Source organism: Buttiauxella agrestis (genome assembly GCF_900446255.1).
Classification (GTDB): domain Bacteria; phylum Pseudomonadota; class Gammaproteobacteria; order Enterobacterales; family Enterobacteriaceae; genus Buttiauxella; species Buttiauxella agrestis.
On the sequence record NZ_UIGI01000001.1, the window covers coordinates 3,214,659 to 3,445,344 of the forward strand.

The window sequence follows — 230,686 nt, forward strand, 5'->3', positions numbered from 1 at the left end:
TCATTCTTAATCTGATAAACCTGTGAAGCAATAAAACAAGCTGGAAATAACGGTAAATAATGCTGTTCAAAGAAAGCCTTGCTGATACCGACATTCAGGATTCTGGTCGCACCAAAATCATAAAAACTTTGATGGTAAGAACCGAGCGGGATGAAAACAAAACTCCCTCTTTCCAGCAGCACACGTTTACCGTTGATTTCCTGATAATAACGTCCTGTTAGCACCACCGTGAATTCATAATAATCATGCTGGTGCAGCCCGGAGACACTTTCGACTTTGTTGTGGATGAACATGTGGAAATGTTGACCATCAAAAAGTTGACTCTCGCGAGCGGTATTGATTTCCATACTGATTACCGGTGGCTGCATAGGGACTCCAACTTATTTTATTTTTTCGTGAAGCTCAATAAGTTCTGTCACCAGCTCGCGCGCCAGCATAGAAGTCATCAGGTGGTCTTGCGCATGAACCAGCACCAGGCTGACTTTGGTTTTGCCTTCGCCCTGGTCACCTTCAATCAGTTTGGTTTGCACCAGGTGTGCTTCATTCAGTGCTTCGCGCGACTGTGCCATCAACTCCCAGGCTTTTTCAAAATCGCCAGTTTTAGCGATTTTCAGTGCGGCGTATGCAAGGCTGCGAGCCTGGCCTGAATTGATGATTAAACCCATAACCACTTCTTCAAGATCGTTAGTATCGACTTCGTTATCGACTACGTTTTCTAAATCAAACATCAAATTCTCTCCCGGTAAATTTAAAGTGGTTGGGGACAGGGGGGCCATCCCCAACCAAAACTTAAGATCAGAATTTCAGTGCGTTAGCAATATCTTCTTCGCTTTCTTCTTCTTCGATGACAGCCTGTGCTTTGTTAGACAGGATAACGAACGGTATGTAGACACATGTCGCGACACCCAGGTTGAACAGCGCAACTAACAGAGCCGCGATACTGCCGTTACTGTTAAAGAAGGCACCCAGGCCGGTTGGCATAGTCCACGGAGCCAGGTTAGTGACCGGTGGAATAATCCCCAGAGAGTAAGCCGCAAGCGTAATGGCTGCCAGAATCGGCTGAACCAGTACGAACGGGATAAACATAACCGGGTTCATGATGATTGGCAGACCGAACAGGATAGGTTCGTTAATCTGGAAGATGCCTGAAGGCAGTGCCAGTTTCGCCACCTGACGGTGATCTGCACGACGTGAAACCATGAAGATTGCGATAATCAAGCCAAGCGTCGCACCAGAACCACCCAACAGGATGTAGGAGTCGAGCATTGGTTTCGCCCAGAAGTGGAACTGTTTACCCGCGTCAAGTGCCGCTTGTACAGAGCCGTACTGGTTGTATATTGCAATGTTTTCCAGCGCCCATGGAGTCATGATGCCGTTGTCCAGCGCGGTCAGCGCCAGTGAACCATGCACACCGAAGAACCACAGCAGGGAGTTGAAGATAACGTACGCCCAACCCACTACCGCACCCATCGACGCCAGCGGCGTAGAGATGGAGTCCATAATGATCTGGTGGAAGTTGCTACCGTGGTTTGCCAACAGCCAGGAAATAATCCCGAAAATAGACAGGATAATAAAACCTGGAATTAATGCAGAGAAGGAACGCGAAACCGAAGTCGGTACGCTATCTGGCAAAGTAATAACCCAATTGCGGCGGATAACAAAAGTAAATAGTTCCGCGACAACCAGACCAATAACAATACCGGAAATAATATTCTGACCGCCTAACCAGTTAGCGCCGACAGCATATGCTTCGCCAACACTATATGGAGTAACAGTCATAAATGCCGCTACGGATAATAAACCGGCTGCAAGTGGGTCAACTTTACGTTCTTCAGCAAGCGCCATACCAATGAAAAAAGGCGCCATTAGCGACATAATACCTAACGTACCGTTATATACGTTGCCGCCAATGGCTTTTAACCCATTAAGGGTTTCAATGGTCGAGGGGTCTAAACGAATACCTAAAGAATAGAAAAATGAACCTGCACCAAAACTCAGAAATACGTTATTAATTAATACAAACATGGCACCGGCAAGTGTCAATGGCATTAATTTGATGAAACCATTTTTAATTGCGTTGACGTGCGGTTGCTTCCCAATTTTCACTGCGAAAGGAAGCAATATCTTTTCAAGTGAATCAATGACTTTACTCATTTGTAATTTCCTTTATTGCCGCAAGAGTCTTGCGGCCAGGTTGTGTAAGGTCGTTCTTTGACGGAAAAATAAAACAAAATAAAAAGTTAGTTGTTTGCTGCTGCTTTCTTGATCGATGCGACTGCTGCTTTCAGCACGCCTAACCCATCAATTTTGCCGTACATTGCCGAATCAATAACTTCTACCGGCTTGCCTGGTAATACTTTTTGAATTTCTGGCAGCATGTAAGCGATTTGCGGCCCAAGTAATACCAAATCCGCATCTTTGCCCTTTTCAGCAGCCAGAGTTTCAGGCCAGGCTTCGATAATCACCGGTACTTCATACTTCTCTGCCTGTGCCTTCATTTTTGATACCAGTAATGAGGTGGACATTCCGGCAGAACAAAATAGGTAGATACGTCTTTTAGTCGTCATAATAAATTCCTCACGTTGCAACAGTCTGCATGTCGGATATCAGCACAACCCACGCCTGCAAAAGGGACTGATTGGAAAGTTCTGATTGTTTCTGGTTGAAAGAAGTATACGGCAACAATCTGGCGGGGAATAATAACGCAGGACTTAAAATTGTCTCTCCTTGACCATCCGTTTTGATACCCTTCACATTTTGGGTAAATAATTCGCGCAAAGAAAAAAGCCCAAACAGTGTTTGGGCTTTACAATTCAGTGACACCAGAAATCAGTCGTAGGCATTCAACGTGCGCTGGCAAAGGGCTGAGCGCACACAATCTTGCTTGCCAAAACGAATTACACCAACCATTTCATCTTCTTCAAAACGTTGCAGAGCGTCGCTCAGACCGGACTGAACACCGCGTGGCAAATCACATTGCGTGATATCACCATTGACGATCACCGTCACGTTTTCCCCAAGGCGCGTTAAGAACATTTTCATTTGCGCTGCGGTGACGTTCTGCGCCTCATCAAGAATAACCACCGCATTTTCGAAGGTACGTCCGCGCATATAGGCGAACGGCGCAATTTCTACTTTGCCGATTTCGGGACGCAGACAATACTGCATGAAAGACGACCCTAAACGTCGCACCAGGATGTCATACACCGGGCGGAAATAAGGGGCGAATTTTTCCGAAATATCCCCGGGTAAGAAGCCGAGATCTTCGTCAGCTTGCAGGACCGGGCGGGTAACAATTATCCTGTCGACATCCTTATGTATCAGGGCCTCAGCGGCTTTCGCCGCACTGATATATGTCTTGCCGCAACCGGCTTCGCCCGTGGCAAAGATCAGCTGCTTTTTCTCGATGGCATTAAGATAGTGCTCTTGAGCCTCATTTCGCGCCGCTATTGGTGAATTATCACGGCAATCCCTGGCCATGCCGATAGATTCAACGCCGCTCATCTGCACAAGCGATGTGACCGATTCCTCTTCGCGTTGCTTGTGGCTACGCGAATCCCGTCTCAGCACACGTTTTGCTTCACGACGAGCTTTGATCACTGCTTTCTGTCTTCCCATGGATGGCACCTTACAGTTGGTTTCATTTCCCGCGTCACGACAAAGGGCGCGATTATGTTCACTAACGGATGAGGTTTGGCTTCCTTTTAAGCCAGGAACTGCCGGTTGAGAGGATGCACCAGTTAGACGATTTACGCCGCTTAGCGCATCGTTAATACATTGAGTTGTTAAAGGATTAGGTTTTTTAGCGGTGAAGATAGCGAAGCCGGAGGAGACACCTCCGCGCTGGATAGTGCGGGTAAGAAGTTTGTTCAATCGTCCGGTACAGGACCCTACCATTCGCGATCTCCAATGTGATTTAAATTCACAGCCGGGAACTACCGCTCGTGCTTTAAGTACATCAAATTTTATCTTAAATGCAACACTTATTTTACTTTAATTCAACATTCGCGTTCCGTCACGCGCTCACCCAGTTTATGACATAAAAATATTACACTTTTATATCAAAGGACTAGTAATAGAGAAATTGAATGAATACCAGGCAGGCAAATTGTTAGCAAATGAAAAATTAGCAGGGGAAGGATTGCCCTCACCCCGGCCCTCTCCCCCAGGAGAGGGCGAAATCCGGACAGCCCCTTCGCCCTCAGGGAGAAGGTTAGGATGAGGGTAGTTGCCAAACGACAGATCAGGCCTCAATCAGCCCCTGCCCTAAATAGTGCTGCTTATCCTTAACGCCTGGCATCACGAAGAAATACCCGCCGCCAATGGGCTTCACATACTCCTCCAGCGCCTCGCCGTTTAACCGTTGCTGCACCGCCAGGAAACCTTTCTCAAGATCATGCTGGAAGCACACAAACAACAGCCCCATATCCAGTTGCCCGGATTTGGAAACACCCAGCGAATAGCTATAGCCCCGGCGCATCATCAGATTGGATTGCGTCTCTTTAGTACGCGGGTTCGCCAGGCGAATATGGGCATCCAGCGCAATCACATTGCCGTCAGGGTCGGCAGTATAATCAGGCTCATCGTGCTCATTCTTCATACCTAGCGGCGCGCCAGAGTGTTTATCGCGACCAAAAATCGTCTGTTGCTCTTTGAGTGGCGTCCGGTCCCAGGACTCAACATGGAACTGGATAATGCGCACGGCCTGATAGCTGCCGCCCACAGTCCATGCGGGTTCTTGTTGATTTTCCGTCACCCAAACCACTTCATCCATCAGCGGTTTATCTTCGCTGTTTGGGTTCGCCGTACCGTCTTTAAAGCCCAACAGGTTGATAGGCGTCTCTTTGCCGCGCGAACGCGCCGCGTGGTTAGAGATAAACCCTTCCCGCTTCCAGCGCACGCTAAGCAAATCTGGCGTGTGTTTGATGATGTCACGCAACGCATGAATCACTGTGTCGGCAGTATTGGCACAAATCTGGAGCAGCAAATCACCGTGGCACAGGCTGGCATCCAGCGAGTCGTTAGCGAAGCGTTCCATTTTTTGCAGTTTTGCGGGCTTTTGCCCCTGCAAACCGAAGCGCTCGTCAAACAGCGAAGTGCCTGTCGCCAACGTAATCGTCAGGTTATCAGGGTAAATTTCCGCCCCCAGAATCCCGGAGTCCATCGGTGGCATGCGCGGATTGGGCGTATCCGGTGCCGGACCTCCGGTGGTGAGGAAATCAAACCGCGCCGTCAGCAATTTGAATAAGCGCTCAAGATCGGCTTTATCACTGGCTAACACATCAAACGCCACCAGCATCATGGCCGCTTGTTGAGGTGTTAACACGCCCGCCTGATGAACACCGTAAAACGGCTGTTTTTCCATGCGAGCGTCTGGCGGCAAAGTGCCTGGCGATGTTTCTTGTTTTGCAGCGTGCGCCACCGGGCAACCGCCCGCAACGGCGAGGGCGCCACCGAGCGCGCCCAAACCTTTCAGCAACCGACGGCGAGCCGGAATATGCCCGCCGTTTTTGTTTTTATCTTCCATAAAACTTTATCCCGAAACTTAGTCCAGACCCAGAACGCCGCGCAGTTGAGACAGGTCTTCCGCCAGCGCCGTTACCGGTCCTTTCAGAGCATTGCGGTCAGCATCTGTCAGTTTGTCGTAAGTCTCGAAGCCATCTTTGGTGCGATATTTTGCCAGAATGGTGTCCACTTTCTTGAAGTTAGCATCCACTTTCGCCAGCAATGGCGCGTTATCTTTGGTCAGCAACGGACGCAGAAGATTAACGATTTTCTGTGCGCCATCGACGTTTGCCTGGAAGTCCCACAGATCGGTGTGGCTGTAACGGTCTTCTTCACCGCTGATTTTGCTCGCCGCAACTTCTTCAATCAGGCCAGCCGCGCCACCCACCACTTTGCTCGGCGGGAATGCGAGTTCGGAGATGCGCGTCTGCAAATCCAGCACGTCGGTATTCAGTTGCTCGGCATATTTTTCCATGCCTTTGGTGGTGTTATCCGCAAACAGCGCTTTTTCAAGACGGTGGAAACCGGTGAATTTTGGATCATTGGCTTTCTGCTCGTAATCATCTTCACGGGCATCAATGCTGCCGTCGAGGTCAGAGAACAGTTCTGCAATCGGCTCAATACGCTCGTAGTACTGGCGCGTTGGGGCATACAAGGATTTGGCTTTTTCGACATCTCCCGCTTTTACTGCGTCAGTAAACGCTTTGGTACCTTTCACCAGCTCGGCAACTTGTGCGGTGACATACGCTTTGTATTCGGTAATTGGGCCAGCCAGTGCCATCAGATCGTTCTTCGGCGCTGCCTGCTCCCCTGCTGCTTTAACAATAAGTTTGCCTTTCGGGTTGCTTAACAAACCGCAGGTCATGTCATATTCGCCCGCTTGCAGGTTAGCGGTCATTTTCTGCGAGAAACCAGGGGCGATGTTTTCGCGCTCTTCAACCACCATCACACCTTTCAGGATTTCCCACTCCAGCGCTTTCTGGCTGTTGTTCTGAATGATGAACTGAGTTTTACCGGCATTAACCGTAATGTTCATCGGTTCGCACTGTTTATCGGTGACAGTCACTTTTACCTGAGGAACATCAGCGGCTTGTACTGCGAAAGCAGAAGAAGCGAACGCGAAAAGCGTGGCGTGCAAAGCCTTACGACGAAAATGTGTAGTCATGGCCAATCCCTATAAAATATTAGTATGTTGTAACTAACGAACGTTATTTGTTGCCTGAGTGCTCATGCGCGGCGGGATGCAGAACAGCACCAGCGCCGGAATCAGGTAAATAAAGTACATCGCCACTTCGCTAACTGTCGGCGTCTCCTGGTAACCAAAAATACCTTCGAGCAGCGTTCCGGTCAGGGAATGCGTTGAAAGAACATTGCTGAGATCAAAAGCAATATCCTGGAAGTGGTTCCAGAGTCCCGCCTCGTGGAACGCACGAACCGCCCCTGCCGCAAGCCCTGCTGCCACCAGCAAAATAAACAGGCTGGTCCATTTAAAGAACACGGCCAGATTCAGGCGAATGCCGCCCCAGTAAAGCAAGAAGCCAAGCACGATAGCGGTGCCCAAACCGAGCATTGCGCCAAGCGGCGGCATGATGCCGACATCCTGCTGAAACGCTGCCAGCAAGAAGAATACGGACTCAAGGCCTTCACGGGCGACGGCGAAGAACACCATTAAAATCAGCGCCCAGCCGTGGTTGCCTTTACTGTGCAGGGCTTCGTCAACTTTCTGTTCTAACTGCCCCTTTACGTTGCGCGACACTTTGCGCATCCAGAACACCATCCAGGTCAAAATGAAGACCGCGATAACCGCCACGATACCTTCGAACAGCTCCTGTTCTTTTTGCGGAAATTCACCGGTGGTTTCATTAATGAAGATACCCAGCCCCAGGCAGAGTGCGGCCGCCGCTACAACGCCAATCCACATCACACCAATCCACTGGCCGCGTTGTGTACGCTTGAGGTAGCTCGCAATTAAGCTAACAATCAGCGCGGCCTCCAGGCCTTCGCGTAACATTATGAGAAACGGAACAAACATTCCTGACACCCCAACTGTGAACTCAGGTCAAAAGACGTAAAGAAAAGTAAAAGAAGAACGATTGTGATTATCATTACCACAAAAATAAACACAAGAAGAGAATTTGGTTATTTATGTACACTTGTAAAAAAGGCCGCTGAATGCGGCCTTTGAGAGAATATGCAGTCCCTAAATGTTACTCAGGCTGTAGCTTTGACGGTGGTGCGGTGTGGTAAATCTCATCCGCTTGTTCAAAGCGTTTTTGCATGGTGGCACTTGGCGCTTTACCCAGCAGGCTAACCACCACAATGCCGATGCTGCCGAAGACGAAACCAGGGATGATTTCGTACAGACCCAACCAGCCGAACTGTTTCCAGACGATGACCGTCACAGCACCGATGATCATCCCCGCCAGTGCGCCATTGCGCGTCATGCGTGACCACATTACCGAGAGCAGCACAACCGGACCGAATGCGGCACCAAAGCCTGCCCAGGCATAGCTCACCAGACCCAGCACACGGTTTTCAGGGTTTGCCGCCAGCGCGATGGCGATCAGCGCCACCACCAACACCATGAAACGCCCTACCCACACCAACTCTTTCTGCCCGGCGTGTTTACGGAAGAAGGCTTTATACAAGTCCTCAGTGATTGCACTTGAACACACCAGTAACTGGCAGCTCAGAGTGGACATTACCGCCGCCAGAATGGCCGACAGCAAGATGCCAGCAATCCACGGGTTGAACAGTAGCTGCGCCAGTTCAATGAACACACGCTCACCATTCTGGTTCACCGCACCCGCAAGCGCCGGGTTGTTGTTGAAGTAAGCGATACCGAAGAAGCCCACAGCACACGCGCCCGCCAGGCACAAAACCATCCAGGTCATACTGATGCGACGCGCTTTCACGATAGTGTGATGCGAGTCTGCCGCCATGAAACGCGCCAGAATATGCGGCTGACCAAAGTAGCCCAGACCCCAGCCCATCAGCGAGATAATCGCCACGAAGTTCAGGCCCTTGAGCATATCGACGTTTTCGATGCTTTTTTGCTTGATAACCGCCATGGAATCGTCAAACCCGCCGACGGCAATCACTACCATGATTGGAGTCAGGATCAGGGCGAAAATCATCAGGCTTGCTTGCACTGTGTCAGTCCAGCTCACCGCAAGGAACCCGCCGACGAAGGTATAAATGATAGTGGCCGCAGCACCCGCCCACAGTGCGGTTTCGTAGCTCATGCCAAAGGTACTTTCGAACAGACGCGCCCCCGCCACAATGCCAGACGCACAATAAATGGTGAAGAACAGCAAAATCACCAGCGCCGAGATAATGCGCAGGATGCGGCTTTTATCTTCAAAACGCCCGGTGAAATAATCCGGCAGCGTCAGTGCGTTGTTATTCACTTCAGTGTGAACACGCAGACGGCCTGCAACCAGTTTCCAGTTGATGTACGCCCCCACGGTCAGGCCGATGGCAATCCAGCTTTCCGAAATACCGGAAAGGAAGATGGCGCCGGGCAAGCCCATCAGCAACCAGCCGCTCATGTCGGATGCGCCTGCTGATAATGCGGTGACGACGCTTCCCAGGCTGCGACCGCCCAGAATATAGTCATCGAAGTTTTTGGTTGAACGCCAGGCGATAAACCCTATCAATATCATGCCGAAGATGTAGATAAAGAAAGTCACCAGCATTGGTGTACTCATAGTCATGCAAGTTCTCCAGATTTTTGCCATGCCGGAACGCAGCACAGGTTTTTATTAATTTCATTTCGCAAGCGTTTTAACACGTTATTCACAATAAATTCACCGTACAAAAAATAGCTTTTTCCTGGAGGTTGCACTCGCTCACGCTTTTCACGGTTGCACCCTCCTAAACTGTTAACTGCGTCGGTAAATTCACCCTGTCTGCAAATAATTAGCCCGCTCGCTTTCTTAGGTCTAATTTAACAATTCGATCTATTTCCCAGCTTGCTATCCAGCTCACATTTAACAAGGTTGCACAAAGTTGCAACATGATAGATATTGCCGGGTAACTTTTATCAGTCCTTTACTATCTGCCCGATTAATCACGGGCAAGGGAGCCATTGGCATGGGCAGCACTACCATGGGTGTTAAGCTCGACGAATCGACTCGCGAGCGCATTAAAGAAGCCGCTTCACGCATTGACCGCACACCGCACTGGCTAATTAAACAGGCGATTTTTAACTATCTTGAACGCCTGGAAAACAACGACGAATTGCCAGAACTCCCGGCTCTGCTGGCGGGTGCCGCCAACGAAAGTGAAGAAGCCGCACCGCACGTTGAAGAAACGCATCAGCCGTTCCTTGATTTCGCTGAGCAAATTCTTCCGCAATCGGTCACGCGTGCCGCGATTACCGCCGCCTGGCGCCGCCCGGAAACCGACGCGGTGCCCATGATCCTCGAGCAAGCTCGCCTCTCCCCTGTCATCGCCGAACAAACCCACAAACTGGCTTATCAGCTCGCCGATAAATTGCGTAATCAGAAGAGCGCAACAGGCCGGGCGGGCATGGTACAGGGTTTATTGCAGGAATTTTCACTTTCTTCGCAAGAAGGTGTGGCATTAATGTGCCTCGCAGAAGCTTTATTGCGCATTCCGGACAAAGCGACGCGTGATGCGTTAATTCGCGACAAAATCAGCAATGGCAACTGGCATTCACATATTGGCCGTAGCCCGTCTCTGTTTGTGAACGCGGCGACCTGGGGCTTGTTGTTTACTGGCCGTCTGGTTTCCACCCACAACGAAGCCAGTTTGTCCCACTCGCTGAACCGTATTATCAGCAAGAGTGGCGAGCCGTTAATCCGCAAAGGCGTGGATATGGCAATGCGCCTGATGGGCGAGCAGTTTGTGACCGGCGAAACCATCGCTGAGGCGCTCGCCAACGCCCGCAAACTTGAAGAAAAAGGGTTCCGCTACTCCTACGATATGTTGGGCGAAGCGGCACTGACCGCCGCCGACGCGCAGGCGTACATGGTGTCTTATCAGCAGGCAATTCACGCGATTGGTAAAGCCTCAAACGGGCGCGGTATTTACGAAGGCCCTGGGATTTCCATCAAGCTTTCTGCGCTGCATCCGCGTTATAGCCGCGCGCAGTACGACCGCGTGATGGAAGAGTTGTATCCGCGCCTGAAATCCCTGACGCTGCTGGCACGCCAGTACGACGTGGGCATCAACATCGACGCCGAAGAAGCCGATCGCCTGGAGATCTCCCTCGATCTGCTGGAAAAACTGTGCTTCGAGCCGGAACTGGCGGGCTGGAACGGTATCGGCTTCGTGATTCAGGCCTACCAAAAACGCTGCCCGTTCGTGATTGACTACCTGGTTGATCTCGCCACCCGCAGTCGTCGCCGCCTGATGATTCGCCTGGTGAAAGGCGCCTACTGGGACAGTGAAATCAAACGCGCGCAGATGGACGGCCTGGAAGGCTACCCGGTTTACACTCGCAAGGTTTACACCGATATCTCATATCTGGCCTGCGCCAAAAAACTGCTGGCCGTACCGAACCTGATTTACCCGCAGTTTGCGACCCACAATGCCCACACGCTGGCGGCCATTTACAACCTCGCCGGGCAAAACTACTACCCGGGCCAGTACGAATTCCAGTGCCTGCACGGCATGGGCGAGCCGCTTTATGATCAAGTGGTGGGCAAAATTGCGGACGGAAAACTGAACCGCCCTTGCCGCATTTATGCCCCGGTCGGCACCCATGAAACGCTGCTGGCGTACCTGGTGCGCCGCCTGCTGGAAAACGGCGCGAACACCTCGTTTGTTAACCGTATCGCCGATAACACGCTGCCGCTTGACGAATTAGTCGCTGACCCTGTCACCGCCATCGAAGGCATTGCGGGCAAAGAAGGCCAACTCGGCCTGCCGCATCCAAAAATCCCCTTGCCAAAAGAGCTGTATGGCAGCGGTCGTACCAACTCCGGCGGGCTGGATCTGGCGAACGAACACCGCCTGGCCTCGCTCTCTTCTGCCCTGCTGAACAGTGCGGCACAAAAATGGCAGGCGCTGCCGATTCTGGAAAACCCTGTTGCGCCAGGCGATATGGTTGCGGTGAAGAACCCGGCGGAACCCACCGATATCGTAGGCTTTACCCGTGAAGCGACAGCCGATGAAGTTTCAAAGGCACTGGAAAGCGCGGTAAACAACGCGCCAATCTGGTTCGCCACGCCGCCGCAAGAACGCGCCGCGATTCTTGAGCGTGCAGCGGTGATCATGGAAGGCCAGATGCAGCAGTTGATTGGCATTCTGGTGCGCGAAGCCGGTAAAACCTTCAGCAATGCGATTGCCGAAGTGCGTGAAGCGGTCGATTTCCTGCATTATTACGCAGGCCAGGTACGCGATGATTTCGATAACGAAACCCATCGCCCACTCGGCCCGGTAGTGTGTATCAGCCCGTGGAACTTCCCGCTGGCTATCTTTAGCGGCCAAATTGCTGCCGCCCTTGCTGCGGGGAACAGCGTGCTGGCAAAACCGGCCGAACAAACTCCGCTGATTGCCGCACAGGGTATCGCTATTTTGCTCGAAGCCGGTGTGCCTGCGGGCGTGCTGCAACTGCTGCCTGGTCGGGGTGAAACCGTCGGGGCGCAACTTACCGGCGATGCCCGCGTGCGTGGCGTGATGTTTACCGGCTCCACCGAGGTCGCCACTTTACTGCAACGCAATATCGCTGACCGTCTCGATGCGCAAGGCCGCCCGACCCCGCTGATCGCCGAAACGGGCGGTCTGAACGCCATGATCGTCGATTCCTCCGCGCTCACCGAGCAAGTGGTAGTTGATGTGCTGGCTTCAGCGTTTGATAGCGCAGGCCAACGTTGTTCAGCCCTGCGCGTCCTGTGTATTCAGGAAGACGTCGCGGAGCACACGCTGCAAATGCTGCGCGGCGCGATGGCAGAATGCCGCATGGGCAACCCAGGCCGCCTGACAACAGACATCGGCCCGGTGATTGATAGCGAGGCCAAAGAGAATATCGAGAAACACATCCAGACGCTGCGTGGTAAAGGCCGCAAAGTATTCCAGGCCGCGCGTGAAAACAGCGTGGATGCAAAAGAGTGGCAGAGTGGCACTTTTGTCGCACCGACACTGATTGAGCTGGAAAGCTTCGATGAAATGCAAAAAGAGGTGTTTGGCCCGGTGCTGCACGTGGTGCGCTACAACCGCAACAACCTGGAAGCATTGATTAACCAAATCAACGCCGCCGGGTACGGCCTGACGCTGGGTGTACATACCCGTATCGACGAGACCATCGCGCAAGTGACCGGTTCAGCCCATGTCGGCAATATGTATGTGAACCGCAATATGGTCGGCGCAGTCGTCGGCGTGCAGCCGTTTGGCGGCGAAGGTTTATCCGGCACGGGCCCGAAAGCTGGCGGCCCGCTGTATCTGTATCGTCTGCTGGCTAACCGCCCGGATAGCGCACTGCAAATCACCTTTAGCCGCCAGGATGCGGAGCTGCCAGTGGATACCACGCTGAAAGCCCGTCTCCAGGAAGCCCACCAGGCGCTGACGCAATGGGCAGTGAAGAAAGGGGAATTGCCTGCAATCTGCGAACGCTTCGCACTACTGGCACAAAGCGGCACGCTGCGCCAGCTACCGGGACCAACGGGCGAGCGCAATACCTACGCGTTAATGCCGCGTGAACGCGTGTTATGTATCGCCGATAACGAGCAAGACGCGCTGGTACAACTGGCGGCAGTCACCAGCGTTGGCAGCCGTGCGCTGTGGGCCGATGACAAGCTGCATCGTGAGCTGGCAAAATCCCTGCCTGCGCTGGTACAAAAACACATCGACTTTGCAAAAGAAGATGCGCTGTTAAGCCAGTCGTTTGATGCGGTGATTTACCACGGTGATTCCGACCAGCTACGTTTGCTGTGTGAGAAAGTGGCGGCACGCGACGGTGCGATTGTTTCGGTGCAGGGCTTTGCGCGCGGTGAAACCAACCTGTTGCTGGAGCGTTTGTACGTTGAGCGCTCGCTAAGTGTGAACACCGCAGCCGCAGGCGGCAACGCCAGTTTGATGACAATCGGCTAAGTTTTCACTACGCTAAAAAGGCTCCTTTTTGGGAGCCTTTTTTATTCGAGGAATGATGATGAAACGTGTTTGTTTACTTATTTCTTGCCTGTTATTAAGCGCCAATGTGCTTGCCGACAGTTGCGATAACGAGACATCGCAGGCTGGGCTGAATGAGTGTTACGGTAAAGAGTATAAAAAGCAGGACGATTTGCTCAATCAGACATATCAGAAGGCAATGATACTCGCCACGGATACCCAGAAAACTCAGCTTAAGGCGGCGCAAAATGCGTGGATTGCATTTCGCGATGCCGATTGTGCATTCTTAACCTCTGGCGCTGACGGCGCATCCGTCGTCCCAATGGTGCACGCGCAATGTATGACAGACAAAACCCGTGAGCGCACGGAGCTGCTGAAAAGCACGCTCAATTGCGAAGAAGGCGATGTAAGCTGTGTTTTCCATCCAGGCTCGAATTAACGCACCCGAATCCCTTCAATAATCATCCGCTGCACGTTTTCAACCGTGCGGCGGAAAAACGCCTCGTCCTGAAGATTGCTGCCCGCCACCGCTTCAACCTGGCTTGCGAAGTCAGCATAGTGCTGAGTGGTTGCCCACAGCATGAAAATCAAATGGTGCGGGTCAACCGCCGCCAGTTTTCCACTCTCGACCCATCCGGCAATAATGGCCGATTTTTCATCCACCAGCGTTTTTAAATCCCCGGTTAATTCTTCTTTTAAAAGCGGTGCCCCTTGCAGCATTTCGAGGCAGAACAGGCGCGAGGCCTGCGGGTAATCACGTGAAACTTCAAGCTTCAGACGGATGTATTCGCCTATCGCCACCAGCGGCTGTAAATCTTCACGAAAAGCACGTAACGGCGCCAGCCAGATATCCAGAATTTGTTTGAGCACCGCGACATAGAGCGCTTCTTTGGAAGGGTAATAATAGAGAAGATTGGTTTTCGACACTTCGGCACGCTCAGCGACCTGCTCGATGCTGGTGCCGTGAATGCCAAACTGGGAGAAAAACTCCAGTCCCGCCGCCAGAATAGCCTGCTTTTTCGCTGCGACCGCACGCATGCGCCGTCCGGTTTCTTTGGTTGCTGCGCCACCTTGTGCCATGCCATTTCTCTTTATTCGGTTTTGCCCAACAGCATAGCAAAAGCGCCTGACGACAACGATCTGTTTGCGCCCCTTTGCACCCTCAACGCGCACTGACGCCTGTTTTTTGTGCATTCATTTTGACCAAACAGTCTGATTTTAATACATCAAAAATAGAAACCAATTATCAACATGATGATAACAAAACAGTTTTCCAACCTGGCATCCGGCTTGCAAAGACTCAACTGAAAGCAACCATTTCCAGAGAGGCTTGTGATGAAAATTGGCGTATTCGTTCCTATCGGCAACAACGGCTGGTTAATTTCTACTAACGCGCCGCAATACATGCCCACGTTTGAGCTGAACAAAGCGATTGTGCAAAAAGCTGAATATTACGATTTCGACTTTGCCCTCTCGATGATCAAACTGCGCGGCTTTGGCGGCAAAACCGAATTTTGGGATCATAACCTCGAGTCGTTCAGCCTGATGGCAGGGCTTGCGGCGGTGACGTCCAAAATTCAGATCTACGCGACGGCGGCCACGCTCACATTGCCGCCTGCTATCGTGGCGCGAATGGCATCGACCATTGATTCCATCGCACCGGGGCGCTTTGGGGTGAATCTGGTGACTGGCTGGCAGAAACCGGAATACGAGCAAATGGGCATCTGGCCGGGCGATGAATATTTCGCTCGCCGCTACGACTACCTTTCTGAATACGCCACGGTGCTGCGCGATTTGTGGGGAACCGGGCAAAGTGATTTAAAAGGTGAGTTTTTCACCATGAACGATTGCCGCTTAAGCCCGCGTCCCTCTCAGCCAGTGAAAATGATTTGCGCCGGGCAGAGCGATGCCGGCATGGCGTTTTCTGCCGAATATGCCGATTACAACTTCTGCTTTGGCAAAGGCGTTAACACGCCAACCGCCTTCGCTCCCACTGCCGCGCGCATGGTTGAAGCGGCGCAAATAACCGGGCGCGATGTCGGTTCCTATGTGCTGTTTATGATTATCGCCGATGAAACCGACGAGGCCGCCCGCGCCAAATGGGAGCACTACAAAGCGGGTGCCGATGAAGAAGCGCTGGCCTGGTTGACCGAACAAAGTCAAAAAGACACACGTTCCGGTTCCGATACCAACGTGCGCCAGATGGCGGACCCCACTTCAGCCGTGAATATCAACATGGGCACCCTGGTGGGTTCTTACGCCACCGTCGCCCGTCTGCTGGATGAAGTCGCCACCGTTCCGGGTGCTGAAGGCGTGCTGCTCACCTTTGATGATTTCCTCGCTGGCATTGAAGCTTTCGGCGAAAAAATCCAACCCCTGATGCAGTCGCGCGCGCATCTTTCCCCTTCTGCTCGCGAGGTGGCGTGATGAAACAAATCACTCTTGATGCTCGCCCCGAAGCCATCACGTTTGCGGCTGAACAGACGGCGCTGATTGTCGTCGATATGCAAAATGCTTACGCAAGCCAGGGCGGTTATCTGGACCTTGCGGGCTTTGATGTTTCAGCAACCAAACCGGTTATCGAAAACATTAAAACAGCGGTGGCCGCCGCTCGCGAAGCTGGCATGTTGATTGTCTGGTTCCAGAACGGTTGGGACAGCGATTATGTCGAAGCTGGCGGGCTAGGTTCGCCGAATTTCCACAAGTCCAACGCCCTCAAAACCATGCGCAAGCAGCCGGAGTTACAGGGAAAACTGCTGGCAAAAGGTAGCTGGGATTACCAACTGGTGGACGAACTGGTGCCGCAACCAGGCGATATCGTGTTGCCTAAACCCCGCTACAGCGGTTTCTTTAACACGCCGCTGGATAGCATTTTGCGCTCGCGGGGCATTCGCCACCTGGTGTTTACCGGTATCGCCACCAACGTTTGCGTGGAATCGACACTGCGCGATGGCTTTTTCCTCGAATATTTTGGCGTGGTGTTAGCCGACGCCACGCATCAGGCTGGACCTGCGTTTGCGCAGCAAGCCGCACTTTTCAATATTGAAACCTTCTTTGGTTGGGTGAGCGACGTCGGCACGTTTTGCCAGGCGTTACAGCCGCCATCCCTTGCCCGAATTGCCTGAACAGGAGAATGCCGATGCCGAAATCTGTGATTATTCCGCCGGGAACCACAACCCCTATCGCGCCATTTGTACCGGGTACCTTGGCCGATGGTGTGGTGTATGTCTCCGGAACGTTGCCGTTCGATAAGCAAAACAATGTGGTGTATGTCGGAGACGCCAAAGCCCAGACGCGCCATGTGCTGGAAACCATAAAATTGGTGATTGAAACCGCAGGCGGCACCCTGAATGACGTGACGTTTAACTCGATTTTCATCACCGACTGGAGCAACTACGCCGCCATCAACGAAGTGTACGCCGAGTTTTTCCCCGGTGAAAAACCGGCCCGATTCTGCATTCAGTGCGGGCTGGTAAAACCCGACGCGTTGGTTGAAATCGCCAGCGTCGCGCATATCGGGAAATAGCTTATGCAAATTGAGCTGACTCCAGCACCCTTCCCCGACGCCCCCGTTCTGCTCTTGATTGCCGGGCTTGGAGGAACTGGCAATTACTGGCTGCCACAACGCGCGGCACTGAGCGAACATTACCAACTGGTGGTGTACGACCAGCGCGGGACGGGTGTGAACCGCGAGCCGCTACCCGCTGATTACTCGCTTGCCGATATGGCCTATGAAATCCACAGCGCCGTGTTGCAACAGGGCATTACGCATTACAGCGTGCTCGGGCATGCGCTCGGCGGGCTGGTCGCCCTGCAACTGGCGCTGGACTACCCGGCGTCTATTGAGCGCATTGCGATAATTAATGGCTGGTTGCAGCTCAATGCTCATACGCGGCGCTGTTTTGCGGTGCGTGAAACGCTGCTGCGCGATAGTGGCCCAACCGCCTATTTGCAGGCTCAACCGCTCTTTCTCTACCCGGCAGACTGGATGGCGGCGAATCAGCCGCGCCTCGAGGCCGAAGAAGCCATGCACAATGCGCACTTTCAGGGAGCTGAAAATCTGACTCGCCGCCTGAATGCGCTGAAGGCGGCTGATTTCCACGACACAGCCGCACATATTCACCAGCCGGTGCTGTTGATTTGCTCCCGCGACGATCTGCTGGTGCCGTGGAATTGTTCTGTGGAATTACATGAATCGCTGCCTCAAAGTACGCTTGAGGTGATGCCATGGGGTGGACACGCCTGCAACGTCACTGACGCGAATAATTTTAATCAACGGTTTCTCAACGCAATGAGCGCTTTGCAGCAAACCGAACCCTCTTTTCAGAAGGAAAATGTATGAGTCATGCCCTCTCAAGCGAGGCGCTGGAAACGCTGTTTACCGGCGCACGAACCCACAGCGCGTGGCTGGATAAACCGGTGAGTGATACCCAGCTTGCCGAGATTTATAACCTGCTGCGCCTTGGCCCGACCTCCGCCAACTGTTCGCCTGCGCGCTTTTTATTTGTCCGCAGCCCGGAGGCAAAAGCACGTCTTAAACCCGCGCTGTCATCGGGCAATATCGACAAAACCATGAGCGCGCCCGTGACCGCCATCGTGGCCTGGGATCCGGCTTTCTTTGAACAATTGCCGACGTTGTTCCCCTACGCCGACGCCCGCGCCTGGTTTACCTCAAGCCCGGAGCTGGCAGAAGAAACGGCATTTCGCAACAGTTCCATGCAGGCGGCCTATCTGATTGCGGCCTGTCGGGCGCTCGGTTTAGACACCGGGCCGATGTCCGGTTTTGACCGTGAAAAAGTCGATACGGCGTTTTTCAGCGCCAGCGGCTGGAAAAGTAATTTGCTGATAAACATCGGTTATGGCGACCCGGCAAAAGCCCATACGCGTCTGCCACGTTTAGCATTTGAAGCCGCTTGCCGCGTGGCTTAAGGAGCAAAGATGATTGAGAAACAAATCTTCCGCGATGCGATGTCGTGCCTGGGGGCGGCGGTGAATATCGTCACCACCGACGGCCCTGCCGGACGCGCAGGCTTTACCGCATCAGCGGTGTGCAGCGTCACCGACGACCCGCCAACTTTGCTGGTTTGCCTGAATCGTAGCGCTTCGGTGTGGCCGATTTTTAGCCGCAATGAAGCGCTATGTGTCAACACTCTGGCCGCCGGACACGAAGCGTTATCCAATCTGTTTGGTGGAAAAACCGCCATGACCGAGCGCTTTTCTGCCGCGCGCTGGCGAAACGGCGCGACAGGCTGTCCGCAACTTGAAGGGGCCATTGTCTCTTTTGATTGCCGTATCAGCCAGGTCGTCAGTGTGGGCACGCATGACATTTTATTCTGTGAATTAGTGGCTCTTGAACGTAACGACGAGTCCCACGGTCTGGTGTGGTTTGACCGTGGCTATCACCAACTGATGCGGCCTGCCTGTTAGCCGAAACGTGTTCCCTCTGGAGATGAATATGGCGAATTCCTGGTTTCCACAATGGCGTAAAAAATCTGCGATAACGGAAGGCGGAGTCATCGCCCCTGACGAAACGCTGCCGCTCGGTCAAACGCTGGTGATGGGCGTGCAGCATGCGGTGGCGATGTTTGGCGCAACGGTACTGATGCCGCTTTTGATGGGGCTTGATCCTAATTTGTCGATATTAATGTCGGGGGTTGGGACGCTGCTATTCTTCCTGGTCACCGGAGGGCGCGTGCCGAGTTACTTAGGCTCGAGTGCCGCGTTTGTCGGCGTGGTGATTGCTGTTACTGGTTTTAACGGGCAAGGCTTAAACCCACATTTAAGCGTGGCGCTCGGCGGAATTATTGCCTGCGGCCTGGTGTATACGCTGATTGGGTTTGTGGTGATGAAGGCCGGAACGCGCTGGATTGAACGGCTGATGCCGCCCGTCGTGACCGGTGCTGTGGTGATGGCCATCGGCCTGAATCTGGCACCCATTGCGGTACGTGGCGTTTCAGCCAGCAGTTTCGATAGCTGGATGGCGGTCATGACGGTGATGTGTATCGGGCTGGTTGCGGTGTTTACCCGAGGCATGATCCAGCGCTTGTTAATTCTGATTGGCCTCATTCTCGCCTGCGCCATTTACGCGGTGCTGGCAAATGGTTTTGGCTTCGGTAAACCGGTGGATTTTGCGCTGATCGGTGCTGCGGCATGGTTCGGTGTTCCGCAAATGACTTCGCCGACATTTAACGTGCAGGCGATGATGCTGATTGCGCCCGTGGCGGTGATTCTGGTGGCAGAAAACCTCGGGCATTTAAAAGCCGTTGCCGGGATGACGGGTAAAAATATGGACCCGTACATCGGTAAAGCGTTTGTCGGTGATGGCCTGGCAACCATGCTTTCAGGCTCGGTCGGTGGCAGCGGCGTGACGACTTACGCGGAAAATATCGGTGTGATGGCGGTGACAAAAGTCTATTCAATACTCGTGTTTGTCGCCGCGTCCGGCATCGCCATGTTATTGGGTTTTTCACCAAAATTTGGCGCGCTTATCCATACTATTCCAGGGCCAGTGATTGGCGGCGCATCCATTGTGGTGTTTGGCTTGATAGCCGTAGCAGGCGCACGGATTTGGGTGCAGCACAATGTTGATTTAAGCCAGAACGGCAACCTGATTATGGTGGCGGTCACGCTGGTTTTAGGGGCGGGTGATTTCGCCTTAACGATCGGTGGTTTCACGCTCGGCGGGATTGGGACGGCTACTTTTGGCGCGATTATACTGAACGCGATTTTGAGCCGCCGCCCGGCGGTTATTGCCGACAGCGCAGTCGTTCCGTAACTCGGATGACGCTTCGCTTACCCGACCTACAGTAAGTCGTTGTAGGTCGGGCTAGCGTAGCGACCCCCGACAAAACAGACATATCCGGTCTCTACAAAGCTGAGAGTGATTCCTGCTTCTTTTTGCGTTTCAGTTTTAGCTCGCTGACCAACACGCCCAGCACAATCAACGCGCCACCCAGCAGTGCCAACATCGGTAAACGCTCCCCGGCAATACGCCCGAAAATACCTGCCCAAACCGGTTCGCCAGTGTAAATCACCGTCGCTCGCGTCGGGGAAACGCTGCGTTGCGCCCAGTTCATCGTCACTTGAATAATGGCGCTGAAAATCCCAAGGCCTAACGCAATAGCCAGTAAATCAGGGGTAAAGGCAGGAACACTTTCGCCCGCCGGAATCATGGTGGCAAACGCAACAATCGAGGCGGTTGCCAGCTGCACAATCGTGACGCGCTTAATATCCACTTTGCCCGCCCAGGCGCTGATAAGAATGATTTCTGCGGCAATCGCCAGGGCGCTAATCAGCGTGATAATTTCACCCGCGCCAAGCGTTAACGAGGTGCCGTCCGGCCCGGCAAGAAAAATCAGGCCGATAAATGCGAGTGCTACGCCAATCCACGACATCACACCCGGCATTCTGCCCAGACAAATCCATTGCAGCACGGGCACCAGCGGCACGTACATCGCAGTAATAAATGCGGATTTACTGCTGGGAATGGTCTGCAAACCCCAGGTTTGCATGCTGTAACCTATCGCAATCGACACCCCGATAAACACACCAGCTTTGACCTCAAGCCAGGTCAGGCCGCGCAATGTTTTTAGCGACAGTAAACCCACCGCCAGCGCGGCGGTGGCAAAGCGCAATCCGACGAAAAAGAACGGCCCGCTCATCGTCATCGCATATGACACGGCAAGGAATGTCCCACCCCAAAACATAGTGATGAGGATCAGGATGGCTTCCTGGGGTTTAATAGCAAATTGGTAACGGCGCAATAGGGCTGACATGGAAATACCGAAGCGGAATAAGCAAGCCGGATAGTGTGCTGTGCGACGGGGAGCCGTGCAATGGGACAGACAAAATAAAACCGCCGGCTTTCACCGGCGGTTGGGGTTAACCAGGCTGCGTACGATTACTTACTGCTACCTTTGCCGTGGCTATTTTTGCCCCCTTTCTGGCCTGCTTCTGAGGCACGTTGCGGGTCATTTTTGAAGTTCCCGCCACTATGCTGGCCACCTTTGCGACCTGCTTCTGATGCTCTTTCACGGTCTTCAGCGAAATTACCTGACCCACCACGATGGTTTGCCATTTCCAACCTCCAGATTGGTGAAATAGTTAAGACATCATATTGCATTCGGTCAAAGAAAATTCTTTCACCTCGCGGCTAAAAATACAGCTTATTTAACGTTGCCGCGTGGGAGTAAGCTTAGTGCAGTGAGAGTAATTGACCAGTTAATCGTAATATCTTGCAACATGTAATCGCCAGAATGGGTGATTTTTTCGCCGCTTAATCCATAAGACTTTCTTATTTTTAGTGAAATAGTCACCTCAGGAAAATGTGACGTAATGCAACATAGCGGCGCGTTATTGTGAATGATCAAGGAAAACGGCTTCTAATTTGCACATTAGGCCACAGCACTTATCTTTAAAGTACGGCAGCAAACGCTGCGACACAGGTAAGGAGTGAAGCGAAATGGCTAAAGTTCTGGTGCTTTATTATTCAATGTACGGACACATCGAAACCATGGCACATGCTGTGGCAGAAGGTGCACAGAAGGTTGATGGCGTAGAGGTGACGGTGAAACGTGTCCCGGAAACCATGCCCGCCGATGCATTCTTAAAAGCCGGGGGTAAGACGCAAAATGCCCCGCAAGCCACACCACAAGAGCTTGCCGATTACGACGCAATTATTTTTGGCACTCCAACCCGCTTTGGCAATATGTCCGGGCAGATGCGCACCTTCCTCGATCAAACGGGTGGCTTATGGGCATCAGGCGCTTTACACGGCAAGCTTGCCAGCGTGTTTAGTTCAACCGGAACTGGCGGCGGCCAGGAACATACCATCTCTTCAACCTGGACCACACTTGCCCACCACGGCATGGTGATTGTCCCTATCGGTTATGCGGCACAAGAATTGTTTGATGTCTCACAGGTTCGTGGTGGGACACCTTACGGTGCAACAACGATTGCCGGAGCAGACGGTTCACGCCAGCCAAGCCAGGAAGAGCTTTCTATTGCCCGCTTCCAGGGTGAACACGTGGCAGGTCTGGCAGTCAAACTTCATGGTTAAATGACGTTCTGGAGGAGAGCATGCAGAATCAACAATCAAAAGTTCATCATGTGGGTGAATGGGCGAGTTTGAGAAACACTTCTCCTGAAATAGCAGAGGCTATTTTTGAAGTGGCAAAATACGACGAAAAATTAGCTGAGAAAATTTGGGAAGATGGCAACGACGAAGTCTTAACGTTGGCATTTGAAAAAACGGATAAAGATTCGCTATTTTGGGGCGAGCAAACCATCGAGCGCAAAAACGTTTGACCTGATTTCCCCCGCTCACGGCGGGGGATCCCCTTTCTTTTACTTCGCTTCTTTCACCGTCTGCGCTAATACTTCAGTGAATTTATCCCATGGGCAAAAACCATTCGCATCGATCGGGCAACCGTTAAGCTGGAGCGTCACACGCTGCGGAGGTTGTTGCAGGCTTAATACATCCGCCTTACGCAACTGCTCGGTGCTTTGATAGACGTACTCCACCTTCATCAATTCACGATTGTTATCCGCATCATGCCAGCGCTGGAACATGATTTTGCCACCGATTGGCGTACGTTCATATTGCTCAGGCAATTGATAAGGTTTGAAATCCAGTGCCGTCAGCAGCGACGCAATGTTGGAGTCATGCCCCACCAGTAACGTGATTTTTGGCCCTTTATTATCATTGCCCGCCAACGCTTTCTGAATGTATTTGATCAGCGGTGCGGCGACATTTCGCGCCACTTGCGGCGAGGTAAACAGCGTGTCCTGATAACTATTTTTCAACTGGGATAATACCTTCCACTGCTGGTCGGTTTTGATTTTCCCCCAGGCGACGTTATCCACCGGGAAGCCTTCGTAATATTGCAACGTGAAGGCATCCACCAGCGAGTTACCGACTTTGAGCGGGCCGCTTACGCCAGGTTCTTCTGTGGCATTGGCGCTAAATTTGTCTTTCTGCGCAGTCAGGTCACACACCTGTTTTTCTTTGCAAACTGGCGAGTCTTTGAATGCGACAATTTGCTCCAGCAGCTGGTAGCTGTCGTCCAGTTTGAAGTGCTCGCGCTGGGTTTCCATCGCCTTCAGAGCGGCTTGCTTAAACTCAGGCGAATCATTGGTGATGACCGGGTTGAAGGTTGGGTCCATGGTGCCCATTTTTTCCTGATGATGGACAGGCACATCACAGCCAGGAAACGCCCCGGTGATAAAGAACTGCGCCGTAGCGACGGTGCGTTGCAAGCTGTTAGCGTAGGCGTAAACGTTTTGTGGCGTTGGGCATTCACCACTTTTTACCAGCCCTTGTTCGGCAAGCCATTCACGTAAGTAATGGCCCATATACACCTCCAGCACGCCGCCTTTAGTGGTGAGTTGGCCACCCGGCACATCCCATTCAGGCCAGGACTGCGCCGTGGATTGTTCCAGCACGCTGCCATTGTTAGCCAGTGGGGCGCGCAAGTTATGGCGACTCATCAGCAACACTTGTTCAAGTTTGTAACCCTGTGGCGCGGTTTCGGCGTGCGCCAGTGCAGGTGCGAAGCAAGCCATAGCCAGTAATGTTGCAATCGTTTTTTTATTCATCCCTTTATCCTCAAGAGGTTATTGCATAACAGTCGCAGGAATTTCGTGCCGCATTCATTTTGGCAGAAAATAGCGCAACCGCCTTTTGAGCCTGTCGCAAAAACAGAGGAAGAAGGAAAACTATTCAATCTGGATAATGGGTTTTATAATAAAACCAAATGATGTGCTGTGGAGGTCAAATGAAACGCAAAAGTATGGAAGGCAGTATCTGCCCGGTCGCCCGGTCGCTGGATATCATCGGTGACTGGTGGTCGTTGCTGATTGTGCGCGATGCACTGAACGGCCTGACGCGTTTTGGTGAGTTCCAAAAAAACCTCGGCATCGCCAAAAACATGCTGACTCAGCGCTTAAAACAACTGGTTGAGCAAGACATTTTGACTGTTCGCCCCGCAACCGACGGCAGCGCATGGAATGAATATGTGTTGACCGAAAAAGGCCGCGCCCTGCAAACAGTGCTGGTTGCGCTGGCGCAATGGGGTGGCGATTATCTGTTTGATAGCCACGAAAAATGCAGCGTGTTGGTTGACGACGAACTGCATCAACCACTGCGTAAACTCACGTTACAAGCACAGGACGGACGCACTCTCGCCCCTGAAGAAGTGGTCGCACAAATCCCGGCTATTCCCGTCGAGTAACCTGTTGAAGGGTGGATAAAAGTTCTGGTTATCCGCCCCATCCATTCCTCTCCAACAAACGCAGAAAGAAAAAATTCCACATAATTTGGTTGCATTATAAAACCATTAAATCTATTTTTAATTTAGTTTCATCATGAAACCTAAAATTTACTTTCACCCACGAGGCTTTGCCATGACCACTTCCCCTTCTGTTGCAGTAATTACCGGCGCATCTTCAGGCATTGGCGCGGTTTATGCAGAGCGCTTCGCCGCTCGCGGATACGATCTGCTGTTGGTTGCACGCCGCGAAGATCGCCTGCGTGAACTGGCAGCAAAACTGGAATCTCTGCACGGTATCAACGTTCAGACATTAACCGCCGATCTCGCAAAGGAGAGCGGCATGCAGGCGGTGGAAGAGTCACTTCGCAGCAATCAACGGATAAGTGTGTTGGTCAATAATGCCGGTGTCGCACACCTTGCGCCGTTTACGGCAGGCAGCGCTGAGTTACATCAGGCCGATATAGCGCTTAATATCACCGCGCTGACACGTCTGAGCCTTGCCGCCCTCACCCGTTTTCAGGCACAAAACAGCGGCACCATTATCAACATTGCATCCGTGGTTTCACTTCACGCCATCGCAGGCAGCGCCGTATACAGCGGCACCAAAGGCTATGTGCTGAATTTCACTCGTGGCTTACAGCAAGAAATTGAAGGCAGCAATGTGCGGATTCAGGCGGTATTACCGGCGGTAACCGCCACAGAAATCTGGGAAGTATCCGGTGTATCAATGGATCATCTGGCACCAGAGTCCATCATGACCACTGAAAATATGGTTGATGCGGCGCTTGCCGGGTTAGATCAGGGCGAAGCGGTGACCGTGCCACCGCTGCATGATTTGGCGCTATGGGAAGCTTACGAAACTGCACGACTGGCGATTTTCGATGCTTCGCGCACCGGCATTCCTGCCCCGCGTTATCAGAAGTAATCAGCGCAGTCAGTTTTAACGTGCTGTCCGAGTTCCGGTTAACCCTGGCATTACCTCTTTCATCAGCTCAATAAATTTGCGCAGCCGGGCCGGGTAATAACTCGCGTACGGGTAAAGCAGGTAAACTGGCAGCGGTGCGGCCTGCCAGTCGGATAGCACGTGCAACAATGTCCCTTCTTCCAAATCCTCTTTCACCACCCAGGAAGAAACCATCCCTACGCCCAGGCCGTTTATGGCCGCCTTGCGCACCGCATACAGGCTATCAGTGCTCAGCCTTGGCGTAATATCGAAGCACAAAGGCTCACCACTGCTCAGTGGGTTTAACGTCACTTCGTTGCGATAGAAACTGCTCAGCGCCACCCAGGGCAATTGCGCTAAATCCGCAACCTGATTTACCGGCCCGTGACTGGCAAGTAGCGAAGGGGCTGCGACAACAATGCGCGGCACTTCTGCCAGCAGAACAGCCACCATAGAAGCGTCGGTAATGGCTCCTACGTGGATCGCACAATCAATGCCTTCCGGGATAAAGTCCGGGGAACGATCGTTTAAGATCCACTCAATGTTGATCTGCGGATAACGCCGCAGGTAATCGCCCAACGGCCCAATAAGCTGATCCTGCCCGAACGCATGTGGCGCACGCACCCGCAGCACGCCTGCGGGATCGTCACGTGCACCACTGACCTCATCTTCCAGAAGCTGCCAGTTTTCAATCAGCCTGCGTGCATGCTGATAACAGCGCTCGCCGTCGTCGGTCAGTTTCATGCTGTGCGTCGTGCGCTGGATTAACTTAACGCCGAGCATTTGCTCGAGATTTTGCAGGCGTCGGCTAATGGTCGGTTGGGTGGTATCCATCTGCGACGCAGCCGCAGAAAGACTGCCGCTCTCAACGATGCGCACAAAGGTTTGCAAAATGGCTATACGATCGCCAGCGGGATTAAAGTTTTTATTCATACGTTGAGTGTATAACAGTTTTACCCCGCTGGGGGCTACAACCGTAGGGCAATAACGATAAGAATGGCCGCACATTAACCCACTGGAGCGCGCCATGAGCCAGCTTTCCGCAATAACCACATCAACCCCCCACAGTCAGCTTTCTGGCAAAATTGTTTTTCTGCTCGCCCTGGGTGCCGGCCTGAGCGTGGCCTCGATTTATTACAGCCAACCGATGCTGGGGATTATCGGCAGCACGTTTCATGCCCGTGTCGGTGATGTCGGCCTGGTGCCGACGCTGACGCAAATCGGTTATGCGCTTGGCATTCTGTTACTCGCCCCACTGGGTGACCGCTTTGACCGCCGTCGCATTATTTTGATTAAAGGCACGCTGCTTTCACTGACACTTTTGCTGTGCGGATTCGCCTCTTCCTGGCATGTGCTGCTGCTCAGTAGCCTGGCGATTGGCCTGGTGGCGACGGTAGCGCAGGATATTATTCCTGCCGCCGCAACGCTTGCCTCAGACAGCAACCGCGGTAAAACCGTCGGTATGGTGATGACCGGGCTTCTGGCGGGGATTCTTCTTTCACGGGTGTTTAGCGGTGTTGTGGCAGAATTGTTCGGCTGGCGCAGCGTTTATGCCATAGCGGCGGTTGGTGTGTGGGTGGTTACGCTGACACTCTGGTACGTGCTGCCTGTTTTCAAGCCAGAAACGACACTGCGCTACCCCGCTCTGCTGCGCTCATTGGGTAAATTATGGTTGGAGTATTCAGCTCTGCGCCGTGCCGCACTGGCACAAGGGTTGCTGTCGATTGCCTTCAGCGCTTTCTGGTCAACACTGGCGATTATGCTCGCAGAGCGCTTCCATCTTGGCAGTGCGGTAGCCGGTGCGTTTGGCCTGGCGGGTGCGGCAGGGGCACTTGCTGCACCGCTGGCAGGTTCACTCGCTGACCGTCGTGGCCCAAATTTCGTCACGAAAATGGCCGCCGCGCTGGTCGTCATCTCTTTTGCCCTGATGTTTGTGATGCCGCTGCTGCCCGCTCCTGCACAACTTGCGGTAATTGTGGTCAGTGCGATTGGATTTGATCTCGGTATTCAGGCTTCCCTGGTTGCACACCAGACCATCATCTATGCGCTCGACCCAGCCGCACGCAGCCGCCTGAACGCCATTATGTTTACCGTGGTATTTATTGGCATGGCGTTGGGAGCTTCACTTGGCAGCAAAGCCCTGGAGCATTTCGGCTGGACAGGCATGGTTGGGCTGGCAACGTTTGCTGCATTATGTGGGCTTTTGATTCGTTTAACGACGCGCGCTAAATAGCAAAACGAGTGAAGGAATATAGCTGGAGCCTTCGTGAAACAAGGCATTTCAGCGAAGGGGTCAACGACAAAAACGAAAAACCCCAGCTTATTTCTAAGCTGGGGTCTGAATGTTGGTGGAAGCGTAGAGATTCGAACTCTAGAACCCTTTCGGATCGCCGGTTTTCAAGACCGGTGCCTTCAACCACTCGGCCACGCTTCCAACGAGGCGAACTATAAACATCTGCGAACTTCCTGTAAAGCCTGACTTTGTTCGTTCGCCTTAAAAATAACCAAAATCGTGTTATTTAATTGAAACATCAAAAAGTTAAAACGAAAAAGCCCCAGCTTATTTCTAAGCTAGGGCTTGAATGTTGGTGGAAGCGTAGAGATTCGAACTCTAGAACCCTTTCGGATCGCCGGTTTTCAAGACCGGTGCCTTCAACCACTCGGCCACGCTTCCAACGAGGCGAACTATAAACATCCCCATACTTCCTGTAAAGCACGATTTTGTTCGTTCGCCTGATAAATCACCAAACTCGCGCTGTTTGAGTGAAACGCCAACAACTTGAGTAATTTAACATCAGAATTCGTTGCAAGTTTTGCCGCCTGCAACGCACCGACTATCAATGTTTTTTGATGTACATATCTTTGGTGTAGTAGAAACCAAGGTTGTTTGGCGCGTATCCGCCGACATAAGGTTTCACTAGCTGGACCAACACATAATGATAAACCGGAATGGCTGGCACATCTTCCGCCAGTTTATCCTCGGCTTGTTGGTAGAACTTACCGCGCTGTTCCACATTGTCTGCTTTGGCTGCATTTTTTAGCGCGTCATCAAAAGCGGCATTGCTGTACTTCGAGGTATTTTCGCTATCGCCAGTGCGGAAGTTATTCAGGAATGTCGCCGCATCGTCGTAATCAGCAATCCACGCATAACGCACCACGTCAAAAGTCCCGCTGTGCATGGTATCAAGCATGGTTTTCCATTCCTGGTTTTGCAGCTTCGCTTCTACTCCCAGGTTTTTGCTCCACATTGAACTGGCGGCAATGGCAATGCGTTGATGCGATTCAGAGGTGTTGTACAACAGATTGAATTTCAACGGATGGGTGGCATTAAATCCCGCTTCTTCCAGAAGCTTTTTCGCTTCTGCTACACGCCTCTCATGGCTCCAGCTGGCGTAATCAGGAGATTTGAGTTCGACACCACCAATATCTTTCTGGCTGATGACCCAGGCCGGGATTTGCCCCTGCCCCAGCACTTTTTCAGCGATAATGTCTTTATCCAGTGCCATGTTCAGCGCACGACGCACACGCGGGTCGTTGAATGGCGCTTTAGTGGTATTAAATTGGTAGTAGTAGGTCGCCAGTTTAGGCGTCACATGGACCTGATCGGGTATAGATTTCTTCAGTGAAGCGTACAGCGTTTGCGGCACAGTCAAAACAATATCGATTTCACCGGCTTTATAGCGATTGATGTCTGAGGTTTCAGAAGCAATGGGCAAATAAGTCACTTTGTTAATAACGGTGCGGCTATCATCCCAATAGTTTTTATTACGCACCCCGATGACTTTTTCGTTTACTACCCAATCAGAAAGTGTGTATGGCCCACTGCTGACAAAATTAGCCGGCTGCGTCCATTTGTCGCCAAACTTCTCAACGACGGCTTTATCAACCACCACCAGCGAGGTGTGCGCGAGCATTGCGAGGAAGGCGGCAGTAGGTTGAGTCAACGTAACTTGCAGCGTCGCATCATCTAACGCTTTAACACCTAACGTATCAGGGGATTTTTTTCCCTCTGCAATATCTGCCGCGTTTACCACATGCATATTGCCGAGGTAGCTCGCATACGGTGATCCTATTTTGGGATCAACCAGGCGCTGCCAACTCCAGACCACATCTTCAGCGGTGATCGGCTCACCATTGGACCATTTAATGCCAGGGCGAAGATGGAAAACCCATTCCGTGCTGCTTTTCTGCTCCCATTTTTCAGCCAGTCTTGGCTCGATGGAACCATCATTGCGTACCTCTACCAGCCCTTCAAAAAAATCACTGATAATTGCCGACTCAACACTACTTTCTACTTTATGGGGATCAAGTGAAGCCGGTTCACTGCCATTGTTGCGTACTAGTTCCTGTTTCGCAGCCAGTTCGGTATCGGCTGGCACATTCGCGGCCCAGGCACCTGAAATTGCACTAGTCAGTCCAATTGCGATAAACGATTTCATAAATGTGATGTGGTTGTTTGTTTTCATAACACGCCTTATTTGAGTTATTAACGACGGTACGGTTAACACTCTTAGCAGCCGAAATAGATAAAGCAATAAATTTCAGCCACATATAAGTGAGTTTTATGACGAAGGTCTGGTCTGTGAAATAATGCTCAACAAGGTAAAGATGGGTAAAAGGACTTTATTGCAATAAAGGAGGCCATTACTCTCAGTCACTATAACCACCTGCTATAAGAGAGAGTTTCTGAATGGATCGCATAATTACTTCCTCGCGTGACCGTTCGTCACTGCTGAGTACCCACAAGGTACTGCGTAATACTTATTTCCTACTCAGCCTGACGCTGGCGTTTTCTGCGATTACCGCAACCGCCAGCACCGTGCTGATGCTGCCATCTCCAGGGTTGATTCTGACGCTGGTCGGCATGTATGGCCTGATGTTTTTAACCTATCGCCTGGCGGATAAGCCGACCGGTATTCTGGCAGCATTCGCCTTTACTGGCTTCCTGGGGTATATCCTCGGCCCAATGTTGAATTCCTACATCTCTGCCGGTATGGGCGATGTCATTGGCATGGCGCTGGGCGGCACCGCACTGGTGTTCTTCAGTTGCTCTGCTTATGTGCTGACCACCAAAAAAGATATGTCCTTCCTCGGCGGTATGCTGATGGCGGGCGTGGTTGTCGTGCTTATCGGTATGGTGGCAAACATCTTCCTGCAATTGCCTGCTCTGCATCTGGCAATCAGCGCGGTGTTTATTCTGATTTCATCCGGTGCAATTTTGTTTGAAACCAGCAATATCATCCGTGGCGGCGAAACCAACTACATTCGCGCAACGGTGAGCTTGTACGTTTCTCTGTACAACATCTTTATCAGCCTGTTGAGCATTCTGGGCTTCGCAAACCGTAACTAATCTTCACGGCCCGCCCATACAAAGCCTCGCTCTCGCGGGGCTTTGTTTTTTCTGCAACAGTAAAATTTGCTACACTGCGCCCAGTTTGTCTGGAGCAAAGAATAATTATGTTGATGTTTGAAGGCCGTGAGATAGAAACCGATGCCGATGGTTATCTTAAAAATAGCCAGGAGTGGAGCGAACCGCTGGCAGAAGCGATAGCTGCCAAGGAAGGCATTACCCTTGCCGTAGAACACTGGGAAGTGGTGCGATTCGTGCGCGAGTTTTACCTGGAATTTAATACTTCCCCGGCGATTCGGATGCTGGTTAAAGCCATGGCAAACAAATTCGGAGAAGAAAAAGGCAATAGCCGTTATCTGTATCGATTGTTTCCAAAAGGGCCGGCTAAGCAGGCAACAAAAATTGCTGGCCTGCCAAAACCGGTGAAATGCATTTAGTAGCGAATACTAAAGTCTGTCCATTGGCGGTCAGGTTGGTGAGGTTCTGTCAGCACTTTATCCACCCTGGCACTGCGCGGCCCCCCAGCTTTTAGCCATGCGATGAGCACCTCAACCTGTTGCGCTTCACCGCAGGCCAATACCTCAACGCTACCGTCATCCATATTGCGGGCATAACCGGTTAACCCCAGTTTTAACCCTTCGCGCTGGGTGCAGTAACGAAAACCGACTCCCTGAACCAGGCCGTGGACCCAGGCAAGTGTGCATACTGTGGCCATAACTTCCTCCGTTTCGGGTTCTTGCGTTGCATTTAGCCGGTGTAAGCCGGAAAATGACGCCCAATTATTAGCAAGAAAGCATAGCAAATTATGAGTGTACGTTTAGTGTTAACCAAAGGGCGCGAAAAATCGTTATTGCGCCGTCATCCGTGGGTGTTTTCTGGTGCCGTTGCACGCATGGAAGGCAAAGCCAACCTTGGTGAAACGATTGATGTCGTCGATAGCCAGGGCAAATGGTTAGCCCGCGCCGCTTATTCCCCATCGTCGCAAATTCGTGCTCGCGTCTGGACATTTGATGCCAACGAAAGCATTGATATCGAATTCTTCATTCGCCGTTTAAAGCAGGCGCAGCTTTGGCGCGAATGGCTTGCCGCGCGTGACGGGCTGGACAGCTATCGCCTGATTGCAGGCGAGTCTGATGGAATGCCTGGCGTCACCATCGATCGTTTCGGCAATTTTTTAGTGCTGCAATTGCTTTCAGCCGGTGCTGAATATCAGCGCCCGGCGCTGGTTGCCGCATTACAAAACCTCTACCCAGAATGCGCGATATACGACCGTTCTGACGTAGCGGTGCGTAAGAAAGAAGGTATGGAGTTAACTCAAGGTCCAGTGAGTGGCGAATTGCCACCGGATTTACTGCCAATTGAAGAGCACGGCATGAAGTTGCTGGTCGATATCAAAGGCGGCCACAAAACCGGTTATTACCTTGACCAGCGCGACAGCCGTTTTGCCACTCGCCAGTATGTGAAAGATAAGCGTGTGCTGAACTGCTTCTCTTATACCGGTGGTTTTGCGGTTTCTGCTTTGATGGGCGGATGTAGCCAGGTTGTCAGCGTGGATACCTCTCAGGATGCGCTGGATGTTGCGAAGCAAAACGTTGAGCTGAACAAACTCGATTTGAGCAAAGCTGAGTTCTTGCGTGATGACGTATTTAAACTGCTGCGCAAGTATCGCGACCAGGGTGAGAAGTTCGACGTTATCGTGATGGACCCGCCGAAGTTTGTCGAAAACAAGAGCCAATTGATGGGCGCTTGCCGCGGCTATAAAGATATCAACATGCTGGCCATCCAGCTGTTGAATCCGGGTGGCATCCTGATGACTTTCTCTTGTTCTGGACTGATGACGACAGATTTATTCCAGAAAATCATTGCTGATGCCGCCGTTGATGCCGGGCGTGATGTACAATTTATAGAGCAGTTCCGCCAGGCCGCCGACCACCCAGTGATCGCGACCTACCCGGAAGGGCTGTATCTGAAAGGGTTTGCCTGTCGCGTCATGTAACTTGAAAAATGGAATGTTGCCCGCACATTAATGGCAGGTAATGTTTCTCAGGAGGTGACTATGATTGCCAGCAAATTCGGCATTGGCCAGCAAGTACGACATTCTTTGCTGGGTTATCTGGGGGTGGTGGTCGATATCGACCCGGAATATTCTCTGGATGAACCTGCGGAAGATGATCTGGCCGACAACGATGTCCTCCGTAGTGCCCCCTGGTATCATGTAGTGATGGAAGATGATGATGGCCAGGCGGTGCATACCTATCTTGCTGAAGCCCAGTTAAGTGGGGAGTCACAAGACGAGCATCCCGAACAACCGTCGATGGATGAATTGGCGGCTTCGATACGGCAGCAACTTCAGGCACCTCGCCTACGTAATTAGCAAAAACCCCGCGCTGCGGGGTTTTTTATTATTGAATTATTTAGCCAGACCCAATCTCGGAATTTCTATCGCCGGGCATTTATCCATGACCACGTTCAGCCCAGCATCTTGCGCCAGTACGGCGGCTTGTTCATTGATGACGCCCAATTGCATCCACAACGTTTTTGCACCAATGGCAATCGCTTCTCTCGCCACTTCCCACGCAGCTTCAGAATTGCGGAACACGTCAACCATATCGATTTTTTTAGGAATTTCAGCCAGCGTGCCATAACCCTGCTGACCTAAAAGTGTTTTACCCGCCACTTTCGGCGACACCGGAATCACTTCATAACCCTGGTCGAGCAAATACGCCATCACTCGATAGCTTGGTCTGTCGGGCTTATCACTGGCTCCCACCAGCGCAATTGTTCGGGTGCTTTTTAGAATAGTTTCGATATCTGCCTGTTTCATCACACTCTCCGCGGGGACTCAGTAATCAAAAGTGTATGCCATCCATTACTGACTCACCATCTTTCCCATACAGACGTAGTAGAGCAAATCCTGGAAATATGTCTATATGTTAATGAGCGGGGGATGTGAAAAATTTTGATACATTCAGCTACGGATAGCCCAATTTACTTGAGGCAGGAGTCATTGATGAGAACCTGGTTCGTTATAGCGATATGTTGTTTGCTTATTTTACCGCCTGAAGCGTGGTCAACAACGTTACGTTTGTCTACGGATATCGATTTGCTGGTGCTTGATGGGAAAAAAGTTTCCAGTTCTTTACTGCGAGGCGCGGATAGTCTTGAGCTGGATAATGGCCCACATCAACTGGTGTTTCGGGTTGAAAAAAATATTCGTACCAGCACGCGTGAACAACGTCTTTATATCTCGCCACCGTTGGTCGTGAGCTTCGATACCAAAGAAGTTAGCCAGGTTAATTTTAATTTGCCCCGGTTAGAGAATGATAAAGAAAGTGATGAGTTCGACCACGCTCCGCATTTGCAATTATTGGATGGCGATGCCGTCGTGATCCCCTTGAAAATTGATATTTTGCCGGTCAAAGCCTCATCTCAGGGAATTGATTACGAGCGAGATACGCAGTTTTACAACAAGGCAGGAAAAACAGCGTCGATTAAAGGTTTCGCAACAATGATGGCGGATGATAGCGAGCTGCTCTCGAAATCTTCTGAGCTTGATACCCCTCCCCGGCAGTCAGAAACACTAACTGAGCAACGCCTCCGATATTGGTTTTTACAGGCAGACAAATCGACTCGTGAGCGTTTCTTACAATGGGTAAAAGATAACCCAACGCAATAATTGCTTTGCTCATCCTGCATTTTTGACACCCTTCTCTTGCAGCATCAGTGCCTTTCAGTAAGCTGTAGGCAATTTTAATCAATCAGGATTAAGCAATGGAATTAACGACCCGCACGCTGGCGGAACAAAAACATATTGCGCTGGTCGCGCACGATCACTGCAAAGACGCGCTGCTGAAATGGGTGGAGCGCCACAAGGCCACTCTCACCCATCATGTGTTGTACGCAACCGGCACCACGGGAAATCTGATTCAGCGTGGCAGCGGTCTGGATGTCAACGCCATGCTAAGTGGCCCGATGGGCGGCGATCAGCAAGTTGGGGCGCTGATCTCTGAAGGGAAAATTGATGTGCTGATTTTCTTCTGGGATCCGCTTAACGCCGTTCCACATGACCCGGACGTTAAAGCGTTACTACGCCTGGCGACAGTGTGGAACATCCCGGTTGCGACCAATTTATCGACCGCTGATTTTATTATTCAATCGCCAGGCTTTGACCAGTCAGTTGAAATTTTAATCCCGGATTACCCACGCTATCTGGCAGAACGACTGAAATAATTACGGTCGATTGGCTGCGGGCACGCCAAGCTGTTTAAGAATATCGACAAAACTGGACGGTTCCTGTTTGTTGAATAACAGCCAGACACGATGACGGGCCCGCGTCATCGCCACGTACAACAACCGTCGCTCTTCCGCATCAGGATAGTCTTCAGGTTGCGGCAACAACGCTTCTTCCATGACCGATTCGCGAGCTACGGCCGGGAAACCATCTTTCCCCTGCTGCAATCCCAGAACCACGACATAATCCGCCTGCTGCCCTTTGCTGGCATGAATCGTCATAAAATCGACGGCCAGTTTAGGCCAACGCGTTGCGGCTTTTTCCAGAATCGCCGGGCGTAAATGATGGTAACGCGCCAGCACCAGAATGCGTTCCTGAGGCTGAACATAACCACTCATTTTGTCGAGCAGCGCTTCGAGTTGATCGTCAGCCAATAACGTTACGGCTTTTTTATCACCTTTTGACAGGCTGTTCAGCGGCTTAGCAAGTTGATGCGGATTCTGCTGCACAAAACGATTAGCAATCTCGCCGATCCGATCATTGAAGCGGTACGTCGTATCCAGCGCACATTGATCTGCATCGCCAAAGTTTTGAGCGAATGCGGTTGTCAGCGACATTTCTGCACCGCTGAAACGATAAATTGCCTGCCAGTCATCGCCTACAGCGTACAGCGAAGTATGCGAGTTTTGTTTTCTCAGCGCCGCCAGCAATGCCGCGCGTTGAGGGGAAATATCCTGAAATTCATCAACTAAAATATGCTTCCACGGACTGATAAATCGCCCTTTTTCCAGCACATTAATGGCCTGATGAATCAGCCCTGAGAAATCGACAGCCTCTTCGGCTTTCAGTGCCGTCTTCCAGGTTTTTAATAACGGGGCCATTAGCTTGACGCGTTTAGCAAAGAGATCGCGAATGTCTTCCGGCGCTGAGGCAATCATGTCAGCCTGCGAGCCGCCGTGCATTCGCATAAGGCCAAGCCAACGATCTAATCGACTGGCCAGACGTTTCGCCAGGCGCTCGTCTTTCCAGTATTCGCCTTCCGGCACGTCCCATTGCAACTCGTCTCGCAACCATTCACGCCAGCCTTTCGCCTGTGCTTTTTTCTCCCGACATTGCTGCTGCCAGCTTTCAATCAGTAATTGGTGGCGTGCGTTGGTATCGGATTCAAGCTCGCTGACGCGCGGCGCTTTTTTGCTGCCTTGTTGGATAATATGCAACGCCAGAGCATGGAAGGTACGAGCTGAAATCGCGTCGGTATGGAGGCGTTCAGCGATACGCTCGTCCATCTCCTGAGCGGCTTTGCGACCAAAAGCCAACAACAAAATTTGATCTTCGCTGGCCTCGCCACGTTGCAGTAACCAACCCGCACGAGCCACCAGCACCGACGTTTTGCCACTCCCGGCTCCTGCTAACACCAAAAGTGAGTCTTCGCCGTTGACCACGGCGCGTGCCTGAGAAAGATTAAGCGGTGAGCTTTCGATTTTCTGGAAAAAATCAGCATGCTTTTCAAGCATATGATTGGTATAAGCGGTATTGCGCTGATGGCGGCGAGTCTCACCTTGTTCAAGCCAGGCTTTGCAATGCATCCACAATTCGCGGCAATTATCGAAATCCTCCAGCCTTGCCTGCGGGAGCGGCAATGCAGAAAAAGCGGCGCGTACATTTTGCTGCAATGCCTGCATATCGCTGCGTTTGAACCATTTTTCCTGCTGGATGCGGCGCGTAATCTCGGCATACTGCTGTTGAAGCACCTGCGCCGCGACTTCACTCATCTCGATACTCCAGCTCTGCCACAACTGATCAAGATGATGATAAAAGCGCTGGGTTTCATTCCATTCTGTACCATGCAAACGCACAACTTTGTCATCTGGAAGCACAAATTCCAGCTCGCCCCAGACCAGACCGCGCTTGCAATTGATGGCAATTAACTGATTGAATGGAATAAGGTATTCGTGACGTTCTCCTTTCACCTCTACACCCGCAGCCAGTAATTTCACACGATTGTAGGGGTGCTGTGCTAAATGTTTGCCAAGAGAGGTCGCTTTTAATTCCATTACGCTTTGCCTGATCCAGAATGGTGAATGTGGTTAAGTTTACCCGGCGAAGGAATGACGCTCCAGAGTAAAAACGCGTTACAATTGTTGTGGTTATTAATTTGTCCAACTATACCAGTTACAGTAAGAGTGATTATGCGTACAGTCCTTAATGTGTTGAACTTTGTACTCGGCGGTTTTCTGACCACCCTATCCTGGTTGCTGGCCACTCTGGTCAGTATCATTTTTATTTTCACGTTGCCGCTGACACGATCCTGCTGGGAGATTACTAAACTCTCTTTCGTACCGTACGGTAACGAAGCCATTCATGTTGATGAACTTAACCCTCAGGGTAAAAGTGCCGTCATGAATACCGGTGGTACATTGCTGAATATCATCTGGCTGATATTTTTCGGCTGGTGGCTCTGCGTGCTTCATATCACCACCGGTATCGCCCAGTGCATCACCATTATCGGTATTCCTGTGGGGATCGCTAATTTCAAAATCGCTGTGATCGCGCTTTGGCCTGTGGGCCGCCGTGTCGTTTCTGTCGAAGTCGCACAGGCTGCGCGTGAAGCAAACGCCCGCCGTCGTTTCCAGTAAATTTGACAAATTTAGTGAGTATTAATGCTTAGTCCAATTCTGCGTCGCTACACCTGGAATAGCGCCTGGCTGTATAACTTGCGCATCTTTATTGCGCTGACGGGCACGGCTGCTCTGCCATGGTGGTTAGGTGAAGTTAAGCTCACTATTCCACTGACCCTGGGTGTGGTTGCCGCGGCCCTTGCCGATTTAGATGACCGGCTGGCCGGGCGCTTGCGAAACCTTCTGATAACCCTGGTCAGTTTCTTTATTGCTTCGGCTTCTGTGGAATTGCTGTACCCGTGGCCGCTGCTGTTTGGCATTGGATTAATGATTTCCACCAGCGGATTTATTCTGCTGGGCGGTTTAGGCCAGCGTTATGCCACCATCGCCTTTGGCGCGCTGCTCATTGCCATCTATACCATGTTGGGTATTTCTTTATACGACCACTGGTATCAACAACCGATTCTGCTGCTGGCAGGTGCAATCTGGTACAACTTTCTGACTCTGGCAGGCCATCTGATTTTCCCCATTCGCCCGCTGCAAGATAACCTGGCACGTTGTTATGAAAGCCTCGCTCGTTATCTGGAAGTTAAAGCTACGCTTTTTGACCCCGATATCGAAGAAGAAAGCCAGGCTCCGATGCTTGAGCTTGCCATGGCTAACAGCCAGTTGGTGACAACGTTAAATCAGACGAAAGGTTCATTATTGACGCGTTTGCGTGGCGATCGTGGTCAGCGCGGCACACGCCGCACACTGCACTACTATTTTGTCGCCCAGGATATTCACGAACGCGCAAGCTCATCACATATTCAATACCAGGCGCTGCGCGACAAATTCCGCTACAGCGATATTATGTTCCGCTTTCAACGCCTGCTATCCCTGCAATCTCAAGCCTGTTTGCAGCTCTCGCGCTCTGTTTTACTGCGGGTGAAATACCAACACGACCCACGCTTTGAGCGTGCATTTACGCATCTGGACGCTGCGATTGAAAGGCTGAAAACTGACCCAGCGCTGGCGAGCGAATTAAAAGCACTGGGTTATCTGGTGAGTAACTTGCGCGCAATTGACGCTCAACTGGCGACGATTGAGTCTGAGCAGGCGCTGGCAGCACCGGAAAATAATATCGAAAACCGCCTGCTTGATGACCGTTTGACCGGCTTTGGTGATATGTGGCAACGGTTGAAGCGCAATCTGACACCGGAGTCTGCTTTATTCCGCCATGCGGTACGCATGTCTGTGGTGCTGTGCGTCGGCTACGCGTTTATTCAGTTTACCGGGCTAAAACATGGTTACTGGATACTTCTGACCAGCCTGTTTGTTTGCCAGCCCAACTACAGTGCCACTCGTCGCCGCTTAGCGCTTCGTATAATTGGCACGTTAGTCGGCGTGGCAGTCGGTTTACCGGTTCTCTATTTTGTGCCGTCACTGGAAGGGCAACTGGTTTTAATTGTTATCACCGGCGTGCTGTTTTTTGCCTTCCGCAACGTGCAATACGCTCACGCCACTATGTTCATCACATTGCTGGTGTTGCTGTGTTTCAACCTGTTGGGTGAAGGTTTTGAAGTCGCCATGCCGCGAATTTTCGACACCCTTTTGGGATGTGGGATTGCATGGGCGGCGGTGAGTTTCATCTGGCCGGACTGGCGATTCCGTCGGCTGCCATTAGTGGTAGAACGGGCATTCAATGCCAATTGCCGCTATCTGGATGCCATTCTCGAGCAATATCATCAAGGTCGTGATAACCGACTGGAGTATCGTATTGCGCGCCGGGATGCACACAACAAGGATGCGGAGCTGGCATCTGTGGTATCGAATATGTCCTCAGAGCCAAGAGTCACGCCGGAAGCACGGGAAACGGCATTCCGCTTATTGTGCCTCAATCATACATTTAACAGTTATATCTCGGCGTTGGGCGCACACCGCGAAATGCTGACCAATGAAGATATTTTGTTGCTGCTTGATGATGCCGTTTGTTACGTCGATGATGCCCTGCATCATCTGCCTGCCGATGAAGAACGCGTTCAAAAAGCCTTACAGGGACTGTCAGAGCGGATAACTTCACTGGAGCCGCAACCAGAGACCAAAGAGCCATTAGTCCTTCAGCAAATTGGCCTGTTGGTTGCACTTTTACCAGAAATCTCGCGCCTCCAGCAGCTTGTCACGCAGCAGTACGATTAACCCGCATGCCGTTGTTCGTATAGCTGCCCCCACTCAACTAACTCCTGGCGCGTCGTCGCCGGGAGTGCTGCTTCATGAATACCGCAAATCGCCCCTGCCAGCGCCAGTAAGACTCTGACTCCCAGCTCCTTATTCACGCTCCTCAACTTTATCCATGACCGCTTTGCACCGTAAGCATGCAGCGTTCTGACATCCGCAATACCGGCTTCCCACAGCATCATCTCCAGACTGTGGGTTAAATTCGGGAGATCTTTGAGTCGTTGCTGAGATTTATGGCGGGATTTTTCACGACGGGCGCTAAATAGTGCATCCGTTGATAGTTTTAATAGCGTTTCTTGATCGTTCCATAACCCTTCATCAACACGGAAGTAGTTAAGTTCAATCGTCCGCCCACGTTTGTTATAGAGCAATGGCGCTGCCGCCCTCTTGACAAAATAAACCTCGGTCTGCTCACACGCTCTTAAGTAAAGTTCCCCTTCAGAAACCATGGCAAACACGACATTATCGACCGTCAGACTATAGCCTCCAAACAATGAGCGATGGCTGATATCCCCTAGCGGGGATAAGCATTCTTTCGATTGATGAATCCTTGTATAAGATCGCTTTTTCATGAATATATCCTTAAATATCATGCTATAACACATCACTACGGCTTGTTACTGTTTCCAGTAACACGAAAATAGGTAACCTCATGACAGACGGCAATCACATTTTCGCATTCCGCAGATTTACGTGATGAAATTGCGATATGCTTTCCGAAATTTAGATTGATCTTTGGCCTGACAGGCATTACTGTATATTCATACAGTAACCCATCAGGCGGGATTAACTATGCAATCACATAACGTTCTAACTCACGTTGCCCCTCTTTCTTCTTCTGCGTCTTCTTTGACTCAGTCATCAGCAGGTAACAATACTAAAGGGTTGATAAGTGAAGTGATCTATAGCGAAGATCAGCCATGGGTTACGCAACTGGTTCTGTTGCCCCTGCTCCAGCAACTGGGTCAGCAGTCACGTTGGCAGCTTTGGCTAACGCCACAGCAAAAATTGAGTCGTCAATGGGTTAAATCGGCAGGTCTGCCACTTACAAAAGTCATGCAGGTGAGCCAGTTAGATCCACTTTTCACCGTAGATGCTATGGTAAAAGCATTGCAGACTGGAAATTACAGCGTGGTCATCGGTTGGTTGCCTAAAGAATTAACAGATGAAGAACATTTGCAGCTGTCATCCGCAGCAGAAATGGGCAATGCAATCGGCTTCATAATGCGTCCGATGCACACCTCCAAAACAGGGTGTCGACCACGAACTGGCCTAAAAATTCATTCTAGTTTGTATCATTAAGTAAATTTAAGAGAAATCCTGGAACTTTTCTTCAGCTCCTGACAAATCTTTGTGATTCATAGTGGAACCGCGTCTCAAGCCGCTTGTAGCGGCATTCTCCAGAAATCTTTGAGTATAAAATCTGCGCGAAGTTGTTAGAAAATGTGTACACAAGTCGTTTTTTTTCATATGCCTGACGGACATCACACTTGTAAGTTTTCAACTACGTTGTAGACTTTAGCTCGCCAGGGTTGCTCTTCCATAACACCGATTGATCGGTAGAGTAACAAGTGAGCATAAACTCGGGCGAAGGATTTAACCCTGGGCTTTAGAGCGATTTTAAAGCTCATGGCCTTTTTGGATGATAATGAGGCGCAAAAAATGAAAAAGACAGCTATCGCGATTGCAGTGGCACTGGCTGGCTTCGCTACCGTAGCGCAGGCCGCACCGAAAGATAACACCTGGTATGCAGGTGGTAAGTTGGGTTGGTCCCAGTTCCATGACACCGGTTTCTACGGAAACGGCTATCAGAACAACAATGGCTCAACTCACAACAGCCAACTGGGTGCTGGTGCGTTCGGTGGTTACCAGGTTAACCCGTACGTTGGTCTTGAAATGGGTTATGACTGGTTGGGCCGTATGGCTTACACCGGCAGCGTGAATAACGGTGCTTTCAAAGCGCAAGGCGTTCAACTGGCTGCTAAACTGAGCTACCCAATCACTGACGAACTGGATATCTACACTCGTCTGGGTGGTATGGTATGGCGTGCAGACTCTAAAGGTAACTACAACACTGGTGCTGGTACGACTCGCCTGAGCGACCACGATACTGGTGTTTCTCCACTGGCAGCTGTTGGTGTTGAATACGCAATCACTCGTGATATCGCAACTCGTCTGGATTACCAGTGGGTTAGCAACATCGGTGACGCACAAACAGTTGGTACTCGTCCAGACAACGGCATGCTGAGCCTGGGTGTTTCTTACCGTTTCGGTCAGTACGATGCAGCTCCAGTTGTAGCTCCAGCTCCAGCTCCAGCTCCAGAAGTACAGACCAAGCACTTCACCCTGAAGTCTGACGTTCTGTTCAACTTCAACAAAGCAACTCTGAAGCCAGAAGGTCAGCAAGCTCTGGATCAGCTGTATACTCAGCTGAGCAACCTTGATCCGAAAGATGGTTCAGTAGTTGTTCTGGGCTTCACAGACCGTATCGGTTCTGATGAATACAACCAGAAACTGTCTGACAAACGTGCACAGTCTGTTGTTGATTACCTGATCTCTAAAGGTATCCCAGCTAACAAGATCTCCCCACGCGGTATGGGCGAATCTAACCCAGTTACTGGCAACACCTGTGATAACGTAGCTCCTAAAGCTAAACTGATTGATTGCCTGGCTCCAGATCGTCGCGTTGAGATCGAAGTTAAAGGTATCAAAGACGTTGTAACTCAGCCTGCGGCATAAGTTACCGTTATAAAAAAACCCCGCTTCGGCGGGGTTTTTTGTTTCTGAATTCTAAGTAATCAGGAAATAGAGAAATACAGCGTCACGACAACTGCGCTTACTCTTTGCCCAGCAATGCCTGCAGATCTTGTTTAAGCGATGACATCTGATTGGCGTATTGTTCTTTACGCTCCGCATCTTCAATCAACTGCACAATCGTTTCCGAGAGCGTGCCCCCTCTTCGATGAGCAAGCCCTGCTAAACGCTGCCAGACCAGGTATTCCAGATCGATAGATTTTTTACGCGTATGCTGATGCTCAGCATTAAAGTGCCGTTTACGACGCGCACGGATGGTTTGCTTCATGCGGTTGTGAAGTTCTGGATTCATATGCTGCTCTATCCAGCTCAACACACGCACCGGTTCATTTTCTAAGCGTAACAACTCATCAACAGCTTCTTTCGCTGCACTCGCCTCGATATAACGTGTGATTAGCTCGCCTTCGCGGTGTTTTTTAACCAGATACTTCCACTTCCAGCCGCTCTCGAGATTTTCCAACTGTTGATATTTCATTGTTGTCTCAGTGTGACCGTGTAACTCACTTCAGAATAACAGTTTTTTTTATTTTCGCTTACCTGAAAAATGAAAGCTGTGAGCTAAGTAAACTTGCCGCTCTGCATAAACCGTGTGCTGCCCTGGCTATTCTTGTATAATCGCGCCTTTGACATCTAATTAATAAATAGCGACTTTGACGACTAATCGACTTGAATGGCGTGCTCTTGTACCTGATACCGAAAGCTATCAGGAAATCTTTGCACAGCCTTATGATTCCGAAACTGCCCCTTTCTCCGCTGTGCAACCTCGTCTGTCTTATGGACTGGTACAGCTAAGCCAACCGGTAGCCTCGGCCGATCTGATGCTGGTAAAAGCCGCTGAAGAAGCCGAGTACCTTAATCTCATTGCCGCAGCAGCACGTGAATGCTGGTCGCAGGAAAACGCTCTGACAGGCGGACATTACCTGATTGAAGGTTCGCGCATCACGCTACGCCCTGCCGAAACAGCTGAAGACAATTTTGCAGGCCAGTCTGAAGTTGTTGCCGCTGACTGGATTGAAGCAGAACAACTTTTCGGTTGCGTGCGTCAGTTCGCGGGTGAAATCACGCTGACACCGGGTCTGGTTCACCGTGCGAATGGTGGCATTCTGGTGCTGTCATTGCGCAGTGTTTTAGCACAACCGCTGCTGTGGTTACGCCTTAAACAAATGGTCATTCAAGGCCGTTTCGACTGGATTTCCCCGGATGAAACGCGTCCATTACCCGTTAACATTCCGTCACTGCCATTAAGCCTGAAACTGGTGCTGGTGGGTGAACGTGAATCGTTGGCTGATTTCCAGGACATGGAACCTGAACTGGCGACTTCTGCCATTTACAGCGAGTTTGAAGAGAATCTGCAGATCGCCTCTGCAGATGATATGGCGTTGTGGTGCCAGTGGATTTATGCAGTCGCGCAATCAAAATCCCTGCCAGTTCCTGCAACGGATGCCTGGCAGCCGCTCATCCGTGAAGCCGTGCGTTATACCGGCGACCAGGAAACTCTGCCGCTGTGCCCATCATGGATTAGCCGCCAGCTACGCGAAGTTGCCGCCTTCACTGAAAATGAAAGCTTTGGTGCCGAAGAGCTGACGCAAATGCTAGCGCAGCGCGAATGGCGTGAAGGTTATCTGGCTGAACGCATGCAGGATGAAATCCTGCTTGAGCAGATCCTGATTGAAACCGAAGGTGAAATGGTTGGCCAGATCAACGCCTTGTCGGTCATTGAATTCCCTGGTCATCCACGTGCATTCGGCGAACCTTCACGCATCAGCTGTGTTGTGCATGTGGGTGATGGTGAATTTACTGACGTTGAACGCAAAGCTGAATTGGGTGGCAATATTCATGCGAAAGGCATGATGATCATGCAGGCATTTTTGATGTCTGAGTTGCAGCTTGATCAGCAAATCCCCTTCTCCGCCTCGCTGACTTTCGAGCAGTCTTACAGCGAAGTTGACGGCGATAGCGCTTCAATGGCCGAACTGTGTGCGTTAATCAGTGCGCTGGCTAATGTGCCTATTTATCAGCACATCGCGGTGACAGGTTCAGTCGATCAGTTTGGTCGTGTGCAACCTGTAGGTGGCCTGAATGAGAAAATCGAAGGCTTCTTCCGTATTTGCCAGCAACGCGAGTTTAACGGCAAGCAAGGCGTGATTATCCCGGTTTCTAATGTGCGTCACCTTTGTCTGCACCAGGACGTTCTGGATGCCGTAGAACAAGGGCAATTCACGATTTGGGCCATCGACGATGTCACGGATGCACTACCCTTATTAACAAACCTGCCCTGGGATGGCGAAGGGCAAAATACGCTGTTGCGTGCGGTGCAAGAGCGAATCGCTCAGGCCTCTGCGCAAGATATTCGGCACCGTTATCCATGGCCATTACGTTGGCTTAACTGGTTCAATCAAAACTGATCGGACTTGTTGAGCGTACACGTGTTAGCTAACATGCGTGCTTCATTATAAAAAGGCTTACTGTAAACATGGTAGATAAACGCGAATCCTATACAAAAGAAGATCTTCTTGCCTCTGGTCGTGGCGAACTGTTTGGCGCTGAAGGCCCACGTTTGCCTGCGCCATCCATGCTGATGATGGACCGCGTAGTCAAGATGACTGAAGACGGCGGTAACTTCGATAAAGGTTACGTTGAAGCAGAATTGGATATCAATCCTGACCTGTGGTTCTTTGGTTGCCACTTTATCGGCGATCCGGTAATGCCTGGTTGCCTGGGTCTGGATGCGATGTGGCAGCTGGTAGGTTTCTATCTGGGCTGGTTAGGCGGCGAAGGCAAAGGCCGTGCACTGGGCGTGGGTGAAGTTAAACTCGCGGGTCAGATCCTGCCGACTGCGAAAAAAGTCAGCTACCGTATTCACTTCAAACGCGTTATTAACCGCCGCCTGATTATGGGCCTGGCAGATGGTGAAGTGTTGGTTGATGGCCGTGTAATTTACACCGCGACCGATCTGAAAGTGGGTCTGTTCAAAGACACCACTGCTTTCTAAGCCTGATTGTATAAAGCTCTGAAACGCGAAACCTCCGCCATGCGGAGGTTTCTTTTTCTAAAGAGACAGTGATTACGCGGTAACCGCCCTGTCTTCCATGGCTTCTCGCCAGCCTCCCATCCAGTACGATCTTTGATTCAGTGTCTGATAAGGACACATCTCTTTGGAACGTCCGACGATACCTGCTTGATAACCACGTTGATGAGCCCGTTCCAGGCGATCTCGTTTTTGTCTCTTCATGCCTCGTTTCCCTCATTTCTTTAATCTGGTGGAAAGAAAACAGTGCCTGCAAAATGCGCAAGCACATATAACGAATACCTCCAAAAACAGCCATCGTCAATGCGCAAAATTCACGCCAATGTCATAAATGTGAGCTACACGTGATGATATTTGAGATAAAAATGTGAGATGGGTCGGGTAATAGGTTAATGCCAAAAGAAAAGCTGCGCCCCGCTTTACAGCGGAAAGACGCAGCTTTTTTGTGCTACTTAAGAAGATTAATTAATACGGGTTAACTGGCTGGCAATGCTTTGCGCCTCTTGCTGCCACGCCTGCGCTAAGGTTTTCACCATCGCATCATAACCATCTTCTTGCTGCTTAAGTTCCACATGGAACGGGCGTTTGATCAATTGCCCCTGATGGTTCAGCAACCATTCACCGCTCACAATCACTTTGCCGTCATAGCGTCCGTGGAAACCCGTCACATTAACATTCAGAGTATCCTGAAGGCTGCCCAACGGTTGTGAAGCCACCACCCAACCGGGTAATGCACTGCTCAGATTGCTCACCAACGTATTACGCAGTTGCTGATCTAAAGGACTCGCCCACAAGTTGCTGGTAGCGATGACATACTGAACATCACTGGTTTGATAAACCACGCCGTTTCCGGCGAGGTAATCAGGAACCGCCACTTGTTCCACCCATAACAAGTGGGTGCCAGGCTGGCTCACAGCCTGCACAGCAGGCGTTGAGCTTTGAGGCAGTTGGTAATATGTTTTTCCTTCGTCGCTGCTGCTACAGGCCGTTAAGGCTAATGCAGCAATCAATGGGAGCCATCTTTTCATTCTTTTGCCCTCTTCGGCTGGGGATCTTTTTTATCCTTCGCTTCAAAGATAAGCGAATTGCTCTTATCGTTCAGCGTTCGTAGCACCGGCTGCAATTCACGCAGAACCTGGTCAAGACGCTGCATATCCGCCACCATCTTGTTATATGCCGCAGAGCCTGGCTGGAAGCCTTGCATGCTGCGATTGAGCTCACGAAGCGTTGACTGCATATCCTCAGGCAATGATTGCATCGACTTGTTCGACATAATCTTGTTCAGATTGTCGAGGGTCTGCTGCAAGTGCTTCATGGTTCGCTGACTTTCGGCAAGCGAATTGGTGGTTTGCTCGATCATCGGATTCAATGGCAAGTTATTAATTTTATCCAGAGTTTCCAGCAAGCGCTGTTGGATTTGCGCCAGGCCTCCGCTCATCGTTGGGATAATTGGATAACCGTTAAAGGTCGGCAAATCGGTAACAGGCGGTGCTTTAGGGTTGAAATCAAGATCGATAAACAGTGCCCCCGTCACCAGGCTGCCGGTCTTCATCGAAGCCCGTAAACCACGTTTGATTAACGAGGTCATGTTGTCCTGAATATGGACGTCATCACCAACAAGATTCTGCAAACGTTCAGGTTCAAGACGGATCAGAACCGGGATACGGAAATCATCGTTGATTTTCTGACGCATGCCTTCGGTGAAGAATGGCACCTTCGCCACTGTCCCGAGGCGGATACCACGGAATTCAACAGGTGCTCCAGGTTGCAGGCCACGCACGGAATCTTTAAAGAACATCAAGTAATCAATGTGATCGGTATACAAGGAGTCCTGAATACTTTTCTGATCATCAAACAGATTGAACTCGCTGCCCGCTTTCACAGGTTTGCCAAGATCCCAACCTTCCGGCACGTCAAAACTCACACCACCGCTAAACAGCGTGGTGAGAGAACCCATTTCGACACGCATCCCCTGGGAAGACATATCCACGGCGATCCCGCTGTCTTTCCAGAAACGCACATTACTGGTGACAAGACGATCGTTTGGCGCGCTGATAAACAGCTGATAGCTGATGCTTCGTTTTGCAGCATCGAAAGTGCTGGTTTCAACTGAACCGACGCGATAACCCCGGAACAGAACCGGGTCGCCAGGAGAGAGCTGCCCTGCTTTGTTGCTATCGAGCGTAATACGAATGCCTTTTGCATCAGGCGGTGCCAGCGGCGGAGCATCCAGCAAATCATAACGCTCCACTTTTGAGCCTTTCGTCCCCGGCTGCAGTTCGATATAGGCACCCGAGAGTAACGTACCCAGGCCAGAAATACCTTCGCGACCGACCTGCGGTTTCACCACCCAAAACACTGAGTCTTTATGCAGAAGTTTTTCCATACCGGAATTTAAACGTGCCGTAATTTCAACATGCAGCAAATCATCGGACAGTACAGCGCTTTCCACGACACCGACATTTACGCTGCGGCTTTTAATCATGGTTTTTCCACCTTCAATACCTTCGGCATTGGTGGTAATCAGCGTCACTTCCGGGCCTTGATGGCTATAGTGATAAAACAGAATCCACGCACCGATCAGCAAGGTAACGATAGGGAAAATCCATACCGGGGACCAGTTTTTTACCTTTGCGACTTTTGCTTCCCCGCTTTTATTTTCCATGCTCAGACGACTCCTCATGAGTTGAATCCGGTGCGCGATCCCAGGACAAGCGAGGGTCAAAGGTCATCGCAGCAAACATTGTCAAAATAACGACTAACGCAAACATGACGGCACCGATTGCCGGGTAGATACTCATCAGTCCTCCCATGCGCACCAGCGCTGATAAAACCGCAATCACGAAAACATCAATCATCGACCAGCGCCCGACAAATTCGACCACTTCGTAAATTAAATGCATACGTTCACTATCACGACGCCCGTGGCCTTTGGCATCCCAACACAACCACGCAATCGCCAACATTTTGAGCGTCGGGACCATAATACTGGCGATGAAAATCACCCCTGCCACCGGGTAAGAACCTTCACTCCACAATAGGATAACCCCTGCAATAATCGTTGATGGGATTTTGCTTCCCAACACTTCGGTTATCATAATGGGCAAAATATTAGCAGGCAGATAAAGCATAATGGATGTCAGCAACAGAGCGAGCGTCCATTGCAAACTATGGCGGCGGCGGACATAACCTTTTGTCTCGCAGCGCGGGCAAACCTTCTGATCTTCCGGGACGATGGCGGTACAGCATGAGCAAGAACGTAATCCCTGGCGGATACCCGTAACCCCCACTTTAAGCGCGGCTTCAATACGAGGTTCAGGTTCAATATCATCCCAAAGCCAGCGGCGGTCCACGCATTGAAAAGCACGCAACTGTAAAATGCAGAATAAGCACCACGGAATAAAACTGCTGCCTACGCCAATATCACCGTAAGCCATCAGTTTGACGAAACTCACCAACACGCCCGCAAGAAAGATTTCTGCCATGCCCCAGGACTTCAACTGGAACAGAATTCGGGCCAGCCATTTTTTCATTGCCAGGGGTAATGGCGCCTGATTAACCAATAACAAAATGGTCATTAAGCAGAATGCGGGAACCGCTTGCACGAAGGCCATGAAGAAGGTGCCAAGACTGGCGTAATCTTCATTAAACAGCACGCCAGGAATTTCCAGCAGCGAAACTTCGCTACTGATTCCAGCAACGTTCATATTGATGAAAGGGAAAAGATTGGCCAGTAACAACATAAATAGCGCTACTAGCGCATAAGCTGTTGGCCGTTGGCGCGGTGATTCCCACTGAGTCACAAGTGTGGTACCACAACGTGGACAGACGGCCTTGTGGCCGTCTTCTAATTGCGGTAATGCGACCAGTAAGTCACATTGTGAACACAATATGTGTGAACGATGATGATGCGTGGCACACATATCGGGTCTCCTTGGGTTACGCGCCGTTTTTCAGAGCTTCCAGATATTCCCAGCGCTCAAAAGCCTCTTCCAGTGCTTTTTCTGCGGTGGACATATCACTCAATGTTTTCTGCGTCACATCGTGTGGCTGGTTAAAGAACTCAGCATCCCCGACCTTCGCTTGTAGGGCTTCCAGCTCCGCCTCAAGTTGTTCAAGACGTTGCGGTAATTGCTCTAATTCACGTTGCAGGTTATAGCTTAGCTTGCTACTTGCGCGTTTAACAACTTCCGCCTTAGCAGGCTGGTTGTTTTGCGCTTTATCTGCCACAGAGTGGCGTAAAGATTGAGCAGAAGCTTGCTGACCTTTAGCATCATGATAACCACCCACGTAGCGACCGATTTTACCTTCGCCTTCAAAAATCCAGCACTCGGTCACTGTGTTATCAACGAATTGACGATCGTGGCTCACCAGTAAGACCGTGCCCTGATAGCCATCAATCAGTTCTTCGAGCAATTCGAGCGTTTCGACATCCAGATCGTTTGTCGGTTCATCGAGAATCAACAGGTTGCTTGGTTTTAGGAATAAGCGGGCTAATAACAAACGGTTACGCTCACCACCTGACAACGCACGCACCGGCGTCATGGCACGTTTCGGGTGGAACAAGAAGTCCTGCAAATAGCCCAGAACATGGCGCGGCTTACCGTTCACCATCACTTCTTGTTTGCCTTCAGCAAGGTTGTCCATCACCGTACGGTCTGGATCAAGCTCGGCGCGGTGCTGGTCAAAGTACGCCACTTCCAGCTTGGTACCACAATGTACGCGACCGCTGTCGGCTTCCAGTTGCCCCAACATTAGTTTCAACAAGGTGGTTTTGCCGCAGCCGTTTGGCCCCACCAATGCGATTTTGTCGCTGCGTTGAACCTGAGCCGAAAAGTCTTTGACCAATGCACGCTGCGCAATGGAGTAGCAAACATCTTCCATTTCAAAGACGATTTTGCCCGAGCGAGCCGCTTCTTCGACCTGCATTTTGGCGCTGCCCATCACTTCACGGCGCGCGCTGCGTTCATTACGCATTGCTTTCAATGCACGAACACGGCCTTCGTTACGTGTACGACGCGCTTTGATGCCCTGGCGGATCCACACTTCTTCCTGCGCCAGTTTGCGATCAAACTCGGCGTTTTGCAGATCTTCTACGCGCAGCGCTTCTTCTTTCGCCAGCAAATACTGATCGTAATCACCTGGGTAAGAAACCAGTTTGCCACGGTCAAGATCGACAATACGGGTCGCCATATTGCGGATAAATGAACGGTCGTGGGAAATAAACACGATGCTGCCCTGGAACTCTTTCAGGAAACCTTCCAGCCAGTCGATAGCTTCGATATCCAGGTGGTTCGTTGGTTCATCAAGCAGCAATACGCGAGGAGAACTCACCAACGCACGGCCCAGCGCCGCTTTACGCAACCAGCCACCGGAAAGCGATGACAGTTCGGTATCAGCATCAAGACCTAATTGCAGCAGCACTTCGTTGATGCGGCTTTCTAACTGCCAGAGATTCTGGTTATCCAGAATTTCCTGAATACGCGCCATTTCATTGAGGTTTTTGTCGCTCGGATCGGTCATCACTTTATGGGAAATATCGTGATAAGCCTTCAGATGTTCCGCTTGTTCTTCAACGCCTTCAGCAACGAAATCATAAACCGTGCCGGCAACATTACGCGGCGGATCTTGCTGCAAACGCGCGACGATCAAATCTTGCTCATAAACCATGCGGCCATCATCCAACGGCACTTCACGATTCAGGATTTTCATCAGCGTGGATTTACCCGCGCCGTTACGGCCAACTAAACAGACACGTTCGTTTTCTTCGATATGAAGTTCAGTGTTATCTAATAACGGTGCGTCGCTAAACGACAACCAGGCACCGTGCATACTAATTAATGACATGACAATTAATCCTTGGCTACGTGAGTAACGAGCCAGCAGTTATGAATTTGGCGATTACGGGCAAAGTCTTGCGACAGGGTTTTCTGCGTGATTTCCTGAGCGCTCAGGCCCAGGTTAGCTAACCCATCAAAGTCCATTTTGAAGCCACGTTTGTTGTTGGAGAACATAATGGTGCCGCCCTGGCGCAACAGGCGCTTAAGGTCTTTCATCAGCACGATGTGGTCGCGCTGGACATCAAAAGATTCTTCCATACGTTTTGAGTTTGAGAACGTCGGCGGATCGATAAAAATCAGATCAAACTGTTCATCGGTTTCACGCAACCAGCCCAGGCAATCTGCCTGAACCAGGCGGTGTGCACGGCCACTTAAACCGTTAAGACGCAAGTTACGCTCAGCCCACTCCAGGTAAGTACGAGACATATCGACGGTGGTCGTCGTTTTAGCGCCACCTAACCCTGCGTGAACTGTCGCACTGCCGGTATAAGCGAACAGATTAAGGAAATCTTTCCCTTTGCTCATTTTGCCCAGCATTTGACGCGCGATACGGTGGTCGAGGAACAAACCGGTATCAAGGTAATCCGTCAGGTTGACCCACAGACGAGCGTTATATTCGCTCACTTCCATGAAGTCGCCCTTCTCATCCATTTTCTGATACTGACTTTTCCCTTTCTGACGCTCACGGGTTTTCAGGATCAGTCGGTTGGATGGCAATTCCAGTACAGACATTGTTGCAGCAATCACATCAAACAGACGCTGACGCGCTTTGTTGGCATCAACGGTTTTCGGCGGAGCATATTCCTGCACCACAACCCACTCGCCGTAGCGGTCAACGGCAACGTTATAATCTGGCAAATCGGCATCGTAAATTCGGTAGCATTCGATGCCTTCCTGGCGCGCCCATTTATCCAGTTTTTTGATATTTTTGCGCAGGCGGTTCGCGTAATCATCAGCAATCTGACCTGATTGCGCACCGGTGCTGGTAGCCGATAATTGATAGTTTTTCTGCACACAATCCAGCGGGCCGTTCTTCGCTTTAAACTGGCGTTCGGCGCGCAGTTGCAGGCAGCTTAGCAAATCCGGAGATGCGCTAAACAGCGACAAATTCCAGCCGCCAAAATGGTTCTTCATGTTGCGGCCAAGCAGACTGTGCAACGCAATCAGCGCAGGCTCACTGTCCAGACGCTCACCGTATGGCGGGTTACTGACAACCGTACCAACCGGGCCTTCCGGCAGAGGGTTGGTCAATTTAGCCACGTCTTTGACTTCATAGCTGATGATATCGCCCAGACCCGCACGACGGGTATTGGCGCGCGCGCGTTCGATAACCCGAGAGTCATTATCCGAACCATAGAAACGCGAAGTGTATTCACCCAGACCTTTACGCGCACGAACCTGCGCTTCGGTGGTGATTTCTTTCCACAAATCGACATCGTGATTCGCCCAGCCCAGGAAACCCCAGTGCTTACGATGCAGACCCGGAGCGCGATCGGTGGCGATCATTGCCGCTTCAATCAGCAGCGTGCCGGAACCACACATCGGATCGAGCAAAGGTGTACCCGGCTGCCAGCCAGAACGCATAACAATGGCGGATGCCAGCGTTTCTTTGATAGGTGCGGCACCAGTGCTGTCGCGGTAGCCGCGTTGATGCAGGCCTTCGCCACTTAAATCCAGTGCAATGCTGGCGGTATCTCTATTCAACCAGACGTTAATACGCAGGTCTGGTTGTTCACGTTCGACGTTTGGACGCGGCAGGTTTTTGCGCGTGAAGGAGTCAACAATCGCATCTTTCACTTTTAGCGCACCGTACTGGCTATTACGGATAACGTCGTTCAGACCGCTGAAATGCACCGCAAAGGTCGCATCCGGGCCAAACAGCGCAGGCCAGTCGATGGTCTGTACGCCGAGGTACAAATCCAGATCGCTATAAACACTGCATTCGTTTAAAGGCAGCAAAATGCGGGACGCAAGGCGGCTCCACATCAGGCTTTGATAGAGCAGACGTGAGTCCCCCTGGTAATGTACGCCGCCCTGAACCACCTGGCATGCTTGCGCACCAAGGCCCTCCAGTTCAGTTTTTAATAGCTCTTCAAGCCCACGCGCCGTACTGGCAAACAGAGAATTCATATCGTCACTTATCAGGTGTTAAAAGAAAATTGTGGCGCATTATAGCCAATCCGCCACGCATGTCATAAAGTTGGCTTCTTATTATTTTTTTACGGGCAAGGAGGGCGCCATGATTAGCCTGTCTCAACTTTTTATTCACCCGGTGAAATCAATGCGCGGTCTTGCCCTCTCTCATGCGCAAGTCACCCCAAGCGGTTTGGCCTTTGATCGCATTTTTATGGTGACAGAACCTGACGGCACTTTTATTACCGCGCGTACTTCACCGGAAATGGTGCTGTTTACTCCGGCAATCACTCACGATGGTTTGTTCCTGAGCGCACCCGACGGCAGTTCCGCTACCGTGCGTTTTGCAGATTTTCAGGCTCAGGCTGAACCGACCGAAGTCTGGGGAAATCACTTCACCGCGCAAATAGCGCCTGATGAAATCAACCAATGGTTGAGCGGCTTTTTTGCTCGCCCGGTTCAATTACGTTGGTTGGGTGAAACCTTAACGCGTCGCGTAAAACGTCATCAAGAAGTCCCTTTATCTTTTGCCGACGGCTACCCTTTCCTACTGGCTAACGAAGCGTCACTGCGTGATTTACAAAACCGCTGCCCGGCAAGCGTCAAAATGACGCAGTTTCGCCCGAACATTGTGGTGACGGGTGCTCAAGCCTGGGAAGAAGACACCTGGCAAGTGGTGCGAATGGGTGGTGTGACGTTTGATGTCGCCAAGCCTTGCAGCCGTTGTATTTTGACAACCGTCAGCCCCGAGCGTGGACGCAAGCATCCGAGTAGCGAGCCACTGGCGACGTTGCAAAAATTCCGTACAGCGCTGGATAATGGCGATGTCGATTTCGGCCAGAATCTCATTGCCCGTAATAGCGGCGTAATTCGTGTTGGCGATGAACTTCAGGTTTTAGCGACTAAGCCCGCCAAAATTTATGGCGCCGGTGCGGTGGCAGAATCACTCGAACCTTTCGAGCAGCAAGAGAGCATGGTCGCCATTGACTGGCAGGGCCAACAGTTTCACGGAAACAATCAGCAAATTTTGCTCGAACAGCTAGAACAACAAGGCATTCGTGTACCCTATTCTTGCCGGGCAGGAATTTGCGGAAGTTGCCGAATTAAGTTGGTTAGCGGGGAAGTCAAAGCGTTGAAGAAAAGCGCTATCAATGACGACGGCACAATTCTGTGTTGCAGCTGTATTCCGGCGGGCGATGTGGAATTAGCGGGAAATTAAACAGCCTGATCGAGGTTAAGGTCGTTGCTTAACGGTTGCGGCCTTAATCTGTCATTCATCACTTTTATTGCGTCCCCCAACTGCATCGTGCGGCCAGCCAGTTGTAGACCCGGTTGAGCCAGTAAGCAGAGTGCCGCGTTGTCACCCGTTTCGACCACCAGCAGGTTCACCTGCTGCATATCATCGCTTAACCACACACAAGCGGCATCGCCAGGAATCGGCTGCCAGCAATCACCGTGAGACATAAAGTGCCAGCTTTTTGGCATTTGCGGTTTGAGGTAACGAATCGCCACCAGCGCATTTAAAACCAGTTCCGCGCGTTGTTCTTTACTTAAAACCAGGTCGCGACATTTTTCTTCAAAAGAGAAAAAAAGCGCAGCATCATCAACACAAAATCCAGTATTTTCAAACGCATCAGGAGTGAGCATTTTACGTGGGAAACGCGAACGGAAAAGCATACCATTGGCTAAATCGAGCATCATACGATCGTGCTCTTCGTCATAATACCAACGCCAATTATCGTCCGGTTTAATCCGCATAATTATTACCTTCTCTCTCTTCCCGCGATTAAAAATATCCTTATCGCCGCTTCGTAAATGAACACATTAATAAAAGACCAATATGTTCAAATTAGCAACAGTGATGGAATATAAAACAACCGGAGCAGGAAATAAAGCTCCGGTTGTCTGGAAAGTAAAATGATTACAGACCTGAAATGATTTCTTTAATCAGCGGTGGGCCTTTAAATATGAAGCCGGAATATATTTGAACCAGTGAAGCACCAGCCGCCATCTTCTCACGCGCGGCAATCACTGAATCAATCCCACCGACGCCAATAATGGGCAAGCGACCATTTAATTCTTGCGACAGGCGGCGGATAATTTCGGTGCTTTTTAACTGAACCGGGCGGCCACTTAATCCACCCATTTCGTCGCAATATTTCATGCCCTGAACCAGGCTACGATCCAATGTGGTATTGGTGGCAATTACCCCATCAATATTATGGCGAACTAAACTATCAGCAACCTGGATCAATTCTTCTTCGGAAAGATCCGGCGCGATCTTCACAGCGACCGGCACATATTTATGGTGCAATGCCTGAAGTTCTTGCTGCTTATTTTTAATCGCAATTAAAAGATCGTCTAACGCTTCGCCGTATTGCAGCGTACGTAATCCAGGGGTATTTGGCGAAGAAATATTGATCGCGATATAACCCGCATACGGATAAATTTTATCCATGCAGATCAAATAATCATCTTTGCCTTGCTCAACTGGAGTGTCTTTATTCTTGCCGATATTGATGCCCAATACCCCATCGAAATGAGATTTTTTGACATTCTCAACCAGGTTATCAACGCCGAGGTTATTGAACCCCATGCGGTTAATTAAACCCTCAGCTTCTACCAGACGAAAAATGCGTGGCTTATCATTTCCAGGCTGTGGGCGAGGCGTAACGGTACCAATTTCAATGGAGCCGAAGCCCATGGCACCCAGCGCATCAATGCACTCACCGTTTTTGTCCAGGCCTGCGGCCAGACCCAAAGGGTTCTTAAACGTCAGTCCCATGCAAGTTACAGGTTTTGACGGCACGTTTTGCCGCACCAGCCATTCGAGAGGTGTACCTGTTACACGACGCAATTGCTGAAATGTCACTTCATGAGCGCGCTCTGGATCGAGCTTGAATAGGGCTTTACGAACGAAGGGGTAGTACATGAACTCTCCTGGATTCCCGGTATGCAAACCGGGGCAGTATTATTAACGATAACGCCCCTGAATGGAATTGACCTGCAACAAAAAACACCGAATCAACGCAAACGTTTTCTTCTCTTTGCCCTTTATGCGATTTCTGGCAAATGAAAACCAGATAAATCATTTAGTGGAATAACACTTCTGCGCGAATATCACACTCAATTGTTATCAATGTTACCTAAAAGCAAACATTTAGTTATAAGGAAACAATATGCGTGTGATAACCCTGGCTGGAAGCCCGCGCTTCCCCTCTCGTTCCAGTGCGCTGCTGGAATATGCCCGCGAAAAATTAAGCGCTTTGGATATCGAGGTATGTCACTGGCATCTACAGAATTTCGCTCCTGAAGATTTGCTGTACGCTCGTTTCGATAGCCCGGCACTGCTCGCGTTAATTGAACAATTACAGCAAGCCGATGGGGTGATCATCGCAACGCCTGTCTATAAAGCTTCGTTTTCTGGTGCGCTGAAAACCTTGCTCGACCTCCTGCCTGAGCGTGCGCTGGATAAAAAAGTCGTTCTGCCTTTGGCCACCGGCGGCACCGTGGCACATATGTTGGCGGTCGATTACGCCTTAAAGCCTGTGCTTAACGCCCTGAAAGCTCAGGAAATCCTTCATGGCGTGTTTGCCGACGACAGCCAAATTGCGGATTACCAGCACAAACCGGTGTTCAGCAATAACTTACAACAGCGTCTTGATAGCTCGCTGGAAACGTTCTGGCAGGCACTGCACCGCCGGGATTTTATCGTCACCTCCCCTTTTAAGGCGCAAGGAGTTGCCCATGTTTAATCTGCTAAAACGAACCGCGCCCTGGTTGATGCTGACTGGCGCTCTGAGCCTCAGCGCCACCCTGCACGCCGCAGAAACCGGGCCAGAACAGTTACGCATCGGCTATCAAAAAGGTTCTGTGAGCATGGTGCTGGCAAAAAGCCATCAGCTGCTGGAAAAAGAGTATCCGCAAACCAAATTCCAGTGGATTGAATTCCCGGCTGGCCCGCAAATGCTGGAAGCGTTAAATATTGGCAGTATCGATCTGGGCAGCACCGGTGATATTCCGCCAATTTTCGCCCAGGCGGCAGGCGCAGATCTTGTGTATGTCGGTTCTGAACCGGCAAAACCGAAAGCCGAAGTGATTCTGGTGCCGGAGAACAGCCCGCTTAAAACCGTGGCCGACCTTAAAGGACATAAAATCGCTTTCCAGAAAGGGTCCAGCTCCCACAACCTGGTATTGAGAGCGCTACAAAAAGCCGGGCTGAAATTTACTGATGTTCAGCCAGCCTATTTGACGCCTGCCGATGCTCGCGCCGCATTCCAACAAGGCAACGTTGATGCCTGGGCGATTTGGGATCCGTATTACTCCGCGGCACTATTGAACGGTGGCGTTCGTGTACTGACTGATGGCAGCGATCTGAACCAAACTGGTTCTTTCTATCTTGCTTCACGCCCTTATGCCGAACAAAACGGTCCGTTCCTGCAACACGTTCTGAAGACCTTTAGTGATGCCGACGCGTTAACTCGCACCCAACGTGACGCAAGCGTTGCTCTGCTGGCAAAAACCATGGGACTGCCGGAAAACGTGATTGCCACCTATTTCGATCATCGCCCACCAACGGTGATTACACCTGTCAGCGCCGAGACTGCGGCAAAACAGCAACAAACCGCTGACCTGTTTTATGACAACCATTTAGTGCCTAAGAAAGTCGATATTCGCACCCGCATCTGGCAACCATCCGCTACGGCAAAAGGAGATAAATCATGAGTCTGAATATGTTCTGGTTCTTACCTACCCATGGCGATGGCCATTACTTAGGCAGCAACGATTCGGCTCGCCCGGTTGACCATGGCTACCTGCAACAAATTGCCCAGGCGGCAGACAGAATCGGTTTTACTGGAGTACTGATCCCAACAGGGCGTTCTTGCGAAGATGCCTGGCTGGTTGCCGCTTCCATGATTCCGGTGACGCAGCGTTTGAAATTCCTGGTCGCACTGCGACCAAGTGTGACCTCGCCAACCGTGGCAGCACGCCAGGCCGCAACGCTTGACCGGCTTTCCAACGGTCGCGCTTTATTTAACCTGGTCACGGGTAGCGATCCGGAAGAGTTAGCCGCAGACGGCGTGTTCCTTAATCATCAGGAACGTTACGAAGCCTCCGCTGAATTTACCCACATCTGGCGGCGCTTGCTGGAAGGCGAAACGGTGGATCACGAAGGTAAACACATTCAGGTTAAAGGCGCGAAACTGCTGTTCCCACCGGTACAGCAACCGCGTCCACCGCTCTACTTTGGCGGTTCGTCAGATGTGGCGCAGGATTTGGCTGCTGAACAGGTTGATCTTTATCTCACCTGGGGCGAGCCACCCCATTTAGTGAAAGAGAAAATTGAGCAGGTTCGCGCTAAAGCCGCTGCACATGGGCGCACCGTCCGTTTCGGTATTCGTCTGCATGTGATCGTGCGTGAAACTAATCAGGAAGCATGGGATGCCGCCAACCGCCTGATTTCTCAGCTGGATGATGACACCATCGCCAAAGCGCAGGCCGCTTTTGCACGCACGGATTCCGTCGGCCAGCACCGCATGGCGGCGTTACATGGTGGCAAGCGCGACAATCTGGAAATCAGCCCGAACCTGTGGGCGGGCGTTGGTCTGGTGCGTGGCGGCGCAGGCACCGCGCTGGTAGGAGATGGCCCGACGGTGGCGGCACGTATTAATGAATACGCGGCACTCGGTATCGACAGCTTTATTTTCTCCGGTTATCCGCATCTGGAAGAAGCCTATCGGGTCGGCGAACTGCTGTTCCCACATCTTGATGTTGCGATCCCGCAAATTCCCCAGCCGCGCCAGATTCAGGAAAAAGGTGAAGTGGTGGCGAATGACTTCATCCCGCGCAAAGTCGCGCAAAGCTAAGGAGCCGCCAATGACCCCATCAACGCACAAACTATTGTTGAGACTGGCACCCTGGGTGCTGCCCGTTGCAGTTATCGTCATCTGGCAACTCTCTTCAAGCGCAGGCTGGCTCTCCTCGCGCATCCTCCCTTCTCCGGAAGGGGTGGTTCTCGCTTTCTGGAGTCTTTCAGTAAGCGGTGAATTGTGGCAACACCTGGCTATTAGCTCATGGCGTGCGGTGATCGGTTTCAGTATTGGTGGCTCTCTTGGGTTAGTACTCGGGCTGATCAGCGGCCTGTCGCGCTGGGGGGAACGTTTGCTGGACAGTTCGATTCAGATGCTGCGTAACGTTCCGCACCTCGCGCTGATCCCACTGGTGATTTTATGGTTCGGTATTGACGAATCAGCGAAAATTTTCCTGGTGGCCCTTGGCACGTTGTTCCCGATTTACATCAATACCTGGCACGGTATCCGTAATATCGACCAGGGTTTGCTGGAAATGGCACGCAGCTACGGGCTGTCTGGTTTTAGCCTGTTTGCCCAGGTGATTCTGCCCGGCGCGCTGCCTTCGATTATGGTCGGTATTCGTTTCGCCCTGGGCCTGATGTGGCTGACTTTAATTGTCGCCGAAACAATTTCTGCCAATTCGGGAATTGGCTATCTGGCGATGAACGCCCGTGAATTCTTGCAAACCGATGTCGTCGTTGTCGCCATTATTCTGTATGCCCTGCTCGGCAAACTTGCCGATATCAGCGCGCAATTACTTGAACGTGTCTGGCTGCGCTGGCACCCGGCTTATCAGTTACAGGAGGAGAACGCATGAATACCGCTAGTTTAAATCAGGGTACTCCCCTACTACTGAACAGCGTGACTAAACGTTACGGCGATAAAACGATTCTTGATGAACTCGAATTGCATATTCCCGCCGGGCAGTTTGTTGCGGTCGTTGGACGCAGCGGCGGGGGTAAAAGTACGTTGCTGCGTTTGCTGGCAGGGCTGGAAAACCCTAACGGTGGTTCATTAATTGCCGGAAACGCCCCGCTACGCGAAAGTCAGGATGAAACGCGTTTGATGTTCCAGGATGCACGCCTGCTGCCATGGAAATCGGTGATTAACAATGTCGGCCTGGGGCTGAAAGGGAACTGGAAAGAGGCAGCGACGAAAGCGCTGGAAGCGGTTGGGCTTGCCAATCGTGCTAATGAATGGCCGGCCGCCCTGTCCGGCGGCCAGAAACAACGCGTGGCGCTGGCTCGGGCGCTGATTCATCGCCCACGGCTCTTATTGCTCGATGAACCATTGGGTGCGCTCGATGCCCTGACGCGCATTGAAATGCAGGAATTGATTGTCTCTTTATGGCAGGAACATGGCTTTACGGTGCTGCTGGTGACACACGATGTTAGCGAAGCCGTTGCGATGGCGGATCGCGTGTTACTGATTGAAGAAGGAAAGATCGGTTTGGATCTCACGGTTGATTTGCCTCGTCCACGTAAGCTCGGCTCTGTCCGGCTGGCCGAACTGGAAGCGCAGGTGCTGGAGCGTGTGATGAAACGGCAGGTGGTGGAAGAACCGGAGCGCGTGGTGCGCACCGGTTAGATTTATTGCCCTCACCCCGACTCCGATGAATCCCCTCTCCCTGAGGGAGAGGGTTAGGGTGAGGGTGGTTTTTAAGCCAGTGCTTTAGAAATCTTCTCGAACAAATCACCCGACAAGTTTTCCAGCCCTTTCAGCTGTTCCAGCGCCGCACGCATCATTTCCTGACGTTTCGCATCATAGCGTTTGAGTCGAATCAACGGCTCAATCAGACGTGAAGCCACCTGCGGGTTACGGTGGTTCAGCTCGCTGAGCATTTCCACCATAAACTGATAACCGCTGCCATCAAGCGCGTGGAATGCGGATGGATTAGCAGCTGCAAAAGCACCAATCAGCGAGCGCACACGGTTCGGGTTGCTCATGCTAAATGAACGATGGTTCAGTAGCTCGCGCACTTTGCTCAAGGTGTCTACTGCTGGGCTGGTGGCTTGCAGTACAAACCACTTGTCCATCACCAGACCATCCTGATGCCATTTCTCATCAAACGCAGCCATCAATTCTGCGCGACATGGTAACTGCGCAGCAACAGACGCGGCCAGGGCGGCGATAGAATCGGTCATATTATCAGCACTTTTGAACTGGTTACGCACCAGTTGCTCAGCAAGCTGTTTCTCGCCAAAGGCCAGATAACGCAGGCAAGTATTGCGCAGCGCGCGTTTGCCGATATCCGCATGCTCGACACGATAAGCATCAAGTTTGTTGGCGTTATAAACTGCCAGGAATTCATCCGCCAGCTCGTTTGCCAGCGTGCGCGTTAAGGCTTCATGCACGGCGGCGATCGCTTGCGGATCGATTTTCTGGAACAGTTCGGCAATTTCGTTCTGCGAAGGCAGCGTCAGAATTTCTGCCGCCAGCGCCGGGTCGATTTTCTCATCCAGTAGAATCGCTCGGAACGCATCAGCCACGTGCAGCGGCAGCGACAACGGTTGGCCCTGTTGGCTGCGGTTGACGTTCAGCTTAATGTACGTTGCCAGCAGACTTTGCGCCGCATCCCAACGGGAGAAATCGTTACGCGCATGACGCATAAGGAACGTCAGTTGCTGATCGCTCCATTTATATTCCAGTTTCACCGGCGCTGAGAATTCACGCAGCAATGACGGAACCGGCTGGAAATAAACGTTATCAAAAACAAACGTCTGCTCGTTCTGAGTCACATTCAGCACGTGGTGAATCGGGTGGCCGTTTTTCTGCAATGGAATCACTTTGCCTTCGTTGTCATACAGTTCGATATCGAACGGGATGTGTAACGGATGCTTTTCCTGTTGCTCGGCGGTAGGCGGTGTGTGCTGGCTGATGGTCAGCGTGTACAACTCGGTTTCCGGGTCGTAGTCATCACGCACGGTGACGACTGGCGTACCGGCCTGGCTGTACCAACGGCGGAAGTGAGACAGGTCAACGTTTGACGCATCTTCCATCGCCTGCACAAAATCATCGCAGGTCGCCGCACTGCCATCATGGCGTTCAAAGTAAAGTTGCATCCCTTTCTGGAAGTTCTCTTCACCCAGCAAGGTGTGCAGCATACGGATAACTTCAGAACCCTTTTCATACACGGTCAGCGTGTAGAAGTTGTTCATTTCGATAACTTTATCCGGACGAATCGGGTGCGCCATCGGGCTTGCGTCTTCTGCAAACTGTGCGGCACGCATAGTGCGCACGTTCTGAATGCGGTTGACCGCACGTGAACCGAGGTCGGAGCTAAATTCCTGGTCGCGGAAGACAGTCAGCCCTTCTTTCAGGCTTAACTGGAACCAGTCGCGACAGGTCACGCGGTTGCCGGTCCAGTTATGGAAATATTCGTGGCCGATAACGGCTTCGATATCGAGGTAATCTTTATCAGTCGCCGTTTCAGCACGCGCCAGCACGTATTTGGAGTTAAAGACGTTAAGCCCTTTGTTCTCCATCGCGCCCATGTTGAAGAAATCAACGGCGACAATCATGTAGATGTCGAGGTCGTATTCGAGACCGAAACGGGTTTCGTCCCATTTCATCGAGGCCTTCAAAGAGGTCATCGCCCAGCTTGCGCGGTCGAGATTGCCACGGTCAACGAACAATTCCAGCGCCACATCGCGACCGGAACGCGTTTTGAAAGTATCGCGCAGAACGTCGAAATCACCTGCCACCAGCGCAAACAGGTAGCAAGGTTTAGGGAACGGGTCTTGCCACTGTACCCAATGACGGCCGTTATCCAGCTCACCTTCGGCAATGCGGTTGCCGTTAGATAACAGGTAAGGATATTTGGATTTGTCGGCAATGATTTTGGTGGTGAAACGCGCCAGTACATCCGGTCGGTCAAGATACCAGGTAATATGGCGGAAACCTTCTGCTTCACACTGGGTGCAAAGCGCATCGCCGGAAAGGTAAAGCCCTTCCAGCGCGGTGTTGGTCGCCGGGCTGATTTCATTAACGATGGTCAGCGTGAAGGCTTCTGGCAGTGATTCAATAATCAATGCGCCCTCTTCCTGGCGGTAATCTTCCCAGGCGGCACCATTCACATCAATTGAAACCAGCGTCAGGTCTTCGCCGTCAAGACGAAGTGGCGCACCTGCTGCGCCCTGGCGGGTAATTTGACTAATAGCAGTGACCAGGGTTTTTGTGGCATCAAGGTCAAAGGTCAAATCGATATCGGTAATCGTGTAATCCGGCGCACGGTAGTCGTGGCGATATTTGGCTTGTGGCTGTTGTGTCATAAAAAACCTTATATATCATCCGTAAGTTTTCGGGGTTCAGTCTATTCCTGTTGCCCTAATGTTGCCACGCAGAATCATCATCTTTTCTGGGCTTCTCACGCGAATTGCTACACTTTTATAACAAGCGGCACGAATTGCCATCGACCAGAAAGTGTCCGTGTGTTGTGATCCGGGTTTAATAAACAGATAATCAGGGTATACTCCTGCGTCTTTTATCTGCTTAGCCCTTGATGGAAACGCTCCTGTGAGAGGATGCTGCAACGCGCCATGACACGACACGCTTCCCCGATTTTGCAAACGCTTCTGGATACTGATGCCTATAAGCTTCATATGCAGCAGGCAGTATTCCACCGTTATCACGACGTGAGCGTCGCCGCCGAGTTCCGTTGTCGTGGTGACGACCTGCTGGGTGTCTATGCCGATGCCATCCGTGAACAGGTGGATTTCATGCGCCACCTCACGCTCACCGATGAGGAGTTCGCATTCCTTGAAAGTCTGCCATTTTTTGAAGCAGATTATCTCGCGTGGCTGCGTACTTTCCGCTACGACCCCGCTCAAGTTCACATCCGCAATAATAATGGTCATCTAGACATTCGTCTGACCGGTTCATGGCTGGAAGTGATTATGTGGGAAGTGCCATTGCTGGCGGTTATCAGCGAGGTGGTGCATCAGCATCGTTCGCCGGGCGTGAACCCGCAAATGGCCCTCGAGCATCTGGAAGGTAAGCTGGTTGAGTTCAAAGAACTGACGGCTGATATCGATCTTTCCGCTTTCCGTTTGATGGACTTTGGCACTCGCCGCCGTTTTTCGCGTGAAGTTCAGGAGGCTATAGTCAGCCGCCTGCAACAAGAAACCTGGTTTGTCGGCACCAGTAATTACGATTTGGCTCGTCGCCTGGATTTAACGCCAATGGGCACGCAAGCTCACGAATGGTTCCAGGCGCATCAGCAAATCAGCCCGGTTCTGGCGAACAGCCAGCGTGCAGCTCTGCAAGCCTGGCTTGACGAATACCCTGATCAACTCGGTATCGCACTGACCGACTGCATCACAATGGATGCTTTCTTACGTGACTTTGATCTCTCATATGCCAGCCAATACCAGGGGTTGCGCCATGATTCCGGGGATCCGGTTGAATGGGGTGAGAAAGCTATCGCGCATTACGAGAAGCTGGGCATCGATCCCAAAACTAAAGTTTTGGTGTTCTCTGACAACCTCGACTTGCCGAAAGCGATTGAGCTGTATCGTCATTTCTGCGCCCGCGTTAATTTGAGTTTTGGTATTGGCACGCGCCTGACCTGCGATATTCCGCAGGTCAAACCGCTCAATATTGTTATCAAGCTGGTGGAGTGTAACGGCAAGCCAGTTGCTAAACTGTCTGATAGCCCAGGCAAAACCATTTGCCACGATAAAGCGTTCGTTCGGGCGCTGCGTAAAGCCTTCGATTTGCCGCAGATTAAAAAAGCCAGCTGATCCTGATAAAACCCATAAACAATATTCAACTTGTTTATGGGTTCCCTTCTTTATTGTATTTCTTCATCTGCTATACCCAAAAGATTTCGAGGTGCGGGAAGGCGGCAAACGAGTAAATCCCCAGGAGCTTACATCAGTAAGTGACTGGGGTGAGCGAGAGCAGCTAACGCACCTGCAACTTGAAAGATTAAGGGTATATTGATTTTTCTGCTTGTCTGTAGGCTCGCGACAGGTAACATAGATAACCCCCAATTGTGGGTAATTATTTTTTTGTCACTGACCATTTAATAGAGAGAAAACTATGAGCGTTGTGCCTGTAGCCGACGTACTCCAGGGCCGTGTAGCCGTTGACCAAGAAGTCACCGTTCGCGGGTGGGTGCGTACTCGAAGAGATTCAAAAGCTGGTATCTCATTCCTCGCCGTCTATGACGGTTCCTGCTTCTCTCCTGTACAGGCCGTCATTAATAATTCTCTGCCTAATTACAATGAAGATGTACTGCGCCTGACAACCGGTTGCTCCGTTGTTGTCACCGGTAAAGTGGTTGAATCTCTTGGTCAGGGCCAGAGCTTTGAAATCCAGGCAACCGAAGTCGAAGTTACTGGCTGGGTTGATGATCCTGATACTTACCCGATGGCGGCCAAACGCCACAGTATTGAGTATCTGCGTGAAGTGGCTCACCTGCGTCCGCGCACCAACATGATTGGCGCTGTGGCTCGCGTTCGTCATACTCTGGCTCAGGCGTTGCATCGTTTCTTCCATGAGCAGGGTTATTTCTGGGTGTCTACCCCGCTGATTACTGCATCTGATACCGAAGGTGCAGGCGAGATGTTCCGCGTATCTACGCTGGATATGGAAAACCTGCCGCGTACTGAAGCTGGCAAAATCGATTTCGATAAAGACTTCTTCGGTAAAGAAGCGTTCCTGACCGTATCCGGCCAGTTAAACGGCGAAACTTACGCCTGTGCGCTGTCCAAAGTTTATACCTTCGGGCCAACTTTCCGCGCTGAAAACTCCAACACCAGCCGCCATCTGGCTGAGTTCTGGATGCTGGAACCGGAAGTGGCTTTCGCCAACCTCGACGACGTTGCGGGTCTGGCTGAAGCGATGCTGAAATACGTCTTTAAAGCGGTGCTTGATGAACGCATGGATGACATGGAGTTCTTTGCCGAGCGCGTTGACAAAGATGCAGTGGAACGTTTACAGCGCTTCATCGAAGCTGACTTTGCACAGGTGGATTACACCGACGCAGTTACAATTCTGGAAAATTGCGGTCAGAAATTCGAAAACCCAGTTTACTGGGGCGTTGACCTTTCTTCCGAGCATGAACGTTATCTTGCTGAACAACACTTCAAAGCTCCGGTTGTTGTGAAAAACTATCCGAAAGACATTAAGGCCTTCTATATGCGCCTTAACGAAGACGGTAAAACCGTTGCTGCAATGGATGTGTTAGCACCAGGTATTGGTGAAATCATCGGTGGTTCTCAGCGTGAAGAACGTCTGGATGTGCTTGATGCGCGCATGGCCGAGATGGGTCTGAATAAAGAAGATTACTGGTGGTATCGCGACCTGCGTCGTTACGGCACCGTGCCGCACTCCGGTTTCGGCCTTGGTTTTGAGCGTCTGATTGCCTATGTAACCGGCGTTCAGAACGTTCGTGACGTGATTCCGTTCCCACGAACACCGCGTAATGCGAACTTCTAAGATTTGATTTTTACCCAGGCCAGCATTGCTGGCCTTTTTTCTGCCTGTGATAAATTCGTCTTTTTTCTTCAACGAAAGTTAAACAAACGTCAATTTCAACCCCATTTCGCAACTACCCCGTTACTAATTGTGTCTGCGAAACAGACAAACACAAATTAACCCTACTTTTGGCTTGCATCCTCATTTCGAGGATTGACTTAGCACATTTGGATAATTTTCACACAGAAGTCTGGACATCCAAAAATCACTCAAAGAATGTACAAGTGTAAGCAAAATATTCACTGAAGTTTAACTTATGCCAATTAAACATAAGTATTTCATATATATAGGATAAGAAAGGTGGAATTTTAGGCGAAGCGGCCAGGAAGTTTGAGATAGTTCACAAAGTTCCGTAAAATACATATTTAGTTACACATAGTTTCTTCTTGTAACTCACTCTCGATGTTTGTAGCACTTTCAGGCTAGCGAAACGGTTTCATGGATGGAAAGATGCCTGACAGATACAGAAAGACACCAAACTCTCATCAATAGTTCCGTACAGAATTATTGACGGCAGTGGCAGGTGTTACAAAAAAACCTAATGAGGGTAATAAATAATGATGAAGCGCAATATTCTGGCAGTGTTAATCCCTGCTCTGCTGGTAGCCGGTGCAGCTAACGCTGCAGAAATCTACAACAAAAACGGCAACAAACTGGACTTCTACGGTAAAGCTGTAGGTGAGCATGGCTGGACGACTAACGGCAACAGCACAAACGCTGACTCTACCTATGCTCGTATTGGCTTCAAGGGTGAGACCCAGATCAATGACCAGATGACTGGTTACGGTCAGTGGGAATACAACATGACCGCTTCCAACGCGGAAGGCGCTCAGAGCCAGGCTACTCGTCTGGCATTCGCTGGTCTGAAATTTGGTGACGCGGGTTCTCTGGATTACGGCCGTAACTACGGTGCAATCTACGACGTAGCTGCTTACACCGATATGCTGGTTGTTTGGGGTGGCGATTCTTGGGTTGCTACAGACAACTTCATGACTGGCCGTACCAATGGCGTTCTGACTTACCGTAACAGCAACTTCTTCGGTCTGGTTGACGGTCTGAACTTTGCTCTGCAATATCAGGGTAAAAACGAACGTAACAGCCCAGTTACTGTAACTTACGACGACACTACTGGTGCACCGCAGTCAGTAAGTCTGACCGGTAACGGCGCTAAAGCTAACGGCGAAGGCTACAGCACTGCTGTAACTTATGACTTTGCAGAAGGCTTCAGTGTAGCTGCTGGTTATGCAAACTCTGACCGTACCGATGCACAGCAAAACGCATTGACAGCTTCGACTCCTGCTGGTGTTCGTTACAACGGCGGCGCAAGCGGTGATCACGCTGAAGCATGGTCTACTGCTGCTAAATACGATGCAAACAACGTCTATGCAGCTATCCAGTATGCAGAGACTACCAACATGACTCGCGAACCAGATGCAAACTTCGCGAACAAAACTCAGAACTTCGAAGCTGTAGTTCAGTACCAGTTCGATTTCGGCCTGCGTCCATCCATTGGTTACGTTCAGTCTAAGGGTAAAGACCTGGTTGCACGTAATGGCTTCAACGGCGGCAATGCTGACCTGGTTAAATACGTCGAAGTGGGTACCTGGTACTACTTCAACAAAAACATGAACGTATACGCTGCATACAAATTCAACCTGTTGGATGACAACGCATACAGCGCTGCTACTGGTCAAGAAACTGACGACCAAACCACAGTTGGTATCGTTTACCAGTTCTAATTATCCCGCAACTTTGTTGCAAGGATGATTTAAAAACAGGGCTTCGGCCCTGTTTTTTTATGCCTGAAAAGATGAAAAAAATTACTTGTGACGGAGCCTGTTTCTTTTTGTTGCAAACGGTTGGCATTTGCTAAAACAGCAGTTAACCTGAGAGCGTTACTCCTTCGATATCAAAATGGAAACCCGTCATGTTTGAGAACATTACCGCAGCCCCTGCTGATCCCATTCTTGGTTTGGCCGATCTGTTTCGCGCCGATGACCGTCCGACAAAAATTAACCTCGGCATTGGTGTTTATAAAGATGAAACGGGTAAAACTCCGGTTCTGACCAGCGTTAAAAAAGCAGAGCTGTATCTTCTTGAGAATGAGAACACCAAGAATTACCTCGGTATCGACGGTATTCCTGAATTCGGTCATTGCACCCAGGAATTGCTGTTCGGGAAAGGCAACACACTGAGCGCAGCCAAACGCGCCCGCACCGCACAAACTCCAGGTGGCACAGGTGCATTGCGTGTTGCCGCTGATTTCCTCGCTAAAAACACCACGGCTAAACGTGTGTGGGTAAGCAATCCAAGCTGGCCGAACCACAAAAGTGTATTTAATTCAGCGGGTCTTGAAGTTTGTGAATATGACTATTACGACGCGCAAAACCATTCTTTGAATTTCGATGGCCTGGTTAGCAGTCTGCAAGCCGCGCAAGCTGGCGACGTCGTGTTGTTCCACGGCTGCTGCCATAACCCAACCGGTATCGACCCAACGGCTGAACAGTGGAAGGTCCTGGCTGAGATGTCTCAGGCCAAAGGCTGGCTGCCACTGTTTGACTTCGCCTACCAGGGCTTTGCTCGTGGTCTGGAAGAAGATGCTGAAGGCCTGCGTATCTTTGCTGCAAGCCACCAGGAACTGATTGTTGCCAGTTCATACTCCAAGAACTTTGGCCTGTACAATGAGCGCGTAGGTGCTTGTACGCTGGTTGCTGCGAATGCCGATACCGTTGACCGCGCATTCAGCCAGATGAAGTCGGTGATTCGTGCTAACTACTCTAACCCGCCAGCGCACGGCGCATCTGTTGTTGCCACCATTCTGAGCAACGAAGCGCTGCGGACTATCTGGGAGCAGGAACTGTCTGACATGCGCCAGCGTATTCATCGCATGCGCCAGCTGTTTGTGAATACTCTGCAAGAGAAAGGCGCTGACCGCGACTTTAGCTTTATCATCAACCAGAACGGTATGTTCTCGTTCAGCGGATTGACCAAAGAGCAGGTGCTGCGTTTACGTGAAGAGTTTGGTGTGTATGCGGTTGCATCCGGGCGTGTGAACGTTGCGGGTATGACGCCAGATAACATGGCTCCGCTGTGTGAAGCGATTGTCGCTGTGCTGTAAGCGATACGTCGATAAAAAAAGAGCCGCATTTAGCGGCTCTTCTCATTTTACCAGACCGGTAATTCGTCTTGCAGGAACGGGTTGTGCAGGCGCTCGTAACCAAGCGTTGAAAGCGGGCCGTGCCCTGGGATAAACGTCACATCATCACCCAACGGCAATAACTTACGCTTAATAGAGTCAATTAACGCGGCATGATTGCCCTGCGGGAAATCACTGCGCCCTACTCCGCCTTTGAAAATCACATCACCGGAAATCAGCAACTGAGATTGCGCATCAAAGAATACAACGTGACCAGGTGTGTGCCCCGGGCAATGCAACACCTGTAAGGTTACATTCCCCACTGACACGCTATCCCCTTCATTCAACCAACGATCGGGGGTCAGCGGCAGGCATTCTTCCAGACCAAACATTTGGCTTTGTGCAGGTAATCCCTGCAACCAAAATTCGTCCTCTTTTTCCGGTCCGACAACAGGAACGCCATAAAACTCAGCCAGTTCCGCAGCCGCACCAACGTGGTCAAGATGACCATGGGTAAGCAGGATTTGCGTGAGTTTCACGCCTTTCGCTGCAACTTGCTGTTTGATCTTTTCGGCTTCACCACCGGGATCAACCAACGCTGCCTGTTGTGTTTCTTCACACCAAATTAGTGAACAGTTTTGGCCGAATGCGGTGACCGGGATAATGTGATAGTTCATGACACTCCAATACCGGCAGCAATCGCCGGATTCCGTTGTTTTACCAGTGCCTTAGTGGCCCGGTATCAATATGCACAAAGTTGCTGCTTGGGTAGTATCCTACACCACCAGCGCGCATAGATAATGCTGCTTTGCGAACATTGCTTAACGAAATCCCTTCAATATGGAAATCCATGGCCTGGCCTTTGGTGTGATAGCTCTTTTTAGCTACACCGCGGCTGTGGGCACGTAATTCGTTATTGGTGTCGAGCGAACGATAGCCTGATACCAATTGCACCGGTTTGTTGGTCCCCAACAAGCCCTGCAAGCGATAAAGCTGATCAAACAATTTAGGGTCGATGGATTTCATTTTGTTCGCGCGATAATCACGGAAGAAATGATTAAGCCTTGCTAATTCGTCCTGAATATAGCCTTTACCATCGAAAAATTCGGCTTTCAATGACTCACCTGTGTGCAGGTTATTGAGAGTCAGAATGCGCGGGCGCGGTGTTGAGAGTGTGGCAAACGCTTGCGATGGAAGCAGAGCGGCACCTAAAGCCACGCCACCCAACGCCAGCAGCTTGCGGCGGTTTGCGTCAAATTTGTCCATGATGTCCAGGTCTACAGGTAAAAAACGATCGAATAATATGCACTTCAGGCGCACTGCCGGGAACCTTAACTGCCAAAACAATGCGAGTCAAGGCGCGCTAAACCCAGTAAAACCGGGGCCTGTAGGGGCCCCGATTGGGTTACGCAATTATTACGACCGCTAATTCATTAGAATTACTGCATTTACCGGATCAATAGTTCAGCTTTTGGAAGAATTTGTGCGCCAGATCGCGCGGTGAGATCATAATTGTAAATATCTGTACGGTACTGGGTGCGCCCATCTTCACCAACGAAAGCAGTCAGGTAGTAAAGGTTCACTGGGATGGTCTGACGAATGTTTACGTATTTCGTACTGCCGTCTTTAAGCTGGCTCGAAATCCGCGCATCGTTCCAGCCCGCATCCTGTAACAGCATATTTGCCAGTTCAGAAGCTTTGTTTACCCTCACGCAGCCTGAGCTCAGCGCTCTTGCGTCTTTCTGGAACAAGTTGTGATTTGGTGTGTCATGCAAATAAATCGCATCAGAACTTGGCATATTAAATTTATATCGGCCTAACGAGTTCTGCGTGCCCGGTTTTTGCTGGAAGCGGAAAGGCAAATTGCTGGCCGTGATGGTTTCCCAGTCAACGCGCCACGGGTCGATAGATTCGGCATTGTTACTCCAGCCACGCAGTACGCTATAGCCGTGTCTGTCGAGATAGCCCGGGTCCTGGCGCACTTTTGGCAGAATGTCATTCCGCGCAAGCGTTGGTGGCACGTTCCATGGCGGGTTAACCACCACATTATTGAGCGCACTGCTCATCATCGGAGTTTTACGATCGGGACGCCCAACAATCACACGCGAAGCCAATACTTCACTGCCGTTAAGGTAATAGCTAAGGGAATAGTTAGGAATGTTAACCATAATGCCGGTATCAAGTTTCTTCGGCAGCAAGCGCAAACGTTGAATATTTAACGCCACCAGCGATGCACGCTGCTGCGGTGTCACATTCAACCAGTCGCGTGTTAACGCACCAATCGCGCCATCAACACCCAGTCCCTGCCATTTCTGAAAACGCTTCACCCCTTCAATCAACTCTTTGCTATAGGCACTGCGAACAGCAGGAGCTGATTTCTTTTTCTTCCCGGCGACAGCATCTGGAACCTGTTGCACGGTCTGGTCACTGTCTAGCTGAATCGCTGACGGGCTAACCGCCGCGGTGGTATCTCCTTTGCCTGAGCGCTCAGGCAGAGGAATAGATGGCTCGGCTTGCAACATACCGGTACGCGCGAGAATTTCACGCAGGGCTGGCACGTCATTGCTCCACTGGCCAGGGCGCAGTGTTTCGCTCCCGGTCAATTGAGGCCACGGGCGCGAATCGCTCAGCAAGTGCACCAGCGATTGATGTAATTTGGCATATTGAGGATGCTGAGGCGCTAAAGTCTCAATAAAACTCACCAGCGTTCCTTGATCGACGGCCACCTGCCACTGGTTAATTACGGAAATTGGCGGGGTCTGCATCTTGTACGGCTTGGTGCTGTAAAGCCAGCGGTTGCCTTCGGTCGGAATACCGTACACAAATTGTAGATAGCCCATCATCGCATCAGATAACACGATGTCGCGGCTCATACCGGTAACAGAGGGGTCGGTTAGCAGCTCAACCCAGGTCGTAAATTGAGGCTGAATACCGGCTATGGCCAGTTCCGCGAGCTGTTGCTGGAAGGCCTTAACTGCATCGCGATTTTCCCACATCGGCTTCATTTCACGCGCGGCATAGAAGGCTGATAGTGCATTCAGATAAACCGGTGTGTAGCCCGCAGGCAGATGCGCGACGAGCTGAGAGCGGCTTTGCGCGGCTGACATACCGGTAGAATTAAGCGGGAGCACGCCCACCATCGTGGCGGTAGCGGTTGATTGTGGTAATGGCTGGTCAGGTGAGCTGGCTGGTTCAATGCTCACAGCAGAGCTGTCAGATGGAACTACCGCTGGCTCATCGGCCTGCGCCATAAACAGTGGAGCGAAACTGAGTGCCAGCCCGTAACCGAGCGCTGACAGTCGAAAACCGTGCGTTTTTTTTAGCAACATCCTTTGCCCCCTGTTTATACACGTTACATTCCCCCAGCTTTTAGCGCTGGGTTTTAATCTCAGTATATAAACAGCGAATATTATTTGCCCGTATAAATGTAAATAAAATTAAAGATTAAGAACTATCGAGAAAAGAAAACGCGGGCCGTAGCCCGCGATTATTTATGACGCATCTATTGTTCCGGCAACCGGTTCGGGAAGCGGCGGTGCAAAGCCTCGCAGCCCGACGACGTGTACGTGTTCATGGTTCTGAACAACCTTACGTACCAGCTTATAAGTGGTGCCTTTTTCCGGGCTGATGTTCTCTGGCGCCGCAATGATCAGTTGCATTTCAAGTCGTTCGCACAGCTCGAATAGCGTCGCAATGGACTTGGCATCCAGTCGTGCCGCTTCATCAAGGAACAGCAAACGGCATGGAGAAATGTCTTTTCCGCGTAGGCGGCGCGACTCTTCTTCCCAGCTTTGAACGACCATAACCAGAATTGACATCCCGGTACCGATAGCTTCCCCGGTGGATAACGCACCACTTTCTGCGCGCAACCAGCCATCTGAACCACGGTTAACTTCAACTTCCATTTCAAGATAGTTGCGATAATCCAGCAGTTCTTCACCAATGGTCTGCGGCGTGCGCTGGCCCATATCGATTTGCGGATTCAGGCGTTGGTACAGTTTCGCTAATGCTTCTGAGAAGCTCAGGCGGTTGCTGTTAAACAAATCCTGATGCTGTTCATGCTGTTCTGAAAGCACATCCAGCAACATCGCATGGGTTTCACGTACGTTCACATTCAGGCGAACGCTGTTTACCTGACCGAAGGAAACACTTTGCAGACCCTGATTGAGCATCCGAATACGGTTCTGCTCACGTTGAATCGTTTTGCGAATGATATTCGCCACGCTGCGGGAACTGATTGCCAGTTTCTGTTCACGTGAAGTCAGCTCTTCAGTCAGACGGCTCAGTTCAATCTCCATCTGCTCGATGGCTTCAACCGGGTCGTCAGTACGGATGATATCCTGGCGGATACGCTCGCGAAGATGCTGGTAGACGGCCACAAAGAACTGAATTTTACGTTCAGGCCGTTTAGGATCTTCAGACATACGCAGGACATCACGCAGATGTTCGTTATCTGCCACTGCCAGTCGCAAAGCACCCAATGCTTTATCCGAAATAGAACGCAGCTCGTCGCCGGTCACATACGCCAGTTCGCGGCGATGCAGACGACGCTCAACCCCGTTCTCTTTCACCATACGCATGACGGCACACCAACCCGCTTTCGCTGTCACAACCTGTTCGCGCATTTCAAAATAGCTGCGCTCCAGTTGCTTCAGTTTACGCGTCAGGTTGCTCATTTCCGCTTCACACATCGTCAGCGCTTTTTCAAGCTGGTTGCGGCGAGAGCGGTTGTTACTTAACGCAGTATGCAGTTCGTCGCGACGTGCACGTGCGCGCTCTTCCGCACCGAGATCGGCACGAACACCGATATCCTGTAACTCTTTATGAAGGTCGGTCAGCAGCTCTTTTTTGGTGTCAAAGGAGCTTTTCAGCGACGCCATTAGCTGGCTGAACTGACTCAATTGCTGGGCATGGCTACGCAGCGCTTCACGTGAACGAGTACGTTCTGCTTCGGCCTGCTCAAGACGGTTACGCAATTTTTCATTTAAATCGCTGTTGCCATCAAGCATAGCGGCTGAATCTGAGTAGCTAAAGTGTGCGCGACGCTGCACAACTTCAGTCAACGCAAACGCCTGCTGACGTGCGTCACGCTGCACTTGCTGCGCGTATTGATAATCTTCTTTTAACTGCTCGAACTGCTCCGGATCGCTTTGCAGCACCGAGGCTACAGCTTCGAGTTTCGCCAGCGGATTACCAAACTGATGAAGGAAACGAGCCGCTTCTTCCGCTTCGTCAAGACGCTCACGGATTTCATCACAACGGTCAGCCAGTGTTTCATCATTCAATAAACTAATACGCGGCAACAGGCGGTTGAGTTGATCAACGCCTTCTTTTGCCTGGTCATATTGCTGGCGCTGTTGCTGATTGTCGTTTTCATGGCTGTTGATAGCACGTTCAACTTCGCCACGACGGGTGTTTAGCTGACGGATTTCCGCTTCCGGGTCATCGTCAAATGCCACGCCCAAATGCTGGCCGATGAAGCGGCTGAATGACTGGTGCAAACGCTGAGATTTCTGAACATCAAATGACAACGTTGCGAAACGTTCCGCCAGAGTTTCACGTTCTGCATGCAGTTTTTCGAGACGATTTTCACGGGCCGCGCGACCAAACAGTGGCAACTGAGGCAAACGCGAATAGCGCCACTGGCGTTCGGCGGTTTTGACCAGAACAGCGGCATTCAGCTCTTCAACGGTGAAAACGCTGTCATCGAAGGAAGCCGGGTCCCCTTCAATTAAGTACAAGTCTTCCGGGCAATCTTCGAGGTTATCGAGTTGATCGCGCACTAACGATAAATCTGGCACCACAATGGCGTGACGCGATGGGCCATACAACGCAGAGAAGTACGGTGCGTCGTCGAGGCTGATATCGTCATAAATTTCTGACAGCAGCACACCGCCAAACCGTTCAGCCAGTGCATTTAAACGTGAGTCTTCAGCACCACCTGGTTGGCTCAGACGTTCGATTTCTTCATCGATGGCACGTTTACGGGAACCGACTTCATCACGTTCAACCGTGACTTCACGCTCGCGCTCAAGCAGTTGCTGCATGTATTCAGTAACTTGCTGGCTGCTCTCGAACTGCTCATGGCTTTGCTCACAAAGCTGAGTCAGGCTGGTTTGCGCTGCCAGCCAAATCGGTGCGCGCTGTTGCAGGCGTTTAATACGCGCCTGGATTTGCTCTTGTTCCTGACGCAAGTTGGCACGCTGATCGCTGGCATCAGAAACGCGTTGCTGCAAGGTTTCGATGCGCTCAGAAAGCTCGTCGTGCAACACTTCCAGATCTTCAGGATCGAAGTGTTTACCCTGACGTTTGCAAAACTCAGCAAACATGCGTTCAGCTTCTTGCTGCTCGCGTAGGCGCTGTTCGAGTTCGTTAAGACGAGCACGCAACGGCTGAACTTGTTCCATCAGGTGGCGCTGATTATTGCTGTCACGCAGTAGTTCACGCGCAACGTTCCAGGCATCACTACGACTCACCGGGCCATTAATGGCCGTCACCAGCTGATAAGCATGCTCAAACTGGCTGTGCGCCGTTTGCGCCACACTCATTTTCTGCTCAAGATTAAGCAGGTTTTCGGTGCTTTCCTGCTCTTTAGCCTGGAAGGTTTCCAGCCATTCTTCCGCACTTTCAGCGGTTAAATCTGGCAGATGGCACAATGAACGCGCACGCTCGAGCGCCTGCAACGCTTGTTGGTACTGAATCGCGCGAGTTTGCTGCACATCAAGCGCTTGCTGGTAGTCGGCAAGCTGATTTTTCAGCTCATCCACTTCCAGCTCTGCGGCTTCGGCGCGGGCTTCGTTTTCTTCTTGTTGCTCAGAGGCTTCAGCAACAATTTCATTTTGTTCTTCGAGGCGCATTTGCAGTTCATCGAGGTCAGCTTCATAGCGCTCGATTTTTTCCTGCTGGCGGATCGCCGTTTGCACCAGGTTCAGGTGGTCACTGGCTGCCTGGTAATCTGTTTCCAGATCCCCTTCCGCACCGCTGTGTTCTCCAAGCTCACGCGCCATTTCGACATGTTTGTATTGTTCCGCAGCCAGTTGCTTACGGCTGGTCAACAATTCACGGCGGAATTCGAGCGCTTTATCCAGATGAATGCGGCGTTCGTTGGCATGACGCATGTAGTCTGCGGCCACGTAATTGGTGGCTTCAGAAATCAAATGCTTAAACAAGTCGCGGTCTGATTGAGTGACGCGAATGGCTTCGAGCGTCATGCGGTTTTCACGCAAAGCCGCTTCCATATCCTGGAAGGCTTTACGCACGCCGCCGTTTTCCGGCAACAAGTAGTCGCGCAGTGAACGAGTGATCGCGCTGGAAATCCCGCCGTAGAGCGAGGCTTCAATCAGACGGTAGTACTTGCTACGATCTGACGCACTGCGCAAACGACGCGCCACAATGCCCAAATCAAACATCAGCGAGTGGTAGTCGGTAATCGAGTTGAACTGTTTAAACTGAACGCCGTCGATGGCCTCCACTTTATCTTTCAACTCTTGCAGGCTCAGTACGCGCGCCTGGCGTTCGTTGAGCGCTTCCGTCAGCAATTGTGTTGGCTGAATAGAAGTCGGCAAGCCCTGAATCGCAAACGGTTTGATGTCGACTTTGCGGTCGCGGCCTGCAACTTGTTGCAGACGCACACCGACCACGACACGTTGATGGCGGGAGTTGACCACGTCCAACAAGGAATAACAGACACCGGCTTTTAATTTACCGTGCAGACCTTTATCGCGTGAGCCAGATGTGGCCCCTGCTTCGGTGGTATTACGGAAATGCAGCAGTGTTAAATCGGGGATTAACGCGGTGACAAACGCCGCCATTGTGGTGGATTTACCGGCACCGTTACCGCCTGAAAGCGTAGTAACCAGTTCATCTAAATCAAAAGTACGCGCGAAGAAACCGTTCCAGTTTATCAGCGTTAGTGAGCGAAACTTTCCGCGTTCAATCATTCCTGTTCATCCTCCGCGTTGTCCTGAACAATTTGCGACTCTTCTGTTTCATCATTGAGTTGCAAACGAGTTTCTACCGGCATCGCCTCTCCATCACGGATCATGCGTAACTGCGCTTCACGCGCATCGTCACCGGCGCGCACATCGGCGCCAAAGCGGAATACGGATTCGGTAATACGGAATTTGCTGCTGTCATGCCCCATAAACCAGATCATGCCGAGACGGCGAAGACGGGTTAGCGAGGCACGTACTTTTTCTTGCAGCTTCTGGCGGTCCAGATCGGAGCCAGTAGAACGGTTATTCACAAGCTTGAGCAGCTTACTTTCATCCGCCAGCGTCAATAACTCGTCGTAAAGTTCAGCCTGAGTAAAGATACCTTCGTTAGCCAGGCGTTCCGGGCTGAGATACAGGTAACAAAGGATTTTCCCGACCATCATATCCAGCTCGGATAATACAGAGCGCGGAATCAGCGTGGTGGAGCGCGGACGCAAATAGAAGAAACCTTCCGGCGCGCGAATCAACTCCACATTATAGCGGGTGTAAAACTCTTCCAGTTCATCCTGGAAGTCCATCAAATAGGCATGATTATCCAGTTCATCAAGCCCAACGTGCCTTCCGGAGCGTAATTGGCTATCGAGTGCTGGAAATAACGGATTGGCCAACGCCTGTGCCAGTTTTACTGGCATCACTTTTTCAATATTTGTTGATGACATGCGCCTGTACCTTGGCTCCGTAATCGTTAATTGCCTGCCACTGTGGCGGCAAGCCAGTAAAGTCTGCTTCAGCCACACCCAGACGGACAGCCTGGTCGACTACGATTCTCGCCACATCGAAATGGCGGGCGCGTGGGTATTGCGCCAGATAGTCCCGCATTACCACACCTAAATCCAGCGGCACTTGTCTGGTTTTATAGACCTGAAGTGCAGCTTCAATCATGGCAGCAAGCTGTTCGCGGATTTCATTAAACTCTTCGAATTCCAGGTCGCTTGGCAGCTCGCCCATGACTTCATCGTCACGCAGCGTCATTTCTTCATCACGCATATCCAGCAGACGATCGGCGTTGGCGTAGGTCAGTGCCCAAGGGGCATCGAAATAGTTTTGTACCGAAACGCGCAGACGCTGCGCAAAAACACGGTTTTTATCCATGTCGATAGCGGTACGAATGAATTTATGAACGTGACGGTCATAGCCGATCCACAGGTCAATGGCCTGTTGGCCCCAGCTAACGATGCGATCAAGTTTGCTTTGCAGATCAAACACCAGGCGGTCAACAAAATGCAGATCATCACGCCCCAGAATCGCATCCTGGATGCGTAATAGATTTGCCTGAAGCTTGTCACCTGCGGCTTCAAGGGTGTCCTGCAACTCACGCAACGTACCGGAGGTTTCGGATAACAACATTTCGCAGCTGGAAATGGCCGCGCGCCAGTCTTTGTTCAGCAGTTGCGCGATATCATCTTTAACCTGTTGTTGGTGCTCATCCATGATGCGCTGGGTGAGATCGATGCTGTCAAAAATCTCGGCGACCGAGTATTTCAGTGGTGCAAAAACATTGCGATGCCAGTGGAATTCGTCACCACCTTCATCCGCTGAATCTGCCGCGCGCTTCAATTCGCCACCGACAATCGACAGCTGCATGGATAAACGCAAGGTCGAAAACTCGCGCTGGCGAATGTAGTAATCAGTAATACCAATACCGAGCGGCGTCAGGCGATAAATCGCGTTACCTTCATTGATTTCGCTGACAAAACGGTTGATTAAACGCTGGCGCACCATGTCATTGATGGCGTTATTGGCGCGAACGTTAATGGTTTCGCTGGTTTGGTCGAACCCTTCACTGACGTGACGGAAAGCGTCAATCAGTTCGCCTTCACTCATCTCACCGTCCAGGCGCTCACCGTTTAGGGTGGCGATAGCCAACAGGAACGTCAGGCGCTCTGTGGGAAGTGAAATCGAGTAGTCATTTTTCCTGGCCCAGGCAACCAGCTCCGGCACTGTCTGGGAAACATCACTCATAATTTTTCCTTGGCTCAAGCGGCTTGATAGCTGTCACGTGGATATAGCGGCCGAGACTCACAAAAGGTTCCTGGCGGCAATAACGCGTTTCCAGTTCAAGCAAATTCTCAAAACCATCGCGTTGTTTGTGCTTATCGCGCAAGTAATCGTGGAACACTCGCACACCGGTTTTCCCGGTTATCTGCCAGCCAATTTGCTCCAGCCAGTGGTACACCTGTTCTGGCTGTAGCGGATTGTCAGGCGACAGAGTCTTCCGCTTATTCTTTTTCATGCCCTGGAGAACATATTCGAAGTTACCGACAAACATATTTCTCATCAGTAAGCCGTTAGCATTGTAGAACATCAGGGATAAAGCACCGCCGGGTGCAAGGCTTTCCCACAATGTTTTCAGTACGGCCTGAGGATCTACGACCCATTCCAGCACAGCGTGAAACAATATCAGATCAACCGGCTTTTCCAAATGTTGACCAATATCCTGGGCGGAGGAATGTACGAAATGCATGTTCTCGCTCACACCTTTCTCACAGGCTTGTGCCTGAGCGCGAGAAATCATCTCAGCGGAAACGTCGCAGAGCAGAACTTCATGACCCCGCTGCGCAAGACCACAGGCAGTTTGTCCTTCGCCGCCGCCCGCATCCAGAACCCGTAATTTCTCAGGCATGGTGGACAGCAAAGCATCAAGATCTTGCCATAAGATAGCCTGGCGAAGTTGTCCTTTGGTTGTACCGTATATGTTGCGTGAGAACTTCTCAGCAATGTCGTCAAAATTGCGGTCACGCACGGGTACGGCTCCATGGGGGAAAAGGGATTATCCGAGATCGGTGGGTATTTTGGCACAGCTGCGCCAGGAATGAACCCGTCTGGTGTAAGATCACCTGCGTTTACCTGCTGTATGGCTAAAAAAGGACCCATAATTCATGCTTTTTATCCTGAAAAAATTTATCGGGGGACTGCTTCTGCCCTTACCTTTTTTATTATTGATGATGGGCGTGGCACTTTGCTTGTTATGGTTCACCCGTTGGCAAAAAAGTGCAAAAGCGCTGTTAAGCGTGAGTTGGTTAGTTTTGCTGCTGATTAGCTTACAGCCCGTGGCCGACAAAATGCTCAAGCCTATCGAAAATGCCTACCCGACCTGGCGCGGAAGCGAGAAAGTGGATTACATCGTGATTTTAGGCGGTGGCTATACGTGGAACCCTGAATGGGCGCCGAGTTCCAATCTCATCAATAATAGTTTGCCACGCGTGACTGAAGGTATTCGGTTATGGCAGGAAAACCCTGGTTCGAAGCTCATTTTTACCGGGGCAAGAGCGATGACAAATCCGGTCAGTACCGCTGAAGCCGGTGCCAGAGTAGCTGAGAGCCTGGGCGTTCCACGCTCCGAGATAATCACTCTGGACTCGCCAAAAGATACCGAAGAAGAAGCGGCTGCGGTGGAGAAAGCCATCGGGCAGCAACCGTTCTTGCTGGTGACTTCCGCCTCTCACTTACCGAGGGCGATGGTTTTCTTCCACAATGCAGGTTTGCATCCCCTTCCGGCACCCGCGAACCAACTGGCGATTGAGTCTCCGTTAAATCCCTGGGAAAGAATCATCCCTTCTCCAGTGTGGTTAATGCACAGCGACCGGGCGGGTTATGAAACTCTGGGACGCATCTGGCAGTGGATGAAAGGATCCTCAGGAGATCCAGGGAAGTAAATTTTTCGCAGCCACATCAAAGGCGGGTCGATTTAAGCGGCCCGTCTGTAGCAGTTGATCGACGCCATCCCACAAAACATATAGCCAACGCCGCCACAAGAATGACTCAGACACTGGCGCGCGTTGCAAATAATGCCACAGCAAACTCTCGGACTGCCCTGCTTCATACAAGCGGAATATTTCATATTCCCGCGGCGCCCAAAGCGTCATGCCCGGATTTACCATTGCCAGTAACTGATCGCTACGTCCATCTTTTAGCATGCTGCTGAGGGTAAAGTTGCCGTGTATCAACACGCAATTGTCGTTGAAATCTTCGAACAAACGCGGCAAGCATTCCCGTGTGCGGAACAGGATGCGCCGGTCCTGCATCGTCAGGCCATTATTCGGATATTGATTGATGGTTGCCCAAAGCGTTTCGACGCGCTGCCGGTACCATGAAGGCCAGATATTCTCTTGAGTGTTGTCGACATTCCCGACGCAGCCACGGCTGTCAACCCGGTGCCAGGCTAGCAGGCCTTCTACAATTTGATCTTTGAGATGCTCCCAACGATCTGGCGTGCGGGTGGGTGCTTCAACGGGTACGCCACGTAAACGCTCCATTAACAGCACATCCGGCCCAGGAGTGTCATCGTGAGTCACAACACCGTAAACCACAGGCATACGCACTGTGCCGGATCGTGCAAGCATCGACATTTTCCAGGCTAACTGAGCAGCAATGCCTGGGGTGCTAAAACTTTTTGCCAGCAGAGACATCGCATTCCCGTCGCTGTCATATAGCGACCACAGGGCGGTGTTTGGCTGTTCATTGATGCACTCAATCCGGCTTAGTTTTTCACCCAGCAGATGACTCAATTCCTTGCGTAGCAACTCCATGACTCATTACCCCTTACAACACTGGTGTTTTTATAATGAGCTTGAGAACGCTGGATGTCATCCATTCAGATCAAATTGACTGACGATAATAAAAAACCGGCGCTGAGCGCCGGTTTTTTAGAGAAGAAGAATTATCGCATCGCCTGACGAACGCGTTCCAAATCTTCCGGCGTATCCACGCCAATGCTCGGGATTTCTTTAGCGACCGCGACATGGATTTTTTCACCATTCCACAAAACGCGTAACTGTTCGAGCATTTCGATTTGTTCGAGCTGGCTAGGTTCCCAGGTCACATAGCGGCGGATAAAACCGGCGCGGTAGCCGTAGATACCGATGTGGCGCAGCAGAGAATCACCAATCGTTTCACGCGACTGGGCAAAGCGATCTCTATCCCATGGAATGGTCGCACGGGAGAAATAAAGCGCATAACCCTGCGCATCCATCACGACTTTCACTGCATTGGGATTGAAAGCTTCTTCCGCAGAGTCGATTGGCACCGCGAGTGTCGCCATTCCCGCCTGACTATTTGCCAGATTGAGCGCGACCTGGCGAATGATAACCGGAGGGATCATCGGCTCATCGCCCTGCACATTCACAATCACGGTATCATCACTAAAATTATATTTTTCAATAACTTCAGCAAGACGCTCGGTGCCTGAATGGTGATCGGCGCGGGTCATACAAACTTCGCCACCAGCTGCTTCAACCGCACGTGCAACATCTTCATGGTCGGTTGCAACGATGATGCGATCGGCACCCGATTCGCGGGCGCGCTCCAGAACATGCACCACCATCGGTTTACCGTTGATGTCTTTCAGAGGTTTGCCCGGCAAACGTGTAGAAGCATAGCGAGCAGGAATAATTGCCACAAAACTCATGGATTCGTCTCGTCAGAAGTCAAAACTCGAGCTTCAGTCTCCAGCAGCACTGGAATACCATCGCGCAGGGGAAACGCCAGGTGATCAGGTTTGCAGATAAGCTCCTGCTTTTCCTGATTAAAGTACAACTTGCCGTTACATACCGGGCAAGCAATGATTTCAAGTAATCGATGATCCATGGTTACTCCAGAATGGCTGCCATCAAAGGCAGCAGAATAACATAATTCACGGGCTTTCCGGGCTAATTTCCCAGCCTCCTCCCCAGGATGAAGCTAAAGCGGCGGGAATATTTCCAAGAAGAATCCGGATCGCATTTTGCCAGTGAGCAAAATCTGTCAGTGCCGAGTACAAGCCATTGATCAATGCCTGACTCGGTTTAACACCGTCTTCAAGATAGAGACTGATAATTTCCAGCTCACCGGTTTTACGATGCATTTTTGCATCTATACGCCCGACTAAAGCCCCTTGATGCAGTAATGGAAGCACGAAGTAACCGTATTTGCGCTTTTCAGCAGGCGTGTAGCATTCAAGGCGATAGGAGAATCCGAATAACACTTCAGCACGTTTGCGATCCCATACCACCGGATCGAAAGGAGAAAGCACCGCACTATGCGTGGCACGTAGAGTATTTTTCTCAGCTTTTTCCATTAATGGCAGCTGCTCATGATGCAGCCACATTTCACCAATACCCTCCACATCGACCCGAGTCACGATGCCTTTCTCTTGCCATTGTGCAAGCAGGGGTTTGAGCGAGATATTCTTTAGTCGGTAATAGTCGGCTAGCCATTCTGGCCGGAAAATTCCCAGACTACGGGCGCTATTCGCAAGCATTTGTTGCTCGGCATCTTGCTGATGAATGAGATGCAAATCATCATTCCAGTGCGGCATAACGCGTGAGGTGAGATCGTACACCCTTTGAAAATTACGTCGTTCAACCACCATAACTTTTCCGGCGGTGAACAAGCCTTCAAGGTGCTTTTTATGTGGCTTCCATTCCCACCACCCACTAGCACCTTTGCGCGGGTGTTCAAAATCAGCCGATCTAACAGGGCCGTTGTATTCGATATGGGCTAAAAGTTTTTCGATTTCCGCGGCATGTTCTACCATCCATTCAGGGCGATATTTCCAGCCCATCTTTTCTGGATTCAGCATCCGGTGGCGTATCAACGCGAAATCTTTTCGCGGCAAAAAGCAGGCTTCATGCGCCCAATATTCCATTAACTCACCGCTGAGCAGAGCATCATCTAACCAGCTTTGCGAATAGCTGCCTATGCGACTGAATAAGACGAGGTAAGGGCTTCGGGCAACAATATTGATCGTGTCAATCTGCAGCAGTGACATGCGAGAAATCGCAGCGATAACATCGGAAGGTTTAGGACGACGGCGAGGTTTTTGTAATAAACCCTGTGCTGCCAGATGAAGGTTGCGGGCTGCACGTAAAGTCAGTTGCGGTACAGACATGAAAGAGTACCTGTCGTCAGCAAACTTGAATTCTGGTGCGCGAACTTTCTTTTAGCGCACCAGCGCCAATAATGAGTGCAATAATTCATCGGCCTGAGGTTGCGCCAGATGCGCATCGACCGGTAAGTACCACCAGTTATCATGACCGTTAACGAAAGCACGACATTTCACCGCATCTTTCTCGGTCATTAACAAGGTTTGCCCCGTCTGAACGAGTTTCTCCACATCACTTTCGCTCAGTGCCTGGTGATCGCTAAGACTGACTGTGTGAACTGGATTTACACCACATTGCTGCAACGTGGCAAAAAAACGTGGTGGATGTCCAATGCCAGCCATTGCAACCACATTTGTCAACAGATCTACCGGGCGCTTTTCTCCGGTCAACAAATTGACTGCATCACCGGGATGGAGCGCCATCGAGATTTCTCCGGCTTTTGCAACACCGCCATTTGTGATAACGGCATCCACAGACGCCAGACGGCCTGTGCGTTCACGCATTGGCCCTGCCGGTAACCACCAGCCGTTGCCAAATCGCCTGATGCCATCAACAACCACAATTTCTTTATCACGCACCAGCGCGTAATGCTGCAAACCGTCATCGGTAATAATCAACTGTGGTTGTACTTTTTCCACCAGTATTTTTACCGCATCACTACGACGGGGTGCCACAGCGACTGCGGCACCAGTGCGCTGATAGATAAGTACGGGTTCATCACCCGCCTGGGCAGTGGTGGTGTCCGGGTTCAACAACAATGGGTAGGATTCTGCTTTGCCGCCATAACCCCGCGAGACCACCCCAACGCGAATACCACGCTGCTGTAGTTGCTCAACCAGCCAGATAACAACCGGAGTTTTGCCGTTACCACCCGCAGTCAGATTCCCGACGACGACCACTGGCACAGGAGCTCGCCAGCTTTTTTGTATCCCTATTTTATAGCTAAGACGAATAGCACCGCTCACCAGGCCATAAAGCCAGGAGAGCGGTAATAGCAAAAGATAGAGGGGAGATTTTCCCGACCAAATGCGTTCAATCATGAACCGAATTGCATCCGATGCAGTTGCGCATAGACTCCACGGTGCTCAAGCAACTCGACGTGAGCACCACGTTCCACAATGCGACCGTCCTCTACCACGACAATCTCATCAGCCTGCTCGATAGTTGATAAACGGTGAGCGATGACCAGGGATGTACGGTTTTTCTGCAGTTCATCCAGCGCAGCCTGAATTGCACGTTCTGACTCGGTATCCAAAGCAGATGTTGCTTCATCAAGAATCAGGATTGGGCTGTCGCGTAAAAGTGCGCGGGCAATAGCAATACGCTGGCGTTGGCCGCCCGAAAGAAGCACGCCATTTTCGCCAATGACGGTATCCAGGCCATTATCCATCTTACTGATAAAGTCCATGGCATAAGCCATTTGCGCAGCTTTTTCGATATCTGCACGAGAGTATTGTTCATTACGCGCATAGGCGATGTTGTTCGCAATCGTGTCATTGAATAAATGAACATTTTGCGAAACAAGGGCAACCTGATTACGCAGAGAAGATAAGGTATATTCACGAATATCCACACCATCAATCGTAATGTTGCCTTCCTGAATATCGTAAAAACGCGTCATCAGGCTGGCAATAGTCGATTTGCCCGAGCCTGAACGCCCAACTAGCGCTACCGTTTTCCCTGCTGGAATATTCAGGTTGATGCTGCGCAGTGCAGGCACATCGCGGCCAGGGTAAGTAAAGGTCACATCACGGAATTCAACGTCACCTTTAGCGCGTTCAATCACACGAGTCCCGGTGTCTTTCTCTTGCTCAGTATCGAGAATAGAGAACAGCGTCTGGCATGCGGCCATACCGCGTTGGAACTGTGCGTTGACGTTGGTTAATGATTTCAACGGACGCATCAGAGCAATCATGGAAGAGAACACAACCGTGATAGTACCGGCAGTCAGTGTTTCCATAACACTCGGGAAGCTTGCCGCATAAATGACGAAAGCCAGAGCCAGAGAAGCGATGAGCTGAATGATCGGGTCAGAAATAGACGATGCAGACACCAGTTTCATACCCTGCAAACGCATACGGTTACTGACCTTGTTGAAACGCTCGGTTTCAACATCCTGACCGCCGAAGATCAATACTTCTTTATGACCTTTCAGCATTTGTTCAGCACTGGTTGTCACTTGCCCCATCGTGTTCTGCATATTTTTGCTGATATTACGAAAACGCTTTGAAACAAAGCGGATAGCAAAAGAAACGATAGGTGCCAGCACAATCAGAATCAGCGAAAGCTGCCAGCTATACCAGAACATCAATACAAACAGGCCGATGATTGAAGCACCTTCACGGACAACTGTTATCAATGCGCTGGAAGAAGACGAGGCAACTTGTTCAGAGTCATAAGTGATACGCGAGAGCAGAGTCCCCGTTGACTGTTGGTCAAAGAACGCAACCGGCATCCCCATCATATGACTGAACAAACGACGACGCATGTTCATTACCACGTGCCCTGAAACCCAGGAGATACAGTAGCTGGAAACATAGCTCGTCACACCACGCAGCACCATCAGTGCGATAACAACTAAAGGCATCCATAGCAAAACCGATTTATCGGTTTTTCCAAAACCATCATCCAGTAACGGTTTGAGCAAAGACAGCATATAGGTATCACTGGCAGCGTTGAGGATTAACGCAATACCAGCCACAATCAGACCTGGCTTAAAAGGAGCAATCATCGGCCAAAGGCGGCGGAAGGTCTGCCATGTGGAAAGATCTTTATCGTTATGCATTCAGTAAACCAGCATTAGATGAAATAGCCGCATATTCTACCCATTATCCCGAGATACACCAAACCACTGATGATACCAACGGGGTGAAATTTGAGCTCTGAGGCTATTGATTTGCCATTTATCACTATTTATATCGATAGTAAGTTGGCCTGATTGCGCAGTGTCGTACCAGGTGTACCCCTGCGACTGGTAGCGTTTGACTACTTTTCCAGAAGGTAAATGCCATGCGTTATAGCGCGATGTTGAGGCAAGTGCCGCAGTTCCAGCGACCGCTCGTAGCAACGGAGCACCAGATGATGTACGACTGCCATGATGAGGTACCTGAATAATATCAGCATGTAAGATGCCCCATCGCCTCTTCAGCATAGCCAATTCTGCTTCAGCTTCCACATCCCCGGTTAATAAAATACGAAAATGTCCGTCGCTCACCATAACAACACATGAGCCATTATTACCGGTCAAAGTGGGTGAAACAGGTGGCCAGAGCACAGTGAATCGTAATTTCTGCCACTCCCATTTCTCACCTTGAAAGCAAGGATTATGCCCCGCCCAGCGTAGCGGGCTACGAATGTTTATAGCGGGCCATTCACGTTGCAGACTGTTTAACCCCCCGCGGTGGTCAAGATGTTCATGGCTTATGACAACTTGCTCGAGTGATAAATGATGCCAGCGCAACCACGGAATAATGACTTGTTGCGCGGCGTCACCGCCAGGCCAGGCATTCCCGGTGTCATATAAAAACACCTTTCCTTGCCTGATAAGGGCGATCGCTAGCCCATGCCCCACATCCAGCATAACCACCTGCCATGAATCATCTTTTTTCTCTACTCGCATTGTTGAAACAACCAGTGACAACATCAGCACTATTACTGATACAAACGAGCTTCGCCAAAGCGATAAACGATGGACAGCAACAATTAACCAACCACTTAGACTCAATGCCTGGAAACGCCTGTCCACAGCCAGCCAGCCGTCTGGCAGCAGGGATAAAACGGTAAATAACAGTGCTAAAAAGCGGTCAACTGCCCACCATAAATGTTCACCAATCCATGGAACATGGGTAAACACTAATCCTGCAAGCAGTAATGGGACAACCACAAATGAAATCAGCGGGACCGCAAACACGTTGGCAAACAGCGCACTGAGGCTGATTCCATGAAAGATAAAAATTTGTAGCGGCATCAGTAAAAGCATAATGCCAATTTGTAGGTGTAATAAAGAAAGCGGATATCGATAGAACCATCGCGCCGTTGCCACACTGCGCGGAAGCGGTATCCATTGATACCAAAAAATAAGGGCCGCCACGGCAAGAACCGATAACCAAAAACTGTCAGATAATACCGTTAGCGGATTGTAAATCAGGATACCGGCAATACAACACAACCAGACTTCCCATCCCGACCAGCTTCGGCCTTGCAACTTAAGTAATAACCAGATGTTCAAGCCAATCAATGCTCTTACTGCCGGAGGATTTCCGCCAGCAAGCCAGGTATAGACGCCCGCGGCAATGACACTGGCTATTAAGGGCATCCTGTAATGAATTCGATGGGCCGGAAAACTCAATTGCAGCAAACGCGCCAGTAACCAGCCGACCATGGCCGCCAGTGAAATATGCATCCCGGAAATCGCCATCAGATGGGCAGTACCACTCTGGCGCAATAAGTTCTTTTGTTCATCACTCACGCCTGAACGTTCACCAAAAGCCAACGCCAGAATGACCCCCTGATAAGGCAATGATTCGGTCACTCCCTCTACTGCAGTAAGCCAGTATGCTCGCAGGCTGCATTTTTCAGCGATTTGTTGCGCCGAAATAACACGCGCACTAAAAGGCTGATGCTGTGCAAGTGCGTATCTTTGGCTATCAAAACCGCCCTCATTAAGCTGGCCATGAACCGGGCGAAGCAGGACTTTCATGCGCCAGCGCTGCCCTGCGCACACACTTTCTGCCAGGTAAGTTCCCTGACTTCTGGTACCAAACGTTGGGAAAATGGATTTGCCTTCTACCGAGATTATTTGCAGCTCATGGTTCTGTTTTCCATCAGTGCGAGTCACCGTCGCTTCGACGACAACGGGTTTTGCCGCCCATCTTTCAAAGGGCTTAAGGCTCTGCCCTGCGCTGAAAAGCGCCCAGCCAAAACAAATCACAGTAATTGCAACGAAACGCATCAATCGGAATGGAATAAAAGCCAGGCACAGGGCGATGACAAACAGTGCAGCTATGACGTTGCCAGCAGGAATAGCAGGCAGCACCATTAAGGGGATAATGCCAATAATTATGCAAAAACACAGACCAATTAGATTATTCACAGAACCTCCTTGTTGAAGGCAGTCTGAGATATCTAATCATTAGAGTCAGCCTGGTTTTAATGACTTTCCGATGAGGGTTCCAGGGTTTTATGCTCCATAAAGTAACGCTCATGAATTTTGCGATTCTGCTCGAAAAGACAGATTTTAAGTATAAAAAAACGGCACCCTAAGGTGCCGTTCTTGAGGATCAAGTCCGAGGACTTAATTACCGTAAATGTTGGCGCGGTCACGCAATTCTTTACCTGGTTTAAAGTGCGGAACGTATTTGCCTTCCAGATCCACTTTATCGCCAGTTTTTGGATTACGTCCGGTGCGAGGTGCGCGATAGTGTAAGGAAAAACTGCCGAAACCCCGGATTTCAATACGCTCACCTTGGGCGAGAGTAGAGGCCATATGCTCCAGCATCTCTTTCACTGCATCTTCTACAGCTTTCGCCGGGATGTGAGATTGCGAAGTTGCAAGTCTTTCTATCAATTCTGACTTGGTCATGATTCCTCCGGTTTCCTTTCAGGAAAATTAACTTACAGCTATCAATCGAACAAGGGCGGCCGTAGCCGCCCTGATTTAGTGCTCAGACGATTACTCGCCTTTAGCTGCTTTGAATGCTTCAGCCATAGCGTTAGAGAAGTTCGGTGCATCTTCCTGTTTGTTGTTAACAGTAGCGATTGCATCTTTCTCGTCAGCTTCGTCCTTAGCACGAACAGACAGGCTCACAACACGGTTTTTGCGGTCAACGCCGGTGAATTTAGCTTCAACGTCGTCGCCTACGCTCAGAACCAGAGTTGCATCTTCAACGCGGTCACGGGAAGCTTCAGAAGCACGCAGGTAGCCTTCTACGCCATCTGCTAATTCAACTGTAGCACCTTTCGCGTCAACTGCTGTTACTTTACCAGTAACGATAGTACCTTTCTTGTTCAGTGCAACGTAGTTGTTGAACGGATCTTCTGCGAGTTGTTTAACACCCAGGGAGATACGCTCACGCTCTGCGTCAACTTGCAGAACCACAGCCGCGATTTCGTCGCCTTTCTTGTATTCACGAACTGCTTCTTCGCCTGCAACGTTCCAGGAGATATCAGACAGGTGAACCAGGCCGTCGATGCCACCATCCAGGCCGATGAAGATACCGAAGTCAGTGATTGACTTGATTTTACCTTCAACGCGGTCGCCCTTGTTGTGGGTTTCAGCGAACAGCTGCCATGGGTTAGATTTGCACTGCTTCAGACCCAGGGAGATACGACGACGTTCTTCGTCGATATCCAGAACCATAACTTCCACTACATCACCAACGTTAACAACTTTGGATGGGTGGATGTTTTTGTTGGTCCAATCCATTTCGGAAACGTGAACCAGGCCTTCAACGCCTTCTTCGATTTCTACGAAGCAGCCGTAATCAGTCAGGTTAGTCACGCGACCAGTCAGTTTGGTACCTTCTGGATAACGCTTAGCGATTGCGACCCATGGATCTTCGCCCAGTTGTTTCAGACCCAGAGACACACGAGTACGCTCACGGTCGAACTTCAGTACTTTAACGGTAATTTCATCGCCAACATTCACGATTTCGCTTGGATGCTTAACGCGTTTCCATGCCATATCAGTGATGTGCAGCAGGCCGTCAACGCCGCCCAGATCAACGAATGCACCGTAGTCAGTAAGGTTCTTAACGATACCTTTAACTTCCATGCCTTCTTGCAGGTTTTCCAGCAGTTGATCACGTTCTGCGCTGTTTTCGGATTCGATAACTGCACGACGAGAAACAACAACGTTGTTACGCTTCTGGTCCAGCTTGATGACTTTGAACTCAAGCTCTTTGCCTTCCAGGTGCAGAGTGTCACGTACCGGACGAACATCTACCAGTGAACCTGGCAGGAACGCACGAATACCGTTCAGCTCTACAGTGAAGCCACCCTTAACTTTGCCGTTGATGATACCGACCACAGTTTCAGCTTCTTCGTAAGCTTTTTCCAGCGTGATCCAAGCTTCGTGACGCTTAGCTTTTTCACGGGACAGCAGAGTTTCGCCAAAGCCATCTTCAACAGCGTCCAGAGCAACATCAACTTCGTCACCAACCTGGATTTCCAGTTCGCCAGCAGCATTTTTGAACTGCTCTACAGGAATTGCAGACTCAGATTTCAGACCGGCGTCAACCAGTACGATATCTTTGTCGATAGCAACTACTACGCCACGAACGATGGAACCCGGACGGGTTTCGATTGTTTTCAGGGATTCTTCAAAGAGTTGAGCGAAAGATTCAGTCATGTTGTTAATCTTCAAGGTTCTTTAGTTTAACGTCCATTTAGCATCCCGCCGAATGGGGTTGTTTCACATACCCCGCCATTGGCTCCATGCCGACAGGGTTTAGGTTACAGGGGTAAAAAACTACCCGATATGTCAGGATACCACTATGGCAATATCATGACAAATATGACAAAACACACACCAGCACAATATTAACTATTGTGCTGGTGTTAAAATTTTCTGCGCATAAGTCAGCGCTTGTTTGATGACTTCTTCAATCGACATACTGGTTGAATCCAGCACCAACGCATCTGCGGCTGGCACTAACGGTGCTACTGCACGGTTACGGTCACGGTCATCACGTTCTTTAATTTCTGCCAAAAGGCGCTCAAAGTTAACACTAAAGCCCTTTTCCTGCAACTGTAGCATACGCCTGTGCGCACGCTCTTCGGAAGAAGCATCGAGGAATATTTTTACTGGCGCATCAGGGAAAACAACCGTCCCCATATCACGACCGTCAGCAATCAGACCAGGCGCTTCTCTGAAGGCACGCTGGCGACGCAACAAAGCTTCGCGAACACGTGGGAAAGCAGCGACTTGAGAAGCAGCGTTGGCAACTTCCTGAGTACGGATTTCAGCGCTGACATCTTCGCCTTCGAGGATAACTTCCAGATTGCCATTGTTGGCAACAAAGCGCACATCAAGGTGAGCGGCCAACGGAACCAACGCATCTTCAGAGGTCACATCAACCTGATGATGCAGGGCCGCTAATGCAAGCACTCGATAAATCGCTCCAGAATCAAGCAGATGCCATTGCAACGCTTCCGCCATGGCTTTACAAAGCGTGCCTTTACCTGCGCCGCTTGGGCCATCAATCGTTATTACCGGGGCGGGTGCCGTCATCTTACTCTCCTCTCGCTGGAATTGCGGACCTGAAATAGAAACGCCGCGTATTATACGCCGCCAGAACCCTGACCGTTATCTTTCGTGCCAATTATCGTCGTTAATAGGGCTGAGTGTAGAAGAATTGCGCGAATTGAGACAGGGCTGGGAAAAACCAGCCCTAAAATCAGAGAGGTAGATTATTTTTTATCAGCTGCTATGCGTTCGCGAATATGCTGCGCACGTTCCGTTGAAGGTGGATGTGAATCAAACATAGATTTTGCTGTTCCGCTCAGCGTTGCCAGTTTATCAAAACTGCTGGCAAGACCTTGGGTACTGATTCCGCGTTTTTTCAGCAAATCATATGAGAAATCATCCGCTTCAGATTCTTCACTGCGCGAGAATGTTGCATTGATGACCCCTTCAGCCAGATCACCCAATTGCGATTGAGATAGCTGCGAAGCGACACCACTGGTTGCTGAGACTGCATCACGAGCGGCCATTGTCGCATACGCCGTTTGCATTTTTTCTCGAGTGTGACCCAACGCAACGTGTCCCATTTCATGGCCCAAAACGCCTTCGACTTCATTATCAGTCATCATATCCATCAGGCCGCTATACACACGCACACAACCGTTAGCCATTGCCCAGGCATTCACATCACTGGTCAAATACACTTTGTAATTAACAGGGGTGCCATTAATTTGATTTCCCAGAGCCCTGGCGATTTTATTCAGGCGTTTAGTGTATTTGCTGGATTTCCCAGCCACTTGATTTTCGCTGTCCGACTGCTTGCAGGAAGCATTCGACATCGCTTTTACATCGGCATCAGAAAGCGTTGCCGCTTTATAGGCCGACATTCCTGACGAAGCCAGTTTATCGCCATTGAGATTCTGGCAGCCCGCCAGTGTCCCCGCCATTAATACTGCCAGTGCTGCCATTTTTAACGTCTTCATAGTTATCTTCCATTGATGAGCTATACATGAAACAAATCATTGAGTTGTCGATCACATCGGAAGGGAGATTAACAGCGGTACACGCTGGTGCAATAAAAGCAGGGGTATGAAAACGGAGTTGAAATTAAGCGCGGGGTTGATACTAGCGGTGCAGTTAAAATAGGCTCCGGCACACGCTGTGACCGGAGCTATAAGGCTGTACGCTACGCGAGAGTGCTGATGCGTGCTAATTGTTCAAAGTAGTCCGGGAAGGTTTTGGCTGTACATTTCGGGTCAAGAATCGTGACCGGTGTGTCCGACAATGCCACCAGCGAGAAACACATCGCCATGCGGTGATCATTATAAGTCCCGATTTCTGCAACTTGTAACTGAGCGGGGGGAGTCACAGTGATGTAATCTTCGCCCTCTTCCACCACCGCTCCAACTTTGCGCAACTCTGTGGCCATTGCGCTCAGGCGGTCAGTCTCTTTCACGCGCCAGTTATAAATATTGCGCAAAGTTGTAGTACCTTTAGCAAACAAAGCCGCAGTTGCAATGGTCATCGCTGCATCAGGGATATGGTTCATATCCATATCAATAGCGTTGAGTTCTCCGCGTTCGCAGGCGATGAAATCCTCTCCCCACGTCACTTTTGCACCCATTGCTTCGAGCACATCAGCAAAGCGAATATCACCCTGGACGCTATTGCGCCCGATACCGGTCACTTTTACCGTGCCGCCTTTAATGGCACCAGCTGCGAGGAAATAGGACGCAGATGAAGCATCACCTTCCACCAGATAAGCGCCAGGTGAGGTGTACTGTTGGCTGCCACGAATCACAAAACTACGGTAATCCCGGTTTTCAACTTCTACACCGAAGGTTTTCATCAGGTGTAGTGTGATGTCGATATAAGGTTTCGATACCAACTCACCTTTAATGGTGATTTCGGTGTCGTTTGCTGCCAGCGGCGCCGTCATTAAGAGTGCGGTCAAGAACTGACTGGAAACACTGCCATCGACTGAAACCTGCCCGCCACTAAAACCACCACGCAGACGCAACGGCGGATAGTTCTCTTGCTCCAGGTAATCAATCTGTGCGCCGCCCTGGCGTAAAGCATCAACCAAATGGCCGATTGGGCGTTCTTTCATTCGCGGTTCACCCGTCAGCACGATGTTGTTACTGCCCAGACACAATGCTGCCGCCAGTGGGCGCATTGCTGTACCCGCATTACCTAAAAACAGTTCCAGCTCACCTGAGGCTTGTAACGGGCCACCCATTCCTGTGACTTCACAACGCGTACGATCGGCGGAAAGTGTATAACTCACCCCCATGGCTTTCAGCGCGTTAAGCATGTGACGCACATCGTCACTATCCAGCAAATTAGTCAGTTCGGTAGTGCCATTAGCCAGCGCTGCAAGTAGCAGTGCTCGGTTAGAAACACTTTTTGAACCTGGGAGGTTAATTGTGCCGTCGACCAATGCGATGGGTTGTAACGTCAGGGATTCCAGCATGGGGAAAATACTCTCAACTCAAAACAGAATAAAAACCCCGCGAAGCATGTCGCGGGGATAATCACAACTAACAGCAATTAACCGTGGCGACGTTCAAAATCGACCATAAAGTTGGTTAATGCTTTAACGCCTTCAAGCGGCATGGCGTTATAGATAGAGGCACGCATCCCACCGACAACGCGGTGGCCTTTCAGCGCATGCAGACCCGCAGCAAAGGACTCTTCGAGGAACAGTTTATCCAGTGCGCTGTCTGCCAACTGGAATGGCACGTTCATGCGTGAACGGTTCGCCGAAGCAACATCGTTACGATAGAAATCGCTTTTATCAATCACGCCGTACAACAGTTCTGCTTTCGCCCGATTGATTTTATCCATCGCTTCAACGCCGCCCTGCTCTTTCAGCCATTTAAACACCAGACCTGAAAGATACCAGGCGAAGGTTGGCGGGGTGTTAAACATAGAATCATTGTCATTAAGCACGGTGTAATCAAGAATCGACGGGCACGCTTTATGCGCCTTACCGAGCAAATCTTCACGCACGATGACCAGCGTCAGACCCGCCGGGCCGATGTTCTTCTGCGCGCCAGCGTAAATTACGCCAAAGCGGCTAACGTCCATCGGATGCGACAAGATAGAGGATGAGTAGTCAGCAACAACAACGGTGTCGCCAAAATCTGGCGCTTCATGAATAGCAATGCCATCAATGGTTTCGTTTGGGCAGAAATGCAGATAAGCACTGTTTTCAGAAACTTGCCATTCGCTCATCGGTTTGATGGCGCGCAGACCGTCAACAGTGACTTTGGCATCAATAACATTGGGGTTGCAGTATTTATGCGCTTCTTTTACTGCACTGCTCGCCCAGTAGCCTCCGTCAACGTAGTCAGCGGTAGTTTTGTCACCCAGAATATTGAGTGGAACGCCCGCGAATTGACCGCGACCACCACCGTGACAGAATAAAACTTTGTAGTTCGAGGGGATTTGCAGCAGATCGCGAAAATCTTTTTCAGCTTCTTCAGCAACCTGAATAAACTCTTTACTGCGGTGGCTTATCTCCATTACGGAGGTGCCTAAACCTTGCCAGTCACAGAGTTCATTTTGTGCACGACGAAGTACATCAGCCGGTAGCATCGCCGGGCCGGAACTAAAATTGTATACCTGAGTCATTTCCCCTCACCACGCTTAGAGTCATAAGTTTTACCACATATTCGGTTTTATCATTGAGATGCTGAGGCTGCAATGGTTAATACGGCATGGTGCGGTAATGTGCGCAAAATCACACAACAGAATCAACTAATCGTTGAATTAAACACCCGATAAACGCCCGTCAGGTGACTCGTGTTGCCGTGCTGGCTTTGACCCATTGATGATGTTTACAGCGTGGACAGAGAGTTTTTGTTCCCGCGTTTAACGTCACTACTTCACTACATCGAATACAGGCGTATTCCCCATCCTCCGGAACCCTCTCGAAGCGCTCGCTACAATACTCAGGCAATATAGATAAACCCGGCCTGACCAACTCATCCGGGAAGTAATAGACGCTAATCTGTCCGTTAGTTTCTAATATCGCCAGCCGAACCTGCCCCAAATGCTCTACGCCATGTAGGCGTAGTTCCATGAAGAACTCAAATTCGGTCATGTTTTGAGCCTTCATTTTTTCCCAGGCAAACTCACCTTCTTCTATAATTACCGCGGGTTTTCCTTCCAGCAGATTTTCAAGTTTTTCACTGTGGCTCATCAACCACATCGCCAGACGATATAAGCATGCGAGAGTCATGAATACGACGAAAACAGGCAGCATCGGCACATCGTCATAAAACGCCACATCACCTGCCGCTGAGCCAAGAGTCAGGATTATCAACACTTCAAACAACGACATCTGCCTTACGCCACGCCGCCCGGTTATCTTTAAAAACAGGAACACGAGTACAAAGGTGTAAAGGCTACGAAAAGCCACTTCCCACAGAAAATCTAAAGGGACTTTGTCTAGCGCCATCCGCTGGAGATCAAAACTCTTCATTTATACCGCCATAACAGTAGGTTACTGACAATAAGCATAGCCTGTTATGCTAAGGCCGCCTGCTTGCCGCTGGCGATAGCGTCAGTTGGCTAAAACCCGTATCATTGCGCGCTTTGCGTACGACAAAAGTGAAACCTCATGACTCAAACCTTTATTCCTGGCAAAGATGCCGCTCTGGAAGACTCCATCGCTCGCTTCCAGACCAAACTTGCCGATCTTGGCTTTAATATAGAAGAAGCCTCCTGGTTAAATCCGGTCCCTAACGTCTGGTCCGTTCATATTCGTGATAAAGACAGCGCACTGTGCTTCACCAATGGTAAGGGTGCGACTAAAAAAGCAGCGTTAGCATCCGCGTTGGGCGAATATTTCGAACGCCTGTCGACCAATTACTTCTTCGCTGATTTCTGGTTGGGCAAAACCATTGCCAATGGCCCGTTTGTGCATTATCCAAACGAGAAGTGGTTCCCGATTCCTGAAGACGAGCAGTTGCCAGAAGGTATTCTCGACGACCATCTGCGTGCGTTCTACGATCCTGAAAACGAAGTCACCGCAGGCATGCTGATTGACCTGCAATCAGGTAATGAAGATCGCGGGATCTGCGCCCTTCCATTTACCCGTCAATCCGATCAAGAAACGGTCTATATTCCGATGAACATCATCGGGAATTTGTATGTTTCTAATGGGATGTCTGCAGGGAACACCGCAAACGAAGCCCGTGTTCAGGGACTTTCTGAAGTTTTTGAGCGTTACATTAAAAACCGCATTATCGCGGAAAGCATTAGCCTGCCGGAAATCCCACAGGAAGTGTTGGCTCGCTATCCTGGTGTGGTTGAATCCATTGCCACGCTGGAAGCTGAAGGTTTCCCAATCTTCGCTTATGACGGTTCGTTGGGCGGCAAATATCCGGTTATCTGCGTTGTGCTATTCAACCCAGCAAACGGAACCTGTTTTGCTTCCTTCGGTGCGCATCCTGATTTTGGTGTTGCGCTAGAGCGTACCGTGACTGAACTGCTTCAGGGCCGCGGTCTGAAAGACCTGGACGTGTTCACTCCGCCTACTTTTGATGACGAAGAAGTGGCCGAACACGCGAACCTGGAAACTCACTTCATTGACTCAAGCGGCCTGATTTCCTGGGATATGTTCAAGCAGGATGCTGACTATCCGTTTGTTGACTGGAGTTTCTCCGGCACAACAGAAGAAGAATTCGCCACTTTGATGGCCATCTTTGACGCAGAAGATCAAGAAGTGTACATCGCCGATTACCAGCATCTGGATGTTTACGCTTGCCGTATCATCGTGCCTGGAATGTCCGATATCTATCCCGCGGAAGATTTGCTGCTTGCCAATAACAATATGGGTTATCACCTGCGCGACACCATTCTGGCGCTGCCAGGAAGTGAGTGGGAAAAACAGGATTATCTGGGTCTCATCTCGCAGTTAGATGAAGAGGGTCATGATGATTTCACCCGTGTGCGTGAACTGCTCGGTCTGGCTACCGGCAAAGACAACGGTTGGTACACCCTACGTATTGGCGAGCTCAAAGCTATGCTGGCATTAGCGGGTGGTGATACCGAACAGGCGCTTATCTGGACTGAATGGACAATGGAGTTCAACGCCTCTATTTTCAGCCCTGAGCGTGCGAACTACTATCGCTGCCTGCAAACCCTGCTGTTACTGGCGATGGAAGAAGACCGCCAACCACTGCAATATCTGAATGGCTTCGTACGTATGTACGGCGCAGAAACAGTCGAAGCAGCAAGTGCTGCGCTGAGCGGTGAAGCACCATTCTATGGCTTGCAAGCTGTAGACAGCGATCTGAAAGCTTTCCCAGCCCATCAGGCATTGTTAGGCGCGTATGAAAAACTGCAACGCGCAAAAGCGGCTTTTTGGAAATAAAGTAATAAACCATGAGTAAAGGTACGTAAACCATAAGGTTTACGCTATATTACGGGGCTATTTTTATTGCCCCGTGTTTTTATTGTCACCGCAATAATTTCATATGTGACTCAATAGTTAAATATTAGTAAAATATTATTATTTTAAAACAATAAATATTGTTGCCAAATTATAGAAATACTCCATTCTAATTAACCTGACACAGGAGCGCCGAGGTTAAATATCAAATTACATTATAAACTTTAAACTTTATTTTTATAAACAAAATCAATCACTTATGCTGAAAAACGGGTAAACACCTGCTGTTTTCAGGCCTATAAGCTTGGCGAGATATGATCCATATCAATTTTTACTCTATAATGCTTTGTTAGTATCTCGTCGCCGAATTAAATAAGAGAGAGTTAGTGTGAAAGCTGACAACCCTTTTGATCTATTGCTCCCAGCCGCTATGGCGAAAGTCGCCGAAGATGCTGGCGTCTATAAAGCAACAAAACACCCGCTGACCACGTTTTATTTAGCGATAACTGCGGGCATGTTCATCTCGATTGCCTTTGTCTTTTACATCACTGCTACCACGGGTACTGCGACCATTCCATTTGGGATTGCAAAACTGATTGGTGGTACTTGCTTCTCCTTAGGGCTTATCCTTTGCGTCATCTGCGGTGCCGACCTTTTCACCTCCACGGTGTTAATCGTTGTTGCGAAAGCCAGTGGCCGCATTACATGGGGTCAACTCGCAAAGAACTGGATTAACGTTTATATCGGTAACCTTTGTGGCGCTCTGATGTTTGTGGTGTTGATTTGGTTGTCAGGTATGTACATGACAGCAAACGGTGCGTGGGGGCTGAATGTGTTACAAACAGCAGACCACAAGATGCATCACACATTTATTGAAGCTGTGTGCCTCGGTATTTTAGCTAACCTGATGGTCTGTCTGGCTGTCTGGATGAGCTACTCCGGTCGCAGTTTGATGGACAAGATGTTTGCTATGATCCTCCCGGTCGCCATGTTTGTTGCTAGTGGTTTTGAGCACAGTATCGCAAACATGTTCATGATCCCGATGGGTATTGTAGTACGCAACTTTGCAAGCCCGGAATTCTGGACCGCAGTTGGGTCGTCTCCGGACAATTTTACACACTTAACCGTGTTGAACTTCATCACTGATAACTTAATCCCCGTGACTATCGGGAACATCATCGGCGGTGGTTTACTGGTTGGGTTGACGTACTGGGTAATTTATCTGCGCGGTGGTGATAAGCACTAAGTGCTAGCTGTCGTTCAGGGAATAAGAAATCCACATTAGAAGGTAGGTGTTAAATGTCCGAGCTTAATGAAAAGTTAGCCACAGCCTGGGAAGGTTTTGCCAAAGGTGACTGGCAGAATGAAGTCAACGTGCGTGACTTTATTCAGAAAAACTACACCCCTTACGAGGGTGACGAGTCCTTCCTGGCAGGTGCTACTGAAGCAACTACCACACTGTGGGACAACGTCATGGAAGGCGTTAAACAGGAAAACCGCACTCACGCGCCTGTTGACTTCGATACTGACCTCGCTTCCACCATCACCTCCCATGATGCTGGTTACATCAACAAGTCCCTCGAAACTATCGTTGGCTTGCAGACTGATGCTCCACTGAAACGTGCAATTATTCCGTTTGGTGGCATCAAAATGGTTGAAGGTTCTTGCAAAGTATACGGTCGTGAACTTGACCCAATGCTTAAAAAGATCTTCACCGAATACCGCAAAACCCACAACCAGGGTGTGTTTGACGTTTATACCAAAGACATCCTGAACTGCCGTAAATCAGGCGTAATCACCGGTCTGCCGGATGCTTACGGTCGTGGTCGTATCATCGGTGACTACCGTCGCGTAGCGCTGTACGGTATCGACTTCCTGATGAAAGACAAATTTGCTCAGTTCAACTCTCTGCAATCCAAACTGGAAAACGGCGAAGATCTGGAAGCAACAATCCGTCTGCGTGAAGAAATCTCCGAGCAACACCGTGCTCTGGGTCAGATCAAAGAAATGGCTGCTAAATATGGCTGCGATATCTCTGGTCCTGCTAAAAATGCTCAAGAAGCTATTCAGTGGACTTACTTCGGCTACCTGGCTGCGGTTAAATCTCAGAACGGCGCTGCAATGTCCTTCGGTCGCGTATCCACCTTCCTGGATGCATTCATCGAACGTGACCTGAAAGCAGGCAAAATCACTGAGCTTGAAGCACAGGAAATGATTGACCACCTGGTCATGAAACTGCGTATGGTTCGCTTCCTGCGTACCCCTGAGTATGATGAGCTGTTCTCTGGTGACCCAATCTGGGCAACTGAATCTATCGCCGGTATGGGTGTAGATGGCCGTACTCTGGTTACCAAATCTAGCTTCCGTTTCCTGAACACCCTGTACACTATGGGGCCGTCTCCGGAGCCGAACATCACTATTCTGTGGTCTGAAAAACTACCACTGAACTTCAAGAAGTTCGCAGCTAAAGTTTCCATCGATACCTCTTCTCTGCAATACGAGAATGATGATCTGATGCGCCCTGACTTTAACAACGATGACTACGCAATCGCATGCTGCGTAAGCCCGATGATCGTTGGTAAGCAAATGCAGTTCTTCGGTGCTCGTGCTAACCTCGCGAAAACCATGCTGTATGCAATCAACGGCGGCGTTGATGAAAAACTGAAAATTCAGATCGGTCCTAAAGAAGCGCCAATCATGGCTGACGTTCTGGACTACGATAACGTTCTGGATCGTCTTGACCACTTCATGGACTGGCTGGCTAAACAGTACGTCACCGCGCTGAACATCATTCACTATATGCATGATAAGTACAGCTACGAAGCGTCTCTGATGGCTCTGCATGACCGTGACGTTGTTCGCACTATGGCTTGTGGTATCGCGGGTCTGTCTGTTGCAGCTGACTCCCTGTCTGCAATCAAATACGCGAAAGTTAAACCTGTTCGTGACGAAGACGGCCTGGCTGTAGACTTCGAAATCGAAGGCGAATACCCAATGTTCGGTAACAACGATTCTCGCGTAGATGACATCGCTGTTGACCTGGTAGAACGTTTCATGAAGAAAATTCAGAAACTGACTACTTACCGTAACGCTATCCCGACTCAGTCTGTTCTGACCATCACCTCTAACGTGGTTTATGGTAAGAAAACCGGTAACACCCCAGACGGTCGTCGCGCTGGCGCTCCATTCGGTCCAGGTGCTAACCCAATGCATGGTCGTGACCAGAAAGGTGCTGTTGCCTCTCTGACTTCCGTTGCTAAACTGCCGTTTGCTTACGCTAAAGATGGTATTTCTTATACCTTCTCTATCGTTCCTAACGCACTGGGTAAAGACGACGAAGTTCGTAAAACTAACCTCGCGGGTCTGATGGATGGTTACTTCCACCACGAAGCGTCCATCGAAGGTGGTCAACACCTGAACGTGAACGTAATGAACCGTGAAATGCTGCTGGATGCGATGGAACACCCTGAGAAATATCCTCAGCTGACCATCCGTGTATCTGGTTACGCTGTACGTTTTAACTCCCTGACTAAAGAACAGCAGCAGGACGTTATTACCCGTACCTTCACTCAAACCATGTAATTCACGGTTTGTCTGAAAAGGCGTAGAATAAAGGCTCCACCTCGGTGGGGCCTTTTCTTATGTCAGAACCGATTTTGCAAGATAGCTGCTAAGTTTAGGGTATCTTGCAAAATTGATTCGACGCGGCATTCTGTTTAAAGACCGCGCTCAACCTGGTTCTTGCTGTAAAGCATGGACCAATACTGGAGAGAACACCGCAATGTCAGTAATTGGCCGAATTCATTCCTTTGAATCCTGCGGTACCGTGGATGGTCCCGGTATTCGTTTTATTACCTTCTTCCAGGGCTGCCTGATGCGCTGCCTGTATTGCCACAACCGTGATACCTGGGATACGCACGGTGGCAAAGAGATTACTGTTGAAGAATTGATGAAAGAAGTGGTGACCTATCGCCACTTTATGAACGCGTCAGGTGGTGGTGTCACAGCATCAGGCGGCGAAGCCATTCTGCAAGCTGAATTTGTGCGTGACTGGTTCCGTGCTTGCCGTAAAGAAGGTATTCATACCTGTCTTGATACAAACGGCTTTGTTCGCCGTTACGACCCGGTCATTGATGAATTGCTGGAAGTGACTGACCTGGTGATGCTGGATTTGAAGCAAATGAACGACGAGATTCACCAGAATCTGGTCGGCGTTTCAAACCATCGCACCCTGGAATTTGCCCGTTATCTTTCTGATAAGAACGTTAACGTCTGGATTCGCTACGTTGTCGTTCCCGGCTGGTCTGATGATGATGACTCTGCGCATCGCCTCGGCGAGTTCACGCGAGATATGGGCAACGTCGAGAAGATTGAGCTTTTGCCTTACCATGAACTGGGCAAACACAAATGGGTCGCCATGGGTGAAGAGTACAAGCTTGATGGCGTACATCCGCCGAAGAAAGAAACCATGGAACGCGTCAAAGGTATTCTGGAGCAGTACGGTCACAAAGTGATGTACTGATCTTGATGAACTAACAAAAATGGCCCTCAAATTGAGGGCCATTTTTGTATCAGGCATGGGCGATAGGTGTGGAATGTGGCCCCGCTTTGCGCAGCAGCATCAGTAAGTAAACAAATGCCACTCCGGCAATCATCACAAATAACAGGCTGTCCGAGTAGCTTTGCATCAGCATTGAGGTAAATGTTGGGCCAAGCAAACTGCCAACGGTGTAACTTAATAACAGCGCCTGGTTCATTGCCACCAGCTGATGATGCTCAACTTTTTCACAAGCCCAGGCCATTGCTACCGGATAAAGGGTAAACCCTGCGGCACCCAGTACAAATAACGTTGGCCCCATTGCGGCATGAGTGAGCATTGCCATGCAACCCAAAATCACCACAAACACCTGAACTCGCAGCACCAGTAAACGGCCGAAACGATCGGCCAGACGCCCTACCGGCCACTGGCCCACAATACCCGCACTGACCATGACTGCCATCCAGAAACCAATACCAGCATCACTCACACCCTGATGGTTCAGGTATAGCGGCATTAATCCGTAAAGCGAACCGAGAACAACCCCAGAAATAATGCAGCCATTCACTCCAAGACGCGCATGGTGCAGGCGGAGCATCGGCCAGACGGATGTCGCTTCCTGGTTTTCACTGCGATCATTAACAATACGAGTGAATAACAACGGAAGAATCGCGGTCAGAATAAGCGCTGTTACCCATGGTAGAACGCTGGCTAAATCCGTCGGCATTTTGCTTATCAGCAATTGGCCCAGCACGGTGCCAACGTAATAAACCATCATATATGCCGCCAGCAGGCGTCCACGATTACGCGAAGTCCCGCTGCACATGAGAGCACTTTCAACTACCACCCAAATCATCGCACAGCCAATACCGGCGATGAAACGCCACATCATCCAACTCCAGAAACCGGTCATTAACCCCAGACCGACACAGCCTGTGGCAAAAATCAGCGACGCAAGATAATAGCTACGGTTGAATCCGTGGCGTTTAATCAGCCACCCGGTAATCAATGTCCCCAGTAAGTTTCCGGTAAAATACGATGAACCCACCATCCCGACTTGCCAGGTAGGGAGATTTCCGTGAGCTAACCAGAGTGGAACCAGTGTATTTAAAACCGCTATCGCCAGGGTCAAAAGCATCAGACCACAGAGCAAAAGCATCACTGGTCGGGTATAGGTGGACATGTAAAAAACCGCGAGGAAGAGAATAATTTGTGCGCATCATGCCACTGGAAAAATGATTGTCAATCCAGCGCTGAAGGGGCCTGGCACGATTTGAAAGCCGTCGATTTGAAAAACTTATCCAAGTGACGAGCGAAGTACAACGCCAAAATGCTATCTCTCTGTTTTTGATAGCATCTGCAATTGTAAATCGAAGCGGATTAGATGAAAAATTTCATGGTGATTCAGATGAAATTTTCTTATGCAAGAGCAAAAAAAATGCGCCCGGAGGCGCATTTAATATCAGAAGTTTATTAACTCGCTATCGCCATGCCAACGGTCATATGCAGGCCGTAGAAAACGCCGCGTCCGATAAGCTCTCCAGCAATCATCAGCACGAATGCAAACGTCAGGACTGCCGGGTTTGCCAGCCCACCTTTTAATTGTGGAACAATCCAGCAAATCAATGCAGCAGAAAGCAGCAGCAATCGCCACGACATCAACGCACCGTATTGCGGCACGAGTGCTGATGCCTGCGCAATAGAACTGTGAATAGTTGCCAGTTCCGTGCTCTGTAACATCACAACGACTGCACTCGCCACAATCGCTAAGAGCGAAATAGCGGGAAGAAGTCGCATCCCCCAGCCCGTTACGCCCGCAACACGCAGCAGTAAATAACCGAGAAGTGGGCCACCAATAAACATCGTCAGGAAGAAAGTGAGCGGCGTATAAACGCTATACCACGTTGGCACGGTATCAATCAGGTAAACCTTGCACATCATCCAGACGAAAACCACGCCCAGAATCATGGTCAGCACCATCCAGATTTTGCCCAACGCCTGAGGCATTTTACCCAGCACTGTAACCAACCACCAGAAACCACCCACAGCAAAGAACACCGAACCGCTGGCAATCTCATTACTTAATGCAGAATCACCGATACGATTAAGCGAGTTAAAGGCCCGCAGCGGTGAACCAAGGTGCAGAACGGAGGCCATAAAGCCAATGCCCATCAGCACCCAAAGCACAATCATCGCCCAGCGCACGCGCTTTTGTTGTACGCGATCTGAGATGCCTGTCAGCAACGCCAGCGCCATCACTATGAAACCACCTGCGACGCACTGCCCCAAAACCGTAAAGACCATTAAAGGCCATTCATGCCATCCGTTACCCATCTCACACCTCCTTCGGGTTTGCCAGGTAGCCGGTTTTATCCCCACAAGGACGGCTGTTGGCGTTGGGTTTAATGACGATATTTGGTTTGGTGAAATGTGCTGACGGTAACGGAGCTATCGCTGCCTGCTCACCATATTTCTCACGCAATTCAGCAATGGGAGCCATATCCAGCGCACGCAGCGGGCAAGATTCCACACAAATGGGTTTCTTACCTTCAGCAATACGCGAGTAGCAACCATCGCATTTCGTCATGTGCCCTTTTTCTGCGTTGTACTGTGGCGCGCCATAAGGGCAAGCCATATGGCAATATCGGCACCCAATGCACACGTCTTCGTTGACGACCACAAAGCCGTCTTCACGCTTGTGCATCGCGCCACTCGGGCAAACCTTGGTGCAAGCCGGATCTTCACAATGATTGCACGCAATCGAAAGATAATAGGCAAACACGTTTTGCTGCCATACACCGTTGTCTTCCTGCCAGTCGCCGCCCGCATATTCATAAATGCGGCGGAAACTGACATCCGGGCCTAAGTTTTTATAATCTTTGCAAGCCAGCTCGCAGGTCTTGCAACCGGTGCAACGGCTGGAATCAATATAAAATCCGTATTGGGTTGTCATCAGCTATTCCTTACGCCTTCTCGACCTGGACGAGGTTACTGTGGGATGGGTTGCCTTTCGCCAGTGGCGATGGTCGCTGGGTGGTCAGCACGTTAATGCAGCCAGCATGGTCAACTTTATTGGCATCAGGGCTATACCACGCCCCTTCCCCCATCGCGACAACACCGGGGATGATGCGCGGTGTCACTTTCGCGTTGATATGAACTTCACCACGTCCGTTGAAAATGCGGATCATGTCGCCGTTTTTAATCCCACGCTGTTGGGCGTCAATCGGGTTGATCCACACTTCCTGGCGGCAGGCGGCCTTCAACACTTCCACGTTGCCGTAGGTTGAGTGAGTACGCGCTTTATAGTGGAAACCGGTCATCTGTAATGGCCATTTCTCTGCCAAAGGATCGCCGTAGTTTTCAAAGCCAGCGCTGTAAACCGGCAACGGATCGATGACATCCCCTTCGTTAAGTTGCCAGGTCGCGGCAATTTCAGCCAGTTGCTCTGAGTAAATTTCGATTTTCCCGGAAGGGGTCGTCAGCGGATTGGCAGCAGGGTCTTCACGGAAAGCTTTATAGGCAACGTGATGCCCTTCCGGGTCACGTTTCTTGAAGATGCCTTGCTTGCTGAATTCTTCAAAACTCGGGAGTTCTGGAATAGCTTCTTGCGATTGTTTGTACAAATGACGCATCCATTCTTCCTGGTTGCGACCTTCGGTAAATTGCTGCTCAACCCCCATTCGTTTGGCGAGCTCGCTGGTCATCTCGTAAATGGTTTTGCACTCAAAGCGTGGCTTGATGGCCTGGCCTGCAAAAATCACGTAAGCCATGTTGCCGCAAGACGCATCGAGGCAGAAATCCATCTGTTCAGAAGCGGTGCAATCTGGAAGCAAGATATCCGCATATTTCGCAGAAGAAGTCATGTGGTTGTCGATAACCACAATCATCTCGCATTTTTTGTCATCCTGAAGGATGTCATGGGTGCGGTTAATTTCAGAATGCTGGTTAATCAGACAGTTACTGGCGTAGTTCCAGACCATTTTGATCGGCACATCGAGTTTATCTTTACCGCGCACACCATCGCGGGTCGCGGTCATTTCTGGGCCGCGTTCTATAGCATCCGTCCACAAGAACATCGAAATACTGGTTTGCACCGGGTTTTCCAGGGTCGGCATACGCACAAATGGCAGGCTGTAAGAACCTTCGCGTGCACCGCTATTACCACCGTTGATCCCCACATTACCCGTCAGGATCGATAACATGGCGATTGCGCGTGAAACCAGCTCGCCGTTGGAGTGGCGCTGAGGTCCCCATCCCTGGCTGATAAACGCGGGTTTAGCCGTGGCGATTTCACGAGCCAGTTGCACGATGCGCTCAGCAGGAATACCCGTGATTTTTGCTGCCCACTGCGGGGTTTTCGCTACACCGTCAGCCCCTTCACCGAGGATATAAGCCTTGTAATGGCCATTCGCCGGAGCCGTTTTTGGTAGCGTTTTTTCGTCATAACCGACGCAGTATTTCTCGAGGAATGGCTGGTCAACGAGGTTTTCAGCGATCATCACCCAAGCGAGGGCGGAGATAAGTGCGGTATCTGTACCTGGACGAATTGGAATCCATTCATCTTCACGACCCGCACCGGTATCGGTATAACGCGGGTCAATGATAATCATGCGAGCGTTAGATTTTTCACGCGCTTGTTCGAGGTAATAAGTTACCCCGCCGCCACTCATGCGCGTTTCACCCGGGTTATTCCCAAACAACACAACAAGTTTGCTGTTTTCAATATCAGACGGGCTATTGCCATCCGCCCAACCGCCGTAGGTATAATTCAGACCAGCAGCAATCTGCGCGGTTGAGTAATCACCATAATGATTTAGATAGCCACCGCAGCAGTTCATCAGGCGAGCAATAAGCGTGGAACCTGGTGGCCAGGAGCGAGTCATCGTGCCGCCCAACGTCCCTGTGCCGTAGTTCAGATAAATGGCTTCGTTGCCGTGTTCTTTGATAATGCCTTTCATGCTGTTGGCAATGGTATCGAAGGCTTCATCCCAACTGATTCGCTCAAACTTCCCTTCTCCACGAGCACCCACGCGCTTCATCGGATATTTCAGGCGATCGGCGTTATAGACACGTCGACGCATTGAACGACCTCGCAGGCAGGCGCGCACCTGGTGTAGACCTTCATAATCATCATCACCGGTGTTGTCGGTCTCGACGTATTTGATTTCGCCATCGACCACATGCATGCGCAATGGGCAGCGGCTGCCACAGTTTACTGTGCAAGCGCTCCATACCACATTTTCAGCGGCACTGACCGTATCAGCGGCAGTTTGTGCGAAAGCCAGACGGCTAAAGGGGAGTGTTAATGCGCCGCTCGCAGCTGCAAGCCCACCGATAGCCGTGGTTTTCACCAGCTTACGGCGGCTAACTTGTGCGCTTAGAACCGCATTAGAAGTTTTCTCTTTCATAATGACCCACTTGTTTCGTGCTCACGTTTGAACAAGCTGGCAGAGGTTACTCAGGGAAATAGGCCCGCGTTTCCGTTGCTCAGCCAAAAAGAGAAAGGAGTGTCTTAATTTATGTCAGTCCCAGGATTGGCTGTCCGGTCACGTCATGTAACTTCAAACGGCAAAATGATAAGGGAACTGAATGAGTTGTATTTGTCATCATCACTCTCTTTCTGGAGGCAATGATACTCATATAGGGGTATTTGTTATTGCCTGGTATCAATAAAGGAGGATTATCTGTGGGAATGAGAATAATTACGGCATAAAAAAAGCGCCCTTAGGCGCTTTTTAAGTATGAAACAGAACTAATGTATTAGCCGCAATGATTAGCCGATGTACTCAAGGCCTTTCATGTACGGACGCAACACTTCTGGAATTTCGATACGTCCATCAGCTTGCTGGTAGTTTTCCAGTACTGCAACCAAAGTACGGCCCACAGCCAAACCTGAACCGTTCAGAGTGTGTACCAGGCGGGTTTTCTTGTCCGCTTTGCTACGGCAACGAGCCTGTAAACGGCGCGCCTGGAAATCCCACATATTCGAACAAGAAGAGATTTCACGGTAAGTGTCCTGCGCCGGCAACCAGACTTCGAGATCGTAGGTTTTAGCCGAGCCGAAACCGATATCGCCACTGCACAGCAGCACTTTACGGTATGGCAGACCCAACAATTGCAGCACTTTCTCAGCGTGCCCGGTCAGTTCTTCCAGTGCATCCATAGAATCTTCAGGGCGCACAATCTGAACCATCTCGACTTTATCGAACTGGTGCTGACGAATCAGACCACGGGTGTCACGACCGTAAGAACCCGCTTCTGAACGGAAGCATGGCGTATGAGCGGTCATTTTCAGCGGCAGAGATTCTTCATCAATAATCTCGTCACGCACCAGGTTGGTCAACGGCACTTCAGCGGTTGGGATCAACGCATAGTTGCTGCTGTCAGCCTCTTCATCCAATGGACGAGTATGGAACAAGTCGCCGCCAAATTTTGGCAACTGACCCGTACCGTACAACGTTTCTTGGTTCACCAGGTACGGGACATAGTTTTCAATGTAACCATGCTGTTCGGTGTGCAAATCGAGCATGAACTGGCTCAGTGCGCGGTGCAGGCGAGCAATTTGCCCTTGCATCACAACAAAACGAGAGCCGGTCAGTTTAACCGCAGAAGCGAAATCCAGGCCTTTAGCCATCTCACCCAGCGTCACATGGTCACGCACTTCAAAATCGAATTTACGTGGCTCACCCCAGCGACTGATTTCAACGTTTTCGCTGTCGTCTTTACCCATCGGTACGCAATCGTCCGGGAGGTTAGGCAGAGTCAGCGAGATATCACGGATCTCTACCAGCAGGGCATCAAGTTCAGTTTTCGCCGCATCAAGTTCTTCACCGAGTTGGTTAACTTCCTGACGCAATGGCTCGATGTCCTCCCCGCGCGCTTTCGCCTGGCCGATGGATTTCGATCGCGAGTTACGCTCAGCCTGCAGATTTTCTGTTTTAACCTGCAATACTTTACGACGCTCTTCCAGGGAGCGCAGCGTTTCTACATCCAGCTTGAAGCCTCGGCGTGCCAGTTTTTCAGCGACTGCGTCTGGCTCTGTACGCAGTAGATTGGGATCGAGCATGCTTATCCTGTGCTTATCGAATTAAATGAAGGGGATAGCGGTCACAGCCTGCAACCGCATTGATAGTCTTGCTAACCTTACCGCAACGCCTGAATTATCGGTAGCGTTTTGTCGGGCTATTTTGATCCTGTTCAGCAAGCCAGGCGAGCTTTTCACCAATCTTGCCCTCAAGACCTCTGTTTGTAGGCTGATAATAGCGTGTTTGTGCCATTTCCTGCGGGAAGTAAACTTCTCCGGAAGCATAAGCATTGGGTTCGTCATGAGCATAGCGATACTCCTGGCCGTACCCCATTTCTTTCATCAGTTTGGTTGGCGCATTACGAAGATGAACAGGAACGTCGTAATCCGGGCGCTCACGGGCATCAGCCATTGCTGCCTTGAAAGCTTTGTAAACTGCATTACTTTTTGGCGCGCAAGCAAGATAAACAATAGCTTGTGCAATGGCGCGCTCCCCTTCTGCAGGGCCAACGCGCGTGAAGCAATCCCAGGCAGCGATAGCGACCTGCATACCACGTGGATCGGCATTGCCGACATCTTCGGACGCAATCGCTAACAAACGCCGGGCAACATATAAAGGATCGCCGCCCGCCGTAATAATGCGCGCATACCAGTAAAGTGCAGCATCCGGCGAGGAACCGCGCACTGACTTGTGCAGCGCGGAAATCAGATCGTAGAAACGGTCGCCTTTGTTATCAAATCGCGCACTGCGTTCGCCTGCAATTTCAGTCAACAGCGCAATCTGTAGCACACGATTTCCACTCACATCAATTTCGGCCATATCAGCCATCATTTCCAGCGTGTTCAGTGCGCGGCGAGCGTCACCGTTGACCAGTTGAGCGATAGCCAGACGAGTTTCGTCCGGCAGGACAATATTCTGCCCGCCGTAGCCGCGAGCCGTGTCATTCATCGCCTGATCGAGAACTTTTTCAATATCTTCAGTGGTCAGCGATTTGAGCAAATAAACCCGGGCACGTGAAAGTAAAGCGGAGTTCAACTCGAATGAGGGATTTTCAGTGGTCGCGCCAATAAAGGTTATCGTGCCGTCTTCAATATGCGGTAAGAAAGCATCTTGCTGGCTTTTGTTAAAGCGATGGACTTCGTCAACAAACAGAATCGTGCGTCGCCCAGCATTACGACTCTGACGCGCGCGCTCAATAGCCTCGCGGATTTCTTTTACACCAGAGGTAACAGCAGAGATTCGTTCTACATCAGCGTCCGCATAATGCGCAATGACTTCCGCAAGCGTGGTTTTACCTGTGCCTGGGGGGCCCCATAAAATCATCGAATGGAGATGCCCGGCTTCGATAGCTTTAGGGAGAGGTTTGCCTGGAGCGAGAAGATGCTGCTGGCCGATATACTGCGCGAGGTTCTCCGGCCGCATACGCGCGGCCAGAGGCTGGAAGGTATTTTCAGAAAAATCGAGCGACAAGTTGCTCACTCATACCTCTACTTACGTTGGTCGTCCACCGTCACGCCTTTAGGCGGGGTAAACGTAAACTTGCTCATATCCACCGAGCCATTTTGCTGAGATTTCAACGCATAGCTGCTGCGCTGATCGTCTTGCTCAATAGCACTGAACTGATGGATGGTTCCATCACGTCCAACGTTAATGGTGAATTGCTTAAGATTACCGGCGCTGGTTTTAGGCGTCAGAATAAAATCATCACCGTTTTGCTTGATGTTGTACTGCTGCCAGTCGCTGCTTTGGTTGCGCGCAATCAGCATAAACGGCGTATTCCCGGTCGCATCTTTCAACCAGGTAGCACTCACTTGTTCAACAAATGGGTTGTAGAACCACAATGTTTTCCCATCGGAAACCAGGACGCTTTCGTCTGGCTGAGTCATGTGCCAGTTGAATAAGTTTGGGCGCTTAACCCACAGATCACCCTGACCTTCTTGCACTGCAGCGCCGCCACCGTCGGTGACTTTCTGTGTGAAGCTTGCGTGGAAGCTGCTGACTTTATCCAGACGCGTTTTCAGGTCGCCCGCGGCGTCAGCCCAGGCAGCAGTTGCGGTCAGAGCAGTCAATAAAGCACAAGTAATAACGATTTTCTTCATTACGATCCCTTAAATTCATGCGCCACATAGCGACTGCACTGTGGCATTTCTGCTGCCCACTCTAGTCGAGAAATGTTGGGGAGCAACAGAAGAAAAAGCTGATTTTCCGGTAATTTACCCTTCTTTGCATAAAAGCCGCAACTGCGGCTCTGATGCAAAAAGTTACTCAAATGGCGGTGGTGCAAGCACTTCGCGATTCCCGTTGTGACCTTGCGCACTCACGATCCCCTGCGCTTCCATCTGTTCAACAATACGGGCTGCACGGTTATAGCCAATGCGGAACTGACGCTGAACACCGGAAATAGAAGCTTTACGTTTTTCAACCACGAAGGAAACGGCCTGATCAAACAGTGGATCAAGCTCTTCGTCGCCATCAAGCCCGCCACCTGCACCGCCTTCACTTTCGTTATCGGAAGTGATACCCGTGATGTACTGCGGACGACCACGCGCTTTCCAGTCCTGGACCACAGCATGGACTTCCTGGTCCCGAACAAACGCGCCATGAACACGTACAGGCAGCGTCGAGTTTGGCCCGGAATAAAGCATGTCACCCATTCCCAGCAGCGACTCAGCGCCAGCCTGATCAAGAATGGTTCGGGAGTCGATTTTGCTTGAGACGGTAAACGCCACACGCGTCGGGATATTCGCTTTGATCAACCCTGTAATAACGTCAACGGATGGGCGCTGAGTGGCCAGCACCAGGTGAATACCCGCAGCACGCGCTTTTTGCGCCAGGCGGGCAATCAACTCTTCTACTTTCTTACCGACCGTCATCATCAGGTCAGCAAACTCATCGACCAACACAACGATATACGGCAGCTTTTCGAGCATTGGATGGGAAACTTCCATGCTGTCGCCTGGTTTCCAGAATGGATCTGGAATTGGACGACCCATGCGTTCAGCTTCCAGCACACGTTCGTTGTAACCTGCCAGATTTCGAACGCCCAGAGCAGACATCAGTTTGTAGCGGCGTTCCATTTCGTTCACGCTCCAGCGCAATGCATTGGCCGCATCTTTCATATCCGTTACGACTTCCGTTAACAGATGTGGGATACCTTCATACACTGACAACTCAAGCATTTTCGGGTCGATCATAATAAAGCGCACTTCTTCAGGTGTCGCTTTATACAACATACTGAGGATCATGGCGTTCACACCAACAGACTTACCGGACCCGGTGGTACCCGCAACCAGCAAGTGTGGCATTTTCGCCAGATCGGCAATCACCGGTTCGCCACCGATATCTTTACCCAGGACGACCGTTAACGGAGAAGCGCTTTCGCGGAACTTAGCGCAGTCGAGAACTTCGCGTAGGTAAACGGTCTGGCGTTTTTTGTTTGGTAACTCAAGGCCCACATAGGGTTTGCCTGGAATAACTTCAACGACACGCACCGCAACTGTTGATAACGAGCGCGCAAGGTCGCGCGACAAGTTAGAAATGCGAGCAGCTTTGACACCTGGCGCTAAATCCAGCTCGAAACGGGTGATAACCGGACCTGGAGAGTAATCCACCACATCGGCTTTAATCCGGTAATCGGCAAGACGAGCTTCTACCAGGCGAGCCATTTGCTCTAGCGCGAAGGTGTCAATCGGCTCCACTTCTGCTGGTGGTGAGGTCAACAAGTCCAGCGATGGCAATGGTGTTGTTGGGCGCTGCCGTGGACGATCGTCCCCATTACGCATCAGGAATGGGTGAATCAAACTTTCTTGCACCGGAGGTGCTGCAACAGGAGCAGGTGCTGGCGGTTGCTGCTGCACATGCGACTGCGGCGCGGCTTGCCAACTTTGCGGTTGTTGAACAGGGGCTGGTGCTTCAACCGGACTCGGCGTAAATAACGGCTCACTCGGGCCATCATCAACTAACGTTTTCATTGGCGAGAAATCAAAATCATCCAGTGAGAACGGCACATTATTTGGCTGTTGCTGAGTCGGTTGCTGTTGTTCCGCGGAGTAACGCTGTTGCTGCTGCGCTGCAAACTGGCGAGCTAATTCTGCCTGCTCAGCCTCTGCTTCATCTTGCTGCGTCGCATCGTCTTTATACTCTTCACCATAACGCTGTTGTTGCTGAGCCGCGAACTGGCGAGCGAGTTCCTGCTGTTCCATTTCCTCGGCATCGTCAGCATAGTCGTCTTCCATATCCATCCCGCCCTGGCGACGCGCTTCTTCTTCAGCCATTCGCTGAGAAGGCAACTTGATGCCATAGGACGCAAGCTCACGACGAGTCGGAACGCGCACACGATTTGGACGTGGCAACTGCGGGCCAATCCCCTCTTTGACCTGAGGGCGAGGCGCGTCGCTGGCAATGCTAAACACCGGGCTAAAGGCTGCCGCGACACCTGCGACTTTTGCAGCATCTTTAACTCCTTGCGGAATTTCCGGCGTTGGCACGATCGGAACTTCCGGCATTACGCTGGACATCCCCTGAGGCATAGCCGGTGTTTCAATCCGCGAAGCGTCCGTAGATGTTGTAGATGCAAAAGCGGGTGAGCTGTCATAGCCATAAGGATCAGGCTTAGGCTCATTTACCGGCTGATACCAGGCTGCCAGTTGCTCACGTTCACGCGCACGACGCTCTTCGACTTCTTCGAAATGGTACAGTGGCGGGCGAACAGCGGGTTTGAATTCTTCAACTGGCTCAGGCTGAACAACAGGCTCTGGAGCCTCTGGTTCATAGTAAGCCGGTTCAACAAAAGGTTGCTCCACAGCCGGTTCTGACCAATGGCTGGTGACTTGCTGCGGATGCTGCTGTGGATTTTGTTGCGCAGAGTATTGCGGATGATATTGATCCGCCGGACGAGGCGCGTCGTAACTTTCAGGCGCAGGCGCAATCACGGGCTCAGGCGTCACCGTTGTAGGCGCAGGTTCCCAGGCAATCGCGGGATGGTGATCCACTTCTGGTGCCGGAGCAGCTACTGGTGATACGGTCGCGGTTGGCATAACGGGAGCGGCATAGGCAGGGGTCGCCATTGCAGCGGCGGCAGTTGCCGCAACCGGGGCAACGATAGACTGCCCGTGTAATAAGGGATCGTATTCGTCGCTTTCCGGTAGTGTTGCTTTATTCCCTGAGAACAAAACGTCGTCCTCAGGCGGCGTCGCTTTATTTCCCGAGAATAAAACGTCATCTTCCGCATCATCCATACGCTTACCAGAAAACAGTGCAGTGTCTGTTTTACGCGCGTTAGGATTGGAGAATTTCTCAGATATACGCTGCTTACGTGCCAATGCTCCACGCAAAATACGCGCACGACGAGACTCACGCTTTTCCGTTACTTCTGGAGCGTGTTCTTCGTTATGTTCTTCATCTTCATAGTCGTAATCATCGTCATGCCAGGTGTTATCCCGGCGCGTACGGTTGCTGGCAAAAGTCAGTACGCTTAATGTCGCACTGCCAATTTTCTCTGCAATACTGACCCAGGACCAGCCGGTAAACAGGGTTAAACCTGCCGCCCAAACGCACAACAACGCAATTGTGCCGCCGCTGCTATTAAGCAAAGGCATCATCGCAGTGCTGAGCAAACTTCCTATTACGCCACCTGAGGCAAAGTACCAAATATCATCTGCGTTTATCGCCGCCAGGCCACAGGCCGTAAGCACCATGGCCAATACACCAATCAGGCGCAAGGAAACGGCAAAGTAATCAACAAACTCTTCGCTATCACGGTTACGGAAGGTGAACCAACACGCACCGATAATGATTACCGGGATGGTGTAGGCCATCACGCCAAAGATGAATAGCAGAGTATCAGCCAGCCACGCACCTGGCATTCCACCCAGATTATGGATAGGTTCGTGCCATGCGGTTTGTGACCAACTCGGATCGGAAGGATTAAAACTGAGCAACGCCACCATCAAATAGACGGCAAAAATGGCAACAAGAAGCAGTAACGCCTCTAACGCACGACGCCCGCTGCTGAGTTTCCTCAATGTAACTTCTTTTTCTTCGGTGTATTCCTGGCTCAAGTAAGACTCTCCAGGTCCTTAATAAATATGGAGAGCAACAGTGCCGGGCATTCCCGGCACTGTTGCTGTATGAATTACCAGGAGTGTAACCAAAATACGCAGATTTTGCACCTGGCCCGTGTTAACGGGTCTTAATAACCAGACGATTGCTCTGTTTGACCTCTTCCATCACTACGTACGTACGGGTATCGTTCACACCCGGCAGTCGCAACAAGGTTTCGCCTAGTAATTTGCGGTACGCAGACATATCAGGTACACGGGTTTTCAACAGATAGTCGAAATCGCCGGATACCAAATGACATTCTTGAATTTCTTCAAGTTTCTGAACTGCGGCGTTAAATTGCTCAAACACATCCGGGGCGCCACGATTCAGAGTAATCTCAACAAAAACCAGAAGTGATGCATCCAGATAATGCGGGTTCAACAGAGCGGTGTAGCCCTGAATGAAACCCTGTCGTTCCAGACGACGCACGCGCTCAAGGCACGGAGTCGGTGAAAGCCCTACTCGCTTCGAAAGCTCGACGTTGGAAATACGTCCGTCCTTCTGCAGTTCATTCAGAATGTTACGATCGATGCGGTCGAGATCTTTGCCAGGGCGCTTCTTACTATCTACCATTATTATTGTCTCTCTTTGTTCCTTCCTTCACCTGCCATAACCCGGTCAACGTCAATGTTCCGAGTGTACGTGAGAAGACCGGTGCCCAATGGCCGCTATCGACATCACTCATGGCGTCTGTCCACGCCATGAGTAGATTTCAATAACCCGGTAAAATTGCATCAGGTATGCGTGATTATTTTACTGCTCTCACACCAAATGTTTTTCTTCCTCGAATGTTTTCGCAAATGCTTAGCGGATTGTCAAAGCAAAACATCGAAAATTAGTGGAACGTGCCATATATCCCGGCGACTTGACGATTATTCATCACTTTAGTGGCGTGACTAATTACCCTGTTCTGATGGATTTCTATGCGCTTTCTATTCATTTGCAGGGATTGATTGAACACGACTATTGCACATATCGTTAACACTATTACCCATCACCACCGTTGTACCCTTTTTTTAACCCGCCAAATTCCCTACAATCCCTCGATTGACTGCCAACGAACAATGAGGATCTCATGGGCACCGCTAAACACAGTAAATTGCTAATTCTTGGCTCCGGCCCTGCGGGCTATACCGCAGCAGTCTACGCGGCACGCGCTAACCTCAAGCCCGTCTTGATTACCGGGATGGAAAAAGGTGGGCAGTTGACCACAACGACTGAAGTTGAGAACTGGCCTGGCGATCCTAATGACCTGACAGGCCCAGCGTTGATGGAGCGCATGCACGAACATGCGACCAAATTCGAAACAGAAATTCTGTTCGATCACATTTCTAAAGTGGATTTGCAAAGCCGTCCGTTCCGTCTAACGGGCGACAGCGGCGAATACACCTGCGACGCGTTAATTATCGCCACCGGTGCTTCTGCTCGCTATTTGGGTCTGCCTTCTGAAGAGGCGTTCAAAGGTCGTGGCGTTTCTGCCTGCGCAACGTGTGACGGTTTCTTCTATCGCAATCAAAAAGTTGCGGTTATCGGCGGAGGTAACACTGCGGTTGAAGAAGCACTTTATCTGGCAAATATCGCCTCTGAAGTGCACCTGATTCACCGCCGCGATAGCTTCCGTGCCGAGAAAATCCTCATCAATCGTTTGATGGAGAAAGTGAAGAACGGCAATATCGTACTGCACACTAACCGCACGCTCGATGAAGTGACCGGTGACCAGATGGGTGTGAGTGGTCTGCGTCTGCGCGATGCACATAATACTGACCAGACTGAAGAGTTAGAAGTTGCAGGTCTGTTCGTCGCAATCGGCCACAGCCCGAACACCGGGATTTTCGCCGACCAGCTCGAGCTGGAAAACGGCTACATCAAAGTGCAGTCCGGTATTCACGGCAACGCAACACAAACCAGCATCCCTGGCGTGTTCGCGGCAGGCGACGTCATGGATCATATCTATCGCCAGGCGATTACCTCTGCAGGCACGGGCTGTATGGCTGCACTGGATGCCGAGCGCTACCTGGACGGCCTGGCCGAACAGAATAAGTAACTCTTAGCGCCTTCACCGGCAGTTTGAAGATACGTAAAGGCGACTGAATAGGTCGCCTTTCTTTTGTCTGCGTTGTAACATTGCCCGCAAATTTTGCCTGATAATTCATTATTTACCTGCACTGGCAACCCATGAACAAAACCCGTCAACAAAAACTTAGCCGCTGGCTAAAACAACAAAGCATTATTTCGCGCCGCTGGTTAGGGCTTTCCCGCGTTTTGGGTTTGATCAGTGGACTTTTAATTGTTGCTCAAGCCTGGCTGTTAGCCCGGATGTTGCAGCACATGATCATGGAAAACATTCCTCGCGAAGCGCTGCTTCTGCTCTTTGTCATCCTGATACTGATTTTTGTATTGCGCGCATGGGTGGTTTGGCTGCGTGAAAAAGCGGGTTTCTACGCCGGGTTGCACATACGGCAAGAAATTCGGCGCAAAGTGCTCGACCGCGTTCATGAGGCTGGCCCCGCCTGGATTCAGGGTAAGCCTGTGGGCAGTTGGGCTACGCTTGTGCTGGAACAAATTGAAGATATGCACGATTACTATGCCCGCTATCTGCCGCAAATGTCGCTTGCGGTGATGGTGCCGGTGCTGATTCTGATCGTGATTTTCCCGTCTAACTGGGTCGCCGCACTGATTCTGCTGTGTACTGCACCACTGATTCCGCTGTTTATGGCGATGGTAGGGATGGGTGCCGCAGATGCTAACCGTCGTAACTTCCAGGCACTCGCGCGTCTGAGCGGCCATTTTCTTGACCGTCTGCGCGGCATGGAAACGTTGCGTTTGTTCAATCGTGGAAATGCCGAAACCGAGAATATTCGTGCGGCTTCTCAGGATTTCCGCCAGCGGACAATGGAAGTGTTGCGCCTCGCATTTCTGTCTTCAGGCGTGTTGGAATTCTTTGCCTCGCTATCCATCGCCGTCGTCGCGGTCTACTTCGGCTTCTCGTATTTAGGCGAGTTGAATTTTGGCCATTACAGCACTGGCGTTACGCTATTTGCTGGTTTCCTGGCTTTGATTCTGGCTCCTGAATTTTTCCAACCGTTACGCGATTTAGGCACTTTTTATCATGCCAAAGCGCAAGCCGTTGGTGCAGCGGATAGCCTGATGACATTCCTTGATGCTCCGCTACAGCAGCGTAAACAAGGAACTGCCCGGTTCAATAATAACGAGCCTGTCAGCATCGAAGCGCGTGATTTGGTGATTCTTTCGACCGAAGAGAAAATACTCGCCGGCCCGCTGAACTTCACCCTTTCTGCCGGGCAGCGCGTGGTGCTGGTTGGGCAAAGTGGTGCCGGGAAAAGCTCTCTTCTCAATGTGATATCTGGATTTTTACCTTACCAGGGGCAGCTTCTGGTCAACGGGGTTGAGCTTTCAGAGCTGGATCCAAAATGGTGGCGCGAACAACTGAGTTGGGTCGGACAAAATCCGCAACTCCCTGCCCCCACTATTCGTGAGAACGTGCTTTTAGCGCTGCCGGATGCCAGCGCCGAACAATTAGCCGCTGCGTTAGAAAAAGCTTCAGTCAATGAATTCCTGCCGCTGTTACCGCAAGGGATTGATACACCGTTGGGTGAGTCAGCAGCACGCTTATCCGTCGGACAAGCACAACGAGTTGCCGTCGCGCGCGCCTTATTAATGCCATGCGGATTGTTATTGCTCGATGAACCTGCCGCAAGCCTGGATGCGCATAGCGAACAGCGTGTAATGGAAGCGCTGGGCAATGCCTCCCGTCAGCAAACCACCCTGATGGTGACGCACCAGTTAGATTACATCAACGATTGGGACGAGGTTTGGGTGATGCGTGATGGACGTATCGTGCAACAAGGGAATTTCGCAACGCTGGCCTCTCAGGAAGGCCCGTTTGCAACGTTACTGGCTCATCGCCAGGAGGAGATTTAATGCGCGCGCTACTCCCCTATCTTGCGCTTTATTGCCGCCACAAATGGTTACTGACGCTGGGCGTTGTGCTGGCGATTATTACTCTCTTAGCCAGTATCGGGCTGCTGACACTATCAGGCTGGTTCCTCTCCGCCGCATCGGTAGTCGGCGTGGCAGGCATTTATAGCTTCAACTACATGTTGCCTGCCGCAGGCGTTCGTGGCGGTGCGATTACCCGTACCGCGGGCCGTTATTTTGAGCGACTGGTGAGCCACGATGCGACTTTCCGCGTCCTCCAGCACTTACGTGTTTCTACCTTTAGCAAATTGCTGCCGCTCTCCCCTGCCGGGTTGGCTCGTTTCCGCCAGGGTGAGTTGCTTAACCGTCTGGTCGCCGATGTTGATACCTTAGACCACCTCTATCTGCGCGTAATTTCACCTCTGGTCGGTGCGTTTGTCGTGATTGTGGTCGTCACGTTCGGATTAAGCTGGCTGGATGTGCACCTGGCGCTCACGCTCGGCGGCATTTTATTGGCTACATTAGTTCTGCTGCCACCCGTGTTCTATTTTGCGGGCAGAAAAACCGGTGAAGCGATTACCGTTCAACGGGGGCAATATCGCCAGCAGCTTACAGCCTGGCTACAGGGCCACGCGGAACTGACCATTTTCGGTGCGACACAACGTTATCGCCAGCAGCTTGAAGCGAGCGAAGACAACTGGCAAGAAGCGCAACGCCGCCAGGCTGAACTTACGGCATTGTCGCAGGCCGTTATGCTGCTGGTTAGCGGAATCGCCGTCATTCTGATGCTGTGGATGGCCGCCGCAGGTGTGGGTGGAAATACCACGCCGGGTGCGCTGATAGCATTGTTTGTGTTCTGTGCACTCGCCTCGTTTGAAGCGCTGGCTCCCGTCACCGGGTCATTTCAGCATTTGGGGCAAGTGATTGCTTCGGCCTTGCGCGTGACTGAAATTACCAGCCAGAAACCTGAGGTTATTTTCACCGAGAAAACTCATGCGGTACCTGAGCGTGTAGCACTGGAGATTCACAACCTCAGCTTCGCTTATCCCGAACAGTCACAAATGGCGCTGCGTGATATTTCGTTGCAGGTTGAAGCCGGTCAACACGTCGCTATTTTGGGTCGAACCGGGTGCGGAAAATCGACACTGCTTCAGTTGCTAACCCGCGCCTGGGAACCCCAGCAGGGCGAAATTCGGCTTAATGGTGAGGCGCTCAGCCAATTCGATGAAACGGCTTTACGGACTTCAACCAGCGTCGTGTCGCAGCGTGTGCATTTGTTTAGCGCCACACTGCGCGACAATCTTCTACTCGCCGCACCTGACGCCGGCAATGATGAGCTGAAGCAGGTTCTTACCCGCGTGGGTCTTGAGAAGTTGTTAGACGATTCAGGTCTTAATAGTTGGTTGGGTGAAGGTGGCCGCCAGCTTTCTGGTGGCGAACTGCGCCGCCTGGCCATTGCGCGTGCATTGCTGCACGATGCGCCACTGTTTTTGCTCGACGAACCGACCGAAGGTCTGGATGCAGAAACTGAGCGTCAAATACTTGATTTACTGGCAGAAGTGACCAAAGAGAAAACCGTCTTAATGGTCACTCATCGCCTACGCGGACTGGCTAATTTCGACAGCATAATTGTGATGGACAACGGGCAAATTATTGAGCAAGGTAATCACGCAGATTTGATGGCTAGCGCAGGTCGTTATTATCATTTTCATCAGCGTTTGTAGCCTGTGTAATTGGTCTATTATCAATAATTATTGCTAGCCGTGGAGCCGTGTCGTCATGCGCCTTATTCAGCTTTCTCGTGACTCAATCGCCTTCCCTTCCCCGGAAGGCGCGTTGCGTGAACCTAATGGGTTATTGGCACTTGGCGGCGATTTAAGTCCGGCTCGTTTGTTAATGGCTTATCAGCGCGGCATCTTTCCGTGGTTCTCGCCTGGCGACCCGATTTTATGGTGGTCGCCCGATCCGCGTGCGGTGCTTTTCCCGGAACAGTTTCACCTGAGTCGCAGTATGAAGCGCTTCCATCGCGACTCGCCCTATCGTGTCACGCTAAACCATGCTTTTGAGCGTGTTATCAGCGACTGCGCAGATGACCGTGAAGAAGGTACATGGATTACGCCCGAGATTATCGACGCCTATACGCGACTGCACGAATTAGGTCACGCTCATTCTATTGAAGTCTGGGAAGGAGATGAACTGGTTGGTGGAATGTACGGTGTGGCGCAAGGTGCATTGTTTTGCGGTGAGTCGATGTTCAGCCGCCGGGAAAATGCATCCAAAACTGCGTTACTGGTATTCTGCCAACACTTTCTAAGCTACGGCGGGAAATTGATTGATTGCCAGGTTCTTAACGCGCATACCGCATCTTTAGGTGCAATTGAAATTCCGCGTCGGGAATATCTGGAACATCTGTCGATATTTCGTCCACAACATCTGGCATCGTATTGTTGGGTGCCACAAATCCTGTCGTAACGATAATGTTTACGGCACATTACTGTTAAGAGTGTTATAATTAGCCCCGCAGAGTGAGCTCTGCTCATTACCCCGCCGCCGTTTGGGATTAGCTTTAACAGGGACAACCCATCGTTTATCTCTTCGCAGCCCTCATCGCAGGCACAATCCGTGCAGCTTTTGAGTGGGTTTTGGGTAATGTGCAAATTGCACTTTCGCTGGTGATTTCACCAACAATTCTTTACATGATACGTGAACTTGGGCATTATCTTGCCGGTTCAAAACTATGGTAGTGATACCCTCGAGGATTAGATGGCCAAAGAAGACAATATTGAAATGCAGGGTACCGTTCTTGATACGTTACCTAACACCATGTTCCGCGTTGAGCTGGAAAACGGGCACGTGGTAACCGCTCATATCTCCGGTAAAATGCGTAAAAACTATATCCGCATCCTGACGGGTGACAAAGTCACTGTAGAGCTGACCCCGTACGACCTGAGCAAAGGCCGCATTGTCTTCCGTAGTCGCTGATAGTTTTATTTAGCGCTGCATAGATACATGCGGCGCAGACAATTTAGTAATGAAAAGGCCAGGTTAATAACCTGGCCTTTTTTTATGGCAACACGAATGAATTAGTGTGCTGCTTCTGGTTTATGCTTCTGAGCGCTATGGAAGTCATAAGTCAGTTTCTGGTTCTCTTTATCCAGAGCCACAGTCACTTGACCACCATCCACCAGTGAACCAAACAGCAGTTCGTTAGCGAGCGGTTTTTTCAGGCTGTCCTGAATGACACGCGTCATTGGGCGAGCACCCATTGCACGGTCATAGCCTTTTTCCGCAAGCCAGTCACGGGCTTCCTGGCTCACTTCCAGAGACACACCTTTCTGATCCAATTGCACCTGAAGCTCGACGATAAATTTGTCGACAACCTGGTGAATCACATCCGTAGACAGATGGTTGAACCAAATGATGTTGTCCAGACGGTTACGGAACTCTGGAGTAAAGATCTTTTTGATCTCTTCCATCGCATCGGTGCTGTTGTCCTGACGAATCAGGCCAATAGACTTACGCTCGGTTTCACGCACGCCGGCGTTAGTGGTCATCACCAGAATCACATTACGGAAATCGGCTTTGCGCCCGTTGTTATCGGTCAGCGTACCGTTATCCATAACCTGCAATAACAGGTTGAAGACATCCGGGTGCGCCTTTTCGATTTCATCAAGCAGCAACACTGAGTGAGGATGTTTAATCACTGCATCCGTCAACAGCCCGCCCTGGTCGAAACCAACGTAGCCTGGAGGTGCGCCGATCAAACGGCTCACGGTGTGGCGTTCCATGTATTCGGACATATCAAACCGCAGCAGCTCAATGCCCAGCGATTTCGCCAATTGCACGGTGACTTCTGTTTTACCCACACCGGTTGGCCCGGCAAACAAGAAGGAACCCACAGGTTTATGATCGTGCCCTAACCCGGCGCGGCTCATTTTAATGGCTTCAGTTAACGCCTCGATGGCTTTATCCTGGCCAAACACCAGCATTTTCAGGCGATCGTCCAGGCTGCGCAGCGTATCGCGGTCGCTTGCTGAAACACTTTTCTCCGGGATACGCGCAATACGCGCAACCACGGTTTCGATGTCAGAGACATTGACCGTTTTCTTACGCTTGCTCACCGGCATCAGGCGGCTACGAGCGCCCGCTTCGTCGATAACGTCAATCGCTTTATCTGGCAAATGACGATCGTTGATGTATTTCACCGCCAACTCCACCGCGGCACGAATCGCTTTCGCGGTGTAACGCACGTCGTGGTGCGCTTCGTACTTCGGTTTCAGGCCGTTAATAATCTGAACGGTTTCTTCAACGCTTGGCTCAGTAATATCAATCTTCTGGAAGCGACGCGCCAGAGCACGGTCTTTTTCGAAGATATTGCTGAATTCCTGGTACGTAGTTGAACCGATAACCCGAATCTTGCCGCTCGACAGCAGCGGCTTAATCAGGTTTGCAGCATCAACTTGCCCACCGGATGCGGCACCCGCACCAATAATGGTATGAATTTCATCGATAAACAGGATGCTGTTCTGATCCTGCTCGAGCTGTTTAAGCAGCGCTTTGAAACGTTTCTCAAAGTCACCACGGTATTTAGTGCCCGCCAGCAGCGAACCAATATCCAGCGAGTAAATCGTGCAATCGGCAATCACTTCCGGAACGTCGCCCTGCACAATACGCCAGGCAAGTCCTTCGGCAATGGCGGTTTTACCCACCCCGGATTCACCCACTAGCAGCGGGTTGTTTTTACGGCGACGACACAGAACCTGAATGGCGCGCTCAAGCTCTTTATCGCGGCCAATTAAGGGGTCTATCCCTCCCACGCGTGCAAGCTGGTTGAGATTGGTGGTGAAGTTTTCCATACGTTCCTCCCCGCCTGCTTGCTCTTCATTGACCGGATTTTCTGCCCCCGGAGCCTGATTTGGTTCGTCTTTACGTGTGCCGTGAGAGATGAAGTTCACCACATCAAGGCGGCTGACTTCATGTTTGCGCAGCAAGTACGCTGCCTGGGATTCCTGTTCGCTGAAAATAGCCACCAGCACGTTTGCGCCAGTCACTTCACTGCGACCAGAAGACTGGACGTGGAACACCGCACGTTGCAGCACACGCTGGAAGCTGAGCGTCGGTTGAGTATCGCGCTCTTCTTCACTGGCTGGCAGAACCGGTGTGGTTTGTTCGATGAAGGCCTCGAGTTCCTGTCGCAGCGCCACCAGATCTACGCTACACGCTTCCAGCGCTTCACGAGCTGATGGGTTGCTGAGTAAAGCCAGCAACAGATGCTCGACAGTCATAAACTCATGTCGGTGCTCGCGCGCTCTGGCGAAAGCCATGTTTAAACTGAGTTCCAGTTCTTGATTGAGCATAGGCACCTCCCCCAAATTTTGCCTTCTTCAGGCTTTTTCTAGCGTACACAGCAGCGGATGCTCATGCTCCCTTGCATACTGGTTCACTAACGCGACTTTGGTTTCCGCTACTTCTGCAGTAAAAATGCCACAGATAGCTTTACCCTGATAGTGCACAGTGAGCATCAATTGCGTTGCACGTTCTACATCATAAGAAAAGAACTTTTGCAGCACGTCAATAACAAATTCCATCGGCGTGTAGTCATCGTTCATTAACATCACTTTATACATCGACGGTGGTTTGAGCGCTTCGCGCAGTTTGTCGCCCACCAGCTGGTCGAAATCCAACCAATCGTTCGTCTTACCCATTGCAAATCGTCATCATGTTTAATCGCCCTTTGTCATGAAGGCGAAGCCCATAGGTTGAGTGTAATACGCTTTCAGTTAACGTGATTCATTGTGTTTAAAAGGGACGGTAAATCGCAATCGAGAGATTCGTCACATTAATCACAATAGCGTTAACTGCTTCAAATTTTTGATTCATTTTCATTCTTACCCCCCCGTGCAACGCTTGACGACATGGTTAAATTATCTACATTGTACAAGCGTGAGTTGGCGAGGTTTTGAACAGCCCGCCCTCACCCACCGGTTCTTTCCATCTCACTTATAAGATTTACGAAGGATGTAGAAGCATGGAGACGGGTACAGTTAAATGGTTCAATAACGCCAAAGGGTTCGGTTTTATCTGCCCTGAGGGCGGCGGCGAAGATATCTTCGCTCACTACTCCACCATTCAGATGGATGGTTACAGAACGCTTAAAGCCGGACAAACTGTCAGGTTTGATGTGCATCAGGGGCCAAAAGGCAATCACGCTAGTTTGATTGTGCCTCTTGAACTCGAAGCAGCGGTCGCCTGACCTTTTGTTTCATTGTGTACATCCCTAAATCAAAATGCCAGCTTGTACGCTGGCATTTTTATAACCAAACGTAATACCAAAGATTAAAATCATTCACGCGCTAACGCATCAATTGGATTTAATCGCGCGGCATTTCTTGCCGGTAGCCAACCAAATATAATCCCCGTAGCGGTCGAACACACAAATGCGGTCAGTAACGCCATCGGCGAAAACCCGATTTCCCAGCCGGGTAAAACCAGTTGCAGCGTGAAGGCAATCAACAAGGATAACGAAATCCCCAACGCACCGCCCACCAGACACACCAGCACTGCTTCAATCAGAAATTGCTGCAATACATCACTGGCTCTGGCTCCCACGGCCATACGAATGCCAATCTCTTTGGTACGTTCTGTCACCGAAACCAGCATGATATTCATCACGCCTATCCCACCCACCAGTAACGAAATCACCGCCACTAATGTCAGGAACATCTGAAGAGTACGTGTGGTCTTTTCTGCCGTTTTCAACAGCCCGTCCATATTGTAGGTGAAGAAATCTTTCTTACCGTGACGTAACTGCAACAACCGATTGAGCTGCTGTTCGGCTTCGTGGCTGTTATAACCCTCGTTCACCCGTACCGTAATCGAGTTAAGCCAGCTTTGCCCCATCACTCGCCCGGCCATGGTGTTATAAGGCAACCAGACACGCAGAATTTTGCTGCTGCCAAACATCGACTGCTTTTCTTGCGCCACGCCGATAACCGTCGCAGGCATGTTCCCCACCAGAATAATTTCGCCGACCACGTTGGCTTTATTCGGGAAGAGCTGGCGTTTGGTGTTGCTATCGAGCACCACCACTTGTGCACGCCCGGCCAATTGCTCCTCGTTGAAGGTATTGCCTTCACTAAAGCTCATGCCGTAAACGTTAAAATATTGGCTGCTGACACCATTCACGCTTGCCGCCGCATCAACGTTGCCGTAACGCACACGTAAATTGCTCGAGAGCGCCGGGGTGGCTGAACTGACCCACGGCTGCTGGCTGATAGCCGCCAGGTCGTCATATTTTAGCGCCTGTTGATACTGCGGATCGTCATCGCCGAAATCCTTACCCGGATAGATATCAATCGTGTTGGTGCCAATCGAGCGAATATCCTGTAATACCAACTGTTTCGCCGCGTCGCCAACAATCACAATCGACACCACGGATGCGATACCGATAATAATCCCCAACATGGTCAGCAAAGTGCGCATTTTATTCGCCGCCAGCGCCAGCCAGGCCATGCTGAATGCTTCACGAAAGCTGCTGATAGTTTGCTGAATCGCAGAATTGGTTGGCTGAGTTTTCACTTCTTTCTGCGCGGCAGATTCTTGCGCCACCGAGGGAGGATTGCTGATAATTTCACCGTCACGAATTTCAATCACACGCTGCGCCTGCGCAGCAATGGAAGGATCATGCGTCACAATGATGACGGTATGCCCCTGCTCACGCAGTTGCTTAAGCGTGGCCATCACTTCTTCACCGGAATGACTATCCAACGCGCCTGTCGGTTCGTCCGCAAGAATCACCTGCCCGCCGTTCATCAGGGCGCGGGCGATACTCACACGCTGCTGCTGGCCGCCTGAGAGCTGTGACGGCAAGTATTCCACACGCTCGGCAAGACCGAGGCGCATCAGCAAAGCTCGCGCCCGTTGCTGGCGGTAAACCCGCGCGGTTCCGGCATACACCGCAGGCACTTCAACGTTTTGAGTGGCATTGAGATGCGAAAGCAAATGGTAACGCTGGAAGATAAAGCCAAAATGTTCACGACGTAACGTGGCGAGCGCGTCACTGCCGAGAACTGCGGTATCTTGCCCGGCCACTTTGTAACTACCGCTGGTCGGTTTATCCAGGCAGCCGAGAATATTCATCAGCGTCGATTTACCGGAGCCAGACGCCCCAACAATCGCCACCATTTCGCCAGCTTCTATGGTGATGTTAATGCCTTTAAGCACTTCAACTTGTTCGTCTCCCGACGGATAGCTACGGCGAATATCCCGTAGCTCAAGCAGTGCCGTCATGGTGCGCTCCCGGCGGTGCTTTTCCCAATCACCACCTCTTCACCTTCAGTCAGTCCATTGGCGACTTGCACTATCGTGTCATTACGCATCCCGATGGTAATTTCACGGTCACGCGTTTCACCGTTGCGCAATACCGAAACTTTGTAGCGATTATCGCCAATTGGCTCGCCCAAAGCAGCAAGTGGAATAGTGAGCACGTCTTTTACGCCGCCAAGTTGGATATGCACTTGCGCTGTCATTTCAAGACGCAACACGCCTTTCGGATTCGGCACTTCAAAACGGGCGTTATAGAAAATCGCGTCGTTCACTTTTACCGGCGTCGGCAGAATATCAATGAGCACGCCTTCATAACGCGTTAATGGATCGCCCAGCACCGTGAACCAGGCTTTCTGGCCCGGTTTAAGGTGAATCACGTCCGCTTCAGAAACTTGCGCCTTAACCAACATGGTCCCGAGATCGGCAAGCGTCAGAATGTTTGGCGCTTGCTGCGCGGCAATTACCGTTTGGCCTTGTTTGGTGGTGATTTCAGTCACTTCACCTGCCATTGGAGCCACAATCTGGGTGTAATCGAGGTTGGTTTTTGCCGTGTCCAGCGAGGCCTGATTGCGTTTAATCTGCGCGTCTATGGTACCGATTTGCGCCTGCCTGACTTCCAGATCGGTCGCTGCGGTATCCAAATCCTGCTGCGAAACCGCCTGAGTTTTTGCCAGCGCCCGTTGGCGATTTAACGTCACTTGCGCGAGTTTCGCCTGAGCCACGGCCTGTCGCCGTTGCGCACGCAACTCCATGAGTGTCGCTTCAACTTCTTTGATTTGGTTTTGCGCCTGTTCCGGGTCTATAACCCCCAACAGCTGATCCTTTTTCACTTTATCGCCGATATTGACCGACAGCGTTTTGAGCTGCCCGCTGACCTGTGCACCGACGTCAACTTTGCGTAGAGCATCCAGTTTGCCGGTCGCCAACACGCTCTGTTGCAGCTCGCCTTTACGCACGATCATCGTCTGATAGACCGGCGCTGGCGCATTTAAAAACTGCCACAGCCAGATCACCAGGAGTAATACCAGCAGGCCCAGAAGCCAATAACGCTTTTTAATTTTTCCCTTAAATCTCATAGGTATCCTACAAACAAACTGGCAAATTAAACGAAGTATCAACAAAAACCATATGGTCTTATCGACCTGTTTGGCGATTGAACATTCGTTGAGCAAACAAATGGTGAAATTACGCCATAACCCTTTAACCAGGCCTCAACCATGTATCCAACTGCCGTAAACGAATTTATACCCAATACTCAACGCAATGGCTGGCAGTTATTTCTCTCTTTAGCCACCGGACAATGGATGCCTGGAAGCGCCTGGCAAAATCCGGTTTATCGTCGGAAATTCGTCCTGCGTTCTCTGACTACTCCGCTCGCGACGGCTCGTTTACTGGCCGATTTGGCCCACCAACCTTTTTTGGAAAAACTGCTCGCCGTGCAGCCGGGTTTACCCTGTCGTGCGCACCGTCCTTATTTAACGGCAAATTTTAACCGTAAGGATGCCGTTAATGCATTGTCTTTCCACTATCACGCTTTAACTCACGTACTGCCTGAGCACTTGTTACAGCAGCACTATTCAGCCAGTGGTGTGCGACTGGCAACAATAACGGGTAAAGATGAGAACTTCTACCATCTTGATTTATGCGCTATCGCCAATGTGGATAAAGAAGGTGAAGCGACAATAACCCTGAGCCGTGATGATGGGGTTGCCCTCGCCGGGTTAACTTTCACACTATGCCAACATCATGATAAGCCGACTTTGTTCATCGGTGGGCTACAGGGCGCTAAAAGTGATATCCCGCATGAATACATTCAGATTGCGACAAAAGCCTGTCATGGCTTATTCCCGAAGCGTCTGGTGCTGGAAGCGGCCTGTCTGCTGGCGCATCATTTAGGCATGAGCCAGATTCTGGCAGTGAGTAATAACGCACATATTTATCGTTCCTGGCGTTATTCGAAAAAGAAGAAAGACAAAATCCATGCCGATTACGATAGCTTCTGGGAATCAATGAGCGGGGAATTAACGCCTGAAGGTTTCTTTGAACTGCCACTTAATGTGTCACGCAAACCCATTGAGGATATCGCCAGCAAAAAACGCGCTGAGTATCGCCGCCGCTACAGTTTGTTAGATGAGATGATGGAGCAAATTGAGCAGCAGCTTTAGTCCAACGGCCGGGTTAGTCAGCCCGGCCACGTGCAAGCCACAACACTCGCGAGAACATCTTTCGCAGCAGTGACGGTACCGCATCCACACCCCGCCTTCCGGCTTCCATTGCCACTTCAATCGCTAAATCGGGTTTTGAGGAGCGATGAATTGCTTTGACGATAACCCGGCGCATATTCATCGGCACGTTTTCAGGGAGTTGCGCCACCCGGTGATAGACATCGGAAAACCCTTGCCGATACATGAAATGCTCCATATCCATCGCAGGTAATGCGGTTAAATGATCGCGTTCCTGGTCACGATCGTTTTCCAGAATGCCGCGCACGACGGAGGCATATTTCTTGCCGGCTTCGTCGCCATCCACCAGCACATGCCATTCAATACCCATACGTCGGGCAAACTTAATCAATGGCCGCAGCCCCGACTGGGCGAACTCAATAACCTTCACCCCTTCGGCGTCGAAATGGTGCCCACACTGGCGCGCCAGTTCGTTCATCACCCACACTTCTGTTTCCCCTTCAACCAATAGCCAGCAGCGGGCAAACAGCGAAGAAGCACGGTTAAAGCGGATATGAAATGCGATGCGGCGACTGTCTTCGGCGTTCATGCCACCGGGGCCGAGCCGCCAGGCTGCGACTTTAGAGGATTCACGCACCAGTCGGCAGACGTGCTCGACGGGCGTAAGGGATAACAATTCACCCGAATTGGTGGTGGTGATTTTTTGCAGCGGCAACAAGTTTAGTAAATGCCAGGCCACCGACAACATAATGGGATGCAGTCGGGTTTCGGGATCTTCGACCAGCAATAAAGGCCGCGCATTTTTATCCAGCGCCACGCTGCCTTTCGCTTGCAAAAGCGTGGAGAACATTCCCAATAAAATCATCCGATGCGCCCGGCTATTAGGCTTATCTATCATCCGGTTGATGATATCCAGATAACGCCAGCTGCGTTGTTCATCGTGGGAGCGACGGCGTAATAAACGTTGGTGAGCTACTGCCCCCTGCTCAGAAAAATAGTGCTCAAGCAATTGCACCATCGCTGACAAGCCCTGGCGTAACTGCGCATCCGTAAGATTTTGTGGGCGCGACACCAGTTCACGCGAAAGAAAATCAAGCTGGCGAGCCGTCATTTCGGTTTCTGGCATCGTGGGTATGCTGTCATTGCGTAATCGACGCATAAAACGCGCGTCACGTAAGCGCAAAACGGGATTGAGGCGGGTAATTTGTTTTGCCACGTCATCAATATCATCAAGATCGATTGCGTGGCCTTTCTCGTCGAGAAAACTGCGAAGCGTCAAAATCGAATTGTCTGGCGCCAGCTCACCCACCAGACGGTACATAATGCGCTGAAAGCCGTCGTTACCTTCAACCCACACCGGCGCAAGTGAACGGTAACGCCGCCCAAGATGGTGCCCTGGAGCGGTCTCCCGAAACGTCAAAACAATGTGTAAATGGTGTTCCCGGCCTTGTACGTCGCCCGGCGGAAAGTAAAAATCATCACGATTAAAATGGTAAAGCGTTTCGTGCGGCGACAACAACAAGGTTAAGGCATCCAGCAGGCTCGATTTACCCCATGCGTTCTCGCCAATCAGCACGTTATTTTGCTCAAGCATTAACGAAAGACGGTTAATACCCCTGAATCCGACAATCTCTACTCGCTCGAGAAACATAATCCCTCCAGATTGGTTGATGCTTTCCATTAGCCGCACGGCTCAACGCATAACCTGAGTATATACCCTTCGTACCACAGGTTGCAGGTGAGCGTTACGGGTAATTTATGAAGTAGCAGGGATTATCTAAATTTCAATTTTTATTTTATTTAATAAAAGCCAAAAATCCTGTAGTTAATACTTGCCAACGTCATGATTATCATAAAATGCATTCAATAGCTGAAGATTCTTACTTTATTAAAAACTCTTCTATACTTTCTACGTGTTTATCCTTGTAAGGAATGCCATCTCATTGCCCTAAATCAATTTTTTAGGATTTTATAGGCTGGTTCTGACTTAGTGATCTCATTAACATTACTGCTCTTTTATTATTTACGTTACGCCTTAAATAGTTGTGACAAAAAATAATCGGATGGGTGCGTTTATTTACCCTACCCGCAGTTAAAATTATGAAACGCAGAGGTGGTTATGTTCAGGAAATTAGCAGCAGAATTCTTTGGTACGTTCTGGTTAGTATTTGGTGGTTGTGGCAGTGCGGTTCTCGCCGCAGCATATCCTGAATTGGGGATAGGTTTTGCAGGTGTCGCATTAGCATTTGGTTTAACCGTATTAACGATGGCCTATGCCGTCGGGCATATTTCCGGCGGCCACTTTAACCCGGCTGTGACTCTCGGTTTATGGGCAGGCGGACGTTTCCCGGCAAAAGAAGTGATTGGCTATGTTGTTGCGCAAGTCATTGGCGGTATTGTTGCGGCAGGTATTCTCTATTTAATTGCCAGCGGGAAAAGCGGTTTTGATGCAGCGGCCAGCGGTTTTGCATCGAATGGATATGGCGAGCATTCACCGGACCATTATTCCATGTTGTCAGCCATCATTATTGAAATCGTATTAACCTGTGGCTTCTTAATTGTTATTCATGGCGCAACAGACAAGCTTGCTCCAGCAGGTTTCGCACCTATTGCTATTGGCCTGGCGCTGACGCTGATTCACTTAATCAGTATTCCTGTCACTAACACCTCTGTGAACCCAGCCCGTAGTACTGCGGTCGCCATCTTCCAGGGCGGTTGGGCACTTCAGCAGCTCTGGCTGTTCTGGGTAATGCCAATTATTGGCGGTATCCTGGGTGGCATTATCTACCGTACTTTGCTGGAAAAACGTCACTAATCAGACTTTCGCGTCACCTGCCGAATTTTGGCAAGTGACGCGGCTTTCCCACCGCTCTTCGCCAATCTTCCCCCTGCATAAAAATCCTTTTTTTTCGTAGCTTTACTCATTCCCGAACTTTGGGTAGTGTGACATATGTCGTTACTTTTATTGCAAGGATTGTCCGCACCATGTTTTCGGGATTGTTAATTATCTTAGTGCCGCTGATTATCGGTTATCTCATTCCATTAAAACAAACCAGTCTGCTAAAGCTAATCAATCGCTTATTAAGCTGGATTGTGTACGTTATTTTGTTTTTCATGGGCATCAGCCTCGCATTTCTCGACAACCTGGCAAGTAATCTGCTGGCAATTTTTCATTACGCGGCGGTCACTGTCGTGGTGTTATTGTTGTGCAATGCAGCGGCACTGCTCTGGCTTGAGCGTTCAATGCCGTGGCGACATAACCACGAGCAAGAAAAACTCCCTTCACGTATTGCGATGGCACTGGAATCGCTCAAATTATGCGGCGTAGTGGTAGCCGGTTTTCTGCTAGGCCTGGCGGGATGGCCTATTTTGCAGCACGCAACCGATGCCAGCGAATACACATTAATCTTCCTGCTGCTATTGGTCGGTATCCAACTACGTAATAGCGGGATGACGCTAAAACAGATCGTTCTGAACCGAAGGGGCATGATTGTCGCCGTGGTCGTCGCACTCAGTTCCCTCGCCGGTGGCGTTATCAATGCCTTTATTCTCGACCTGCCGATTAAGACCGGACTGGCGATGGCCTCAGGATTCGGCTGGTATTCACTTTCGGGTATTTTAATGACCGAATCATACGGTCCGGTGATTGGCAGCGCCTCGTTCTTTAACGATCTGGCGCGTGAATTGGTGGCCATCATGTTGATTCCTGGCCTGGTTCGCCGCAGCCGATCAACCGCATTGGGGCTGTCTGGCGCAACGTCGATGGACTTCACGCTTCCGGTTCTGCAACGCAGCGGCGGTTTAGAAATTGTTCCCGCGGCAATCGTTCACGGCTTTATTCTCAGCTTGCTGACACCTTTACTCATGGCCTTTTTCGCCTCCTGATACCTCATTGGCGGTAGGTTTCTACCGCCGAAATTGCGCTAAATCAATCTCCCTCTAAGTTGCATTAAAAATCCCTTTTCCCGGTGTCGTACTGAGCATAATCTTAAACATGTATATTAAATATAACTTTAAAAAGGTACGATCATGTTTTGTGTGCAATGTGAACAAACAATCCGCACCCCGGCTGGCAACGGCTGCTCTTATGCGCAGGGGATGTGTGGCAAAACTGCCGAAACTTCCGATCTCCAGGATCTGCTGATTGCCACGCTGCAAGGGCTATCTGCATGGGCAATTGCTGCGCGTGAAGTTGGCATCATCGACCATGACATCGACAACTTTGCGCCACGCGCTTTCTTCTCTACCCTGACCAACGTTAACTTCGACTCCCCGCGCATTGTGGGCTACGCGCAGGAAGCTATTACGCTGCGCGAAAGCCTGAAGGCACGCAGCCTGGCGATTAACCCTAATCTGATCGTTACCAACCCAATGGCCGAGCTGCAATTGGTCAGCAAAGATTTGGGTGATTTACAACGCCAGGCGGCTGAATTCGCGCCAAACCGCGATAAAGCAGAAATTGGCGAAGATATTCTTGGCCTGCGTCTGCTGTGTCTGTACGGCCTGAAAGGTGCGGCGGCCTACATGGAACACGCTCACGTACTCGGCCAATACGACAACGATATCTACGCGCAATACCACAAAATTATGGCGTGGCTCGGAACCTGGCCTGCTGACATGGGCGCACTGCTTGAGTGCTCCATGGAAATCGGCCAGATGAACTTCAAAGTGATGAGCATTCTGGATCTCGGCGAAACGGAAAAATACGGTCACCCAACGCCAACACAAGTGAATGTGCGTCCGGTGGCGGGTCAATGTATTTTGATTTCCGGCCACGACCTGAAAGATCTGTACAACTTACTTGAGCAAACCGAAGGCACCGGCGTTAACGTCTTTACCCACGGTGAAATGCTGCCAGCTCACGGCTACCCTGAGCTGCGTAAATTCAAGCATCTGGTCGGTAACTACGGCAGCGGCTGGCAAAACCAGCAGACCGAGTTCGCCCGTTTCCCAGGCCCGGTGGTGATGACTTCCAACTGCATCATCAACCCGGAAGTGGGTTCTTATACTGACCGTATCTGGACACGCAGCATTGTTGGCTGGCCGGGCGTGAGCCATCTCGAAGGCGATGATTTCGCCCCTGTAATTACTCAGGCGCAGCAAATGGCAGGCTTCCCATACAGCGAAATCGAGCACCTGATCACTGTGGGTTTTGGTCGCCAGACTCTGTTGGGCGCTGCCGATACGCTAATTGATTTGGTCAGCCGTGAAAAACTGCGCCACATCTTCCTGGTCGGCGGCTGTGACGGCGAGCGTGGCGAACGCAGCTACTTCACTGATTTTGCCACCAGCGTGCCAAAAGACTGCCTGATCCTGACCCTGGCCTGCGGTAAATATCGCTTCAACAAGCTGGACTTCGGCGATATCGAAGGTCTGCCACGTCTGGTCGATGCAGGCCAGTGTAACGATGCTTACTCTGCGATCATTCTTGCCGTCACGCTTGCTGAGAAACTCGGCTGCGGCGTGAACGATCTGCCGCTAAGTCTGGTGCTTTCCTGGTTTGAGCAAAAAGCGATTGTCATCCTGCTGACTCTGCTTTCACTGGGCGTGACTAATATCGTCGCTGGCCCAACGACACCCGCTTTCCTGACGCCAAATCTGCTGGCGGTGCTGAACGAGAAATTTGGCCTGCGCGCCATCACTACCGTTGAGCAAGACATTCAACAGCTGATGAGTGCATAAGGAGACGCCATGACTATGCCAACGCCACTGTGTCCGCATCGTATGCAGGTGCATCATATTCATCAGGAAACGCCGGATGTCTGGACGCTATCGCTGATTAATCACGATTTCTATCCATACAAAGCCGGGCAATACGCCCTGGTGAGTATTCGTAATAGCGATGAGACACTACGCGCTTATACGATCTCTTCCACGCCGGGACTCAGCCCGTTTATCACGCTGACGATTCGTCGTATCGAGAATGGCGTTGGTTCCCAATGGCTGACGCAGGATGTGAAACCAGGTGACTACCTGTGGCTATCTGAAGGCCAGGGGGAATTCACCTGTGAAAATCTGAACACCGATCGCTATCTGTTAATCGCGGCAGGTTGTGGCGTGACGCCGATTATGGCGATGCGTCGTTGGCTGGCAGAGCATTGTCCACTGGCCGACGTACAGGTTATTTACAACGTTCGCTCGCCAGAAGACGTGATTTTTGCAAACGAATGGCGCAATTACCCGGTCGCGCTGATTGCCGAGAATAACGCGACGCACGGTTTTATCGCCGGGCGATTAACCCGCGAAATTCTGGCAACCGTGCCGGATATTGCCTCGCGCACCGTTATGACCTGTGGTCCAGCACCGTATATGGAACTGGTCGAAACAGAAGTCAAAGCCCTGGGGGTGACTGAGTTTTATTCTGAGAAATTCTTCACACCCGTCGCCGCTCCTGTCGAAAGTGGTTTGAAATTTACCACGCTAAAACCGCTGCGCGAGTTCTATGCGCCCGTTGGCAGCACGTTGCTGGCGGCAATGGAGAGCAATAGCGTACTCGTCAACGCGGCATGTCGCGCCGGGGTTTGTGGTAGCTGTAAAACCAAAATCGAATCTGGTGAGTATACCGTCAGCAGTTCCATGACGTTGACCGAAGCCGAAATCGCCAGCGGTTATGTGCTGGCCTGTTCATGCCATCCGCAAAGTGACTTAGTTCTCGCCTGATCAAATCCATGCCACCCGACTGTGGGTGGCACTTTCTGCCCCGCCTCTTCTGTTTCCTTGACTAAGCTTGATTACGTTAACTGAATCGTGACAAGGAGAAGCAATGAAACAGACCGTCGCCGCTTATGTGGCAAAAACTCTCGAAAGTGCAGGCGTGAAACGCATCTGGGGCGTCACCGGTGATTCCCTCAACGGACTGTCCGATAGCCTGAACCGCATGGACACTATTCAATGGATGCCCACTCGTCATGAAGAAGTCGCCGCCTTTGCTGCGGGTGCAGAAGCCCATCTTTCCGGCGAACTGGCGGTATGTGCCGGTTCCTGCGGCCCTGGTAATCTGCATTTAATTAATGGCTTGTTCGACTGCCATCGCAACCGCGTTCCGGTACTGGCGATTGCCGCCCATATCCCATCGAGTGAAATTGGTAGCGGCTATTTCCAGGAAACCCACCCCGAAGAGTTATTCCGCGAATGCAGCCATTATTGCGAGCTGGTGTCATCCCCGGAACAAATTCCCCAGGTGTTAGCAATCGCAATGCGCAAAGCGGTCCTTAACCGTGGCGTTTCTGTGGTGGTGCTCCCTGGCGATGTGGCGCTTAAACCCGCTCCTGAAAGCGCCAGCACCCACTGGTATTCCGCGCCGCAACCGGTGATTGTTCCCGCACACGAAGAACTGCAAAAACTGGCTCAGTTATTACGCTACAACGACAACATCGCCCTGATGTGCGGCAGCGGTTGTGCAGGTGCGCATGAGGAGCTGGTGCAGTTTGCCGCCACGATTAAAGCGCCGATTGTCCATGCCCTGCGCGGTAAAGAGCACGTTGAATATGACAACCCCTATGACGTAGGCATGACCGGGCTGATTGGTTTTTCTTCCGGCTTCCACACCATGATGAATGCCGACACGCTGATTCTGCTCGGCACTCAATTCCCCTATCGCGCTTTCTACCCGACGGACGCGAAAATCATTCAGATTGACATCAACCCTGGCAGCATCGGTGCGCACAGTAAAGTGGATATGGCGCTGGTCGGGGATATTAAAGCCACACTTGCGGCATTGATTCCGCTTCTGGAAGAAAAGACCGACCGCAGCTTCCTGGATAAAGCCCTGGATAACTATCGCGAGGCCCGCGAAGGCCTGGACGAACTCGCGCAACAGGGCGATGGCAAAGTCATCCATCCACAATATGTCGCACAACAAATCAGCCATTACGCTGATGATGACGCCATTTTCACCTGTGACGTAGGCACGCCGACCGTCTGGGCCGCACGATATCTGAAAATGAACGGCAAACGCCGTTTGCTGGGTTCATTCACTCACGGTTCAATGGCCAACGCCATGCCGCAAGCCCTCGGTGCAAAAGCCACTGCACCCGACAGGCAAGTTATCGCGATGTGTGGCGATGGTGGTTTTAGCATGTTGATGGGCGATTTTTTGTCGGTCGTGCAAATGAAACTACCCATCAAAATCGTGGTGTTTAACAACAGCGTTCTGGGCTTTGTGGCAATGGAAATGAAAGCTGGCGGCTACCTGACGGACGGCACCGAATTGCACGACACTAACTTTGCCAATATCGCTAACGCCTGCGGTATTACCGGCATCCGCGTTGAGAGAGCGGAAGAGTTAGATACCGCTCTGCAACGTGCTTTTAGCATCGACGGCCCGGTTTTGGTAGATGTGGTCGTTGCCAAAGATGAGCTGGCGATCCCGCCGCAAATTAAACTCGAACAAGCCAAAGGATTCAGCCTGTATATGCTTCGCGCCATCATTAGCGGGCGCGGCGATGAAGTTATCGAACTGGCGAAAACGAACTGGTTCCGGTAAAACATTCCTTTAATTGAGGATAATAATAAGGAACCACCGTGATTGATTTGCGCAGCGACACAGTAACCCGGCCGAGTGAAGAAATGCTCAAGCGTATGATGGCAGCGCCGACCGGCGATGACGTCTATGGTGATGACCCAACGGTCAATGAATTGCAAGAATACGCGGCCAAAATCAGCGGCAAAGAAGACGCGCTCTTTCTGCCAACGGGCACCCAGGCTAACCTGGTGGCCCTGTTAAGCCATTGCGAACGTGGCGAAGAGTATATTGTCGGGCAACTGGCACACAATTATCTCTATGAAGCGGGTGGTGCTGCAGTATTAGGCAGCATCCAGCCGCAGCCTATTGACGCCAATCCCGATGGTTCGCTGCCACTCGATAAAGTCGCGGCAAAAATCAAACCTGATGATATCCACTTCGCACGCACTAAATTACTGAGTCTCGAAAATACCCATAACGGCAAAGTTCTGCCGCGCGAGTATCTCAAGCAGGCGTGGGAGTTTAGCCGCAATCATAATCTGGCATTACACGTTGATGGTGCGCGCATCTTCAACGCCGTGGTGGAATATGGCTGCACGCTGGAAGAAGTGGTGCGTTACTGCGATACCTTCACGATTTGCCTCTCAAAAGGTCTTGGGACGCCAGTTGGTTCTTTGTTAGTCGGTAGCCACGAATACATTAAACGTGCCACGCGCTGGCGCAAAATGGTCGGCGGCGGTATGCGCCAGGCCGGTATTCTGGCAGCCGCAGGTTTGTACGCCCTTGAGAATAACGTGCAGCGCCTGAAAGAAGACCACAACAACGCGCATTGGCTGGCGGGTGAATTACGTGAAATTGGCGTCGATGTGACACGTCAGGACACCAATATGGTGTTTGCTCGCGTGCCGGTTGAGCAGGCTGAGAGCCTCGGCAAATTTATGAAAGAACGCGGTGTGCTGATGAGCGCAGGGCCCGTCACTCGTCTGGTTGTTCATCTTGATGTGAATCGCCAGCAACTGACCGAAGTGGTTTCCCACTGGCAGGCATTTTTACAACGCTAACCGGAGGGTCAGGGAAGATGACACAGCCACAAAATATTCTGGTGCTTGGCGCAAGCGGCTATATCGGGCAACACCTTGTGCCGGAACTTACCGCCGCCGGGCATCATGTCACGGCGGCCGCAAGGCGCGTTGAGTGGCTGGAAAAACAACCCTGGCCGGGCGTTGACTGCCGCCACGTCGATTTACAGTGGCCGTCAACGCTACCTGCGCTTCTGGAAAACGTCGACACGCTTTATTATCTGGTGCACAGCATGGGCGACGGAGCCGATTTCGTGGCCCATGAACGCCAGACTGCCCTGAATTTGCGTGATGCGCTGCGTGCCCATCCGGTAAAACAGCTGATATTCCTCAGTTCTCTGCAAGCCGCTGAAGGTGATGGCGACTCCGAGCATTTACGCGCCCGCCAGCTAACGGCGGATATTCTGTGTGATGCAGGCGTTCCCGTTACCGAAATTCGTGCCGGTATTATTGTTGGTGCCGGTTCCGCTGCCTTTGAGGTGATGCGCGACATGGTTTATAACTTGCCGGTGCTCACCCCCCCGCGCTGGGTGCGTTCGCGTACCACACCTATCGCACTGAAAAACCTGCTCTATTATCTGGTTGAATTGTTGAAACATCCTGCGCAGGAGAACCGTGTTTTTGAAGCCGCCGGGCCTGACGTGCTGAGTTATCAGCAGCAGTTTGAACGGTTTATGGCAATAAGCGGTAAACGCCGCCCACTGATCCCCATCCCGCTACCAACGAGTTGGATCTCGGTGTGGTTTTTAAACATGATCACCTCGGTGCCGCCGACCATCGCCAAGGCACTAATTCAGGGATTAAAACACGATCTTCTGGCTGACGATCGCGAGTTACGCGCGCTGATCCCGCAACCCCTGCTCACCTTTGACGATGCCGTTCGCGCAACACTTGAAGATGAACACAAGCTGGCAAATTCGCAGGACTGGGGTTACGACGCTCAGGCGTACGCGCGCTGGCGTCCGGAATATGGCTTCTTCCCCAAACAGGCAGGTTGTACGTTAACGACCTCCGCTGAGCTGGCAGATTTGTGGCAAGTGGTGAATCAGATTGGCGGCAAAGAAGGGTATTTCTTCGGCAACATTCTGTGGCAAACCCGAGGATATATGGATTTGCTGGTCGGTCACAGACTGGCGAAAGGACGCCCGGAGCGGGAAATGCTGCAAGTTGGAGATCGGGTTGATAGTTGGAAAGTGATTATTGTCGAACCCGAAAAAGAGCTGACGCTATTGTTTGGCATGAAAGCCCCCGGACTTGGGCGGCTTTCTTTCACTTTGCGTGACCACGGCCCACATCGCACGCTGGATGTTCGCGCCTGGTGGCATCCGCATGGAACAGCAGGTTTGTTCTACTGGTTGGTGATGATCCCCGCGCATCTGTTCATTTTCCGTGGTATGGCCCGACGGATTTGCCAGATTTCCGAACAAATGTCACATAAAGTCCGTTAACTCATCCGAATCTTTGGCTTTCCCCATTGCAAGCGCTGCCATTTCACGGAAAAATGCGCAGCGTAAATCTCAATTACCATGAGTTGGTCGACATGAAGGTACTGGTAACGGGCGCCACCAGCGGTTTAGGCCGAAACGCGGTCGAATTTCTTCGCGCTAAGGGCATCAGCGTACGGGCAACCGGGCGCAATGAAGCCATGGGCAAACTGCTGGAAAAAATGGGTGCCGAGTTCGTCCATGCCGACCTGACGGAACTGGTTTCCTCGCAGGCCAAAGTCATGCTGGCCGATGTTGACACGCTCTGGCATTGCTCAAGCTTTACTTCACCATGGGGAACGCAGGAAGCATTTGATCTCGCCAATGTTCGGGCAACTCGCCGCTTAGGTGAATGGGCAGTGGCGTGGGGCGTGCGCAACTTCGTGCATATTTCCTCACCTTCACTCTATTTTGATTATCACCATCATCGCAATATCAGCGAGGACTTCCGTCCGGTGCGCTTTGCCAACGAATTTGCCCGCAGCAAAGCCGCGAGCGAAGAAGTGATTCAACTGTTGGCACAATCGAATCCACACACGCGCTTTACGATTCTGCGTCCGCAAAGTTTGTTCGGCCCACACGACAAAGTTTTCTTCCCACGTCTGGTACAGATGATGCGTCATTACGGCAGTGTGCTGTTGCCGCGCGGTGGTGATGCGATGGTCGATATGACTTATATCGAAAATGCCGTACATGCGATGTGGCTCGCAACTCAGTGCGAAACGCAGCCATCTGGGCGTGCCTATAACATCACTAACATGGAAGCTCGCCCGCTGCGGGTTATCGTGCAAAAGCTGATTGATGAATTAGACATTCAATGCAGGATCCGTTCGGTACCGTATCCGATGCTGGATATGATTGCCCGAAGCATGGAGCGTTTTGGCAGTAAATCAGCCAAAGAACCGGTGCTCACGCACTATGGCGTGTCGAAGCTTAATTTTGATTTAACGCTCGATACGACACGCGCTGAAACGGAATTAGGTTATCAGCCTGTTGTTACGCTTGATGAAGGTATCCGGCGTACCGCGCTCTGGCTGCGTGACCACGGTACGTTATTGCATCGCTAATCAACCTTGCCCGTATTTTTCAAGTAGCGCTTCCGCTATTGCCTCAGTTTGCGCATCCGCATCACCGGAATATTTGGTTGGGCGGAAGTGCATCTGGAAAGCCTGAATCACTCTCTTTTGCTGCTCCCACGACATTTCAGGCGTGACCTGATAACCGTAACGCGATAACAACTCAAGCAAACCTCGCCTGTCCACGGGTTGGTAAGGCCCACGACCATTCAGATAAAAGGCCACTCTGTTTGCATCCGGCCAGGCACCCACGCCCTGTTGCGCCAGTTGCTGCCATGGGAATAGCGGACCGGGGTCAACTTTACGTTGCGGAGCAATATCCGCATGAGCGACGACATTCTGCGGTTGGATTTGATAACGAGCGATGATCACTTTCGCCAGTTTCTCCAGCACCGAGATCTGCGGCGCATTGAAGGGGTAAAACAGTTTTACACGGCCCTGACGTGTGAAACCTTTATTCTCAAGCTCTATACCAATCGAGGTGTCATTAATCCGCGTCGCGCCACGCCAAAAACTCACTCCTGCATGCCACGCCAATTCACTCTCAGGCACTAATTGCCAGATAACAGGCTTGCCGCCGGATACCGGGGGGGTATCAGGAATGAGATAATGTGAACTGACATTTTGTTCAGTCAAAGTGGTTAGCGAACCGGCAAAGTCATCGGCGGTGTAGTGAATAACCAACACTTTTACCCGTGGATAGGCATTCCTCGCGGTGCGGCTGGTATCGACTTTAAAATCGCCTTTATCAACGACGGTTTTTTCAGCAACTTCAGGCTTGCTGGCGCATCCCGCCAGCAAAGCTACAAAAATGATCAGGCTAATTCGCCACTGCATTCGCTTCCCTCTCTCTTTTTTGAATCAACAAATTAAACCCTAAATAATTCGAGCGGCATCGCGGCGGCAAGTAAACGAATCCCGATGAGCTTAGTAAACTAAGTGATTCGGGTGAGTTCGCGCAGCCAACAAAGAGGCAGCTCGAAGTATGACGGGTTTTGACAGCGATACGCTATGCTAAGTGAGTCCTCCTGAGAAAATAAGGAAATAAAAATGCGCAGCTCAGTTTTGGTTCTTCTTCCGTGCGCTCTGCTCCTCACGGCCTGCACCACTCCCGTTACTCCCGCTTTTAAAGATATTGGCACCCGCAGCGGCCCTTGTATTGAGGGCGGCCCGGATAGCGTGGCACAGAAATTTTACGATTATCAATTAAGCCATAAAACCCAGGGCAGCAGCGCCATTACCGGCTTACGTCCTTATATGAGCGATTCTCTGGCGCAGCAAATGCAAAAAGCCAGCGCTTCGCCAAACGCGCAGAATGAATTTATGCGCAGCAATATGTTTACCAGCAACGCAGATGGCGCAGACACCGCCGAAGTGGCTTCTGCTTCAACCATTCCCAACACCGATGCACGTAATATTCCGTTGCGTGTGAAGTTGACCAAAGGCAGTCAAAGCTGGAGCGATGAAGTGTTGATGATTCGTGAGGGTCAGTGCTGGGCAGTGGATGACGTGCGCTATTTAGGCGAAAACAGCCATGCACCGTCAGGCAGCCTGCGTCAGGCAATAGAAACCAACTGACAACTGTACAACATTCATACAATCGGCGGGGTGAAATTCATAACCCATGTAAATAGTCTGGAGTTTTGACATAACTCCGACATTTATTCTTACCTTCACCCCGCCCCGCTATATTGTGCTACCTTTAATGCATGTGAGTAGTTATTTTTAGGTTTTAACGCACAAAGATTGCATAACTATTCTGTTAAAGGTACCCTTTGCGGCTTCAATTGCTATTCAACTTATGCGCATGAGTATTCAACTAAACGGCATTAATTGTTTTTACGGCGCACACCAGGCGCTGTTCGATATCACCCTTAGTTGCCCACAGGGCGAAACGCTGGTGCTGCTTGGTCCAAGCGGCGCAGGTAAAAGCTCGCTTCTGCGCGTACTCAATCTGCTTGAGATGCCGCGCTCCGGGCAACTCACCATTGCGGATAACCATTTTGACTTTGCAAAAGCGCCTGGCGATAAAGCCATTCGTGAATTGCGTCGCAATGTTGGCATGGTGTTCCAGCAATATAATCTTTGGCCTCATCTCACTGTGCTGCAAAACCTGATGGAAGCGCCTTGTCGCGTTCTGGGGATCAGCAAAGATGAAGCGCGTCAGCGTGCCGACAAACTGCTTGAGCGTTTACGCCTGAAACCGTATATGGACCGCTATCCGCTGCACCTTTCCGGTGGCCAGCAGCAGCGTGTCGCGATTGCACGTGCCTTGATGATGGAACCGCAGATCCTGCTGTTCGATGAACCCACCGCAGCACTGGATCCGGAAATCACCGCGCAGATCGTCAGCATCATTCGTGAGTTGGCAGAAACCAACATCACTCAGGTCATCGTGACCCACGAAGTGGAAGTTGCGCGTAAAACCGCAAGCCGTGTGGTTTACATGGAAAATGGCCACATCGTCGAGCAAGGTGATGCGAGTTGCTTCGCAAAACCACAGACCGAAGCGTTTAAATTCTATCTGTCACACTGATGTATCCGGGAAAATAACCATGAAAAAAGTTCTGCTTGCCACATTATTAGCCAGCCTGAGCCTTTCCGCGTCGGCTGCACAAACTATTCGTTTTGCTATGGAAGCGTCTTACCCTCCGTTTGAATCGATGGATGCCAGCAACAAGATTGTTGGTTTTGATGTCGATTTAGCCAATGCGTTGTGTAAAGAGATCGATGCAACCTGTACTTTCAGCAATCAAGCATTTGATAGTCTGATCCCAAGTTTGAAATTCCGCCGTATCGACGCGGTAATCTCAGGCATGGACATCACCCCTGAGCGTGAAAAACAGGTACTTTTCAGCAGCCCATACTATGAAAACTCTGCGCTGTTTGTCGGCCAGAAAGGCAAAATTGCTGATATCAGTGCGCTGAAAGGCAAAAAAGTGGGTATGCAGAACGGCTCCACGCACCAGAAATTTATCATGGATAAACATCCAGAAATCACCACCGTTCCTTACGACAGCTACATGAATGCCAAGCTGGATATGGAAAGTGGCCGTATTGACGCGGTATTTGGTGACACTGCTGTCGTTACCGAATGGCTGAAAGCCGATCCTAAACTGGCCGCCATTGGCGATAAAGTTACCGATAAAGACTACTTCGGTACAGGCCTGGGCATCGCTGTTCGTCAGGGCAACACTGACCTGCAGGCGAAGTTCAACACTGCACTTGAGAAAGTGAAGCAAGATGGTACCTACAAAACCATCTACGAAAAATGGTTCCAGAAGTAATCTGAATGAACGAAATGTTTACTTTAGCAAGCGCCGCCGGGATGACCGTCGGCCTTGCCGTTTGTGCGCTAATCATCGGCCTGGCTCTGGCGATGATTTTTGCCGTATGGGAGTCTGCAAAATGGCGTCCGATAGCCTGGCTGGGTTCAGCTTGGGTGACGGTGCTGCGCGGCTTACCTGAAATTCTGGTGGTGCTGTTTATTTATTTCGGCTCCTCACAGTTACTGCTTATCCTCTCAGATGGCTTCACGCTCAATCTCGGTTTTGCGCAGATCCCCATCCAATTACAGATCGAGAATTTCGATGTCAGTCCGTTCTTGTGCGGCGTCATTGCACTCTCCCTGCTCTACTCGGCTTATGCTTCGCAAACTTTGCGCGGCGCACTCAAAGCCGTACCTATTGGACAATGGGAGTCCGGCCAGGCATTAGGTTTATCGAAAGCAGCGATTTTCTTCCGTCTGGTGATGCCGCAAATGTGGCGCCATGCGCTGCCAGGTTTAGGCAACCAGTGGTTAGTTTTGCTTAAAGATACCGCGCTGGTTTCGCTGATAAGCGTCAATGATTTGATGTTACAAACCAAGAGTATCGCCACCCGTACCCAAGAGCCATTTACCTGGTATGTGGTCGCTGCCGCGATCTACCTCGTGATCACCCTCATCAGCCAGTACGTTCTCAAACGTATTGACCAGAGAGCGACTCGTTTTGAACGGAGACCCGGCTGATGCTTGAGTATTTACCGGAGCTGTTTAAAGGCCTGCATACCAGCCTGACTCTGACCGTAGCGTCAATCGTGGTCGCGTTGATTTTATCGCTGTTTTTCACCATCGTTTTGACGCTGAAAACACCGGTATTGGTTCATATTGTACGTGTCTACATCACCCTGTTTACTGGTACGCCTTTGCTGGTGCAAATCTTCCTGATTTACTACGGCCCAGGTCAATTCCCGTCGATTCAAAATTACCCGGTGTTGTGGCATCTGCTTTCTGAGCCATGGCTGTGCGCGTTGATTGCCCTTTCGTTGAACAGTGCGGCTTACACCACACAACTGTTTTACGGCGCGATTCGCGCGATTCCTGAGGGGCAGTGGCAATCGTGTGGCGCATTGGGGATGAGCAAAAAAGATACACTCGCCATTTTGCTTCCTTATGCATTTAAACGCGCACTGTCGTCGTACTCGAACGAAGTGGTTCTGGTGTTTAAAAGCACTTCTCTGGCGTACACCATTACGCTGATGGAAGTGATGGGCCACGGGCAGTTGCTGTATGGACGGACTTACGATGTGATGGTGTTCGGTGCAGCAGGCCTGGTTTATCTGGTCGTGAACGGTTTACTGACGCTCATAATGCGTGTGGTAGAACGTCGCGCGCTGGCATTTGAACGTCGAAATTAAACGATTGCGAATCATAGAAAACGGCGGGGAATTTCCCCGCCTTTTTTATATCCTGATTAATATAATTATACATTTAATTTGCATATAAATTCATTTACTGGCATGATTTTTTGACACCGGGAAACGGTGAATACAATAAAACACGACAGACGGGAGCTACACACATGAAGAAGTTTATTTTGGCCGCACTGTTCGCTACAGCCGCATTCAACGTGGCTGCGGCCGACAAAATCAACTTTGGTTCTTCGGCAACTTATCCGCCATTTGAATCGCTGGATGCCAATAATCAGATTGTCGGCTTTGATATCGACCTGGCAAAAGCTTTATGCAAACAAATGCAAGCTGAATGCACATTCACTAACCATGCATTTGACAGCCTGATCCCGTCGCTTAAATTCCGTAAATACGATGCCGTCATTTCCGGCATGGATATTACCCCTGAACGTAGCAAACAAGTTTCCTTCACTGCACCGTACTATGCCAACTCAGCGGTGGTGATTGCCAAAAAAGGGGCGTTTAAGTCTTTTGACGAACTGAAAGGCAAACGTATCGGCATGGAAAACGGCACCACGCATCAGAAATATCTCCAGGATAAACACCCGGAAATTAAAACCGTTTCTTATGATAGCTACCAGAATGCGATTATCGACCTGAAAAATGGCCGTATTGATGGCGTATTTGGCGACACGGCGGTCGTGAACGAATGGTTGAAAACCAACCCGCAGTTAGGGACGGTGGGCGAGCACGTGACTGATGCAGAATACTTCGGTACCGGGCTGGGTATTGCGGTGCGTCCTGATAATCAGGCGTTGCTGGCCAAACTGAATACCGCGCTGGCTGCAATCAAAGCTGACGGGACGTATAAGAAAATCAGCGACCAGTGGTTCCCGCAGTAATTATTGCCCTCACCCTACCCTCTCCCTGTTAGGGTGAGGGGAAAACTAACCGCGCACCAACAACGCCAACACCTCGTAATGTGCCGTATGCGGGAACATATCAAACAGCTGTACTCTTTCAACCCGATATTCCGCCAGCGAAGCAATATCCTGCGCCATCGTCTGCGCATTACAACTTGAATAGATGATGTATTTCGGAGCCATGTTGTTCAGGAAATAACACAGCGCCTGGCCGATGCCACGTCTTGGCGGATTCACTAAAACCAGGTCAGGAATATCTTCCTGCTCAGTTGCAAATTTCGTGGAATCCAGCGCCTGGAAGTGAATATCGGTTAAGCCGAGTTTTTCGGCTGATTGGCGAGCGCAGGCAATCGCTTCTGGGGCAATTTCAATTCCAGTCAGTTTCATATCCGGTGTGGCGCAGTGCAGCCCAAAGCCGCCAACGCCACAGAATAAATCCCACATATGTTTGACGGGCAATTCTCGCACCCACTCGCGGGCGGTGGCATACAACGACGCTGCAACCGTTGGGTTGGTCTGGAAGAAACTTTGCGGGCGGATATATAACGGCACGTCGTTAAAATTTTCTTCAAGCCATTGTTGGTCGGTGAACGGAATCTCCTGCTCGCCTTCCATAATCGCCATATGCACTGGCTGGATGTTGGCGGAAATCACTTTAAGCTGTGGGAGTTGTTGCTGCAACCACGGCAGCGCCACACGCAGTTGCTCAATTTTTGCATCGGAACGCAGTACAAAACGCAGCATCATACCGCCATCTAACTGGCTTTCCGTCAGCAACAGATATTTCAGTTCGCCACGTTTACGCGCCACGTTATAGGGCGTCAAACCCGCACGAGCAATAAAAGGTTTCAGTACGGCAAAAACCGCCTGGAAAGAAGCAGGATAAAGCGGGCATTCGGTTAAATCTTCAGGCGTCCCATCGCGGTGCAGCATGCCGAGCAATGGCTTTTCTACGCTGCCGCTGACCACCATTTTAGCTTTATTACGAAAAGCGTGTTCAGGGCCACTGATTGGCGCGCGCCAGTCTTGCACCGCAACTCCCTCCAGTAATTGCTGAAGTTCGTTCATTTTGGCGGTGAGCTGTTCAGAAATCGGCTGTTCAATCCACTGACAAGAACGGCAACGATTAGCCTGGTATAGCGCGCAATGCATAATTAAATCCTGAAGGGCGCAGAGCAAAACACTACGCGGTTATTGAAGTTTGAAAAAAAGCCGACTGCGCGAAGGGGCAAACAGCAGGAACAACACCAGTAAATCGGGGAGTTTCTGCATCATTAACGAGCGGAATATCTCACGTTTCGACTCGCCGGGAATACTAAAAAGTTCGGGATAACCCCAACCCAGCGACGCCGCCCATAAATATGAGACCGCAATAACCTGCGTGGCAAGGAATACCCAGCGCCCCCAGTTGCGCCCTTTCATGATGACAAACGCACAACGTAACTCGATGCAAAGCATCACCAGGCTGCCAAGGAAAATCAGCGTCAGGCTCCAGGTTTGCACACTGCGATGAACAAAATCAATCACTCCACGCAACCCGAGCATGTTGAACAGCAACATAAGATCGAGCATCCGCGTAGTAAGAATAGCGATTCCCGCCACCAGAACGAGTGTGGGGGCATTCAATTTGGCTTGAGTTTGACTTCGTTTCCTGAAAATTTCCGCAAACCTCGTGTTCCATACGTCACAGTGCCGCGTCTGGCGCGGCACTGAGGGTTTTATCAGATTTTAAACCTTTCAGCTACGCCTTGCACGCTGGATATCGCGCAGACGCTGCTTTTCTGCCCGCGCCATAAACCACCATGCAATTAAGCCAATAACCCCGACGACACCCAAAATGATAGATGCCAGAGCGTTAATTTCCGGGTTGACCCCCATTCTGACACTCGAGAATACCAGCATCGGTAAGGTTGTCGCCCCAGGCCCTGAGACGAAACTCGCAATAACCAAATCATCGAGCGATAAGGTAAACGCCAGTAGCCAGCCGGAAACGATCGCCGGAGCAATCATCGGAACGGTGATCACAAAAAACACCTTCAGCGGCGTGGCGCCTAAATCCATTGCGGCTTCTTCGATTGAGTGGTCTAACTCGCGCAAGCGTGAGCTAATCACAACCGAAACATATGCAGTACAAAAAGTGACGTGCGCAAGCCAGATGGTCAACATGCCGCGGTCACTTGGCCAGCCAATAGCATGCCCTAACGCGACGAACAGCAATAACAGCGACAGACCGGTAATGACATCAGGCATAACCAGCGGCGCGGTGAGCATAAAGGCAAAACCTGTGGAGCCCCGAAACTTACCAAAACGCACCATCACCATAGCAGCAATGGTGCCGAGGATAACCGCGGCTGTTGCAGCCGCAGCTGCAATGGTCAAACTCAGCCCCACCGCGCTCATCATCGCCGAGTCGTGGAATAGCTCGACATACCAACGTGTAGACCACCCCGCCCATACTGTTACCAGTTTGGAGCTGTTAAATGAGTAGATCACCAGCATTAACATTGGGGCGTACAGGAAGGTGAAACCCATCACCAAAATCAAAATACGCCACGGTGAACGCACTACCGGTAAATTGTTCATGCGTGGTCCTCCGCTGCTTTGTTCTGGTATTTGTGGAACCACATAATCGGCACAATCAGCAGGATAAGCATGGTTATCGCCACCGCTGAGGCCACTGGCCAGTCGCGGTTATTGAAGAACTCCTGCCACAATACGCGGCCAATCATGATGCTATCTGGCCCGCCGAGCAGTTCCGGGATAACAAACTCCCCTACCGCCGGAATAAACACCAGCATCGAGCCGGCAATAATCCCGCCTTTGGTGAGCGGCACGATAACGCTAAAGAACGTTTTCAGCGGCCGGGCACCTAAATCCAGAGAGGCCTCCACCAGCGAGTAATCAATTCGGGTCAGCGCGGTATAAATCGGCAGCACCATAAAGGGTAAATAGGCATAAACAATACCGATATAAACCGCGAGATTGGTGTGTAAAATCACCAGCGGTTGATCGATAACGCCCAGCCACATCAGCACGTTATTAAGCACACCGTTATTTTTCAGGATCCCCATCCACGCATACACGCGAATCAGGAACGAGGTCCATGAAGGTAAAATAACCAATAACAACAGAATATTACGGGTTGAGGATTTACTGTGAGCCACCGCCCAGGCCAACGGATAGCCCAGCAGCAAACAGCAAATTGTAGAAACGCCCGCCATTTGCAGCGATTGCAGATAGGCTTCGGCATATAGCGGATCGTCAGTTAGCTGAAGATAGTTAGCCAGATTCAGCGCAAGCGAAATCTGATCGTCTGCCCAGGTGACGAGATCGGTGTAAGGTGGAATGGATCGCGCTATTTCTGCAAAACTTATCTTAAAGACAATCAAGAATGGCAGCATAAACAGCAAAATCAGCCACAGATAAGGCAAAGCGATCACCAGCTTGCGGCCATGGCGCATTTGCATTTTTCCCAGCCACAATTTAAAACCGCTTGCCGGTGGCTCCGCCGGGCGTTCAGTTATCGTGCTCATTTCGCCCCCTTAAACCGTCAACACCACACAACTTTCAGCATCCCAACACAGGCGCACTTCGTCGCCCCATGTCGGCATTCCTTTACGATTGCGGTTCTCGTTCTGCAACTGTGCGCTGATCATCTGGCCACTTTTCAGGCGGACGTGATAAATCGACAAGTCGCCAAGATAGGCAATGTGCACCACTTCACCCACCGCAAAGTTGTAGCCATCGGCAGGGGGTTCATCGCAAAGCATTACTTTTTCCGGGCGCAATGCAACGTAGACCGGCACACCGTCGACCACTGAAATATCCGGATCTACTTTCAATGGATGCACAAGCCCTGGACTGTCAATCACCAGTCCATCTTCCTGACGCTCTTTCAACAGACCTTCAAAGACGTTTACCGAACCGATAAATTCAGCGCTGTAGCGCGTTGCCGGGTATTCATAAACTTCTTCTGGCTCGCCGATTTGCTCGAACTTGCCGCGATTCATGATGGCGATACGCCCCGCCATAGTCATCGCTTCTTCCTGGTCGTGCGTCACCATCACGCAGGTCGCGCCCACGCGCTCAAGAATATCGACGACTTCAAGTTGCATACGGTCACGCAGCTTTTTATCCAGCGCGCCCATTGGCTCATCGAGCAGCAACAATTTTGGCCGTTTAGCCAGGCTTCGTGCCAGCGCGACACGTTGGCGCTGGCCGCCAGAAAGCTGGTGCGGCTTACGTTTCGCGTACTCCTGCATATGTACCAGAGTCAGCATTTCCTGCACGCGCTGAGTGATTTCACTTTTCGGCAGTTTGTCTTGTTTAAGGCCAAAGGCGATATTTTGTTCAACCGTCATATGTGGGAAAAGCGCATACGACTGGAACATCATATTGATCGGCCGCTGATAAGGCGGCACATGCGACAAATCGACGCCATCAAGCACGATCTGCCCGGCACTCGGTTGCTCAAAACCTGCCAACATACGTAAAAGTGTTGATTTACCACAGCCGGATGGCCCGAGCAGCGCAAAAATTTCGCCTTTATAAATGGTGAGATTCACATCATCAACGGCGTGTTGCCCGTCGAAGGATTTTGTGAGGTTGCGTACTTCAAGCAGCGGGGTGAGCGCTTTGCGAGTTTTCGCGTGTGGACGAGGAGTTGCGTCGTTCAATATGTTGCTCTCCGGCAAAAACGAAATAGATGTACGACCCGGTTGCCGTACTAATGACGAGACAGAGGCCTGGGCCTCTGCTCGTGTTGGAGCGCATGCACTGTTTCGGTGCGCCACTCCGTTGCAAACCTTGTTAAGCCGCTAACAGGTTGACTTATTTGCCTGTTTTAACTTTAGTCCACGCTCGGGTAATTACGCGGTCAACTTTTGGCGATTGCACACCTTGAGTGAACAATTTGGCACGCACATCAGCTGGCGGATAAATACCAGGGTTGTCACGAATTTCCGCGTTCAGCAGCGGCGTCGACTCTTTGTTCGCGTTAGCGTAATAAACGTGGTTACTGATGTTCGCCACGACATCCGGGCGCATCAGGTAATTCAGGAACTGATAGGCTTCGTCTTTGTTTTTCGCATCTGCCGTCATGGCGAACATATCGAAGTACACCATCGCCCCTTCTTTAGGAATGGTATAAGCAATATTCACGCCATTTTTTGCTTCTTTGGCGCGATTCGCTGCCTGGAGAATATCGCCCGACCAACCAATCGCGACGCAGATGTCCCCGTTTGCCAGGTCATTGATGTATTGAGAAGAGTGGAAATAGCGGATAGACGGGCGCAGTTTCAACAGCAGATCGTTCGCCGCCCCGGTGTAATCTTTCGGGTCGGTGCTGTTAGGATCTTTGCCCAGATAGTGCAACACAGAGGCATAGACTTCGCTTGGTGCGTCAAGGAAGGAGACACCGCAGCTTTTCAGCTTCTCGAGGTTTTCGGGTTTCAGGATTAGATCCCAGCTATCCACTGGCGCGTCTTTGCCCAGTGCCGCTTTGACTTTTTCGACGTTGTAACCGATACCGGTTGTGACCATCATATACGGAATGCCGTATTTATTGTCGTGGTCGTTGTGCGCGACCAGCTTGAGCATTTCCGGATCGAGGTTTTTGTAGTTCGGGAGTTTACTTTTATCCAGCGGCTGGAAAATCCCGGCCTGGGCCTGACGTTCGAGGAATTGCGAAGAAGGCACAACCAGGTCGTAGCCCGTGCTTCCCGCCATCAACTTCCCTTCCAGCACTTCGTTGGAGTCGAAGACGTCATAAACGACTTTAATACCGGTTTCTTTGGTGAAGTTTGCCAGCGTATCCGGCGCAATATAATCGGACCAGTTATAAACGTGCAGCGTCTTTTGTTCAGCGGCAAACGTGGTCGTAGAAACGACCATCAACAACCCCGCCACCGCCCCGGATAACAATTTTTTACGTTGGGTAAACATATGTGATTCCTTCTGAAAAAGTCTAATTCCCGCTTTCGCGAGCATAATTTACTCAATCATACTTTTAAGCATTTTCTTCTCGCTGTTGGGGCATGCAAGAATCATGCATCTCTATGCAAACGGCAGTAAAAAAAGTACAGACGCCTTGCTGCAGATGTTGCACGCTTGTAGCGTCCCGCAAGAATAACTGTAGCCAGACTTCGAGACTATAGCCCACGCAGAAAAGTGACTTTTATCAATTTTTTAAGCATAAAACATCTATGGTGTGGCGCAAAACGGGCAGGAGTGGCGAGAATAATTCTGGTCGGAGGCTATTAAGGCAGAATAAAAAAACATGGAACGCAGCGGGTATGGCAGCCGCTGCGGTCAGGAAAGAAACGATTAGTGCAGGAAGTGGGTTTGAATAACGGCGTCATCTTGCTCTTCTTCTCCTTCAGAGATAAAGAGCAACTGGTTGGCACACGCTTCCAGAATCACCATAGAGATTTGCTCTTCACTCTGTTTTACGAAGGCAGCAAACTGCTCACGGGTAATGCCGACTGATGCTTGCAGCGACTGGCAAACCACAAGTTTTGGTAAATTGTCATCCTGGATATCCAGGAACGCTTTCACGGTTAACGAACTGGCGTTGATAGAGGACAAATCAGATGCCAGTGGCAGCAAAGCGGAAGGCTTTACTTCGGCCAGCGCTGAGAACAAGACGATATTATCGACCAGATCGATTTTCGCATCGTAGACACCATCAAAATTCTGCATATGGGGCAGATGGAGCGCCTGGCAAGTGTCGCACTCGAAAATGGTCACGCCGATTTCGTCAAGCCAGCGGCGTAAGATGTCCAGAGTCGGGACAACGAGTGAATCCATAAATGCCGTAGCCTCTTAAATAAGGGTGAGTAAGTCGCGCCATAGCTTACGCAAAAATAACGCCTCATACTAATATTATGCGCCCAATGGCTCATGCGTTCGAATTTAGCCGCCTGTTTTAAGGCAATATCCCGGCTGCGCTTGCTGCTCAATCCATTTAATCATCAGTGTCGCAATATCCACACCGCTTGTTTTTTCAATGCCTTCCAGACCTGGCGACGCGTTGACTTCCATAACCAGTGGGCCGCGTTCGGCGCGCAAAATATCAACGCCCGCCACATCCAACCCGAGCGTTGCAGCCGCATGCAGGGCGATTTCGCGTTCACGTTCGGTGATTTCAACCTGATTCGCCACGCCTCCACGATGCAAGTTGGAGCGAAAATCACCGGGTTTTGCCTGGCGTTCGATTGCCGCCACCACGTTGTTGCCGACCACAAGACAGCGGATATCCCTACCCTGCGCTTCTTTTATATATTCCTGCACCAGAATATGAGCGTTAAGACCCCGGAAGGCATCAATCACGCTTTCTGCCGCCTGACGGGTTTCAGCCAACACGACGCCAATCCCTTGTGTCCCTTCCACCAGTTTCACCACCAGCGGAGCACCACCTACCATGTCGATTAAATCACTGGTGTCATCAGGTGAGTGAGCAAAACCGGTGACGGGCAAATCAATGCCCTGCCTCGCCATAAGCTGCAAGGAACGCAGTTTGTCGCGCGCACGGGTAATCGCGACAGATTCATTGAGTGGATAGCTGCCCAGCATTTCAAACTGGCGCAAAACGGCAGTGCCATAAAATGTGATTGCCGAGCCGATACGTGGAATAACTGCATCATAATGCGGGAGCTGGCGGCCTTTATAATGCACAGAGGGTGCTGCCGGATTGATGTTCATATAGCAAGAAAGGGGATCGATAATTTCGACGGCGTGACCCCGGCGCGATGCCGCTTCACGAAGCCGTTTACAAGAATAAAGCGTTCCATCCCGGGACAAAATGGCGATTTTCACCCTGCACCTCAGCGTTTCCAGTCTAATAATGACAGCGCGGATATCATAGCACTGCCATCCTGATTCAACGAACGGGCAATGTGTCCGGCGACTGTTTTAACACGTCAATTAAATGGCGTGTTGTCGAAGCCAGATGATGCGGATCGTAGACCACATAGAGATCCGCCGGGATCGCTTTTGTGAGCGGGCGGAAGGTAACGCCCGGCCAGTTCATTTGCGCGTAGCTGTCGGCCATGATGGTTAATCCGATGCCGATGCTCACCAATGCCAGCACCGTTTGCGGCTCGACGGCTTCCCTGACTATTCGCGGCGTGAACCCCGCTTCCCGACAGACCCCCTGCAAAAAAGTCCAGTCAGAATGCACTGCCGTCATGGTGACAAAAGCCTCATGACGCAACTGCTCGATATCAATGGCGGTTTGTTTTGTGAGGGGATGCTTTTCTGGCAAGGCCACTAAAAACGTCGCGTCGTGAAGTTTTTCGCTGCGTAAACCGGGAGGTGGATTGGTTTCCATACGCCAGATCCCGGCGTCGATGTCATGGCGTTCAATTAAAGAAAGCTGGACGCCTGGTGACTTTTCGCGGAATAAAATATCAATAGCGGGATAATCAGCGATAAATTGTTGCAACCCCAGACGTAACCCACCCCAGATAGCGGTGCCGACGATGCCCAGGTGAATTCGCCCCCCTTCGCCACGACCTATTTGTTCGACTCGGGCCAGGGCGAGGTTTGCGCTATCGAGCAAACGCCGGGTTTCTTCGAGTAAAATTTCACCAGCATAAGTCAGCGCGACGCTACGTGAATGGCGAATAAACAGAACGGTGCCGAGCTGGGACTCTAATTCTTTAATGTGAAAACTCAGCGGTGGCTGGGACATATTTAAGCGCGCCGCAGCTTTGCCAAAATGCAGCTCTTCTGCCACAGCCTGGAAATAGCGCAATAGTTTTAAATCGGTACGATAAACTCGCTGTGAAATGCTCATGAGGCTCCCTTTGTTCTGGCAGCCCCATAAACTATCACTCCTGCCGCTCGCTGTAATCCAGCCGACTGTTAATGTGCGACCGGTGCCGAAGCCTTGAGCGAAGGATTGTGTCGATACTGGAAACTGAAGTGGAAAATAACTGCCAGCACTAATGCATATCCGGCAAACACCAACCAAATCGTCGTCCAGTCTTTGACGCCATCAACGCTAAAGTAATCCACCACATAGCCACTGAGAATGGCCCCGAGATAGGCACCAATCCCGTTAACCATCGTCATAAATAGCCCTTGCGCACTGGCCCGGATACGTTTATCAACTTCTTGTTCCACAAACACAGAACCCGAGATATTAAAGAAGTCGAACGCACAGCCATAAACCACCATCGAAAGCAGCAGTAATACGAAACCGAATGCAGACGGGTCCCCCCAGGCAAACAAGGCGAATCGCAGCACCCAGGCCACCATGCTCATCAACATCACTTGTTTAATACCAAAGCGGCGTAAGAAGAATGGAATGGTGAGGATAAATGCCACTTCAGACATTTGCGAAACTGAAAGCAGAATCGACGGATACTGAACCACGAAGCTATCGGCAAATTCAGGGTTACGCGCAAAATCATGCAGGAACGGGTTGCCGAAAGTATTGGTTATTTGCAAAACCGCACCTAACAGCATGGCGAATAAGAAGAAAACAGCCATGCGCGGATTTTTGAATAATACAAACGCATCCAGACCCAGACGGCTCACCCACGAGCGCGACACGCCGCCCTTCGCCACCGGAATGGTTGGCAGAGTCAGGGAATACAACGCCAGCGCCAGCGAGGCTCCCGCTGCAATATATAGCTGGAGATTACTCAGCTCAAATCGCATCAGGCTCACCGTCCACATCGCGGCGATAAAACCGATAGTGCCGAAAACGCGGATCGGTGGGAAATGGCTGACAGTATCCAGCCCGGCTTTTTCAAGGCTGGCATACGAGATGGTGTTCGACAGGGCAATGGTTGGCATAAACGCCATCGCGTTACCCAGCATCACCCAAAACATCAGCCCCGGCTGATTAATGCTGGCAGCCCAGGCCAGCATTGCGGCGCACACCAGGTGGCAGAGTGCATAGACACGATTCGCAGGCAGCCATTTGTCGGCAATAATGCCGACGATCCCCGGCATTAATAACGCCGCAAGTCCCTTGGTACTGTAGACCATACCGACATCAGCCCCCCGGAAACCGAGGGTGTTAATCATGTATGAGCCTAGTGTGACCAGCCATGCGCCCCAAATGAAATACTGCAAAAACAACATGATTTTCAAGCGAGGTTTAATCGCCAAAACGTTAATCGCCATGTGTTTTACCCGGTGTGTTGGTAGTGCCTCAGGCGAGTTTGCCCAGGAAACCGCAAATCAGATTAATAAAGTTCTGGCGCGAAAGTGCCGCTGCCGCCAGCGTTTGCGCATGAGAAAGCTGCACGCTTCCCAGGCCTTCAGCAAGATTGGTAATCGCCGAAACCGCCACCACTTTCAGGCCGCAATGGCGAGCGCTGATCACCTCTGGCACAACAGACATACCCACCACATCGCCGCCGATGATTTGCATCATGCGAATCTCAGCTGCGGTTTCAAAGTTGGGGCCAGGATAGGAAACAAACACACCTTCGGTGAGTGGGAAGCCCTGCTCTTTTGCGACTTGCTGTAATACGCCACGGTAATCGGCGTCATAAGCGTTTGCCAGAGAGAAGAAACGCTCACCAAAACGGTCATCGTTAGGGCCGACCGTTGGCGTACCCGGCATGGTATTAATATGGTCGTTCAACGCAACCAGGCTGCCAGGCCCCACTTCAGGACGCAATGAACCCGCGGCGTTTGTGGAAAACAGGATTTCACAGCCGAGCAATTTAAACGTACGAATCGCGTTAGTCATCACTGACATACCGCGCCCTTCGTAGAAGTGACCGCGCCCTTTCATGCAAGCGACAGGAACACCCGCAAGCGTCCCTACCACCAGCTCGCCAGCGTGGCCATGCACAGTGCTTACCGGAAAGCCTGGCAGTTCATCGTAAGGGAAAACAATAGGTTGTTCGATTTTCTCAGCCAGCTCACCCAGGCCAGACCCAAGAATGAAAGCCACGCGCGGCACCAGGCCATTAATACGGGAACGGATAATATCTGCGGCGTAATACGGAGAGTTATCAAGAGTAGTCATCGGCATCAGGTGCTCCTTGTCATGAGTCGAATAATCAGAATTTGCGTTAACTCTGTTATACCGACTGACAATAGTGCAAAACCAATACCGTTTAGGCGGGTGATTGATAGCGAAAATGTATTGATCAGCGGTGGCGAGCGCCACCGCGAGATGCTGTTATCGGGTAGCCCAGCCCTGTTTGTGCAAATAATCGAGAATAAATGGACGGTTTTCTTTGATGATTGTGCGACGAATATGGTCGCTCCACGTGTCGCGGCGCGTATTGCTGCCACGGGAAAGATAGTATTGCGCCATCTCTTCGTCGTATTGCTCCAGCACGTTTTCATCGACCGGCTGATAGCTATTTTCATGCATGATCATGGCCGCCGGAATGCGCGGTTTAATACCGTGGTCTTCATCAGGCCAACCCAGGCATAAACCAAACAGAGGTAACACGTGTTTTGGGATATTCAGTAATTCCGTCACCGCTTCGATGTTGTTACGCAGCCCGCCGATATACACGCCACCCAATCCCAGCGACTCCGCTGCGGTAAAGGCATTTTGCGCAAGAATAGCCGTATCAACCACGCCGAGGAGCAGCTGTTCGGCCAGACCTAACTGTGCTTGCGGGCAAATTTGTAGATGACGGTTGAAATCGGCGCAAAACACCCAAAATTCTGCAGCTTGCGCGACATGCTTCTGCCCGCCGGTGAGCGGAACCAATTGCTCACGCAGGGATTTGTCGGTGATACGAATAATTGAGGTGCATTGTAAAAAACTGGAACTTGAGGCCGCCTGGGCACTGGCAACAATCGCTGCACGCTGTTCATCAGTAATTGGCTCGTCGGTGTAGCGACGAACGGAACGGTGTGAACGCAGCAGATCAATGGTCGGCGTCATCGTGTTTATCCTTTGGCTTGTCTGAAAGAGATTTCTTAACGGGCGATTGCCCTTTGGTCAGCAGCGGTGCAACGTTTTGAGCCATCGCCCACACCATGAATGCCGCTGCCGGGATCATGAATGCAATCCCTAAAAATACCATGATGATGGCCGCCGTCGCATTCCCAAAGGGTGCGGGTAATGCCACATAACCGTTAAGGGAAAGATAAGAAAGCAATAAAAAGGCGATACCGATAACTTCGAGGATTAACACAGGTTTCGGTAAGGCACCGAGTGAACGCATCCGCTTGTCTCCACAGGCAATTATCACTTGAGTATAACCTGGTTGCGCCTGACTCTTACGTTGCAATATAGATGATGAATATCAATGTAAGAGGCAAGACCTTCTTTCCATTCCCCCCGGTTAGCGGCATTATAGTTGCCATTCGCCGGTACGTATCGGCCACAAAAATAAAGGAGATTCTATGTTTGCAGTAATCTTTGGTCGCCCAGGCTGCCCATATTGTGTTCGTGCTAAAGAGTTGGCTGAGAAATTGACCGCTGAACGTGAAGACTTCAACTTCCGTTACGTTGATATCCACGCAGAAGGCATCAGCAAAGCCGATCTGGAAAAAACCGTAGGTAAACCTGTTGAAACCGTACCGCAGATTTTCCTCGACCAGAAACATATCGGTGGTTGCACTGATTTTGAAGCTTACGCGAAAGAACACCTGAGTTTGTTCCAGAACGCGGAATAAGCATCAGACAGAGATAAAAAAAACCGGCTCAGTGGATATAAAAACTGAGCCGGTTTTTTTATCGCCGCTGACGGCGGAGCAATGTACGAACAAATAAGTAGCTCAATGCTCCAAGAGCACACCAAAACACAGCACTAAACATCCAGGCCATTTCCTGCCAGAACGTTCGCGTTGGCGAAAGCCAAAAGTGAATGATTAACAGACAAAGCGGTGAAGCCAGTACTGCGCCCATCAGCGGTTTGATCACTCGGCCATGGCGTGAAAACACGCTAGCAATAACACCCGGAAGGATAAAAAACAGCAATCCCCACTCTGAATGTCTATCACCCGGGTAGCTATTGGCGGCACTCAACTTCTGAGACAAAAACACACCAACAAACAACACGAAGCAACAAATGACTCCAAACCAACGTTGTCCACGCATGAACACACATCCTCCTGACGATCGCTTGTATCGAACTTAAAATTACAGTTCTGCACGCAGAACAGCCCGGGTCAGATAAGTTTCAGCAATCCCTGCTCAAAAATAAGTAGTGCAATTCGCACAATATTCTTACTAGCCGTAAAACTACATAAAGATTAAACTAGCGGCTATTATCAGGTCTGTGCACTGGATATTTTAATGCAATAAAAATACATTAAATTGCGTTGTAATTAGTAGAAACCCTAACCCAAAAAACCATTTCTTTCAACAGCTTACTAGTAAACAAGAAGTTATCCTTCGTGAATATAAACGTCGCAGATTTGTTAAGCGGGAATTACATCCTGTTATTATTTGTTGTTCTGACCTTAGGCTTATGTCTGGGTAAATTACGCCTCGGTCCTGTCCAACTGGGTAATTCCATTGGTGTTTTAGTGGTCTCTTTATTACTCGGACAACAACATTTTTCCATTAACACAGACGCCTTAAATCTGGGTTTCATGCTGTTCATTTTTTGTGTTGGCGTGGAAGCTGGGCCAAACTTTTTTTCAATTTTCTTCCGCGACGGCAAAAATTATTTAATGCTGGCACTGGTGATGGTCGGCAGCGCCATGCTCCTTGCATTAGGATTGGGGAAACTCTTTGGCTGGGATATTGGCCTCACCGCCGGTATGCTCGCTGGTTCGATGACCTCTACCCCCGTGTTGGTCGGTGCAGGTGATACCTTGCGCCATTCCGGCATAGCGGGAACCGAACTCGCCGCCTCTCTTGATAATCTTAGCCTCGGCTACGCGCTGACTTATCTTATCGGTCTGGTGAGTTTAATTGTGGGTGCGCGTTATCTGCCAAAACTTCAGCACCAGGATTTGCAAACCAGCGCTCAACAAATCGCTCGTGAACGCGGTCTGGATACCGATGCCGCACGCAAAGTTTACCTACCCGTTATCCGTGCCTACCGTGTAGGTTCTGAACTGGTTGCCTGGGCGGATGGCAAAAATCTGCGTGAACTGGGTATTTATCGCCAGACCGGTTGCTATATCGAACGTATTCGCCGTAACGGTATTCTGGCAAACCCGGACGGTGACGCTGTGCTGCAAAAAGGGGATGAAATCGCGCTGGTCGGTTATCCGGACGCACACTCTCGCCTCGACCCAAGCTTCCGTAATGGTAAAGAAGTTTTCGACCGTGACCTGCTGGACATGCGCATCGTCACCGAAGAAATCGTGGTGAAGAATCACAATGCCGTAGGTCGCCGCCTGGGGCAATTAAAGCTGACCGATCACGGTTGCTTCCTGAACCGCGTTATCCGCAGCCAGATTGAAATGCCTATCGACGACAATATCGTGCTGAACAAAGGCGACGTTTTACAGGTCAGCGGTGACGCTCGACGCGTGAAAACCGTGGCGGAACGCATCGGTTTTATCTCGATTCACAGCCAGATTACCGACCTGCTCGCTTTTTGCGCCTTCTTCATTATCGGCCTGATGATCGGCATGATCACCTTCCAGTTCAGCTCATTTAGTTTCGGTGTCGGTAACGCCGCCGGCTTGCTGTTCGCAGGCATCATGTTGGGCTTCTTGCGTGCCAACCACCCCACGTTCGGCTATATCCCGCAAGGGGCGTTGAACATGGTGAAAGAGTTCGGCCTGATGGTATTTATGGCGGGCGTCGGGTTAAGTGCCGGTAGCGGCATTGGCAATGGTTTAGGTGCCGTCGGCGGGCAAATGTTGATTGCAGGCCTAATCGTCAGCCTGGTACCAGTGGTTATCTGCTTCCTGTTCGGCGCATATGTATTGCGTATGAACCGCGCATTGCTATTCGGGGCGATGATGGGCGCACGAACCTGTGCCCCTGCGATGGAAATCATCAGCGACACCGCGCGCAGCAATATCCCTGCCCTTGGCTACGCCGGAACCTACGCTATCGCTAACGTGTTGTTAACGTTGGCGGGGACGCTTATCGTAATCATATGGCCTGGTTTGTGATCCGTACCGCAGACAAAGAAAAAAGATTTTTTTATGACGGTGCGAACTTTTTACCCAAGACAAAGTCTTAATTAGTGCCACTGCTTTTCTTTGATGTCCCCAATTTGTGGAGCCCATCAACCCCGCCTCTTTGGTTCAAGGTTGATGGGTTTTTTATTGCCTGAAATTCGTGTTCCCTTTCAAATCAAACTCTTGCCCTTCTCTGCTGCATACGCGCCTTAATCACAGCCAAATCTAAATCCATCGTTCATAATTTGAAAATTGAGAGCTAATGAGCGAGGGTTCATGATGTTACTTCAAGACAAAATCGTGGTGATCTTCGGGGGCAGCGGCGCTATCGGTAGCACGGTGGCGCAGGTGATGGCCCGCGAAGGGGCGCGGGTGTATCTGGGCGCACGCAACCAGGAGAAATTGAACCGAGCCGCTGACAACGTCCGCAAGTCAGGTGGAACGGTCGAAACATTCCTTATTGATGTCCTCAACGAGCAAGCCATGAGTGAGCAGGTTACTCATCTTGCCCGGCAAACAGGCGGCTTTGATGTCGTCGTGAACGCAACGGGTTTCATGCACGATCAAGGCAAAGAACTTGCGGAATTATCCCTCGCCGAATTCATGCAGGGAATTACCCCTTTCCTGTCGGCACAATTCACTGTATCAAAAGCAGTCAGTCTCTACATGGGTGGCGAGCGTGCCGGAGTCATCTTATCGGTCGTTGCTCCCGCAGGCTCAATGGCAATACCTGGCCATCTTGGTCATATCGTCGGCTGCGCTGGCACAGAAGCCTTCATTAAAGCGCTCGCCAGCGAACTTGCTCCGAAGAATATTCGCGTCGTCTGTGTGCGCTCGCACGCCATTTCTGATGCCGTTCAGGCCGGTTCTTATACCAGAGAAATTTTCGAGCCAAAGGCACAGGCGATGGGTTTGAGCGTGGAACAGTGGGTAGGAGGCGCGGCACAAAGTACGATGTTAAAACGTCTGCCCACGCTTTCGCAGATTGCAGAGTTAATGACATTTCTGGCGTCAGAAAGCGCAGGGGCGATGACGGCAACGGTGGTTAATATGACTGCGGGTACGACGATTGACTGATAGCCTACGCTATCGAAACTAACGCGCAATTTTTGCCAGCATCCTGCTGAGATGATCCCGGCTCAGCGGGTTCCTGTCCGTCACATAATGCAGCGTCATACCTTCGATAAAAGCATCCAGCATGCGAGCGGTTATCGGGTCAAAATAGGCCTCGAGCGCCTGTTGGCTGCGACACATCCAATCCTGCATGATGATTTTTAATTCAGGAGTGCGATTAGCGTAAGCATAGAGTTGATACATCACTTGCAGGTTGTATGACGTGGCGATTTTCTCACCGCAAATCATGTCGACTATCGCTTCGCAGGCCTCATCACGATTACGGGCCTGCTCAATGCGACAACGATAATCGTCAGACATTTGATGCGCAAACTGTGTAAAGGCTTCGCTCAAAAGCGATTCGATGCCGTCGAAATAGTAGGTCATCGATCCCAGCGAGACACCTGCCGCTTCGGCAATTTTGCGGTGCGTGATATGGCTAATCCCGTGTTCCACCAGCATATCCAACGTGGCGTGCAATATACGTGAACGGCGGTCGGGGTCGTTGCGTCGCGGAGCTTTCGTCATCATTTTCGCTCGGTAAAAACAGGCTCAAAAGAGTTTACCAGGCAATGTGTACAAATGTACACAAACTTGCTAGTGTAATTTCCATTCGCCGCCAACCGGTACTTCCATGTCTGCCGCCATTAGTCATCGCAAAGCGACTCAACGTCGCACCTGGGCGCTGTTCGCCTTTTTCTTCCTGCCCGGCCTTGTCATGGCCTCCTGGGCCACCCGTACGCCAGCCATTCGTGACACACTTAGCGTTTCAACTGCCGGTATGGGTATCGTGCTATTTGGCCTGTCGATTGGTTCGATGAGCGGCATTTTATGTTCCGGCTGGCTGGTTAAGCGGTTTGGTACGCGCAATATTATTCGCAGCGGCATGACGCTGATGGTCACTGGCATGCTGGTGATGGGCGCCGCGCTGTTCCTTGCTTCGCCTGTTCTGTTCGCAACTGGCCTGGCAATCCTCGGGGCGGGACTAGGTTCGGCTGAAGTGGCGATGAACGTCGAAGGCGCGATTGTTGAAGGACTGCTAAAAAAGACCGTATTACCCATGATGCACGGCTTTTATAGCCTCGGCACATTAGCAGGCGCGGGAATTGGCATGAGTCTGACCGCCCTTAACGTCACCGCGTATGGGCATCTTTTAGTGATTGGCCTGGTGGTTATCACCCCGATTATTATTGCCATTACTGCGATCCCACACGGTGTCGGGAAAAATAATGCCGATGCTAATACTGATAATGGACACGAACCTCATCCGCCCTTTTATAAAGATCTACAGCTGATATTAATTGGCACGATTGTGCTGGCGATGGCGTTTGCTGAAGGTTCTGCCAACGACTGGCTGCCACTGCTGATGGTCGATGGCCATGGTTTTAGCCCAACCTCCGGTTCAATGATTTATGTTGGTTTCACTCTGGGCATGACCGTCGGGCGTTTTACCGGCGGCTGGTTTATCGATCGCTACAGTCGTGTAGCCGTGGTTCGCGCCTGCGCAATGATGGGGATCTTAGGCATCGGCTTAATCATCTTTGTGGATAACACTTTTGTGGCTGGTATTTCCGTTATTTTATGGGGACTGGGAACCTCTCTCGGTTTCCCATTAACGATTTCCTCTGCGGGCGATACCGGCCCGGACCCGGCGACTCGCGTCAGTGTGGTGGCGGCTTCCGGCTATATCGCGTTTTTAGTTGGTCCGCCGTTGTTGGGCTTCTTAGGCGAACATTACGGCCTGCGCCTGGCTATGTTAGTGGTATTGAGTTTAATGGTGGTCGCCGCACTGGTTGCGAAAGCCGTCGCGAAACCAACCGATCTTGTGACCAACTCGCTTGAAGGGAGAGTTCGATGAGTGTGAAATTAATTGCCGTCGACATGGATGGTACGTTCCTGGACGATAATAAAGAGTACAACCGTGCGCGTTTTGCGGAGCTTTATGCGCAGATGAAAGAACAAGGCATTCGATTTGTGGTCGCCAGCGGCAACCAATATTACCAGCTCATTTCATTCTTCCCGGAGATCGCCCACGAGATTTCTTTCGTCGCCGATAATGGCGGTTGGGTGGTCAGCGAGGGCAAAGATACTTTTAACGGTGAGCTGACAAAGCAGGAATTCAACACCGTCATCGATCATCTTTTGACGTTGCCGCATGTGGATATCATCGCTTGCGGCAAACACAACGGTTATACCCTGAAAAGCTATGATGACGCGTTTATCAAAATGGCGCGCAGTTATTATCACCGTCTGGAAGTGGTCGAAAACTTCTCAAATCTGGATGACGTGTTCTTTAAATTCGCCCTGAATCTGCCAGACAGTTTATTAGACGACACCATGGATTCTTTGGCCGCGCAATTCGACGGAATTATGGTGCCGGTCACCAGCGGCCATGGCTCGATTGACCTGATTATTCCCGGTGTTCACAAAGCGAATGGCTTGCGAATATTGCAGGAAAAATGGGGCATTGATGACAGCGAAGTGGTGACGTTTGGCGATGGTGGGAACGATATCGAAATGCTACGCCAGGCAAAATATGGTTTTGCGATGGCGAATGCGCCGGAAAAAATTAAGCAAATCGCCGCTTATCAGACCGGGCATTGCAATGAACAAGGCGTGTTGAATGTGATTGAGCGAGCGCTGAAAAAAGAAGCGCCGTTTAACGCGTAATATTGAATAAGGGGCTGAAAAGCCCCTTTTTTTTATAATTGCTTAAGCACCAGCAAAATACCGTATCCCAGCAGTGCCGACCATAACAACATTGGCAGTGAATAATAATGGAAGCGAATCCAGATGCGGCGGTCATTTGCCATGCGTAGTGCAATCAAATTCGCCAGCGATCCCGGCAATAACCCAAAACCACCGATGTTGACTGCAAAGGCGAGTAACAGGGATGCAGGAACGTAATTCAGTAATAAAATGGTCGATGGAACATTACTGATAAACTGTGAGAGACCTATTCCTAACGCAAACAATCCACCGGCCGGGAGTTGATTTATTCCTGATAAAGCCTGTTGTAATACAGGAAGCTGCGTAATCAGGTAGACGTCGATAAACATCACCATAAATACCAGCAATAAACTCCAGTCGATACTCAGCAATACGCGCCTTGCCAGCAGTAAAAAGCCCACAGCCACCACGGCCAGACCCCAGGTTTCCTGCTTTAATTCCAGGGCGACGATAAAGATGATGTAGAACGCGATGCAACTCATCACCAGACGCGGCTGCCAGTCATGAAGTTTGTCGTGAGTGCGATAAGTGAGCTTTTTACGCGGAAAACAGAACCAGCAGAGCACCAACAAGCTGAACATTATCGCCAGCGCTAGCGGCACCATTTGCCAGGTAAATTCACCGAACGATAAACCCGAGCGTCCCCACAGCAAAATATTTTGCGGGTTGCCAATGGGCGTGAGCATCGAGCCTGCATTGACCGCTAAAGCCTCAAATATGATGAGACGATTAATCGGTATCGCACACAATTTTTTCAGCGTGATGGTCAGCGGCACGATAATAAACAGCGCGACGTCGTTAGTCAGAAACGTTGAAAGTAATGCCGCAGCGCTGACCAGAAATATCGCCAGCGTTCGTTCATTATCAAACCGCTTCACCATGCGGCGGCCAAGCACATCGAAATAACCGCTCAGTTCCACGCCTTTGGTCAACATCATTAAGCCCGCAAGCGTAATGATAGTGTGCCAGTCAATGGCATGAACCCAATGCTGTGGCTGAAAAGGCGCGGCAAAACTCAGAATAACGCCCACGATAAGCAATAGATGAAGAAAACGATCGCGGGCAAACGGGCGCACCAGGTTCAGTAACATTGCTACTTAAATCCTCGCTGCTCGCTAAACAAGCGGAAGGCTTCCAGCGTTTCTTCACTCACGTGGTGCTCAACACCTTCGGCGTCAATTCTGGCCGTTTCCGGGCTGATGCCCAGTGCGAGGAAAAAGTTTTCAACGATCTGATGACGCTCACGGCTCATTTGTGCCAGCTTCTCACCTTCCGCCGTCAGAAATACGCCGCGCCACGGGATTTGCTCAATAAGCCCCACCGAGGCGAGTCTTTTTAACATTTTGGCAACTGTTGGCTGAGAGACACCAAGCCTTGCCGCCATATCAACCTGGCGAACTTCCCCCACTTCCCGAATCAAATCAGAAATCAGCTCGACGTAGTCATCAATTAATTCACGGCGATGCGCTTCCCGCACCTGCCGAAAGCCTTCGACATGCTCTTCAACGTTTACCAACTGCGTCATTTTTGGTTTATTTTTTTGGCCTGGCGTACGGCTCATGATGCTTCCTCATGCAGGGGTGCGGCATCGTCCAATGACGAGCTTTGGCCCCATTGTAAACCAGCATCACCCAAGCACAAAAATTTAACGAATTAGCAATAGCTATACAATATAGCCTGTGCTATATCTGTATGTAATGCAGTCAGCCTTAAAAGGAATTGAAGGCAGCAGAGGTTATGAGGAGGACAAAATGAATGAATTTAAGAGGTGCATGAGCGTGTTTACACATTCCCCGTTCCAGGTGCGGCTGATGCTGCTCAATATGTTGTGTGATTGGGTTTCCGGCAAACCACAGCAGAGCGAAAAACCGAAGTCTTAGGCAGCCGCCCTGCCTTCTTCACTATGAGTCTGACTCACGTCGGCTATCCCAGCTGCTAGCTTTTCCTTCCATTAGATTCCCTGAAGTTACCGTTTAGCTGCACTTTAACCCTACCATTTGTCGGTTTTGTTACCTGCTTCGCAAAACACATTTCTCTTATCAGTTGATCTTCTTATCGTACCGCTCTATCTTCTTGCAGCCCTGCACATGAAGCGGCTCGCAGATGCGGTCCAGTTCCCCTTCTTTTCCGTCTGTCAGGCAGGTTCTTACCCTCGTCGCCAGGGTTTTCGCATGGCGTTTAGTAGATCTCGGTAAACATGAATTTAACGGTTAAAGAAACCCTGACGACCCGCGCAATTGCGCTCAATCCGTGGACTGGCTTTTATTTCCTTCAGTCTTTGCTGATTAACTTCGCTCTCGGTTATGAATTTAGCATTCTGTATGCGGTGGCTTTTAGCTGCGTATTGCTGCTGCTTTGGCGCAGCGCACCTAAATTCCAGAAGGGTTTGCTGGCAATTTGTAGTTTGATAGCCGCGATGTATTTCCCGTTTGGTCAGGCCTACGGTTCGCCCAACTTTAATACCTTGCTCGCCCTGCATTCGACCAACTTCGAAGAATCCACGGAATTAATGACCATCTTCCCGTGGTACAGCTATTTGGTGTCGGTATTTATTCTGGCGCTTGGCGTTATTGCCGTGCGTCGTAAAGTCGCGCCGAAGAAAAGAAACTGGTGTCATTTCGACAGTTTATGCCTGGTTGTCAGCGTGGTTTGTTTCTTTGTGGCTCCGGTGCAAAACCTGGCTTACGGTGGCGTATTTAAATTCAAAGATTCCGGTTATCCGGTGTTTCGCTTTGTCAAAGATGTGGTGGTCAATAACCAGGAAGTCATCGACGAGCAAACGCGGATGCAGGCCTTCGCTCAGATGAAGGACACCTGGAATGTGCTGGCAGTAAAACCTAAATATCACACTTATGTGGTGGTGATTGGTGAGAGCGCACGGCGTGATGCTCTTGGCGCTTTCGGTGGTCACTGGGATAACACCCCATTCGCCAGCCAGGTCAATGGCAACTTGTTTATGGATTACGTCGCCGCCAGTGGTTCAACGCAGAAATCATTGGGGATGACGCTCAACCGCGTTATTGACGGCAAACCGCAATATCAGGATAGCATTATCACCCTCGCCAACCGCGCTGGTTTCCAGACATGGTGGTTCTCAAACCAGGGGCAAATCGGTGAATACGATACCGCAATTGCCAGCATCGCCAAGCGTGCGGATGAAGTGCATTTTTTGAAAAATGGTGATTTTGAAGCGGATAAAAATACTCGTGACGAAGCATTATTAAAGATGACCGCGCAGGTGTTTGCCACCCAGCACACTACCCCGCAATTAATTGTGCTGCATTTGATGGGTTCGCATCCACAGGCCTGCGACCGGACTCAGGGCAAATACAAAGATTTTGTACAGTCGAAAGAGACATCTTGTTATCTGTATACCATGACGCAGACCGACGACTTGCTCAAACAACTCTATCAGCAACTGAAAAATACCGGTGACAGTTTCTCGATGGTTTATTTTTCAGACCACGGGCTGGCGTTCAAAGAACGTGGCACCGATGTGCAATATCTGGCACATGATGACGAGTTCCAGCAAAACTTCCAGGTGCCGTTTATGGTGCTTTCAAGCGATGATACTGCGCATCGTCAGATTAAAGCCCGCCGTTCAGCCAATGATTTCCTGAACTTCTTCTCAGCGTGGACCGGGATTAAAACCAAAGAGTTAACACCGAAATACAAGTTCATCTCTGAGCAAAAAGCGGGGCCAATCTATATCACCAACTTTAAGCTCAAGAAGGTGGACTATACTCATTTGCAGACGGATGTGTTTGAAACGCAAACGCGTTAACTCAAATTCAACGCATAAAAAATCCGCCCCGAGAGGCGGATTTTTTTCACTCGATTAAAGAGTGAAATTAGAAGCGGTAACCCACGCCTGCGATCCAGGTGCCAACATCAACGTTACGGATGCGGCTCTGCTCGTAGGAAACGTCAAGAGCGACGTTTTCGATTGGGTTGAACTGCAGACCAGCACCGTAAGAGAACCCGTAATCGCTAGAAGAATCTTTGTCCGGGTATGCGGTTGCCAGTGCTTTACCGTAACCAACACCGACTACACCGTAGATGCTAGCCCAGTCGTTGATGCGGTATGCAGGACCTGCAGTGATGCCGTAGTATTGGCCTTTGCTGTAAACGCCATCTTCGGTGTTGCTTTTCTCAGTGTGAGTGAAAGAAGCGATGTAACCCAGCTGAGTGTCGTTTTCGTAACGGTATTTCAAGTTGAAACCGCCAGCTTTGTTAGCAACGCCCTGCATATCGCTTTGTGCGTAGCCACCGGTTACGGTGCTAGTTGCAGATGCGGTACCAACGGAAACGGCCAGAACACAAGCCAGTGCTGAAAGACATGCAATTTTTTTCATAAACCACCTCAAATGTGCTTCAAGTAACTTCTAAGTTTTTAATATATCAAAATTGTGTAAGAAACTCTGCGACATTTATGTTGTCTAAGGAATCCTTTCATGTAACAGAACATTTCCATTACATCATAGCTCCTTCAATTCATAGCCTTTTTGCCATAAACCGGAACAATTATTGGCATAAATTGCAACATCGTCATCCAGATAATTCTTAAACATATTTGAACAAATCTTATGCAATCACACAGTTATGTTACTGCATCACGCGATTATTTTTTTCAATGAATTCTCAACCAGTCATAAGTTAATCAATTACACTGGGGCTAACTGAAATTTCTTTACCCAAACAGACTTTGACTGACAGGAAGCAGGATGCCCTTATCGCCCCGTAAAACCCCAGTATGGTTGCCCATTGTTGTTCTCTTGATTGCCATGACTTCCATTCAGAGTGGCGCATCACTTGCAAAATCACTCTTCCCGCTCGTCGGCGCACCCGGTGTGACGGCACTGCGTCTGACTCTGGGTACATTGATTCTGGTGGTAATTTTTAAACCCTGGCGATTACGCTTTAAAGCCGAACAACGCTTCCCATTATTAATGTATGGACTGGCGCTCGGTGGGATGAACTACCTCTTCTATTTGTCTATTCAGACGGTGCCGTTGGGCATTGCCGTTGCCCTGGAATTCACAGGCCCGCTTGCCGTCGCATTGTTCTCTTCCCGACGGGCGGTGGATTTTGTCTGGGTGATTCTGGCCGTGCTGGGGCTGTGGTTCTTGCTGCCTCTGGGGCAATCAATTTCGAGCGTCGATTTAACCGGTGCCGCTTTTGCACTGGGCGCAGGGGCTTGCTGGGCGATTTATATTCTGTTTGGCCAAAAGGCAGGCGCTGACCATGGCCCGGCAACGGTTGCCTTCGGTTCACTGATTGCTGCCGTTATTTTTGTACCGATTGGCGCATGGCAAGCCGGTGAAGCGCTCTGGCATTGGTCACTTTTACCGCTCGGCCTGGGTGTAGCGATTCTGTCTACAGCACTTCCCTACTCGCTGGAAATGATTGCACTAACCCGTTTACCAACACGCACATTTGGCACATTAATGAGCATGGAACCGGGGCTTGCCGCGTTGTCTGGCATGTTGTTCCTCGGCGAGCATCTGACCCTGGTGCAATGGCTGGCGCTGCTCTCTATCATCGCGGCTTCCATCGGTTCAACCCTGACGATTAAGCGCGAACCGCAGATTACCAGTGTTGATGTAAATTAATTCTCCTCATTATTTACCGTGGTTATTGCGATCACGGTAAATATTCATCACCGATCAAGACTTTATATTCAGGATTACTCTTAGATTTAAATAAAAATAATTCCCATTCACAGCGCATCTTTTGTTTATTATCGTTAAACCTCGTCATAAATAATATAAAGTAATTTACTAACAATGAGTTACTAGAATCCATCCGGCCTCTGCTATTAATCTGATAGGTATTACCTGCTCCAACAAGAATTAAAACCGGTGCTATACTTATTTCCGGTAATTCATTGGACATAACATCAAGAGGACGAAAGATTATGACTACCGCTAAACTGGTAAAAACCAAATCTACTACCTTACTGCATACCCGTAATGATGTTGCAGACAGCGAAAAGAAAGCCACCGTTGAGCTGCTTAATCGCCAGGTTATTCAGTTCATTGATTTGTCGTTGATTACCAAGCAAGCGCACTGGAACATGCGTGGTGCAAACTTTATTGCCGTTCATGAAATGCTGGACGGGTTCCGCACAGCTCTTACCGACCATCTTGACACCATGGCAGAACGCGCCGTTCAACTCGGAGGCGTGGCTCTCGGTACCACCCAGGTCATTAACAGCAAAACGCCATTAAAAAGCTATCCGCTGGATATCCACAGCGTTCAGGATCACCTGAAAGAGTTGGCCGATCGTTACGCGATTGTGGCAAACGATGTGCGTAAGGCTATCAGCGAAGCTAAAGATGAAGATACCGCAGACATCCTGACTGCCGCTTCACGCGATCTGGATAAATTCCTGTGGTTTATCGAATCAAATATCGATTAATGGCCATTTAAATCCCTGTCTGGGGATTAAATTGTTATCTCATCCTCCCGTTTTCGGGAGGATGCCTGCACCATTTTAGCGCACCTAATTGTTTATCCCTGCCGCATAAGTTACTCATTTGTAATAATCACTTCACACAATCGTTAACGGATGATTGTTTTACCACCTTAAACTGCGGTAAAACTAAACATCGTTCTTGCTCACGCAATCTCGCACCAAAATTGGGCACCACAACAGTGCGTTGCAACTGGCTTGCAACCATTTTTGTGCAATGTTACAAATTCACATCCTTGCAAAACAGTATGTTGTAGATCTGGCACGATTCTTCCATGCTGCGGCTTACTGATGCAGGGGATTGCCCCATGGATAAACAAGGAAATGCTATGAAGTCGATTTTGAAAGTTTCACTGGCTGCACTCACTCTGGCTTTTGCGGTTTCTTCCCACGCCGCTGATAAGAAACTGGTCGTTGCGACCGACACCGCATTTGTTCCTTTCGAGTTTAAACAAGGCGATAAATACGTCGGCTTTGATATCGATTTGTGGGATGCCGTAGCAAAAGAATTAAAACTGGATTACACCCTTAAGCCTATGGATTTCAGCGGCATCATTCCTGCGCTGCAAACCAAAAACATTGACCTCGCGCTGGCGGGTATCACCATCACCGAAGAACGTAAAAAAGCGATCGAATTCTCTGATGGCTACTACAAAAGCGGCCTGTTGGTGATGGTTAAAGCCGACAACGACAGCGTAAAAAGCGTGAAAGACCTTGATGGTAAAGTTGTTGCTGTTAAGGGCGGCACCGGTTCTGTTGATTACGCGAAAGCGAATATCAAAACTAAAGACCTGCGTCAGTTCCCGAATATCGACAACGCCTACATGGAACTGGGCACCAACCGTGCTGATGCCGTTTTGCACGACACACCAAACATCCTGTACTTCATCAAGACTGCGGGCCAGGGCAAATTCAAAGCCGTGGGCGATTCTCTGGAAGCACAGCAGTATGGTATCGCCTTCCCTAAAGGCAGCGACGACCTGCGCACTAAAGTTAACGGCGCGCTGAAAACCCTTAAAGAGAACGGCAAGTACAACGAAATCTACAAAAAATGGTTCGGCACTGAGCCAAAATAATAATTCTAAAATGATTTAAGTAAGACCTCAGGGGCGACTTTCGCCCCTGCTATTTTTGAACCACGGTATAACAACCCAAATAATTCGAGTTACATCGCGGCGGCAAAAGAGCGAGTCCCGATGAGCTTACATAAGTAAGTGATTCGGGTGAGTGATTGCAGCCAACAAAGAGGCAGCTTGAAGTATGAAGGGTTAACAATAGGAAATAATCATGGAGTTCGACTGGAGTGCCATTTGGCCTGCAATCCCGCTTTTAATTGAAGGCGCCAAAATGACCTTGTGGATTTCGGTCCTCGGGCTTTGCGGCGGTCTGATAATTGGTCTGGTCGCAGGCTTCGCCCGTACTTATGGCGGCTGGATTGCCAACCACATCGCATTAGTATTCATTGAAGTGATTCGCGGTACGCCAATTGTGGTGCAGGTCATGTTTATTTACTTTGCCCTGCCAATGGCCTTTAACGACCTGCGCATCGACCCGTTCAGCGCCGCCGTCGTGACGATTATGATCAACTCCGGCGCGTACATTGCGGAAATTACCCGTGGTGCGGTGCTGTCGATTCATAAAGGTTTTCAGGAAGCAGGCTTGGCATTGGGCTTGTCTAAGCGTGAAACTATTCGCCACGTGATTATGCCGCTGGCGCTGCGTCGTATGCTGCCGCCATTGGGCAACCAGTGGATTATCAGTATCAAAGATACATCGCTGTTCATCGTTATCGGTGTGGCTGAATTGACCCGTCAGGGGCAAGAAATTATTGCCGGAAACTTCCGTGCGCTGGAGATCTGGAGCGCCGTTGCGGTCTTCTATCTGATTATTACTTTGGTGCTGAGCTTCGTGCTGCGTCGCCTTGAAAGAAGGATGAAAATCCTGTGATTGAATTTAAAAATGTTTCTAAGCACTTTGGCAAAACCCAGGTGCTGCACAATATCGATCTCGATATTAAACAAGGTGAAGTCGTCGTTATTATCGGGCCGTCAGGTTCGGGTAAATCCACGCTGCTGCGCTGCATTAACAAACTTGAAGATATCACCAGCGGCGACCTGTTCGTTGATGGTCTGAAAGTAAACGATCCGAAAGTTGATGAGCGCCTGATTCGTCAGGAAGCAGGCATGGTGTTCCAACAGTTTTATCTGTTCCCGCACCTGACTGCGCTGGAAAACGTCGCCTTTGGCCCGATTCGTGTCCGTGGTTTGAAAAAAGACGCGGCCGATAAACTGGCTAAAGAACTGCTGGCAAAAGTGGGCCTCGCCGAGCGTGCGCATCACTATCCTTCAGAGCTTTCCGGCGGTCAGCAACAGCGTGTGGCCATTGCCCGTGCGCTGGCGGTTAAGCCGAAAATGATGCTGTTCGATGAGCCAACGTCTGCACTTGACCCGGAACTGCGCCATGAAGTTCTGAAGGTTATGCAGGATCTGGCCGAAGAAGGCATGACGATGGTTATCGTGACTCACGAAGTGGGTTTTGCTGCCAAAGTCGCATCGCGCCTGATCTTTATTGATAAGGGCCGCATTGCTGAAGATGGCAACCCGCTAGAGTTGATTGAGAACCCGCCAAGCCAGCGTTTACAGGAATTCTTGCAGCACGTTTCCTGAGTTTTCACCCTCACCCTAATCCTCTCCCCCAGGAGAGGGCCGGGGTGAGGGACGTCGCTCCAGATAATTCCTGTTTTTCCGACCGCAAAACCCTCCCCTCTATACTTATTCCTTTGTCTGACTTTTCAGATTGGAGGAACGCCGTGCCGCTACTCTTGCTCCTGCTGTGCATGTTTAGCTTTCAAACTCAGGCTGTCAGCCCCCCTGCTGCGGCTGCGGCTTCCTCTCAACAGAGCACTACCGCCCCACCCGCCGAACCTAATCTTGAAGAAAAAAAGAAAGCCTATTCCGCGCTGGCCGATGTGCTGGATAACTCGCAATCGCGCAATGAGTTAATTGAACAACTACGCAAAGTAGCCGCCACGCCACCGCCAGAGCCGGTTCCCGCCATTGTGCCACCTGAGCAACTGAGCGAAGACAAAACGGTGCTCGAAAATGTCACCGATGTCAGTCGCCATTACGGCGGTGAATTAGCGCAGCGCTTTGCTCAACTGCACCGCAATATTACCGGTGCTCCGCATAAGTCGTTTAATTCACAGACTTTCTATAACGCGCTCACGCATTTTACGATGCTCGCCGTCAGCGTTTTCGCTTTCTACTTGCTGATTCGCACCTGTATGACGCCGGTCTGGACGCGCATGGGTAAATGGGGGCGCAAAAAGAACCGCGACCGCTCGAGCTGGTTCCATCTGCCGCTGATGATCATTGGCGCATTTATCATCGACTTGCTGCTCCTGGCATTAACGATTTTCGTTGGACAAATATTTAGCGACATGATGAACGCAGGCAGTCGCACCATCGCCCGCCAGCAGGGGCTGTTCCTGAATGCCTTTGCGTTAATAGAATTCTTCAAAGCGATATTGCGATTAATATTCTGCCCGCGTTTCCCCGATTTACGTCCCTTCCCGGTCAGTGACCAAAATGCACGATACTGGAACATTCGCCTTGCCGGTTTGAGCAGCCTGATTGGCTACGGCATTTTGGTCGCCGTACCGATTATCTCCAACCAGGTCAACGTGCAGGTCGGCGCGATAACCAATGTTTTGATTATGCTGTGCATCATGCTTTGGGCGTTGTATCTGATATTCACCAATAAACGCCATATTCAACAAAGCCTGATTCAACTGGCTGACCGCTCGATGGCGTTTTTCAGCCTGTTTATTCGCGCCTTCGCGCTGGTCTGGCACTGGCTGGCGAGCGCTTACTTTGTGGTGTTGTTCTTCTTCTCGCTATTCGATCCTGGTAACAGCCTTAAATGGATGATGGCGGCTTCTCTGCATAGCCTGGCGATTATCAGTATTGCGGCGTTTATCTCAGGAATGCTGTCACGCTGGCTGGCGAAAACCATCTCTCTTTCACCACAGGTTCAGCGCAATTACCCGGAACTGCAAAAACGGCTGAATGGCTGGATTTCAGCGCTGTTGAAACTGGCGCGTATTCTGACGGTTTGCGTTGCCGTGATGATGCTGCTCAATGCCTGGGGACTGTTTGATATGTGGGCATGGCTCACCAACGGTGCCGGTGAGAAAACTATCGACATTCTCATCCGCATTGTGCTGATTTTGCTGTTCTCAGCCGTTGGCTGGACGCTGCTGGCAAGCCTGATTGAAAACCGCCTGGCGTCTGATATTCATGGTCGCCCGATGCCCAGCGCACGTACCCGCACGCTGCTCACCTTGTTCCGTAACGCGCTGGCGGTCGTTATCAGCACCATAACCATTATGATTTTATTGTCAGAAATTGGGGTGAATATCGCGCCGCTACTCGCCGGGGCTGGCGCTCTGGGGCTAGCCATCAGTTTCGGGGCACAAACGCTGGTGAAGGATATTATTACCGGGGTGTTTATTCAGTTTGAAAATGGGATGAACACCGGAGATTTAGTCACTATCGGGCCGATTACCGGCAGCGTTGAGCGCATGTCGATTCGTTCGGTTGGTGTGCGCCAGGACACCGGGGCGTATCACATCATTCCGTGGTCATCGATCACCACGTTCGCCAACTTTGTGCGCGGCATTGGTTCGTTTGTTGCCAACTATGACGTAGACCGACAGGAGGATGTCGACAAAGCCAACCGTATTCTGAAAGAAGCGGTGCATGAACTGATGGAGCAGGAAGATATTCGCAAACTGGTGATTGGCGAACCGTCGTTTGCCGGGATTGTCGGGCTGACTAATCAGGCATTTACGGTGCGTGTGTCATTCACAACCCAGCCGCTGAAGCAGTGGTCGGTGCGATTTGCATTAGATGGGATGGTGAAAAAGCACTTTGATGCGGCAGGCATTCGCCCGCCAGTGCAAACAGTGCAAGTGATGCAACCGGGTGCCGATGCCACTCAGGCGCTACAGGATGCGCAGGCGGCAGCGGGAATGCTGCCACCAGCAAATCCTACGGTGTGACTATTTATAACGCGTAGCGGCCCAACGAACGCGCTGTGCGTCGTTCATAAAGGTCCAGGCAATGAAACGACTCTGTTTCTGCCCCTGGGCCATCTCTTTCTTCACCACTTTCTCCACGCCCGCTTCCTGCAATGCGCGATAAATCAACGGCAGGTTTTCGCCTCGGGAGACCAATGACGTGAACCACTGCACCTGGCGGCCAAATTCTTTGCTCTCTTTCGCCATCTGGCTAACAAAAGCGACCTCGCCACCTTCGCACCACAACTCTTGCTCACGACCACCAAAATTCAGTGCGCCGTCTTTAGACTGGCCGAGGTTAACGCGTTTACGCTCGCTGCCGCTGCGTGCCGCCTGCGCCGAGTCATGGAAAGGAGGGTTGCACAACGTGGCATCGAACATTTCATTCTTATGAATCACGCCCGGCAAGATAGCCGCAGGATTTTTTTGGCGGCGCACACGAATCAGGCGCGAAAGCCCCGGATTAGCGTCAATAATTGCGGTCGCACTGCGCATCGCTTCCGGGTCAACATCCGTCCCGGTAAAACGCCAGCCGTATTCATGCTGCCCGATAAGCGGATAAATGCAGTTCGCGCCCATGCCCACATCCAACACAGAAGCCTGAGAAGGCACAACGCCACCATTCCCTTCCGCCAGCAAATCGGCCAAATGGTGAATATAATCAGCGCGACCCGGAACTGGCGGGCAAAGAAAACCTTCTGGAATATCCCAATGTTTCACACCGTAGAAATGTGCCAGCAGCGCCTGGTTCAATGCTTTCACCGCCTGTGGGTCGGCAAAATCAACAGTCGTTTCGCCGTGTGGGCCTGGGCGTAAAAATGCGCTCAGCGCCGGGCTACTTTGTTCAAGTGCCGGAAAATCATAACGGTTACGATGGCGGTTGCGTGGGTGCAGACCCGGTTTGGTGGTGGCAGAGGTTTTCATTGCGGCTTCTCCTTGTGTGGGCGCGTAAGATACTCTGTGAAGCCAGCGGCGTAAACACGCCACGTCAATTTCATCACGCAAGCAGAGGTTTTATGTCCGCGAAACGCTATTACTATGAACCTGCCGATGGCCACGGTTTACCACATGATCCCCTTAACGCGATCGTCGGCCCTCGCCCTATCGGCTGGATTGCTTCGTATGACAGCCACGGGAACCGTAATCTGGCCCCGTATAGCTTCTTTAACTGTTTTAATTATCGCCCACCGATTATTGGTTTTGCCAGCAGCGGCTGGAAAGACAGCGTGCAAAATATTCTCGACACCAAAGAGTTCGTCTGGAACCTGGCGACTCGCGAACTGGCGGAGCAGATGAATGAAACCTCAGCGTCCATTCCACACGGTGAAGATGAATTTACCCGCGCCGGATTAACTGCCGTTCCTGGTCAAAAAGTTAAAGCCAGTCGGGTCGCAGAAAGCCCGGTTAACTTTGAATGTCGTTTGTCGCAATGCATTCAGTTAACGAGTGCCGACGGTACAGCGATTGATAGCTGGCTGGTACTGGGCGAAGTTGTCGCGGTGCATATTGATGAAGCCTTGCTGATAGACGGCATTTATCAGACTGCGCTGGCGAAACCTGTGCTGCGCGCGGGTGGCCCGTCAGCTTATTACACCATTGATGAAGCGCACCGCTTCGATCTGACTCGCCCGGATGCACGATAAAACCAGAAAAATCATGCACCTGTATCTGACTGATTTGTAAGCATTTCGTCAAGTAATGTCGTTCAAAAAATGAGCATGAGTTCATCAATTTTTTGCGTCCTTTAATTATCACATTAGACCTACACTTTCAGTGTTGATGTTTTTTTAATCGACCCCCTAAAAGCGATGAGGATGTGATTATGAAAAAATTGCTGTATTTTTCTGCGGTTGTCACCCTTGCGGCATTACCGTTTGCTACCATGGCAGCCCAAGAAATGAGTGATATGAACACAGGTCAGCTACGTCCGGCAGGAACCGTTTCTGTCACGGGTGCTTCAAGCCTTGATGATCTACAGGCCAAACTTGGAGAGAAAGCGAAAGAAGAAGGGGCAAAAGGTTTTGTTGTTAACTCGGCTAGCGGAAATGAACGTATGTTCGGCACCGCGACTATTTATAAATAGTCTCAAGAAATCCCCGGAGGGGTTCCACTAATAACGGTTTCCATACCAGGAGACCGTTATTTTATTGTTAAGTTTAAGTGTTAATTAACACATTAATAAACAACCATACTAATTCCGCATTAAAACATCGGCATTTCCTTGTATTCATCGCTTTAATCCGAAAATTAATCACTCTCGCAACAAAAATTGCATTTATTAATAAACCCGGAAAGGTGAGCAAGGGCACAAAAAAGATCTAAACCAATCCCATTAAATTAAAAGTGTGACCTCGACACACCCTGGTTATCGGACAAATACAATAAGCTGTCATACAGCAATAGAAATCTCTCATCCTCACTTAATATTTTATGCAGGGAGCATTATTTATGAAATTTTTAACTCTACCTCGCCAATTACTCTGTGCCTCGCTAATGACTTTATGTGCCACTGGCGCAAATGCGGCAGATAAAATCACCCTAAAACTGGCGCATAATCTGGAGCGCAGCCATGTTGTGCATCTGGCATTTGAAGAATTGGCCAAAGAGGTACAACAACTTTCAGACGGTAATATGCGTATTCGCATTTACCCTAGCAGCCAAATGGGCAGCGCGCGCGAAACACTGGAGCTTTTGCAAAATGGTGCGCTGGATATGACGAAAGGTTCGGCCAGTGATTTGGAATCTTTTGACAATACTTACGCTATCTATAATTTGCCGTATTTATTTAAAGACCAGCAGCATTTTAATCGCGTGGTGTTTGGTGAAGTCGGCAAAGAAATTATGGAATCAACGAAAGATAAAGGGTTCTTTGGTATTTCCGCCTATGTTGCCGGCACCCGTAGTTTCTATGCTAAAAAACCGATTACCAAACCAGAAGATTTAAAAGGTCTTAAAATTCGTGTCCAGGCAAGCCCTACAACATTAAAAATGGTTGAATTAATGGGCGGCTCACCTACCCCTATTTCATTCGGTGAAGTGTATACCGCGATGCAACAAGGCGTGGTTGATGGTGCAGAAAATAACGTGCCGTCATGGGTTCAGACTCGTCATATCGAAATCGCTAAAGTTTTCTCGGAAGATGAACATACTTCCATTCCTGACTTCCTCGTTATCTCCACGAAAACCTGGCAGAAGCTATCACCTGAACAGCAGCAAATCCTGATGAAAGCGGCGAAAAACTCCGAAGCGTATCAACAAAAGCTTTGGGAGAAAGTCGATGCTGATTCACGTGCTCAGGCTAAAGCCATGGGCGCGACTATCCTCAGCGTAGATAAAGCCCCATTCCGCGCCGCAGTAAAACCGCTGTATGACGACTTCGCCAAAGATCCAAAACAAGCCGCACTGCTGGCTAAATTCGAAGCCGCTGCCGAGTGATTTTAAGGTTTTGTTGGTCGGGTGACGCTTACCCGACCAGCTAAAACGCGTGTCATCAATATTATTTCCAGGTATGCAAACATGATACTTAAGCCCATAAAGCTTGCGGTAGACCGGACTATTGCCACTTTTTCTGTACTGGTGATGGTCGCTCTGGTTGTCTGCGTGGTGTGGCAGGTTTTCAGCCGCTACGTCCTCAACCAACCCAGTACTCTCACCGATGAACTGGCACGTTTTCTGATGATCTGGGTGGGTCTGCTGGGCGCATCTTATACCGTTGGCGCACAACGCCACCTTTCCATCGATTTCCTCTCGATGATGCTGCCAGATAATAAAAAACCGCTGCTTAACATCGTGATTAACGCGCTGATATTACTGTTTTCATCCACGGTTATTGTCAACGGCGGCCTGAAGCTGATTGAAAAAACATTAGCCACCTCGCAGCTCTCAGCGGCGTTACAAATCCCGATGGGTTATGTCTACATTGTGCTGCCATTAAGCGGGGCAATTATGATGTTTTACTCGCTCTATTTTATCCTGACCGACGCTCACACTCTGGTCAGCAAGGAAGGGAAATAATGGAAACTTATATCGCCCTCACCTTATTTGGTGCGTTCTTCGTTCTGGTGTTTATCGGGGTGCCTATTTCGTTTGCGATTGGGATTGCCACCGTTTCCTCTATGTTGCTGATGTTCCCATGGGACGTGGCGGTTATCACTGTTTCGCAGCGTCTCGCCAATGGCCTGGATAACTTTGCGCTACTGGCGATCCCGTTCTTTATTTTTGCCGGAACACTGATGAACAGCGGCGGAATAGCCATCCGCTTAATTAATCTTGCACAAATTATGGTTGGCCGTATTCCCGGTTCTCTTGGCCATGTCAACGTGCTGGCGAATATGATGTTTGGCTCCATCTCCGGTTCGGCTGTTGCCGCTGCCGCAGCCGTAGGGGGAACACTTTCCCCGATTCAAAACAAAGAAGGCTATGACCCGGCGTTTTCAACGGCGGTCAACGTTTCATCGTGCATTACAGGGTTGCTGATTCCACCTTCTAACGTGCTGATTGTGTTCTCGCTGACGGCGGGTGGCGTATCGGTGGCATCGTTATTTATGGCCGGTTACTTGCCGGGCATCTTAATGGGCCTGTCAATCATGCTGGTGTGCTGGATTATCTCCCGGCGCCGCGGCTATCCGGTTTCCGCACGTCCAACCTGCGCTCAAGCAGCAAAAGCGTTCCTCGACGCGTTGCCAAGCCTGTTACTGGTGATTATCGTCATGGGCGGGATTCTGGGCGGCGTATTCACCGCAACGGAAGCCTCAGCCATCGCGGTGGTTTACACCTTCGTCCTTTCGGTGCTTATCTATCGCGAAGTGAAATGGCGTGATTTACCAAAGCTCATCCTTGATTCGGTGGTGACAACCTCGATTGTTCTGCTGCTCATTGGCTTCTCAGTTGGCATGTCCTGGGCCATGACCAACGCGGATATTCCCTACATGATTAGCGATGCGCTGATGGGTGTCTCGGATAACCCGCTGGTGATTCTGTTGCTTATCAACATCGTGCTGCTCATTGTCGGCATCTTTATGGATATGACGCCAGCGGTGCTTATCTTTACGCCAATCTTCCTGCCTATTGCGCAAGATTTGGGGATGGATCCGGTTCACTTCGGCATCATGATGGTCGCTAACTTGTGCGTCGGCTTGCTGACTCCTCCGGTTGGCAGCGCACTGTTTGTCGGCTGTTCCATCACGGGCGTTAAAATTCAGAATCTGATCAAACCGTTGCTGCCCTTCTATGCCGCGCTGTTTGTCTCACTGATGATGATTACCTACATTCCTGAGATTTCCCTGTTTATTCCTCGGCTGTTGGGACTGATGTAATTCCTGCCTTCTGAAAGCGACTTTCGGGTCGCTTTTTACTTGTTGATTTATTATAAGCAATCACTTGATACTTTTATTAACCATCTGTGAATTAACTCACTTTATTCGCCGCTAACAATGTCTACTGTATGCAGCACAAGAATTGTCTCTTGTGATTACTTACGGAGCGGTAACAATGAAAAACCTGATGGCCGCAATAGAAGCAAAGCTGATGCCCCTTGCCGGAAGAATGGCGCAACAACGCCACCTCGGGGCCATTCGCGATGCGTATATCTCGTTTATGCCTTTTATTATTGTCGGTTCAATTCTGCTGGTTATCTCCTCTTTCCCAAGCACTGCCTATCAACAGTTTATGGCGTCGATTTTTGGTGAAGGTTGGTCTGCAACTATCGAAATCCCGTTTAATGCCATCTTCTCGACCATGGCGGTGTTCATTAGTTTCCTGGTCGCTTATCGTCTTGCAGAGCGTTATGACATCGACAAAATGTCCGCCGGGATTTTGTCTCTCTCCTGCTTCCTGATTCTCACCCCCTTCGCTAAAACCCAGGAAATTGGCAACCTTATTCCGATGGAGTGGTTGGGTTCAAAGGGGTTGTTTGTCGCGATGCTCGGTGCGATTGCCAGCACTGAATTATTTGCCTGGATGCTAAGCCGCAACTGGGTGATCCGTATGCCGGATGGCGTGCCACCTGCGGTACAAAAATCCTTCGCGGCTTTGATTCCATCACTGCTGATTCTGGTGATTGCGCTCGCGATTCGCGTGCTGTTCGCCCGCACGGATTACCACACTATTCACCAGTTTGTTTACGAAGTGCTGGCTACGCCAATTCGCCACTTCGGGACTTCCTATGTTGGCGCGTTGTTTACGTGCTTTAGCATTACCAGCCTGTGGTCGGTCGGGATTAACTCAGGCTCGATGGTCAACGGCATCCTGCGTCCATTCTGGATGGAAAACCAAATGGAGAACCTGACCGCAACACAGGCAGGATTGCTGCCTCCGCATGTTGTCACCGAACAGTTCTACGACATGATTTGGATGGGCGGCGCGGGAGCCACCTTGTCTCTGGTGATTGCTATGCTGCTGTTTGCCCGCAGCCAGCATATTAAGAACGTTTCGCGTCTGGCTGCAGGTTCTTCCATCTTCAACATTAACGAGCCGGTGCTGTTTGGCCTGCCGGTCATCATGAACCCAATAATGCTTATCCCATTCAACCTGGTCCCGCTGGTGCTGGTGACGGTGCAATACATCACCATGTCGATAGGTTGGGTCGCCACCACCACTGGGGTCTATATCCCGTGGACGCTGCCGCCAGTATTAAGCGGGTTTATCGTTACCGGGCATCTCAGCGGCGCTGTAATTCAGCTTATCAATCTGTTGATTGGCGCCATCATCTACCTGCCGTTCCTTAAAGTCGTGGACAAGCAATACCGGGCGAATGAAACCCCGGAAATTTCAGCCACCACTAAACCCGCCACGGAGTAAGTAAAAACATGACGTTATCGAAAAACTGGGGCGTGATAGCGACCTGGCGTATGGCCTGGGAAGGGGTCAGTGAAGCCGCGCAGTTATTGCAAAGGAACAACGACGCCAGTGGTGCTGCGGTTCGCGCAGTCACCTGTGTAGAAGATTATCCATTTTATAAATCAGTTGGTTACGGCGGCTTGCCTAACGAACAAGGTGTGGTTGAACTGGACGCTGCGTTTATGGACGGTTCAACGCTCGCCATAGGCGCGGTTGCCAGTATTCGCGATATCGCTAACCCGATTCTGGTGGCGCAAGCCTTAAGCCGCGAGCGCTTCAACAGTTTTATGGTCGGCGAAGGCGCACAAACCTGGGCGCTCGCGCAAGGTTTTGAGCGCAAAAACATGCTGACCGATCGCGCCCATCAGCATTATCTCAAGCGTAAACGTGAAACGTTGGATCGCGGCCTTAGCCCGTACACCGGGCACGATACCGTTGGCGTGATCACCCTCGATCAGAATCAACAGATGTGCGTCGCCACCTCCACCAGCGGCTTGTTTATGAAGCGCCCTGGGCGCGTGGGCGACTCGCCGGTATCGGGTTCCGGTTTTTATGCCGACAGCCAGATTGGTGCCGCCACCGCCACCGGCCTTGGCGAAGACTTGATGAAAGGATGCATCAGCTACGAAATCGTCAGCCGCATGGGGCGCGGAATGTCACCACAACAGGCGGCTGAATCAGCGGTTTACGACCTCGAAAGCCAATTGATTGCCCGCTATGGTCGCGCCGGTGATTTGTCGGTGGTGTGTATGAATAACCGCGGTGAATACGGTGCAGCCACGACCATTGATAACTTCTCGTTTTCAGTCGCCACGGCAGCGCAAACGCCAGCGGTATTTTTGACCACCCGCGAAGGAAAACACACCCTGATTCGCCCGGCAGACCAGGCGTGGCTTGATGCCTATATCGAACGTATTACCGCCGAGGTGATCGTATGAAATGCCAGTTAACCACCCTTACGCAATGCCCGGCAGATGCGCATTTAATACTGTGGAAAGCTCACGCCAACGCGTGGCCGCAAACACTGCGCCCGCTGCTGGATGAAATGGCGCTTTCCAGTGAATCGCAAACCACCACTTTCGGTTTAAGCAGCAAATGCCTGCAACTAACCCTTTTATCTTCGGCCGACATTGAGCGTCCTGAAGCGTTGCGCCAGTTAACAGAATATCTGAATAGCGTTTTGCCAGGCCCGCTTTCACACCCTGTCGCCGTCGATATCTCAGGTTTTGACCTGGCAAACCGTGTCGTTTTTGCACGCCTGCGCACCCTCCTGGTGGCAGTGATGAACCGTTTCTATCAGTTGCCGCAGTTGGGATATCGCGCCCAGCAAGCGCAAAGTCACGGGCAACTGCTATTGCTGGTGGCAGAACACAATCCGCAATCGTCAGACCTGGCTGCGCAAGCGCAGGCAGTGGCTCAAGGGATGCTGCTTTCGCGCAAACTGGCCGACACTCCAGCAAATGACTGCCGCCCGCATGATGTGGCCCAACAAGCTGAAAGCTGGGCGCGCGAGCATCCGCAAACGCACTGTGAAATCCTTGATGAAAACGCCATTCGCGAGCAGGGTTTAGGTTGTCTTGATGCCACAGGAAAAGGCAGCGACAACCCGCCCCGGCTGGTGACGCTACGCTGGCAAGGTGGCGCTGAAAACGCACCGTATTACGCGTTTGTCGGCAAAGGCATTACCTTCGATACCGGCGGGATGTGGCTGAAAGAAGGCGAAGGAATGCGCACCATGAAATACGATATGTGTGGTGCTGCCGTGGTGTTCGGGCTGATGGAAATCGTCAAAACGCTGCAACTTCCGCTTAATGTTGTCGCTGTGATGGCGCTGGCCGAAAACATGCCTGGCGTTAACGCCATGCTGCCGGGTGATGTCGTGAAATCGCACGCCGGTCATAGCGTCGAAATTATAAATACCGATGCCGAAGGTCGCCTGGTTTTGGCGGATGCGCTGAGTTACGCCGCCACGCGCTTTAATCCGGCAGCGTTAATTGATGTCGCCACCCTGACCGGAGCGGTAGTCAAAGCCCTGGGGTATGACATCTCCGGGTTGATGAGTAATGATTCCCCCCTTAGCCGCCAATTGCAGCAGGCAGCCGATTTAACCCAGGACCGAATCTGGCCGCTGCCGCTCGACGAAAGCTTTGATTCGCAAGTCAAAAGCCATATTGCCGACCTCACGAATACACCGCCCAATAACGCGGCCATCGCGGTATCCGCCGCCCAATTCTTGAGTAAGTTTTGCCACCAGTCGCCGTGGGCGCATTTAGATGTGAGCGGCACCGCGTTGAGCCGGGGTAAATTCACCCAGGCCAGCGGCCGCCCTGCTCTGTTACTGACGCAATTCTTACTCGACATCTGCAAAGGAAAGACAAATGAAAAAGATTCTACTGGTATGTGATTTAGGCATGTCGACCAGTCTGGTCGTCAAACGTATGCAGGAAGCGGCGGTGAAACGCCAGCTTGAAGTCGAGATTCAGGCGAAAGGAATGAGCGATTTTAAAAACGCGATTACTGCTTTTGACTGCGCACTGCTTGGCCCGCAAATCGCCTATAAGCTCGCAGACTGCAAACAGATTGCCGCGCCGCTTAATAAGCGTGTTGAAACCATAAATATGATGGATTACGGCATGGTAAACGGAGAGAAGATCCTCGACCACGCGTTGAGCCTGATCGACTAAATATTCTTGAGCCACGCAGCCGGGGTCAGATTCTTGAGTCGGCTGCGGATAATTCGCTTGTTCAGCAATTCTTCAAACTCCAGCAAAACCGCGCCAAAACCCAGGCGCTTATCGTAACGCTCACCGTTAAGTAACTGTTCCAGCGTTTGCGTCCACTCACCCTCTGCGGCTCTTTCCTGCCAGGCTTCTGGCTCGGCTTCATGCAAGGGAACCCCAAGTTGTTGCGCCAGTTGTTGAGTCAGCGTGGTAGAACAGGCCGTTAATGACCGCACTTTCAATAGCAAACCCTGCTGCAAAAAACCGACCAGAGCATCAAGCGATTGCTGTTCACCCCGCTCGCGAAGCGCCACGGCCAAAAAACCTGAAACCGGACAGCTAAATGCCAGCAACGAGCCGTGTTTATGGCTAATGCTTTCAGGAAGCGAAAACACATCAAGGCGCAAATGTCCGACCGGCTGCTTTAAATCAGGTTTAGCGAGCCGGGATTGCTGCCAGTTTTGCAATGTTCTGCTGACACTGGCGCGCGAAATACCCTGCTGGACCAGCAATTGCGCGGCTTCCACAAGCTCATCCAGGGAAAGTGACAAACGCACGCGCAGAAAGACCAGCATCGCCTCCTGCTCATGGCTCAACGCACGATGAATGGTATTAGGCCGATGAGATTTGTCATAACAGTCATCTCGCTTACGCCAGCGCCTGACGGTATCCACAGAAATATTCAACTCCTCCGCCAGTTCACCGTCGGTTTTGTCAGAGCTTTGAATATATTTGCGGGTTCGCGGCGTGGTGGTGGCGTTGGAGTGCAGCTTGATCTCCATCGAACCTCTTGAGTCATGAGTTAAGTAAGGTCTTCATTATAAAAGTAAGTGACTCAGCGGAAAGAGCAAATCCACACATAATCGTAAAAAGAGTGCGCAAGCGATTGCAGGCCAGACCAGTTCTATCTTATGAAAAAAAGTAGCAAAAAATGCGGAAAGCGAAGCGAGATCTGGATCACACAATCAACAATGATGATTCGCGTGCTAATCATCACTTATTTCAATGATTTAACTTAAATTCAAAAAATTTGAACAAGGCCGTCAATTCTATTCGATTTATTCTTCTGCCTAAAAGTGTGACCATAATCACATCGACGGAACAACGTCACCTTAAACAGAATAACCTGCGAGAAATATACTATGAAAACCATCAAATATGCTGTAGCCGCCATCGCCCTGACCACTCTTTCTTTCGGCGCATTCGCTGCACAATCTATCAGCCCATCTGAAGCACAGAACATGAATAAAATCGGTGTGGTTTCGGCTGATAACGCAACGACTCTGGATGGCCTGGAAGCGCAACTGGCTTCTAAAGCAGAACAAGCAGGCGCAAAAGCGTACTCAATTACTTCTGCTAACACCAACGGCAAAATGAGCGGTACTGCGGTTATCTATAAATAACCCTGCGGTATTGCCCTGAGATACACCCTCATTTTTGGAGCGATGCTCCACCCTGCTTGACCCTGTTATTACCCTTGTTGCCCGCGGCCATTTACCGCGGGCTTTTTTTTGCTTTGCATTCAGCTATTCAGAATGTCTGATTAATGCGAACTAAACCGTCTTCAAACGTCGCCACTTCACCCGTCGCCACCAGACAGCATGCCATTTGTATTTTCAATGATTGCGGAATAGGTTCAACACCCGCCACACAGCGCTCAATCCAACGGGCGGTCACGTCGGGATCTTTACCCGCTGGCAACACGATTTCATCTTCGTTGATATCTGTCTGACGTTCGCTCACAACACGTGATCCTAAACTATCAATAAGCGTAATCTGCGGGCAGCGTTGTGGGTTCGCATAAACTTCCCCTTCTGTTCCGTGCATCAACAGACCACGCCCGCCAATATCAGCAAAGAACTTCGCCACTTTCGGGACATATTCAGGATGGGAAACGCTGGCTAGACGAAGTGCGGCATTTTCTTCAAACGGTGTCGCCAGTTTGGCGAGCGTATGCGCACTATTACGCACCCCCATTCGCCAGCGCATGGCGAGCTGATCTTCCATCGGCGGGCAAAGCGCACCGATCGGGATATAGACCGGATGATGCGAGTCCAGTTTAGCTTGCGCCTGGCCCGCATGAAGCGTGGGTTCAATGCCCATCAGCGTAAAAATGGTTTCGGTTAATACCCGAGTGGGATCGTGGCTGACGCCATGCACCACCACCGGAAAACCGAGGCGGTTGAGTAACATCGCTAATAATGGCGTGAGGTTGGCTTGTTTACGCGCGCCGTTATAAGAAGGGATCACAATCGGCATCGGCTTGTTGACCGGAGGCGTCAGGGGGATGACATGGTGCTTCATCGCGTCATAGAAGCCGAGCATTTCATCCTCGCCTTCGCCTTTGATGCGCAACGCAATCAACACGCCACCGAGTTCAAGTTCAGGTACTTCGCCTCTGAGCATATGGGCATATAAGCCACGAGCGGTATCAAAATCCAGGGAGCGGGCATGGTTTTTACCGCGCCCTATTTCTTTGATTATTTTACGGTAATCCATTCAGACTCTCCTTTCTATTTCTTGCTCACACGTTTGCGCCGCACCGTTTTTTTAGGTTTGGTATCAATCGGTTTAGCTGATGGCGCTTCAGGCTGACTTATCGGAAACACCGGCAATGCACCCAGTAAACGCTGCCCATAATTTTTGGTCAACAGGCGGCGGTCATAAATCACCACTTCGCCGTAACAACCGTGGCTACGAATCAAGCGCCCAACCTGCTGAATAAGATTAAACGAAGCACTCGGTAAACTCTGTACTTCAAAAGGATAGCGTTTCAGGGTTTTTAGCCACTCGCCCTCGGTAAGCACAACCGGGCTATCAATCGGTGGGAAAGCAATTTTGTGGATATGCACCTGGCTGAGTAAATCGCCTTTTAAATCGAGGCCTTCTGCAAAAGATTGCAGGCCAACCAGCACGCTGGTTTCGCCCTGTTCGACGCGCTTGCGGTGCATCTCCACCAGCCGATAACGTGGCTGATCGCCTTGCACTAATAACGTCAGACGCAAGTCGGTGACATGGGTTAAAAACACCTGCATCGCACGGTTGCTGGCAAATAGCACCAGCATGCCTTTATGTTCACCTTTCGCCAGTTCAGCGCGGAAAAACGCTGCCATTTCAGCCAGATGCTGGGCTTCGTTTTCCATCGTTGGTTCGACGGTTAACTGTGGGATGACCAGTTTGCCTTGCTCGACATGGTTAAACGGCGAGTCCAGTGCGACAAATCGGTCGCCCGCATGTTCGTCTAACCCGCTCATCTCTTTCAGACGGTCGAATTTATTTAATGAACGCAACGTGGCGGAAGTGACGATGACATGCGGCACATTGCGCCACACCAGTTTTTCAAGCTGATCGCTAACGCGAATGCCGACGCAATGGAAGAACAGATGCGGCTGGCCTTCACGGATATCACGCGTCACCCATTTCGACACCGGCGCCCCAGAAGCCTGTTCCATCGCTGATAGCCGCCACAGTTTGCTCTGCGTCTCGAAATAACCCAGGGCGCGGTTCATATGCAGCAACGCGCGGTGCAAACGCACGATATCGTGGCTACCGGTTTTTTCGCCCAAATCGTTGAGTAACGCTTCTGACAGGCTGCGCAACCCTTCCATCAGTTTCGCCAGCCGTTTGCAAATCACCATCAGTTCTTCAGGAAGAACGCCCATTTCAAAGCGATGTTCGGCTTCTTGTTCCCCCGCCAGCCATAACGACACAATGCTGCTAAACGAGCTTAAGAGTTCGTAAATTTCATCGCAATGATTGGTCAGACGTTCCGGGGAAGTCAGCGGCGGCGGGCTTTTCGGGCGGAACTGCGCCATGCAGGTTTCCACCAGTTTGGTGAAGAGATCGAACTGCAAACGACTATAACCGGGCGTCACTTCCGCACTCATTTCCAGCGCATCGCGGGCGACGTCGGGCAAATGATGGCCTTCGTCCAGAATCAGCAACAGGTTTTTAGCTTCCGGTAGCACGGCATCGCTTTCCATTGCCGCCATGACCAGCGCATGATTTGCGACCACCACCTCGGCATCGTCTATTTCACGCCGCGCCACAAAGAACGGGCATTCGCGATACCAATGGCAATTTCGCCCCAGGCAACTGGCTTTGTCGGTGCTCAGACGCCGCCATAAATCATCTTCAATATTTTGTGATGCATGGTCACGCAGCCCGTCCCACTTGTAAGCATCAAGATCGGTTTTCAGCTTGCCGCAGCGCTGTTGTTCGTCTTTGCTGGTCGGAGCCATTTCATCTTCGAGAAACGCCAACAAATCGCCCTGCGCCAGGTTGTCCGTCGCCAGCGCAGCAAGATTACGCGGGCATACATAACGCCCGCGCCCAAAGGCGGCGGTGAATTTTAAGTCAGGGATAATTTTGCGTAGCAAGGGTAAATCCTTGCTAAATATTTGATCCTGCAACGCGACGTTAGCGGTACTGACCACCAGCGTTTTTTGTTCGCCGCGGGCAATCGCAATGCCCGGAATCAGATAAGAAAGGGTTTTCCCCACGCCAGTCGGTGCTTCAATCGCCAGATGACGCCCCGCTTCACCCGCCAGTGTTTTCGCCACTTCAGCAATCATCTGCCGTTGCGGTGGGCGCGGAATAAAGTCCGGGATCTGCTGTTGTAGCGCCTTATACCAGGCGGCGATTTGCTCTTTTTGCGCGGAGGACAAGGCCATGGAAACCACTTTCACTGTATAAACAACCACTATTCTCCCACTTTTTGCAGTCTTACAGCAAGGCTTGACGCATGACAAAGTGGCCAGGGGTGGTTCCTCTCTATAATCGAGCCCGTTTATCTTCCCACTGGTATCAAAAAATGGATTATCAACTCAATTTAGACTGGCCTGAGTTTATGGCGAAATACTGGCAGAAAAAGCCAGTCGTTTTAAAAAATGCGTTTCCTGATTTTGTCGATCCGATTACCCCGGACGAATTAGCCGGTCTTGCTATGGAAGCAGAAGTGGACAGCCGCCTGGTTAGCCATACCAATGGCCAATGGCAAGCCGCTAACGGGCCATTTGAGCATTTTGACAATTTAGGTGATACCGGTTGGTCACTACTGGCTCAAGCCGTAAACCATTGGCATGCGCCGTCTGCTGAGCTGGTGCGCCCGTTCCGCGTATTACCAGACTGGCGTTTAGACGACCTGATGATCTCCTTCTCGGTGCCGGGTGGCGGTGTGGGTCCGCATATCGACCAATACGATGTGTTTATCATTCAGGGGATGGGCAGCCGTCGCTGGCGTGTGGGCGACAAACTGCCAATGCGCCAGTTCTGCCCGCATCCCGCCTTGCTGCACGTTGATCCGTTTGAACCGATTATTGATGAAGATCTGGAACCTGGCGACATCCTGTATATTCCACCTGGTTTCCCACACGATGGCTTCACGCATGAAACGGCGCTTAACTATTCCGTCGGTTTCCGTGGGCCAAATGGCCGCGATTTGATCAGCAGCTTTGCGGATTACGCACTGGAAAACGATTTAGGTGGCGAGCACTACAGCGATCCTGATCTCACCGTTCGCGAGCATCCTGGCAAAGTTGAAAGCTATGAGCTTAATCGTCTGCGCGACATGATGATGGAAGTCATCAGCCAGCCTGAAGATTTCAAACAGTGGTTTGGCCGTTTCGTCACCACTCCGCGTCACGAACTCGATGTCGCACCGGCTGAACCGCCATACCAGCAAGACGAAATCGTCGACGCTTTGCTCGGCGGCGAATGTCTGACGCGCTTAAGTGGTTTACGTGTTCTCAATGTTGATGGTCAGTTCTTCGTCAATAGCGAACCTATGGAAGCCCCGGTTGAAGAGGCGGCTGATGCATTGTGCCGTTACACCACGGTAAGCCAAAACGAATTGGGCGATGCGCTGCAAAACCCCGAGTTTGTTAACGTATTGACCGAACTGGTTAATCAGGGCTACTGGTACTTCGACGATTAATTTTTTGTTACATCGGTAACTAAAAATTACACAGAGTCTATGCGACTGACTACAGTTATACGGGGGCTTCCCGGGCAAACTGTGGGGATAACATGGCACTTTTTACCATTGGTGAAGTGGCTGTGCTTTGTGATATCAACCCCGTAACGTTGCGTGCCTGGCAACGGCGTTACGGGCTACTGAAACCGCAGCGAACGGATGGCGGCCATCGGCTGTTTGATGATGCCGACATCGAACGCATCCGTGAAATCAAACACTGGATTGAAAATGGGGTTCAGGTCAGCAAGGTGAAAGCCCTTCTGAGCGGCGAACTTCAGGATATGGAAAGTGGCTGGCGAGAACGCCAGGAACTGTTACTTCACCATTTGCAAAGCGGCAACCCTTCTCGTCTTCGCGCCTGGATTGCGGATGTGGGCCGTGATTATCCGGCTGAAACGCTTGTTCAACAACTCTACACCCCTCTGCGTCGTCGCCTTCAATGCCAACAAGTCACCCTCAATACCCTGTTAAGCCTGCTGGACGGCGCGCTGATTAATTACATCGCGTTATGCCTGTCATCGGCCCGTAAACGGAGCGGTAAAGATGCGTTGTTGGTGGGCTGGGACACGCCAGATACCACGCGTTTGTGGATGGCGGCATGGATGGCAATCCAACAAGGCTGGCGGATTGATGTGCTGGCGCACCCGCTGCATCAGCTTCGCCCTGAGATCTTCGCCCAACAGACATTATTGGTATGGTGTGGCGATACGCCCACCCCTCACCAGCTCGACCAACTGGAACTTTGGCGCTGCGCGGGCCTGCAAATTTTCCCGCTGATGAGCAACGGCCATTCGACCGAGCACGCATAAGATAAATTTAAAGGTTCATTAACAAGCCGGCTTCATCTTATAATCTCCCCCGCAATATAAGGAGCGAAGATGAAACTGAGTAAAATTGCCCTCGTGGGCGGCATGCTGGTCATGGCTATCGGCGGAATTGGCGGCGTGATGCTGGTAGGTTATATCGTTATTCTGCATGGCGCGTGATGTGACGTAAAACGCGCTCAAACAGGCGGTCGACAACAATTGCCGCCAGCGCAACCAGCAAAGCGCCCTGAATCACGTATGCGGTGTTAAAACCGCTCAGGCCAATGATTATCGGTGAGCCTAAAGTGCTGGCACCCACGGTTGAAGCAATCGCCGCAGTACCAATATTAATAATCACCGATGTGCGGATACCCGCCAGAATCAACGGTGCCGCCAGCGGCAACTCCACTTTTCTGAGCATTTGCCACCGGCTCATTCCGGCCCCCATCGCAATCTCTTTTGTCGCTTCCGGCACCGCGCCCATTCCTGCCAACGTCCCTTGTAAAATGGGCAACAAACCGTAAAGCACGAGCGCGATAATGGCAGGCTGTTGGCCAAAACCCATCACCGGAACGGCAATCGCCAGCACCGCCACCGGCGGGAAGGTTTGCCCGGCAGCGGTTATGGTTTCAACCAGTGAACGAAATTCCAGCCCCGCCGGGCGCGTTACTGCAACGCCCAACCCGACGCCAATCACAATCGCCACCACGCTGGAAACGCCGACCAGCATCAAATGTTTAAATGCCAGCGCCATAAAACTGTCTTGCAGATAAACCGGCCTTTCCAGTTCTGGAAACAGCCAGCTGAACAACGTGCTGCTGTACGGCATCACCGCTAATAATGCGATGAATACCGCAATCAGCCACAATAAGGGATCACGTAGCAGGCGCATTTTCACCCTCAACCAAATCACTAAAATGCAGTACACCGCAGGGTTCGCCATGCTGATTCACCACCGGTAACTGCTGGCACTGGCGATGAACAAACAACGACAGCGCTTCACGTAACGTGACGGATTCGCTTATCGGCTCACCTTCTATTCGCTCATGAGTTCGCACCCGGTCGGCAACATGGCGCAGCGAAAGCAGACGCACGCCCAGCTCGCTGCGCCCGAAGAAATCACGCACAAAATCCGTCGCCGGGCGGGTTAACAGTTCCAACGGCGTACCTTGTTGAATCACCTGCCCGTTGTCCATCAGCACAATACGGTCGGCAAGCGTCAGGGCTTCGTCGATATCGTGCGTGACCAGCACAATGGTGCGCCCGAGCAACTGGTGAATACGGATAATTTCCTGCTGTAGCGCCCCACGGGTGACGGGATCGAGCGCGCCGAATGGCTCGTCCATCAGCAGCACTTCCGGGTCAGCCGCCAGCGCCCGTGCCACGCCGACGCGCTGCTGTTGCCCACCAGAAAGCTGATGCGGATAACGGTCACGAAACTGCGCGGCTTCAAGGCCGAGTAAGTCCAGCAATTCGTCGATACGCGCGTTGATTCGCGCTTTTGGCCACTTCAGCAATTGCGGCACGGTGGCAATGTTCTGTGCCACATTCCAGTGCGGGAACAGGCCAATAGATTGAATCGCATACCCCATACGGCGGCGCAGCGTTTTCGCATCAAAATTACGGATTTCTTCTCCCGCAAAGCGGATGCGCCCGGTATCATGCTCCACCAGGCGGTTAATCATTTTCAGCGTGGTGGACTTGCCCGAGCCGGAAGTGCCAATCAGCACCGTGAACTGCCCTTCTTTGATGTTCAGCGACAAATCACTGACCGCCGCCTCGCCCTGGAAAAACTTGCTGACATTTTCAAATTCAATCATGGCTGTTTTTCCTCAAGCAATGAGATAAACAGTTTAAAAAGTGCGTCAAAAATAACCGCCAATGCAATAACCGGAATCACGCCGAGCAACACTAAATCCAGCGCGCTACTGAGCAGCCCCTGGAAAATGATGGCCCCGAAACCACCGGCCCCAATCAGCGCAGCAATCACCGTCATACCGATGGTTTGCACACAGACGACGCGCAGGCTTCGCAACAAAACCGGCAGCGCCAGTGGCACTTCCGCCTGCCAGAATATCTGCCAGCGCGACATGCCCATGCCTTCGGCACTTTCAATAATATTGCGCGGGACTTGCTGCAATCCGGCGACCACGCCACGCACCAGGGGCAACAGCGCGTACAACACCAGGGCGATTAACGCCGGAGCGATGCCAATCCCACTCACGCCGAGCGAAGCCAACCATGGCGCCAGTTTGACTAACCCCGCCAGGGGCGCAATCAACAAACCAAATAAGGCTACCGACGGCACGGTTTGAATGACGTTGAGCACCGAAAACACCGAGGATTGCCAGGCCGGACGGGTATAACAAAACACACCTAACGGCACGCCAATCAGTAATGCGGGCAACAACGTTCCGACCAGCAAAGCCAGGTGGCGCAATAAGGCATCGTCAAAAACTTCCTGCCGATTGGCATACTCTTTTAGCAAGGAAAGATCGGCAAAGTACCCGCTGAGTAACAGACCAAGAGGCACAATCCAGATTTGCAGATTAAGCAGCAATCGCCACAGCGCTTTTGCCGACAGGCGGTTGATAGCATCAGCACACAGCAGCAAGCACAGCGTTAACGACATCCACAGTCCGCTACCGGGTGATGTCCGCGCAAGCGTACTGCCTTGCTGAGCAAAGTGCGTCGCCGTTTGTCCAAGCCGCCACAAAATGGCGATGAACAGGAACTCGCCGACCATGAGAGTCAGCAATAATGGGAGTGGCCGACATGGTGTCAGCGCGAGGATTGCCAGAACGAATACTGGGACACAGAACAGCAACCAGGTTTGCGCCGGGAGTTGGCTGAGCGCGATAGGCTCCCCGGAAACCAGGCGGTTGGGCGCAAAGTTGATAAACGGTAATACTGCGCCCGCCACTACCAGCAAAAAAACCAGCAGTAGCAGGACGCGATTATGAATTTTGAGCAAACGTACGTCCTTGATTTATCCCACAAAAAGCTATTTTACGAAGCCTTTTTGTTTCAGGTAGTCAGCCGCCACTTTTTTGGCATCTAACCCCTCCACCGCGATACTGGCGTTAAGCTGTTGTAACGTTTTTTCATCCAGAGATGCAAACACAGGTTTTAGCCAGGCGTCCAATTCCGGGTAGGCTTTTAGCACCGCTTCACGCACGACAGGTGTTGGCGCGTAGATTGGCTGTACGCCTTTCGGATCGCTCAGAGTTTGCAAACCGAGTGCCGCAACCGGGCCATCCGTTCCATAGGCCATTGCTGCGTTCACGCCAGACGTTTGCTGTGCCGCCGCTTTAATGGTGACAGCCGTATCACCCCCTGCCAGCGACAATAATTGCGGCTGTTCGAGTTTAAATCCGTAGGCTTTTTCAAAGGCAGGAAGCGCATCGGAGCGTTCGATAAATTCAGCGGAAGCCGCCAGTTTGAATTCGCCGCCTTTTTTCAGATACGCGCTGAGATCGTCAAGCGAGGTGAGTTTGTTTTTTTCAGCCAAATCTTTGCGCACCGCAATGGTCCAGGTATTGTTTGCGGGCGCGGGTGTTAGCCACACCAGGTGATTTTTTTCGGCATCGAGTTTTTTGACTTTCTCGTAGCCCTGCTGCGCATTTTTCCACGCTGCATCTTTTTCATCTTTGAAGAAAAACGCACCGTTACCGGTGTATTCCGGGTAAATATCCAGCTCGCCTGCGGTTATCGCTCCACGCACAACGGGAGTGGTTCCAAGTTGCACTTTATTGACGGTTTTAACACCGTGGCTCTCCAGTACCTGCAAAATGATATTACCGAGCAACGACCCCTCGGTATCAATCTTAGAGCCGACTTTGACTGGCTCTGCGGCCTGCGCCCCTGCGGCTAACAATGCTAAACCTGCCATGCTCCAACGCGCTGCTAAGTTCATCGTGCTTCCTCACTGTTTTTCTTTGCTTAAAAATCATGGAGTCGCAAAAGTTTAGCTGAGAATTTTAAGGTTGGCTGGGCGAAACGGGGAAGAATAAGAAAAGAGCCGGAAAACCGGCTCTTGATTTGGAGTTGCGCCAGGAGCGTGGACGCAGTTTGTAGGTCGGATAAGCGAAGCGTCATCCGACACCACCATTACTTCAATTCAAACTCACCCTGCTTAACGCGCGCAGAATCCAGCCCGATGAACACGTTAAACTTGCCAGGTTCAGCGACGTGCTTCATCTGTGCGTTCCAGAATTTCAGCGCTTCAACGTCAATCGGGAAGCTCACGGTCTGGGTTTCGCCAGGCTTCAGCGTCACTTTCTTAAAGCCTTTCAGTTCTTTAACCGGGCGACTCATAGAAGCTGTTACATCCTGCAAATACATCTGCACCACGGTTTCGCCTGCGCGGTCGCCGGTGTTTTTCACTTCAACAGAGGCTTCTACTTTGCCATCCGCTTTCATGGAAGGTGCCGACATTTTCACATCAGAAACGGTGAACGTGGTGTAGCTCAGGCCGTAACCGAATGGGAACAGCGGGCCGTTAGCTTCATCAAAGTAGTGCGAGGTATATTTGTTCGGTTTTTCCGGATTGTACGGGCGACCGGTGTTCAGGTGGCTGTAGTACGTCGGGATCTGGCCCACAGAGCGCGGGAAGGACATCGGCAGCTTGCCTGACGGGTTGTAATCGCCAAACAGGATATCGGCCACCGCGTTACCGCCTTCAGTCCCGCTATACCAGGCTTCCAGCAGCGCGTCGGCCTGTTGGTTTTCTTTCACCAACGCCAGCGGACGACCGTTCATTAATACCAACACCAACGGTTTACCGGTGGCTTTTAACGCGCTGATTAGATCGCGCTGGCTCTGCGGCAGAACCAGGTCGGTACGGCTTGATGCCTCGTGCGCCATGCCTTGCGCTTCGCCCACCACCGCCACAACCACATCGGCAGATTTTGCAGTGTTAACCGCTTCGTCGATCATCTCTTTCGCAGAACGTTTATCCACGGAAACCGCAGGTTCGTACTGGTTGAGGAATTCAACAATGCCTTTATCGTCGGTGACGTTAGCGCCTTTGGCGACCACGATTTTAGCGTTGTCACCCACCGCGGTTTTAATACCCTGCAATACGGTAACAGTCTGGTCGGCAACCCCTGCGGCAGACCAACTCCCCATCATGTCGCGTTTGCTGTCAGCCAGCGGGCCAACCACGGCAATGGTGCCGGATTTTTTCAGCGGCAATGTTTGCAGACGGTTTTTCAGCAGAACCATGCTTTCACGCGCAACTTCACGCGCTTCTTTACGATGCAGACGGCTTTCGGCGTTGGTGTCTTCCGGGTCTGATTCTTTCGGGCCTAAGTGGCTGTATGGATCGTTAAACAGGCCCATATCGTATTTCACGTTCAGTACGTGGCGGGTTGCATCATCCAATTCCGCCATCGGCACTGCACCGCTTTTCACCAGTTCCGGCAAGTATTTGCTGTAATACTCGTCGCTCATACTCATGTTGATGCCGGAGTTGAGCGCGATACGCACCGCATCTTTCGGGTCACTTGCCACACCATGCTTGATCAGCTCTTTAATGGCACCGTGATCGGAAATCGTGATGCCTTTAAATTTCCATTCATCGCGCAGCAGATCTTTCAACAGCCATGAATCAGAAGAAGCAGGTGTACCGTTCAGCGAGTTCAGCGCCACCATCACGCCACCGCTGCCCGCATCCAGAGCGGCTTTGTACGGCGGCATGTAGTCGTTGAACAACCGCTGCGGGCTCATATCAACGGTGTTGTACTCTTTGCCGCCTTCGACTGCGCCATAGGCCGCGAAGTGTTTCACGCTGGTCATCACGGAATAGCGATCTGCCGGGCTTTTGCCCTGCATCGCTTCAACCATGGTGCGCCCCATAATTGAAGTCAGATAGGTATCTTCACCAAAGCCTTCGGAAACTCGGCCCCAGCGCGGGTCACGCGAGACATCGACCATCGGTGCCCAGGTCATGTTCAGGCCATCGTCTGCGGCTTCATAAGCCGAAACGCGCCCTACGGTTTTCACCGCATCGAGGTTGAATGAAGAGGCTAAACCGAGGCTGATTGGGAACACGGTACGTTGACCATGAACCACGTCATAAGCAAAGAATAATGGGATTTTCAGGCGGTTAAGGCTCATCACCTGATCTTGCATAGTACGAATGTCGTGGCGGGTGACGGTATTAAAAATCGCGCCCACCTGCCCGTCTTTAATCATCTCGCGAATGGCTTCTTTCGGGTTATCCGGACCGACACTGATTAAACGCAACTGGCCGATTTTCTCATCGGTGGTCATTTTCTTCAGCAAATCAGTGACAAACGCGTCACGCGCTTCTGGCGTTAGCGGGTGCGGGCCAAACATTTCGTTCGCCAGCGCAGGTTGCAGCGCAAGGCTAACTGCGATACTTACAGAACAGAGCCATTTCATCGACATTACTCTCTTGCTCAGGCCGCCGCGGTGGGCAGCACGAAGTGATAAGACGTGCAGTGTGCCACAAGGTTAAAGCGGTAAGAAGAGTCGCCCCGGTGTTATATGCTGATTTTCCGAACGTTTAAGAAGATTCATTATCGATTTGCGAGCTATGCTTGTAGTCGTCAATATTTTCCCAAGGAGCGGATAAATGCCTAACCCTACCCCATCCCAAAAACAAACATTTATAAACGAACTGAACCGTCTGGTGGGCAGCCAGCATGTGTTAACGGATGCGGCTAAAACCGCGCGCTATCGTAAAGGTTTCCGCTCCGGCCAGGGCAACGCGTTAGCCGTGGTTTTCCCCGGCACGCTGCTTGAGTTATGGCGCGTACTGAGCGTCTGCGTCAGCACCGACAAAATCATTTTGATGCAGGCGGCCAATACCGGACTGACCGAAGGTTCGACGCCGAACGGCAACGATTATGACCGTGAAATTGTCATTATCAGCACCCTGCGTCTGGATAAATTGCAGCTGCTGGATGGCGGCAAGCAGGTGCTGGCCTTCCCTGGCAGCACGTTGTATCAACTGGAAAAAGCGCTGAAACCACTGGGACGTGAACCCCATTCGGTGATTGGTTCGTCGTGCATTGGCGCGTCGGTGATCGGCGGGATTTGTAATAACTCCGGCGGCTCGCTGGTGAAACGTGGCCCGGCGTATACCGAGATGGCGCTGTATGCGCGCATTGATGAGCAAGGCAAGTTAACGCTGGTGAACCATCTGGGGATTGATCTGGGTGTCACGCCGGAGCAGATTCTCGGGAAGCTCGATGATGAACGCGTGAAGCCTGAAAACGTGCTGCATGACCAGCGCCAGGCGTCCGATAAAGATTACGCCGAACGCGTGCGCGATGTGGATGCCGACACGCCATCACGCTTTAACGCCGACCCAAGCCGCCTGTTCGAAGCCTCAGGCTGCGCCGGGAAACTGGCCGTTTTTGCGGTACGCCTCGATACGTTTGTAGCCGAAAAGCAAAATGAAGTCTTTTATATCGGCACCAATCAACCGGAGGTGCTAACTGAAATCCGCCGGCATATTCTGGCTAATTTTGAAAACCTGCCGGTGGCGGGCGAATACATGCACCGCGATATTTACGATATTGCCGAAGTGTATGGCAAAGACACTTTCATGATGATCGACAAACTGGGCACCGACAAGATGCCGCTGTTTTTCACACTGAAAGGCCGTACTGACGCCTGGTTTGAAAAAGTCCCCTTTGTTAAACCTCACTTTACCGACCGTGTGCTACAGCGCGTAAGCGCCTGGTGCCCGAGCCATTTGCCACCACGCATGAAAGAGTGGCGCAGTAAGTACGAACATCATCTGCTGTTGAAGATGTCTGGTGATGGTATTAGCGAAGCACGCAATTGGCTTGAGAGCTATTTCCAGCAGGCCGAAGGGGACTTTTTCGTTTGTACCCCAACCGAAGGCACAAAAGCGTTTTTACACCGTTTCGCCGCAGCCGGAGCCGCCGTGCGCTATCACTCCGTTCATGCCAATGAAGTGGAAGATATTCTGGCGCTCGATATTGCCCTGCGTCGTAATGACCAGGAATGGTTCGAGCAATTACCAGCGGAAATCAGCAACCAGATTAGTCACAGCCTGTATTACGGCCACTTTATGTGTCATGTATTCCATCAGGATTACATCGTCAAAAAAGGGGTGGATGTTCACGCGTTGAAGGAGCAGATGCTTGAACTGCTCCGCACCCGGGGCGCGCAGTATCCGGCGGAACATAACGTCGGGCATTTATACGAAGCCCCAGACAGCTTAAAACAGTTTTATCAGGCAAATGACCCTACAAACAGTATGAATCCAGGCATTGGCAAAACCACGAAGCATAAATGGTGGGAGGAGCAAACCTGTAACCATACTCATCACCACAATCCCCATTAAGTTTGGGTGTCAACCACCAGATCGGGGGCTATTCTTCGCATACTTTTCGTACTAGATTAGGTCCCTAAACAGGTGTTATAGGGTGGATAGGCGAGAGCGTCATCCACCCTTTGCGTCAGTTGTGTCGGATGGCGCTGCTGTACGACCTACCAATAGATCACTTTAGTTTTTTGCGTACAGGAGCGAGAAATGTCAGTGCTCGAAACATTGCCGATAACGCGGTTGCAGGTTCGTGATGCAACGCCTGATGATATCCCGGCCATCACTGCTATTTATGAATGGCATGTTTTACATGGCCGTGGATCTTTTGAAGAAACGCCGCCCACGCAGGCTCAAATGTCTGAACGCTTGCAAGCCGTTCGCTCCCAGGAACTTCCCTGGCTGGTCGCCTTGCATAGCGGCATTGTGGTGGGTTATAGCTACGCAACCGCTTATCGCCCGCGTCCGGCGTACCGTTTTACGCTTGAAGATTCCGTTTACATTGACGCCAGCATGACCGGGCGAGGTGTCGGGCGCGAGTTATTAACCCAATTGATCGCTATCTGTGAGCAAGGCCCATGGCGACAAATGGTGGCCATTATTGGCGACGGTGAAAACAACACGGGTTCATGTCGTCTGCATAGGCAGTTAGGTTTTGAAGTGGCCGGGCAGTTGCGAAGTGTAGGATATAAGCTTGGGGCGTGGCGCGATACGTTGATTATGCAGCGTCCGCTCAATGATGGGGACCGGACGCCGCCAGTTGTTTAGCCCTTAGTCATCCAGGGCATTGCCTTGCGAACTATTGTTCGCCATTTGCGCCGCTTTTTGCTTTTTATAAGCCAGAGCGGAACCTGGGACTGGCGTCACCTTGCCGCTTTCCAGGTAATTACGCAGACGGTTTGCATCCGCAAAGTGCGTATATTTCCCGAATGCATCCAGCACCACTAATGCCACCGGACGATTGTTAATCATGGTGCGCATCACTAAACAATGGCCCGCGTTGTTCGTAAAGCCGGTTTTGGTCAGCTGAATATTCCATTTGTTGTTGTAAACCAAATGGTTGGTATTTCGGAATGGTAGCGTATACGGCGGATTGGCGAAGGTCGCCATATCTTCTTTGGTGGTGCTCAACTGGCCAAGCAGCGGGTATTGCTTCGAAGCAATCAGCAGTTTGGACAAATCACGCGCCGTAGAAACGTTTTGAATCGATAACCCCGTTGGCTCCACATAACGTGTGTGCGTCATGCCCAGAGATTTCGCTTTCGCATTCATCGCCCGAATAAATGCGTTGTAGCCGCCAGGATAATGGTGCGCGAGGCTCGCCGCCGCACGGTTTTCCGATGACATCAACGCCAGCAGCATCATATCTTTGCGATTGATTTTGCTATTCAGACGAACGCGAGAATAAATCCCTTTCATTTCAGGCGTCTGGCTGATGTCGACACTCAGCATTTCATCCATTGGCAATTTGGCATCCAGCACCACCATCGCCGTCATCAATTTGGTAATGGATGCGATGGGACGGACCAAATCCGGATGGCTGGAATAGAGAACTTTATTGGTTTGCAAATCGACAATCATGGCGCTACCGGAAGCAATTTCCTGCCCGGCAGACTGTTGTACGGTCGATGATACGGAAGCTTTATTCGCGGCCTGAGATGCGAATGGTACGGCAATCATCAGCGCTAGGCTGAGCAACGAAAGGCGGATTTTTGTCGGCATGGTGACACTTCTGTAATTATTCAAAAAAATAATGTGTCCTTCGAATCTCTTCACAGCGCGTATGAATAGATGAGGCGCCAGCATAATACGCTGACGCCCCGGAAAACTGCCACCATTGATTCGTAACAATTATCAGAATAGTCGATATCCATAACCCCAGAGAATTACACTCAGGGCCAGTAACACTTCCAGAACCAGCACACCAATGGCGAGCGTTGAGCTGGAAAAGCTCATCCCCTCTTCTTTATTGATGCCCAGGAACTCAGGTACGCCGACATACAGCAGATAGCCGGTATAAATTAAGGCTGCCGCTCCCACCAGCACACACAACCACACCAGCGGATAAAGTGCCACAAGGCCACTTAAAAACAGCGGGGTTGCGACATAGCCCGCAAACACCATGCAGCGAGCCAGTGACGGGCGATGCGGATAATTTCGCGCCATCCACCAGATAACGCGCCCCATCACGGCAACGCCTGCCAACATCAGTGCATAAAACAGTACGCCTAAATAGAATCCGGTAAACATCGACAATTGAACGAACGTACCGTCACCAAAGTTCCAGCCAATTTGGGTTGTGCCAATAAATGCACAGATAACCGGAATGGCCGCCATGATTAGCACATGGTGAGTGTAGTGATGCGATACCGTTTCGTTCTCGCGTTTTATGGTCTGCATTTCACGATTCGGATGGGAGAATAATCCCCAGACATGACTCATAACGCCTCCTGACAAACGATTGAGCACAGTCCAAGTATAATGCACAGCGGCTTGATTGTTTTTTAATCATTTGAAAATAATCAGGGAGAGAGTGTTAGCGAATTTAATGCCGTTACGTTGACGAAACGGCAAAAGCGTCATATTTAAATAACCTACCGACTAATTCCTTCCAGGATTGTTCCCGATGTAGTGCCGTAACCAATGAGCCTGTCGTCACAAGATGACCTTGTTATTTCTCACCCGCGGTGAGAAACGCACACTTATTGGATTTTTACGGAAAACATCATGTTAAAAGCACTTCACCAGGCTCTGGCTGGAAAGCCATGGCTGCAATTACTCGGCTTGTCTTTTATTGTGTCCTCTATCGGGAACGGCCTGACCTATATCGTTATTTTCAGTGAATTAATTCGTCTTTCTGTGCCCGCTGCGTCGCTGGCTATCGCCTACGTGCTATCCACCGCACCCGGTTTAATCGGCAGCAAAATCGGTGAACGGTTTAGCAGGCAGGGAAACCCATTTCAAATTCTGATTGCCGGTGAATGCCTCGGGCTTTTAGGGCTTGCTGCCCCTTTTATTGCGGTGATGAATGGCTCTGTGGCGCTATTCTTTGTCGCACAGAGCATTTCCGCGTTTACCCTCGGCATGACCTTCCCGGCCATCAGTAAAATATTTAAAACGGGGCTGAGCGAGAAAGAGCTTCCGGCTGCGACCGCACTCGAAACGCTAATATTTGCCTGCAATGTCATATTTGGCGTTGGACTTGGGCTGATATTGCTGGGGCATATCAGCGTTATCACATTACTGTTCATCGACCTGGGAAGCTTCGCTGTTGCACTGATATTGCTGAGTTTGTCTAAGTCACAGTTTCGCCAGAGTTTCTCTGTCGTATCCGTATCCGGGGCAAAAGTCAGTTGGCGATCGATTTCCGGCACACAACGACGAGCGATGTTGCTTTTACCGTTGCTGGCCTGTGCCGGTGCACCGGCAATGGCGCTGTTGCCGAGTCTGGTTCCAGCAACATTTTCAGCTCGTGAAGCACAAAGCCTGGCGCTGGCCTTACTTTTCGCCCGCAGTCTTGGGCAATTAGTGGGACCATTGATTCTGAACCCGGAAAAATTCGAAAAATACAGCAACAGCAATCTGCTGATGCTCGGCTGCCTGTTCATTTTTATCGCCTGTTACGGGCTGGTTCCTTTAATGCCATCACAATATCCGGCGCTGATGCTGATATTTACCGCCCACATATTCTCGAATGTCGTTGCCTCGCTGGCGATTTATGCCCTCCTGAGAAAATTTGATGAAGACCTGGTTCCCGGAGCCATGGCCAAAAGCTATCGCTGGCAAATGATCGTCACGTCGGTGGTTTCCGTTGGAGCAGGTTACAGCGCCCAATATTTTGGCGTGGCGTACGCACTTTATTTGTTCAGCGGGGCGGGATTTGCACTGATTGTTGTGCTGTCGTTCAGCGGGCATGGGTTAAAACAAAAGTCAGCCGCGTTCAGGAGTGAATAGCGAATACGGAGGAATACAGCAGCAAGCGCTATACTGTTGTTGAACAACAACAAGGAGTTACATAATTCACTGTGGATATTAATAATCTGATTGAGCATTACGGTTATGCCGCACTGATCATCGGCAGTATGGCTGAAGGGGAAACCGTGACGCTGCTAGGCGGCGTTGTGGCTCACCAGGGGCTGTTGAAATTCCCACTGGTGGTGCTGTCTGTGGCGCTCGGCGGAATGATTGGCGACCAATTGTTGTATCTGATTGGCCGCCGCTTCGGCGGCTCAATTAAAGAGCGTTTCAAAAAACATCAAAAGAAAATCAATAAAGCGCAGCGGCTTATCAACCGCCATCCATATTGGTTCGTGATTGGCTCGCGCTTTATGTACGGTTTTCGTGTGATTGGCCCCATTTTGATTGGGGCCAGCCGCCTGCCACCAAAGATATTTCTGCCGCTCAACATTCTGGGCGCCATTCTTTGGGCAACGCTGTTTACAACACTGGGGTATGTCGGGGGAGAAGTGGTTGGCCCATGGCTACATAACCTGGACCAACATATTAAGCACTGGATTTGGCTACTGGGCGTGGTTGCCGTGGTCTGGCTGATGCGTTACTGGTTTAAACACCGCGAGAGCAAACAGCAAGATTAGCCTTTGGGTTTGAAATGAGGGTTGGCGAACATAAAACCGCCATCCACGATAAACGATTGCCCGGTGGTATAACTGGCGCTGTCTGAACATAGCCATGCGACCAGGCTAGCAATTTCTTCCGTTTCCCCTGCTCGCCCGAGCGGGATTTCAGGGATTTTGCTTTTGGCTCCGTCACCTTCGCTCATGTTATTCATTGGCGTGGCGACAGCGCCTGGTGCCACCGCATTCACCAGAATCTTGTGATGAACCAGTTCCATTGCCATTGATTTAGTCAGTCCGCCCAGTGCATGTTTGGCGGCAGTATAAGCGCAGGCATCCGGCAGCGGCGTGTGCTCGTGAACGGAGGTAATATTCACAATCCGCCCACCTTGCCCCTGCGAAACCATTGCCCGCGCGACTTTTTGTGAACATAAAAATGCGCCGTCCACGTCCACAGTAAACAGCTCTCGCCACTCTTCGAGAGTGACATCAAGAAACGCATTTTTACTCATCGCCCCGGCGTTATTCACCAGCGCATCGACGCGCCCGAAGCGAGCAATCAGCTCGTCAATTCCCGCCGCACCGTCTGGCAGATGGGCTAAATCGAGTTGAACCGTTTCCGCCCGCCTGCCAGACCCTCTGACCTGACGCGCCGTTTCTTGCGCGCCTTGTTCATCAGAATGCCAGGTGATGCCGACATCGAACCCCTGCTCTGCCAGTATCAACGCACATTTTTTGCCGATACCGGAATCCGACGCCGTGACGATAACCACTTTATTCGCCGTACTCATCACCACCTCCAGGCTAAGTTCAATCAGCTTTTAATTATAGGAGGTGGCGAGAGAATCGCGTCTGTTATGCCTTACCAGATTGATGATAACCACCACCGAGCGCGGAGATTAACTGCACGTCAGCATTGAGCCACTGCCCGTGGAGTTGAATGGCTTTCGCCTGTTCTGACAGCTCCGGCAAGGTTGCAGCACTGAATCTGGCCCCAGAAATCACACCTGCTTTATAACGCGCCTGAGCAAGAGTTGTGAGTTTATGAGTGCCTTGCAATACCGTCTTCTGATGCTGGTTTTCAGCCGCTACGGCGTTCAACTGGCTGGCCGCTTTTTCAACGTCATTCACCGCACCGACCACCGCTTTGTTGTAGCTGGCAATCGACAAATTACTTTCTGCGCGAACAATATCGAGATTCGCGTTCAGTCGGCCACTGTCGAAGATTGGCAACGTGAAGCCGCCGATAATGCCCATTTGCTGCGCCGAGCCACGGAACAAATCACTCAGGTGCAGCGCATCATTTTGCAGGAACGCGCCCAGGTTCACATCCGGGTAAAACGCAGCTTTTGCGGCATCAACACTGCTCAGTGAAGATTCGATATACCAGTGCGCTTCCTGAAGGTCCGGGCGGCGAGCCAGCAGTTCATACCCCATATGTTCAGGCACGCTCGATTTCACCTTCGGCAGTTCAACACGTCGGATATTTGAAGCTGCATGCGCATCGCCGGTAATTGCAGCAAGCTGCGCTTTAGCAATATTGATGCGCCCTTCGATCTCATCGAGTTGCTGCTGGGTTTTCACGTAATCAATATTCGGTTCAACATCATCAACCGATGAATTGATCCCTTGCGCATAAAGTTTTGTCTCAACATCAACGATATTTTTCTGTGCCGCGAGGGTTTGCTGTTTGACATCTTTTAACGCCAGCAGCGTTTGCATATCCCAGTACAAGCGCACGACGTTTGCCGAAATCACCTGTTTGGCCTGGGCAAGTTCAGCCTGTTTCGCTCTCATGACGCCTACTTTCGCTTCCACTTCCGAGCGATTTTTGCCCCACAAATCCAGATCCCAGCTTGCCGTCAGCCCAAAGGTACCGTTGGTGTAATACGGGCCGGTAGTGCCAGCCGCCGGGTCAGTCAACGCAAACGGACCCATCACCCCTTCCTGAGACATTTTCTGACGCTCGATATTGGCGGAGAAATCCATTTGCGGGCCGTCACTGGCTTCCTGCATTTGCGTTTGCGCCTGCGCAAGTTTAATGCGCTGCTGCACGACGGCCAGATCCGGAGAATCTTTCAGCGAACGTTCGACCAGCGTAGTGATCTGGCTGTCATGATAATCGCGCCACCAGTCACTGCCCGGCCAGCCGTGCGCCAGTTCAGGAGGTAGTTTGGTATCCAACTGTTGTGGAGGAGTTTTTTGAGCGAGAGGTGCATCGTCATTGTGCATTGGCGCGCAGCCGGACAAAACGAGCATTAACGCGACGCCAGTCGCCGCGAGAGGGAAACGTGAGGAAGTCATAATTAACCACAGAGTAAAAGAAAGTGCTCAGGTTACGCATTCCGTTACGCAAAAGTTTAGGTATCAGTGGCAATACACACGAGGTTAATAAGGGATACAATTTGAAACTAGTTTATGTATATTATTATTTTTCACCTATAAATAACCATGGCAATCATTCACGACATTAGTCTACTTTTCCCGCAAACTCTTTCCCCTTGCTCCTAACTTTATTAGACTTCGTCCGCCAATCATGGCTTTGCGAACAGGAGTTGCAATGACACAAAATATCTATGATAACCCGGCATTTTTTGAAGGATACGCCACTCTCGACCGCTCCATTAAAGGGCTAGATGGCGCGCCGGAATGGGCAACCATGCAAACGTTTTTACCGCCGTTACAAGGTAAAACTGTGGTGGACTTAGGCTGCGGTTACGGTTGGTTTTGCCGCTACGCACGTGACCAGGGTGCGGTGAAGGTTTTAGGGCTGGATGTCTCATTGAAAATGCTCGAAAAGGCCCAGGAAATGACGACGGGCGCAGGCATTGTTTATCGCCGTGAAGATTTGGAGCAGTTACAGCCGGAAGGGCAAAGTGTTGACCTGTTTTACAGCTCGCTGGCGCTGCATTATCTGGAAAATATTCCGGCACTTTTCAACACGCTTTATCAGGCGCTGGTTCCCGGTGGCATGCTGGTGTTTTCGGCAGAGCATCCGATTTATACCGCCCCGTTGCAACAAGGTTGGGTTACCGATCAGAGCGGGCAAAAATCCTGGCCGGTGAATAATTATCAGCAGGAAGGCGTGCGTATCAGCAACTGGTTTGCCGATGGCGTAAAGAAACAACATCGCAAACTTTCGAGCTGGATAAACGCACTTATTGCCAGCGGTTTTATTATCGAAAAGCTTGATGAATGGGGGCCAGACGCTGAACAAATCGCCCAGAACCCGGCGCTGGATGAAGAAAAAGAACGCCCGATGATTTTCCTGTTGGCTGCGCGTAAGCCTCTAATCTAATTCACTTCAATTTATCTCAATTTGCGTTTATGGGGAGGCAACTCCCCCCGCCCCGCACTTCCTTGCCTATACTGTTTAAACACTAGCCATAAGATAGGGAGTCGTGATGAAAATTATTCTTTGGGCAATTTTGATTATCTTTATTATTGGCTTATTGGTCGTTACTGGCGTGTTTAAGATGATTTTCTAAAACAGCGGGTGCCACCACAATGGCGGCACCCCTTTGTTAGCGTCGTCCCCTCGCTTCCTCTTGTGTATTCATTTCCAGTCAAAATCGAGTTCACCTTGCGGACACTGACCGCGAAGCTTTATTATCACTCCAATTGATTGGAGAAATAATGACTATCAAAGAAAGTGATTTCCGCAAAATCGACCTCAACTTGTTGATTGCTTTTGCAGTTTTATTTCGCGAACAGAGCGTGTCTCTGGCGGCGGATAAGCTACATCTCGGCCAGCCCGCAGTCAGCGGTTCGCTGGCACGTTTGCGTGAAATGTTTGATGACCCGCTCTTTATTCGCAGCGGCCATCGTATGCAGCCCACGGCGCGTGCAACAGAACTGCATACCGAATTGATGCCGCTGCTCGAGCAATTGCAAAGCGCATTGTTCCAGCAGGCGGAGTTTCACCCCGCTTCAGCAAAAGCGACAATCACCATCGGCATGACTGACTGGGTAGAAATGTGGCTGATGCCACAACTGTTGCCAGCGCTGCGCGCGCAGGCGCCAGGCGTGCGCCTGAATGTCGTCGCCAGTGACCCTTTTACGGATGCGCAGCGTCTGGAAGGTGGGGATTTGGATATGGCCATCAGCGTGGCAAACCAATCCGCACGGTGGATGGAACGCGAACTTCTGACGCCGATGGAGTTTGCTGCGCTATGGCATCCGTCGCAGTTGCAACTCGCCGCCCCGCTTTCTGCGGAGGTTTATGCTGCGCAACAGCATGTTTTGGTAAGCTACCGCGAAGCGACCAGCAGCCATATCGACACCGTGTTAGCCCGGCAAAATTTGAAACGTGAGATTAACTACACCACCCCGCACTTTTCCGCGCTGCCGGGACTATTAAGCATGATGCCGATACTGGCAACTGTGCCGCAGGGGTTGTGTGAAAATTGGCAGAAAACCTGGGGACTGTGCAGCAGCCCTGTGCCGCTAGAAATAGCGCCGCTTGAAGTGGCGTTGTTGTGGCATCAGCGCCATAACAGTGATGCGGCGCTGATGTGGGTGCGCGGGTTTATTAAGCGAATGGTGAGTGAGCGGGGTTAACCCCCGCCCCAACAATTATTCTTTCAAACTCGCGCCATTCGTGGCGATCACTTCTTTATACCAGTTGAAGCTTTTCTTGCGTGAACGCGCAAGCGTACCGTTACCTTTGTCATCACGATCCACATAGATAAACCCGTAGCGCTTAGACAGCTCCGCCTTCGAAGCACTTACCAGGTCGATCGGTCCCCAGCAGGTGTAACCCAGCACCTCAACACCATCTTCAATCGCTTCGCGCACCTGAACTAAGTGGTCGTTGAGATAGCTGATGCGATAGTCATCATGGACCGTGCCGTCGGCTTCGAGTTTGTCCTTCGCCCCTAAGCCATTTTCAACAATAAACAATGGCTTCTGATAACGATCCCATAGCTTGTTGAGCAAAATACGCAGGCCGATTGGGTCGATTTGCCAGCCCCATTCGGAACTCGCCAGGTGCGGGTTTGGCACCATGTTTAAAATATTGCCACGCGCTTTTTCATTGAGTTCTTCATCAGCAGTGACGCATCCAGACATGTAGTAACTAAAGGAGATAAAGTCGATGGTCGCTTTCAGCGCTTCGCGGTCGCTCTCAGAGATTTCCAGCTTGATGCCGTTGTCGCGGAAATAGCGCAGCATATAACCCGGATATTCACCGCGACATTGCACGTCGCCAAAGAACAACCAGTTGCGATTTTCCTGCATGGTTTCCAGCACATCTTCTGGCTTGCAGCTCAACGGATACACCAGGCCGCCCAGCAGCATGTTGCCGATACGCGCATCAGGAATGATTTCGTGGCAGGCTTTTACCGCCAGCGCACTGGCGACGAGTTGATGGTGAATCGCCTGGTAAATTTCAGCTTTGCTGCTGGTTTCAGAGATCCCAACGCCCGTCATCGGCGCGTGCAGCGCCATGTTGATTTCGTTAAACGTCAGCCACAGCTTCACTTTACTTTTGAAACGTGTGAATACGGTACGCGCATAACGCTCAAAGAAGGTGATGGTTTCACGGTTGCCCCAGCCACCGTAGTTTTTCACCAGGCCCCACGGCATTTCGTAATGCGAAAGCGTGACCATCGGCGTGATGTTGTGTTTCGCCAGCTCATCGAACAGACGGTCATAGTATGCAAGACCCGCTTCGTTAGGCTGAGTTTCGTCACCGTTCGGGAAGATACGCGTCCAGGCAATGGACACGCGCAGGCAGCTAAACCCCATTTCCGCAAATAGCGCGATGTCTTCCGGGTAACGATGGTAGAAGTCGATCGCGATATCTTTAAGGCCAAAATCACCCGGCTTGCGCTCAACGGTGTCGCTTAATACGCCATTCGGTTGCAGGTCAGAGGTCGAAATGCCCTTCCCATCCTCAAGCCATGCGCCTTCTACCTGATTTGCAGCGATCGCGCCGCCCCACAGAAACGTTTTAGGAAATGCTTTCATTTACTTCTCCTTTGTTTAGAACCGTCAGGAACGGCATACCTGAATCAATTACATGGTCATTAGTATTTCGCGTCACACTCGCGTACTCGTCGCTATTGCTGATAATGACGGGGGTTGCGAGGTCGTATCCGGCATCCAGAATCGCTTGCCTGTCGAACTCAATCAGCAAATCGCCTGGCTTAATTTTGTCCCCCACTTTCACATGGGTGGTGAAGTGCTGACCATTCAGTTTTACCGTATCAATACCAATATGAATCAGCACTTCGATGCCGCTATCGCTAAGTAAGCCAATGGCGTGGCGGGTCTGGAATAACGAGGCGACTTCACCATAAAACGGTGCGATAACTTTGCCTGTCAGCGGAATTATCGCCGCCCCTTCGCCAAGCAAGCCGCTGGCGAAAGTGGAATCTGGAACCTGATCCATCGCCAGTACTGTTCCGCTCATCGGCGCAAGGATGTCGTTCGCGCGCGCTTTCGTCACAACAGGCACGTTAACTTCTGTACGCGGTAAACCCGCGATGCATGTCAGAACACAGGCCAATACCAACGACAACAGCGTTCCGAAAACAGCGCCCCACACGGTTGCATCCACGCCGCCTGGCGGAATCATTTGCGCGAAGGAAAAGATGTTGGCGAAGCCAAACGAATAGACGTTTGTCTGGCTGAACCCAACAATCACGCCGCCAACGGCACCAGCTACACAGCCGAAGATAAACGGGCGGCGATTGGGCAGCGTCACCCCGTACACAGCAGGTTCAGTTATACCGAAGATCCCTGCGGTGAACGCGGAGCCTGCCAGCACTTTAAGCTTCTCATCGCGGGTACGAATAAATACACCTAAGGTCGCGCCCACTTGTCCCATAACGGCGGGCAATAACAGCGGCATCATCGTGTCGTGACCGAGCACGCTCAGGTTGTTAATCATCAGCGGGACTAATCCCCAGTGCAGTCCGAAGATGACGCACACCTGCCACATAGCCCCCATCACGCCGCCTGCAAGCCACGGTGCCAGGGCATAAATTGCCTGATACCCATTAGCTAACATCTGGCTTAGCCATGTCGCGACCGGGCCAATCAGCAGAAAGGTCAGTGGAACCGTGATGGCAAGACAAAACAGCGGGGAAAAAAAGTTACGCATCGCAGAGGGCAACAGCTTGTTGCCCTGTTTTTCCAGCCAGCAACTGACCCAGGCGGCGAAAATAATCGGGATAACTGAAGAGCTATAGTTAATGAAAGTGACCGGAATACCGAGGAAGTATTCGGTGACGGCTCCCGCCTGGCTACTGGCCTCTAAGGCCTGCATCACCACCGGATGCGTCAGCGCCCCACCGATAGCCATAGTAACGAATGGATTCCCGCCAAATTTTTTACCCGCCGTGTAACCCAGCGCCAGAGGGAAGAAGTAAAACAGCGAATCACTGGCGGCAAACCACAGTTTATATGTCCCGCTTTCGGTCGTTAGCCAGCCAAGAACAACCGCCACGGCGAGCAAACCTTTGAGAATACCTGAGGCCGCCATCACACCGATAAACGGCGTAAATACCGCTGACACAATATCAATCAAGCGGCTGAGAATATTGACCTTTTCGCCCGATTCAGACGCTGGCTGAACGCCATCTTCAACCGTTCCGGCCTCAGCACACACCGCGTTGTAAACATCGTGAACATGATTACCAATCACCACCTGGAACTGCCCGCCGCTTTCCACCACCATAATCACGCCGGGGTTATTTTTCAGCGCCTGCGCATCTGCTTTTTTCTGATCTTTGAGCTTAAAACGTAAGCGCGTGGCGCAGTGGACCAGGCTGATAATATTTTCTCTCCCACCGACATGGGTCAGAATATCTCTTGCAACGTCTTGATATCCCATCATTCTTTCCTTTCACCTTTCGGCATATATGACTGAGTAAAGTAAAAAAAAACCTGAGACCGACTTCGCTCAAAGAGAAGCCGGTGCTCAGGTTTTGCCTGCCTTAGCAGTAACAATCCGTTTTTGTTTTCGTCGGCCTTTCGGCACGGCGTTATGAAACTTTAAGACTCTCTTTGCGCACCCGCTCAATGTGAATCGCGAGGAACATAATTTCTTCGGTCGTTAGCTCTCGCTGATATTCCGTCATCAGATGGCGACTGAGTTTTTCAGCACAACGCCAGGCTTGCGGGTAATTATCTTTCACCGCCGCATGTAGCGTGACATCGTCATCTGCCACCACGTTACGGCTCAGCATTCGTTGGGCAAAAAACTTCAGATGCGTCACAAAGCGCTGATAACTCAGACTCTCTTCGTCATACTCAAACCGCAGTTGGTATTTCACGATCTGCAATATTTCCTGCATCACACGGGTCACGTGCATCACTTCCGGCATTTCGCTATTCAACTGCGCAGTCACCAGATGCAGAGCAATAAACCCTGCCTCATCTTCCGCTAATTGAACATTCAGGCGCTTTTCGATGATGGTCAACGCTTCCTGGCCGAGCAAAAATTCTTTGGGGTAAAGACGCTTAATTTCCCACAGCAAGACGTTGCGAATCACCACTCCCTTCTTTTGCCGCTCGATAGCAAAATGGCAGTGATCGGTCAACGTGATGTACAGGCTTTCTTGTAACTTGCCCAGACGCTGACGCGAAAGCTCAATAATACGATCGCAGGTAGTCATCACTTCCAGCGGGATTTGGCTAAGTAACTCGCCTAACCGCGCAACCAGTTCGTCACTTTTGAGGGCGAAAACCTTTTCAATTTTCTCCTTTTCAAGCGGCTCACCAATATGTTTCTGGAAACCCAGACCGCGCCCCATGACCACTTGCTCGCGCCCATGCTCGTCCAGAATCACCACGACGTTGTTATTGAGTATTTTGGCGATTTTCATCTGTGCTTTATCCATACCCCAGAAACAAAAAAACCTGACATCCGACCGGAGCCAGAACATCAGGTTTTGCCTGCATACGCAGTAACAATCCAATTTAACAAATCTACCAGCTTCGTTTTACTCCACAACCGAGCGTTGATAGAAGCGTGACGGAGATCGCTATCTGCGGGTTGAGCACGCTCACTTACTCTGAGGAATAATCAGCTTGTGATACTGATTGTCGTACTCGGACGCGTTCCACTGGCCGTCGAAGGGTGTCCAGGTAATGTAGCCTTCACTAAGCCAGGCAGTATCCGTGCCTGCTGGGCCTGGCTTCATCGCATCGGCACTCATTAGCTGTTGCGCTTTGCCGTCCTCAAGGATTTTCCAGGCAAGCTGCGGCTTCGGATGCGGCTCATTCTTAACAACTTTGACGCCGTGAATCGCGCTTTTATCCAGTGGCGGATAGTTAATACTCAAGCCAGATCCTGCTGGCAACGGCACTTTACCCGGCTGCCATCCAACATTCAGGGTGTCCACCAGGCTTACCACATAATTCACGGCATCCGGCCAATAGCGCTGTGTAGAAGGCCATTTTGCTTTCATCTCTTCTTCAGTAAAGATGTAGCCTATGCTTGCCGCAATCGCCGGATAGCCGTAGCGAACCGCACGTGCAGCGGCGGAAACAGTGCCAGAATTAAGCTGCGCCGCGCCAGTATTCGGCCCGTCATTCACGCCTGATATCACCAGGTCCGGCGGGTTATCTTTCAAAATACCAAACAGCCCGAAATCAACAGAATCTGCCGGAGTTCCAGGGAAGCAGTAGCGCTTTTCTGCCACCTTTTTTACATCAAAAATTTTATTGGGCTTAAACGTGATTGCCGTCCCGACGCCGCTTTGGTTGGTGGAGGGAGCCACCATCCAGACGTCATAGCCTTTGGCCGCCAGCTTTTCTTGCAAAGAAGTGGTGCCCACTGATTCGCAACCATCGTCATTGACGATAAGAATACGCATGGGGCGATCTGCCGCATGGGCTCCCCCGTAAATCAGTGGAAGAAGTAATATTGGCAGGTATTTCTTCATGATTTAATATTCCTTATTGATTAATTCAAGAGCGTTACTGGAAGTCACGCCAGGTCATTAAAACAGGTTGAATTGATATTCAAACCGCAGCGCAGAACCAACCCCTTTTGCCCGGTGAAATGTTCGTTTATCATCACTCAGGGAAGGCGTTTTTTTGCTGGTAAGTTTCCAGCTATAACTTGGCCCAACGCCCGCAAATACAGTAAATCCTTTGATTTGAGCTGGCGACCATAGGAAATATCCACCGTATTCCCACTCTTTCAAAGCGACATCCTGATATTCCATGCCGTAACCATAGTTGCCGTACACCCCGACAACCAGTTCTGGCGAGAATTTATATTTGCTGTACAAATACACCATTTGCTCGCCGTCATTTATATAATCGTTCCCTTCGCCATCAGCCGGGCTATTAAATGCGCCACGGGTATTTTTACCAAAGTGCCAATAGAAATACCCTAAACCATTATCCAACGAAGCCTGGGTTTTCGACCAACCGATGCCCGATTCAGAAGCACCATATTGATATCCTACCTGAGCATAGAAATGCTTCGCGTCATGATTAAATGCCCGGGTTTGTTCCCACGAACTTAATCCACGGTTGTAATAAAACACGCCACGGGTCAGCAAATTCAATTTGTCATTTATTGGCCAGGTGGCGTTAGCTTCAAGCCCCTGACGCAACAAATAGTCTTTGGCTTCACCCACAACATAGCTAATTTTTGTGCCTTTATTGGGTGACCAACTGACATCACCCGTGCCGATGTAATCAATTTGCTGATTGCTGACAAGCGTTGTAAAACGGCGTTTTTCTGGTTCATCACGTTCTGAGAAACGAGTCACAATAGCACCGCGTAGGGTGACTTCGTCCCACACGGCTTCAGAACTGATTCCCTCCCAGGTACTCGGCGTGGCGCGGCTGCGGGACGAGGTAAGCGTGCCGAATTTATACATCTCTTTCCAGCCTGCCCAAAGAGACAGATGCTGCGCTTTATCGCCCCAGCGCCCTTTGCCGTAAATCTGCCCGAGCTTGTTAAAGCCTTCCGCATGGCCGTTATTATCGCGCACCAAATCACGGCCGTAGAACGCATCATTGGCATAGAGTTTTTCCACGCCATACCAGGAGGCATCAACACCCACGGTGTCCCACAGCCACCCGCTTTGCCAGTTTAAATGCAATGACTGAGCCCAGGCGTTCTGATCGCCAACCCCCTGGTCTGCAAGCTGATCGGTGGTATTCACCATCCAGACGTTTTGTAATATGAGATCCAGGTGGCTATCTTCCAGAAAGCCGCCGGTGGAATAGTCCATTGCTTCTGCCAACGGCATAAAACAGCAGCCCGCCGTCAAAATAACCAGAGGTATTGATTTGTGATGTAAGAGCATAATAAGCATCCTGTTATTTTTATTATCCACACGTAAACAAGAAACGGAAAAAACACGCGCTATTACGACAAGCGCTTACACCCTCTCTTATTAAAGACAGATAAGAACATTCACTTTTTAATACCCGGAGTGCTAAATAAAAAGCAAAAAAAAACCTAATCACCTAACGCCAAAGCATGGCATTAAGTGATTAGGTTTTGCCTGTCAGACAGTCACAATCCTGATATCAATTATTCGCAAAGCTAACATTGCGTTTATTATTAATCCAGAGGGGAAAGGTAATAATATTCTAAAGTGTGAGAAGTGTCGTAAAAGAAGAAGATTAATAGACAAGCATCAACAGGGGTAAATATATTCACCAAATAAATGAATGGCGCATAATTCCGAAATAAGATTAATCGGCTCCGGGGCTATTTCCAGGAGCCGGAAGATTACAACTGCTGAATAGCAAGGGCGATATCTTTCGACGTTTTCAGCGTACGGATTTTCACGAAGACATCCGTTGCCTCAACATATTCTTTACGCAAATACCCCAGCCACTGTTTGATACGCGCCACGTGATACATCCCCGTGTCGCCCTGCTTTTCGAGCTGGCTATATTTTTGCAGCAGTTTCACCACATCCGTCCATGGCATCCGCGGCTCATTGTATTTAATCACGCGGCTTAAATTCGGCACATTAAGCGCGCCACGGCCAATCATTACCGCATCACAGCCTGTTGCTGCCAGGCAATTTTGAGCACTTTGCCAGTCCCAGATTTCGCCATTAGCAATCACTGGAATCGACAAACGCTGGCGGATTTCGCCAATCGCCGCCCAGTTTATTCGCTCGGCTTTATAACCGTCTTCTTTGGTTCGCCCGTGGACCACAAGTTCGGTTGCACCGGCCTGCTGTACGGCGTCAGCAATTTCAAACTGCCGGGCATCACTGTCCCAACCCAGCCGGATTTTAACGGTGACAGGTAAGTGCGCAGGCACCGCTTCACGCATCGCTTTCGCGCCACGGTAAATTAAGTCGGGATCTTTGAGTAGAGTGGCACCGCCACCGCTGCCGTTCACCAGTTTAGAGGGACAACCGCAGTTGAGATCTACGCCCCAGGAGCCAAGTTCCACCGCGCGAGCCGCGTTTTCAGCCAGCCATTGCGGGTGTTGCCCTAGTAATTGAATGCGCACTAATGTGCCGGACGATGTGCGGCTGGCATGATGCAGTTCCGGGCAAAGCTTATAGAAGGATTTTGCTGGCAAAAGCTGATCGACCACGCGCAAAAACTCGGTGATACACAAGTCGTAGTCATTAACCTCTGTCAGCAGTTCCCGAACGAGCGAGTCGAGAACGCCTTCCATTGGTGCCAGTAGCACGCGCATAACATTTCCCGGTAAAAAAAAGAGGCGCTATGTTAGCGCCTCTGTTTGAGTTGGCAAAGCCTAATTAATTATGCTGATGCTGGCTTGCGTGGCGGACGACGACGACCATTAGCGCCCGCGGGTTTTGCGCCATCTGCCTGTGGGCGAGATGGGCGACGCGGTGCATTGCTGCGCTCAGATGATGCGCCACCATTGCCACCACGACGTTGACCCTGGCCTTGACCGCCGCCGTTGCCACGACCGCCGCCACGCTGCTGCTGGCGACCGTTAACGATAGGCTCGGCTGGGATTGTTGGATCCACTTCGTACCCTGGAATCGCCATACGCGGCACTTCACGCTTAAGTACACGTTCAATGTCACGCAGCAGTTTGTGTTCATCAACACACACCAGAGACAGCGCTTCACCCGTTGCCGCAGCACGGCCAGTACGGCCGATACGGTGCACATAGTCTTCCGGTACGTTTGGCAGTTCGTAGTTCACAACGTGTGGCAGTTCTTCGATATCAAGACCACGCGCGGCGATGTCCGTTGCTACCAGCACACGGATGCCACCGTTTTTGAAGTCAGCCAATGCACGAGTACGCGCGCCCTGGCTCTTGTTACCGTGGATGGCCGCCGCGGTGATACCGTCTTTGCCCAGCTGTTCTGCCAGGTGGTTTGCACCATGTTTGGTACGGGTAAACACCAGCACTTGCTGCCAGTTACCTTCGCCAATCATCTGCGATAGCAGCTCTCTTTTACGTTTCTTATCAACGAAGTGAACGTGCTGGGTCACTTGCTCAGAAGCGGTGTTGCGACGCGCCACGGAAACTTCTTCCGGGTTGTGCAACAGCTTTTCAGCCAGGCCTTTAATATCGTCAGAGAAGGTCGCGGAGAACAGCAGGTTCTGGCGACGAGCGGGCAGTTTTGCCAGCACGCGACGGATATCGTGGATAAAGCCCATGTCCAGCATGCGGTCAGCTTCATCCAGTACCAGGATTTCTACCTGGTCTAGTTTGACTGCGTTCTGGTGTTCTAAATCCAGCAGACGGCCCGGTGTTGCCACCAGCACATCGACACCGCTACGCAGTTTCATCATCTGTGGGTTAATGCTCACGCCGCCGAAAACCACCAGCGAACGGATATCTAAATATTTGCTGTAGTCGCTGACGTTTTCGCCAATCTGAGCAGCAAGCTCACGGGTTGGTGTCAGGATCAGCGCGCGCACCGGGCGACGGCCTTTCGCATGCGGCTGTTTGTCTACCAGGCGCTGCAACAGCGGCAAGGTGAAACCAGCGGTTTTGCCGGTGCCGGTTTGGGCACTGGCCATCAGGTCACGACCGGCTAAAACAACCGGGATCGCCTGACGTTGAATAGGGGTAGGCTCACGATAGCCCTGCTCTTCCACTGCACGCAGAATATCGGCGTTCAGGCCGAGAGAATCAAAAGACATAGGTACTCCAGAATCGCCCTGACCGCGAGGTGCGGTGTAGTTTCCAGGGGTTCGTATGACGCCAGTCATTCTGGCGCAAGAGAGGGGCACAAACCACGGTGCCGTAAGCCGCGCAGTGTAACAGGTTTTGTGACTTTGCGCACAAATTCTATTTTTCGATGCATTCACAAGATAAATGTTTGGAACTGGACACTGCGATATCGAGAGCCTACTCTTAATCAATCGATTGATTAACTTTTTAAGAGGTCGGTATGAACGCGACACCGACGCCGGTCACTTCCCGTGGTGAGCAGGCAAAAAACACGCTAATTACAGCCGCCATCGCGCAATTTGGCGAATATGGCTTGCACGCCACGACTCGCGATATCGCCGCACTCGCCGGGCAAAACATTGCTGCCATCACCTACTATTTCGGCTCGAAAGAAGAGCTGTATATGGCGTCCGCACAATGGATTGCTGATTTCATCACCCACAATTTCCAGCCTCACGTCAAACGTGCCGAAGCTATTCTCAGCCAGGAAAATCCGGACAAACCGCAGATTCGCGAGCTGATTCATACCGCGTGCGAGCACATGATTATCCTGCTGACTGCCGATGAAACGCTGAACCTGAGCAAATTTATATCGCGCGAACAGCTTTCGCCCACTCCGGCCTATCAACTGATTCACGAGCAAGTGATTGCGCCGATGCACACGCATCTCACCACGCTCGTTGGGCACTATACGGGTCGCCGCCCCGATGACACCGCCACAATTCTTCACACCCATGCGCTGCTCGGGCAGGTGTTGGCGTTTCGTCTGGGGCGGGAAACCATTTTGCTCCGCGCCGGTTGGACAACGTTTGATCAAGAAAGCGTGAAACAAATCAGCGATGTGGTGCGCAGCCATATCGATTTCATTTTGCAGGGGTTATCGAGCCAACGAGGAAATGCCAGCAATGAAAAGTAAAAAGCCGATCGTTATCGCCGTGGTGGTTATCGCGCTTATCGCCGCCGGAACAGGCGGTTGGATGTGGTACAAAAGCCAGCAAGATCAAGGGCTGACGCTGTACGGTAACGTGGATATTCGCACCGTCAATTTGAGTTTTCGCGTGGGCGGGCGTCTTGCAGCACTCCAGGTGGATGAAGGCGACGCGATTAAAGCTGGCGAAACGCTGGGTGAGCTGGACCAGGGGCCATACCAAAATGCCCTGCTTCAGGCACAAGCTAACGTCGCCGCGTCACAGGCCAAGTTTGATTTGATCATCGCCGGATATCGCGATGAAGAAATTGCCCAGGCCGCAGCGCAGGTCAATCAGGCCCAGGCGGCATTTGATTACGCGCAGAACTTTTATCAGCGCCAGCAGGGTTTATGGGCCAGACGCGTGATTTCTGCCAACGAGCTGGAAAACGCCCGTTCATCCAGCGACCAGGCCAAAGCCACGCTGAAAGCAGCGCGCGACAAATTGAGCCAGTACCGCACCGGGAACCGTCCGCAGGAAATTGCCCAGGCGCAGGCCAGCCTGCAACAGGCGAAAGCCCAACTTGCTCAGGCACAATTAGATTTACAGGACACCACGTTGGTTGCGCCCTCCGATGGCACATTGCTGACCCGCGCAGTTGAACCTGGCAGCATGCTGAATGCCGGAAGCACCGTGTTAACGCTTTCTCTGACTCGCCCGGTTTGGGTGCGAGCTTACGTCAGCGAAGTGAGCCTGAATCAGGCGAAACCAGGCACCGAGTTGCTGGTTTACACCGATGGCCGACCGGATAAACCGTATCACGGCAAAATTGGTTTCGTTTCCCCAACCGCTGAGTTCACACCGAAAACCGTCGAAACGCCGGATTTGCGCACCGATCTCGTATATCGCCTGCGCATTATCGTCACCGACGCCGATGATGCACTGCGTCAGGGAATGCCGGTCACGGTGAAATTCAATGATGAGAACGCGCATGAGTAGCCAGGAAGGCATCATTGCCCTGCACGGGCTAATGAAACAGTTCCCGGGGCAGGAAAAGCCTGCGGTCGCACGCCTTGAATGCGAGATTCATACCGGCTCAGTGACCGGTCTGGTCGGCCCTGACGGTGCCGGGAAAACCACGCTAATGCGCATGTTGGCCGGTTTATTAAAACCTACAGAAGGCACGTCCAGCGTGATTGGGCTTGATCCGGTAGAAGACGACCGCGCTCTACACGCCGTTCTGGGATACATGCCGCAAAAATTTGGCCTGTATGAAGATTTAACGGTGATGGAAAACCTGAATTTGTACGCCGATTTACGTGGCGTAACGGGCGAGGAACGCAAAAAAACATTTAAGCGCCTGCTGGAATTCACCGCCCTTGGGCCGTTTACCACCCGGCTTGCCGGGAAGCTCTCCGGCGGCATGAAGCAAAAGCTCGGCCTCGCCTGCACCCTGGTCGGCCAGCCAAAAGTGCTGCTGCTTGATGAACCCGGCGTCGGCGTAGACCCGATTTCGCGCCGCGAACTGTGGCAAATGGTGCACGAACTGGCCGGTGACGGCATGTTGATTCTGTGGAGCACGTCGTATCTCGATGAAGCTGAACAGTGCCGCGATGTGTTGCTGATGAACGAAGGCGAACTGCTCTACCATGGCGCGCCGAAAGAGCTGACGCAGCAAATGGCCGGGCGCTCGCTGCTGGTGAGTCACGGTGAGGAAAATAATCGCAAGCTGTTGCAACGTGCGTTGAAGTTGCCGCAGGTCAGCGACGGCGTGATTCAGGGGCGCTCGGTGCGCCTGATCCTCGCCAAAGACGCCTCTATTGAAGATCTCAGCCACGCGCTTGATGTGCCACCCGACAGCATTTCACAAACCGAACCCCGTTTTGAAGATGCCTTTATCGACCTGCTCGGCGGTGCCGCCACTCAGGAATCGCCGCTGGGGAAAATCCTGCATACGGTAGATGGCACGCCAGGTGAGACGGTGATCCGAGCCGAATCATTAACCAAAAAATTCGGCGATTTTGCGGCGACTGACAATGTGGACTTTACCGTCCAGCGCGGAGAGATTTTCGGCCTGCTGGGGCCGAACGGCGCCGGGAAATCCACCACCTTTAAAATGATGTGCGGCTTGCTGGTGCCGACTTCCGGCAAAGCGCTGGTGCTGGATATGGACTTAAAAACCAGTTCCGGCAAGGCACGCCAGCATCTGGGTTATATGGCACAAAAATTTTCGCTCTACGGCAACTTAACCGTGGCGCAAAACCTGCGATTTTTCTCCGGCGTGTACGGCCTGCGTGGCAAAGCGCAGGAGGAAAAAATCAATCGCATGAGCGAAGCCTTCAGCCTGCAACCCATTATGAACAGCTCCACGGATGCACTGCCGCTCGGTTTTAAACAACGCCTGGCGCTGGCGTGCTCGTTAATGCATGAGCCGGACATTTTGTTTCTCGATGAACCGACGTCAGGCGTTGATCCGATTACGCGTCGTGAATTTTGGTTGCACATCAATAGCATGGTGGAAAAAGGCGTCACGGTGATGGTGACGACGCACTTTATGGATGAAGCGGAATACTGTGACCGTATTGGGCTGGTGTATCGTGGCAAGCTGATTGCCAGCGGCACGCCAGACGACCTGAAAGAGCAAGCGGCCGATGACGAGCAAACTGACCCGACGATGGAACAGGCGTTTATTACGCTGATTCATCAATGGGATAAGGATCACGAGCATGAGCGAACATAATCAGGCCGTTTCCTGGCGGCGCGTGCGCGCCCTGTGCGTGAAAGAAACTCGCCAGATCGTACGCGACCCCAGCAGTTGGTTAATTGCGGTGGTGATTCCGTTACTGCTGTTGTTTATTTTTGGCTACGGTATCAACCTGGACTCCAGCCGCCTGCGCGTTGGCGTATTGCTGGAACAGCAAAGCGAGGAAGCGCTGAATTTCGCCCACACCATTACCGCATCACCTTACATCGACCCGACCATTAGCGATAACCGTCAGCATCTTATTCAGTTGATGCAGGCGGGCAAAATTCGCGGTCTGGTGGTTATCCCAACCGACTTCGCGCAAAACATGGCACGCGCAGGTGCGACGGCTCCGGTGCAGGTTATTACCGATGGCAGCGAACCGAACACCGCCAACTTTGTGCAAGGTTACATGGAGGGTATCTGGCAAATATGGCAACAGCAACGCGCGGAAGACCGGGGCGAAAAATTTGAACCGCTGATCGACGTGCAGCTCCGTTATTGGTTTAACCCGGCGGCTATCAGCCAGCATTTTATTATCCCCGGCGCAGTCACCATCATTATGACGGTGATTGGCGCGATTCTGACTTCCCTGGTGGTGGCGCGGGAATGGGAGCGCGGCACCATGGAAGCGTTGCTCTCGACACAGGTCACACGCACCGAATTACTGCTGTGCAAACTCCTGCCCTATTACGTGCTCGGAATGCTGGCGATGCTGCTGTGTATGCTGGTGTCGGTGTTTATTCTCGGCGTGCCCTATCGCGGCTCGCTGCTGATTCTATTCTTTGTAACCAGCCTGTTTTTACTCAGCACATTGGGTATGGGGCTGTTGATTTCGACGATTACCCGCAACCAGTTTAATGCCGCCCAGGTGGCGCTCAACGCTGCATTCTTGCCGTCTATCATGTTGTCCGGCTTTATCTTCCAGATTGACAGTATGCCGGCGATTATCCGCGCGGTGACTTACGTGATTCCTGCCCGTTATTTTGTCAGCACGCTACAAAGTCTGTTTCTGGCGGGGAATATTTCGACTGTATTGATTATCAACGTGCTGTTTTTAATTGCTTCGGCGGTGATGTTTATCGGCCTGACGGCGTTAAAGACTAAACGCCGTCTCGACTAGGGGAACGCGATGTTTTATCGACTCTGGACTTTAATTCGCAAAGAGCTGCAATCCCTGCTGCGCGAGCCGCAAACCCGCGCGATTTTGATTCTGCCCGTGGTGTTGCAGGTGGTGCTGTTCCCGTTTGCCGCCACACTTGAAGTTACCAACGCCACTATCGCGATTTATAACGAAGATAACGGCAGCCACTCGGTGGAGCTGACTCAACGTTTTGCACGCGCCAAAGCGTTTAGCCATGTGCTGTTACTAAAAAGCCCGCAGGAAATCCAGCCGACCATCGACAACCAAAAAGCACTGCTGCTGATTCGCTTCCCGGCCGATTTCTCACGTGATATCGCCAGCCTTCAACAAGCCAAACTGCAAATTATTCTCGATGGGCGTAATTCAAACAGTGCGCAAATTGCCGCAAATTACCTGCAACAGATTGTGAAGAATTACCAGCAGGAGCTGGTGTCCGGGCAGCCCAAACCGAATAACAGCGAACTGGTGGTCCGCAACTGGTATAACCCGAATCTGGATTACAAATGGTTCGTAGTGCCGTCATTGATTGCAATGATCACCACTATCGGCGTGATGATTGTGACGTCACTTTCGGTCGCCCGCGAACGCGAGCAAGGTACGCTTGATCAGCTGCTGGTTTCTCCGCTGGCAACCTGGCAAATCTTTGTTGGCAAAGCAGTGCCTGCGCAAATTGTGGCGATTGGCCAGGCAACCATTGTGCTGGGCGTGGGGATCTGGGGTTATCACATTCCGTTTTCCGGCTCGCTTTTGCTGTTTTACTTCACGATGCTGATTTACGGGTTGTCGCTGGTGGGATTTGGTTTGTTGATTTCAGCGCTGTGCTCAACGCAACAGCAGGCGTTTATCGGCGTGTTCGTCTTTATGATGCCAGCGATTTTGCTCTCGGGGTATGTTTCACCCGTAGAGAATATGCCGGTGTGGCTGCAAAACCTGACGTGGGCAAATCCGATTCGGCATTTCACCGATATCACCAAGCAGATTTATTTGAAGAACGCGAGTTTTGATATTGTCTGGGGAAGTGTGTGGCCGCTATTGGTTATCGCGGCCACCACGGGTTCAGCGGCGTACTGGATGTTTCGGCGCAAAATTGCCTGAGGTTTTATCTTTGGCGAGCAGCGAATAAATAATCGGCCCGGCAATCATCGCAATACCCGCACCAACGAGCAGAAACTTGTTTTCGACGACGCGTGACAACAACCACAGGGCAATCATCGCGTTGCCGAAATACCAGGTGGTGGTCAGCTCTTCAAGAAAATCACCGATATCACGTAACCGCCCTGTACGCACACGGTGCAGGGCGAACATCAAAATCACTGTTGCTGCATACAGCAAACATAGCCCTATGCCGACCGGTATGAGGGTTGCAGTTTTCCAGCCAACGAGCAGCGCACAGACCACACCCAGATGCAGCATTATCTGCCAGCAGCTTAGGCCTGTCGTCACTTGTACACGTTGTTGCCATTTCATTATTTCTCTCCTGGCCGCTATTTCCTGTCTTTCAGAGTACCGCAGTATGCGGAAAATTCCGTAACGCGGCACCTATTTGTGACAGAGACTACACTTTATTTTCATCAGGATGTTAACAATGCCGGGAGAAGCATGGGTAACAAGTCTCAGCACTTTTCCTTTAAAGTGCTCACAATTAATACACACAAAGGTTTCACCGCACTCAACCGGCGCTTTATTTTGCCGGAGTTGCGTGATGCGGTGCGCGCAGTTTCCGCCGATATCGTCTGCTTGCAAGAGGTCATGGGCGCCCACGAAGCGCATTCGGTGCGTTTTGAAAACTGGCCGGAAACCAGTCATTACGAGTTCCTCGCCGATACGATGTGGAGCGATTTTGCCTATGGCCGCAACGCGGTTTATCCCGAAGGGCATCACGGGAACGCGGTGCTGTCTCGCTTCCCTATCCATCATTTCGAAAATCGTGATATCTCGGTCGAAGGCCACGAAAAGCGCGGCATGCTGCATTGCCAGATGAATGTGCCGGGCAAAAATGTGCGCGTGCATGTGATTTGCGTGCATCTCGGTTTGCGTGATGCACACCGTCAGGCGCAGCTCAATATGCTGTGTCAGTTGGTGAATAATCTTCCGGAAGGCGAGCCGGTGGTGGTTGCCGGGGATTTCAATGACTGGCAGCAACGCGCCAACCGGCAATTAAAGCAAACGGGTTTGGATGAGGTGTTTACCCGCGCGTCAGGCCGTCCGGCTCGCACTTTCCCTGCCCGCTTCCCACTGCTGCGCCTGGACCGAATTTATGTGAAAAACGCTTCCGCGAGCGCACCAACCGCCCTGCCGTTGCATCAATGGCGGCATCTCTCGGACCATGCGCCCCTCGCCGTGGAGATTCATCTATGAAAAATAACTGGCGCGACGGGAA

At 51.0% G+C, this 230,686-nt stretch carries 206 protein-coding genes and 2 tRNA genes (2 of these 208 only partly in view); 102 read left to right on the forward strand and 106 right to left on the reverse strand.

The annotated features are described in order from the left end of the window. The 9 genes from chbR to putP all read right to left on the reverse strand — a co-directional run. Window positions 1–368 carry the 5' end (the start) of a transcriptional regulator ChbR gene (gene chbR, locus DY231_RS15315; RefSeq protein WP_034494409.1) on the reverse strand. It extends 469 nt beyond the left edge of the window, so only the first 368 of its 837 coding nucleotides appear in the window; its start codon is at window positions 366–368; its stop codon lies off the left edge, out of view. A 12-nt stretch (window positions 369–380) separates the two neighbouring features. Further along, complete coding sequence (gene chbA / locus DY231_RS15320) at window positions 381–728, reverse strand: PTS N,N'-diacetylchitobiose transporter subunit IIA (RefSeq protein WP_115629681.1); 348 nt, start codon at window positions 726–728, stop codon at window positions 381–383. 67 nt (window positions 729–795) lie between these two features. Next, a complete protein-coding gene (gene chbC, locus DY231_RS15325) occupies window positions 796–2,154 on the reverse strand; it encodes a PTS N,N'-diacetylchitobiose transporter subunit IIC (RefSeq protein WP_034456264.1) in 1,359 nt (452 codons plus the stop codon). An 86-nt stretch (window positions 2,155–2,240) separates the two neighbouring features. Continuing rightward, the gene (locus tag DY231_RS15330) at window positions 2,241–2,567 is read right to left on the reverse strand and encodes a PTS sugar transporter subunit IIB (RefSeq protein ID WP_115629683.1); all 327 of its coding nucleotides are present in this window, start codon (window positions 2,565–2,567) and stop codon (window positions 2,241–2,243) included. Between the two features lie 262 nt (window positions 2,568–2,829). Continuing rightward, complete coding sequence (gene phoH / locus DY231_RS15335) at window positions 2,830–3,618, reverse strand: phosphate starvation-inducible protein PhoH (protein ID WP_172588700.1); 789 nt, start codon at window positions 3,616–3,618, stop codon at window positions 2,830–2,832. Between the two features lie 625 nt (window positions 3,619–4,243). Further along, on the reverse strand, window positions 4,244–5,527 hold the full coding sequence (gene efeB, locus DY231_RS15340; protein WP_115629687.1) for an iron uptake transporter deferrochelatase/peroxidase subunit: 1,284 nt from the start codon (window positions 5,525–5,527) through the stop codon (window positions 4,244–4,246). 18 nt (window positions 5,528–5,545) lie between these two features. Next, window positions 5,546–6,670 (reverse strand): iron uptake system protein EfeO, encoded by a 1,125-nt coding sequence (gene efeO / locus DY231_RS15345; protein WP_115629689.1) that lies wholly within the window; start codon window positions 6,668–6,670, stop codon window positions 5,546–5,548. Between the two features lie 33 nt (window positions 6,671–6,703). Continuing rightward, window positions 6,704–7,537, reverse strand: a complete 834-nt coding sequence (efeU, locus tag DY231_RS15350; protein ID WP_115629694.1) for an iron uptake transporter permease EfeU — start codon at window positions 7,535–7,537, stop codon at window positions 6,704–6,706. Between the two features lie 175 nt (window positions 7,538–7,712). After that, window positions 7,713–9,221 (reverse strand): sodium/proline symporter PutP, encoded by a 1,509-nt coding sequence (putP, locus tag DY231_RS15355; RefSeq protein WP_115629696.1) that lies wholly within the window; start codon window positions 9,219–9,221, stop codon window positions 7,713–7,715. A 379-nt stretch (window positions 9,222–9,600) separates the two neighbouring features. Between putP and putA the strand changes: the two genes are divergently transcribed. Then, window positions 9,601–13,563, forward strand: coding sequence for a trifunctional transcriptional regulator/proline dehydrogenase/L-glutamate gamma-semialdehyde dehydrogenase (putA, locus tag DY231_RS15360; RefSeq protein ID WP_115629698.1), 3,963 nt, complete (start codon window positions 9,601–9,603; stop codon window positions 13,561–13,563). A gap of 58 nt (window positions 13,564–13,621) precedes the next feature. Beyond that, on the forward strand, window positions 13,622–14,020 hold the full coding sequence (locus DY231_RS15365) for a lysozyme inhibitor LprI family protein (protein WP_115629700.1): 399 nt from the start codon (window positions 13,622–13,624) through the stop codon (window positions 14,018–14,020). On the opposite strand, the gene rutR is transcribed toward DY231_RS15365, so the two are convergent. Next, window positions 14,017–14,661 carry an HTH-type transcriptional regulator RutR gene (gene rutR / locus DY231_RS15370; protein WP_115629702.1) on the reverse strand — a complete coding sequence of 215 codons (645 nt, stop codon included), beginning with the start codon at window positions 14,659–14,661 and terminating at the stop codon, window positions 14,017–14,019. The genes DY231_RS15365 and rutR overlap by 4 nt on opposite strands. Window positions 14,662–14,916: 255 nt before the next feature. On the opposite strand from rutR, the gene rutA reads away from it, so the two are divergent. Genes rutA through rutG form a run of 7 tightly spaced genes read left to right on the forward strand, consistent with a single transcriptional unit; the run spans window position 14,917 to window position 20,356 of the window. Beyond that, window positions 14,917–16,008 carry a pyrimidine utilization protein A gene (gene rutA, locus DY231_RS15375; protein WP_115629704.1) on the forward strand — a complete coding sequence of 364 codons (1,092 nt, stop codon included), beginning with the start codon at window positions 14,917–14,919 and terminating at the stop codon, window positions 16,006–16,008. Continuing rightward, the gene (gene rutB, locus DY231_RS15380; protein ID WP_115629706.1) at window positions 16,008–16,706 is read left to right on the forward strand and encodes a pyrimidine utilization protein B; all 699 of its coding nucleotides are present in this window, start codon (window positions 16,008–16,010) and stop codon (window positions 16,704–16,706) included. Before rutA ends, rutB begins: the two co-directional genes overlap by 1 nt. Window positions 16,707–16,720: 14 nt before the next feature. Next, on the forward strand, window positions 16,721–17,107 hold the full coding sequence (rutC, locus tag DY231_RS15385) for a pyrimidine utilization protein C (protein ID WP_115629708.1): 387 nt from the start codon (window positions 16,721–16,723) through the stop codon (window positions 17,105–17,107). Between the two features lie 3 nt (window positions 17,108–17,110). Further along, a complete protein-coding gene (gene rutD / locus DY231_RS15390; RefSeq protein WP_115629710.1) occupies window positions 17,111–17,923 on the forward strand; it encodes a pyrimidine utilization protein D in 813 nt (270 codons plus the stop codon). After that, on the forward strand, window positions 17,920–18,510 hold the full coding sequence (locus DY231_RS15395) for a malonic semialdehyde reductase (RefSeq protein ID WP_115629712.1): 591 nt from the start codon (window positions 17,920–17,922) through the stop codon (window positions 18,508–18,510). The genes rutD and DY231_RS15395 overlap by 4 nt, the downstream gene beginning before the upstream one ends. A 9-nt stretch (window positions 18,511–18,519) precedes the next feature. Continuing rightward, window positions 18,520–19,008 carry an NADH-dependent FMN reductase RutF gene (rutF, locus tag DY231_RS15400; protein WP_115629713.1) on the forward strand — a complete coding sequence of 163 codons (489 nt, stop codon included), beginning with the start codon at window positions 18,520–18,522 and terminating at the stop codon, window positions 19,006–19,008. A gap of 28 nt (window positions 19,009–19,036) precedes the next feature. After that, on the forward strand, window positions 19,037–20,356 hold the full coding sequence (rutG, locus tag DY231_RS15405; protein WP_115629715.1) for a pyrimidine utilization transport protein G: 1,320 nt from the start codon (window positions 19,037–19,039) through the stop codon (window positions 20,354–20,356). Window positions 20,357–20,447: 91 nt separating this feature from the next. On the opposite strand, the gene DY231_RS15410 is transcribed toward rutG, so the two are convergent. Both DY231_RS15410 and DY231_RS15415 read right to left on the reverse strand, forming a co-directional pair. Then, window positions 20,448–21,356 carry a DMT family transporter gene (locus DY231_RS15410; protein WP_115629717.1) on the reverse strand — a complete coding sequence of 303 codons (909 nt, stop codon included), beginning with the start codon at window positions 21,354–21,356 and terminating at the stop codon, window positions 20,448–20,450. A 125-nt stretch (window positions 21,357–21,481) separates the two neighbouring features. Then, window positions 21,482–21,658: a con-10 family general stress protein gene (locus DY231_RS15415; RefSeq protein WP_034456279.1), complete on the reverse strand. Its 177-nt coding sequence runs from the start codon at window positions 21,656–21,658 to the stop codon at window positions 21,482–21,484. Window positions 21,659–22,042: 384 nt separating this feature from the next. Here DY231_RS15415 and wrbA point away from each other — a divergent pair, with 384 nt between their 5' ends. Together wrbA and DY231_RS15425 are read left to right on the forward strand one after the other, a co-directional pair. Continuing rightward, window positions 22,043–22,639: an NAD(P)H:quinone oxidoreductase gene (wrbA, locus tag DY231_RS15420; protein ID WP_115629719.1), complete on the forward strand. Its 597-nt coding sequence runs from the start codon at window positions 22,043–22,045 to the stop codon at window positions 22,637–22,639. 20 nt (window positions 22,640–22,659) lie between these two features. Continuing rightward, window positions 22,660–22,887, forward strand: coding sequence for a YccJ family protein (locus DY231_RS15425; RefSeq protein ID WP_034494378.1), 228 nt, complete (start codon window positions 22,660–22,662; stop codon window positions 22,885–22,887). 39 nt (window positions 22,888–22,926) lie between these two features. On the opposite strand, the gene agp is transcribed toward DY231_RS15425, so the two are convergent. Continuing rightward, complete coding sequence (gene agp / locus DY231_RS15430) at window positions 22,927–24,177, reverse strand: bifunctional glucose-1-phosphatase/inositol phosphatase (protein ID WP_115629721.1); 1,251 nt, start codon at window positions 24,175–24,177, stop codon at window positions 22,927–22,929. Between the two features lie 179 nt (window positions 24,178–24,356). Between agp and DY231_RS15435 the strand changes: the two genes are divergently transcribed. Beyond that, window positions 24,357–24,812 carry a winged helix-turn-helix transcriptional regulator gene (locus DY231_RS15435; RefSeq protein WP_034494374.1) on the forward strand — a complete coding sequence of 152 codons (456 nt, stop codon included), beginning with the start codon at window positions 24,357–24,359 and terminating at the stop codon, window positions 24,810–24,812. Window positions 24,813–24,984: 172 nt separating this feature from the next. Further along, on the forward strand, window positions 24,985–25,776 hold the full coding sequence (locus tag DY231_RS15440) for an SDR family NAD(P)-dependent oxidoreductase (protein WP_115629723.1): 792 nt from the start codon (window positions 24,985–24,987) through the stop codon (window positions 25,774–25,776). 15 nt (window positions 25,777–25,791) lie between these two features. Here DY231_RS15440 and DY231_RS15445 read toward each other — a convergent pair whose 3' ends face one another. Further along, window positions 25,792–26,727, reverse strand: a complete 936-nt coding sequence (locus DY231_RS15445) for a LysR family transcriptional regulator (protein WP_115631861.1) — start codon at window positions 26,725–26,727, stop codon at window positions 25,792–25,794. 94 nt (window positions 26,728–26,821) lie between these two features. Between DY231_RS15445 and DY231_RS15450 the strand changes: the two genes are divergently transcribed. After that, entirely contained in the window at window positions 26,822–28,027 is a 1,206-nt protein-coding gene (locus tag DY231_RS15450; protein ID WP_115629725.1) for an MFS transporter, read from the forward strand. A 113-nt stretch (window positions 28,028–28,140) separates the two neighbouring features. Here DY231_RS15450 and DY231_RS15455 read toward each other — a convergent pair. The 3 genes from DY231_RS15455 to DY231_RS15465 form a co-directional block, all read right to left on the reverse strand. After that, window positions 28,141–28,228: transfer RNA gene (locus DY231_RS15455), tRNA-Ser, on the reverse strand. Between the two features lie 152 nt (window positions 28,229–28,380). Next, window positions 28,381–28,468: transfer RNA gene (locus DY231_RS15460), tRNA-Ser, on the reverse strand. 163 nt (window positions 28,469–28,631) lie between these two features. Continuing rightward, the gene (locus DY231_RS15465; protein WP_256682714.1) at window positions 28,632–30,233 is read right to left on the reverse strand and encodes an ABC transporter substrate-binding protein; all 1,602 of its coding nucleotides are present in this window, start codon (window positions 30,231–30,233) and stop codon (window positions 28,632–28,634) included. A 251-nt stretch (window positions 30,234–30,484) separates the two neighbouring features. Here DY231_RS15465 and yccA point away from each other — a divergent pair, with 251 nt between their 5' ends. Then, window positions 30,485–31,144, forward strand: coding sequence for an FtsH protease modulator YccA (gene yccA, locus DY231_RS15470; protein WP_115629729.1), 660 nt, complete (start codon window positions 30,485–30,487; stop codon window positions 31,142–31,144). A gap of 107 nt (window positions 31,145–31,251) precedes the next feature. Further along, window positions 31,252–31,581 carry a sulfurtransferase TusE gene (gene tusE, locus DY231_RS15475; protein ID WP_115629731.1) on the forward strand — a complete coding sequence of 110 codons (330 nt, stop codon included), beginning with the start codon at window positions 31,252–31,254 and terminating at the stop codon, window positions 31,579–31,581. Here the strand turns inward: tusE and yccX are convergent. After that, window positions 31,578–31,859 (reverse strand): acylphosphatase, encoded by a 282-nt coding sequence (gene yccX, locus DY231_RS15480; protein WP_115629733.1) that lies wholly within the window; start codon window positions 31,857–31,859, stop codon window positions 31,578–31,580. The two genes, tusE and yccX, sit on opposite strands and share 4 nt — an antisense overlap. Before the next feature lie 90 nt (window positions 31,860–31,949). On the opposite strand from yccX, the gene rlmI reads away from it, so the two are divergent. Together rlmI and hspQ are read left to right on the forward strand one after the other, a co-directional pair. After that, window positions 31,950–33,140, forward strand: a complete 1,191-nt coding sequence (gene rlmI / locus DY231_RS15485) for a 23S rRNA (cytosine(1962)-C(5))-methyltransferase RlmI (RefSeq protein WP_115629735.1) — start codon at window positions 31,950–31,952, stop codon at window positions 33,138–33,140. Window positions 33,141–33,200: 60 nt separating this feature from the next. Further along, window positions 33,201–33,518 (forward strand): heat shock protein HspQ, encoded by a 318-nt coding sequence (gene hspQ, locus DY231_RS15490; RefSeq protein WP_034494367.1) that lies wholly within the window; start codon window positions 33,201–33,203, stop codon window positions 33,516–33,518. Between the two features lie 36 nt (window positions 33,519–33,554). Here hspQ and DY231_RS15495 read toward each other — a convergent pair whose 3' ends face one another. Further along, window positions 33,555–33,968 carry a CoA-binding protein gene (locus tag DY231_RS15495; RefSeq protein ID WP_034494366.1) on the reverse strand — a complete coding sequence of 138 codons (414 nt, stop codon included), beginning with the start codon at window positions 33,966–33,968 and terminating at the stop codon, window positions 33,555–33,557. A 186-nt stretch (window positions 33,969–34,154) separates the two neighbouring features. Here DY231_RS15495 and csgI point away from each other — a divergent pair, with 186 nt between their 5' ends. Together csgI and mgsA are read left to right on the forward strand one after the other, a co-directional pair. Further along, window positions 34,155–34,820, forward strand: coding sequence for a curli synthesis inhibitor (gene csgI / locus DY231_RS15500; protein ID WP_115629737.1), 666 nt, complete (start codon window positions 34,155–34,157; stop codon window positions 34,818–34,820). A gap of 95 nt (window positions 34,821–34,915) precedes the next feature. Beyond that, window positions 34,916–35,374 carry a methylglyoxal synthase gene (gene mgsA / locus DY231_RS15505; protein ID WP_115629739.1) on the forward strand — a complete coding sequence of 153 codons (459 nt, stop codon included), beginning with the start codon at window positions 34,916–34,918 and terminating at the stop codon, window positions 35,372–35,374. Here mgsA and helD read toward each other — a convergent pair whose 3' ends face one another. Beyond that, the gene (gene helD, locus DY231_RS15510) at window positions 35,375–37,429 is read right to left on the reverse strand and encodes a DNA helicase IV (RefSeq protein ID WP_115629741.1); all 2,055 of its coding nucleotides are present in this window, start codon (window positions 37,427–37,429) and stop codon (window positions 35,375–35,377) included. A gap of 135 nt (window positions 37,430–37,564) precedes the next feature. Between helD and DY231_RS15515 the strand changes: the two genes are divergently transcribed. Both DY231_RS15515 and yccS read left to right on the forward strand, forming a co-directional pair. Then, window positions 37,565–38,011, forward strand: a complete 447-nt coding sequence (locus tag DY231_RS15515; protein WP_115629743.1) for a YccF domain-containing protein — start codon at window positions 37,565–37,567, stop codon at window positions 38,009–38,011. Window positions 38,012–38,035: 24 nt separating this feature from the next. Then, the gene (gene yccS / locus DY231_RS15520; protein ID WP_115629745.1) at window positions 38,036–40,171 is read left to right on the forward strand and encodes a YccS family putative transporter; all 2,136 of its coding nucleotides are present in this window, start codon (window positions 38,036–38,038) and stop codon (window positions 40,169–40,171) included. Here yccS and DY231_RS15525 read toward each other — a convergent pair. Next, the gene (locus DY231_RS15525) at window positions 40,168–40,782 is read right to left on the reverse strand and encodes a TfoX/Sxy family DNA transformation protein (protein WP_115629747.1); all 615 of its coding nucleotides are present in this window, start codon (window positions 40,780–40,782) and stop codon (window positions 40,168–40,170) included. The two genes, yccS and DY231_RS15525, sit on opposite strands and share 4 nt — an antisense overlap. Before the next feature lie 220 nt (window positions 40,783–41,002). Here DY231_RS15525 and sulA point away from each other — a divergent pair, with 220 nt between their 5' ends. Both sulA and ompA read left to right on the forward strand, forming a co-directional pair. Further along, on the forward strand, window positions 41,003–41,512 hold the full coding sequence (gene sulA, locus DY231_RS15530) for an SOS-induced cell division inhibitor SulA (RefSeq protein ID WP_115629749.1): 510 nt from the start codon (window positions 41,003–41,005) through the stop codon (window positions 41,510–41,512). A 360-nt stretch (window positions 41,513–41,872) separates the two neighbouring features. Beyond that, window positions 41,873–42,949, forward strand: a complete 1,077-nt coding sequence (ompA, locus tag DY231_RS15535; protein WP_115631862.1) for a porin OmpA — start codon at window positions 41,873–41,875, stop codon at window positions 42,947–42,949. A 97-nt stretch (window positions 42,950–43,046) separates the two neighbouring features. Here the strand turns inward: ompA and matP are convergent, their stop codons facing one another. Next, window positions 43,047–43,499 carry a macrodomain Ter protein MatP gene (gene matP / locus DY231_RS15540; RefSeq protein WP_115629751.1) on the reverse strand — a complete coding sequence of 151 codons (453 nt, stop codon included), beginning with the start codon at window positions 43,497–43,499 and terminating at the stop codon, window positions 43,047–43,049. 175 nt (window positions 43,500–43,674) lie between these two features. Between matP and DY231_RS15545 the strand changes: the two genes are divergently transcribed. Then, window positions 43,675–45,429, forward strand: a complete 1,755-nt coding sequence (locus DY231_RS15545; protein ID WP_115629753.1) for an AAA family ATPase — start codon at window positions 43,675–43,677, stop codon at window positions 45,427–45,429. A gap of 68 nt (window positions 45,430–45,497) precedes the next feature. Beyond that, window positions 45,498–46,016 (forward strand): bifunctional 3-hydroxydecanoyl-ACP dehydratase/trans-2-decenoyl-ACP isomerase, encoded by a 519-nt coding sequence (gene fabA / locus DY231_RS15550; protein ID WP_034494356.1) that lies wholly within the window; start codon window positions 45,498–45,500, stop codon window positions 46,014–46,016. A 72-nt stretch (window positions 46,017–46,088) separates the two neighbouring features. Here fabA and rmf read toward each other — a convergent pair whose 3' ends face one another. The 6 genes from rmf to rlmKL all read right to left on the reverse strand — a co-directional run bounded on the left by rmf (window position 46,089) and on the right by rlmKL (window position 54,022). After that, entirely contained in the window at window positions 46,089–46,256 is a 168-nt protein-coding gene (gene rmf, locus DY231_RS15555; protein WP_034456319.1) for a ribosome modulation factor, read from the reverse strand. Window positions 46,257–46,513: 257 nt separating this feature from the next. Continuing rightward, on the reverse strand, window positions 46,514–47,080 hold the full coding sequence (gene pqiC / locus DY231_RS15560) for a membrane integrity-associated transporter subunit PqiC (RefSeq protein ID WP_115629755.1): 567 nt from the start codon (window positions 47,078–47,080) through the stop codon (window positions 46,514–46,516). Continuing rightward, entirely contained in the window at window positions 47,077–48,717 is a 1,641-nt protein-coding gene (gene pqiB, locus DY231_RS15565; RefSeq protein WP_115629757.1) for an intermembrane transport protein PqiB, read from the reverse strand. The genes pqiC and pqiB overlap by 4 nt, the downstream gene beginning before the upstream one ends. Next, window positions 48,707–49,975 (reverse strand): membrane integrity-associated transporter subunit PqiA, encoded by a 1,269-nt coding sequence (gene pqiA, locus DY231_RS15570; protein WP_115629759.1) that lies wholly within the window; start codon window positions 49,973–49,975, stop codon window positions 48,707–48,709. Before pqiA ends, pqiB begins: the two co-directional genes overlap by 11 nt. Before the next feature lie 16 nt (window positions 49,976–49,991). After that, window positions 49,992–51,899 carry an ABC transporter ATP-binding protein gene (locus tag DY231_RS15575; protein WP_115629761.1) on the reverse strand — a complete coding sequence of 636 codons (1,908 nt, stop codon included), beginning with the start codon at window positions 51,897–51,899 and terminating at the stop codon, window positions 49,992–49,994. 5 nt (window positions 51,900–51,904) lie between these two features. Further along, the gene (gene rlmKL, locus DY231_RS15580) at window positions 51,905–54,022 is read right to left on the reverse strand and encodes a bifunctional 23S rRNA (guanine(2069)-N(7))-methyltransferase RlmK/23S rRNA (guanine(2445)-N(2))-methyltransferase RlmL (protein ID WP_115629763.1); all 2,118 of its coding nucleotides are present in this window, start codon (window positions 54,020–54,022) and stop codon (window positions 51,905–51,907) included. A gap of 109 nt (window positions 54,023–54,131) precedes the next feature. Here rlmKL and DY231_RS15585 point away from each other — a divergent pair, with 109 nt between their 5' ends. Further along, window positions 54,132–55,244: a YcbX family protein gene (locus DY231_RS15585; protein ID WP_115629765.1), complete on the forward strand. Its 1,113-nt coding sequence runs from the start codon at window positions 54,132–54,134 to the stop codon at window positions 55,242–55,244. Here the strand turns inward: DY231_RS15585 and zapC are convergent. Both zapC and pyrD read right to left on the reverse strand, forming a co-directional pair. Continuing rightward, on the reverse strand, window positions 55,241–55,783 hold the full coding sequence (gene zapC / locus DY231_RS15590; RefSeq protein ID WP_034494349.1) for a cell division protein ZapC: 543 nt from the start codon (window positions 55,781–55,783) through the stop codon (window positions 55,241–55,243). The genes DY231_RS15585 and zapC overlap by 4 nt on opposite strands. Before the next feature lie 163 nt (window positions 55,784–55,946). Next, window positions 55,947–56,957 (reverse strand): quinone-dependent dihydroorotate dehydrogenase, encoded by a 1,011-nt coding sequence (gene pyrD, locus DY231_RS15595; protein WP_034494348.1) that lies wholly within the window; start codon window positions 56,955–56,957, stop codon window positions 55,947–55,949. Between the two features lie 247 nt (window positions 56,958–57,204). On the opposite strand from pyrD, the gene ssuE reads away from it, so the two are divergent. From ssuE to ssuB, 5 genes are read left to right on the forward strand one after another with little or no spacing between them, the layout of a single operon-like run. Next, window positions 57,205–57,780 (forward strand): NADPH-dependent FMN reductase, encoded by a 576-nt coding sequence (gene ssuE, locus DY231_RS15600; RefSeq protein WP_115629767.1) that lies wholly within the window; start codon window positions 57,205–57,207, stop codon window positions 57,778–57,780. After that, entirely contained in the window at window positions 57,773–58,750 is a 978-nt protein-coding gene (locus DY231_RS15605) for a sulfonate ABC transporter substrate-binding protein (protein WP_115629768.1), read from the forward strand. Before ssuE ends, DY231_RS15605 begins: the two co-directional genes overlap by 8 nt. Next, entirely contained in the window at window positions 58,747–59,892 is a 1,146-nt protein-coding gene (ssuD, locus tag DY231_RS15610) for an FMNH2-dependent alkanesulfonate monooxygenase (protein ID WP_115629770.1), read from the forward strand. Before DY231_RS15605 ends, ssuD begins: the two co-directional genes overlap by 4 nt. A gap of 10 nt (window positions 59,893–59,902) precedes the next feature. Continuing rightward, window positions 59,903–60,694, forward strand: a complete 792-nt coding sequence (gene ssuC / locus DY231_RS15615; protein WP_115629772.1) for an aliphatic sulfonate ABC transporter permease SsuC — start codon at window positions 59,903–59,905, stop codon at window positions 60,692–60,694. Continuing rightward, window positions 60,691–61,464, forward strand: a complete 774-nt coding sequence (gene ssuB, locus DY231_RS15620; RefSeq protein ID WP_115629774.1) for an aliphatic sulfonates ABC transporter ATP-binding protein — start codon at window positions 60,691–60,693, stop codon at window positions 61,462–61,464. The genes ssuC and ssuB overlap by 4 nt, the downstream gene beginning before the upstream one ends. Before the next feature lie 71 nt (window positions 61,465–61,535). Here ssuB and pepN read toward each other — a convergent pair whose 3' ends face one another. After that, window positions 61,536–64,148 (reverse strand): aminopeptidase N, encoded by a 2,613-nt coding sequence (gene pepN / locus DY231_RS15625; protein ID WP_115629776.1) that lies wholly within the window; start codon window positions 64,146–64,148, stop codon window positions 61,536–61,538. 267 nt (window positions 64,149–64,415) lie between these two features. On the opposite strand from pepN, the gene pncB reads away from it, so the two are divergent. The 4 genes from pncB to DY231_RS15650 all read left to right on the forward strand — a co-directional run bounded on the left by pncB (window position 64,416) and on the right by DY231_RS15650 (window position 70,477). Beyond that, window positions 64,416–65,618, forward strand: coding sequence for a nicotinate phosphoribosyltransferase (pncB, locus tag DY231_RS15630; RefSeq protein ID WP_115629778.1), 1,203 nt, complete (start codon window positions 64,416–64,418; stop codon window positions 65,616–65,618). A 301-nt stretch (window positions 65,619–65,919) separates the two neighbouring features. Then, on the forward strand, window positions 65,920–67,320 hold the full coding sequence (gene asnS / locus DY231_RS15640) for an asparagine--tRNA ligase (protein ID WP_034494341.1): 1,401 nt from the start codon (window positions 65,920–65,922) through the stop codon (window positions 67,318–67,320). 599 nt (window positions 67,321–67,919) lie between these two features. Beyond that, entirely contained in the window at window positions 67,920–69,098 is a 1,179-nt protein-coding gene (locus DY231_RS15645; RefSeq protein WP_172588736.1) for a porin, read from the forward strand. A gap of 188 nt (window positions 69,099–69,286) precedes the next feature. Next, a complete protein-coding gene (locus DY231_RS15650) occupies window positions 69,287–70,477 on the forward strand; it encodes an amino acid aminotransferase (RefSeq protein WP_115629783.1) in 1,191 nt (396 codons plus the stop codon). A 47-nt stretch (window positions 70,478–70,524) separates the two neighbouring features. Here the strand turns inward: DY231_RS15650 and DY231_RS15655 are convergent, their stop codons facing one another. The 7 genes from DY231_RS15655 to cmoM all read right to left on the reverse strand — a co-directional run bounded on the left by DY231_RS15655 (window position 70,525) and on the right by cmoM (window position 81,232). Next, window positions 70,525–71,172, reverse strand: coding sequence for an MBL fold metallo-hydrolase (locus DY231_RS15655; protein ID WP_034494338.1), 648 nt, complete (start codon window positions 71,170–71,172; stop codon window positions 70,525–70,527). A gap of 40 nt (window positions 71,173–71,212) precedes the next feature. After that, on the reverse strand, window positions 71,213–71,761 hold the full coding sequence (mepK, locus tag DY231_RS15660) for a peptidoglycan L,D-endopeptidase MepK (RefSeq protein WP_172588701.1): 549 nt from the start codon (window positions 71,759–71,761) through the stop codon (window positions 71,213–71,215). 182 nt (window positions 71,762–71,943) lie between these two features. Continuing rightward, on the reverse strand, window positions 71,944–73,824 hold the full coding sequence (gene ldtD / locus DY231_RS15665) for a L,D-transpeptidase (protein WP_115629787.1): 1,881 nt from the start codon (window positions 73,822–73,824) through the stop codon (window positions 71,944–71,946). 162 nt (window positions 73,825–73,986) lie between these two features. Further along, on the reverse strand, window positions 73,987–78,435 hold the full coding sequence (gene mukB / locus DY231_RS15670) for a chromosome partition protein MukB (protein WP_115629789.1): 4,449 nt from the start codon (window positions 78,433–78,435) through the stop codon (window positions 73,987–73,989). Further along, window positions 78,432–79,148, reverse strand: coding sequence for a chromosome partition protein MukE (gene mukE, locus DY231_RS15675; RefSeq protein WP_115629791.1), 717 nt, complete (start codon window positions 79,146–79,148; stop codon window positions 78,432–78,434). The genes mukB and mukE overlap by 4 nt, the downstream gene beginning before the upstream one ends. After that, entirely contained in the window at window positions 79,129–80,451 is a 1,323-nt protein-coding gene (gene mukF, locus DY231_RS15680; RefSeq protein WP_115629793.1) for a chromosome partition protein MukF, read from the reverse strand. Before mukF ends, mukE begins: the two co-directional genes overlap by 20 nt. Next, window positions 80,444–81,232: a tRNA uridine 5-oxyacetic acid(34) methyltransferase CmoM gene (gene cmoM, locus DY231_RS15685; protein ID WP_115629795.1), complete on the reverse strand. Its 789-nt coding sequence runs from the start codon at window positions 81,230–81,232 to the stop codon at window positions 80,444–80,446. Before cmoM ends, mukF begins: the two co-directional genes overlap by 8 nt. Before the next feature lie 136 nt (window positions 81,233–81,368). Between cmoM and elyC the strand changes: the two genes are divergently transcribed. Next, window positions 81,369–82,145: an envelope biogenesis factor ElyC gene (gene elyC, locus DY231_RS15690; RefSeq protein WP_115629797.1), complete on the forward strand. Its 777-nt coding sequence runs from the start codon at window positions 81,369–81,371 to the stop codon at window positions 82,143–82,145. On the opposite strand, the gene DY231_RS15695 is transcribed toward elyC, so the two are convergent. The 14 genes from DY231_RS15695 to DY231_RS15760 all read right to left on the reverse strand — a co-directional run bounded on the left by DY231_RS15695 (window position 82,125) and on the right by DY231_RS15760 (window position 98,023). Then, window positions 82,125–83,018 (reverse strand): YcbJ family phosphotransferase, encoded by an 894-nt coding sequence (locus DY231_RS15695; RefSeq protein WP_115629799.1) that lies wholly within the window; start codon window positions 83,016–83,018, stop codon window positions 82,125–82,127. The genes elyC and DY231_RS15695 overlap by 21 nt on opposite strands. A gap of 131 nt (window positions 83,019–83,149) precedes the next feature. Beyond that, window positions 83,150–83,896, reverse strand: a complete 747-nt coding sequence (gene kdsB / locus DY231_RS15700) for a 3-deoxy-manno-octulosonate cytidylyltransferase (RefSeq protein ID WP_034494330.1) — start codon at window positions 83,894–83,896, stop codon at window positions 83,150–83,152. Beyond that, window positions 83,893–84,075 carry a protein YcaR gene (gene ycaR / locus DY231_RS15705; protein ID WP_034494329.1) on the reverse strand — a complete coding sequence of 61 codons (183 nt, stop codon included), beginning with the start codon at window positions 84,073–84,075 and terminating at the stop codon, window positions 83,893–83,895. Before ycaR ends, kdsB begins: the two co-directional genes overlap by 4 nt. Window positions 84,076–84,121: 46 nt before the next feature. Next, window positions 84,122–85,357, reverse strand: coding sequence for a winged helix-turn-helix domain-containing protein (locus tag DY231_RS15710; RefSeq protein ID WP_115629801.1), 1,236 nt, complete (start codon window positions 85,355–85,357; stop codon window positions 84,122–84,124). A 51-nt stretch (window positions 85,358–85,408) separates the two neighbouring features. Continuing rightward, window positions 85,409–86,392: a tetraacyldisaccharide 4'-kinase gene (gene lpxK, locus DY231_RS15715; protein ID WP_115629803.1), complete on the reverse strand. Its 984-nt coding sequence runs from the start codon at window positions 86,390–86,392 to the stop codon at window positions 85,409–85,411. After that, window positions 86,389–88,137 (reverse strand): lipid A ABC transporter ATP-binding protein/permease MsbA, encoded by a 1,749-nt coding sequence (gene msbA, locus DY231_RS15720; RefSeq protein ID WP_034494324.1) that lies wholly within the window; start codon window positions 88,135–88,137, stop codon window positions 86,389–86,391. The genes lpxK and msbA overlap by 4 nt, the downstream gene beginning before the upstream one ends. 36 nt (window positions 88,138–88,173) lie before the next feature. After that, window positions 88,174–90,444: a ComEC family protein gene (locus DY231_RS15725; protein WP_115629805.1), complete on the reverse strand. Its 2,271-nt coding sequence runs from the start codon at window positions 90,442–90,444 to the stop codon at window positions 88,174–88,176. Window positions 90,445–90,645: 201 nt separating this feature from the next. After that, a complete protein-coding gene (gene ihfB, locus DY231_RS15730; protein ID WP_034494322.1) occupies window positions 90,646–90,933 on the reverse strand; it encodes an integration host factor subunit beta in 288 nt (95 codons plus the stop codon). Window positions 90,934–91,023: 90 nt separating this feature from the next. After that, on the reverse strand, window positions 91,024–92,700 hold the full coding sequence (gene rpsA, locus DY231_RS15735; protein ID WP_034456368.1) for a 30S ribosomal protein S1: 1,677 nt from the start codon (window positions 92,698–92,700) through the stop codon (window positions 91,024–91,026). 195 nt (window positions 92,701–92,895) lie between these two features. Further along, window positions 92,896–93,582 (reverse strand): (d)CMP kinase, encoded by a 687-nt coding sequence (gene cmk / locus DY231_RS15740; protein ID WP_115629807.1) that lies wholly within the window; start codon window positions 93,580–93,582, stop codon window positions 92,896–92,898. Between the two features lie 179 nt (window positions 93,583–93,761). Further along, entirely contained in the window at window positions 93,762–94,517 is a 756-nt protein-coding gene (gene loiP / locus DY231_RS15745) for a metalloprotease LoiP (protein ID WP_115629809.1), read from the reverse strand. Window positions 94,518–94,720: 203 nt separating this feature from the next. After that, window positions 94,721–96,004 carry a 3-phosphoshikimate 1-carboxyvinyltransferase gene (gene aroA / locus DY231_RS15750; protein WP_115631863.1) on the reverse strand — a complete coding sequence of 428 codons (1,284 nt, stop codon included), beginning with the start codon at window positions 96,002–96,004 and terminating at the stop codon, window positions 94,721–94,723. 80 nt (window positions 96,005–96,084) lie between these two features. Then, window positions 96,085–97,170 (reverse strand): 3-phosphoserine/phosphohydroxythreonine transaminase, encoded by a 1,086-nt coding sequence (gene serC, locus DY231_RS15755; RefSeq protein ID WP_115629811.1) that lies wholly within the window; start codon window positions 97,168–97,170, stop codon window positions 96,085–96,087. Window positions 97,171–97,330: 160 nt separating this feature from the next. Further along, window positions 97,331–98,023 carry a DUF421 domain-containing protein gene (locus DY231_RS15760; protein ID WP_115629813.1) on the reverse strand — a complete coding sequence of 231 codons (693 nt, stop codon included), beginning with the start codon at window positions 98,021–98,023 and terminating at the stop codon, window positions 97,331–97,333. A 138-nt stretch (window positions 98,024–98,161) separates the two neighbouring features. On the opposite strand from DY231_RS15760, the gene ycaO reads away from it, so the two are divergent. The 4 genes from ycaO (at window position 98,162) to pflA (ending at window position 104,459) form a co-directional block, all read left to right on the forward strand. Further along, window positions 98,162–99,919 (forward strand): 30S ribosomal protein S12 methylthiotransferase accessory factor YcaO, encoded by a 1,758-nt coding sequence (ycaO, locus tag DY231_RS15765; protein WP_115629815.1) that lies wholly within the window; start codon window positions 98,162–98,164, stop codon window positions 99,917–99,919. A gap of 406 nt (window positions 99,920–100,325) precedes the next feature. Further along, window positions 100,326–101,183, forward strand: a complete 858-nt coding sequence (gene focA, locus DY231_RS15770) for a formate transporter FocA (protein WP_115629817.1) — start codon at window positions 100,326–100,328, stop codon at window positions 101,181–101,183. A gap of 53 nt (window positions 101,184–101,236) precedes the next feature. Continuing rightward, window positions 101,237–103,519 (forward strand): formate C-acetyltransferase, encoded by a 2,283-nt coding sequence (gene pflB, locus DY231_RS15775; protein ID WP_115629819.1) that lies wholly within the window; start codon window positions 101,237–101,239, stop codon window positions 103,517–103,519. Between the two features lie 199 nt (window positions 103,520–103,718). After that, window positions 103,719–104,459 carry a pyruvate formate lyase 1-activating protein gene (pflA, locus tag DY231_RS15780; RefSeq protein WP_034494315.1) on the forward strand — a complete coding sequence of 247 codons (741 nt, stop codon included), beginning with the start codon at window positions 103,719–103,721 and terminating at the stop codon, window positions 104,457–104,459. Window positions 104,460–104,508: 49 nt separating this feature from the next. Here pflA and DY231_RS15785 read toward each other — a convergent pair whose 3' ends face one another. The 9 genes from DY231_RS15785 to lrp form a co-directional block, all read right to left on the reverse strand. Beyond that, window positions 104,509–105,657, reverse strand: coding sequence for an MFS transporter (locus tag DY231_RS15785; RefSeq protein ID WP_115629821.1), 1,149 nt, complete (start codon window positions 105,655–105,657; stop codon window positions 104,509–104,511). A 290-nt stretch (window positions 105,658–105,947) separates the two neighbouring features. Further along, window positions 105,948–106,808, reverse strand: coding sequence for a dimethyl sulfoxide reductase anchor subunit family protein (locus tag DY231_RS15790; protein WP_115629823.1), 861 nt, complete (start codon window positions 106,806–106,808; stop codon window positions 105,948–105,950). Between the two features lies 1 nt (window position 106,809). After that, on the reverse strand, window positions 106,810–107,427 hold the full coding sequence (locus DY231_RS15795; protein ID WP_034494312.1) for a DMSO/selenate family reductase complex B subunit: 618 nt from the start codon (window positions 107,425–107,427) through the stop codon (window positions 106,810–106,812). A 10-nt stretch (window positions 107,428–107,437) separates the two neighbouring features. Further along, entirely contained in the window at window positions 107,438–109,882 is a 2,445-nt protein-coding gene (gene dmsA / locus DY231_RS15800) for a dimethylsulfoxide reductase subunit A (RefSeq protein WP_115629825.1), read from the reverse strand. Window positions 109,883–110,247: 365 nt separating this feature from the next. Then, window positions 110,248–111,540 (reverse strand): serine--tRNA ligase, encoded by a 1,293-nt coding sequence (serS, locus tag DY231_RS15805; RefSeq protein WP_115629827.1) that lies wholly within the window; start codon window positions 111,538–111,540, stop codon window positions 110,248–110,250. Window positions 111,541–111,634: 94 nt separating this feature from the next. After that, window positions 111,635–112,978 (reverse strand): replication-associated recombination protein A, encoded by a 1,344-nt coding sequence (locus DY231_RS15810; protein WP_115629829.1) that lies wholly within the window; start codon window positions 112,976–112,978, stop codon window positions 111,635–111,637. An 8-nt stretch (window positions 112,979–112,986) separates the two neighbouring features. Continuing rightward, window positions 112,987–113,598 (reverse strand): outer membrane lipoprotein periplasmic chaperone LolA, encoded by a 612-nt coding sequence (gene lolA, locus DY231_RS15815; RefSeq protein ID WP_115629831.1) that lies wholly within the window; start codon window positions 113,596–113,598, stop codon window positions 112,987–112,989. Window positions 113,599–113,760: 162 nt separating this feature from the next. Further along, complete coding sequence (locus DY231_RS15820; protein WP_115629833.1) at window positions 113,761–117,558, reverse strand: DNA translocase FtsK 4TM domain-containing protein; 3,798 nt, start codon at window positions 117,556–117,558, stop codon at window positions 113,761–113,763. Between the two features lie 121 nt (window positions 117,559–117,679). Next, window positions 117,680–118,174 carry a leucine-responsive transcriptional regulator Lrp gene (gene lrp, locus DY231_RS15825; RefSeq protein WP_000228469.1) on the reverse strand — a complete coding sequence of 165 codons (495 nt, stop codon included), beginning with the start codon at window positions 118,172–118,174 and terminating at the stop codon, window positions 117,680–117,682. 502 nt (window positions 118,175–118,676) lie between these two features. Between lrp and trxB the strand changes: the two genes are divergently transcribed. The 5 genes from trxB (at window position 118,677) to infA (ending at window position 124,522) form a co-directional block, all read left to right on the forward strand. Then, entirely contained in the window at window positions 118,677–119,645 is a 969-nt protein-coding gene (trxB, locus tag DY231_RS15830) for a thioredoxin-disulfide reductase (RefSeq protein ID WP_115629835.1), read from the forward strand. Between the two features lie 131 nt (window positions 119,646–119,776). After that, on the forward strand, window positions 119,777–121,543 hold the full coding sequence (gene cydD / locus DY231_RS15835) for a heme ABC transporter permease/ATP-binding protein CydD (RefSeq protein ID WP_115629837.1): 1,767 nt from the start codon (window positions 119,777–119,779) through the stop codon (window positions 121,541–121,543). After that, window positions 121,543–123,264 carry a heme ABC transporter ATP-binding protein/permease CydC gene (gene cydC, locus DY231_RS15840; protein WP_115629839.1) on the forward strand — a complete coding sequence of 574 codons (1,722 nt, stop codon included), beginning with the start codon at window positions 121,543–121,545 and terminating at the stop codon, window positions 123,262–123,264. Before cydD ends, cydC begins: the two co-directional genes overlap by 1 nt. Before the next feature lie 55 nt (window positions 123,265–123,319). Next, on the forward strand, window positions 123,320–124,012 hold the full coding sequence (aat, locus tag DY231_RS15845) for a leucyl/phenylalanyl-tRNA--protein transferase (RefSeq protein ID WP_115629841.1): 693 nt from the start codon (window positions 123,320–123,322) through the stop codon (window positions 124,010–124,012). Between the two features lie 291 nt (window positions 124,013–124,303). Continuing rightward, window positions 124,304–124,522 (forward strand): translation initiation factor IF-1, encoded by a 219-nt coding sequence (infA, locus tag DY231_RS15855; protein ID WP_002211347.1) that lies wholly within the window; start codon window positions 124,304–124,306, stop codon window positions 124,520–124,522. 101 nt (window positions 124,523–124,623) lie between these two features. Here the strand turns inward: infA and clpA are convergent, their stop codons facing one another. Next, window positions 124,624–126,897, reverse strand: coding sequence for an ATP-dependent Clp protease ATP-binding subunit ClpA (clpA, locus tag DY231_RS15860; RefSeq protein WP_034494294.1), 2,274 nt, complete (start codon window positions 126,895–126,897; stop codon window positions 124,624–124,626). 27 nt (window positions 126,898–126,924) lie between these two features. Further along, complete coding sequence (gene clpS / locus DY231_RS15865) at window positions 126,925–127,245, reverse strand: ATP-dependent Clp protease adapter ClpS (protein WP_034456405.1); 321 nt, start codon at window positions 127,243–127,245, stop codon at window positions 126,925–126,927. A gap of 323 nt (window positions 127,246–127,568) precedes the next feature. Between clpS and cspD the strand changes: the two genes are divergently transcribed. Next, window positions 127,569–127,793, forward strand: a complete 225-nt coding sequence (cspD, locus tag DY231_RS15870) for a cold shock-like protein CspD (protein ID WP_034456407.1) — start codon at window positions 127,569–127,571, stop codon at window positions 127,791–127,793. A gap of 89 nt (window positions 127,794–127,882) precedes the next feature. On the opposite strand, the gene macB is transcribed toward cspD, so the two are convergent. Then, window positions 127,883–129,829, reverse strand: coding sequence for a macrolide ABC transporter ATP-binding protein/permease MacB (macB, locus tag DY231_RS15875; protein WP_115629843.1), 1,947 nt, complete (start codon window positions 129,827–129,829; stop codon window positions 127,883–127,885). Beyond that, window positions 129,826–130,941: a macrolide transporter subunit MacA gene (gene macA / locus DY231_RS15880; RefSeq protein WP_115629845.1), complete on the reverse strand. Its 1,116-nt coding sequence runs from the start codon at window positions 130,939–130,941 to the stop codon at window positions 129,826–129,828. Before macA ends, macB begins: the two co-directional genes overlap by 4 nt. A 141-nt stretch (window positions 130,942–131,082) precedes the next feature. Here macA and DY231_RS15885 point away from each other — a divergent pair, with 141 nt between their 5' ends. After that, window positions 131,083–132,030, forward strand: coding sequence for a VirK/YbjX family protein (locus DY231_RS15885; RefSeq protein ID WP_115629847.1), 948 nt, complete (start codon window positions 131,083–131,085; stop codon window positions 132,028–132,030). A gap of 13 nt (window positions 132,031–132,043) precedes the next feature. Here DY231_RS15885 and DY231_RS15890 read toward each other — a convergent pair whose 3' ends face one another. Further along, window positions 132,044–133,699: an ATP-dependent endonuclease gene (locus DY231_RS15890; protein WP_115629849.1), complete on the reverse strand. Its 1,656-nt coding sequence runs from the start codon at window positions 133,697–133,699 to the stop codon at window positions 132,044–132,046. A gap of 468 nt (window positions 133,700–134,167) precedes the next feature. Between DY231_RS15890 and aqpZ the strand changes: the two genes are divergently transcribed. From aqpZ to DY231_RS15930, 8 genes are all read left to right on the forward strand, one after another. Next, window positions 134,168–134,863 (forward strand): aquaporin Z, encoded by a 696-nt coding sequence (aqpZ, locus tag DY231_RS15895; RefSeq protein WP_034494288.1) that lies wholly within the window; start codon window positions 134,168–134,170, stop codon window positions 134,861–134,863. Window positions 134,864–135,033: 170 nt separating this feature from the next. Further along, window positions 135,034–135,933 carry a LysO family transporter gene (locus DY231_RS15900; protein WP_034494287.1) on the forward strand — a complete coding sequence of 300 codons (900 nt, stop codon included), beginning with the start codon at window positions 135,034–135,036 and terminating at the stop codon, window positions 135,931–135,933. A gap of 144 nt (window positions 135,934–136,077) precedes the next feature. Then, entirely contained in the window at window positions 136,078–137,730 is a 1,653-nt protein-coding gene (gene hcp / locus DY231_RS15905; RefSeq protein WP_115629851.1) for a hydroxylamine reductase, read from the forward strand. A 9-nt stretch (window positions 137,731–137,739) separates the two neighbouring features. Beyond that, window positions 137,740–138,708, forward strand: coding sequence for an NADH oxidoreductase (hcr, locus tag DY231_RS15910; protein ID WP_115629853.1), 969 nt, complete (start codon window positions 137,740–137,742; stop codon window positions 138,706–138,708). A 103-nt stretch (window positions 138,709–138,811) separates the two neighbouring features. Continuing rightward, window positions 138,812–140,533: a ubiquinone-dependent pyruvate dehydrogenase gene (gene poxB / locus DY231_RS15915; protein WP_115629855.1), complete on the forward strand. Its 1,722-nt coding sequence runs from the start codon at window positions 138,812–138,814 to the stop codon at window positions 140,531–140,533. Window positions 140,534–140,571: 38 nt separating this feature from the next. Next, the gene (ltaE, locus tag DY231_RS15920) at window positions 140,572–141,573 is read left to right on the forward strand and encodes a low-specificity L-threonine aldolase (protein WP_115629857.1); all 1,002 of its coding nucleotides are present in this window, start codon (window positions 140,572–140,574) and stop codon (window positions 141,571–141,573) included. A gap of 17 nt (window positions 141,574–141,590) precedes the next feature. After that, a complete protein-coding gene (locus tag DY231_RS15925; RefSeq protein ID WP_115629859.1) occupies window positions 141,591–143,039 on the forward strand; it encodes an SDR family oxidoreductase in 1,449 nt (482 codons plus the stop codon). Between the two features lie 92 nt (window positions 143,040–143,131). Further along, the gene (locus tag DY231_RS15930) at window positions 143,132–144,142 is read left to right on the forward strand and encodes a 3-beta-hydroxysteroid dehydrogenase (RefSeq protein ID WP_115631864.1); all 1,011 of its coding nucleotides are present in this window, start codon (window positions 143,132–143,134) and stop codon (window positions 144,140–144,142) included. On the opposite strand, the gene DY231_RS15935 is transcribed toward DY231_RS15930, so the two are convergent. Then, on the reverse strand, window positions 144,143–144,988 hold the full coding sequence (locus DY231_RS15935) for an N-acetylmuramoyl-L-alanine amidase (protein ID WP_115629861.1): 846 nt from the start codon (window positions 144,986–144,988) through the stop codon (window positions 144,143–144,145). A gap of 213 nt (window positions 144,989–145,201) precedes the next feature. Here DY231_RS15935 and DY231_RS15940 point away from each other — a divergent pair, with 213 nt between their 5' ends. The 6 genes from DY231_RS15940 to artJ (DY231_RS15965) all read left to right on the forward strand — a co-directional run bounded on the left by DY231_RS15940 (window position 145,202) and on the right by artJ (DY231_RS15965) (window position 149,724). Then, window positions 145,202–145,729 (forward strand): lipoprotein, encoded by a 528-nt coding sequence (locus tag DY231_RS15940; protein ID WP_115629863.1) that lies wholly within the window; start codon window positions 145,202–145,204, stop codon window positions 145,727–145,729. A gap of 229 nt (window positions 145,730–145,958) precedes the next feature. Beyond that, entirely contained in the window at window positions 145,959–146,687 is a 729-nt protein-coding gene (gene artP, locus DY231_RS15945; RefSeq protein WP_115631865.1) for an arginine ABC transporter ATP-binding protein ArtP, read from the forward strand. 19 nt (window positions 146,688–146,706) lie between these two features. Then, a complete protein-coding gene (artJ, locus tag DY231_RS15950; RefSeq protein ID WP_115629865.1) occupies window positions 146,707–147,438 on the forward strand; it encodes an arginine ABC transporter substrate-binding protein in 732 nt (243 codons plus the stop codon). 5 nt (window positions 147,439–147,443) lie between these two features. Beyond that, window positions 147,444–148,160 carry an arginine ABC transporter permease ArtQ gene (artQ, locus tag DY231_RS15955; RefSeq protein ID WP_034494267.1) on the forward strand — a complete coding sequence of 239 codons (717 nt, stop codon included), beginning with the start codon at window positions 147,444–147,446 and terminating at the stop codon, window positions 148,158–148,160. Further along, window positions 148,160–148,828 carry an arginine ABC transporter permease ArtM gene (gene artM / locus DY231_RS15960; protein WP_115629867.1) on the forward strand — a complete coding sequence of 223 codons (669 nt, stop codon included), beginning with the start codon at window positions 148,160–148,162 and terminating at the stop codon, window positions 148,826–148,828. Before artQ ends, artM begins: the two co-directional genes overlap by 1 nt. A gap of 164 nt (window positions 148,829–148,992) precedes the next feature. Continuing rightward, window positions 148,993–149,724 (forward strand): arginine ABC transporter substrate-binding protein ArtJ, encoded by a 732-nt coding sequence (artJ, locus tag DY231_RS15965; RefSeq protein WP_115629869.1) that lies wholly within the window; start codon window positions 148,993–148,995, stop codon window positions 149,722–149,724. A gap of 45 nt (window positions 149,725–149,769) precedes the next feature. Here the strand turns inward: artJ (DY231_RS15965) and rlmC are convergent, their stop codons facing one another. From rlmC to DY231_RS16030, 13 genes are all read right to left on the reverse strand, one after another. Then, window positions 149,770–150,897, reverse strand: a complete 1,128-nt coding sequence (gene rlmC / locus DY231_RS15970) for a 23S rRNA (uracil(747)-C(5))-methyltransferase RlmC (protein ID WP_115629871.1) — start codon at window positions 150,895–150,897, stop codon at window positions 149,770–149,772. A gap of 39 nt (window positions 150,898–150,936) precedes the next feature. Continuing rightward, complete coding sequence (locus DY231_RS15975; RefSeq protein ID WP_172588737.1) at window positions 150,937–151,404, reverse strand: YbjO family protein; 468 nt, start codon at window positions 151,402–151,404, stop codon at window positions 150,937–150,939. Window positions 151,405–151,482: 78 nt separating this feature from the next. Next, window positions 151,483–152,328 (reverse strand): putrescine ABC transporter permease PotI, encoded by an 846-nt coding sequence (potI, locus tag DY231_RS15980; protein WP_115629873.1) that lies wholly within the window; start codon window positions 152,326–152,328, stop codon window positions 151,483–151,485. Next, on the reverse strand, window positions 152,325–153,278 hold the full coding sequence (gene potH / locus DY231_RS15985; RefSeq protein ID WP_115629875.1) for a putrescine ABC transporter permease PotH: 954 nt from the start codon (window positions 153,276–153,278) through the stop codon (window positions 152,325–152,327). Before potH ends, potI begins: the two co-directional genes overlap by 4 nt. A 9-nt stretch (window positions 153,279–153,287) precedes the next feature. Beyond that, window positions 153,288–154,421, reverse strand: coding sequence for a putrescine ABC transporter ATP-binding subunit PotG (potG, locus tag DY231_RS15990; RefSeq protein ID WP_115629877.1), 1,134 nt, complete (start codon window positions 154,419–154,421; stop codon window positions 153,288–153,290). Window positions 154,422–154,575: 154 nt separating this feature from the next. Beyond that, complete coding sequence (potF, locus tag DY231_RS15995; protein ID WP_115629879.1) at window positions 154,576–155,688, reverse strand: spermidine/putrescine ABC transporter substrate-binding protein PotF; 1,113 nt, start codon at window positions 155,686–155,688, stop codon at window positions 154,576–154,578. A gap of 381 nt (window positions 155,689–156,069) precedes the next feature. After that, complete coding sequence (locus DY231_RS16000; protein WP_115629881.1) at window positions 156,070–156,552, reverse strand: YbjN domain-containing protein; 483 nt, start codon at window positions 156,550–156,552, stop codon at window positions 156,070–156,072. A gap of 105 nt (window positions 156,553–156,657) precedes the next feature. After that, window positions 156,658–157,560, reverse strand: coding sequence for a 30S ribosomal protein S6--L-glutamate ligase (gene rimK / locus DY231_RS16005; protein WP_034494254.1), 903 nt, complete (start codon window positions 157,558–157,560; stop codon window positions 156,658–156,660). A 64-nt stretch (window positions 157,561–157,624) separates the two neighbouring features. Further along, entirely contained in the window at window positions 157,625–158,542 is a 918-nt protein-coding gene (locus DY231_RS16010; RefSeq protein ID WP_034494253.1) for a LysR family transcriptional regulator, read from the reverse strand. 68 nt (window positions 158,543–158,610) lie between these two features. Further along, window positions 158,611–159,867, reverse strand: a complete 1,257-nt coding sequence (locus DY231_RS16015; protein WP_115631867.1) for a nucleoside permease — start codon at window positions 159,865–159,867, stop codon at window positions 158,611–158,613. A 43-nt stretch (window positions 159,868–159,910) separates the two neighbouring features. Further along, window positions 159,911–160,744, reverse strand: coding sequence for a xanthosine phosphorylase (xapA, locus tag DY231_RS16020; RefSeq protein ID WP_115629883.1), 834 nt, complete (start codon window positions 160,742–160,744; stop codon window positions 159,911–159,913). Window positions 160,745–160,894: 150 nt separating this feature from the next. After that, window positions 160,895–161,617, reverse strand: coding sequence for an oxygen-insensitive NADPH nitroreductase (nfsA, locus tag DY231_RS16025; RefSeq protein ID WP_115629885.1), 723 nt, complete (start codon window positions 161,615–161,617; stop codon window positions 160,895–160,897). Continuing rightward, window positions 161,601–161,900: a YbjC family protein gene (locus DY231_RS16030; protein ID WP_115629887.1), complete on the reverse strand. Its 300-nt coding sequence runs from the start codon at window positions 161,898–161,900 to the stop codon at window positions 161,601–161,603. The genes nfsA and DY231_RS16030 overlap by 17 nt, the downstream gene beginning before the upstream one ends. Before the next feature lie 181 nt (window positions 161,901–162,081). Between DY231_RS16030 and DY231_RS16035 the strand changes: the two genes are divergently transcribed. After that, on the forward strand, window positions 162,082–162,354 hold the full coding sequence (locus tag DY231_RS16035; RefSeq protein ID WP_115629889.1) for a GrxA family glutaredoxin: 273 nt from the start codon (window positions 162,082–162,084) through the stop codon (window positions 162,352–162,354). 58 nt (window positions 162,355–162,412) lie between these two features. On the opposite strand, the gene DY231_RS16040 is transcribed toward DY231_RS16035, so the two are convergent. Further along, window positions 162,413–162,778: an inner membrane protein YbjM gene (locus DY231_RS16040; RefSeq protein WP_034494246.1), complete on the reverse strand. Its 366-nt coding sequence runs from the start codon at window positions 162,776–162,778 to the stop codon at window positions 162,413–162,415. Between the two features lie 299 nt (window positions 162,779–163,077). Between DY231_RS16040 and DY231_RS16045 the strand changes: the two genes are divergently transcribed. Then, on the forward strand, window positions 163,078–164,760 hold the full coding sequence (locus tag DY231_RS16045; RefSeq protein WP_115629891.1) for an aspartate:alanine antiporter: 1,683 nt from the start codon (window positions 163,078–163,080) through the stop codon (window positions 164,758–164,760). Window positions 164,761–165,048: 288 nt separating this feature from the next. Then, on the forward strand, window positions 165,049–165,846 hold the full coding sequence (locus DY231_RS16050) for an SDR family NAD(P)-dependent oxidoreductase (protein ID WP_115629893.1): 798 nt from the start codon (window positions 165,049–165,051) through the stop codon (window positions 165,844–165,846). Between the two features lie 18 nt (window positions 165,847–165,864). Here the strand turns inward: DY231_RS16050 and DY231_RS16055 are convergent, their stop codons facing one another. Further along, complete coding sequence (locus DY231_RS16055; protein WP_115629895.1) at window positions 165,865–166,410, reverse strand: TetR/AcrR family transcriptional regulator; 546 nt, start codon at window positions 166,408–166,410, stop codon at window positions 165,865–165,867. A gap of 106 nt (window positions 166,411–166,516) precedes the next feature. Here DY231_RS16055 and DY231_RS16060 point away from each other — a divergent pair, with 106 nt between their 5' ends. Further along, window positions 166,517–167,740 (forward strand): MFS transporter, encoded by a 1,224-nt coding sequence (locus DY231_RS16060; RefSeq protein WP_115629897.1) that lies wholly within the window; start codon window positions 166,517–166,519, stop codon window positions 167,738–167,740. Next, window positions 167,737–168,552, forward strand: a complete 816-nt coding sequence (locus DY231_RS16065; protein ID WP_115629899.1) for a Cof-type HAD-IIB family hydrolase — start codon at window positions 167,737–167,739, stop codon at window positions 168,550–168,552. The genes DY231_RS16060 and DY231_RS16065 overlap by 4 nt, the downstream gene beginning before the upstream one ends. Window positions 168,553–168,584: 32 nt before the next feature. Here the strand turns inward: DY231_RS16065 and DY231_RS16070 are convergent, their stop codons facing one another. Continuing rightward, complete coding sequence (locus tag DY231_RS16070; RefSeq protein WP_115629901.1) at window positions 168,585–169,703, reverse strand: SLC13 family permease; 1,119 nt, start codon at window positions 169,701–169,703, stop codon at window positions 168,585–168,587. Window positions 169,704–169,705: 2 nt separating this feature from the next. Further along, window positions 169,706–170,173 carry a manganese-binding transcriptional regulator MntR gene (gene mntR, locus DY231_RS16075; RefSeq protein WP_034494239.1) on the reverse strand — a complete coding sequence of 156 codons (468 nt, stop codon included), beginning with the start codon at window positions 170,171–170,173 and terminating at the stop codon, window positions 169,706–169,708. 190 nt (window positions 170,174–170,363) lie between these two features. Here mntR and mntS point away from each other — a divergent pair, with 190 nt between their 5' ends. Next, a complete protein-coding gene (gene mntS / locus DY231_RS16080; RefSeq protein WP_115629903.1) occupies window positions 170,364–170,492 on the forward strand; it encodes a manganase accumulation protein MntS in 129 nt (42 codons plus the stop codon). 317 nt (window positions 170,493–170,809) lie between these two features. After that, window positions 170,810–172,396 (forward strand): phosphoethanolamine transferase, encoded by a 1,587-nt coding sequence (locus DY231_RS16085; protein WP_115629905.1) that lies wholly within the window; start codon window positions 170,810–170,812, stop codon window positions 172,394–172,396. A 67-nt stretch (window positions 172,397–172,463) separates the two neighbouring features. Here the strand turns inward: DY231_RS16085 and ompX are convergent, their stop codons facing one another. Next, complete coding sequence (gene ompX, locus DY231_RS16090; RefSeq protein WP_115629907.1) at window positions 172,464–172,967, reverse strand: outer membrane protein OmpX; 504 nt, start codon at window positions 172,965–172,967, stop codon at window positions 172,464–172,466. A gap of 369 nt (window positions 172,968–173,336) precedes the next feature. On the opposite strand from ompX, the gene rhtA reads away from it, so the two are divergent. The 6 genes from rhtA (at window position 173,337) to ybiO (ending at window position 180,149) form a co-directional block, all read left to right on the forward strand. Beyond that, on the forward strand, window positions 173,337–174,224 hold the full coding sequence (gene rhtA / locus DY231_RS16095; protein WP_034494235.1) for a threonine/homoserine exporter RhtA: 888 nt from the start codon (window positions 173,337–173,339) through the stop codon (window positions 174,222–174,224). Window positions 174,225–174,529: 305 nt separating this feature from the next. Beyond that, entirely contained in the window at window positions 174,530–175,033 is a 504-nt protein-coding gene (gene dps, locus DY231_RS16100) for a DNA starvation/stationary phase protection protein Dps (RefSeq protein WP_115629909.1), read from the forward strand. A 383-nt stretch (window positions 175,034–175,416) separates the two neighbouring features. After that, a complete protein-coding gene (gene glnH / locus DY231_RS16105) occupies window positions 175,417–176,163 on the forward strand; it encodes a glutamine ABC transporter substrate-binding protein GlnH (RefSeq protein WP_115629911.1) in 747 nt (248 codons plus the stop codon). Window positions 176,164–176,374: 211 nt separating this feature from the next. Continuing rightward, window positions 176,375–177,034 carry a glutamine ABC transporter permease GlnP gene (glnP, locus tag DY231_RS16115; RefSeq protein ID WP_034494231.1) on the forward strand — a complete coding sequence of 220 codons (660 nt, stop codon included), beginning with the start codon at window positions 176,375–176,377 and terminating at the stop codon, window positions 177,032–177,034. After that, window positions 177,031–177,753 (forward strand): glutamine ABC transporter ATP-binding protein GlnQ, encoded by a 723-nt coding sequence (gene glnQ / locus DY231_RS16120; protein WP_034494230.1) that lies wholly within the window; start codon window positions 177,031–177,033, stop codon window positions 177,751–177,753. Before glnP ends, glnQ begins: the two co-directional genes overlap by 4 nt. Before the next feature lie 143 nt (window positions 177,754–177,896). Continuing rightward, window positions 177,897–180,149, forward strand: a complete 2,253-nt coding sequence (gene ybiO / locus DY231_RS16125; protein ID WP_115629913.1) for a mechanosensitive channel protein — start codon at window positions 177,897–177,899, stop codon at window positions 180,147–180,149. Here the strand turns inward: ybiO and rlmF are convergent, their stop codons facing one another. Continuing rightward, window positions 180,150–181,091: a 23S rRNA (adenine(1618)-N(6))-methyltransferase RlmF gene (gene rlmF / locus DY231_RS16130; protein WP_115629915.1), complete on the reverse strand. Its 942-nt coding sequence runs from the start codon at window positions 181,089–181,091 to the stop codon at window positions 180,150–180,152. A gap of 92 nt (window positions 181,092–181,183) precedes the next feature. Between rlmF and DY231_RS16135 the strand changes: the two genes are divergently transcribed. From DY231_RS16135 to DY231_RS16175, 9 genes are all read left to right on the forward strand, one after another. Further along, complete coding sequence (locus tag DY231_RS16135; protein WP_115629917.1) at window positions 181,184–181,810, forward strand: flavin reductase family protein; 627 nt, start codon at window positions 181,184–181,186, stop codon at window positions 181,808–181,810. 179 nt (window positions 181,811–181,989) lie between these two features. Then, window positions 181,990–182,250: a DUF1471 family periplasmic protein McbA gene (mcbA, locus tag DY231_RS16140; RefSeq protein ID WP_115629919.1), complete on the forward strand. Its 261-nt coding sequence runs from the start codon at window positions 181,990–181,992 to the stop codon at window positions 182,248–182,250. 365 nt (window positions 182,251–182,615) lie between these two features. Next, a complete protein-coding gene (locus tag DY231_RS16145) occupies window positions 182,616–183,602 on the forward strand; it encodes a TRAP transporter substrate-binding protein (protein ID WP_115629921.1) in 987 nt (328 codons plus the stop codon). 81 nt (window positions 183,603–183,683) lie between these two features. After that, window positions 183,684–184,181 (forward strand): TRAP transporter small permease, encoded by a 498-nt coding sequence (locus DY231_RS16150; protein WP_115629923.1) that lies wholly within the window; start codon window positions 183,684–183,686, stop codon window positions 184,179–184,181. Further along, complete coding sequence (locus DY231_RS16155) at window positions 184,181–185,482, forward strand: TRAP transporter large permease (RefSeq protein WP_115629925.1); 1,302 nt, start codon at window positions 184,181–184,183, stop codon at window positions 185,480–185,482. The genes DY231_RS16150 and DY231_RS16155 overlap by 1 nt, the downstream gene beginning before the upstream one ends. 175 nt (window positions 185,483–185,657) lie before the next feature. Further along, window positions 185,658–186,965 carry a PTS cellobiose transporter subunit IIC gene (gene celB, locus DY231_RS16160; RefSeq protein ID WP_115629927.1) on the forward strand — a complete coding sequence of 436 codons (1,308 nt, stop codon included), beginning with the start codon at window positions 185,658–185,660 and terminating at the stop codon, window positions 186,963–186,965. 8 nt (window positions 186,966–186,973) lie between these two features. After that, window positions 186,974–187,942: a glycosylasparaginase gene (locus DY231_RS16165; protein ID WP_115629929.1), complete on the forward strand. Its 969-nt coding sequence runs from the start codon at window positions 186,974–186,976 to the stop codon at window positions 187,940–187,942. Further along, the gene (locus DY231_RS16170; RefSeq protein ID WP_115629931.1) at window positions 187,939–189,408 is read left to right on the forward strand and encodes a leucyl aminopeptidase; all 1,470 of its coding nucleotides are present in this window, start codon (window positions 187,939–187,941) and stop codon (window positions 189,406–189,408) included. Before DY231_RS16165 ends, DY231_RS16170 begins: the two co-directional genes overlap by 4 nt. Then, entirely contained in the window at window positions 189,383–189,688 is a 306-nt protein-coding gene (locus tag DY231_RS16175) for a PTS sugar transporter subunit IIB (protein ID WP_115629933.1), read from the forward strand. Before DY231_RS16170 ends, DY231_RS16175 begins: the two co-directional genes overlap by 26 nt. Here DY231_RS16175 and DY231_RS16180 read toward each other — a convergent pair. Then, on the reverse strand, window positions 189,685–190,506 hold the full coding sequence (locus DY231_RS16180) for a helix-turn-helix domain-containing protein (protein WP_115629935.1): 822 nt from the start codon (window positions 190,504–190,506) through the stop codon (window positions 189,685–189,687). The genes DY231_RS16175 and DY231_RS16180 overlap by 4 nt on opposite strands. 360 nt (window positions 190,507–190,866) lie before the next feature. On the opposite strand from DY231_RS16180, the gene ybiJ reads away from it, so the two are divergent. Next, window positions 190,867–191,127 carry a DUF1471 family protein YbiJ gene (ybiJ, locus tag DY231_RS16185; protein ID WP_034494209.1) on the forward strand — a complete coding sequence of 87 codons (261 nt, stop codon included), beginning with the start codon at window positions 190,867–190,869 and terminating at the stop codon, window positions 191,125–191,127. Window positions 191,128–191,254: 127 nt separating this feature from the next. Here the strand turns inward: ybiJ and ybiB are convergent, their stop codons facing one another. Together ybiB and dinG are read right to left on the reverse strand one after the other, a co-directional pair. Beyond that, window positions 191,255–192,223, reverse strand: a complete 969-nt coding sequence (gene ybiB / locus DY231_RS16190; protein ID WP_115629936.1) for a DNA-binding protein YbiB — start codon at window positions 192,221–192,223, stop codon at window positions 191,255–191,257. Window positions 192,224–192,237: 14 nt separating this feature from the next. Further along, window positions 192,238–194,397, reverse strand: coding sequence for an ATP-dependent DNA helicase DinG (dinG, locus tag DY231_RS16195; protein WP_115631868.1), 2,160 nt, complete (start codon window positions 194,395–194,397; stop codon window positions 192,238–192,240). A gap of 140 nt (window positions 194,398–194,537) precedes the next feature. On the opposite strand from dinG, the gene DY231_RS16200 reads away from it, so the two are divergent. From DY231_RS16200 to DY231_RS25425, 3 genes are all read left to right on the forward strand, one after another. After that, entirely contained in the window at window positions 194,538–195,659 is a 1,122-nt protein-coding gene (locus DY231_RS16200) for a ribosomal protein uL16 3-hydroxylase (protein ID WP_115629939.1), read from the forward strand. Between the two features lie 92 nt (window positions 195,660–195,751). Then, window positions 195,752–196,507 carry a MerR family transcriptional regulator gene (locus tag DY231_RS16205; protein ID WP_115629941.1) on the forward strand — a complete coding sequence of 252 codons (756 nt, stop codon included), beginning with the start codon at window positions 195,752–195,754 and terminating at the stop codon, window positions 196,505–196,507. 69 nt (window positions 196,508–196,576) lie between these two features. Further along, a complete protein-coding gene (locus tag DY231_RS25425; RefSeq protein WP_034494204.1) occupies window positions 196,577–196,684 on the forward strand; it encodes a YohO family small membrane protein in 108 nt (35 codons plus the stop codon). Here the strand turns inward: DY231_RS25425 and DY231_RS16210 are convergent. From DY231_RS16210 to bglX, 5 genes are all read right to left on the reverse strand, one after another. Continuing rightward, complete coding sequence (locus DY231_RS16210) at window positions 196,665–197,396, reverse strand: ABC transporter permease (RefSeq protein WP_115629945.1); 732 nt, start codon at window positions 197,394–197,396, stop codon at window positions 196,665–196,667. The genes DY231_RS25425 and DY231_RS16210 overlap by 20 nt on opposite strands. Further along, entirely contained in the window at window positions 197,380–198,324 is a 945-nt protein-coding gene (locus DY231_RS16215; RefSeq protein ID WP_115629947.1) for an ABC transporter ATP-binding protein, read from the reverse strand. Before DY231_RS16215 ends, DY231_RS16210 begins: the two co-directional genes overlap by 17 nt. Next, window positions 198,321–199,478, reverse strand: a complete 1,158-nt coding sequence (locus tag DY231_RS16220; protein ID WP_115629949.1) for an ABC transporter permease — start codon at window positions 199,476–199,478, stop codon at window positions 198,321–198,323. Before DY231_RS16220 ends, DY231_RS16215 begins: the two co-directional genes overlap by 4 nt. A gap of 30 nt (window positions 199,479–199,508) precedes the next feature. Continuing rightward, window positions 199,509–200,420 carry a glycine betaine ABC transporter substrate-binding protein OsmF gene (osmF, locus tag DY231_RS16225; protein ID WP_115629951.1) on the reverse strand — a complete coding sequence of 304 codons (912 nt, stop codon included), beginning with the start codon at window positions 200,418–200,420 and terminating at the stop codon, window positions 199,509–199,511. A 194-nt stretch (window positions 200,421–200,614) separates the two neighbouring features. Continuing rightward, window positions 200,615–202,912 carry a beta-glucosidase BglX gene (gene bglX, locus DY231_RS16230; protein ID WP_115631869.1) on the reverse strand — a complete coding sequence of 766 codons (2,298 nt, stop codon included), beginning with the start codon at window positions 202,910–202,912 and terminating at the stop codon, window positions 200,615–200,617. Between the two features lie 193 nt (window positions 202,913–203,105). Between bglX and dld the strand changes: the two genes are divergently transcribed. Both dld and DY231_RS16240 read left to right on the forward strand, forming a co-directional pair. Continuing rightward, window positions 203,106–204,851 (forward strand): D-lactate dehydrogenase, encoded by a 1,746-nt coding sequence (gene dld / locus DY231_RS16235; protein WP_115629953.1) that lies wholly within the window; start codon window positions 203,106–203,108, stop codon window positions 204,849–204,851. Between the two features lie 189 nt (window positions 204,852–205,040). Continuing rightward, window positions 205,041–205,598 carry a GNAT family N-acetyltransferase gene (locus DY231_RS16240; protein ID WP_115629955.1) on the forward strand — a complete coding sequence of 186 codons (558 nt, stop codon included), beginning with the start codon at window positions 205,041–205,043 and terminating at the stop codon, window positions 205,596–205,598. A 3-nt stretch (window positions 205,599–205,601) separates the two neighbouring features. On the opposite strand, the gene pbpG is transcribed toward DY231_RS16240, so the two are convergent. Both pbpG and DY231_RS16250 read right to left on the reverse strand, forming a co-directional pair. Beyond that, on the reverse strand, window positions 205,602–206,552 hold the full coding sequence (pbpG, locus tag DY231_RS16245; RefSeq protein ID WP_115629957.1) for a D-alanyl-D-alanine endopeptidase: 951 nt from the start codon (window positions 206,550–206,552) through the stop codon (window positions 205,602–205,604). Window positions 206,553–206,684: 132 nt separating this feature from the next. Further along, window positions 206,685–207,272 carry a Yip1 family protein gene (locus tag DY231_RS16250; RefSeq protein WP_034494197.1) on the reverse strand — a complete coding sequence of 196 codons (588 nt, stop codon included), beginning with the start codon at window positions 207,270–207,272 and terminating at the stop codon, window positions 206,685–206,687. Window positions 207,273–207,557: 285 nt separating this feature from the next. On the opposite strand from DY231_RS16250, the gene DY231_RS16255 reads away from it, so the two are divergent. Both DY231_RS16255 and DY231_RS16260 read left to right on the forward strand, forming a co-directional pair. After that, window positions 207,558–208,784 (forward strand): MFS transporter, encoded by a 1,227-nt coding sequence (locus DY231_RS16255; RefSeq protein ID WP_115629959.1) that lies wholly within the window; start codon window positions 207,558–207,560, stop codon window positions 208,782–208,784. A gap of 71 nt (window positions 208,785–208,855) precedes the next feature. Beyond that, on the forward strand, window positions 208,856–209,425 hold the full coding sequence (locus DY231_RS16260; RefSeq protein ID WP_115629961.1) for a DedA family protein: 570 nt from the start codon (window positions 208,856–208,858) through the stop codon (window positions 209,423–209,425). On the opposite strand, the gene DY231_RS16265 is transcribed toward DY231_RS16260, so the two are convergent. Together DY231_RS16265 and mdtQ are read right to left on the reverse strand one after the other, a co-directional pair. Beyond that, window positions 209,422–210,195, reverse strand: coding sequence for an SDR family oxidoreductase (locus DY231_RS16265; RefSeq protein ID WP_115629963.1), 774 nt, complete (start codon window positions 210,193–210,195; stop codon window positions 209,422–209,424). The genes DY231_RS16260 and DY231_RS16265 overlap by 4 nt on opposite strands. 64 nt (window positions 210,196–210,259) lie before the next feature. Then, entirely contained in the window at window positions 210,260–211,708 is a 1,449-nt protein-coding gene (gene mdtQ / locus DY231_RS16270; protein ID WP_115629965.1) for a multidrug resistance outer membrane protein MdtQ, read from the reverse strand. A gap of 256 nt (window positions 211,709–211,964) precedes the next feature. Between mdtQ and DY231_RS16275 the strand changes: the two genes are divergently transcribed. The 3 genes from DY231_RS16275 to DY231_RS16285 all read left to right on the forward strand — a co-directional run bounded on the left by DY231_RS16275 (window position 211,965) and on the right by DY231_RS16285 (window position 213,964). Next, entirely contained in the window at window positions 211,965–212,702 is a 738-nt protein-coding gene (locus DY231_RS16275; RefSeq protein WP_115629967.1) for a class I SAM-dependent methyltransferase, read from the forward strand. A 106-nt stretch (window positions 212,703–212,808) separates the two neighbouring features. After that, on the forward strand, window positions 212,809–212,892 hold the full coding sequence (gene yohP, locus DY231_RS16280; RefSeq protein WP_072011146.1) for a small membrane protein YohP: 84 nt from the start codon (window positions 212,809–212,811) through the stop codon (window positions 212,890–212,892). Window positions 212,893–213,040: 148 nt separating this feature from the next. Then, window positions 213,041–213,964, forward strand: a complete 924-nt coding sequence (locus DY231_RS16285; RefSeq protein WP_115629969.1) for a LysR family transcriptional regulator — start codon at window positions 213,041–213,043, stop codon at window positions 213,962–213,964. Window positions 213,965–213,979: 15 nt separating this feature from the next. On the opposite strand, the gene DY231_RS16290 is transcribed toward DY231_RS16285, so the two are convergent. The 7 genes from DY231_RS16290 to rhlE all read right to left on the reverse strand — a co-directional run bounded on the left by DY231_RS16290 (window position 213,980) and on the right by rhlE (window position 223,480). Then, complete coding sequence (locus tag DY231_RS16290; RefSeq protein WP_115629971.1) at window positions 213,980–215,374, reverse strand: glycoside hydrolase family 1 protein; 1,395 nt, start codon at window positions 215,372–215,374, stop codon at window positions 213,980–213,982. After that, complete coding sequence (bglF, locus tag DY231_RS16295; RefSeq protein ID WP_115629973.1) at window positions 215,358–217,244, reverse strand: PTS beta-glucoside transporter subunit IIABC; 1,887 nt, start codon at window positions 217,242–217,244, stop codon at window positions 215,358–215,360. Before bglF ends, DY231_RS16290 begins: the two co-directional genes overlap by 17 nt. A 151-nt stretch (window positions 217,245–217,395) precedes the next feature. Further along, complete coding sequence (gene bglG, locus DY231_RS16300) at window positions 217,396–218,238, reverse strand: transcriptional antiterminator BglG (RefSeq protein ID WP_115631870.1); 843 nt, start codon at window positions 218,236–218,238, stop codon at window positions 217,396–217,398. 180 nt (window positions 218,239–218,418) lie between these two features. Continuing rightward, window positions 218,419–219,303 (reverse strand): 5'/3'-nucleotidase SurE, encoded by an 885-nt coding sequence (surE, locus tag DY231_RS16305; protein ID WP_370511352.1) that lies wholly within the window; start codon window positions 219,301–219,303, stop codon window positions 218,419–218,421. A gap of 54 nt (window positions 219,304–219,357) precedes the next feature. Then, window positions 219,358–220,683 (reverse strand): OprD family outer membrane porin, encoded by a 1,326-nt coding sequence (locus DY231_RS16310; RefSeq protein WP_115629977.1) that lies wholly within the window; start codon window positions 220,681–220,683, stop codon window positions 219,358–219,360. A 431-nt stretch (window positions 220,684–221,114) separates the two neighbouring features. Then, entirely contained in the window at window positions 221,115–222,047 is a 933-nt protein-coding gene (gene dusC, locus DY231_RS16315; RefSeq protein WP_115629979.1) for a tRNA dihydrouridine(16) synthase DusC, read from the reverse strand. A gap of 68 nt (window positions 222,048–222,115) precedes the next feature. Continuing rightward, on the reverse strand, window positions 222,116–223,480 hold the full coding sequence (gene rhlE, locus DY231_RS16320; protein ID WP_115629980.1) for an ATP-dependent RNA helicase RhlE: 1,365 nt from the start codon (window positions 223,478–223,480) through the stop codon (window positions 222,116–222,118). 251 nt (window positions 223,481–223,731) lie between these two features. Between rhlE and cecR the strand changes: the two genes are divergently transcribed. Genes cecR through DY231_RS16345 form a run of 5 tightly spaced genes read left to right on the forward strand, consistent with a single transcriptional unit; the run spans window position 223,732 to window position 229,401 of the window. After that, window positions 223,732–224,427 (forward strand): transcriptional regulator CecR, encoded by a 696-nt coding sequence (cecR, locus tag DY231_RS16325; protein ID WP_115629982.1) that lies wholly within the window; start codon window positions 223,732–223,734, stop codon window positions 224,425–224,427. Then, window positions 224,417–225,418: a secretion protein HlyD gene (hlyD, locus tag DY231_RS16330; RefSeq protein ID WP_115629984.1), complete on the forward strand. Its 1,002-nt coding sequence runs from the start codon at window positions 224,417–224,419 to the stop codon at window positions 225,416–225,418. Before cecR ends, hlyD begins: the two co-directional genes overlap by 11 nt. Next, complete coding sequence (locus tag DY231_RS16335; RefSeq protein WP_115629986.1) at window positions 225,411–227,159, forward strand: ATP-binding cassette domain-containing protein; 1,749 nt, start codon at window positions 225,411–225,413, stop codon at window positions 227,157–227,159. Before hlyD ends, DY231_RS16335 begins: the two co-directional genes overlap by 8 nt. Continuing rightward, complete coding sequence (locus DY231_RS16340; RefSeq protein WP_115629988.1) at window positions 227,146–228,285, forward strand: ABC transporter permease; 1,140 nt, start codon at window positions 227,146–227,148, stop codon at window positions 228,283–228,285. The genes DY231_RS16335 and DY231_RS16340 overlap by 14 nt, the downstream gene beginning before the upstream one ends. A 9-nt stretch (window positions 228,286–228,294) precedes the next feature. Further along, window positions 228,295–229,401: an ABC transporter permease gene (locus DY231_RS16345; RefSeq protein WP_115629990.1), complete on the forward strand. Its 1,107-nt coding sequence runs from the start codon at window positions 228,295–228,297 to the stop codon at window positions 229,399–229,401. On the opposite strand, the gene DY231_RS16350 is transcribed toward DY231_RS16345, so the two are convergent. Continuing rightward, entirely contained in the window at window positions 229,363–229,773 is a 411-nt protein-coding gene (locus DY231_RS16350) for a YbhQ family protein (RefSeq protein ID WP_034494161.1), read from the reverse strand. The genes DY231_RS16345 and DY231_RS16350 overlap by 39 nt on opposite strands. Before the next feature lie 132 nt (window positions 229,774–229,905). On the opposite strand from DY231_RS16350, the gene DY231_RS16355 reads away from it, so the two are divergent. Then, entirely contained in the window at window positions 229,906–230,664 is a 759-nt protein-coding gene (locus DY231_RS16355; RefSeq protein ID WP_115629992.1) for an endonuclease/exonuclease/phosphatase family protein, read from the forward strand. Next, a protein-coding gene (gene clsB, locus DY231_RS16360) for a cardiolipin synthase ClsB (RefSeq protein WP_115629994.1) crosses the window boundary here: on the forward strand, window positions 230,661–230,686 show its start. 1,261 nt of this gene lie beyond the right edge of the window; only the first 26 of its 1,287 coding nucleotides appear in the window; the start codon lies at window positions 230,661–230,663; its stop codon lies beyond the right edge, outside the window. The genes DY231_RS16355 and clsB overlap by 4 nt, the downstream gene beginning before the upstream one ends.

What these genes read in the sequence shown, in the direction of transcription:
- chbA (WP_115629681.1), bottom strand. Translation starts at nt 728, where the DNA reads ATGTTTGATTTAGAAAACGTAGTCGATAACGAAGTCGATACTAACGAT.
- chbC (WP_034456264.1), bottom strand. Translation starts at nt 2,154, where the DNA reads ATGAGTAAAGTCATTGATTCACTTGAAAAGATATTGCTTCCTTTCGCA.
- DY231_RS15330 (WP_115629683.1), bottom strand. Translation starts at nt 2,567, where the DNA reads ATGACGACTAAAAGACGTATCTACCTATTTTGTTCTGCCGGAATGTCC.
- phoH (WP_172588700.1), bottom strand. Translation starts at nt 3,618, where the DNA reads ATGGGAAGACAGAAAGCAGTGATCAAAGCTCGTCGTGAAGCAAAACGT.
- efeB (WP_115629687.1), bottom strand. Translation starts at nt 5,527, where the DNA reads ATGGAAGATAAAAACAAAAACGGCGGGCATATTCCGGCTCGCCGTCGG.
- efeO (WP_115629689.1), bottom strand. Translation starts at nt 6,670, where the DNA reads ATGACTACACATTTTCGTCGTAAGGCTTTGCACGCCACGCTTTTCGCG.
- efeU (WP_115629694.1), bottom strand. Translation starts at nt 7,537, where the DNA reads ATGTTTGTTCCGTTTCTCATAATGTTACGCGAAGGCCTGGAGGCCGCG.
- putP (WP_115629696.1), bottom strand. Translation starts at nt 9,221, where the DNA reads ATGACTATGAGTACACCAATGCTGGTGACTTTCTTTATCTACATCTTC.
- putA (WP_115629698.1), top strand. Translation starts at nt 9,601, where the DNA reads ATGGGCAGCACTACCATGGGTGTTAAGCTCGACGAATCGACTCGCGAG.
- DY231_RS15365 (WP_115629700.1), top strand. Translation starts at nt 13,622, where the DNA reads ATGAAACGTGTTTGTTTACTTATTTCTTGCCTGTTATTAAGCGCCAAT.
- rutR (WP_115629702.1), bottom strand. Translation starts at nt 14,661, where the DNA reads ATGGCACAAGGTGGCGCAGCAACCAAAGAAACCGGACGGCGCATGCGT.
- rutA (WP_115629704.1), top strand. Translation starts at nt 14,917, where the DNA reads ATGAAAATTGGCGTATTCGTTCCTATCGGCAACAACGGCTGGTTAATT.
- rutB (WP_115629706.1), top strand. Translation starts at nt 16,008, where the DNA reads ATGAAACAAATCACTCTTGATGCTCGCCCCGAAGCCATCACGTTTGCG.
- rutC (WP_115629708.1), top strand. Translation starts at nt 16,721, where the DNA reads ATGCCGAAATCTGTGATTATTCCGCCGGGAACCACAACCCCTATCGCG.
- rutD (WP_115629710.1), top strand. Translation starts at nt 17,111, where the DNA reads ATGCAAATTGAGCTGACTCCAGCACCCTTCCCCGACGCCCCCGTTCTG.
- DY231_RS15395 (WP_115629712.1), top strand. Translation starts at nt 17,920, where the DNA reads ATGAGTCATGCCCTCTCAAGCGAGGCGCTGGAAACGCTGTTTACCGGC.
- rutF (WP_115629713.1), top strand. Translation starts at nt 18,520, where the DNA reads ATGATTGAGAAACAAATCTTCCGCGATGCGATGTCGTGCCTGGGGGCG.
- rutG (WP_115629715.1), top strand. Translation starts at nt 19,037, where the DNA reads ATGGCGAATTCCTGGTTTCCACAATGGCGTAAAAAATCTGCGATAACG.
- DY231_RS15410 (WP_115629717.1), bottom strand. Translation starts at nt 21,356, where the DNA reads ATGTCAGCCCTATTGCGCCGTTACCAATTTGCTATTAAACCCCAGGAA.
- DY231_RS15415 (WP_034456279.1), bottom strand. Translation starts at nt 21,658, where the DNA reads ATGGCAAACCATCGTGGTGGGTCAGGTAATTTCGCTGAAGACCGTGAA.
- wrbA (WP_115629719.1), top strand. Translation starts at nt 22,043, where the DNA reads ATGGCTAAAGTTCTGGTGCTTTATTATTCAATGTACGGACACATCGAA.
- DY231_RS15425 (WP_034494378.1), top strand. Translation starts at nt 22,660, where the DNA reads ATGCAGAATCAACAATCAAAAGTTCATCATGTGGGTGAATGGGCGAGT.
- agp (WP_115629721.1), bottom strand. Translation starts at nt 24,177, where the DNA reads ATGAATAAAAAAACGATTGCAACATTACTGGCTATGGCTTGCTTCGCA.
- DY231_RS15435 (WP_034494374.1), top strand. Translation starts at nt 24,357, where the DNA reads ATGAAACGCAAAAGTATGGAAGGCAGTATCTGCCCGGTCGCCCGGTCG.
- DY231_RS15440 (WP_115629723.1), top strand. Translation starts at nt 24,985, where the DNA reads ATGACCACTTCCCCTTCTGTTGCAGTAATTACCGGCGCATCTTCAGGC.
- DY231_RS15445 (WP_115631861.1), bottom strand. Translation starts at nt 26,727, where the DNA reads ATGAATAAAAACTTTAATCCCGCTGGCGATCGTATAGCCATTTTGCAA.
- DY231_RS15450 (WP_115629725.1), top strand. Translation starts at nt 26,822, where the DNA reads ATGAGCCAGCTTTCCGCAATAACCACATCAACCCCCCACAGTCAGCTT.
- DY231_RS15465 (WP_256682714.1), bottom strand. Translation starts at nt 30,233, where the DNA reads ATGAAATCGTTTATCGCAATTGGACTGACTAGTGCAATTTCAGGTGCC.
- yccA (WP_115629729.1), top strand. Translation starts at nt 30,485, where the DNA reads ATGGATCGCATAATTACTTCCTCGCGTGACCGTTCGTCACTGCTGAGT.
- tusE (WP_115629731.1), top strand. Translation starts at nt 31,252, where the DNA reads ATGTTGATGTTTGAAGGCCGTGAGATAGAAACCGATGCCGATGGTTAT.
- yccX (WP_115629733.1), bottom strand. Translation starts at nt 31,859, where the DNA reads ATGGCCACAGTATGCACACTTGCCTGGGTCCACGGCCTGGTTCAGGGA.
- rlmI (WP_115629735.1), top strand. Translation starts at nt 31,950, where the DNA reads ATGAGTGTACGTTTAGTGTTAACCAAAGGGCGCGAAAAATCGTTATTG.
- hspQ (WP_034494367.1), top strand. Translation starts at nt 33,201, where the DNA reads ATGATTGCCAGCAAATTCGGCATTGGCCAGCAAGTACGACATTCTTTG.
- DY231_RS15495 (WP_034494366.1), bottom strand. Translation starts at nt 33,968, where the DNA reads ATGAAACAGGCAGATATCGAAACTATTCTAAAAAGCACCCGAACAATT.
- csgI (WP_115629737.1), top strand. Translation starts at nt 34,155, where the DNA reads ATGAGAACCTGGTTCGTTATAGCGATATGTTGTTTGCTTATTTTACCG.
- mgsA (WP_115629739.1), top strand. Translation starts at nt 34,916, where the DNA reads ATGGAATTAACGACCCGCACGCTGGCGGAACAAAAACATATTGCGCTG.
- helD (WP_115629741.1), bottom strand. Translation starts at nt 37,429, where the DNA reads ATGGAATTAAAAGCGACCTCTCTTGGCAAACATTTAGCACAGCACCCC.
- DY231_RS15515 (WP_115629743.1), top strand. Translation starts at nt 37,565, where the DNA reads ATGCGTACAGTCCTTAATGTGTTGAACTTTGTACTCGGCGGTTTTCTG.
- yccS (WP_115629745.1), top strand. Translation starts at nt 38,036, where the DNA reads ATGCTTAGTCCAATTCTGCGTCGCTACACCTGGAATAGCGCCTGGCTG.
- DY231_RS15525 (WP_115629747.1), bottom strand. Translation starts at nt 40,782, where the DNA reads ATGAAAAAGCGATCTTATACAAGGATTCATCAATCGAAAGAATGCTTA.
- sulA (WP_115629749.1), top strand. Translation starts at nt 41,003, where the DNA reads ATGCAATCACATAACGTTCTAACTCACGTTGCCCCTCTTTCTTCTTCT.
- ompA (WP_115631862.1), top strand. Translation starts at nt 41,873, where the DNA reads ATGAAAAAGACAGCTATCGCGATTGCAGTGGCACTGGCTGGCTTCGCT.
- matP (WP_115629751.1), bottom strand. Translation starts at nt 43,499, where the DNA reads ATGAAATATCAACAGTTGGAAAATCTCGAGAGCGGCTGGAAGTGGAAG.
- fabA (WP_034494356.1), top strand. Translation starts at nt 45,498, where the DNA reads ATGGTAGATAAACGCGAATCCTATACAAAAGAAGATCTTCTTGCCTCT.
- rmf (WP_034456319.1), bottom strand. Translation starts at nt 46,256, where the DNA reads ATGAAGAGACAAAAACGAGATCGCCTGGAACGGGCTCATCAACGTGGT.
- pqiC (WP_115629755.1), bottom strand. Translation starts at nt 47,080, where the DNA reads ATGAAAAGATGGCTCCCATTGATTGCTGCATTAGCCTTAACGGCCTGT.
- pqiB (WP_115629757.1), bottom strand. Translation starts at nt 48,717, where the DNA reads ATGGAAAATAAAAGCGGGGAAGCAAAAGTCGCAAAGGTAAAAAACTGG.
- pqiA (WP_115629759.1), bottom strand. Translation starts at nt 49,975, where the DNA reads ATGTGTGCCACGCATCATCATCGTTCACACATATTGTGTTCACAATGT.
- DY231_RS15575 (WP_115629761.1), bottom strand. Translation starts at nt 51,899, where the DNA reads ATGTCATTAATTAGTATGCACGGTGCCTGGTTGTCGTTTAGCGACGCA.
- rlmKL (WP_115629763.1), bottom strand. Translation starts at nt 54,022, where the DNA reads ATGAATTCTCTGTTTGCCAGTACGGCGCGTGGGCTTGAAGAGCTATTA.
- DY231_RS15585 (WP_115629765.1), top strand. Translation starts at nt 54,132, where the DNA reads ATGATTAGCCTGTCTCAACTTTTTATTCACCCGGTGAAATCAATGCGC.
- zapC (WP_034494349.1), bottom strand. Translation starts at nt 55,783, where the DNA reads ATGCGGATTAAACCGGACGATAATTGGCGTTGGTATTATGACGAAGAG.
- pyrD (WP_034494348.1), bottom strand. Translation starts at nt 56,957, where the DNA reads ATGTACTACCCCTTCGTTCGTAAAGCCCTATTCAAGCTCGATCCAGAG.
- ssuE (WP_115629767.1), top strand. Translation starts at nt 57,205, where the DNA reads ATGCGTGTGATAACCCTGGCTGGAAGCCCGCGCTTCCCCTCTCGTTCC.
- DY231_RS15605 (WP_115629768.1), top strand. Translation starts at nt 57,773, where the DNA reads ATGTTTAATCTGCTAAAACGAACCGCGCCCTGGTTGATGCTGACTGGC.
- ssuD (WP_115629770.1), top strand. Translation starts at nt 58,747, where the DNA reads ATGAGTCTGAATATGTTCTGGTTCTTACCTACCCATGGCGATGGCCAT.
- ssuC (WP_115629772.1), top strand. Translation starts at nt 59,903, where the DNA reads ATGACCCCATCAACGCACAAACTATTGTTGAGACTGGCACCCTGGGTG.
- ssuB (WP_115629774.1), top strand. Translation starts at nt 60,691, where the DNA reads ATGAATACCGCTAGTTTAAATCAGGGTACTCCCCTACTACTGAACAGC.
- pepN (WP_115629776.1), bottom strand. Translation starts at nt 64,148, where the DNA reads ATGACACAACAGCCACAAGCCAAATATCGCCACGACTACCGTGCGCCG.
- pncB (WP_115629778.1), top strand. Translation starts at nt 64,416, where the DNA reads ATGACACGACACGCTTCCCCGATTTTGCAAACGCTTCTGGATACTGAT.
- asnS (WP_034494341.1), top strand. Translation starts at nt 65,920, where the DNA reads ATGAGCGTTGTGCCTGTAGCCGACGTACTCCAGGGCCGTGTAGCCGTT.
- DY231_RS15645 (WP_172588736.1), top strand. Translation starts at nt 67,920, where the DNA reads ATGAAGCGCAATATTCTGGCAGTGTTAATCCCTGCTCTGCTGGTAGCC.
- DY231_RS15650 (WP_115629783.1), top strand. Translation starts at nt 69,287, where the DNA reads ATGTTTGAGAACATTACCGCAGCCCCTGCTGATCCCATTCTTGGTTTG.
- DY231_RS15655 (WP_034494338.1), bottom strand. Translation starts at nt 71,172, where the DNA reads ATGAACTATCACATTATCCCGGTCACCGCATTCGGCCAAAACTGTTCA.
- mepK (WP_172588701.1), bottom strand. Translation starts at nt 71,761, where the DNA reads ATGGACAAATTTGACGCAAACCGCCGCAAGCTGCTGGCGTTGGGTGGC.
- ldtD (WP_115629787.1), bottom strand. Translation starts at nt 73,824, where the DNA reads ATGTTGCTAAAAAAAACGCACGGTTTTCGACTGTCAGCGCTCGGTTAC.
- mukB (WP_115629789.1), bottom strand. Translation starts at nt 78,435, where the DNA reads ATGATTGAACGCGGAAAGTTTCGCTCACTAACGCTGATAAACTGGAAC.
- mukE (WP_115629791.1), bottom strand. Translation starts at nt 79,148, where the DNA reads ATGTCATCAACAAATATTGAAAAAGTGATGCCAGTAAAACTGGCACAG.
- mukF (WP_115629793.1), bottom strand. Translation starts at nt 80,451, where the DNA reads ATGAGTGATGTTTCCCAGACAGTGCCGGAGCTGGTTGCCTGGGCCAGG.
- elyC (WP_115629797.1), top strand. Translation starts at nt 81,369, where the DNA reads ATGCTTTTTATCCTGAAAAAATTTATCGGGGGACTGCTTCTGCCCTTA.
- DY231_RS15695 (WP_115629799.1), bottom strand. Translation starts at nt 83,018, where the DNA reads ATGGAGTTGCTACGCAAGGAATTGAGTCATCTGCTGGGTGAAAAACTA.
- kdsB (WP_034494330.1), bottom strand. Translation starts at nt 83,896, where the DNA reads ATGAGTTTTGTGGCAATTATTCCTGCTCGCTATGCTTCTACACGTTTG.
- ycaR (WP_034494329.1), bottom strand. Translation starts at nt 84,075, where the DNA reads ATGGATCATCGATTACTTGAAATCATTGCTTGCCCGGTATGTAACGGC.
- DY231_RS15710 (WP_115629801.1), bottom strand. Translation starts at nt 85,357, where the DNA reads ATGTCTGTACCGCAACTGACTTTACGTGCAGCCCGCAACCTTCATCTG.
- lpxK (WP_115629803.1), bottom strand. Translation starts at nt 86,392, where the DNA reads ATGATTGAACGCATTTGGTCGGGAAAATCTCCCCTCTATCTTTTGCTA.
- msbA (WP_034494324.1), bottom strand. Translation starts at nt 88,137, where the DNA reads ATGCATAACGATAAAGATCTTTCCACATGGCAGACCTTCCGCCGCCTT.
- ihfB (WP_034494322.1), bottom strand. Translation starts at nt 90,933, where the DNA reads ATGACCAAGTCAGAATTGATAGAAAGACTTGCAACTTCGCAATCTCAC.
- rpsA (WP_034456368.1), bottom strand. Translation starts at nt 92,700, where the DNA reads ATGACTGAATCTTTCGCTCAACTCTTTGAAGAATCCCTGAAAACAATC.
- cmk (WP_115629807.1), bottom strand. Translation starts at nt 93,582, where the DNA reads ATGACGGCACCCGCCCCGGTAATAACGATTGATGGCCCAAGCGGCGCA.
- loiP (WP_115629809.1), bottom strand. Translation starts at nt 94,517, where the DNA reads ATGAAGACGTTAAAAATGGCAGCACTGGCAGTATTAATGGCGGGGACA.
- serC (WP_115629811.1), bottom strand. Translation starts at nt 97,170, where the DNA reads ATGACTCAGGTATACAATTTTAGTTCCGGCCCGGCGATGCTACCGGCT.
- DY231_RS15760 (WP_115629813.1), bottom strand. Translation starts at nt 98,023, where the DNA reads ATGAAGAGTTTTGATCTCCAGCGGATGGCGCTAGACAAAGTCCCTTTA.
- ycaO (WP_115629815.1), top strand. Translation starts at nt 98,162, where the DNA reads ATGACTCAAACCTTTATTCCTGGCAAAGATGCCGCTCTGGAAGACTCC.
- pflB (WP_115629819.1), top strand. Translation starts at nt 101,237, where the DNA reads ATGTCCGAGCTTAATGAAAAGTTAGCCACAGCCTGGGAAGGTTTTGCC.
- pflA (WP_034494315.1), top strand. Translation starts at nt 103,719, where the DNA reads ATGTCAGTAATTGGCCGAATTCATTCCTTTGAATCCTGCGGTACCGTG.
- DY231_RS15785 (WP_115629821.1), bottom strand. Translation starts at nt 105,657, where the DNA reads ATGTCCACCTATACCCGACCAGTGATGCTTTTGCTCTGTGGTCTGATG.
- DY231_RS15790 (WP_115629823.1), bottom strand. Translation starts at nt 106,808, where the DNA reads ATGGGTAACGGATGGCATGAATGGCCTTTAATGGTCTTTACGGTTTTG.
- DY231_RS15795 (WP_034494312.1), bottom strand. Translation starts at nt 107,427, where the DNA reads ATGACAACCCAATACGGATTTTATATTGATTCCAGCCGTTGCACCGGT.
- dmsA (WP_115629825.1), bottom strand. Translation starts at nt 109,882, where the DNA reads ATGAAAGAGAAAACTTCTAATGCGGTTCTAAGCGCACAAGTTAGCCGC.
- serS (WP_115629827.1), bottom strand. Translation starts at nt 111,540, where the DNA reads ATGCTCGATCCCAATCTACTGCGTACAGAGCCAGACGCAGTCGCTGAA.
- lolA (WP_115629831.1), bottom strand. Translation starts at nt 113,598, where the DNA reads ATGAAGAAAATCGTTATTACTTGTGCTTTATTGACTGCTCTGACCGCA.
- lrp (WP_000228469.1), bottom strand. Translation starts at nt 118,174, where the DNA reads ATGGTAGATAGTAAGAAGCGCCCTGGCAAAGATCTCGACCGCATCGAT.
- trxB (WP_115629835.1), top strand. Translation starts at nt 118,677, where the DNA reads ATGGGCACCGCTAAACACAGTAAATTGCTAATTCTTGGCTCCGGCCCT.
- cydD (WP_115629837.1), top strand. Translation starts at nt 119,777, where the DNA reads ATGAACAAAACCCGTCAACAAAAACTTAGCCGCTGGCTAAAACAACAA.
- cydC (WP_115629839.1), top strand. Translation starts at nt 121,543, where the DNA reads ATGCGCGCGCTACTCCCCTATCTTGCGCTTTATTGCCGCCACAAATGG.
- aat (WP_115629841.1), top strand. Translation starts at nt 123,320, where the DNA reads ATGCGCCTTATTCAGCTTTCTCGTGACTCAATCGCCTTCCCTTCCCCG.
- infA (WP_002211347.1), top strand. Translation starts at nt 124,304, where the DNA reads ATGGCCAAAGAAGACAATATTGAAATGCAGGGTACCGTTCTTGATACG.
- clpA (WP_034494294.1), bottom strand. Translation starts at nt 126,897, where the DNA reads ATGCTCAATCAAGAACTGGAACTCAGTTTAAACATGGCTTTCGCCAGA.
- clpS (WP_034456405.1), bottom strand. Translation starts at nt 127,245, where the DNA reads ATGGGTAAGACGAACGATTGGTTGGATTTCGACCAGCTGGTGGGCGAC.
- cspD (WP_034456407.1), top strand. Translation starts at nt 127,569, where the DNA reads ATGGAGACGGGTACAGTTAAATGGTTCAATAACGCCAAAGGGTTCGGT.
- macB (WP_115629843.1), bottom strand. Translation starts at nt 129,829, where the DNA reads ATGACGGCACTGCTTGAGCTACGGGATATTCGCCGTAGCTATCCGTCG.
- macA (WP_115629845.1), bottom strand. Translation starts at nt 130,941, where the DNA reads ATGAGATTTAAGGGAAAAATTAAAAAGCGTTATTGGCTTCTGGGCCTG.
- DY231_RS15885 (WP_115629847.1), top strand. Translation starts at nt 131,083, where the DNA reads ATGTATCCAACTGCCGTAAACGAATTTATACCCAATACTCAACGCAAT.
- DY231_RS15890 (WP_115629849.1), bottom strand. Translation starts at nt 133,699, where the DNA reads ATGTTTCTCGAGCGAGTAGAGATTGTCGGATTCAGGGGTATTAACCGT.
- aqpZ (WP_034494288.1), top strand. Translation starts at nt 134,168, where the DNA reads ATGTTCAGGAAATTAGCAGCAGAATTCTTTGGTACGTTCTGGTTAGTA.
- DY231_RS15900 (WP_034494287.1), top strand. Translation starts at nt 135,034, where the DNA reads ATGTTTTCGGGATTGTTAATTATCTTAGTGCCGCTGATTATCGGTTAT.
- hcp (WP_115629851.1), top strand. Translation starts at nt 136,078, where the DNA reads ATGTTTTGTGTGCAATGTGAACAAACAATCCGCACCCCGGCTGGCAAC.
- hcr (WP_115629853.1), top strand. Translation starts at nt 137,740, where the DNA reads ATGACTATGCCAACGCCACTGTGTCCGCATCGTATGCAGGTGCATCAT.
- poxB (WP_115629855.1), top strand. Translation starts at nt 138,812, where the DNA reads ATGAAACAGACCGTCGCCGCTTATGTGGCAAAAACTCTCGAAAGTGCA.
- DY231_RS15925 (WP_115629859.1), top strand. Translation starts at nt 141,591, where the DNA reads ATGACACAGCCACAAAATATTCTGGTGCTTGGCGCAAGCGGCTATATC.
- DY231_RS15930 (WP_115631864.1), top strand. Translation starts at nt 143,132, where the DNA reads ATGAAGGTACTGGTAACGGGCGCCACCAGCGGTTTAGGCCGAAACGCG.
- DY231_RS15935 (WP_115629861.1), bottom strand. Translation starts at nt 144,988, where the DNA reads ATGCAGTGGCGAATTAGCCTGATCATTTTTGTAGCTTTGCTGGCGGGA.
- DY231_RS15940 (WP_115629863.1), top strand. Translation starts at nt 145,202, where the DNA reads ATGCGCAGCTCAGTTTTGGTTCTTCTTCCGTGCGCTCTGCTCCTCACG.
- artP (WP_115631865.1), top strand. Translation starts at nt 145,959, where the DNA reads ATGAGTATTCAACTAAACGGCATTAATTGTTTTTACGGCGCACACCAG.
- artJ (WP_115629865.1), top strand. Translation starts at nt 146,707, where the DNA reads ATGAAAAAAGTTCTGCTTGCCACATTATTAGCCAGCCTGAGCCTTTCC.
- artQ (WP_034494267.1), top strand. Translation starts at nt 147,444, where the DNA reads ATGAACGAAATGTTTACTTTAGCAAGCGCCGCCGGGATGACCGTCGGC.
- artM (WP_115629867.1), top strand. Translation starts at nt 148,160, where the DNA reads ATGCTTGAGTATTTACCGGAGCTGTTTAAAGGCCTGCATACCAGCCTG.
- artJ (WP_115629869.1), top strand. Translation starts at nt 148,993, where the DNA reads ATGAAGAAGTTTATTTTGGCCGCACTGTTCGCTACAGCCGCATTCAAC.
- rlmC (WP_115629871.1), bottom strand. Translation starts at nt 150,897, where the DNA reads ATGCATTGCGCGCTATACCAGGCTAATCGTTGCCGTTCTTGTCAGTGG.
- potI (WP_115629873.1), bottom strand. Translation starts at nt 152,328, where the DNA reads ATGAACAATTTACCGGTAGTGCGTTCACCGTGGCGTATTTTGATTTTG.
- potH (WP_115629875.1), bottom strand. Translation starts at nt 153,278, where the DNA reads ATGAGCACGATAACTGAACGCCCGGCGGAGCCACCGGCAAGCGGTTTT.
- potF (WP_115629879.1), bottom strand. Translation starts at nt 155,688, where the DNA reads ATGTTTACCCAACGTAAAAAATTGTTATCCGGGGCGGTGGCGGGGTTG.
- DY231_RS16000 (WP_115629881.1), bottom strand. Translation starts at nt 156,552, where the DNA reads ATGGATTCACTCGTTGTCCCGACTCTGGACATCTTACGCCGCTGGCTT.
- DY231_RS16010 (WP_034494253.1), bottom strand. Translation starts at nt 158,542, where the DNA reads ATGAGCATTTCACAGCGAGTTTATCGTACCGATTTAAAACTATTGCGC.
- xapA (WP_115629883.1), bottom strand. Translation starts at nt 160,744, where the DNA reads ATGCCGATGACTACTCTTGATAACTCTCCGTATTACGCCGCAGATATT.
- nfsA (WP_115629885.1), bottom strand. Translation starts at nt 161,617, where the DNA reads ATGACGCCGACCATTGATCTGCTGCGTTCACACCGTTCCGTTCGTCGC.
- DY231_RS16030 (WP_115629887.1), bottom strand. Translation starts at nt 161,900, where the DNA reads ATGCGTTCACTCGGTGCCTTACCGAAACCTGTGTTAATCCTCGAAGTT.
- DY231_RS16035 (WP_115629889.1), top strand. Translation starts at nt 162,082, where the DNA reads ATGTTTGCAGTAATCTTTGGTCGCCCAGGCTGCCCATATTGTGTTCGT.
- DY231_RS16040 (WP_034494246.1), bottom strand. Translation starts at nt 162,778, where the DNA reads ATGCGTGGACAACGTTGGTTTGGAGTCATTTGTTGCTTCGTGTTGTTT.
- DY231_RS16050 (WP_115629893.1), top strand. Translation starts at nt 165,049, where the DNA reads ATGTTACTTCAAGACAAAATCGTGGTGATCTTCGGGGGCAGCGGCGCT.
- DY231_RS16055 (WP_115629895.1), bottom strand. Translation starts at nt 166,410, where the DNA reads ATGACGAAAGCTCCGCGACGCAACGACCCCGACCGCCGTTCACGTATA.
- DY231_RS16060 (WP_115629897.1), top strand. Translation starts at nt 166,517, where the DNA reads ATGTCTGCCGCCATTAGTCATCGCAAAGCGACTCAACGTCGCACCTGG.
- DY231_RS16065 (WP_115629899.1), top strand. Translation starts at nt 167,737, where the DNA reads ATGAGTGTGAAATTAATTGCCGTCGACATGGATGGTACGTTCCTGGAC.
- DY231_RS16070 (WP_115629901.1), bottom strand. Translation starts at nt 169,703, where the DNA reads ATGTTACTGAACCTGGTGCGCCCGTTTGCCCGCGATCGTTTTCTTCAT.
- mntR (WP_034494239.1), bottom strand. Translation starts at nt 170,173, where the DNA reads ATGAGCCGTACGCCAGGCCAAAAAAATAAACCAAAAATGACGCAGTTG.
- mntS (WP_115629903.1), top strand. Translation starts at nt 170,364, where the DNA reads ATGAATGAATTTAAGAGGTGCATGAGCGTGTTTACACATTCCCCGTTC.
- DY231_RS16085 (WP_115629905.1), top strand. Translation starts at nt 170,810, where the DNA reads ATGAATTTAACGGTTAAAGAAACCCTGACGACCCGCGCAATTGCGCTC.
- ompX (WP_115629907.1), bottom strand. Translation starts at nt 172,967, where the DNA reads ATGAAAAAAATTGCATGTCTTTCAGCACTGGCTTGTGTTCTGGCCGTT.
- rhtA (WP_034494235.1), top strand. Translation starts at nt 173,337, where the DNA reads ATGCCCTTATCGCCCCGTAAAACCCCAGTATGGTTGCCCATTGTTGTT.
- dps (WP_115629909.1), top strand. Translation starts at nt 174,530, where the DNA reads ATGACTACCGCTAAACTGGTAAAAACCAAATCTACTACCTTACTGCAT.
- glnH (WP_115629911.1), top strand. Translation starts at nt 175,417, where the DNA reads ATGAAGTCGATTTTGAAAGTTTCACTGGCTGCACTCACTCTGGCTTTT.
- glnP (WP_034494231.1), top strand. Translation starts at nt 176,375, where the DNA reads ATGGAGTTCGACTGGAGTGCCATTTGGCCTGCAATCCCGCTTTTAATT.
- rlmF (WP_115629915.1), bottom strand. Translation starts at nt 181,091, where the DNA reads ATGAAAACCTCTGCCACCACCAAACCGGGTCTGCACCCACGCAACCGC.
- DY231_RS16135 (WP_115629917.1), top strand. Translation starts at nt 181,184, where the DNA reads ATGTCCGCGAAACGCTATTACTATGAACCTGCCGATGGCCACGGTTTA.
- mcbA (WP_115629919.1), top strand. Translation starts at nt 181,990, where the DNA reads ATGAAAAAATTGCTGTATTTTTCTGCGGTTGTCACCCTTGCGGCATTA.
- DY231_RS16145 (WP_115629921.1), top strand. Translation starts at nt 182,616, where the DNA reads ATGAAATTTTTAACTCTACCTCGCCAATTACTCTGTGCCTCGCTAATG.
- DY231_RS16150 (WP_115629923.1), top strand. Translation starts at nt 183,684, where the DNA reads ATGATACTTAAGCCCATAAAGCTTGCGGTAGACCGGACTATTGCCACT.
- DY231_RS16155 (WP_115629925.1), top strand. Translation starts at nt 184,181, where the DNA reads ATGGAAACTTATATCGCCCTCACCTTATTTGGTGCGTTCTTCGTTCTG.
- celB (WP_115629927.1), top strand. Translation starts at nt 185,658, where the DNA reads ATGAAAAACCTGATGGCCGCAATAGAAGCAAAGCTGATGCCCCTTGCC.
- DY231_RS16165 (WP_115629929.1), top strand. Translation starts at nt 186,974, where the DNA reads ATGACGTTATCGAAAAACTGGGGCGTGATAGCGACCTGGCGTATGGCC.
- DY231_RS16170 (WP_115629931.1), top strand. Translation starts at nt 187,939, where the DNA reads ATGAAATGCCAGTTAACCACCCTTACGCAATGCCCGGCAGATGCGCAT.
- DY231_RS16175 (WP_115629933.1), top strand. Translation starts at nt 189,383, where the DNA reads ATGAAAAAGATTCTACTGGTATGTGATTTAGGCATGTCGACCAGTCTG.
- DY231_RS16180 (WP_115629935.1), bottom strand. Translation starts at nt 190,506, where the DNA reads ATGGAGATCAAGCTGCACTCCAACGCCACCACCACGCCGCGAACCCGC.
- ybiJ (WP_034494209.1), top strand. Translation starts at nt 190,867, where the DNA reads ATGAAAACCATCAAATATGCTGTAGCCGCCATCGCCCTGACCACTCTT.
- ybiB (WP_115629936.1), bottom strand. Translation starts at nt 192,223, where the DNA reads ATGGATTACCGTAAAATAATCAAAGAAATAGGGCGCGGTAAAAACCAT.
- dinG (WP_115631868.1), bottom strand. Translation starts at nt 194,397, where the DNA reads ATGGCCTTGTCCTCCGCGCAAAAAGAGCAAATCGCCGCCTGGTATAAG.
- DY231_RS16200 (WP_115629939.1), top strand. Translation starts at nt 194,538, where the DNA reads ATGGATTATCAACTCAATTTAGACTGGCCTGAGTTTATGGCGAAATAC.
- DY231_RS16205 (WP_115629941.1), top strand. Translation starts at nt 195,752, where the DNA reads ATGGCACTTTTTACCATTGGTGAAGTGGCTGTGCTTTGTGATATCAAC.
- DY231_RS25425 (WP_034494204.1), top strand. Translation starts at nt 196,577, where the DNA reads ATGAAACTGAGTAAAATTGCCCTCGTGGGCGGCATGCTGGTCATGGCT.
- DY231_RS16210 (WP_115629945.1), bottom strand. Translation starts at nt 197,396, where the DNA reads ATGCGCCTGCTACGTGATCCCTTATTGTGGCTGATTGCGGTATTCATC.
- DY231_RS16215 (WP_115629947.1), bottom strand. Translation starts at nt 198,324, where the DNA reads ATGATTGAATTTGAAAATGTCAGCAAGTTTTTCCAGGGCGAGGCGGCG.
- osmF (WP_115629951.1), bottom strand. Translation starts at nt 200,420, where the DNA reads ATGAACTTAGCAGCGCGTTGGAGCATGGCAGGTTTAGCATTGTTAGCC.
- bglX (WP_115631869.1), bottom strand. Translation starts at nt 202,912, where the DNA reads ATGAAATGGCTCTGTTCTGTAAGTATCGCAGTTAGCCTTGCGCTGCAA.
- dld (WP_115629953.1), top strand. Translation starts at nt 203,106, where the DNA reads ATGCCTAACCCTACCCCATCCCAAAAACAAACATTTATAAACGAACTG.
- DY231_RS16240 (WP_115629955.1), top strand. Translation starts at nt 205,041, where the DNA reads ATGTCAGTGCTCGAAACATTGCCGATAACGCGGTTGCAGGTTCGTGAT.
- pbpG (WP_115629957.1), bottom strand. Translation starts at nt 206,552, where the DNA reads ATGCCGACAAAAATCCGCCTTTCGTTGCTCAGCCTAGCGCTGATGATT.
- DY231_RS16250 (WP_034494197.1), bottom strand. Translation starts at nt 207,272, where the DNA reads ATGAGTCATGTCTGGGGATTATTCTCCCATCCGAATCGTGAAATGCAG.
- DY231_RS16255 (WP_115629959.1), top strand. Translation starts at nt 207,558, where the DNA reads ATGTTAAAAGCACTTCACCAGGCTCTGGCTGGAAAGCCATGGCTGCAA.
- DY231_RS16265 (WP_115629963.1), bottom strand. Translation starts at nt 210,195, where the DNA reads ATGAGTACGGCGAATAAAGTGGTTATCGTCACGGCGTCGGATTCCGGT.
- mdtQ (WP_115629965.1), bottom strand. Translation starts at nt 211,708, where the DNA reads ATGACTTCCTCACGTTTCCCTCTCGCGGCGACTGGCGTCGCGTTAATG.
- DY231_RS16275 (WP_115629967.1), top strand. Translation starts at nt 211,965, where the DNA reads ATGACACAAAATATCTATGATAACCCGGCATTTTTTGAAGGATACGCC.
- yohP (WP_072011146.1), top strand. Translation starts at nt 212,809, where the DNA reads ATGAAAATTATTCTTTGGGCAATTTTGATTATCTTTATTATTGGCTTA.
- DY231_RS16285 (WP_115629969.1), top strand. Translation starts at nt 213,041, where the DNA reads ATGACTATCAAAGAAAGTGATTTCCGCAAAATCGACCTCAACTTGTTG.
- DY231_RS16290 (WP_115629971.1), bottom strand. Translation starts at nt 215,374, where the DNA reads ATGAAAGCATTTCCTAAAACGTTTCTGTGGGGCGGCGCGATCGCTGCA.
- bglF (WP_115629973.1), bottom strand. Translation starts at nt 217,244, where the DNA reads ATGGGATATCAAGACGTTGCAAGAGATATTCTGACCCATGTCGGTGGG.
- bglG (WP_115631870.1), bottom strand. Translation starts at nt 218,238, where the DNA reads ATGAAAATCGCCAAAATACTCAATAACAACGTCGTGGTGATTCTGGAC.
- DY231_RS16310 (WP_115629977.1), bottom strand. Translation starts at nt 220,683, where the DNA reads ATGCTCTTACATCACAAATCAATACCTCTGGTTATTTTGACGGCGGGC.
- dusC (WP_115629979.1), bottom strand. Translation starts at nt 222,047, where the DNA reads ATGCGCGTGCTACTGGCACCAATGGAAGGCGTTCTCGACTCGCTCGTT.
- rhlE (WP_115629980.1), bottom strand. Translation starts at nt 223,480, where the DNA reads ATGTCTTTTGATTCTCTCGGCCTGAACGCCGATATTCTGCGTGCAGTG.
- cecR (WP_115629982.1), top strand. Translation starts at nt 223,732, where the DNA reads ATGAACGCGACACCGACGCCGGTCACTTCCCGTGGTGAGCAGGCAAAA.
- hlyD (WP_115629984.1), top strand. Translation starts at nt 224,417, where the DNA reads ATGAAAAGTAAAAAGCCGATCGTTATCGCCGTGGTGGTTATCGCGCTT.
- DY231_RS16335 (WP_115629986.1), top strand. Translation starts at nt 225,411, where the DNA reads ATGAGTAGCCAGGAAGGCATCATTGCCCTGCACGGGCTAATGAAACAG.
- DY231_RS16340 (WP_115629988.1), top strand. Translation starts at nt 227,146, where the DNA reads ATGAGCGAACATAATCAGGCCGTTTCCTGGCGGCGCGTGCGCGCCCTG.
- DY231_RS16345 (WP_115629990.1), top strand. Translation starts at nt 228,295, where the DNA reads ATGTTTTATCGACTCTGGACTTTAATTCGCAAAGAGCTGCAATCCCTG.
- DY231_RS16350 (WP_034494161.1), bottom strand. Translation starts at nt 229,773, where the DNA reads ATGAAATGGCAACAACGTGTACAAGTGACGACAGGCCTAAGCTGCTGG.
- DY231_RS16355 (WP_115629992.1), top strand. Translation starts at nt 229,906, where the DNA reads ATGGGTAACAAGTCTCAGCACTTTTCCTTTAAAGTGCTCACAATTAAT.